Consider the following 230,686-nt stretch of genomic DNA (forward strand, 5'->3'; position numbering starts at 1 on the left):
ACTTATGAGGAATCCTTGATTTTAATCAACTTAATTCAAGGTTTTAGCGTAATTTTGAGCGTTAATTATGATGCGCTGAAGAGTGAAAGAATCGGCGTGCAGCCCGTAATGATGCGATTATCTTATTATTTAGCAGAGTTACAATTACCGTAGACATACGCTCAACATCAATAATACGGAATTTTAACAAGCATTGAGTTATTGTATTTTAATAACAGCCGGAGTGATTTAATTTAACAAACCAAAAACAATTATCACTTTCAGAACACTTAATTCCTGCGCCATTAAATCTTTAAAAACCTCGCTATTAAATATACTGACTCGTAACATTAAAGACACACCGTGCGCACACTTGTCACATTAATAATGAATCAGGCGACATTTATTTAAGGCAAATAAGGAGTCTGGCCAGGCAGTGTGAGTAGGAGCACGCAGTCACGCGTGGAAACGAAGATTTTGCAGAGCGAATGAAGAATGCCGACAACCCATAAGGTTGTCAGCACAGGAGAACGTCAGCGTGCAGGGTAATTCGTGTTTTAGTGTGATCCTGGAATGGCGACCCGCCCGTCGAATAACAAACGTGCCGTACGTATCAGGCCGCTTTGCGTCACCTTCCCTGCCTCATCACGGGTCAGCATCACGCTAAACTCGCCGCTGGGATGCTCTACCGCCAGACGCTGCTGCCTGGCATCGGTAATCTGCGCGATGCCCTGCGTCACGGAACCGGGGATCAGGCAGGCTGTAGCCACACTCACCGCGCCCAGTACGCCAATAGAAGCATGACAGCGATGGGGAATAAATGTCCGCGTGGATAGCGCACCGCCATTAGCGGGCGGCGCAATCAGGGTCATTTTCGGCACGGTTCGTTTGGTCACATCTCCAAGGTTCATCAGCGGACCTGCTTGTAAGCGGATGGACTCCAGACGCGCTTTTAACCCGGCATTACTCTCCAGCTGTTCACGGGTTTCCTGTCCAGTGCATCCCACATCCTCAGCACGCAGGATCACCACGGGCATACCGTTATCGATGCAGGTCACCTCAATCCCGTCAAACCGATTACGCGCCTCTCCGGTCGGCAACAGCATTCCGCAGCTGGAGCCTGCAATATCCTCGAATTGCAAAATTTGCTCTGCGCCAAAACCGGGCACGCCGTCTATCTGGGTCTCGCCCTGATATTCCACCGCGCCATCGGGCGTGGCAAGTTGCGCCACTGCGATTTGCCCGGTGTTGACCATAAAGATGCGCACGCGCGTGATGTCGCCCTGTGCCCTTATCAGGCCCTTCTCAATGGCAAAAGGCGCCACGGCGGCGAGGATATTGCCGCAGTTCTGTCCATAATCGACTACTGCTTGATCCACGTTAACCTGTGCAAACAGGTAATCGATATCCGCATCAGGCCGCGTGGAGGGAGAAATTATCGCCACTTTACTGGTCAGCGGATCAGCCCCACCGATGCCATCAATTTGACGGGGATCGGGTGAACCCATGACGGCCAGCAACACGCGGTCTCGTTGCGGACCCGCTTCTGGCAGATCGCTGGCCAGGAAACAGGCGGCTTTGGAGGTGCCGCCTCGCATTAAGACACAGGGTATCAGCATCTGTTTCATAGCGAACTCTTTTGCAGGGCATCCAGAGAATCCACGTAGCGCAATCCCTTTTCCGCTAACGCGCCACGCATCTGATAAATATCCAGCCCCAGTTCCCCCGCAGCCAGTCTTACTCGTTTACTCTCCTCATTGGCGACCCGCTGCTGGGTGGTCTCGGCGATATTTTTCGCATCCGCTCGCGGCACAATCACTACGCCATCATCATCGGCAACCACGATATCGCCAGGAAGAACCAGCTGACCGGCACAGAGGATTGGCACATTCACCGACCCCAGCGTGGCTTTAACGGTTCCCTGCGCGAATACCGCGCGCGACCAGACCGGGAAACCCATCTCACGCAGGGTCTGGCTGTCACGGATACCGATATCGCCCACCAGCGCCACTACGCCACGCGCCTTTAATGAAGTGGCCAGCAGATCACCGAAGAAGCCGTCATGGCAATCCGAGGTCGGTGACACCAGCAGCACATCGCCCGGCTGACACTGTTCGACTGCAACATGAAACATCCAGTTATCACCGGGAGAAACCAGCACCGTGACCGCACTGCCGGCTATCGCGACACCCTGCTGGATTGGTCGTATCCGCACATCGAGCAGACCTTGCCGCTGTTGCGCTTCGTGGACGGTCGCCACTCCGGCACGGGAAAATTGTGCAATCAGAGCGGAATCGGCCCGCTCAATTTGCGTAACCACGATGCCTTTCTGGTTAACCCCGCTCATGAAAGATCCTCCGTCACCCGTGGGAACAGACTCTGATAGCCTTCGCCGTGGGTGATGACGCGCGTGGAAGTAATCCCAGTATTACGTTTGGCCTGTACGCCGCGCTGGAGCGCCACGCGCGTGTAGTATTCCCACAGGTGTTCCTGCCCGGCCATGCACTGAATCGCCTGATATTTCTTTTCCCAAACCGAGGTGATATCCAGCAGCACATCCGGTTTCCACAGGCATTGTTCAGGCTGATGCGGTTCAAAACAGTAAACCGGCGGTGCACCGATAATCGGTTCTCCCGGACGATATCCTTCTGCCTGTGCAATGATGCGTGCTTCCTGGGTGAGATTCGCCGCCAGGGGATGATCGTAGTTGTAAGGATCGGCAATCGAGTGCGTCAGCACAAAGTGAGGCTGCACGCGGCGAAACACATCGGCGAGGCGAAACAGCGTTTCCTTATCCGCGCGAAGGGGATAATCGCCGAGATCGAAGAACTCAATGCTGGCACCTAACACATCCGCGGCCCGTTCGGCCTCGGCCTGTCGATGCTGCTTGACGGTCTGCTCGGTCATATTGCCTTTGCGCCATAGTTTTGCCGACTCTCCGCGCTCCCCGTAAGAGAGGCAGACGACGTGCACGTCATAGCCGCTCGCACTGTGCAACGCGATGGCCCCGCCTGCGCGCCAGACAAAGTCAGCGGAATGGGCACTGACCACCAAGGCACTCTTTTTCACTGCGTTTTCCATTATGTTCCCCTGCTATTGCGTTTTTTTCATCCTGACACGCACCACCGTGACCGAATAATGCCTTTCATTGTGCGAGCTATGATTTTTATTTATGTTGTGATCATTATCAGAGGTTCAGGGGCAGAGGGCATGCAGGAACAGGAAGACACTAACCACATTAAAATCATGCAGCTAAGGTCACTTTGTATGATTGCAGAACGGGGAACCGTCTCGGAGGCTGCGGAAGATTTATTTCGCACACAATCGGCGGTGACGCGATCGATACGTGATCTGGAACACACTCTCGCCACGCCTTTGTTTGAACGTCATGCCAGCGGGATGCTGCTCACCGAGGATGGCAAATGTGTACTGCCCCGCGCACAGCGTGCCCTCCAGGAACTCAAACAGATACCTGCACTTCTCGCTCGATTTAAACTGCGCGAGTCCATGCGGGATGACGCCGAACCGATTTGGTTGTTCAACGTCAGGCGCCTGCAGATATTTTTAAGGCTGTTTCATTTGCAGCATACGCAAAGCGTGGCCAGTTCACTGAGCATCAGCCAGCCCGCCGTCAGTGCCGCGCTAAAGGTGCTGGAGAAAGGGGCCAATATCGTGCTGTTCCAGCGCTCGCCGCGAGGTATGCAGCCGACAGCCGCCGCGCGTGAAATGGCGCCACACATCAGCCGCGCCCTGAATGAAATTCGCCATATCCCGGAAGATCTTGCCGCCCAGCAAGGTGTTCTGCAGGGCACCGTGCATATTGGTGCCCTGCCTTTGTGCCGCAGTGTGTTATTGCCCCGCGCGATCACCCGCCTGGTGACGGCACATCCGGCGATCAACGTCGTGACCAACGAAAGTGCCTTTAGCACGCTGATTACCGAACTCCGTGCAGGTGACGTTGATCTAATTGTCGGAGCCTTGCGTCATGACAGCAACGTCACCGATATCGATAACCGGCCGTTGTTCAGCGAAGAGCTGGTTCTGCTCGCCAGGCCACAACATCCGTTAACCGGTCGAACGTTAACCGCTGCCGATCTCACCGACACACAGTGGATTTTGCCGCGTGAAAACAGCCCGGCCCGCCATCTCTTAGAACACGCCTTTGCGACGCTGGATATTCCGGTACCCAAACCGGTGGTTGAGAGCGGTGACCTCGCCATCGTGCGCGGCTTATTAATGGACTCCGATATGGTGGCGGCGGTGTCATGGCACCAGCTGGAGTACGAATTGAAGTCAGGTGTGCTCCAACCTCTCTCCTTCACCCTACCCGATACGCGTCGTGATATCGGCATCACGTTGCGCGCGGGTGCGCTGCATTCCCCGGCTACATTGGCGCTGATTGAGTGCATCAGCGCCGAAGCTCATCCATCAGCGACCTAAACGAAATTCATACAAAGATTGCACGCCGTTTACGTATAGGGCTTTTCTACCGGGCACCACAAACCCATATTGACACCGCGGATTATGACAACTCGCTCACAATATAAACGTAACTCATACCGCTAAAAGCCTTTTTTGACAGACAGCTTGCCACACGGTGCTTACCGTGGAGCTGGATGAGTTAATCATGACTTGTCATTCAATAGACTTTGCGTGCCCGAAGAGAGAGCGAACGTATGAATACAAATAAGCTGGTCGACATCAAAGCCTGGATTGATTCGCGACCCATTTCCGCCTTTCAGTGGCGCGTGTTATTCCTCTGCCTGATCATCATTATGTTCGACGGTTACGATGCTGCCGTGATGGGATTTATTGCGCCTGCGCTGATTGAGCAGTGGCATATCTCACGCGCCGCGATGGGGCCGATCCTTGGCGCGGCGATGTTTGGCGTGGCGATTGGCGCATTGATCGCGGGTCCCTTATCCGATCGATTTGGCCGAAAAAAAATCATCCTTCTGGCAGTACTGATCTTCTCCGCTTTCAGTCTGATTTGCGCTTTCGCCACCACGCCGCTGCAAATGGCGATGATGCGATTCATTGCCGGGCTCGGGCTGGGCGCAGTCATGCCCAACTGCGTCACGCTGCTGGCAGAATATATGCCTGAACGTCGTAAGGGCGTGATGATTACCCTGATGTTCAGCGGCTTTAATATCGGATCCGGTCTGGGGGGCTTTATCGCGGCCGCGTTGCTGGCGCACTATCACTGGAATGCGGTATTGATTTTCGGCGGTGCACTGCCGCTGCTTATGTTGCCCTTATTAGGTTATCTGCTACCCGAATCCGCGTTAAATTTGGTGGTGCGCCGGGCACCTCGCGCGCAGATTGCTGCGCTGCTTAATCGCATGGGCGGCCAGTTTCAGCAGGAAACGGCTTTCGTGCTCAACTCTCCCCGGATCAATCGCAACAGCACCATCTCCCAGCTCTTCCACCACGGTTTTGCTCGCGGCACGATCATTTTGTGGGTGACATACTTCATGGGGCTGTTCGTGATTTATCTGCTTAACGGCTGGCTGCCGACCATTATGCGCTCGGGCGGTATTTCCCTCGAACAAGCGGCGATTCTGGCGGGGTTATTCCAGCTTGGCGGTCCGCTGGGCGGTATTCTGGTCGGTGCATTGATGGATAAATGCAACGCCAGAGTAGTGATTGGTGTGGTCTATCTGCTGGGTTGTCTCTGCTTGTTAGCACAAGGCATCTTCGCGTTTTCCGGGGTGGCGCTGGGCGTATTCATTTTCATTATCGGCATGTGTATTAATGGCGCACAGAATGGTCTACAGGTTTATTCCCCTGCTTATTACCCTACCGAAATGCGCGCCACCGGCGTGAGCTGGATGCACGGCATAGGCCGTACCGGTGCGATTCTCAGTTCTTCGATTGGCGGCTTGCTGATGGGTGCGTTCCCGGCGCAGTCGGCGATTTTCTTTATTCTCGCGCTACCCGCGCTACTGGCTGCGATCAGCATTGTGCTTCATCGCAATGTTTCTCTGTCTCTGAAAATAAAGGGCGCAGCACTGGATGACCTTCCGGCGCTGTCACAAACCCTCAATAAATAGGAATGGCATCATGACATCTCAACTTTCTGAACCCTGCTTCGATATTGCGCATCTGGCTCACGTGGAGCTTTACACCGACAAGTTTGAAGAGAGCCTCAACTTCTTTGTCAATGTTTATGGCTTAACGATCACTGCGCAAGACGACGATCACGTCTGGCTGCGCGCCTGGGATGATTATGAGTTTCACAGCCTGAAGCTTACGCGTCATCACACGACCGGCGTGGGGCACATTGCCTATCGCGCCGCTTCACAGGCTGCGCTGGAACGGCGTGTTGCGGCGATTGAAGCCAGCCCCTATGAAGTGCTTGGTTGGGTCAACGACGATCAGGGTCACGGACAGGCATTTCGCTTTACCGATCCTTTTGGCCACATTTTTGAGATCTATTACGACACGGTCCGTTATCAGGCACCTGACGATCAACGCCCGTCGCTGAAGAACCTGTCCCAGCGTTACCATGCGCGTGGCGCCTGTCCGCGCCGGCTGGATCACCTTAATCTGTTGGCTGCCGATGTCAGTGAATTCAAGCGCTTTATGGAAACCTGCTTAGGCTCCCGCGTCACAGAGATGATTCAGCTGGATAATGGGCGGATTGGTGGCTGTTGGTTCACCATCAACAATAAAACCTATGATTTGGCCTGTACTGAAGAACACGGTGGCGGCAACGGACGTTTACACCATGTGACCTACGCGACCGACACGCGGGAAGACATACTGCGCGCAGCTGATATCTTCCTGGAAAACGGCGTACATATTGAAACCGGCCCACATAAGCATGCCATTCAGGGCACGTTTTTCCTCTATGTCTGGGAACCGGCGGGAAATCGCGTCGAGCTGGCCAATTCCGGAGCCCGATTGATACTCGCGCCAGACTGGCAAACAGTGGTCTGGACGGAGAGCGAGCGTAAGAAAGGCCAGGCGTGGGGCCTGAAAACCATTGAGACGTTCCATACTCATGGCACACCGCCGATGCCCAAACCGCAAAATCATTAACCCTTCAACAGAACATCGGATAGCGATGCTGTCCGATGCGTCATTACTTTTCTCCATAGTCATCAGTGGAAAAAATCACAGCACAGCGCTTATCGCTCCTCTAGGGTAAATCTCCCCTACAAGGAGAACATAATCGATGAGCCTCATGACTTCCGGCAACCGCCGAGACTTTATTTCCGCTGGCATCAAACTCACGGCGGCAGGTACGCTGCTCGGTGCCGGATTAAGTAGCCGTAACGCTGCGGCCACTGCCTGTCCCCCTGAAAACCTGATGCAGATCGACGTTAGCCACTATCTGCTGCGCAATGTGCGGCTGGAAGAAGCCTTTGTACGTCATCACGACGTGATCACCGCGACACGCACCGGGTTGTACGATATCGAAATCAACGGCTCAAATATCGCGGGTATCCACGCGGCAGGTTTCAGCAGCACCCTTCCCGCCTGGGATGCGGCGAGTCATATTTTGCTGCCTGCAACGCGCGATATGCACATCCATCTCGATAAAACCTTCTATGGTGATGGCTGGCGCGCCCCGCTGCCGCGTAAAAGCGTGATTGATATGATTCATCAGGAAGAGCAGATTCTTCCTGAGATCGTGCCGACCTCCGAAATGCGTGCCGAGAAGCTGATTGGCCTGCTGCAATCGAAAGGCAGCACCGAAGCGCGCAGCCACTGCAATATCGACCCGATCAGCAAACTAGATGGGCTGGCGCACTTGCAACAGGCGATTGCTAACCACCGTCAGGACTTTACCGCGAAGATTGTCGCCTTCCCGCAGCATGGACTGTTGCGGTCCAGGGTCGAAGGCATGATGCGTGAAGCGATGAAAATGGGCGCCAATTTTGTCGGCGGCCTGGATCCGACCAACGTTGATGGTGCGATGGAGAAATCGCTGGATACGATGTTCAGCATTGCACTGGATTTTGCTGCGCCAGTGGATATCCACCTGCACGAAACCGAGCCGCACGGTGTGGCCGCGATACGCTACATGCTGAAAACGGTGCGCGAGAATCCGCAGCTAAAAGGCAAAGTCACCATCAGCCATGCGTTTGCGCTGGGCACGTTATCGGGGAGTGAACTGGATGCGATGATCGAGGAACTCAAAGCGCAGCAGTTCAGCATCGCCACCACCGTGCCGATTGGGCGCGTGATCATGCCATTGCCGCAACTGCGTGCGGCGGGCGTACCGGTATGGTCCGGCACCGATACCATTGCCGACCACTGGCAACCTTTTGGCAGCGGCAGCATGCTGGAAAAAGCCAACGTCTATGCGCAGTTGTATCGTGGCCCGGATGAGTTCTCATTGAGTCGTGCATTGGGTATCGCCACCAATGAAGTCCTGCCGCTGAATAGCCAGGGTGAACAACAGTGGCCGAAGGCGCAGGATAGCGCAACGATGATGTTAGTGGCGGCGAGTTGTTCTGCTGAAGCGGTGGCGCATGTTGCACCCGTGATAGCAACCTTCCATAACGGCAAACAGGTATTTGGCCAGTTAAAGAAAATTTAATCGGGGAATAAAACGAAGGTATAAAAGTTATTATTTCGTCGCGCATTGAGTGCGCGACGAAATAGATCAGCAGGATGAATCAACGACTCACTTCATGACCAATCAAACCACCGATGGCTGCACCACCCAGCGTACCAAAGGTACTGCCGCCGGTTAATACTGCGCCACCCACAGCACCAACACCCGCACCAATTGCCGTATTACGACCACGATGCGACATGCCACAAGCGGTAACTGATAAACAGACTAAAGCGACAATGGCGATACTGCAGCTGCGTTTTAAAAGCATCGAAATCCTCATTACCATTAAAAAATGGAATGCAATTGTTTTTAATTTGATTGTTGTTAAGACACCAAATCGTTGGCGACTTGCACTGCTCGTCGGCGCTAATTTAAGAGGATTTGTGAAACGACGAAAGGTAAAAATTCCTATTTTCAGGCGGTACTGGCGAAGCGGTGAGAAAGCGCGCGAAACGCCCCTACCCGGCCTCTCACGGAGGTTTAAACCTGCTGTGCTTTACTGTTAATCCATCCCTTGACTGCCAGCCTACCAACTAGTAGATTAATATTTATTCGGCTGACCTTAGCAACAATTTCAGGGGGCATTGTGAGTGTGATTCATTTTCCTGACCAATATCCTGACTGCCGTCCTTCAGATTGTGAATCAACGCAAGCGGATAAACAGAATGTTCGCGAATTTGCGTTGAACATTGCTGCGCAATTACGCAACGATCCTGAATTAAATAAACAGGCACCTTATCTGGTGGATAAAGTGATTCTGTTGTTGATGAAAGAGTCGCGAAGATAAATGGCCGCAAAGCCATTAAACGGAAATAACCAGACTGTTAAGCACCGGTTTAATCATGGGTAAGAACAGTTCGGGGTTATTAAACGCGCGCGCGGCAATCATCGCACCGTGCACCGTCGCCATCAGCGATTTGGCCTCCATTTCCGCCCCTTCACGCAGAATAAACACCCCGCGCTTTTCCCCCTTCTGCAACACACCGGCCAGCCACGCGGACAGATCGGCGAAATGTCCGGTCACTTCAGCCGCCACCTCTTCCGGTAAGGTCGGCAACTCCACTGCCAGCATCACGCAAATACAGAACGGTGAGCTGTTTTCCTTAATGCAGGTTGCCCAAAAGTTCACATAACCGTTCAGCTCAGCCAGCGGATCATCACTGAAATGCTCACTGGTCGCGGCCATGCCGGCTCGCGCCTCCTCACGATAATCATTGACCACGGCCAGCACCAGATCGGCTTTGCCCGGAAAATGATGATGAATGCTGGCTTTACGAATTTGTACGCGTTCTGCCAAATCGGCATAGCTGAAACTTTTATAACCACCAGCTGTGAGCAGCGCTCGGGTGTGGTTAATGATTTCAGTGGCTTTAGGCGAACGTTCAACGGTCATGCAGGGCTCCGGCAGCAAAGATGAAATGGCTGCAAATCAGCAAATTGGCACTGAACCTACTGACCTGCAGCGGTGATGTCAAGGCGCTTCAGAACGCTTACGGCGGCCGGTCATACTCCTGAATACGCCATCACGCAGAATCAGCGCATGGAACAACGCGGCGGCAAGATGCAGCATCACCGTGACGAACAACGCTAAAGCAACCCAGGTATGCAGCGGACGCAACCAGGCATACAGGTCATTACTGATCGGCGTAATCGGTGGCAGCAGCAGACTGCCACCCAGATTCACCGGATAGCCTGCCGCCGACAGCATCGCCCAGCCAATCAGTGGCTGGGCCAGCATCATGGCGTACAGCGCCCAATGTGAAAGATGCGCCAGCGCTTTTTGCCCGTTTGATAGCGTGGACGGCAGCGCGGGTTTGGCGGTGGTAAAACGTAGCCACAATCGCACCACCACCAACAGCAATATCATTAAGCCCAACGGCTTATGGATCGCCACTAGCAAGCTGTGCAGTGACGAGACGGTGGCGACCATGGCCACGCCGATAAAAAGCATGGTCATAATAGCGGCAGCCATCAGCCAGTGAATGGCGCGCAACGCCGGATGGAAAGTCTCTGTGTGTTTCATCAGTGTGCTCCTGCCTGTTCACGGGTACGGGCGTTGTAGGATTTGGCATAAGCCGATGAACGTGCATTGAGAATCGGATCATCCGAGGCGGTGATGCCCTCGGGCAGAATCAGCGGATCGTAATTGATGTCGTTACAGGCGCCCTGCTGCTGTGGCGTGGTTTGGTTAATGGTCAGGATTCCCGCATTGATGGTCTGCCGGTCCGCTGGCCAGGCAATCGAAGCATCGCTGCTTTTGTCCTGCGCGTCTGCGACAGTGATGATCAGGTCCCACTGCAGCGGCCCTTTGGCAAGACGCTGTTGCAGATCGCTTTGCAGGAAGTTGCTGTCATTTTTATCGGCGGCATTGATCGGCTGATAATCGGTGTGCGGCACCATACTCCAGCGCACCACATGGCTCTTGCCGGCCGAATCAATAAAGTTGAAGGCGTTAAGGCTATTGTAGCGATCGCTGGCCCAGCTAGAGGAAGGAACATACTGCTGCGCCCAGCCGAAGAACGGTTTGATTTCGGGATGTTTTTCTACAAAGGCCTGAATCTTCGCGGGATCGGGCTTGCCTGTTTTGGCATCCGGCAGCGTGGCGATTTGCAGATCGTAAAACCCTTCCACGCTATTCACCGGAAACATCGGCATGGCATTCATCCCGGTGCGCCACTGCTGACCATCTTTTTGGTAAAACGCTAACGCCATGCTGCGCACCGGCACGGCATAATCCGGGGCGTTCGGATTGCCACCGGCAATAGCAAAGCGCCCGATCACGGGGGTTTCGCCCGGTGCAAACAGCCCGGCACGCGACAGCACGCTGGCATTGCCGTTAGCGGCAAAGCTGCCGTTTATGCAGACGCCTTTGGCATGATTGCGTCGGTAGCCGGGATGCTCCCCGCCTGATTTTTGTAGCACGGTAATGAGCTTATCGGAGGTCAACTTATCCGGTGTTAACCAGCCGCCAGCCCAGAGAAATAACGCGATGACGATCAATGGTACCACTGCAATAGCGGCCAGACGGGTGAGTGTCTGGCCGGTCGTAAGAGAAGGCTTGTTCATAGGTTCGCTCAACATGGCATAAATTAAGACAAGGCAGTTACCCGAGCTGAATGATTAGCGCGTGGCAATCAATTGCACCGTCTTCGTTCACGGTGGCAGAGCTATCAATCTACTAGTAGGTAGATTGCATTGTCAAACGCATTTGAACAGGCCGATGCACCACTGTCGCAGCCGACAGTGAGTGCCTCAGGTTATCTGAGGGAATAAATTCGCAGGGGTTATCAGACTTCTTCGCGTGTGGTCGTGTGGATCTTCATCGGCGCAACCACGACGTTCACACCCAGATCCTGCATCCGTCGTAGCACGGGCACCGGCGTACCCTGGTTGACAATCACCACATCGAACTCGCTGAGATGGGCAAAACGATGCAGCGCCCGGCGTTCAAATTTGGTGTTATCCATCATCAAAATACGTTTCTGTGCAGCATCAAACATCGCTCGTTTGGTTTCGACGGTTTCCGCTGACTGATGAAAGACCGTGTCATCAATGATCGCTGACATACTGACGAAGAACACATCGGCGCGCAGACTGGCAATTTCTTCTCGCGTCATGCGGCCCATAAACGCATTGCACCAGTGATAAAACTGACCGCCTAATCCCATCAGCGTGATATCGCGCCCGCTGCGCAACTCATTCATCAGCGTCAGTGAGTTGGTGATCACCGTTAACGGGGCGCGCGCGTGTAACAAGCGCGCCATCTGCAATACCGTGGTGGAATCATCGAGGAAGATCGCCTGTCCTGGCTCCAGGTAAGTGGCCGCCACCTCAGCGATGGCTTGCTTCTCTTCCAGTTGACGCGTCGCGCGGTAGATATCGCTGGACTCGACCAGGCTGGTTGGCGTGGCGGAGACCACCCCACGCGATTTATGCAGCAATCCGCGTTCGACCATCTCATCAATATCACGGTGCGCGGTCATCAGGCTGATGCCAAAACGGTCGGTGATATCTTCAATGCGAATAGCGCCTTCCGCCATCACGGCTTCCGCGATCAACTGGCGTCGCGCCAGCTGCCGAGCCTGACGGCTGTCGCTGGGTAAGGGTTCGGCCATGAAGACGTTGAGAGAAGAGTCCTGCGGGTTGTGCGCCATATTTCGTCCAGAAAGTGATGCAGAAATGCGGGTTCCAGGTGATTACAACGCGGAAACGCGCCTTTTGCAAATGGTGTGGTGTTTGGACTCACGAGAAGGGTTACAGCGACGCACCGTAGTGCGTCCGCTGAGCAGTGTGCGGCCCGAAAGCCGCACGTCATGCATTACTGCTTCAACACAAACGGTGATACGAAATTACCCGCGTTCTCTTTGGTGATCAAAATGCAGTCAAACAGCTGTTTTTCCGATGCTGCGCCGGTTTTACCGGTTTTCAGGAAGCTGTCAGCCTGCTCTACCGCTTTCTGCGCGAATTGCGCCACGGGCTGCATCACGGTATACGCCAGCGTACCGGCTTTTACGGCATCAACGGCATCCGGAGAGCCATCAAAACCACCGACTTTGATTTGGTTCAGCTTGCCGGCTTCTTTCAGTGCGGCAATCGCCCCCAGCGCCATTTCATCGTTGCCGCTGATCACGCCTTTGATGTTCGGGTTAGCCTGCAGCAATGACTGCATCTTGTTGAAGCCCTGGGTACGGTCCCAGTTGGCGACTTCCTGACCCACTTTCTTCAGCGTCGGGTACTGTGACAACACGGTATCAAAACCATTGGCACGCGTTGCCGCGTTGTTATCGGATGGCGGGCCCACTAATTCAACATAGTTGGCGGTATCGCCTACCTGTTTCACCCACTCCATCGCGCCCACCGCCGCGCCCTGCGCATTGTTAGAAACCAACTGCGCTTTGGCCAATCCGCTCTGATTCAGCTCAGCGTTAATGATAAACACCGGGATATTCGCCGCGATGGCTTTTTTCACTGAACCGACAGAACCATCGGCGTTAGCCGGATCAAGAATAATCGCCTTGGATTTGTTGGTGATCGCCGTATCAATCAGCTGGCTTTCGGTGTTGGTATCACCTTTGTGCGCGCTGACTTTTGCGCTGTAGCCAAGTTTTTCAGCGGCTTTTTGCGCGACCTGACCTTCTGTCAGCCAGTAAGGGTTGGATGGATCGTTGACGATGATGGTCATCAACCCGTTATCCGCCCAGGTCGGTGCAGCGAAGGTGGTGATCGCCATCGCTGCGGCAGCAATAAACAAACGTTTTGTGAACATAGGTGCTCCGTTATTATTTAGGGTACAGGTTTTACGGATAACCGCGCGCTGCCAGACAGCGCGCGTGAGTTAGCGACTGCGTTTGCCGTATTGCAGGGTGTTGAGCAATACCGCCAGCACAATCACGGCGCCAGTGAACACCGTCTGCCAGTAGGCAGAGACGCCGATAATCACTAAGCCATCAGAGAGAAAACCGATTACAAAAGCGCCCAGCAGCGTGCCGCGCACGTTACCGCGACCACCGGTTAAGGCCGCACCGCCAATCACCACCGCGGCAATCGCGGTCAGTTCATAAGTGGTGCCCGCCGTTGGACCGGCTGAAGTGAGCTGTGAAGAGAGCACCAGCCCCGCCATCGCGGCACAGATACCCGACAACACATAAACGCTGATTTTGATGCGTTTCACCGGCACGCCGGAGAGATCGGCGGCGCGCTCGTTACCACCCGAGGCATACAGCCAGCGGCCAAACGCCGAACGACTCAGCAGGAAACCACAGGCCAGTGCTACCACACCCAGCACCAGCACACCGACCGGGATATTGAAGATGCGATTGAAGCCGAGCCAGTCAAAGCCGGTGTTGCCTAGCGCATCACTTCCAGAGAGTTTGTTGTAGGTCAGACCATTGGTGATCAGCAATGCGATACCGCGTGCCACATACATGGTGCCGAGCGTGGCAACAAACGCCGGAACGCGGAACCAGGCAATCAGCACGCCATTCACCAATCCCACCAGCGCGCCAATCACCAGCGTCAATATCGCCACCGCCCACACGGGCAGATACAGCACGACACCTAGCGCGTCGAGGTTAATCCCCTGCATCATAAAGCCGGCCATCACGCCAGCCAGACCCAGCGTTGAACCCACGGACAAATCAATGCCGCCATTGAGGATCACCAGCAACATGCCAATGGCGGGTAAGCCAAAAATCGCCACATGCGAAGCCATGGTCAGGAAATTGGCGCCGGTAAAGTAGTTAGGCGAGAGCATGGAAAAGGTGATAATAATCACCAGCAACGCAATAAACGCACGCCCTTCCAGCAGCAATCGCGCCAGATTGAGACTTTTATCGGTCTTCTTTTTACTCGCGACGGGTGGCGAATCCAGCGTGTGTGTTCTGTCTGTCATACCGTTTGCTCCGTTTTTCATGTCATGCCACCAGAGACTCGCCTGAAGCGGCCATAATGCGTTCTTTACTCACGCTGGAATCGAAAATGGCGTTAATGCGCCCTTTGCTCATCACCACAATGCGATGCGCAATACTCAGGCATTCGCCCACTTCCGAGGTGGTATACACCACCGCCAGCCCCTTTTTGGCGTTTTCCGCCAGCAGACGAAACACTTCCGCTTTGGCACCGATATCAATGCCGCGGCTGGGTTCATCCAGCAGAATCACTTTGGGACGGGTGGCCAGCATTTTGCCGATCACCACTTTTTGTTGATTGCCACCGGAGAGCGATCCGATGGCCGCCTCGCCGCCAGCGGTTTTCACCGTGACGTTGCGAATACTGTCCGTCACCAGCTGCTTTTCACGTCGCGGTGACAGCACCAAACCGCGCACAAATTCGCTGATACTGGCGAGCGACAGGTTTTCGCCCACTGACATGGTTTGCACCAGACCGTCGCGTTGCCGATCTTCAGGCACCAACGCAAGGCCGATTTGAATGCGCTGTTGAATGGTCAAGCCGCTGACATCGGTATCCTGCAGCAGAACGCGGCCCTGGCTTTGATGAATACGCCCGGCGATACACTCCAGCAGTTCGGTGCGCCCCGCGCCCATCAGGCCATAGATGCAGACAATTTCACCGGCTTTCACTGACAGCGAGAGGTTATCCACCAGCCGAATCCCGGTTTTGCTTTTCACCGTCAGGTCTTGCACGGTCAACGCCTGGTCACCAAACTCATAACCTTGCGGCGGCGAACCCAGGTCAAAGTGATCGCCCACCATATTGCGCACGATCCATTCGAGATCGATCTCATCGCGTTTCGCGTACGCGGTCATCACGCCATCACGCAGCACCACGGCGCGATCGGTGATCTCCAGTGCCTCTTCGAGATGATGTGAGATGTATACAATGGCTACACCCTGACTGGTGAGATCGCGGATCACCTGAAACAGCACCGCGACTTCCGCAGCACTGAGCGCCGATGTCGGTTCATCCATGATCAGAATCTGTGAATTCACCGACAACGCACGGGCGATTTCGACAATCTGTTGTTGGCCCAGACGCAGGTTTTCCACCGGCGTCAGCGGATCAATTTCCTCCTCCAGCGCCGCCATCAGATGGGCGGTTATGCGGGCTTCTTCCGCGTAGTCCACCCCACCCGGCTTCATGATTTCGCGCCCCATAAAGATGTTGTCGCGCACGTTCATGTTGGGAGCGAGATTCAGCTCCTGATGGATAATCGAGATGCCGCAATCGCGTGCTTCAGTGGCGGAGCGAAACACTTTCTCTTCGCCGTTGTAGAGAATTTCCCCGGATGTTGGCGTAATGACGCCCGACAAAATTTTCATTAGCGTGGATTTACCTGCGCCGTTTTCACCAAACAACGTGGTGACTTCACCGCGACGGATCTCAAAATTCACGCCTTTAAGTGCATGGGTCGATCCATAGATTTTGCTGATGTTGCGCGCTTCAAGGATCACTTCGCCTTTTAGTAGCGCCGGGTTAACGTTGAATGGTTTCATTTCACCTCCAGACTGACTGGCGTCACCATCCAGTTATTCGGCGCGAGCAAACGGAACACCCCGACCACCTGCACGGTTTTCCCGGGCAGCGCATCACGATCCAACTTATCCAGTACTTTGGCTTTCATGGCGCGATTGATCGCCGAACCGGCGTTTTGATACTCAATCTGGTTGGTAAAATCGCCGAACTGGATTTTTCCGCTGGCATCACGTAAATCGGTGCCGGTAATGGCCGGGCCCGTTTGCAGGCGAATCACATTTCCTTCCGGTAAACCGGCCACTTTCAGTGGAAAAATGCCCATTTGACCAGGCTGCACCACGCCTTCCAGCTTGACGGGGATCACCGGGAGCGGCGAACCCACACCGTATTTCTGTACCGCTTCCTGTTGATTGGCTTTCAGCGCATCGGCGAGGGTTTTGGCATCCACCGCACGCGCTTCCACATCCTGCTGAATACCGGGGAAGGTTTTCTCCCCGTAGCTATCCGGCGAGAAACCTTGCTCTTGCACATCTTGCTCGGAACCGATTTTCACCACTTTTGTGTCAATGGCCATGGCGGCAATCACCGCAACCACCACAACACCGATGATGCTGTAGCGGCGGATGCGCTTGCGGGAGAGCTGCTGTGCCAGCATTGAGACATCGGACATAACGTGACCTCTCACTGTTATCTGCTGCGATAATCGCCGCATTAAATGTTATAAATGTGATAACTCTTGTGATGAGGATTGTGCTGATGTGACTAAATTGTCAACAGGGGGTTCACGAATTTTTCAGGAGCGCGATCTGGATCGCTAAATTCACACCTTAACGCCTTCATCGCTAATAAAAGCCCGCCATACAAGCCTTCTTCATGTGACATCTCATTTCATATTGTCGTGTACTACCGCCATTTTCGTGATCAAACTCGCTAACTAAAGTGAAATTTATTCGTTTTATCGAAAAATAATACATGAGATATGTTATCTCCATGAGAAGTGGTGTAAGACATTATTTAGCAAATTCATCACAGGGAGTTAACACGACGTGATGGGTCAACTTTTCTTCCCTTCGGAGGTGTACGTGGGTAACAGCGATATCATTCTGGGTCTGGATTCCGGCACCTCCGTGGTGAAAGCGGTGGCGTTTGATCTGGAAGGCACACAGCTGGCGTGCGCCTCCGTGCGTAACCGCTATTACCGCAGCGAAGGTGGTGCCGCGCAGCAATCCATGTCGCAGACCTGGCAAGATGCCGTGGACGCGATACGGAAACTGGGCGAGCGTGTGGAAAATCTCTCTTCCCGCGTGGTGGCCGTGGCCGTCACCGCACAAGGGGATGGCACCTGGCTGGTGGGCGCCAATAATCAGCCGGTAGAGGATGCCTGGATTTGGCTGGATGCGCGTGCAGCACACACCGTGGATGCTTTAAACCAACACGCGCTTGCGGCCGAGCGATTCAAGGCGACCGGTACCGGGCTGAACACCTGCCAGCAGGGTTCACAGATGGCGCATATGGACCAGCACTTTCCACACTTGCTGGCGAACAGCGAAGTGGCGCTGCACTGCAAAGACTGGCTTTACCTCAATCTGACGGGCGTACGTGCCACCGATCCTTCTGAGGCCAGCTTCACTTTTGGTAACTTCCGCACCCAGCGTTATGACGATACCGTCATCGCAGCGCTGGGACTGGAACATCGACGTCATCTGCTGCCGGATATCATTGATGGCACGCAAATCACCCATCCATTGACCGCTGAGGCCGCAGCCCTCACCGGCCTGCGCGCGGGCACACCGATATCGCTGGGTTATGTGGATATGGCGATGACCGCGCTGGGCGCAGGCGTGCACACCGGCGAAGCCCATACCGCCTGCTCAATTGTCGGCTCTACCGGCGTGCATCTGCGCAGCGTGACCATTGATGAAGTGTGGCTGAATCCGGCGCAAACCGGTTATGTCATCCCGCTGCCGTGGCCGGGCTATGTGACGCAGGTGCAAACCAATATGGCCTCAACGCTTAATCTCGACTGGCTGCTGAACGTGGCGAGTGAATTGCTGAGCGGATTCGGCTGTGAAATCGATCATGCGCGGCTGGTGGCACATATCGACCAGTGGCTCAACAAAGCCGAACCCGGCACCCTGCTGTTCCATCCCTACATCTCAATTGCCGGTGAACGCGGGCCGTTCGTCAACGCCGACGCGCGCGCCAGCTTCACCGGACTTAACTATCAGCACAATTTTGCCGACATGGTGCGCGGCGTGATTGAAGGCATCGGCATGGCCGCGCGTGATTGTTATCAGGCGATGGGCAGTACTTTGCCAGGTGAAATTCGTCTTACCGGCGGCGCGGTGCGTTCCCAGCCGCTACGCCAGATCCTCTCGTCCTGCATTGGCGCACCGGTGCGTATCAGCCAGCGTGATGAAGCCGGTGCAGCGGGCGCCGCGATGATGGCAGCGGTGGCGATTGGCGCCTATCCCTCCATGGCGCAGTGCGTGGAAACCTGGGTGCGCCCGCTGCTGGATGCGCCTGAACCGCCTTCCGCTGAACTGTCGCAGCGCTATAACCAACTGTTTCCCCATTATCAGCAGATCCGCAGCGATCTCCCTGCCGCATGGCATGCACTGAATAAGTTTTAAGGAGTACACCATGAGTGAAAATACGCTGGATCTGTTTGTCATTGGCGGTGGCATTAATGGCGCGGGCATCGCACGTGATGCGGCCGGGCGCGGCTTGTCCGTGATGATGTGTGAAAAAGATGACCTGGCACAGGGTACCTCCTCGCGCTCGGGCAAACTGGTGCACGGCGGGCTGCGCTATCTCGAATATTATGAATTCCGACTGGTACGCGAGGCGCTGATCGAGCGAGAAGTGTTGCTGAATGCCGCACCGCATATCATTTGGCCGATGCGCTTTGTGTTGCCGCATAGCCCGACCGATCGTCCGGCGTGGCTGGTGCGTTTAGGGCTGTTCCTCTATGACAATTTAGGCGGGCGCAAAAAGCTGCCCGGCACGCGATCGCTTGATCTGATGCGCGATCCCGAAGGCGCCCCAATCCTCGATAGCTACAGCAAAGGCTTCGAGTACTCCGATTGCTGGGTCGATGATGCACGCCTGGTCGCACTGAATGCCGTGGATGCTGCGGAACTCGGCGCCACGATTCTGCCGCGTACCCGCTGTGTGTCGGCCAAACGTATCAGCGGCAAGTGGGAAGTCACGATTCAGGATGAGGCCAGCGGTGCACAGCGCACGGTGTTTGCCAAAGTGCTGGTGAATGCGGCCGGCCCGTGGGTATTGGATATCGTAAATCAGGTCACCCAGACCAAAAGCAACCGCAGCGTGCGGCTGGTTAAAGGTTCACACATCATCGTGCCGAAATTCTGGGAAGGCCAGCAGGCGTATCTGGTGCAAAACACCGATAAACGCGTCATTTTCATCAACCCTTATGAAGGCGATAAAGCCCTGATCGGCACCACCGATATTCCATGGCAGGGCAAAGCGGAAGCGGTGACCGCCGATGACAGCGAGCAGCAGTACCTTATCGATGTGGTGAATCGCTACTTCAAAGTAAAACTGCGCGCCAGCGATGTGATTACCCGATTCTCGGGTGTGCGTCCGCTGTTTGACGATGGCAAAGGCAACCCTTCTGCCGTCACGCGTGACTACGTGTTCGATCTCGACGATCAGCAAAACGCCCCGCTGCTGCATGTGTTTGGCGGCAAAATCACCACTTTCCGCAAGCTGGCAGAACACGCTATCCAGAAGCTTGCGCCCTTCTTCCCTGATATGGGTAAAGACTGGACACGCGAGGCCACTTTGCCGGGCGGTGATATGGCAAATGGCGATTTCGAGAGCTTCCTTGAGCAAGTGAAAACCCGTTGGCCATGGTTACCTGCGCCGCTGCGCAAACACTATGCGCGCCTGTATGGCACGCGCATTGAGAAAGTGCTGGGTCACGCCCGTGAGATAAACGATCTGGGCCGCCATTTCGGCGCGCAGTTGTATGAAGCCGAAGTGCGCTACCTGGTAGAAAATGAGTGGGCGCAGCAGGTGGAGGATGTGCTGTGGCGTCGCACTAAGCACAAGTTGCATCTGACCGAAGTTCAGCAGCAGGCCTTTAGTCAATGGTTTGACGCGACCTATGCTGCGGCCGTGCCGCTGCGTAAGGAGGCGTAATCATGCCCTTAACGCTTTCGCTCAATACCAACCCACTGGTGAATCGTTTTGCCGATCCGCAGGATCTGATTCACACCGTGGCACAACAGATCCGTATCCGCGATCTGCAGTTAACCCATGAATTTATCAATCCTGGCTGGCCAGCCGCCACCATCAACCGCATGTCGCGCCAGATGCAGAAGGCGTTGCGGGAAACCGGGGTGCGCGTGACATCGGGTATGACTGGTCCCTATGGCCGCCTCAATCATTTTGGTCATCCGGACGTTGACGTGCGGCGCTACTACGTGGACTGGTTTAAAACCTTCGCCGATATCACCGCAGAACTGGGGGGCGAGGCGGTTGGATCGCAGTTCGCCATTTTCACCCAGCAGGATTTCAACGATGCGGCGCGACGGGAAGCGCTGATCGATATCGCGATTGATTGCTGGGCCGAGGTGGCGGAACATGCGCAATCCGCCGGATTGAAATACCTGTTTTGGGAACCAATGAGCATCGGACGCGAGTTTGGTGAGACCATTCCGGCTTGCCTCGCACTGCAGCAGCGTTTGAGCAGGGAGTCCTTTGCCCTGCCAATGTGGATGATGGCGGATATCGATCACGGCGATGTGACTTCAATCGACCCACGTGATTACGACCCTTACGCGTGGGCTGAAGCGGTGCCGCGCTACTCGCCGATTATTCATATAAAACAAAGCATGATGGACAAAGGCGGCCACAGACCCTTCACATTGCAGTACAATGCGGGCGGCCGTATTCAGCCCCAGCCGCTGCTGGACGCGCTGGCGCGCGGTGGCGCGCAGGATAACGAAATTTGCCTCGAACTGAGTTTTAAAGAGCGTGAACCCACTGACCGCCAGGTGGTGGCGGATATCGCGGAAAGCGTCGCGTTTTGGGCATCGCACATTGATACGGGCGTGCAGGATTTGCATCTGGCTTCCTAAGCCTATTGATCAGGAAATGAAACATGAAACCGGCTCCTACTCCCGCTGAACGCGATGACTCCTTAGCCCTGCGTGCCGCCTGGCTGCACTATGTGGGCGGCCTGACCCAGGCTGAAGTCGCCAAACGTCTGGGATTACCGTCTGTCAAAACCCATCGCATGATTGCCAAAATGGTCGCGGAGGGTGCGGTGAAGGTGTCGATTGATGGCGATATCATGGCGTGCGTGGCGCTGGAAGATCAGCTGCGCGAAAAGCACGGACTGCGTTTTTGCCACGTTGCGCCTGACCTTGGTGAAGAGGGATTGCCAGTGCGAACGCTGGGTATGGCGGGCGCGGATTATCTGCGCAATCTCCTCACGTCGCAGCCTGCGATCACCCTGGGGCTGGGGCACGGCCGCACCCTTTCCGCCGCTATTCACCAACTCTCGCGCATTGACGCCCCGCATATGCGATTCGTTTCGCTGCTGGGCTGTTTGACGCGCAACTATGCGCTCAATCCCCACGATGTTATGCATCGCATTGCCGAAAAGACCGGTGCGCAGGCGTATATGATGCCGGTGCCGTTCTTCGCCAATACTCAGGAAGACCGCGACGTGCTGCTTAAACAGCGTGGCGTCAGCGAAGTGTTTGCCATGGCCGCACAGAGTGAGGTGAAACTGGTGGGGATCGGTACTGTGGAACCGGCCGCGCAATTAGTTGAAGCTGGTATGATTGATGAAGCCGAGATCAACGATATCTCGGCTTCTGGCGCTGTCGGTGAGCTGCTCGGTCATTTCTTTGACGCCAGCGGGCAGATGATTCACAACAGCCTGACAGCGCGTACGCTCTCGGTGGATTTAGAGCTTGCCCACCGCGCCGAGATTGTGGCGCTGGTGGGGGGATTAAGCAAAGTCGACGCGATCCGCGCGGTATTGGCCAGCGGGTTGGTGACGGGATTAATTACCGATGAATTAACGGCACAGGCGTTAATCGCAGGTTAGAGTGGCCTCCATTCGTCCGCGAATAATCCAAATACCCAATCGTCGCGCCACTCACCCGCGAGATGATAGCTTTTCCGCAAGGTGCCCTCCTGCTGGAATCCCACTTTTAATAGTGTCCTGCGTGAGGCTTCATTTCCTGCGGTCACAGTGGCAATCAGCTTGCGAAAGCCCAGTTCATTCAGCGCATAACGCGCAATATCGTGAAGTGATTCCGTACCCAATCCCTTGCCCTGAGCTTCTGCTGCCAGCAAAAAACCGACTTCCGCCACGCCGTCACCGCGATCGATAAATCCGGTGACGCCTAACGGCGCTGATTGCCCCTGTTCCATCATCACCAGACACAGCCAATGGGTGCTGCCTTTCTGCCAATGGGGCAATCTTATCTCGAACCTGTCACGTCGAATCTCTTCTTCAGGCTGCGGATCGGCCACATAGCGCATCACACGCTCATCCTGTTGCAGCGAGAGAAAGAATCGCCAGTCATCGGCCACTAACTGGCGATAGTGCAGTCTTTTAGAGGTGATGTTAGGGAACATTGAATCCTGAATTCGCGATGTTGATGTTTTAATTATTTACCCATACGCAGTTTAATCTGAGAGAACAAGCCCCGGAACACCACAATGGCGATAATTATCGCCCCCCAGGTCGCAGTGATCATAAAGGGATCGAGACGCAGCAGGTTTAATCCGCTGGATATCATCTGCAGGATAATCACCGCCAGGACCACACCCGAAACGCGACCGAATCCGCCAAACGGACTCACTTTACCGAGAAACGCGGCCAGTACCGCCACCAGCAAATAAGAATCCGCATAACTGGCTTTGACCGAGTTGAGTTGTCCCATCATCACCAGCGAGGTCAGCGCTGCGAACGTTGAAGAGAACACATATTGCATCACAGTGATTTTAACCAGATTGACGTTGGCGTACTGCGCCGCCGTCGCGTTTGAACCCATCATATACAGGCTAAAACCAAATCGGGTTTTGTTAAGCACCACTGACGCAATAATGGCTGCCACGACAAACAGGATCAGAGCATTAGGAATACCGAAACTGACGCCATTACCGATGCTCAGCAATGAATCCGGGAAACCTGAGAGGGTATAGCCGCGCGTCAGCACCACATTCAATCCGGCAATTAACGTCATGGTGCCGAGTGTCACCAGAATGTCGGGGATCTTGAGGATCGATATCAGCAAGCCGTTGATCACTCCCACCAGCAGGCAGGCAATCAAACCGAGCAGCACGGCGAGCAATACCAGTTCCCCACTCGCCAGTTTCATGCCCTGTGAGGAGAGGGCTTGCAGCACCAGCGCGATGATAATGCCATTAAGGTTGGCAGTGGAGATGATGGAGAGATTGATTCCGCCGGACAGCATTGAAATCATCATGCCAATCGCCAGCAAACCCACAATCGGCAATTGATAGGCCATCGATATCAGGTTTTGCGTGCGAATAAACTTCTCGCCATTGAGTGCGAACATCAGGATAAATACGGCAATCAGCACCACATACAGCGACAGATTCTCCGCAATGACGGCACTGAGACGCAGACGCCCGGGCGCGTAAGTTTTCATGGCTTTGCTCCTCATTGTTCCACCACCACACGCACCTGCGCCCTTTTCTGCCGCAGAATTTGCAGCGCATTGAGTGACACGCTAAACAGAATCACCAAACCGGTGAAGACGTTGTAGTAGTAAGGCGAGACTTTCAGCAGCGTCAGGCTATTGCTGAGGATGGCGAACAGCAATACACCTAACAGGGTTCCAGCTACGCTGCCGCGCCCACCGGTGACCGATGCACCTCCCAGCACCACGGCGGCAATCACCTGCAACTCAGAACCCACAATGGAATTGGGGATCACCGTCTGCACAATCGACACCTGGATAATGCTGGCAAATCCCGAAATGGCCCCGACAAAGGTATAAATGAACAACGTCGTGCGACGCAGGTTGAAACCTACGCGTTCCGCAGAGAGCGCATTGCCGCCCACCGCGTATATGCTGCGCCCCAGCACGGTGTGTTTGAGGAACAGATGCAGGAATATCGCCAGGGCAAACCACAAACAGGTCACCAGGCTCAAGCCATACCAGGCGCCGTTTGCTGCCTGTAACGGGAAGATTTTGATCTCAGCCAGACTGAGTAGTGAAGGCGGCAAGTCGTAAATCAAATCACCTTGCGTCACGACATAAAGGGTGCCGTAAAAGAGACTGTTGGTGGCAATCGTGACGATAATAGCCGTGATTTTGAAGTAATAGATGATGATGCCGTTCAGCAATCCCATTAAGGCGCCGAGAATCAGTGCGCAGAGTATCGCCAGCCAGATATTGTCGAGCCCGAGTTGCAGGAACCAGAACACCACCACATATTGCGCTACCTGGGCAATGGCGGTAAACGAAACGTCAAACCCACCGGAAATCAGCACCAGTAACACACCCAATGCAAAGATGCCCAGCACGGTCCAGGACTTTAGCAGGTCGGTCAGATTATCAAAGCTAATGAAGTTGGGATTGATACTGGTGATCACAATCGACAGCACGACGATCAGCACCAGCAGCAGGGTCTCACGCGCTTTGAACAGTTTCATCATATCCACGACACTCTCCTTCTGTGGGCGTTATTGCCGCTCCATCTCATGTTGCAGCGCTTCGTTATCGATTTCGTCACTGCGCCAGCTTTTGCCCAGACGACCGCGTTGCATCATGATGATGCGGTCACAATTGGCCAGCAGCTCTGGTAGCTCATCCGAAATAAAAATGATGCCCATGCCTTCCTGCGCTTTCGCTTTCACGGTTTGGTAGATGTAGTTTTTGGCACCCACATCAATGCCCACGGTTGGGCTGTCCAGAATGAAGACCTGAGGTCGCATCGCCAGCCATTTTGCCAGCACCACTTTTTGCTGATTGCCACCGGAAAGCATGCGAATCGGTTGGTCCTGACTGCCGTATTTCACCTGCATACCTTTGAGCAACTCCTCAACCGTATCGCGCATTTTTTGACTATTTAGGAGTCGCATTGGGGTCAGGTAGTGATCCAGGGTACAGATGGCCGCATTTGCCGCGATGCTCTGCTCCATGATGAGCCCTTGTGCCAGGCGATCTTCGGGAACATAGGCGATACCGTGTTTTACCGCAGCATGGATGCTGTTGATGGTGACGGGTTGACCATGCAAATAAATTTCGCCGCTTTGTGCCGGCTCCACGCCAAACAGCGCCATGGCCAGTTCAGTGCGTCCGGCCCCCAGTAAACCGGCAATGCCTAACACTTCACCTTTGCGTAATTCAAAACTGACGTCCTGAAAGCTGTTGCGTTTGCTGAGATGGCGCACACTGAGTAGCACCTCATCAGTCGCACTCGATGCCCGCGTTTCAAAAGTCAGGGCATAGCCCAGCATCAGATTTTCAATATCCCCGCTGGTGAGTTTTTCCGTGGGCTGGCAGTCAATCACTTTGCCATCGCGCATCACCGTGACGCGATCGCAGATCTCCAGTAATTCATTCAGCTTGTGGCTGATAAAAATGAAGGCGATGCCTTGTTGTTTTAACTGGCGCAAAATGGCAAAGAGGTTATTGATCTCACTGCGTGTCAGCGCGGTTGTAGGTTCATCGAGAATGATCAGTTTTGATTGATTAACCAGCGCACGTGCAATCGCCACCAACTGTTGTTTGGCAATCGGCAGTTCGTCAACCGTCGCGTCCAAATCGAGATGAATCCCCAATTGAGCGATGATATTGACGACGTTATCTTTGTAAGCGCTGCTGCGCACCAGTGCTTTACGGTCATTCAGCATCTGGCTGATATAGATGTTTTCTAACACGCTGAGATTAGGGAACAGCGACAGATCCTGGTAGATGATGCCAATGCCCTGCTTAACCGCATCCATTGCGGTGAAACGCTGGATGGACTGATTTTTGATGCTCAGGCTGCCGCGATCGCGTGATTCAACGCCGGCAATGATTTTCATTAAGGTGGATTTGCCGCAGCCGTTTTCACCCACCAGACCGTGCACTTCTCCTTCATTGATATCAAAACTGACATCGTTGAGTGCGGTCACGCCGCCAAATTTTTTCGTGACGTTCGCCACAGATAAAAACTGCATACGACCTCCGCACACTCTGCGGTGAAAGAGACGGGCATCATCGATGACGCCACACCAATAAACCGTTCAGGCTTAGGGGGCGACACAGATGCCGCCCTCATTATTAAAAATCGTACTTGCTGTAATTGTCTTTGGTGACCGTCAGTGGCTTATCAAAGATGATGTTTTGACCATTGATAGTCGGCACGCCAAGCGTAGGGATTTCCAGACCTTGTTTGATCTGATCCCGCTTGCCATCCAGCACCATTTTGGCAATGTAGGCCATGGCGTAGGAGGCCTCACCCGGGCTCCAGAGAATCGATTCGGTCAAGGACCCGTCCTTGAGAAAGGTGGCACTCTCTTTCGGGGACGTCGTTCCAATCACGGTCAGTTTCCCCACCAGGCCTTTTTCACGCAGCGCCTGTGCGGCACCCGGCCCACCCTGACTGCCGAATGCCAGCACACCTTTCAAATCGGGATAAGTTGACAGTAACTCCAATGTTTTCTGACGTGAGGCGTTACGATCTTCGCTCACCGGGAAGCGATCGGAGACCAGTTTCATATCGGGATACTTTTCTTTCATCTCTTTGATCGCGGCATCCGCCCAGGTGTTGTGCGCAGGTACGGTCAATGAACCCACATAAATAGCGAACTCCCCTTTGCCACCCGCATGTTTGGCAAACTCATCCATCATGTAGCGACCAAATTTTTCGTTTTCGATCATCTCAACGTCATAGTCAGCGCCGGGTTGGTTCACTGATTCGTGGGTAATGACGACAATCTTTTGGCTTCGCGCACGGTTGAAGACGGGCTCCACCGAGCTGGCATTATTTGGCACCACCAACAATGCATTAGCGCCCTGGGTGATGCTGTCTTCAATAATGCGCACCTGCTGCGCTTCATCAGCGGAGGCAGGCGCCTGCTGATAGGCATCGATTTTGAAGTCTTTGGCCGCTTTTTTCAGGCCGGTCTCATAATCGTTGAACCACGCAGAACGCAGCTTGGGAATACCGACCATGGTGTATTCATCTGCCGCCTGAGCGGGCAGCGATGTGCAAATTGAGGTTACGCCCAGCAGCAGTGCCAGCGTGAGTGCATTACGCGTTTTCATCATCATGTGTGTCCTTTATCAGGCGGGATAGCGCCGTTCAGGTTCAGGAATGGAGCCAGCGTTACCGATTTCGATCACGGCACCCTGAAAACGCTCCTCAGTATCGAGGTAGTAGAAAACGTCATCACCAATATTGCCGCTCTGCACCACGTCATATCCGCGTGCTTTGTAGGTTTCAAGCGCCTTTTCACAATCCGCAAAGTAGAGTTTGAGGTGATGCAAGCCGTATCCGTGCTTTTCGATGTACTCGTCATAGATGCTGTAGCCAGAGACCGGCTGCATCAATTCCATCTGTATGCCATTGATCCAGCACACGGCAATTTTGTAGATATGCTCTGCCGGCTGGCCACGGTAAATCGACTGATTTACGTTATGGGGACCATAGGTATAGACATCCCACGGGCCCATGTTGAAGGCTTCCCAGTAGTGCTGCATTGCCGCATCAAGATCTTCCACCAGATGAGCAATCTGAATGATGTCACCGTCTTTCATCGCATGCGCTCCGCTCAGGCAAACTTATGAGGCAACCCTTCAAGGTTGGTGTGGCTGGCTTTCATCGCATCCATCTGGATACCGCACTGCTCGATCAGCATCATGGTGACGATATCGGTGAAGAGGAATAGCGACTGTTCCAGCAAGGTAGACATGGGCTGAATGGAAGGGATTTCCTGTTCGCCGCCGAATATCTGGCCAGGGACACGCACCGCCAAATCCGCATATTGACCATGTTCATTTTCAGGGTGTGCGGTGAGCAACACGATGCGGGCACCGGCTTCTTTCGCCAGTTTGATAATGTTCAGTTCAACATTGGTGACGGCACAATGCACGATGAGCAAATCACCTTTGCCAAGATAGGGCGACGTGGTGTCATACACGACATAACTGTCAAATCCCATGTGCTTAAGGCGCATGGCGAAGCCACGCACTGACAGTTGCATGCGCCCCATAGCATAAAGCTGGATGGTTTTTGCCTGGCGAATTTCTGTGATGAGCTGGTCAATCTGGTGCGGATCAACGGCCAGCAGTGTGTCGCGGTTTTCATTAATGACCTTCTCTACCAATGCTGCGTATTGAGACATGTGTCATTCCTCAGTTGGCCCTAAAAGGCACAGATGTAGGGTTTTATGTTTACAAATTTGTAAAATTAAATGCCTGACAACTGATGACAACCTTACGCAACATTTTTACTTTTTCTTTTGGAATTGATCACAAATCAAACACAAATAGATTACATATCGAGCAGTAAAGGCGATTTAGCGGAGTCGATCACAAGTTTACGTGCAGTTTGTGCGCTATTTTTCATTTCGAGGTCGTTCGGTTTTTAAAAAATCGAATTCACTATCACTTTTTATAATTTACAAATTTGCACGTTTTTCAGTTGGTTGATTTTACTTATTAACTCCCTTAATGTGTTCCATCGCTGAAACTGTTGATCAACGGGCAAACCGCACTATGGCGAAATCAGGCAAGTTGGATCGCGTGTATCTTGAATTAACTCAACGTATTCATCGTGGCGATTATGCCAGCGGTGAACGTTTGCCGACTGAAGTGATGCTGTGTGCTGAACTGGATGTTTCACGCCCCACGCTGTCTCGCGCATTGTCACGCTTACGTGAACAGGGACTGATTAGCAGTACTCAGGGTTCAGGCCATTACATTACCTATGCTGAACCCAGCCAGATGACACACCTGCCGCCTGCGATGGCTTTGGGTATTCTTTCCCCGCGCATGGAAGCCAACGAAAGTGGATTTCTGTTTGAGCAGATCTTTAAATCCATTGCCGCCCTGTCTCAGCCCTTTAACTTTGATCTGGTGTGGAACGGTGTCATGACGCTGGGCACGGGAGCTTCGCGGCAGGCCATCATCAGCAAGATTGAGGGTGTGATTGAGCGCTACCAGCGTAGCGGTGTGAAAGGCGTGTTCTTTATTCCCATTGAATTTCATCCCTTCGCTACTGAAATCAATCAACTGATTCTGAGTAAATTGGAACGCGACGGCATGAGTGTGGTGCTGTTGGACAGTGATGTGGTGCGGTGGCCCGCGCGCAGCCGGTGGGATTTAATTGGCATCGATAACGTCGCAGCGGGAGCCGTGATGACACGGCATTTACTGGCCGAGCGCCCGCGTCGCATCGATTTCCTCTGTGAACGTTTCTCAGCAAATACGGTTTACATGCGAATGCTTGGCTATCAACTGGCGTTGCAGGAAGCCGGCATTTCTCCCCTGCCGGAATGGCAGCATGAAGGCGAACTGAATCACGCTGATTTTATCCACCAGTTGCTGGCCAGTGGCGCGCGTGATGTGGTGTGTGCCAATGACTTTACCGCGATGAAGTTGCTATCCCTCTGCAGTCAGCAGGGAGTCAAAATCAACGTAGTGGGTTTTGATGACAATGAATATTCCGCGTTGCTGGGTATCCCGTTAACCACCTGGAAACAACCCTTCAATGCTATTGGACATAACGCGGTGGTGGCGATGATGCACCGTCTGGATAATCCTGAGGCCAGCCCGCTCCACCTTATCGCGCAGGGAGAACTGATCGTACGCGCTTCCTGTCACACCGGTTAGCCTCCTTCTCGCTAAATCAGCGTCATCTCCATTGGCTGCTGGCGCAATATTTCCTGATACACCGGCGACAGTTGGTTATCCGTAATCACCTGCTTAAAGGGCACGGTCGGTGCCAGAGCGAAGGGATGTATCTGACCAAATTTCGATGAATCGGTGAGTGCCACCGTGTGCGTCTGCTTTTCCATGATGGCGTTAACCACGTCGCAGCGCAGCATATCACGACCGGTAAAGCCGGTGACGGCATCCCAGCCATCAATACCGATAAAGGCTTTATGGAAGTTGAGGTGCTGGATGCACAATCGCGTCAGCGGCCCGACTACCGACTCACTGCTCTTCTGGAATAGCCCGCCAAGAATGATCACATCACCGCCCTGTTCTCGCAGTAATCCCGCGATGTAATGGCTGACGGTGATAATCGTGATATCACCGCGTTCGCTCAATTCGCGTGCCAGCAACGCGTTGGTGCTGCCGCCTTCAATAAACACCGTTTCACCTGCGTTAACCAGCGAGGCGGCGTACTCCGCCAGACGTTTTTTGACAGCAAAACGCGTTTGCATGCGTGCGCCGACATCATCGCTTTCTGGCGCCACGGCTGACCCGTGCACGCGGCGCAGAAAGCCCCCCTTTTCCAGAATATTCAGATCCTGACGCACCGTCACCTCGGAAACGCCGGTGGTTTGCGCCAGTTCACTGACGCTGACGCTGCCGCGTTCGCTGACCAGTTGGATAATGTGCTGATGACGTGCGTTCATAGTGCCTGCTTCAGTTAGAATTTTATCCAGCTTACCAGAAACTTAATCTAAGCCGAGACTGCGACGACCGTTGCTGTTTAACGCGTCCAAAGTAAAACGGTCGCGCCAGCTGGCTTCATAGTCCTCTTTCGGGAAATCACCCGGTGAGGCACCGGTTGCCAGCGCCTCAGCAACCTGAGTGGCGTAAGCGGCATTCTTCTCGCACAGGGGGGCAGCCGGAATATACATCACATTGCCCCAACCTTGCTGATCCTCAACCGGTGCAACCGAATGGATGACATCACAGTGCCACCAGACAGAATCACCCGCTTCCATTGCAGGAATGGAACACAGTCCCTTGATGAGTTCCGGATGCCACTGCTCTGAGATGGGCAGTACTTTGCCCGGCGCAACGCCGCAGAGTTCATCCTCTGGCACATCTTTCAGCAGCGGACGCAGCAACAGATACGCCATCGCTTCCGGAACCGGCACCACATGCAACAAGCCCTGACCCAATTGCATGTCTGACAGCGCAGTCCACCCCTGGAAAGTGCGGAAGACTGAACATTTGGTGGTGGTGCCAGCCTGATATTCATTCACTTCTGTGCGATGTGCCGCATCCCAGGGATCATATTGATCAAATTGGTTATTAAAAATTTTGCTGAACACCTGTTGGTAAGCTGGCAGTAACCAGCGTTCCAGCGCCCCGGAATCCGTGTGCGCGCCCAGCCCTTTTGATGTCGTGCCCGGTAAACGACGGCGAATACGATCCGGATAGATAATGCTGACATCAGGGTCAAACCAGCGCGTTCCGTTGGATTCGAAGGTCCACAGGCGATTCAGGAAGGATTGGGTTTGTGCCATGGCGTCGCTCTGACGCGCCGACATCTGTGCTTCGCTCCAGTAGATCGGATAGATTTCAGGGCGTGAGGCATCGAGGCTGCCAAAGAAGTTGTCACCCGGCCCTTTATAGACTTCATCGAAATCATTTTTATCAAGGTATTCCAGCATCGACGCATCCCAGCCCAACGCCTGCTCGCGCGTAAAGGTCTGTTTCACCACCACACAGCCGCGACGACGAATGCGATCCTTCACTTCATCGGAAATGCGCCCTGCGGCGATGTCATCCCAACGTACCTGTGGCCATGCCGTGCCGTTTCGCGCTTCTTCCTCACGAGCTACAGCAATTTCGCTGAGGATTTTACTTCTGACCTGCTCAAACAGGCCCTCAACATCGCCGATTTGCGCTCTGAGCACCTGTTTCATCAAGCGGATATGCTGCTTTGCATCTTCAGGTTGTTGTAAAGAGGTAAAGGATGTATTCATTTTGTCGCTCCGATTGTTTCGAATGAAACTTAAGTTAGCTTCATTCATAACAATCTGTCGGCATTTCACCTAACTTCAGCGCAAGATTTTAAGAAACCCATCACAAAAAAATTAAGAATAACGTCTAACCGAAGGTGCACCGGAGTGGCTCTCCGGTGCCGGGAAATGAGGAAAAATGTCGGGAAATCAAGAGGAAAAAGACGGTGGTAGGTGGGAAGGAAATGGCCTGGCAGGTACTATTCCAGCCAGGCGTGATACCGCTGATGGAGTTCAGCCAGATTTTTTACATTGAGTTTGCGCATTGCAGACTGTTTTTGGCTGCTAATGGTTTTAATACTTTTGTCTTTGGCAACAGCAATATCCGTTACGGTACGGCCGCGATAGATGGAGCGGATGGTTGTTTTTTCCGTGGTACTGAGTGAAAGCATCGCTTCTTCATACATTCTTGATGAGAATACCTGTCGTAGAGATGAACCCTTTTGCGGTGCAGTGGGTTTGACTTCAAATCCCCAGACTCGATGTTCAAGTACTGCCGTCACCGCATCTTCAACCTCGCGCTGATTGCTTTTCCTGTTTAATATGGCTTGCACACCTGATTTTTTATATTTTTGTAATAGCCTGATATCCGATGCGCGGGTTAAAATTATCACTGATGCTGTGGGCAAGTAAGATTTTATCAGCATAGAAATAACATCTGCATTGCCAACCTCAGTATCGATAATAATCAGATCCAAATCTCTATCAATGATGTTGATCTGTTCATCATGGGTTTGGATGGGATGGTGAGTCACCGTCACAGCATTTAATGTTGTCAACATGGCGCGAATACCATAATAGGTGATCGCGCTGGGTGTCATAATAGCGATATTTTTATTTTTGATTTTGCTTGTCGTTATTTTAATGACGCTATGCATTGTTGATGTTCCTCAATTGTGATCACGCCAATATGCAATTATTACAGATTCATCTGAACGATATTAGCCGATGCTATGCGATTAATCCGATGCGGATATTATTGGCTAGATTGAAGGCTTTCAACATACTGGCGTAAATGTCACTTAAAAGTCACCAGCATGGAGATAACTCACATATTAATCATATAGATAACCCTGTGACAAAGCTGTTACCTACCTGATTGTCATCATCAGCATGCCCTTTTGTCAGACCGTGTTATAATCAGCCGCATGAAAAGTGTGCGTTGAAGATGCGCCGTGGGGATCAGGCAGAAGTGACCATTATTTTTTTTACCGATACCGGTCTGATCAGGCTGGAAGATAAAGAGATTATTCTTAGCAGGCAAAGTAAAATATGCCTGACGTACCTGTGTGAGCATGAAGGTAATATCGTTTCCAAAGAAGCATTACATGACGCTTGCTGGAGAAACCATGGTGCTGTGGTCTCCGATAATACCGTACGACAAACCCTTTTTCGCATCCGGAAATCACTCGCCTCACTCGAAGTAGAAGGCGAAATTCTTGAAACACTGGGATACATGGGATATCGCTTAAAACCCGGTTGCATCACTCTGGTTTCAGACTCACAAAATTATTCGTTACCGGAACGCCAGGATGGTTTGAATCAAAAGCAAGAAACATCAGCGATCTCTGTTTCTGATACATCGAAATCAGCGCTTAAGAATAAACCAACAAAGATAAAATTCAGGGTACTTACGCTGCTGCTTTGCTGCCTGTTTTTTATCGTGGGCGCTCTGATTCGTGGCCAACAACTTATCCACCCATTGCGGTATGGCGAACCACTTCTGCTTGATGGACACAGCTTTCTGTTTTCGCAATACGTGGAAAATGACAAACATGACGCGGCAAGACGCGTGAGTTACTGGCTTAACAAAATGCAGGTTTCCATTACGCCGCACAGCAAAATCTACATTAATGCCGATCGTGGCAACGCGATTAATTTCTTTGTGTGCAAAGGCGAAATTGCACTGGCGACAACCTCTTGCCAGACATTTGCGGTTATCGGGAGAAACCATCCATGAGAATGGCTGTTTCCGCGGCATGTTGCCTGTTGGCATTGTTGCTGGGTTGGTTTTCGCTGCCCTATTTTTTACGGCCATTTTCTGGCGATTGCCGGGCCGAGACCTATATCATCTATGATGAACCTGACCGGACCGTAGTAAGTCATGGCTACTGGGATATTTTGAGCGGCAGTCGTGAAGGTCATTTAAATGCTTATCTGGCATTTATGTCGCCGCAGGGGCTTGAAAGCAGGATTAATGTTGATCGCACCGTGAATCTTGATTATGACTACCATCCTGATTCCGTAACGGTTTCCACTCGCAAATCTTTTCGTATTGCGGGTCCTGATACGCAGGATCCCGCTATCGGGAAATATATTGATCCGCTGGCGGACGAGAATTTCACCGCCCGCATCTACCTGTTTAAAGTGGGAAACCAGCTCATTTCAGGCTTCCATTATCGGCCGCTTAACCGGTGTATGAAACCTGGATTTTGAAGCGAGTCAGACCGGTCGATCATTTGTTCTGGTAAAGATCCCAACGGTTGCCGTACAAATCCTCGAAAACCACAACCGTGCCATACTCTTCTTCGCGGGGTTCTTCACAGAAAGTGACGCCATTGGCTTTCATTTGCTGGTAATCACGCCAGAAGTCGTCCGTCTGTAAAAACAGGAACACCCGGCCGCCGCATTGATTACCGATAAACCCTTGCTGGCGCTCATTCGATGCCTGCGCCAGCAGCAAGTTACAATCGCTCTGCGGATTGGGATTGACCACCACCCAGCGCTTGCCCGGCTGTGGGGTATCTTCGATTAAATGAAATCCCAGTTTTTGCGTATAGTATTCAATCGCGCGGTCATAATCATCGACCACAATAGCGACGTAACCCATGCAACGCTTTTGTGTTCTCATTTTGGTTTCCTTTATATTCTGACGCGAAATCTCATCTCGATATCAACAAATAAAAAGCAGACCGAAGTCTGCTTATTCCTTATCACGCATTGCCACCCGCGACTTTGCGTAATGCCACCACTTCCGCGTGTTCTAACAGCGGTTCAAGATCCGCGAACAATTTAACGATATGCGGGGCATTCAGGTGCTTATCCAATAATTCCTGGCTCGCCCACTCTTCGGTCCAGACAAAGCGGCGCGGATTTTTGCTATCAATGTTTAGCTGATAGGTAATACACCCTTCTTCGCGTAGCGTCTCTTCAATCACACCACGAAATAATTGCTCAGCTTTATCTTCGCAACCTGGTTTTGCCGTTAGCAATGCCACAACAGGAACAGTCATTTTTATCTCCCTCTTAAATACAATAAGCCAAGCCAAACTAACGCAGCTTATTCCTGTTGTCAGTCTGAAAACGTGCGTTGCCTGATATGCCTGGTTCGCGCCATAATCGCGAAAATAACGCAAGGAGTGTTGCATGCCAGAACTGTCGAGTTGGTTAGCCTTTGCATTGGTGGCGTTGGGATTGGTGCTTACGCCCGGCCCCAATATGATCTACCTGGTTTCGCGTTCGCTGTGTCAGGGCAAGCGGGCGGGTTATATTTCCCTCAGCGGCGTGGCGTTAGGTTTTGTGTTTTATATGCTGTGTGCGGCGCTGGGTATCACCGCATGGTTGCTTGCCGTTCCATGGGCCTATGATGCGCTGCGTTTCAGTGGCGCACTCTATTTGCTGTATCTTGCGTGGCAGGCACTCAAGCCTGGCGGCCGCTCGCCATTTGCCGTGCGCGATCTCCCTGCCGACAACCCGCGTAAATTGTTCACCATGGGTTTCCTCACCAACCTCGCGAACCCAAAAATCGCCATGATGTTTCTGTCGCTATTACCGCAGTTTATTAGCCCGTATCACGGTAGTGTGCTGATGCAGTCGCTGATATTGGGCGTCACCCAAATTGTGATTAGCCTGACGGTCAATGCGATTTTCATTACTACCGCTGGCCAGGTGTCGACATTTTTACTGACGCGCCCCAGCTGGCAGCGTTTGCAGCGCTGGCTGATGGGCACGGTGCTGGCGGGCATGGCCGTCAAACTCGCATTGGATGCACGAAAGTAAGTTGCGGTTTAATTGGGCGCGTCGGGGCGCGCCCAACAATCCGTTAGTGAGCCAACGTCTGAATGATTTTGTCCGCCGCGATGACGCGATCGTCATTCGGGAACCATTTATTCGCCAGCATAATCACCGCAATCTTCTGTGACGGAATAAACACCGCGTAGGTTGAGAAACCATTGGTCGAACCGGTTTTGTTATACCACGCCTGTTGTGGCGCAGCCTGCGGTGGCGTGATCAACGTGGCCGACATCCCTTTCATGATGCGCTGACCGCTGTTGCCTTCCACCAACTGCTTTGATGAGACAGGCAACGGATAGTATTCCCACATCATCGCCTGCGTAAACGCCTCGGTTTTGTAGTAGCCCTGATGCGTGGTGGCGATCGCCTGCTGCCACTCCGTCGCGACCTTCTGTTCATCCAGTTGAATAGCCAGCCAGCGAATCAGATCAGCGGATGTCGATTTCAACCCATACGACTCAGCATCCAACGGGCCTGGCGTCACACGTACCGGCTTGTCTTGTTTATTGTAACCTTGCGCATATTGGCCCATCTCTGACTGAGGCACCTGAATATAAGTGTGCTTCATGCCCATCGCGGGTAACAGTTGCTGCTCCATCGCGCTGATAAACGGCTGATGCAAGCTTTTGGCGGCAATCATGCCGAGCATACCAATCCCCAGATTGGAGTAGACACGCTGAGTGCCCGGCTGAGCCGGCGGTTGCCAGTTTTTGTACCAGTTCATCAACTGCTGCTGATTGGTGACATCGTCCGGCACAAACAGCGGCGTGCCCGTGGTGTGAGTAGCAAGGTTTAGCAGTGACACCTGATCAAACGCACTGCCCTTCAGTTCGGGCAACCATGTACTGGCTTTGTCACTAAACTGCAGTTTTTTCTGCTGAGCCGCATAGCTCGCTAAGGTAGCGGTAAACGTTTTGCTGAGTGACCCGATTTCAAACAAGGTCTGCGCAGTGATCGGCTGTTGAGTCTCTTTGGATGCCACACCGTAGTTGTAAAACTCGGTTTTGCCATCGTGCAGAATAGCCACCGCCATGCCAGGGATTTGATATTGCTGCATCAACGGTTTGATGATGGCGTCAGGTGAAGAGGTTTGTGCGAGGACGCTGGTGCTTGCCAGCAGCGCTAGCGCAGTAAGAGATAAGCGCATGAAAATTCCTTTTATTTCAGTTAAGCCACAATTTCAGCGCGTGATTATAAAATTCCGTCACGGTTTCACCTAACCAAATGTTCTGCTATCCGCAGGAAAGTGAAGGCGATCACAAGCGAGAAACATTTCATTAACCATTAATTGATCTTTTCCCCGCCAGCTTTTATAGCTTATGAAAATTATTTCACGCATCAGAAATAATTTTCAAAACGTACCCCGGCTCGTTTTTCCGCGTTAAGTCGTCACGGCTGAGCCTCCAAATTCAGCGTCAGCTCCGGGGAAAAACATGAAAAAAATCGCCATCCTTCTCTCCAGCCTTGCGTTAGCGGGCACACTCTCCAGCACCGCACGTGCCGCCGATGAATCACCACAGTTCCGTTGCAAACCTGGCGAAACTTACTACATGAACGTCATGGTGACCGGTGTTGAATACTGGTTTCCGGTGTACGAGATGTTTAAACAAGCTGCGCATCAGCTGGGCTGCAAAACCGTTTATGGTGGCACGCCCGCTTATGACGTCAACCAGCAGTTAGCCAGTTTCGAACAGATTCTGGCGCAGAAACCCGCCGGGATTTTCCTCCATCCGATGAATCCCGACCCCTTTATCGAGCCAATTAATCGTGCGGCAGAGATGGGCATTCCGGTAGTAACTTTTGCCGCTGATTCCCCCAACAGCAAGCGTGTCGCTTACATCACTTCAGACAACTTCCGTGAAGGTAAAGCCGCCGCCGATGAACTCGGTAAAGCCATGGGCAAAGGCGCGGAGTATGCGGTGCTGGAAAATCCAGGGCAGGATAATCATGACCGTCGGGTTACGGCTTTTATCAATGAGATGAAAACCGCGTTTCCTGACAGCAAGCTGGTTGCGCGCGCCGCCACTAATCAGGATCCATCAAAAGCCTACAACGCCGTGCTGTCGATGCTACAAGCGAATCCAAACCTGAAAGGCATCTTCATGCCTGAAGCCAGTTCCGCGATCGGTGCCGCACAGGCAGTGGTAGAAAACGGTGGCAAAGTGAAAGTGATGACGGTGGACGTCAACGCCAAAGTACTGGATATGATCAAAAGCGGCGAGGTGTTTGGTGCCATCAACCCCAATCAGGGAATACAGGGCTACATGGGCTTTATGACGCTGTTCCTCGCCGCCCACCCAGAATTGATTGACCCCATGAATGATGCCAAACGCAACGGTGTGAATCCCTTCTCGTTCCCAATCCTCGACAATGGTTATGCCGTGGTGACTAAAGAAAATGCCGATGATTTCCGCTGGGACCGTTACCTGAAACGTCGTGGAACCAAAGGCATCAACGAGTAAGGGGAAAGATGATGACGGCACTGCTTGAGTTACGCAGCATCAGCAAACGCTTCGGCGCAGTACAGGCGTTACAGGACGTTGATCTTACGCTAAGGTCCGGTGAAATTCATGCGCTGGCCGGTGAAAACGGCGCGGGTAAGTCTACTCTGATGAATATCATTGATGGCATTCTGCGCCCCGACAGCGGTGAAATAGTGTTGGAGGGGCAATCCGTAACCATTCGCTCGCCGCGTGAGGCGCAGCGGTTAGGCATCGGGCTGGTGCATCAGGAGATCGCGTTGTGCCCGGATATTACTATCTATGAAAATATCTGGATGGCGCATCAGCAGCGCGGCTTTCTATTACCGCATAAAACCTTGAGGGAAAAAGCGCAGCAGGTTATGAATCGCCTTGCGCCGATTCCAGTGAGTAAAAAGGTTAGCGAACTGTCGTTGTCACAACAGCAACTCGTAGAGATTGCCAAAGCACTGACGCTGGATTGTCGTTTGCTGATTCTGGATGAGCCCACTGCAGCGCTCACGGAACCAGAAGCGCAGACGCTGTTCACCATCGTGCGTCAACTGCGCGATCAGGGCATCACGGTGGTGTATATCAGTCATCGTATGGCCGAGATTTTTGCGCTTTGTCAGCACATCACCATTCTGCGCGATGGCCGGACGGTGCACAGTGCGCCATTGAACAGCATGACACCGGATGAAGTCATTACGCGCCTTGTCGGTCGCGAATTGTCGCAACTCTATCCCGATAAACGCCCCTCTCATCGTGCCGCACCGCTGCTGGAGGTACGATCTCTTAGCGATAGTCAGCGTTTTTACGATATCAACTTCGAGCTGTATCCCGGCGAAATTCTCGGCATTGGTGGCTTGATGGGCGCGGGCCGTAGCGAAATCGCTCAGGGCGTGTGCGCATTGCAGCCGGTAACTCACGGCACTGTTCGTATCAAAGGCCAGCCAGCAACACTGAAAAATTACGCCGCCAGTATCCAACATCACATGGTTTATTTATCCGAAGATCGTAAGGACGCCGGGCTGTTTTTAGCAATGCCAATTGACTGGAACATCTCGGCGCTGGATGTTCGCGCGATTAGCCATCGCGGTTTGACGCTAAGCCCAAGACGCGAGCGTGCGCAAGCGGAAGCGCTGGCGTATCAGGTCAAACTGAAACGCGGCAAATTGAGCGACCCGGTGTCATCGCTTTCTGGCGGCAATCAGCAGAAAGTGGCGCTAGCGCGCGTGCTGTCGGTGCACCCCGAAATCATCTTTCTTGATGAACCGACGCGCGGCGTCGATGTCAGCGCCAAGGCAGAGATCTACCAGATACTCGCCCAATTAGCACATAACGGTGTCGGACTGGTGGTGATTTCATCAGAGTTACCTGAGCTGATTGGTTTATGTGACCGCATTATCGTGATTCATGAAGGTCACATCACCGGTGAAGTGACCGGCGATGCAATGACCGAGGAGAATCTGATGAGACTGGCTGCTGGCATTCCCCCTGAAGTGGAGGCGCTATGACCATGAATACGACCTTGCCCGGAGCAGGCAAATCCCGGCTGTCATTGTTTGGCGGCCTGCACAAGCAGCGGGAAATCGGCTTGATTGCGATCATCGCGTTAATCTTTATCGTGATGAGTTTTACCTCACCCTACTTCCTGACGTGGGCCAATATGAAAGCGATGCTGTTGTCGTTTTCGATTGAAGGCATTGTGGTGATCGGTATGACGATCTTGTTGATCGTCGGCGGTCTCGATCTCTCGGTCGGCGCGGTGGTGTGCCTTTCTATGGTGGTCGCGGGACAACTGTTTCTCAGTGGGGTGGATCCCTGGCTGGCCAGCCTGGGAGGAATAGCTGCCGCCGCACTGGTAGGCTTGCTGATGGGTTTAACAGTGACCAAAATCGGCCTGAGTCATTTTATTGCCTCGCTGGCAGCGATGGTGATTGTGCGCGGGCTTTGCATGATCATCACCCAGGGCACGCCGCTGTCGCTGTTCACACTTCCCGTCAGTTTCAAATTTATCGGCCAGGGTGCCATGTGGGGCATTCCGTTTGTCATCCTGCTGTTCTTTGTATTGGTCGCCCTGTTCGATTTCCTGCTGCGCAAAGCCACGCTGTTCCGCAAAGTATTTTATACCGGCAGTAATGAGCGTGCAGCGGCCTATTCCGGCATCAACATCAACCGCATAAAACTGTGGGTCACGGTACTCACCTCAACGCTAGCAGGTGTAGCCGGCATTATTTATATGGCGCGGTTAGGCTCAGCTACCCCGACCTTTGGCGTAGGGATGGAACTGAACGTGATAGCGGCGGCGGTGATAGGCGGCGCAAGCCTAAAAGGCGGCACTGGCTCGATTCTGGGCGCGGTTTTAGGTGTCGCACTGCTCTCCATCGTGACCAGCTCACTGATCCTGATTAATGTTTCCGTCTACTGGCAGGACTTGATCAAAGGTTTAATTCTGCTGGCGGCGGTGTCGATTGACCACCTGCTGAATAAATATCGGGCAGCATAAGGACGCATCATCGATGGAATTCGCCAGCGAACATCCAGCATTTCACAGTGCACGCCAGATCTATCAGGTATTGGTGATGTATTACCTCGACGGCAAAAAGCAGTCGGAGATTGCGGTGGAAACCGGGTTGTCGGTCGCCAGCGTGAATCGCCTGATTCGTCAGGGCAAAGAGAGCGGCATGGTGGAAATCACCATTAAATCGCCCTGGCTGTCGGCCCACCAACTCGAAAGTGATCTGCAGCAATGGGGTCAACTGCAACAGGTGGTGGTGGCACCCAATGTCGCGCGCAGTGATGAGCAGAATTTACAGATGGTGGGCGCGGCGGCGGCGGATTATTTGCTATCACGTCTGAAAGATGGCGACGTTATTGCGATCACCGGTGGCAAAGGCGTGAGCGCTCTGGTGGAGGCACTGCATCCTGCGCGCAAATACGATGTTCAGGTCGTGCCTGCATTGGGTTGCGTGCAAGGAAAGCACTATACCGACGTGAATCATGTTGCCTCTGAAATGGCGGCTCGGCTTGGCGGCCATGCCTGGCAGATTCATGCCCCGCTCTTCACTGACTCTGCTGCTGAACGTGACATGTTGATGAGAATCAGTGCCGTAGACCGGGTGCTGGAGAAAGCGCGTAACGCTACGCTGGCAGTGGTCGGTCTTGGTTCTATTCACAGCGACAGTTCCAGCTACTACGATTTGAATCTGGCAGCTCGTCATGCATCCGCCAGCATCGAAACCAGTGGCGCACGCAGCGAACTGCTAGCCTGGTTACTCGATGCACAAGGCCAGCCCGCGCCGTTTGACGCCAATCAGCGGCTGGTTGGGCTGACCTTATCGGAGCTACAACGTATTCCCTTTTCTATGGCGGTGGTGGCCGGACGCGACAAAGTGGATCCCATTCACTGTGCGCTGCAAGGCCAGTGGCTAAAAGGCATGGTCACCGACGAATCCACCGCAGCAGGCGTACTCGAAATGGCCAAGAGCCGGGGAGCAATCCATGGAGAATAATGCAACACGCGAGCAGCGACTCAGCGCTTTACGCCAACGCACCACGACACCAGTGCTGATTGTCGGTGGCGGCATCAACGGCATCAGCACCTTTCGCGAACTGGCATTGCAGGGTATTCCGGCGGTTCTGGTGGAAAAAGGTGACTGGTGCCAGGCGGCCAGCGGTGCGCTTTCTCGTATGATCCACGGCGGACTGCGCTATCTGGAAACCGGCGAGTTTACGCTGGTCAAAGAGTCGGTGATAGAGCGTGACCGCCTACTGAAAAACGCGGCGCACTATGTTTTTCCGCTGCGTACCACCGTCCCGATCGACAACCTTGGTGGCGGTCTGCTCAATGCCACGCGGCGTTTTTTGCGTCTGAGCGACAAACCCACACGCCGCGGCGCTCTGCTGATCAAAACTGGCCTCAGTCTCTACGATGTCTACACCAGGCAGTACGGATCGATGCCCAAACATCAGGTGCGCGGCGAGGCAGCCACGCGCGACCGCTGGCCAGGATTTGCCCCCTGGGTGAAATACAGCGCCAGCTACTACGATGCGTGGATCAGTGCACCGGAACGACTGGGTTATGAATTGATTGAAGATGCCGAGCGTGCTTGTCCGGAGGCACTGGCGCTGAATTATTTGCAACTGGTGAGCGCCGATGGCGAATCCGTTACGTTACAGGATGCACTCAGCGGTGAGCACTTTACTCTGCAGCCGCATGTATTGGTGAATGCCGGCGGCGCGTGGATAGATCAGCTCAATCAGCGTCTGGCGCCCACGGAACATTTCACCAAACTGATTGGCGGGACCAAGGGTTCGCATTTGATCATTGATCATCCCGAACTGTTACAGATGCTCGATGGGGAAATGGTCTATTTCGAAAATCAGGAAGGCCGCGTCTGCATTATGTTTCCGTGGTTTGGCAAGGTGCTGCTCGGTTCCACGGATATCCGCGTGGACGATCCCGATAGCGTGGTGTGTGAAGAGCAGGAAAAAGCTTACATTCTTGAGTCGTTGCGCTTTGTTTTTCCTCACGTCGTGGTGCCGGAATCGTCGATTCTCTACACCTTTTGCGGTGTGCGCCCGCTTCCGGCCAGCAACGCCAAAGTTAACGGGCAAATCTCCCGCAATCACTCGCTGGTGCTGCTGCCGCCTGATGCTGCACATGCTTACAGCTTGCTATGCCTGGTCGGCGGCAAATGGACCACCTTCCGTCAGTTTGGTGAAGAAGCCGCGGATCGGGTATTGCGTCTGATAGGAGAAAAGCGCCGAATATCGAGCGGCGATCTGCCCATCGGCGGCGGACGCGACTTCCCTGCACCTTCCGGGCAAACCGCGTGGCTTGCCCAACTCGCACAGCAGTATTCACTGCCCTTATTCCGCGTATCGCAGTTAGTCCGCCGTTATGGCAGCCGCGCCCTGCCAATCCTGCAATTGATTCAGCAACAGGGGGAGCAGCCGCTGCAGCATCATGCGGGGTATAGCGCGCTGGAACTTCGTTACCTTATTGAGCATGAGCAGGTTCAACAACTTGAAGACCTGCTGGTGCGCCGCACGTCGCTGGCGATTTGCGGCGAATTGACGCCCTTACTGGTGGCCGAAATTGCTCAACTAATGGCGGATCTGCGCGGCTGGAATGTCACTCAACTGCAAAACCATCTTCAAAGCAGTTGCGCCAGTCTGGCGCGACAGCACGGCCTGACCGATCTCAACCCTACTCTTTTCCAGGAGGAAACACGCCATGTTAGTCAGCAATAAAGTCCGCATGAATCGTCTGTTTCAACACGGTAAATGCCTTGATGTGGCTATCGACCACGGTATTGCGAATGAGCCCGACTTTCTGATTGGGTTAGAGGACATCGAAGGTGTAATGGAGAACCTGATCGCCGCGCAGCCGGATGCCATTCAGGTGAATTACGGCCAGGCCGATCTGTTGCAGCAGGTCGCGGGACGGAAACCGGCGCTGGTGATGCGCACGGATGTCGGCAACGCCTATAACGCGGCGCGCCATCGCGAAATGTGGGCGGTGTTGCACAACCCGGATGAGCCAATCCTCGCCGCGTTACAAATGGACGCGGCTGCGGTGGTGGTGAATCTCTATCTGATCCCTGATGAGCCCGGCATTTTCCGTATGTGCGTGGAGAACATCGGCCGCCTGCGTCAGGCGTGCGATCGCTACGCCATGCCGCTGATGATTGAACCTCTGGTGATGGCCCCGGCAGGACAAGGCGCGGCGTACGGTTCGATCGGTGATGTTGAGAAAATCGTGCCGCTGGTGCGTCTGGCACGTGAACTCGGCGCCGATATCATCAAAGCCGACCCCACGGAGAACGTGGAAGATTTTCACCGCGTGGTGGAAGCGGCGCGTTGTCCAACGCTGGTGCGCGGCGGGGGCAAAGGGGAACTGGCACCGGTGTTGGCCAAAAGCGCGGCGTTAATGGCGCAAGGTGCCAGCGGCATGGTGTACGGCCGGAACGTGTATCAACACGATAATCCGTCTCGCGTGGTGAAAGCGCTGATGGCGATCATCCACCAGGGCGCCAGCGGCGCGGAAGCCCTGGACATTTATCAGCAGGGTTGAGTTTTACCTGCACCGGCGCTTAAGCGGTGCGCCGTCTTCGTCTGTGAATCGGAGTCGGATATGAGTCAACTTCTCGGCATAGATGCCGGAAACACCATGATCAAAGCGGTACTGTTTGATCTGAGTGGTCGCGTGCTGTCGGTGGCTGAATGCGCCGGAGAAACCCACCAGCCGCAGGAAGGTTATGCGGAGCGTCCGGTAGAAGATATCTGGCACGGTGTTAGCGAGGCCGTGAGTCGTTGCTTGCAACAAGCGGGCAGCGCGGCAAGCGAGGTGATCGCCGTTGGCGCGGCGGGTCACGGTAACGGCTTGTATGCACTCGATAAATTGCAGCAGCCACTGTTCGGCATTCAATCTATCGATCATCGTGCCATGGATACCGTGCAACAGCTGGAGGCCAGCGGCGCTGATAAAGCGATCTATCAAATTTCGCTGCAAAAACCCTGGCCTGCTGCCACACCAGTTCTGATCCGCTGGATCAAACAGCATCAGCCGGCGCGCTGGGCGCAGATTGGCCATTTACTCTGTGCCAAAGATGTTATCGCCCATTTCCTCAGTGGGGTGGTCAGCGCAGACGTTTCCGATGCCGCCGGTGCCGGATTAATCGACTATCGTCAGCGCAATTACAGCCGTGAGTTGATGGCGCTGTATGGTATTGAAGAGGCGCTACCTTTGCTGCCGTCGCTGCGAGAATCCTGTGCGGTGGTCGGACACGTCACCACGCGCGCCGCGCAACTCACCGGGTTACCGTCAGGCATTCCGGTGGTGGCCGGCATTTTTGATGTGGTGGCCAGCGCCATTGGCTCCGGCGTGGTCAAAACCGGCGAGGCTTCCATCGTCGCAGGAACCTGGAGTATCAATCAGGTGGTGGTAGATAAACCGGATTACCAGCGCCCGGTGTTTATGAACTCGATTATCGAAAATGACCGCTTTATGGCGATTGAAGCCAGTGCCACCTCGGCCGCCAATCTCGACTGGTTCCTGCGAGAGTTCGACGATGGCCGCGCCGGAAATGGCGCGGCGCGCAGTAGCGATACCGTGGCGCATGTCGAGCCCAACGTGCAGTTACCGCTTTATCACCCCTATCTCTATTCCGGTCGTAAATCTGAACCGGCAAAAGCGGGATTTTATGGGCTGGGTGGCTGGCACACGCGCGCGGACATGCTGTTTGCGTTATTTGAAGGCGTGACCTTTGCCCACCGTGCTCATATCGATCGCCTGCGGGCAGCGGGCATTCCCGTTAATCACGCGATTCTTTCTGGTGGCGCGGCGCGCAGCTGTATCTGGCCGCAAATGTTTGCCGATGTGTTAGGGATGCCGATTCGCGTGGCGGAGTGCAAAGAGACGGGTGCATTAGGTGCAGCGCTTTGCGCGGGTGTTGGTGTGGGTGTGTGGTCCGATCTGGCTGCAGCGGCACAGCAAGCGGTACAAATTAATCCTGGCGAGTTGCAACCGCGCCCGGAACGCTTTGCGTTTCATGATGCACGTTATCGGGTGTTCAAAAGACTGGAGTTGGCGATGAGCGAAATGTGGCGTGAAGTCGGTTGAATTCACTGGTTATTTTTTTGCCAGGCGGTAATGTTGTGTTCTCGTCGAATTCAATAAGGATAGCGTCGTGCAGATCAATCAACTACCGTTTGGCATTACCGACTGGAGCGCCCTCGAAACTGAAAAACATCCGGGTGACAGCGGTTTTGCGCTGTGGCGTACTCAGCGTTTTGGCGATATTCGCGTGCGCATGGTGGAGTATTCACCGGGCTATCTCGCCGATCACTGGTGCAGCAAAGGTCATATATTGCTGTGTCTGGAAGGCGAAATGATCACCGAACTGGAAGATGGCCGCACTTTTACCCTGACCCCGGGCGTAAGCTATCAGGTTGCCGATAATGCCGAAGCACATCGTTCCTCCACGACGTACGGTGCAAAGCTATTTATCGTCGATTAGCACTGCGGGCACCGACGTATTGACGACGTCAGTGCCCGCGTCAGGATCACTTCGCCATGCTGTACGCGGCGGTGAGATCGACGCGCTGCCAGAAGGATTGCTCAGCATTGCCCGACAACGGATAACCGTTTGGTAAGGCGGTTTTCACCATCAGGCGACGAATCTGCGCGTCAGACAGGTGCGGCAGCGCCGTTTTCAGCAGGATCTCTGCGCCCTGCGGTATCTGCACCGGCGTATTTTTCTCATTGGCTTTTGGCAGATTGTAACTCAGCGTGAAACGATAGAATTGCTTCATATCCGGCGCGCGGTAAGGATCGTCCTTGCCGGTTGTGCGTGCGCATTCAGCCAGTGAAGTACCACACTCCTTCTCCAGCGCGGCACGCAGTTGATCGCGCGCCTCTTTGAACAGCACCTGATAGCGTGCATCGTTGAGGTAAGTCGCCACGTTGCGCTCTGCCACCATACGTGAACCCATCACGTCCAGCGGATAGTGCACGCCTAACACCAGACGCGAATATCCATAACGCGCACCACGGGTGACCAGTGCCTCAAAGCGTTCCGGCACCATTTCGGCCATCAGCAGCGCATCGGTATAACCGGTATTGGTGTGCCCGCTGGGGAACGATCCGCCGTCCGCGGTATAGCGCACATTGTCTTTCACCACCACATCATCGGGTACCAGATGGATGGTATTGCCTTCATGCAGGAATGGGCGCGGATAGTTAAAGTGTTTTTTGGCAGCGCTGGTGCTGACTTCACTGGCCTTAATCAGCGCAGCGGCTTTGCTCAGTTCGCCTTTGTCATAAGCCGCGATGAAGGCTTTACCCAGACGCGGTCCCATGGCGTCAGACAGGAAATACAGCGAGCCGATCGCTTCCGCATCCTGCAACGCCTGATGACGCACGTTCTGCGTGGCATTCAGGTTGATATCAGTCACGGTGGCGCGGTTAGCCGTCAATACGCTGTCTGGCAATGTGCTGAAACCTGATAACAGCGCGATGCCAGCCTGCTGATTTTGCTTCACGTTGAAATCATAGCCACTGCTTTTCAGCCAGGCTTTGTCTGCCTGCGTGCTGGTCTGTTTGGCTTTTTCCAGTTGCTCACGTTTCAGTGACGCACTGTCGCCTTGCAGCCAGGTGCGCTGAGCCTGCAACGACTGTTGCTCCAGCTGCGTAAAGCCTGGGGTTGAACCGGTAGACGTTTGTGCAGCCAGTGCGGCCGCCTGCGGCAGTGTTGTCGCATGGGCCTGTTGAGCGAGCAGTAAAACCGTTGCAATCAGTGTATAGCGGGTTTTCATTATTTTCCCCTGTTATCAGAATATTACCTTGCCGGGGAAACACGCTAGCACCCTGTTATGACAGATTTATTTCATTTATCGGCACTCGTTCGAACAGTTTTGTACGCAAATTTGTGCGAGCGATCCACAGCCGCCGCCGTTGTCATTTTTGCATTGCGATTGCTGGATGTAGCAATTTTGCTGACAGGACGAGAGGTCGCATTTGGCCGCCACCGGCGTCAGTTGCACCACGGGCGCTTTTCTTTCCGGTTGCCACTGGGTTTGCGCCATAGCACCCGCACTGAACAGCATCATCAACACCATTATCCACTTCATGGGAAATTCCTCGCGAAAAGGTTCTAAACAGTATGGCCTCTCCACCGCCAAATGCCATGCTGGAACATTTGATTCATAATCGGGTTTCACCGCCCCATCGCCGTGCAAATGGTTGCTCGAAAACGGTGCGGTGCGTGAATCGCACAGCTGCACAAAGCCATTAACAATCAATGACTTAATTAAATTTCCTTGAGATAAAACGAATGGTACGAAAGTTGCAAGGGTAATCGGGTAGACAAAGGAGACAGTGATGAAAGCGATTGTGATTGGAGCGGGCATTGGCGGCATGAGCGCGGCGATTGCGCTGGAGAAAGCAGGATTCGATACGGCCGTTTTTGAAGCGGTCAAAGAGATGAAGCCAGTCGGTGCGGCGATCTCGATCTGGCCCAACGGCGTAAAGTGCCTGAACGCGCTTGGCATGAAACAGCAACTGCAGGCACTGGGCGGCAATATGGCGTTTATGGCCTATAACGATGCGCACAGTGGCAGCACCCTGACCCGCTTCAGCCTGTCACCTCTGGTGCAGCAGGTGGGCGAATACCCTTATCCGGTCGCTCGCGCCGAGTTACAGGCGATGCTGATCGATACCTATGGTCGCTCACGCATTCAGTTCGGTAAACGCGTGACCCACGTCGAGCAAAGCACCACCGGCGTCACCGCCTGGTTTGATGATGGTAGTCAGGCTGAAGGCGATTTCCTTGTCGCCGCCGACGGTACGCATTCCGTGATCCGCCACTATGTGCTAGGTGAAAATGTAGAACGACGCTATGCCGGTTACGTTAACTGGAACGGCTTAGTGACCATAGATGAAAGCATCGCCCCAGCCGATCAGTGGACAACCTTTGTCGGTGAAGGCAAGCGCGTCTCCCTGATGCCAGTGAGCGGCAACCGCTTTTACTTCTTCTTCGATGTGCCTTTGCCCAAAGGCTTAGCCGAAGATCGTTCCACCCTGCGCCAGGATCTGAAGAATTACTTCAGCGGCTGGGCCGATCCGGTGCAGCGCCTGATCGACAGTATCAACCCCGATACCACCAATCGGGTTGAAATTCACGACATCGAACCCTTTAGCCGTTTCGTCAAAGGTCGTGTGGCCTTGCTCGGCGATGCCGCCCACAGCACCACGCCAGATATCGGCCAGGGCGGTTGCGCCGCGATGGAAGATGCGGTGGTGCTGGCGCAGACGCTGGCCTCGCATTCGCTGGGTATCGAAGATGGATTGCAGCGCTACGAGGCGCGCCGCGTGGAACGCACTAAAGATTTGGTGTTGAAAGCACGTAAACGCTGCGACGTGACGCATGCCAAAGATGCCGAAATCACCGCTGCGTGGTACGCCGATTTGAAAAACGAAACCGGCGAGCGAGTGCTGGCCGGCATGTGCGACACCATTGAAGGTGGCCCGTTGGGTTAACGCCAGGGCACACCGCCGGGAGTGACTCCATACAGGGGTTCACTACACGCCGTGCGCCCTGCTTATCACGCCTCTTCTAAACCGCGATTCTTCAGCATCGGACCAATCTCCGGTGCTTTGCCGCGCCATGCCAGCCACAGATGCTGAAGATCGCTGCTGTTACCGCGTGAAAGAATATGATCGCGGAACTGTTGGCCATTCTCACGACTCAACCCACCACGTTCTACAAAGGCCTGGTAACCATCATCGGCCAACATCTGCGTCCAGATATAGGCGTAATAACCAGCCGCGTAACCGCCGCCCCAGATATGACGGAAGTAGGTGGAGCGATAACGTGGCGGCACCGTGGTTAACGCGATGTTTTCCGCCGCCAGCGCCTGTAATTCAAAGTGACTGACATCCTGCGGGTTGTCTTGCGTGGTCAGCGAATGCCATTGCAGATCCAGCAGCGCCGCCGCCAGCAGTTCGGTCATGTCGTAGCCCTTGTTGAACTTAGATGCGCGCACCATCTTTTCACGCAGTTCAACGGGCATCGCCTCACCGCTCTGATAATGACGGGCATAGTTGGCAAACACCTTTTCATCGCTGGCCCAGTGCTCGTTAATCTGCGAAGGGAACTCGACGAAATCGCGTGGCGTAGCGGTGCCGGACAGGCTTGGATAACGCTGGGTGGCAAACAAACCGTGTAACGCATGACCGAATTCGTGGAACAGCGTGATCACCTCATCCCAGCTGAGCAACGCAGGTTGTCCGGCCTGCGGTTTGGTGTAGTTGCAGACGTTGTAGATTACCGGCTTGGTGCCCAGCAGCGTGGTCTGGTCAACAAAGTTGCTCATCCAGGCGCCGCCGCTTTTGTTATCACGCTTATAGAAGTCGGTATAGAACAGCGCCAGCGGCGTATCGTCAGCATCGAAGATTTCATAAACGTTAACGTCTGGATGATACACTGGCAGATCGTGACGCTGCTGGAAGCGGATGCCAAACAGCTGGCTGGCGGACCAGAATACGCCCTTTTCCAGCACATTATTCAGCTCGAAGTAAGGGCGGATTTGGCTTTCATCCAGGGCGTATTTGGCTTTTCTCACTTGTTCAGCTTAGAAATTCCAGTCCCAGGCACGCAGCGGGAAAGTGTGGTGCTGTTGTTCAATGATCTGCTGGATGTCTGACGCTTCTCGCTCAGCGCGTGCCCGCGCCGCCGGGACGATATTTCGCATAAACGCAAAGGCAGCATCCGGCGTTTTCGCCATCTGGTCCTGCATACTCCACTCGGCGTAAGTCTTGAAACCGAGCAGCTGTGCCTGCTCAGCGCGCAGCTGTGCCATGCGTAACACAATCGCGCGTGTGTCGTTGTCATCGCCCTGTTCACTGCGTGTGAGCGCCTGGTTGAACAGCGCCTCACGCGTGGCGCGCACTTCCAGTGACTGCAACGCGGGCTGTTGCGTGGTGTTCTGTAACGGCAGCAGCCATTCGCCGTGCAATCCACGCGCCTCCGCTGCGGCTTTGGCATGTGCTAACTCTTCTTCACTCAATCCCGCCAGCGCCGCTGCGCTGCTCACCGTATACGCGCCCGCTTTGGTCGCCGCCAGCAGCTTATTGCCAAAACGGGTACTCAACGTGGCGAGTTCCTGATTGCAGGCACGCAGCCGCTCTTTATCTGCGTCGCTCAGGCTGGCCCCAGCCAGCTGGAAATGCTGCCAGGTCACTTCCACCAAACGCATCGATTCCGCATCCGGACAGGCAGAGCCGCGATGCTGGTAAACGTTATCGAGACGGGCAAACAGCTGGCTGTTGAGATGGATCTCATCATTTAGCGCCGTGAGTTTAGGCGTGATCAGCTCATCAACTTCCTGCAACACATCACTGGTGTTGGCTGAGGTCATGGCACCAAATACCAGATTGACGCGGTTTAACAACTGTCCACTGCGCTCCAGAGCTTCATAGGTGTTGGCAAAAGTAGCCGGTTCAGGATTAGTGGCGATGGCGGCAATTTCCTGACGCTTCTCTTCAATACCCGCTTCAAGCGCCGGAAGAAAATCGGCTTCCTGAATCAGGTCAAAAGGCGGAGTTTGATAGGGCAATGCACTGACGGTGAAAAACGGATTGGCTCGTGAAGTCATTATCGCTCCTGATAATCAGCAACGCCGCAACCGGTGCGGCGGGATGCTTCTATCCTGGCAGTTTCAACGCCGCTCAACAACCGCTCTGCTGGCGCTGATACACACTGATGATTTCACCCGCTACCGCCACGGCGATTTCCGCTGGCAGTTTGCCTTTCACATCCGGCAGGCCGAGCGGACAGCGTAGCCGCGCCACTGCATCCGCAGCGATCCCTTTGCCTTCCAGCCGATAGCGAAAGCGCTGCGCTTTGGTAGCCGAACCAATAACGCCGGCATAGCGAAAATCACCGCGCCGCAAAATGGCTTCGCTTAGCGCCAAATCGAGCGGATGGTCGTGGGTCATCACAATGAAGTAGCTGTCGGGCGCGGCCTCTTTGACGCAATCGATCGGGTCCTCTACCTGACGCACCGTGACGCCCGGCGGCACATGGCGAAACTGGGCGGCGCGGCTATCAATCCAGGTAATGTGACAGGGTAACGTTGCCAACAGGTTTACCAGCGCCTGCCCGACGTGGCCTGCGCCGTACAACTGGATTTCAGGTTGCTGCTGCATCAGTGGTTCAAACAGCAGCGTGGCATGCCCGCCGCAGCACTGGCCGAGGCGCGCAGCCAGCGCAAACTCTTCGCTGCGCGGCTGCTGGCAACGCAGCTCCAGCATGTCGCGCGCCAGCGCAATACACTGATATTCCAGATGACCGCCGCCGATGGTGAGATAAGTATCGCTGGCGCTGACCACCATTTTACTGCCGCGATCGCGCGGGACCGATCCGCGCTGGCTCAGCACGGTGACTAAAACGCAGCTCTCACGTTTCTCACGTAAACTGTGCAATACAGCTATCCAGTCATGATAAATCATCATCCGCTCCTGAGAGGCGCTGCAGGCCCCAGAAAACGCGCTCCGGCGTGGCGGGTGCATCCAGTTGCGGATGGCGGCGGTAGTTAGCCACGCTGGCAACCGCATCCTGTAATGCACACCACACCGCAATGCCCAGCATAAACGGCGGCTCACCCACGGCTTTCGAATGGAATACCGTGTCCTGCGGATTTTTACGGTTCTCTACCAGCGTGACGCGCAAATCATGTGGGACATCGCTGATGGCAGGGATTTTGTAACTCGCCGGGCCGTCTGTCAGCAGCTTGCCCTGTTCGTTCCATACCAGCTCTTCGCAGGTTAACCAGCCCATGCCCTGCACGAAACCGCCCTCCACTTGCCCAATATCCAGCGCCGGATTGAGCGAGGCGCCAACGTCATGCAGGATATCCGCGCGCAGCAAACGGTATTCACCGGTTAAGGTATCCACCACCACTTCGCAGCACGCTGCGCCATAAGCGTAGTAATAGAAGGGTTTGCCGCGTCCGGCGCTGCGGTCGTAATGGATGCCGGGCACTTTGTAAAATCCGGTGGCGGATAACGGCACCTGATTTAACCACGCCTGCTGCGCCACCTGCGCAAAGGTCAAGTGCAGCTCGCCAACGCGCACAATGCCATTGCTAAAGGAGATGGCATCGACCGTGCATTGGTGCTGCTGACACAGCATTTCCGTCATGCGATCGCGCAATATCTGCGCGGCATTCTGCGCCGCTTTGCCGTTGAGGTCGGCCCCGCTGGAGGCCGCCGTGGGTGAGGTGTTCGGCACTTTGCCTGTATCAGTTGCCGTGACCTGAATCTGGCTGATATCGATTTGCAGCACTTCCGCGACAATCTGCGCCACTTTAGTGTTCAACCCCTGGCCCATTTCAGTGCCACCGTGATTGAGCTGCACCGTGCCATCGGTGTAAATCAAAATTAAGGCACCGGCCTGATTGAGAAAGCTGGAGGTAAAGGAGATGCCAAATTTCACCGGTGTTAAAGCCAGACCACGTTTCATAAAACGGTTGCTGGCGTTGAACGCGCTAATGTCCGCACGGCGCGTGGCGTAATCGCTACTGGCTTCCAGCTGCTCCGTTATCTCCATCAGCAGATTATCTTCCACCTGCTGATGGTAATGGGTGATGTTGCGATCCTGCTTGCCGTAATAGTTGCGCTTACGCAGTTCGAGCGGGTCCAAACCGCGCTCGCGGGCGATATGGTCCATGATCTGCTCAATCGCCACCATGCCCTGAGGCCCGCCAAAACCGCGATAGGCGGTGTTAGACGCGGTGTGCGTGCGGCAGCGATAACCGGTGATCAGCGCATCGCCGAGGTAATAGGCGTTATCGGCGTGGAACATCGCACGATCGACAATTGATCCGCTCAGATCGAGGGAATACCCGCAGTTTCCCGCCAAATCGATTTTGACACCACAGAAACGACCTTCATCATCAAAGCCCACATCGTAACGCACAAAGAAGGGATGGCGCTTACCGGTGATACGCATATCATCGCGTCGCGCCAGACGCATTTTTACCGGATGCCGCGTCTGGCGCGCGGCAATCGCACACAAGCAGGCCACACCCGCAGCCTGCGTCTCTTTACCGCCAAAACCGCCGCCCATCCGGCGCATATCAATGGTGACTTTGTTCATGGTGATGTCCATCACTTCGGCCACCAGCTTCTGCACTTCCGTCGGGTTCTGCGTCGATGAGAAAACCTGCAGGCTGTCGTCTTCACCTGGAATCACCAACGCGGTCTGGGTTTCCAGATAGAAGTGCTCCTGACCGCCTATATGAAATTCACCCTGAATACGATGCGGCGCACGCGCCAGTGCCGCTTCAGCATTACCCCGTTGATGGACGTGCGGCTGCTGCACAAAGTGACGCTGTTCCAGGGCTTCACGCACATCCAGGATCGCCGGCAGTGGCTGATATTCGATGATGGCGGCGGCAGCACCGGCGCGCGCGGCTTCGGGTGAATCCGCTGCCACCGCAATCACAATCTGCCCCAGATATTCCACGGTATCCATTGCCAGTAACGGATCGCCCGGTTCTAACGGACCCACATCATTCAGGCCCGGCACATCGCGCCAGGTCAGAACGGACACCACGCCGGGCACGGCATAGCAAGGCTGTACATCGACATGTGTAATACGTGCATGAGCATGTTCACTGAGACGCGGGCAAAGATGCAACAGGCCAGGCAGATCCGGCCGGTCATCAATGTAGATCGCCTCGCCCGTGACGTGTTTATCGGCGCTTTCATGCTTTTGACTGCGGCCCACACCGGTTTTCATGTCACTGGCAAACTGGCTTTTTAACAGCGTTTCGCTGAGTTCGGGTCGGTTATGAGACATAGCGCGCCACCTCGGTAAGGGTTAATTCGCCACAGGTTTGCGCGTAGTAACGACGCAGCAGATTGCGTGCGACCTGTAAGCGGTAGTCGGCGCTGGCGCGGAAATCGCTTAACGGCTGGAAATCCTGGCTGAGCGCCGCGCAGGCTTGCTCAATGGAAGCTTGATTCAGTGGCTGACCATTAAGCGCGGCCTCGGCTGCGGTTGCCCGTTTGGGCGTTGCGGCCATGCCGCCAAAGGCCAGTCGTGGCTGCACCACCACGCCTTCTTTAAGCTGAATGTTGATGGCGATAAACACCGCCGAAATATCATCATCCAGACGTTTTGTCACTTTCCATGCCACGAAATCAGGTGACACCGTCACTTTCGGTATCACTATTGAGTGAATGAATTCCCCTGGCTGCAACACGGTTTGCCTGTAACCAGTGAAGAACTGATCCAGCGGCACTTCACGTAGGCTTTCTCCCTGCTGCAACACCAATCGCGCATTGAGTGCCAGCAACATGGGCGCACAATCACCGATCGGTGAAGCATTGCCGATATTGCCGCCGAGCGTACCCTGATTGCGGATCTGTAATGATGCAAAGCGCTCTAATGTGGCACTGAAGGCAGGAATTCTCGCCGCCAGGAAATGGTAGCAATAATGAAGCGGTGCAGCAGCGCCCAGATGAATATCCTGCTCATCCTCAGAACAGGCGCTTAACGCCTCAACCTGCTCCAACGCGATTAACAGCGGTAAGCGTTGGTACTGCTGAGTCATTTTCAATGTGAGATCGGTGCCGCCGGCCAACAATTGCGCTTCAGGATACTGCTGATACAGTGCCGCGAGCTGTGCCAGTGTTTTCGGGACGAAACAGCGGCTGCCGTTGGCTTCCAGTATTTGTACTTCCCGGTTATTCAACGCCTGTAAGCGCTGAACCAGTGCCGACTCATCCGCCGTAAAATTATCTTCTGCGGGTTGCTCACAAGCTTGCTGTGCGGCGGCCATAATTGGCCGGTAGCCCGTGCAGCGACACAGATTGCCTGCCAGCGCTTGCTCAGCCTGCTGCGGATTCCAGCCCTTTGTATTTTTCTGCAAAGTGAACAGCGACATGACAAAGCCCGGCGTACAGTAGCCGCATTGCGAGCCGTGGCAATCCACCATCGCCTGCTGCACGCTATGCAGTTCACGGCCCTGTTTCAAATCCTCTACGGTGATCAGCTGTTTGCCTTGCAGGCTGCTAACCAGCGTCAGGCAACTGTTGATGGCCTGATACTGCATTCGCCCCGCCACCACTTTTCCCAGCGTCACCGTACAGGCGCCGCAGTCACCTGATGCGCAGCCCTCTTTGGTTCCCCGCCGCTGTTGATGGCTGCGCAGGTAGTTAAGCACGGTAAGATTCGGATCTAAGGCCGTTTCGGTGACCAGCCGATTATTCAGCAGAAACTGGATCATACCGTTGCCTCTTCTCGATCGCGCTGCCACACCGGTTTGCCGCTGACCCAGGTTTGCGCAATGTTGCGGTCGTCTCCCAGCGTCATCATCACAAATAAGCGTTCCCAGATATCTTTGCTATTACCGCTACGCAGCTTTTGCAGCGGCGAAACCGCCGGGTCGATCACCACAAAATCCGCTTCTTTACCGGGATTGAAGTTGCCAATTTTATCGTCGATGTCCAGTGCATGCGCGCCGCCCAGCGTTGCGTGGTAAAAGGCTTCGCAGGCGCTGAGTTTGTACTGCTGCAACTGCCCAACTTTGTACGCTTCACCCAGCGTTTGCAGCATATTAAAGGTGGTGCCTGCGCCGACATCGGTGCCGATGCCCATGCGCACGCCCTGCTGCCAGCAGCGTTTAATATTGAACAGGCCACTGCCAAGAAACAGGTTCGACGTCGGACAAAATGCGATAGAAGAATCGGTGTCGTGCAGGCATTGCCACTCGTTCTCTTCCAGATGCAGACAGTGTGCAAAGACGCTGCGCTTTCCGGTGAGCTGATGATGGTGGTAAACATCGAGATAGCCGTCCCGCTCCGGGAACAGCGATTTGACCCACGCGATCTCCTGCTGATTTTCGCTCAGATGGGTGTGCAGCCAGGTATCCGGGAACTCGCTGCGCAGTTGACGGACTTTCTCCAGCAGTTCTGGCGAGGAGGTGGGCGCGAAACGTGGCGTCAAGGCATAGCTCAGACGACCACGCTGATGCCAGCGTTCAATCAGTTCACGTGAATCCTGATAGCTCTCTTCCGGCGTTTCTGTCAGATACGCGGGGGCGTTGCGGTCCATCATCACCTTTCCGGCAATCAGACGCATATCCATCTGTTGCGCGGCATGAAACAGCGCATCGACCGATTGTTTGTGCACCGTGCCAAATACCAGTGCCGTGGTGGTGCCATTGGATAACAGTTGCTGCAGGAAGAAAGCCGACATCTGTGCCGCGTGATCCGGGCAGTGATACTGACTCTCAACCGGAAAAGTATATTGGTTTAGCCACTCCAGCAACTGTTCGCCAAATGCGCCAATCATCTCCGTTTGCGGATAGTGAATATGTGTATCCACAAAGCCCGGCACGATCAGCTTGCCGCGCAGGTCAATCACCGTGGCGGTATCAACACGCCCTTCTGCAATCTCCCAGCTTTCAAGTGACACCACCTTACCCTCGCGCAACGTCAGCAAGCCGTCTTCGAGGTAGCGCGCATGCGCAGCGATATCATCGGGCTGAGAAGCCAGTGCGGTGAAATCAAAAAAGCTGGCGCGCAATAGCGTTTCAGAGGCGTAAGGCATAACGGTTCCTTGATAAGTAAAAGTGCAATGAGTTGCCTTCAAGGTTTATTGCAAACGCTATGCCAATGAGAATTTATAAAAATATTGCTATCTATCAACAATTTACCCACTCCACATTCAATTTCATGTCCCTTTGGAACCGCAATCGAATGCGCAATCGGTTGCTAAAATAAGCAACCGATTGCATGGGGATAAAAAGCGTGTCAGGTATGAAATGTCTAAGGAAATAAGCATAATGACAACACGAATTGCGCGCCATTTAAGTGCATCACCGCACGCTTGTAGTGCACAGATTTTACTTCAGTAAAATTCCGGTGTGGCAGAGGAAGGATTTGGGTGTGCTAAGAAGCACTGATAGTGAAAACAAATCAGAGGGAATACGATGAGACAGATGAAATAAGAGAATTAATACAGAAATGTTAAACATCGTCATGGCATGCGGATGTATTAGCATAAGAAAAACCGCATAAAAATCGTCTCGTTAAAACTCAAAAAAGAAGATTATTGTCTGCTTTTCCTTGAACCCCGTTGATATTAATTGGGATTTATCTCTATTAAAACTAATATCAGCCTTCCAGGGAATATCATCACTTAAGAGCGACGTTTATGTTTAATCGCATGATATCAGGAGTGGCCAGTGCCATTCTGTTAACTGTATCACCCCTAACGCACGCAGCCAGTTCATTACCCACGCCGACAGAAGCTGACTGGATCGCAAAAGAATTTAGCTTTAATAGCGGTGAAAAATTAAAAGATGTGCGCATTCACTACATTACTTTAGGTGATAAGAATAAACCAGCGGTATTATTACTGCACGGAACCAATCAACCTCTGAGTGCCTTACTGGCACCGGGATTTGCCGGGGAGTTATTTGGCCCGGGACAGGCGCTGGATGCCAGCAAGTATTTTATTATCATCCCGGAAGGCATTGGTTCAGGAAAATCATCCAAACCTTCTGATGGCTTGAGAATGGCCTTCCCGCATTACGATTACGACGATATGGTGACAGCACAATATCGGCTGATTAAAGAAGGTTTGGGCATTTCGCATTTACGCCTGGTGATGGGCTATTCCATGGGCGGGATGCAGACGTGGCTGTGGGGTGAAAAATATCCCGGCATGATGGATGCACTGGTCCCGATGGCGTCGCAGCCGAATGAGTTATCCGGACGCAATTGGATGCTTCGCCGCATGCTGATTGAATCGATCAAAGGCGATCCTGCCTGGGCTGAAGGCAACTATCAACAGCAACCCCCTACGCTTAAAACCGCCAATATCATGTTCAGTATTGCCACCACCGGCGGTACGCTCGCTTATCAACATAAAGCTCCGACGCGCGCGCTGGCAGACAAACTGGTGGATGCACGTCTTGCTGCGCCTGTCACCGCGGATGCCAACGATTTCATTTATATCTGGGGTTCGTCGGCAAATTATAATGCCATGCCTGGGTTGAACCGTATTACCGCACCCATGCTGATCATTAATTCAGCAGATGATGAACGTAATCCGGTTGAAACCGGCATTTTGCAGAGTGAATTGCCCAAGATAAAGAAAGCGGAGTTACTGCTCATTCCGGCCAGTGCTGAAACCAGCGGTCATGGCACTATGATGCAAGCAAAGTTTTATAATAAAAAACTGCAGACCTTCTTAGCCGAGACCGCTAAGCCTTAGTATTTGGGTTAAATCCGCCTGTTGACGGGAAGTCACACTCATGACTTCCCCTTTTAATAAAAAAATCATTGTTACTACGCCTTCATCTTTTTCAATTAAACGTTCTCAGGGAATAGTTATGTTTCATAGAATAAAGATCCGCACCGCCCTCAGCATCATGGTTTTTTCATTAACAGCATTATTGCTGTTCGTCGGTATTTTAGGGTTATTTGCCGTACAGTCCGGTAACAAATCCTTTGCCACCGTTGATACCGAAGTTTTGCCGGGCCTGGTGGCGCTCAATGAAAGCTCAGAACTTTTATTACGTGGACGACTGGATTTACGTTTATATGAATCACTGGTGGGCAGTGGCGATGCCGAAAAAGCCAAAGTCGCGCTTGAGCGCGCCAGAGGTAAAATAGATAACGCCAGTGCGAAATGGCAGGAATATCTGAAATATCCACAATCCTCAGCAGAGAAGCCAATTGCGGCTGAAATGGCCACCACACGCGATGCGCTGATGAAGGAATTTATCGATCCAGCCTTTGCCGCGCTCGAAGCAGGCAAACTGGATGAATACCGCCAGCGTGCAGGGAAATCAACGGCGTTATACGGTGCCTTTGATAAAGCTTCTAAAGCGCTGGTGGCCTTTAAAATTAAAAGTATTGATGTTGCCTACAGTGACTCCAGCGACCGGGTTCAGCATATGGCGTTTACGCTGTACTTTTGTATCGCCTGTGCGCTGGTGTTGGCCGCGCTGGCCTGGTCGGTGATGACCAATCTTATCGTTAAGCCGCTCAATCATGTGATAAACGTGTTTGATCGCATCGCCGAAGGTGACTTACGTGCGCGCATCGACATCTCCGGTAAAAATGAAATTGCGCAATTGTTTGCCGCGGTACAGCGTATGCGCGATGGCCTGGCAAACATGGTGCTGATGGTCCGCAGTGGCACCGATGCTATCGGCTCCGGCGTAGAAGAGATCGCCACCGGTAATATCGATCTTTCCAGCCGCACTGAGCAACAGGCGGCCTCGCTGGATGAGACGGCATCCAGTATGGAGCAGATTATGGCCACGGTGAAAAACAATGAGGACAATACGCGCAAGGCTAACGCATTGTCGCAGAAGGCCTCAGATTCTGCTTCGCGTGGTGCAACAGTGGTGTCTGAAGTAGTCACCACCATGAGTTCCATTGAGAAAAGCTCGGCAAAAATCGGCGACATCGTTGGTGTGATTGACGGCATTGCCTTCCAGACTAACCTGCTGGCCTTGAACGCAGCAGTTGAAGCCGCGCGTGCAGGAGAAGCGGGACGCGGTTTTGCTGTGGTCGCTTCGGAAGTTCGAGTGCTGGCCCAGCGCAGCGCCACCGCCGCGAAGGAAATTGGCCTGATGATCAATGACTCGCTCAGCAATATTGAGCAGGGTTCAGGACTGGTTAAAGATGCTGGCGTCACCATGAATGAAGTGATGCTCGATGTGAAAAAAGTGGTCGATATCATGGATGAAGTGATGCTGGCCTCTGGCGAGCAGACACGCGGCATCTCACAGATCAATATCGCAATCCAGCAGATGGATGGTGTGACACAGCAGAACGCCTCGCTGGTGGCTGAAGTGGCTACCGCTGCCAGCTCACTGCAACAGCAGGTGGTGAATTTGCAGCAGTCGGTGACGCAGTTCCAGGTTGATGAGGACGCGATGCCATTGGCCACTGACCGTTATACCGACTCGCATCAGCTGTCCCTCGTCGCGTTAAGTTAAGCGGTATCAGCGAGTGCATTCGAGCGCTCGCTTCGTTAAGGAAAGTGTGCCCGTCTCTCATTATCAGGATGACGGGCGCGCTAACTCCCTTCCCCTTTTTAGTGACTGAATACTCTTCCACCGCGCAATCGTTTCCCTACAGTTTTAGATGGGGTTACCGATAACTGAATACGTATTCCGTATTTTCAGTGACGCAGGACGCATTCTGGAAAAAACAAACCTCTAATGTGATCCAGTTGGGTGGAAGGTCAAACATGTTTAAAACAATACGCTCGCGTTTAATCGCTATCAGCGTGGTCATCACGGCAGTATCCCTTATCGCACTTGCCACTTTTACCTACACCACCGTGCGTGGAAAGACACTTGAAAGCATTGATGAGCGCATTGGCCAGCTCTCCCGCGTTCATGCGGCTGAACTGGCTGGCTGGGCAGCAGAAAAACAACGTATCACCGGTTCGATCAAAACGGCTTTTGGTCGTCATGACGATGCGGTCCCTTTTCTGCGTGCGGCGATCGAAGCTGGCGAGTTCGATGATGCCTACATCGTCTATCCTGAGCCTCATTCCCATGTGTTCGTCCATCCTATGCCAGCCACCTATGATGGCAGCCAGCGTCCGTGGTATCTGGAAACGGTAAAAGCTGGCCATCCGGTGTTGCTGGACCCTTATGTTGATGCCTCAACCGGCAAACTGACCATTACTTTCGCTCAGCCGATTCTGGATAACGGAAAAACATTGGGTGTGATCGGCAGCGATCTACACCTGGATACCGTCTCCAATACGGTGAATGCGATTCATCCACTGGAGAAGAGTTTTGCATTCCTGGTGGACAGCAGCGGTAAATTGATTGCCGCGCCGAAGTCAGACCTTATTCTCAAGCCGGTCACTGAGTTGTCACCTTCACTCGACCTCAAAGTTATCCAAAATCTGGCCAGTCAGGGTGGGCATGCTGAACTGACCATCGGCGGTGAACAGCAGTTCGTTTACGCCTCTCCGGTAAAAGGGACGCCGTGGTCACTGCTGATCGCCGTTGATCGTGATGAAGTGACGGCATCGCTGACGACATTACAGCGGGAAAGCATCCTCATCACCCTGGTGAGTCTGATTATTACCGCGCTGATTGCCGGGCTGGTGTTCAACCAGCAGTTGCGTCGCCTTGCCATTTTACGCGACGCCCTGGAAGACGTTGCTTCAGGGGAAGGTGATCTGACGCGTCGCCTGGAGGTGCGTGGCGGAGATGAGCTGGCGCAGATATCAGCGGCATTCAACCGCTTTGTTGAAAAACTCTCGGGCGTGCTGCTCCGCGTGCGTGAAGGTGCCAACAACATCGCGCTTGCTTCCAGTGAAATCAGTGGGGGCAACAATGATCTGGCCTCTCGTACCGATGAACAGGCAGCAAGCCTGGAGGAAACGGCCGCCACGTTAGAAGAGCTGACTTCAACGCTGAGCAATACCGCCAGTAATACTGAGCAGGCGCGCCAGTTTGTCAGTGGCGTGGCCTCCGCGGTCAGAGACAACGGTGCCGTAATGAACGATGTTTCGACACGCATACAGGAAATCTCGAACGATTCGCAGAAAATGTCCGAAATTATTAAGGTGATTGACGGCATCGCTTTCCAGACCAATATTTTGGCACTGAATGCCGCTGTTGAGGCTGCGCGAGCGGGAGAATCAGGAAGAGGCTTCGCGGTGGTCGCCAGCGAAGTGCGGAGTCTGGCGCAGCGCAGCGCGGGTGCCGCGCGCGAGATCAAAACGCTGATTGATGACACGGTTGCACGCGTGACGTCAGGCAGGGAGCTGGTTGTGAAAGCCGATCAGGGAATGACCAGTATTGTGTCTGATATCCACAATATGACGCAGCTGATTGAAGAAATTGCCCATGCCAGCCGCGAACAAAGCGATGGAATTGGTCAAATCAATATCGCGATGGGGCAAATTGACACCACCACGCAGCAGAATGCGGCGTTGGTTGAAGAGTCAGCCAGTGCAGCCCAGTCCATGTCCGAGCAGGCCGCCGTAATGGCAGAACTGGTCAGCACGTTCAAATTGATGGAGAGCGCTGATGCCATGACACCGAAATCTGAAAGCCACGTGAAAAAGCCGGTTCTCTCTCCGCTAAAATCGCGTACAGCGCTGGCTACAGCGGGAAGCTCCCCGGAGGATAACTGGAGTTCTTTCTGATTCACTGAGCCAAACAGGCGCCTGGTATCGTGGTGATAAACCGCGATGCCAGGTTCGCTTTCGTTCGCAACGCTGAGCAAACAGCAGGCCGAATCCGGTTATGAATTGAATACCTCTCACCGCCAGCCAGTTAGCACACGTCAGGCTCGGTGAGTCATAAAAGCAGCAGCATGTCTTGAATCAACCAAAGCATGCAACCTGTTAGCATGAATTGACCCACGTGCAGCGCTGTGTCCGTGCCTCCGCCCTCCTCAAAGCCAGATTGTTGTGCAGGTTAAATGCCCTCCACAGCGGCTAATCCCACATTTATCGCAACGCACAAAGACCATGAGCCTGCATAGATGGTTTATGATGTATACGGTTTATGGATTGGAGAGCTGATTACAGCCGGGCAAATTTGCTCAACCAGGCACTCACAAAATGATCTCGCTTCCCCCGCCCATAATTCGTAGAGTTTCATTGTTGGTTTTTAAATTTAAAATCAATTGGTTAACATTGACGTACAATTGTTTAAGGAACAGTGAGATGATTATTTTTGTCACTGGCGCCACCGCCGGTTTTGGTGAAAGCATCACCCGTCGCTTCATCGCTAATGGTCATAAAGTGATTGCCAGCGGACGCCGCGCAGAGCGTCTGAAAGAGTTGAAAGAGGAGTTGGGTGCCAACCTTTATACCGTTCAGTTGGATGTGCGTAACCGCGCCGCTATCGATGAAGCTATCGCTGCGCTGCCCGCAGAGTGGCGTGAAATCGACGTGCTGGTGAATAATGCCGGTCTGGCATTAGGGATCGAGCCCGCGCATAAAGCCAATATTGAAGACTGGGAAAACATGATCGACACCAATAATAAAGGTTTGGTGTATATGACGCGTGCCGTGCTGCCCGCCATGGTGGAGCGCAATGTCGGTCACATCGTTAACATCGGCTCCATCGCGGGCAGCTGGCCTTATCAGGGCGGCAACGTTTATGGTGCGACCAAAGCATTCGTCCGCCAGTTCAGCCTCAATCTGCGTACCGATTTGCACGGTACCGCGCTGCGCGTCACCGATATCGAGCCGGGATTAGTGGGTGGCACCGAGTTTTCCAATGTGCGCTTCAAAGGCGATGATGGGCGTGCAGATGCCGTTTACGAAGGCACCACCGCGCTGACAGCGGAAGATGTCACTGAAGCGGTGTATTGGGTCACGACACTGCCTAAACACGTCAATATCAATACGCTGGAAATCATGCCGGTCTCCCAGACGCTTGCGGGTCTGAAAGTGCATAAAGGCTGAATATTGTCACGGGCGCACAGGTTGCGCCCATCGCTTACGCCCGGCCCCAACCGGCAACAATAATCAACATGCCGCTAAACGCTACAAGCGCGCCAATCCAATCCCATGTACTGAGCTTGACGCCATCCACCACGCGCAGCCAAATCAGCGCCGTCACCACATAGACACCCCCGTAAGCCGCGTAAACGCGACCGCTCGCTGCCGGATGCAGCGTCAGCAACCAGACAAACAGCGCCAGACTCGCCGCTGCAGGTAACAATAGCCACGCGGTCATTCCCTTCTTCATCCACAACCACGGCAGGAAACAGCCGACAATTTCGGCAATCGCAGTCAAAAAAAACAGTAAAGTGGTTTTCACCAGCATAGAAAATCTCTCTCTCGCCTAAACAAAAGGCTCACCGCTGGTGAGCAAAGTTGCAGCGATGATATACTAGCACTCATGGTTGTGACAGCCGGGTTTCTGGCTGTGCTGGTGTTAACTAAAGGAAATTACAATGAAAAACCTGTTTTCTCTCCTGCTGACTGTAACGTTAACCTGCGGCGCGCTGCTGGCTGCACCGCTGGCATCGGCCCAAACTGACCGCCTGATCATTGAGAACGGCAACAGTGCTTCCAGCAACGAAGCCGCGCGTCAAAGCAAAGAACAGTGGAACGACACGAAGAATCTGCGCAATAAGGTCAACACGCGCGTCGAGAAAGAGTTCGATAAAACCGATAAAGCTTTCGACACCCGTGATAGCTGCGAGAAGAGCTATAACGTCAATGCGTATTGGGAACCGAACACTCTGCGCTGCCTTGATCGTCGTACCGGCCGTACGGTCGCACCTTAATTCTATGTTGCTGCTATAGTTTTCTAGGGAATTCAGAACCAAGGAGAGTGTGATGAAAAAACGTAATGCAGTGATGTTGATGGCAATGCTGGCGTTGCCGATGCTGGCGCAGGCTTCCTGTGAAACCGTTAAAGCGGATATCAGTAAGAAGATCGTCAGTAACGGTGTGGCCGAATCGGACTTTACGCTGGATATCGTGCCTAACGATCAGGCCGATCAAGCGGGCGGCCAGGTAGTGGGTCACTGCGAAAATGACAGCCAGAAAATCGTGTATAAGAAAAACGGCCGAGACAGTGAAAGCAATGTCCCGGCCAGCGCAGGCAGTTCACAGGATGCTCCCGCGCAGTAATACTGAAAGGGCGGCTGATGGCCGCCCTTTTCTATTCTGCCTCTGGGCGCTGACGCGGCATCAACCACGCAATCCACAACGTTAGCATCGCAATCACTAACGCCACCACAAACACCCAATGCAGCGAAGCAGCGATCTGTCCGGTCCACTGATGCAACGTCGCTTCGGACAGTGACTGACGGCTTTCATGTGACATGATTTGCTGCATCGGATCACTGGCCTGTGGCAGACGCTGCGCAAGATTGAAGTTCAGCACCGCCCCCATCAGCGCAGTACCAATCGCTGAACCCAGCATGCGGCTAAACATAATTGACGCGGTGCAAATGCCACGAATGTCGTAGTTCGCATGGTTTTGCACCGACACCAGGAAGGTGGTGCTAGTCATGCCCATACCCGTGCCAATGACAAAAGCAGTCAGTCCGGCTTGCATGATTGAACTGTCGGCGCGCAATAGCAGTAGCAGCGCGCTACCCGCAATCAATAACAAGGCTCCCAGCTGCGCGGTAAAGCGATAGGACGTGACTAACATCAATCGACCACTCAGCGTGCTGGCTAACGGCCAGCCAATCGACATCATCGCCAACGCACTCCCCGCCTGCAGCGGTGTACCGCCAGTAATACCCTGAATCCAGGTTGGCAGAAACGCGCTGATGCCCATCATGGTGGCACCGATGATCAGATTACCGGCATTGCCTGCCAGAATTAGACGGCTGCGCCAGATGGCGAGAGGAAACAGCGGTGCTTCAGCACGCTGTTCATGCTGTTTTAATTGCCAGCCCGCCAGCAGTGCCAATAACAGGAATGCCAGTAACCAGTAACCAAGGGCATCCGCCTGCAACAGCGCCACTAACAGTGCCGTAACGCAAATCATCAGCCAGCAGCTGCCGGTAAGATTCAGTGTTGCCCCTTTGTGATGCTCACGCGCCGGTAAGAAACGCGCTAACAGCAGCATGGAAAACAGGCCGATCGGCACGTTAACCCAGAAAATCACCGACCAGCTAAAATGCTGTACCAGCCAGGCACCACTCAGCGGCCCAATAATAGCCGCGACACCCCAGACGCTGGAGAGCCAGCCTTGCACGTGGGCACGTTCGCGCGGGGAGTAGATGTCGGCCACAATGGTGCTGGTGAGCGGCATAATTGCGCCTGCACCCAGGCCCTGAAACGCGCGAAACAGAATTAACCACGTCATGGTATGCGCAAAACCGCACAATACCGAACCGATCAGGAACAGCGAGACGCCAATGAAAAAGAGTCGTTTACGCCCCCACATATCAGCAAGCCGACCATAGAGTGGCACGCTCACCGCCTGAGTCAGCAAATAGATAGAGAAGACCCAGCCAAACTGCGAGAAACCGCCGAGTTCAGCAATAATGGTCGGCATCGCGGTCGCCACAATGGTGACTTCAATCGCGGCCATAAACATGGCGAGCATGCAGGCGATAAGGATCCAGTGGCGATGTTCCGTGTTCAATTCTGCAGTTTCAGTCATACGTCTCCCTTTTTTCTCTCAAGGCTAGCTGATTTTCCATCAGACGAGTTTCCTCTGCGTGCGCCTATTATGTGACAATGTCACATAATTCGATGAATTTTTTTTATTGTCAGATGATGCCTTATTTCATGCGGGTTAAGAAGGTTTTACCCGCCCTTCTATCTGTCTGATTTTGCCGTGAAAACTGGCGCAATACGCTAAGCATTGCTATAGCTTTTAACAGCACTTTCCAGTTATTCACTGGAAAAGCACTATCTAACAGTCATTTTATCTGCAATTTATTAGCGTGAAGGATTTTCGTATGTGGTTAGTTCTCCACTACGTCCTCAACCGTGAAATGACATAACAAGATCGAACAATTTGTCGAATCAGGGAGACTCTCGCATGCAAAATGCATCGCTCGTTAGTAGAGCCGGGCTGGCACTACTGGCCATCGTCGCGGTGATTGCCCTGCTGGTTTGGGGAATCGGGTTGAATACGTTGCGCGACCGGCAAGAGGACTTAATTTATCTGGGTCAGCAGCATCTGTTTTTAGTGTTTTGGTCAATGTTTTTCGCCCTGCTGATTGGCATTCCGAGCGGGGTTTTGCTCAGCCGCCCGTTTGCTCGTCGCTGGGCTGAATATGTGATGCAGATCTTTAACGTCGGGAATACCTTGCCGCCGCTGGCTGTTCTCGCACTGGCCATGGTCATTGTCGGGATTGGCGATCGGCCTGCGTTAATCGCCCTGTTCCTCGCCTCATTGTTACCTATCGTGCGTAACACCTATTCCGGTTTAAGCGCCGTGCCGCCGTCACTGATTGAAGCCGCCAACGGCATCGGCATGACCAAATTCCAGCGGTTACGTCAGGTAGAAATTCCCAATGCCTTGCCAGTGATTCTGGCGGGTGTGCGCATTGCGACCGCCATCAATGTCGGTACGGCACCGCTGGCCTTCCTGATTGGTGCCAGCAGTTTTGGCGAATTGATTTTCCCCGGCATTTACCTCAATGACTTCCCTACGTTGATCCTCGGCGCCGTGGCCACCGCCCTGTTTGCGTTGATCCTCGATTTGCTGCTGGCAGCATTGGGTCGTTTCCTCAGCCCGCACTCTGCGGCTTAACACAAGGAGCTAAGTGATGGGTAAAACGCATAACTTAACGCGCTGGGTGAAACACACCGCGCTGGCACTGGCCGCCACACTGGCCATCAGCCAAACCGCCGCTGCGGCCACGCCGATTGTGATGGCAACCAAGAGCTTTACCGAACAGCATATTTTGTCTGCCATGACCGTGCTCTGGCTGCAAAAGAAAGGTTTTCAGGTGGTCCCTAAAACCAATATCGCCACCACGATTGGTCGTAATGCGATGATCAACAAGCAAATCGATATGACCTGGGAGTACACCGGTACCTCGCTGATCATCTTCAACCACATCAACAAACCGATGTCATCTGAAGAGGCTTATAAAACCGTTAAACAGCTCGACGCCAAACTGGGTCTGGTGTGGCTCGATCCCGCGCCAATGAACAACACTTATGCATTTGCCATGCAGCGTGCACGCGCCGATAAAGAAGGCATCAGCACCATGTCACAGCTGGTTGCCAAACTGGAACAGGTGCGCAAAACCGACCCCGACCACAACTGGAAACTCGGGCTCGACTTAGAGTTCTCCGGCCGTTCCGATGGCCTGAAGCCGTTGCAGAAAGCCTACGACATGCCGCTGGATCGCCCGCAGATTCGCCAGATGGACCCGGGATTGGTGTACAACGCGGTACGTGATGGTTTTGTCGATGCGGGCTTGATTTATACCACCGATGGCCGAGTAAAAGGCTTTGAACTCAAGGTGCTGGAAGATGATAAGCATTTCTTCCCGAGTTACAACGTCACGCCAGTCGCACGTCAGGATGTGTTGAAAAGCCATCCGGGACTGGATGCGGCCCTCAATCAACTCTCACCGCTGATCACCAACGAAGCGATCACTGAGATGAACAAACGTGTTGATATCGATCATCAGTCACCGCAGCAGGTGGCGCGTGATTTCCTGCAATCGAAAAACATGCTGTAAGGAGGCGTCATGGAGACTTTGCATTACATCATGAGTAACTGGCACACCCTGATGGCCTTAACCTGGCAGCATACCTGGCTGGTGCTGGTGGCAGTGGGATTCGCCATCATTGTTGGCGTGCCATTGGGCATTTTGATTGTGCGCTTTAAATGGCTGGCGACGCCGGTGCTCGGTATCGCCACCATCGTACTGACGATTCCAACCATCGCGCTGTTTGGTCTGATGATTCCGCTGTTTTCCATGATCGGTCAGGGTATTGGTGCATTGCCTGCCATCTGCGCGGTGTTCCTTTACTCCCTGCTGCCGATTGTGCGTAACACCCATACCGCACTGGAAAATCTGTCGCCAGGGCTGCGTGAAGCCGGTCGCGGCATAGGGATGACTTTCTGGCAGCGCCTGCGCTGGGTCGAAATTCCGATGGCGCTGCCGGTAATCTTCGGCGGTATCCGCACTGCGGTGGTCATGAACGTTGGCGTGATGGCGATTGCCGCGGTCATCGGCGCAGGTGGATTGGGCTTACAGCTGCTGGATGGCATCAGCGGCAGTGATGTGCGCATGCTGATTGCCGGTGCACTAATGATTTGTTTATTAGCGATTGTGCTTGATTGGCTACTGCACCGTTTGCAGTCGGCGCTGACTCCTAAGGGGATTCGATAATGATAAAACTGGAAAACCTGACGAAAACCTTTACGCAAAAGAACGGCACCGCCTTTAACGCCGTAGATAACGTCAGCCTGGAAGTCCCTGCCGGAGAGATGTGCGTGCTGCTCGGCCCTTCCGGCTGTGGCAAAACCACCACGCTGAAAATGATCAACCGTCTGATCCCAGCCAGCAGCGGAAAAATTTTGATCAACGGTGAAGACACCAGCGGACAAGATACTGTGACGCTGCGCCGCAATATCGGCTACGTAATTCAGCAGATTGGTCTGTTCCCCAACATGACCATCGAAGAAAACATTACCGTGGTGCCGCGCATGCTGGGCTGGGATAAAAAGCGCTGCCGCGAACGTGCTACCGAGTTAATGAGCATGGTGGCGCTCGATCCCAGCAAATTCCTGCATCGTTATCCACGAGAAATGTCCGGCGGTCAGCAGCAGCGTATCGGCGTGATCCGCGCGCTGGCGGCTGATCCACCGGTACTGCTGATGGATGAACCGTTTGGTGCTGTCGACCCAATCAACCGTGAAGTGATTCAGAATGAGTTTCTCGAAATGCAGCGCCAGTTGAAGAAAACCGTAATGCTGGTAAGCCATGATATTGATGAAGCACTCAAACTGGGTGACCGCATCGCGGTGTTTGGACAGGGCAAAATCGTACAGTGCGCCAGCCCCGACGAGCTGTTGGCAAAACCGGCCAATGATTTTGTCGGTTCTTTTGTTGGACAGGACCGCACGCTGAAACGCCTGCTGCTGGTGCAGGCGGGCGACGTCACCGATCAACAGCCAACTATCACCGTGCAGCGCAGCACACCGTTGCAGGAGGCGTTCGCCACCATGGATGACAACGACATGCGATCGGTCACCGTGGTAGATAATGATGGCAAGCCGCTGGGATTTGTGAAGCGTCGCGAAGCACGTAATGCCGCCGGACGCTGCGAGGAGATGTTGCATACCTTCAAAGTGACCGGTAAGGCCGAAGAAAATCTGCGCGTGGTGCTATCCAAGCTGTATGAGCACAACACCGTCTGGATGCCGATAGTCGATGAGGAAGGACGCTACAGCGGTGAGATCTCGCAGGACTACATTGCGGACTATCTCAGTTCAGGACGCACGCGCCGCAGACTGAATCCTTAACCAGACGCACGGCAGCCTAAATCCAGACAAACCGCACAACCGCTGAAACGTTGGAAGAGGCGGCAGAGGAGTAAAGCGTCCTGCGCCAGGGATGGCGCGGGCCGAGCCCCAGGGATGGTTTATGGCGTCTTTACGATCTGCCGCCTCTTCCGACGTACGCACAAACTCGCAGCCAGCGGTTTAGCTCCCCAACTCTCCCAACGCAACCACAGACTCAAATCAGTGATTTTCCTCTACCGCACCGATAACCCGCTCATCACCCCGCTCCGATGGCAGCACGATATTCAACAGCATCGCCAGAATGCCGCCCGTGGTCACCGCATGACCAAACAAATTACTCACTAACGGTGGCAACTGCTTCAACACCTCGGGTACCGCTTCAACGCCCAAACCAATGCCAAATGACACCGCGACGATCAACATCTCACGGCGTCCCAACGGGGATTGCGTCATCACCCGAATGCCTGCCGCCACCACACTGCCAAACATCACCAGAGTGGCGCCGCCGAGTACCGGTGCGGGAATTTGCTGCAGCACATTGCCGATCACCGGAAACACCCCTAACAGCAACAGCATCACACCAATCACCATGCCAACATAACGGCTGGCCACGCCGGTCATCTGAATCACACCGTTATTCTGCGCAAAGGTAGTATTAGGGAATGCCGAAAACATCGCGGCGAACAGACAGCTAATCCCATCAGCCAAAATGCCACCCTGCAAACGACGTTGAAAACCGTCGCCCTCAATGGGTTGCTGCGAAATCAGGCAATTCGCCGTCAAATCCCCTACCGCCTCAATCACGCAAATCACCGACACCAGCGCAATCGGCACGAAAATGCTCCAGCTAAAATCGAAACCAAAGCGGAAAAATGAAGGCAAAACCAGCCAGTGACTGGACATCATCGGTTTGATGGGCAGATGGCCGGTCAGTGCCGCCGCCAGACAGCCAACCACGATACCTGCCACTACCGCGAGAAGGCGCATCCAGCGATTCTGGGAACGGTTAAGCACAATGATCACCAGCAGCGTCAGCCCGCCCAGCGCCAGATTTCCCGGCGCACCAAAGTCAGCAGCATTATGGCCGCCTGCCCAATCGGTGATGCTCACTTTAATCAGACTGATGCCGATCAAGGTAATCACCGTGCCGGTCACCACGGGCGTCAGCACTTTCCGCAACGGCGCTACGCAACGGCTGATCAACATGGGGATAAACGCGGCCACAAAGTTACAGCCCATGATCATCGCCATGATTGCTTCCGGTGAACCGCCCTGCGCTTTCACCATCAAACCGCCAGATAAGATGACGCCGAGAAAAGCAAAGCTGGTGCCTTGCAGGCAAATCATGCCCGCCCCAATCCCCATAAAGCGACGCGCCTGCAGAAATGTCCCTAAACCGGAAACCAGCAAAGACATGCTGATCAGATACGGAATGTAAGTCTGCAATCCGAGGATTGAGCCAATAATCAGTGGCGGCGTAATGATCCCTACCACGCTGGCAAGGACGTGCTGCAACGCAGCGAAAAAGGCGGGAACAGGACCAATACGGGCATCAAGCCCATACAATAAACCTTTAGGGGAGTGCGACATGTGTGTGCTCCGGCAGAATATTCATCAGCATGGCTGATGCATGATTCACGCCATTGGCACTCACATTGAGTAAAAAATTTATAACCGCATGATTATAAGCTGATTTAAGCAGAGCGATCTCGGATGCTGAACCCGAAACCTTAGATTCAGCCACCGATCATTTGCATCACTTCGTTTCATCACGCCGCAGGCTGTGCACTATCAACGTGCATTAATGCCTCATCCAGCAGGGAAATGTCCAGATAACCACTCAGTTCACGCTGCTCGGCACGCGGCAGATAAGGCAACTCACCCAGCAGCGGTGCGCCTAGCTTTTCACGCAGAACATCAATGATTTCAGCGTAATGAGCCAATCCTGGGTTAATCCGGTTGGCGACCCAGCCCACCAAAGACAGCCCATCACGAGCAACGGCATCAGCGGTCAGTAAAGCATGACTAATGCAACCTTCCTTAATGCCTACCACCATGACGACCGGCAGTTGTTCCTGTTGAACCCAACTGGACAACGGCTGCAGATCATTCATCAGACTGCGCCAGCCGCCAGTTCCCTCCACCACCACCCGCGCGGCGCGGCTTTGTAACTGCTCAAGGCTGCGGCTCAGCAACGGATAATCCATTCGCACGGATGCGCTGGTGCTGATTTCATCTTCTTCCAGGGTGATGGGATTCACCGCCTGGTAAGGCAGTTCAAGACCCGATGCCTGCTGCAGCAGCAAAGCATCTTTATTACGCAATCCGTCTGGCGTGTGCTGTGCACTTTTAGCAACAGGTTTGTAGCCTGCTGCACAGAGACCCGCTTTGGCGAAACACTGCAGCAGCGCGCGTGACACGACGGTTTTACCCACCGCGGTGTCGGTACCGGTGACAAAGATTGTTTTCACCTTATTCCTCCTTCGTTGAAGCGATGTGTAACCTGCGAAGAAGGCAGTTTAAGGAAATGTCTCGGATGGCAGATTGCGTTAGCGCAAACTTAAGGCGAGCAGTGATTAGCCTTGCAACAGTTTTACCAGCAAATGGCCGCTATAAAGTGAGTCTTTGATCAGCGCGGCGGCACCAAAAGTGCCCGGATCGCTAAAGCTGGTAGGGGCGAGTTGGATCTCATGACTGTATGCGGGTAACGCCTGCTGACGAATGGTGCTGCTAACGGCAGGAAAGAGCACATCAGCGGCTTGATTAAGCGGAGAACCAATCAGGATTTGTTGGGGATTGAAGATATTCACCATCATTGCCAACATGCGACCAATGTGGTGGCCGACACCGGCAATCACATCACGCGCCAGCCGATCGCCCTGCTGCGCGGCTGCGCATAAACTGGCGATGGTTAGCGGTTCCCGATGCAGCAAACTGTCGGGTTGCGAAGATAAACGCTGGGCCGCCAGCTGCAATAAACTGCCTGTGCTGGCCACGGTTTCCAGACAGCCATGATTACCGCAATAACACTGCTGGCCGTAAGGATCGATCTGCGTATGCCCAATTTCTACCAGCGCACGACCTCGTTTGTGCAAAAGCTGGCCCCCGCTGATCACACCCGCACCAACCGTTTCATCAATCACTATTTGAATCACATCCTGCGCACCGCGCGAAGCACCGAACAGCGCTTCGGCCAGCGTCCAGGCGGAGATGTCATGTTGCACAAATACCGGTAAACCCGTGAGCGAGGAAAGTGTTTCACCTAACGGCATTTCCTGCACGTCATAGCCCGGCATGCGATGCACCACACCCGATGCCGCGTTAATTAAACCGGGTAAGGTGATGGCAATCGCGGTAAGACGCTCAAGTTTGTTCTGATGGCGGACGAAGAAGTCATTAACCATTTGCTGCAGCGTTTGCAGCAGCGGCTGGTCAGCGCTGGCAGGCAGTGGCAGTCGATCTTCCTGCAAAGCACGGCTGCTCAGATCGCGCAGCGTTAACGTGATATGTCCCGGTTGAATACGGATGGCAAGATAGTGCCAGGCGAGGGTATCAAGAATCAAACCAATGGCCGGACGGCCACGGCTGCCTGGATCCTGGAACTCGGTTTCCTGAACCAGATGCGCATCGAGCATTTCACGCACAATTTTGGTGATGCTGGCGGGTGCCAGCTGGGCACGTTTAGAAAGCTCAATACGCGAAATCGGGCCGTAAAGGTCAATCAGTCGGTAAACCACACCTGCGTTGGTCTGTTTTATTTGGTCAATGTGGCCAGGCTGACTGTCCAGATTCACGCCCTGCTCCCGGATATTTTCGCGCTTCTAAATAAACAGCAGCTATGGTGATGCAGATTGGCAGGCAGCGTCAAATATTTGATTAGAAATGTGATTTATCGCACATAAAGATCGGGCCATTGATCATCAGACGATTTAAATTTCGGCATTCTGCATCATCAATTGCATCATATTGTGCATTTGCGCAGTGGGTTGCCGCGTGGCTGACCAGACCAGCCAGACTTCAGAAATGGCATCGTGCTCCTGCAGGGGAATCCACACCACATCAGCCAGTCGCGCACGCCGAAATGAGGCCGGCAATATGGAAACACCCAATCCGGTGGCGACCAGACCGAGAATCGTCATCGCCTCGCCCACCTCCTGAGTAATAAAGGGTTTGATTTGATAACGGTGCAGCAGCGCCAGTGTTTCCCCGTACAGCGCGGTCCCCCCCTGTGGATCAAAAAACACGAAGGGCTCGTTGGCCAGTGCCTGAATAGAGATCGTTTCGGCATCCGCTAGCGGATGTGCCCAGTGCACCAGCGCGCACAACGGCTCGCGCAACAGCACCCGATGCTGTAAATCGCTTGGCAACGGTGTGTTGCGCATCACGCCCAAATCCAGCCGACCTTCGTGCAGCGGTGCTAACTGCTGACGCGTGTTATTTTCCTGCATCGAAATGTGCACTTCCGGCCAACGCTGACGAAATTGATAAAGCGCGTCCGAAACCAGGCCGGTGAAGGGTGCGGAAGAGGTGAAACCAATACGCAGCTCGCCTTCCTGTCCACTGTGCACACGCGCTGCCCTACTGGCGGCTTGTTCAACCTGCAGCAAAATGACGCGCGCATCCTGTAAAAACAACTGACCGGCAGGTGTGATCTGCACGCTGCGATTAGTGCGGGTAAACAGCTGTGCGCCAATCTCCTGCTCCAGCTGCTGAATCTGTTGGCTGAGCGGCGGTTGGGAGATATTCAGCCGCTGCGCCGCGCGGCCAAAGTGCAGCTCTTCCGCAACGGCGATGAAATATCGCAGATGGCGCAACTCAATATTCATACTTTAAACGTCTCATTTGAGATTATTAATATATTGTACAACCTATTCCCATTTTCCTACAGTAATCAGACCGTTTCTCATCTAAGGATATTCCGTGAGTCGCTCTTCCCAGGCAGTGACAATTCGTGAAGACGAGTTGTCCGCTAAGCCTGATTCAACCGTAGCCTCCTCCGAATGGATTGAACGTGGATCGCCGCAGTTTATGCGCGTCACGCTGGCATTATTCTCCGCTGGATTGGCCACCTTCGCGCTGCTGTATTGTGTGCAGCCGATTCTGCCCGTGTTGTCACAGCAGTTTGGCGTCTCTCCCGCTGAGAGCAGTATTTCATTGTCACTCTCAACGGGTTTGATGGCGCTGGGCTTGCTGGTGACCGGCCCGCTATCCGATGCCATCGGGCGTAAGTCGGTGATGGTCACTGCCTTAATGCTCGCCGCCATTTGCACGTTGATTTCGGCCACCATGACCAGTTGGCAAGGCATTTTGATGATGCGTGCACTGATTGGGTTGTCTCTCAGCGGTGTGGCAGCGGTCGGGATGACTTATTTAAGTGAAGAGATTCATCCCCGCGTTATTGCCTTCTCGATGGGGCTGTACATCAGCGGAAATTCTATTGGCGGCATGAGCGGACGCTTGCTCACCGGGGTGCTGACCGACTTCTTCTCATGGCGTGTAGCCATTGGGGTGATCGGTTGCTTCTCGCTAGCAGGCGCACTGATGTTCTGGAAGATTCTGCCGGCATCACGTCATTTCCGTCCCGCTTCGTTGCGACCGCGCAGTTTATTTATCAATTTCCGCCTGCACTGGCGCGACAAGGGTTTGCCGTTCCTGTTTGCAGAAGGTTTCCTGCTGATGGGCGCGTTTGTGACGCTGTTTAATTACATTGGCTACCGTTTGTTAAGCGCACCCTGGTCGCTAAGCCAGGCGGTGGTGGGGCTGCTGTCGGTGGTTTATCTGACCGGCTCGTGGAGTTCTCCTAAAGCAGGCGCGATGACCAGCCGCTTTGGCCGTGGTCCGGTAATGATTGGCGCCACCGCCATTATGCTGGCTGGGTTGTTGCTCACCGCCTTTGATTCACTCTGGCTGATACTGCCCGGCATGATGCTGTTTACAGCGGGCTTTTTTGCCGCACACTCCGTTGCCAGCGGTTGGATTGGTCCACGCGCACGCCGCGCCAAAGGCCAGGCATCGTCACTTTATTTATTCAGCTACTACGTGGGTTCCAGCGTGGCGGGCACGTTAGGCGGTGTGTTCTGGCACAGCTATGGCTGGACGGGCGTGACGCTGTTCATCAGTGTGTTGCTGTTGCTGGCCTTGTTCGTCGGCTGGCGTTTACAGTGCCGAAAACTGTAATACCTTTCATCTGAACGACGGGGCCGCTGCGCCCCGCTTCTCGCTTAAGCCGTCAGAATCGCGCTTTCAAATAGTCCCACTTAAAACAAAACGACAATTCGTCGCTATAATCCATTTTATTCCAACAATAGTTAGATTTTCTTTTTTCACAGCAATGAGGACGTTAGATGCAACTTTATTATTACGTCGATAAGCATGCAGGCTATAACGACAACCATGTGGTACATGCAACAGGCTGCCCGTTCCTCCCTTCCGATGGTGCACGGCGCTTTCTCGGGACTTTCTACACCGCCACGGCCGCCATTCAACAAGCCCGTAAATTCTATTCCAATGCGATGGGATGCGAGCATTGTTGCCCGGTGGCGGTAAAAAAAAGCCTGACCACTCAGCATAGCGTGGCGCTAAAACACATGGTGCAACTCTGATAATGCTGGTCTGACAATCGCGTAGCGCTTAAGGCGTGTTGTTAAGTACGGCTGTCACATCGTTCTCATACAGAAACAGCCGACTTCCTCATCACGGAATCGTAAAGCGCTACGCTTTGATTGTTCTTGCCTGCGTTCACCCCTTAGCCAAAAAGCAAGAATTGATAATAACCTCAGGCTATTAACCAGGTCTTCAGCGATAAAAAATATTCAGGAATAAAAACGGTCTATATGGTTTTCATCCGCTCATTAATGCTCCACAATAGCCCCAATTTGTGATGCAGGTCACTTAACCGGGCTCGTTTCGCCCCCTCACTCGCTGTCAGATCGATTTGAACCCCATGCAACCAACTACCGTCTCACGTAAAACAGCCTGGCTACGCGTTGTGCTGCTGGCGATTGCCGCCTTTGTCTTTAATACCACTGAATTTGTACCTGTTGGCCTGTTATCGGATATAGCGGCGAGCTACGCCATGAAGACCGCTGATGTCGGTATTATGCTGACCATTTATGCATGGGTCGTTGCGCTGTTATCTCTGCCGTTAATGCTACTGACGCGGAATATAGAACGCCGTCTGCTGCTGTCGGTGTTGTTCATTCTGTTTATCGCCAGCCATGTGCTTTCGTCCGTGGCATGGGATTTCACCTCGCTGGTGATTTCGCGCATCGGCATCGCACTGGCGCACGCGGTATTCTGGTCGATTACTGCTTCACTCGCGATTCGTGTTGCTCCGGCTGGCAAAAAAACCCAGGCGTTGAGTATGCTGGCAACCGGTACGGCATTGGCGATGGTGTTGGGCGTGCCCATTGGCCGAATCGTTGGGCAATACCTCGGCTGGCGCACCACTTTCGGCATGATCGGCTTGTCAGCGTTGGTGCTGCTAATTTTGCTGGTGCGGATACTGCCACGTCTGCCGAGCGAGCACACAGGCTCACTGAGTAGCGTACCGATGCTGTTCCGCCGTCCGGCGTTAGTAGCAATGTATATTCTGGTGACGCTGGTGGTCACCGCGCACTACACCGCTTACAGCTACATCGAACCCTTTATGCAGGTGGTCGCGAATGCGGATGAGAACTTCACGACCTTACTGCTGTTGCTGTTCGGTTCAGCCGGGATTATCGGCAGCGTGCTGTTCAGTACGCTGGGCAACAAATTCCCCTCAGCGATGTTACTCGCCGCGATTGGCATCATCACGTTGAGTATGGGGCTGTTGCTGTTTGCCGCCGTGCGCCCTGCAGCCATTTCGCTGCTGTGCATTTTCTGGGGCATGGCAATGATGATGATCGGCCTGGCGATGCAGGTTCGTGTGCTGTCACTGGCACCGGATGCCACCGATGTGGCGATGTCCTTGTTCTCAGGTATTTATAACATCGGGATTGGTGCGGGTGCCCTGTTGGGTAACCAGGTCAGCCTGCATATGAAAATGTCGGATGTGGGTAACGTGGGGGGGTTAATTGGACTGGTTGCGTTGTTCTGGTGTATCACCATCTTCCGTCGGTATCCGCAACTCCGCTCTAACGGATAATTCGCTTCACGACCAGGGGCACACATCGGTGCGCCCCTGCGCCATTCTTTGCGCTTTGGTGATTAGTTATAAATTACCGCTGTGCCATTTAGCTTGTTGTTGCCAGAGGTCGAAGTGATGCGGAACGACTTTGCTCCGGCAGCACTCGCCTTCTCCGATAGCTGATTCTCCAGTGAAGTCAGGTTAGTGCTACCTGATGCACTGACCACACCAATTTGCTGCTGGTTCAATGGTGCCTGATTCACTAATTCAGCAGCCATGCTACCAAATGCGATGGATGACAGTGCGACTGCGGCTAATACCATTTTGATGCTTTTCATGATCGTCTCTCTTATGCAGATGAAAGGGGTCGGCTGAATTAAGTTAACAACCGTTAATTAAATGCTAGCGCCGAAGCGGGCATCTCGTCAATCATTTTATTAACGGTCATTATTTTATTAAGAAGTGGCGTGATTATGGGCTTTAGCGCCCTTTTTCACTTATCGATATGAGTGTTGTGCTGCAGGTAAAGCACAAACGGGCAAAGTGAATGAGAGGGAATATCGGCTGCGCTTGCATATTTAGTTAGCGATCGGTAATTTAATTACATGTTCTTCATGCAGTGAGGTGTCCCTATGATGCAAATGACCGACACGCTTAATCGCAAAACGCGTGGTCGCCCCAAAGTGTTTGATCGCAACGATGCGCTGGATAAAGCATTAATGTTGTTTTGGGCACACGGTTATGAAGGCACCTCGCTGTCAGATTTGGTGAACGCGACGGGGGCGAAAGCGCCGACGCTTTACGCGGAGTTTGAGAATAAGGAAGGCTTGTTCCGCGCAGCAATGCAGCGCTACATCGATACCTTCAGCGCGCAGCGTAATCAGGTGCTTAAGGATGGAACACTCGATGTCAAAGCCGCGATTGAGGCCTATTTTCGTGCTACTGCAGCCTGTTTTACCGAGTGCGATAAGCCCGCTGGCTGTTTCTTTATCTGCACCTCCAGTGCGCTCTCTTCAGGCTCAGACGAGATTGCACAGATGCTGGCTAAGCAGCACCATGCACAGGAACGGGCTTTGCAGCAATTTCTGGATGTCCGGCAACAGCGTGGCGAATTGCCGCAGTGTGCCAACAGCGGTACGTTGGCCAGCTATCTGGCCTGCGTGTTGCAGGGCATGTCAGTGCGCGCCCGTGAAGGCGCAAGCCGTGACGATCTCGATGGAATAGTCGATACGCAGATGGCCATCTGGCCCGCTCTGGCAGGCTACTGCGCGTTGAACGCGTCATAGCCTGCTGACGATGTTTTATCATTTTGCAGTCAGGTGCGACCTCCAGGCCGCCCCTGACTTGCACCAAAGTGTCATGTTTGAAATCCTTAAGGCATAAAAAACATCGGTTTTAACACCTGGCTGATCGGGCTATTGTTCGCATTCGATGGCATCAAATCTTTCATCGATGCCCACCAACGCTGGCACACTTCCGTGTTTGCCACCGCCTCCCACCGCGCTTCCGACTCTATCTCTACACTGGCGAACAACAAATTACGCTCCGCATCCAGCCAAATCGCATAGTTGTGCGCACCGTGAGCTTTCAACGTCTGTTCCAGCTCAGGCCAGATCGGTGAATGGCGACGCAAATATTCGTCATGGCAGTGCGCATGCACCTGCATCACAAAGGCTTTACGCAACATCACTGCGCTCCGCATCCAACGCCGCTTGCCACGGTTTGACGGCGAAGCGTTCTCCCAGTGCCACCAGCTGTTCGGTGGTGATGCTCTGGCGAATCCCGCCCATCGACAGGGCTTTCACCACCACTTCTGAAGACTTCTCGGCCGTGTCGATCAGTCCAAAAGTTTCATCCAGATTCGGACCGGCACCGAATATGCCGTGGAACGGCCACATCACCAGGCTGTGTGATGCCATGGCATCGGCAGTGGCTTGACCAATCTGATCGGTTCCCGGCACCATCCACGGCAGGATACCGACGCCATCCGGGAACACCACCAGACATTCGGTGCTGCCTTCCCATAGCAAGCGCGTGAAACGGGCGGAATCCAGATTCACTACGTAACTCAACGCCATAAAATTGGTGGCATGGCAGTGCATGATCACGCGGTCAGCCCCATTGGAAACCTGCTTGCGCACGCTATGCGACTGGAAATGCGCCGCCAGTTCCGAGGTCGGCAAACCGCCGTTGCTCAGACCCCAGTGGATTTTGTACGACAGCCCTTTGTCGTCCACCTGTAACAACGCCAGACAGTCGGCGGGATCAAGTTGAACGTTACGGAAGAACTTGCCAGAACCGGTGACAAGGAACCAATCGTTTGCCAGCGCCGGCGCCGGTTGGGTTAACTCAATACAGCGCGGTTCGGCATAAAAATCGGCTGACCAGGCCTGAGCTTCCTCCGGCAATAAACGCAGGCTGACGTTGCCGCCGTTACGCTCATCCCAGCCTTTTAACCACATATCGCTGGTGGCTTTCACCATGTCCTGAACAAAGGACGAAGAGAGAATATTTTGCATGGTAGATCCCTTATCGTAGACGCAATGTTTGTTGTTCATAGTGACGCACTTCGCTCAGCCAGCTGGCATCGGCGGGCACATCATGTCGCAGACACCAGGCTTCCCAGACCGCCTGCCATGGCAGAGATTTCTGCTCTTCCAGCAGTGCCAGACGCGCGGTGTAGTCCCCTTCCTGCTCACATTTACGCAGCTGATCGCTGGGTTCCAGCAGTGCGCGCAGCAGCGCTTTTTTTGCGTTGCGGGTGCCAATCACCCAGGCGGCGATGCGGTTAATCGAGGCGTCAAAGAAGTCCAGGCCGATATGCACTTTGTCGAACAGTTTGTGGCGGGCAATCTCCGTGGCGATGGCCTGGGTTTCATCATCGAGCAGCACTACGTGATCGCTATCCCAGCGTACCGGGCGGCTGACGTGCAGCAGCAAACGCGGCACGTACAGCATGGCAGTGGATATCTTGTCGGAAATCACTTCGGTTGGATGGAAATGTCCGGCGTCTAACGTCAGCGCCGTTTGACGGCTGGCGGCGTAGCCGAGGCAAAACTCGTTGGAGCCCACGGTGTAACTCTCCGCGCCGATACCGAACAGTTTGCTCTCTACCGCATCAATATGATGACGGGGGTCGAGCTTCTCACTGATCACCTCATCCAGCGCGCTGGCCAGACGCTCGCGCGGTGCCAGACGATCGATGGTGAGATCTTTCATGCCATCCGGCACCCAGATGTTCATCACCGATGGTGTCCCGAGCTGTTCACCAAAGTGCGCTGAAATACGGCGGCTGGCTTTGCAGTGGTCGATCCAGAACTGGCGAATCCCTTTATCAGCATGGGAAAGCGTAAAGCCGTCGGCGCTCAGCGGGTGTGAGAAGCAGCTGGGGTTAAAATCCAGTCCTAATTTGTTGGATTTCGCCCACTCTACCCAGCCGCTAAAGTGCTTCGGCTCAATGGCATCGCGTTCAACTGGCGAATCGCTTTCCAGATAAATGGCGTGGAGGTTGAGGCGTTTGGTGCCGGGGATCAGCGACATGGCTTTTTCTATGTCCGCACGCAGCTCATCCGCATTGCGAGCGCGTCCCGGATAATTGCCGGTGGCCTGAATACCGCCCGTCAGTTCGCCATTCGGGTTTTCAAAGCCACGAACATCATCCCCCTGCCAGCAGTGCATCGACACCGGGATGCCATCCAGTTGGGTCATTACCTGGTTCACATCAATACCCAACGCCGCGTAGCGTTGTTTCGCCAGTTCAAAGGCTTGTTCAATCAGCTTTGTCATATGCAAGTTCCTTAGCAGGTTGGCTCAGTGCCGCAAAGCGTGCCTGGTGGGCAGCGAAGATGCTGGCGTTCTGAGGTGCAAACGTTTCTAACGGGAAATTTTTATCGATGCAGCGACGTAATTCGGCCACATCACGCAGTTCACCCAACGCCATCAGCTGGCAGCCGACATTACCCAGCGTTGAGGCTTCAATGGGGCCGGCCAGTACGGGCATTTCGCAGGCATCGGCACATAGCTGGTTCAGTAATGGGTTCTGACTGCCGCCGCCGACCACATGTAACTGGCGAATCGCGGTTCCGCGCAGGTTGCCCAGTTCGCCTATCACCTGGCGATACAGCAGCGCCAGGCTGTCGAAAATGGTGCGTGCCAGCGCTGCAGGGCTTTGTGGAATCGGCATATGCTGCTCAGCGCAGGCATCCTGAATCTCCTGCACCATGCTGGCGGGATTAATAAAACGCGGATGATTAGGATTGATCAGGGCACGACAGGCGGATTCATTTTTTGCTTCGTCAATCAATGCGCAGAGATCTGAGATGTGCAATTCGCTGCATACGCGCTGTAATAGCCACAGTCCCATGATGTTCTTCAACACCCGATAGCCTTCCGCGCCACCTTCGTTGGTGATGTTGGCGTCGAGCGCCGTGCGGTTGACGCAGGGTTGCAGACTTTCTATGCCCATTAACGACCAGGTGCCAGAACTGAGATAAGCGGCATCTTCCTGCATCAGCGGCGTGGCCAGCACTGCGCTGGCGGTATCGTGCGTGGCAACGGCCACGACCGGAATTTTTTTACCGCTGGCATTGATCCAGTTGCCGACGGTGTTGCCCGGTGCAGTCGGTTTGCCGAACCAGTCGGCTTCGATCCCTGCCCACGACAGCAACTCGCTATCCCACTCGCCAGTTTCAATGTTCAGCATCTGCGTGGTGGTGGCGTTGGTGTATTCCCAGTTCATGTTGCCGGTCAGACGATAATGCAGATAATCCGGGATCATCAGTGCATGCTTGACCTGTGCCTGCCAGTCCGGCTGTTGCTGGTGCAGCGCACGCATCTGATACAGGGTATTGAAGGGCAGAAACTGGATACCTGTGCGCTGGTAAATGGCGGCTTTGCCCAGCTCATTGATCGCTTGCGCCATCAATCCATCGGTGCGCGAGTCACGATAACTGACCGTTTCGCCCACCCGATCGCCGTTGGCATCCAGCAGCACCAGATCCACGCCCCAGGTATCAATGCCGATGCTGTCCGGCACAATGCCCTCATCATCTAACTGCGCCAGCCCTGCGCGAATCGCCTGCTCCAGACTGTCGAGATCCCAGCAGTCATAACCGCTGCGACGAACACGCTGGTTGGCAAAACGGCACACTTCACGCAGGGTGATGCGCTGGTTAGCAGAGGTCCATTGTGCGAGCATCACGCGCCCGCTGGATGCGCCTAAATCAATGGCAACAATGTTACGCATACTCATGGCGTTTCTTCCTGTGATGAGATGGCTTTAGCGTATGAATACTGGCGCTTTGCCACCTTCCCCTTACTGCCAGCGCGTGATAGTCGATGGCAGGCTGGCAAAGATGATCGTGAGGAAGCTCACAGAACCGGGGAACAACAGAGTTGTGAGCTTTACCGCAATTCCATCAATCACTTGGCCGATCTTGAATAATTCGCCATTTTCCTGCGCTGTGCGGTTTAAATTTCAAGGTAAGGTGCAGAGCGCCTGCGTAGACTCGGTTACAAAATTGTTAATCGAGAGGCGCATCATGACCGTTCTGCACAGTGCTGATTTCTTTCCGGAAGGAAACTACGCGATTGCTATTGAGCCGCGCGTACCGCAGCAGGCCTTTCCCGAACATCATCATGATTTCCATGAAATCGTGCTGGTTGAGCAAGGTTCCGGTATTCACGTGTTTAACGGCCAGCCGCAGACCCTGTGCGCCGGTTGCGTGTGCTTTGTGCGCGATCACGATCGCCATTTGTATGAGCAGACCGAGAATTTGTGCCTGACTAATGTGCTTTATCGCAGCCCGGCAGCGTTTCGTTTTCTCTCTGGTTTACAGTCATTGCTGCCCGGCGATGAAAACGGTAACTATCTGTCGCACTGGCGTATCAATCACAAGGTGATGGCGCAGGCGCTGCAGATTGTGACGCAGATGAAACAGCAGGAGATCTGGTCGCTGGAGCGTCAGGCGCATCAGGAACAGCTGTTCTTGCAACTGCTGGTGCTGTTGCGCGAAGCCGGTCACAACGATCAGGCGCAGGATCAGGAAGCACGTCTGCATCGGTTGCTTGACTGGCTCAATGAGCACTACAGTGAAGATATTGAATGGGATGCACTGGCCGATCGCTTCTCGCTTTCGCTGCGCACCCTGCATCGTCAGATGAAGCAGCAAACCGGCAATACGCCGCAGCGCTACCTGAATCGTCTGCGCTTATTGCAGGCCCGGCATTTACTGCGCCATAGCGATATGCGCATAACGGACATCGCCTATCAGTGTGGATTTGGTGACAGCAACCACTTCTCCACGCTGTTTCGGCGGGAATTTGGCTGCGCGCCCCGAGCGGAGCGCCAGCAGATGATGTAACTGGAGTGGTTCCCATGTCGCTGATTTTGACGCGCGAAGACTATTTCCCGGCCACCAATCTGCCGATTGCGGTGGCCGAACGCATGCCTCAACCCTCCTTCCCCCCGCATCGTCATGAATTCAGTGAAATTGTGATCGTCTGGCGCGGCAACGGCTTGCACGTGCTCAACGATCGCCCGTGGTTGATTACCTGCGGCGACGTGTTCTATATCCGCGACAATGATTGCCACAGTTATGACAGCGTCAACGATTTGGCGCTGGATAACATTCTTTACTGCCGCGATCGCTTTCGTCTGAGTCTGGACTGGAGCCAGCTGCTGCCCCCGCAGGACGATGATGCACCAAGCTGCTGGCGCTTAACCACGCGCGGCATGGCGCTGGCGCGTGGCGTGATCAGCCAGCTCGAGCGGGAGAGCCGTAAAAGCGATTCGTTGTCGATCCAGCTCTCTGAAGCGCTGTTCCTGCAGCTGGCGTTGATCTTGCGCCGCCATGGTTATGCCGCCGACCGTCCATGGGCGCTGCCGGAGGGTGAACAGCTTGATTTACTGATGTCTGCCTTACAGGGTGCACTGCACCGCCCATTCGACCTGGCCCATTTTTGCCAGCAAAATGAATTAAATGAGCGTGCACTGAAGCAGCTGTTTCGTCAGCAAACCGGCATGACGGTGGGACACTATTTGCGGCAGCTACAGCTGTGCCAGGCAAAATATTTGTTGCGCACCCAGGATTGTTTAATCAGTGAAGTGGCCGCGCGCTGCGGCTTTGATGATAGCAATTACTTCTCGGTGGTGTTTACGCGGGATACCGGTTTGACACCCAGTGCCTGGCGCCAGCGTTTTCTTCCTCAGCACGCCTCACTGAGCGATAAAATAAAAGCCTGACGCACCTTGCCGTGCGTCAGGCTTGTTCTAAAGCGGCTAATTCATTAGCCGTTGGCCATGCCCAATCCCACGATGTTGGCTGCGATGATGATCACCACACAACCCAACGACAGCACGCGCACCGGGCGCTGCCCCACCGCTTTCCACTCTTTCAACACCAAGCCGACTAAACCGCCGCACAGTACATACAGGCTCATGTGCAGCATCCAGCTGACAAAGTCGTATTGCGCAGGGATTTTCGCGTGGCCCCAGGCGTAGAAGAAGAACTGCAGATACCACATGGTGCCGCCGAGCACGGCGAAGGCCACGTTGGCGATCAGCATCGGTTTCGCCACTGAGAAGTCACGGCGCACCGACAGTTCGGGTTTGATCGCCAGACGGATAAAGCAATAGGCCAGATTGACCAGCGCACCACCGCCCATGATCACCACATAGCTGGGTAAGGCCACGTACAGCGGATTGATACCCAGATTGGCTGCCGCTTCATGCATCGGTTTCGCCGCATCCATCGCGAAAGACATCCCGGCGGAGAAGATGCCGCACAACACCGCCAACACCAGTCCTTTCTTGAGATTAAACTCTTCCGCATTGATGCCGAGTGCACGCTCTTTCAACAAACCGGCACGTGAAACGATCGCCACACCCACCAACGCCACCAGTACGCCTAACAACGTCATTCGTCCGCCCGGCGAGCTGAACAGCTCTACAAAGCGTCCCTGCAACAGCGGCGTCATCAAGGTGCCCACCACGAGGGTGATACCGATGGCAATACCAATGCCCATCGACATGCCGAGATAACGCATGGTCAGGCCATAGTTGATATTTCCGACGCCCCACATGGCACCAAACAGAAACACCGGCAGCAGCTGCGAGAAGCTAAAACTACCGTAATACGCCCAGAAGTTGGGCAGCAGCACGGCACTGACCGCCCATGGCAGAATCAGCCATGACATCACGCCGCCCACTGACCACATTGTTTCCCATGACCACTTTTTTACCTGCTTAAACGGAGCATAAAAACATGCGGCACTGGCGGCACCCACCAGATGCCATAAAATACCGGCAAGAATGGCACTGTTCATTGTTATTCCTTCGTAAGGTTGAGGCCCACAGGAAACCGATAGTTTCCCGATTAGCAGCAGTCTACGGTGCGCAGCTTTTCTTCAGCCTTTGGATGGCTGCCGGAAAGCGCGCGCTGCTGGCAAAATTCGGCGGGTCTTCAACATGAGGATCACAAAATCGCATTTGCAGGCAACATTCTGACTGATTTCTATAAGTGACTTATTATTGAGGATATTTTTTATTTTTGTTGTGTTGATCGACACAGTTTTTGACTGACTGCCAGCCTGCTGTTTAACATGGCAGTCACGCAAAGCCGCCCGATGAGCTTTCCCCCACGTGGCGAATTCCGTATAACGTTGGAAAAATCATCGCAACGAAGGAATGAGATGAATAGCAAAAGGTTGACGCTGCTGTTGTCGCAGCCGGTGAGCCGCGTGATGCTGGATGATATCCGCGCCATTGTGCCGCCTCAGGCGTTGAACGTTTTCATTAATGGATTAGATGAAGAGCGTTACGCCACACTTGACTGCATCCAGAGCGAAGAGAACTGCGCCCTGCTGGCTTCGGCCATCGTAGTGTGGCGTCAACTCGGGCATGTTCACCGCATTCGGTATCAGAAAGGCGAACACCTGCGCGAGGTGGATGACGCCAGCCAATTCCAGCTGTTCAGTATGATGAAAACCCATCGCGCCATTGTTCAACTCGCTTAACGATCAGGATAATTATGAAAATCGGACTGCTCTTCCCTATTGCCATCATCATTGCTGGCGTCAGTTTCCTCGCCTGGTTTATCGCCAGCGGCGCGGCGGTGCCGGGCTCCTGATATTTTTGCTGAAAAGGATGATTAGCTAACACGCTGAATACGCGGCATTTCATCAGGAATGCTGCGTCTATCGTACCGTTCTTCCCTTCTCTGCCATCTCATCATCCGCTCTGGCACTGACAAAAAGGTGCTACACCTTGATCTGTTTCACTCTTCTTTCACACCCTGATAACGAAACCGATCGCGGAGACCCTACAGATGACAACACACCATCAACATTACATTAATGGCGCGTTTGTAAACGATCAGAACGACAAGTGGATTGAAGTGATTAACCCCGCAACGGAAGCGCTGCTGTCTCGCGTGCCTGAGGGCACTCAGCAAGATGCGGCGCAGGCGATTGCGGCGGCAGAAGCAGCACAGCCCGGCTGGGAAGCCTTACCCGCAGTAGAACGCGGCAACTGGTTGCGTAAAATTGCCGCCGGTATTCGCCAGCGTGAACCCGAATTGACGGCCACGATTGTGGCGGAAGGCGGTAAAACGCAGGGGCTGGCGCAAACTGAAGTGCTTTTCACCGCCGATTATCTGGATTACATGGCCGAATGGGCGCGTCGTTATGAAGGTGAAATCGTCAATAGCGATCGTCCAAATGAAAATATCTTTGTATTTAAGAAAGCCATCGGTGTCACCACCGGTATCCTGCCGTGGAATTTCCCCTTCTTCCTGATTGCGCGTAAAGCCGCTCCGGCGCTGATTACCGGCAACACTATTGCCATCAAACCCAGTGAGCTCACCCCTAACAACGCGGCGATTTTCGCGCAGATTGTGCATGAGATTGGCCTGCCGAAGGGCGTGATCAACTTTGTGTTTGGTTATGGTCCTGAAGTCGGTCAGGAGCTGGCGGCGAACCCGAAAGTCGGTTTGGTGAGCCTGACCGGCAGCGTCGGCGCGGGCATTGCCACCATGCAAGCCGCAGCGAAAAATGTCACCAAGGTGTCGCTGGAACTCGGCGGCAAAGCCCCCGCGATTGTCATGGATGATGCGGACCTGGATCTCGCTGTGAAGGCGATTGTCAGCTCACGCGTGATCAACACCGGACAGGTGTGCAACTGTGCGGAACGCGTGTATGTCCAGGAAGGCATTTATGATCGCTTTATCACCGCTCTGACTGCCGCAATGAAGCAGGTGAAGTTTGGCAATCCGGCCGAACAAACCGATATCGACATGGGCCCGCTGATCACCGCCGCCGCGCTGGAACGCGTGGAGCAGAAAGTCGCCAAAGCAGTGTCTGAAGGCGGAAAAGTAGTGCTGGGCGGCAAACGCGCCGGTGATAAAGGGTTCTACTTCGAACCGACGATTATTACCGGTGTGCGTCAGGAGATGGAGATCATGCGTGAAGAGATCTTTGGTCCGGTATTACCAGTGATGACCTTTAAAACCCTTGATGAAGCCGTCGCGCTGGCTAACGATTGTGAATATGGCCTGACCTCTTCGATCTACACGCAAAATCTGAACACGGCGATGATTGCGCTGCGTCAGCTGAAATTCGGTGAGACCTACATCAATCGCGAGAACTTCGAGGCGATGCAAGGATTCCATGCGGGCTGGCGCAAATCGGGTATCGGTGGTGCGGATGGACGTCACGGACTGGAAGAGTATCTGCAGACCCATGTGGCGTATTTGCAGTTCTCCTGAGTGAAATACCCGGCTGAATAGGTTACCAGCCAGGTATCGTCATGAGGTGAAGTCGCGCCATCACTGGCGCATTTCATGAGGCTGCGCAATGGAATGCGCAGCTCCGGTATGCCTAAGCTCTTCGCCTTTAGATAGGGGGCAAAGCTAATCCGCTAAACCGCCTTTAAGCGATGCGCTTCTGGCTGCGTAGCAAGGCTAATCCACTCAGTACCGACATCGCCATCAGGTAATAACCGGGTGCCAGGCTGGTGCCGGTGGCAGTGATCAGCAGCGTACAAATCAGCGGTGCAAAACCACCAAACACCGTTACCGCGACGTTATAGCTGATCGCCATCCCACTGGCGCGAGTACCAATTGGGAACAAGTCGGCCATCACCGACGGTACCGTCGAGAAATAGATCGATTTCAGCAGCGCCATCCAGCACACCAGGATTATCAAGGTGGTCGGCGTGGTGTGATTCACCACCAGCTTAAACGCCGGATAAATGGTGACGATAAGCATGATCAGAGAACCCCACATCAACGGCACGCGACCAACACGCTCTGCCAGTAAGCCCATCAGCGGCGTCACCACCGTCAGGATCACCCCTGCCAGCAAGGTCGCAGTGAACGCGGCGGAACCTGGCAGATGCAGGTTTTTGGTGGCGTAAGTTGGCACGTAGTTGAGCATGTAGTTTACTGCGGTGGAGATCACCATCAGGCCAATCGCCAGCAGCATCAGCTCCTTCTGACGCCCGAACAGACGTTTCAGCGGTGCGGCCTCCGGCGCTTGCGCTTCAAAACTGGCAGGCTCATGCACATGGCGGCGGATGTAGATCCCCAACGGACCAATCAGCAGACCGAAGGCAAACGGGATACGCCATCCCCAATCCTGAATCTGGCTCTCCGTGAGGATCTGCGTCAACCCCAATCCAAACGCCGAGGCCAGCAGCGTACTCGCGCCTTGCGTGGCAAACTGCCAGCTGGCGATAAACGCCCTGCGCTCCGGGAAATGCTCGACCAGAAACGCCGTTGAGCTACCGAATTCGCCACCCGCAGAGAAACCCTGCACCAGACGCGCCAGCAGAATCAGCAACGGCGCAATCAAACCAATAGTGCCATAGCTCGGCATAAAGGTGATCACCGCGCCGCCCAGCATCATCAGGTTAATGGATAGCAGCAGCGCCTTTTTACGCCCGTGGCGGTCGGCATAGTTACCCAGCACAATCGCGCCTAACGGACGAATCAGGAAGGAGACGCCGAAGCTACCAAAGGTCAGCAGCAAAGAGACCGAGGGATCGCTGGTGGGGAAGAACGCATGGGCAATGTAGCTGGCAAAGAAGCCGTACACCGCAATATCAAACCACTCCAGTGCATTACCGATACAGGTGGCAAACAGCGTTTTGTGCAGATTTGGTTTGGTGCTGCTCAATGGGGCAGCCGTGTTAATCGTACTCATGCAGCACCTCCTGCGTGCAGACGGTGTTTAGCCACCAGTTCGCTGCCCTGCTCGCCCAAATCCCACAGCAGTCGGGTCATAATTTGCAGACCTTCACGCGCAATCGACTTCAGCATATGTTCGTTGACGCCATGCTGACCGCAGGCCGGGTAGGAGTGCGGCACCCACAAGGTTGGCAGGCCGAGAATGTCTGAGAACACTTCGTTGGGCAGTGAACCGCCCAGATTCGGCAGCAGCGCCGGTTTTTTGCCGCTGGTCTCTGCCATACTCGCCAGCACCCAATCCACCAGCGGATCGGTAGGATCGAGTCGCGTCGCCGGTGAGCCGCGCATAAACTCCACTTTTACGTAGCCAAAACCGTGCTGCGCCAGGTGCTCGCTAACATGCTGTGCCAGGTTTTCCCAATCGGTACCGACCACAAAGCGCAACTGGCACACCGCCGTGGCTTCACCGGGAATGGCATTCATCGGACGCGCAGGATTGCCGGTCAGGAACGCGAGGACTTCCAGTGTATTCCAGCCGTAGAGTCTTTCTGTCGGAGAAAGCGTCGGCTCGCCCCAGGTGGGATCAATCTCTGGATCGCCTGGCATCCCGCCCACTTCGATGTCGCTGAGGATGTCGCGCACTTGCTGAGTGAGAGAGTCAGGTTTCAGCGCCTCAACCTGCAGCACGCCCTTTGCGTTCACCAGGCAAGCAATGGCGTTGGCCAGCTGCGTGCCTGGATTAGTCAATAAACCGCCCCAGTTACCGGAGTGGTAGGCATTGTCACGCGCATTAACGGTGAGACGGAAGTTCACCGCACCCCGGGAACCAAGGAACAAGGTTGGACGCACGGCATTGAGACGCGGACCGTCAGATGCGATAAACAGATCGGCTTTCAGCAGTTCTGCATGATGCTTACACAGCTGAGCCAGACCCGGTGAGCTGATCTCCTCACCCATCTCAAACAGCATTTTGCAGTTGAATCCGAGTCGTCCACCACGTGCTTTAAATACCTGCTCCAGAGCAGCAAGGTTAACGCAGTGCTGGCCTTTGTTATCCGCGCTGCCGCGTGCGTACCAGCGATCGCCTTCTTCCACCAACTGCCACGGCGATAGGCCTTCGCGCCAGTTTTCGTCATCGCCGAACACCACATCGCCGTGGCCGTAGCTCAGTAAGGTCGGCAGTGACGGATCTTCGATGCGCACCGCCACCAGGAACGGGCGATGAGCGGCTTCAGGGTTCTCGATAAAGTGCAGCGTAAACCCCAGTGCGATCAGCTGAGGGCCAATTTCATCCTGCAAGTAACGCTGTAATTCGTTGTCGCGATCCTGGCGCTGGCTTTCGGTGCGCTGTGCCACGCGTCGGGCCAGTGTTTCCTGAAATTCCCCGCTGTCGAACCAGGCGGTGGCTTGTTGTACCGCTTCTTGAGCTGTCATGTTTGCATGTCTTTTATTGGTATTTTGGTTTTGTCATCTTTGCGGAAACCTTGCTTTGCCACAATTATCAATTTATCGAGTATGATTTGCTTTTTTGGCAAAGCTCCGCTGCCCGATTTCGAGGCATGCACCAGCATGAGGCATTCGCATGATAAGCAACGAGATCCGCTATTTTCTGGCTGTCGCCAATACCGGTTCGCTCAGCGCGGCCAGTGAACAGCTGTTTGTGGCGGTGTCGGCCATCAGCAGGCAGATCCAGCGACTGGAAAATCAGGTCGGCGTACCGCTGTTCGATCGCCATGCGCGCGGTATGGTGCTGAATGAAGCCGGTGAAATTTACGCCCATCACGTGCGCAAAAATATGCTGGAGATGGAATACGCGCTGGCAGAAATCAAAGGATTAAAGGCCGTACGACGCACGCTGATTCGCGTGGCCTGTACCGATGGGCTGGCCTTTACGCTGCTGCCGCGCATGATTGCCGCCTTCCGTGAGGATAACCCCGGCGTGCTGTTTGATATCAAAGTGGCGAGTACGCAAGGTGTCGCGGAGCTACTGCGCAGTGGTGAATGCGATCTGGCACTGCAATTCAGCTTGCACGCTGAACGCGGCGTGGAGGTGATCGGTTCATGGCCTGCCCCGGTGCTGCTGGTCATGCATCAGAGCCATCCGCTGGCGAGCGCACCACACGTGACCCTGAACGATGTCAGCCACTATCCGCTGGCGTTGCCGCAACAAAACACCACGGTGCGCCAGCTGTTTGAGCTGGCGAGTCACATGAGCGGCAATCTGATTGAACCGGTGATCACCTGCGATACCTTCTCAACGCTGTTCCACTTCCTGCTGCGTACACCGCTGGCCCTGACCATTTGCAGCGCCTTTACCGTGCTGCAAGAGGCGGAAACGCACGGCTTGATATTACGTTCTGTCGGGATTGATCAGTTGAGTCAGCGCAACTTGCAGCTACAGGCGCAGTCAGGGCGACCTCGCAGTGCCGCTCTGAATGTGTTTATGACGTTTTTACTGCAGCAAATGAACGCGCTGGAAGAGCCGTTACGTCAACGCTGGAAGCCTTAATCGTCAGGATGTTGGCAATCTAGCGGGCCGCCTTTGGATTGCCCGCTGCCATCATCAATCCTTAATATCGACCGGATAGAAAATGTGTTTGCCAAACGGATCGACGGTATATCCGCTCACCGTTTTGCGTACCGGCTCGAAAATTGTCGAATGGGCGATCATCACGGCAGGCACCTGGTCATGCATCATCTGCTGCGCTTCGCGATACAGGGTGACGCGCTTGTCATGGTTTTGCTCAGCACGTGCTTCGGTGATGATCTTCTCAAACGGCTGATAGCACCATTTGGAGGAGTTGGAACCGCCGTTTGCCGAGGTGCAGCTGTAGAGCGGGCCGAAGAAGTTATCCGGATCGCCAGTCGCCGTGGTCCAGCCCATCAGCGCCGCCTGATGCTCGCCGCCCTTCACGCGTTTAAGGTATTCACCCCACTCATAACTGACGATGTTGGCTTTAATGCCCACCTGCGCCCAATCGGCCTGAATCATCTCTGCCATTCGTCGCGCATTCGGGTTGTAAGGACGCTGTACCGGCATTGCCCACAGTGAGATTTCGGTGCCGGATTTTATGCCCGCTTCCTGCAGCAACGCTTTGGCTTTCTGCGGATCGTAATCGTAGTCTTTCAGATCCTTGTCGGCGCTCCAGACATCAGGCGGCAGAATATTTTTCGCCACCGTGCCAGTGCCTTTGAAAATCGCGTCAATTATCGCCTGCTTGTTAATGGCCATCGCCAGCGCCTGGCGGACTTTAACGTTATCCAGTGGCGCTTTAGTGGTGTTGAACGACAGGAAACCGGTGTTGAGTCCCGATTTCTGTTCCAGCGTCAGGTCAGGATTGGTGCGCATTTTTTCCAGATCGGCCGGATTAGGGAACGGCATAATCTGGCACTCGTTTTTTCCAGCTTGGCATAGCGCACTGAGGCATCTGGGGTGATGGAAAAGACAATGCGATCCAGTTTCGCTTTGCCCTGCCAGTAATCCGGGAAGGCTTTGTAGAGAATGCGGGAGTCTTTTTGATATTGCACCAGCTCAAATGGCCCGGTGCCGATCGGCTCCATGTCCACTTTCTCTGGCGTACCGGCCTTCAGCATCTGATCGGCATACTCCGCAGAGTGAATGGAGGCGAAGTACCAGGCCAAATCCGCGAGGAACGGCGCTTCCGCATGCGCCAGCGTGATGCGCACCGTATTGTCATCCACTTTCTCTATATTCTTGATCAGCTTCGCCAGTTCCAGGCTATCGAAATTGCTGTAGTTGCCACCGGAGACGTTGTGGTAGGGGTTTTTGGGATCCATCTGACGCATAAACGAGAAGATCACATCATCGGCATTCAGGTCGCGCGAGGGTTTAAACAGTTTGTTGCTTTGGAATTTAACCCCTTTGCGTAAGTGAAACGTGTATACCGTGCCGTCCGGGCTGATATCCCAGCTTTCAGCCAGGCTTGGCACCAGTTCTGTGGTGCCGGGCTTGAAGTCTACCAAGCGATTGAAAATCGGCACTGCGCTGGCATCCACACTGGTTCCCGAGGTGTACAGCTGTGGGTTGAAATTCTCAGGCGAACCTTCAGAACAGTAAACCAGCGTTTTTGCCGATACCCCGCCTGCTACCGCTAAACACAACGCGCTGAGTGTGAACTTTGCCATCATCTTTTTCATTGTGATCCTCGTTTTTGTTGACTTCCATGAGCCCGCATCGGTATGTATTGATAAATAACACGATTTATCCGAGGTGTGTAATGCACATCGCGCAAAGCTAATAAGGAAATGTGATGACAGAACAACTCGCGCGCCAACTGACCCAACGTTTTTACCGTTATCTGGCGGTTTCCAGCCAGAGCGATGCTAAATCCACCACGCTGCCCAGCACCCCTTCACAACATGCGATGGCGGAGCTGCTGGCGCAGGAACTGCGTGAGCTTGGGCTACAGGATATCGTCATCGATCAGCATGCCACGGTGACCGCAGTAAAACCGGGCAATCGGCCTGATGCACCGCGCATTGGCTTTATTACCCATATCGACACGGTTGACGTGGGTTTATCACCGGATATCCACCCGCAAACCCTGACGTTTAACGGCGATGATTTGTGTCTGAACGCGCAGCAGGATATTTGGCTGCGCGTGGCGGAACATCCGGAGATCGCTCCCTATCACGGCCAGGAGATTATTTTTAGCGATGGCACCAGCGTGCTCGGCGCCGATAATAAAGCGGCGGTGACGGTGGTCATGACGCTGATGGAAAACCTCAAAGGCGATCATGGCGACATCGTGGTGGCATTTGTGCCGGATGAAGAGATTGGATTGCGCGGCGCCAAAGCGCTGGATTTGGAGACACGCTTTAACGTTGATTTTGCCTGGACTATCGACTGCTGTGAGCTGGGCGAAGTGGTGTATGAGAACTTCAATGCGGCGGCGGCGGAACTGGTGTTTACCGGCGTGCCGGCGCATCCGATGTCCGGTAAAGGCGTGCTGGTGAATCCGCTCCTGATGGCGCACGACTTTATTTCACGTTTCGATCGCCTGGCCACGCCAGAACATACCGAAGGACGCGAAGGCTATATCTGGTTTAACGATATCAATGCCAACGCCAGCCGTGCGGTGTTGAAAGCCTCGATTCGCGACTTTGATTTACAGGGATTCGATCAGAAAAAACAGCAGTTGGTGGAAGTCGCGGATGAGATCGCCGCGCTTTATCCTACCGGGCATGTTTCACTCACCATTAACGATACCTACAGCAACATCAGCAATGCGATTGGGGAAGACCGTCGTGCGATTGACTTGATATTTGCGGCGCTCGAACAAGTGAGTGTGGAGCCGAAAGTGATCCCGATGCGCGGCGGCACAGACGGTGCGGCTTTATCGGCCAAAGGATTGCTGACACCGAACATCTTTACCGGTGCACACAATTTCCATTCACGCTTTGAGTTTTTGCCGGTGCCCTCGTTTGTGAAATCCTATCAGGTGGCCGAAGCGCTGTGTTATCTGGCGGCGAAATAAGCAAGAACTTTACCGGCAGATCTTAATGCTGTCAGAGGCTCAGGGAGGGTCCGGCAACCGTTGGGAGGCAATGCCATCCACTTCGATGTAAACGAAAAAGGCTGCCATAGATGAACAATGGCAGCCTTAATTTAATCCGGTTTTAACGGCGCAGCGCGCCAGAGTGGCGCTTGATGTTATTTCGCTGCGGTCACGTCAATGCCAGGGAAGAATTTCGCCGCCAGCTTGGTGATGGTGCCGTCAGCCTGCACTTTCGTGATAGCCGCATCCAGTTCACCTTTCAGCTTGGCATCACCCTTGCGCAGGCCGAAACCGATTCCGGAACCGAGGATGGTGTCATCTTCAACCGGCTTGCCAACAAAGGCGAAACCTTTGCCCTGTGGCTTATCGAGGAAACCAGACTGACCCGCAGCTGACATCACCAGCGTGCCGTCAAGGCGGCCCGCCACCATGTCGTTATAAACCTGGTTCTGGTCCTGATAAGAGGTCACGGTCACGCCCTGCGGCTCCCAGTGCTTCTTAGCGTAAGTTTCCTGGATTGAACCCTGCAGCACGCCGATGTTTTTGCCTTTCAGCGACTCGGCCGTTGGCAGGACTTTCTCGCCCTCTTTCACGATCAGCATGGTCGGAATACGGTAGATGGGCTTGGTGAAATCGATGCTTTTGGCACGCGCTTCAGTGATGTTCATCGCCGAGTTGATCGCATCAAACTTTTTCGCCTGCAGTGCCGGGATCAGCGCATCAAAGCTGCTTTCCACCCACTTACAGTCGAATTTGCCAACTTCGCAAATCGCTTTACCCAGTTCGATATCAAAACCTTCCAGCTCGCCCTGTGCGTTGCGGCTTTCGAACGGTGGATATTGTGATTCCAGACCGTAGCGTAAGGTTTCCTGTGCCAGTGCGTGTGCAGAAGTCAGCATACCCAGCGCCACAAACAGTGCGTTTAACTTTTTCATTATTCTTCCCCTAATTACCCTTTAACCCGGCACAGCGCTTCCGCGCCAGCCTGCAGTGTTGCGTCGTCTTTCGCGAATGACAGGCGAATTAATTTATTGTCAGTGCCGTCCATATAAAACGCCGACAACGGAATGGTGGCCACACCGTGATCGACGATGAGACGTTTTACCATTTCACTGTCGCTTTCGTCACTGAAATGTCCGTAACTGGCCAACATAAAGAAGGAACCTGCGCTTGGCAGCAGCTTAAACGGCGAATCTTGCATCAATGACAGCAGGCGATCGCGCTTTTCCTGATAGAACGGTGACAGCTGCAGATAGTTTTGCGGATTCTGCAGATAGTGCGCAAAACCCACCTGCATTGGCGTATCGGCGGCGTACATCATGAACTGATGCACCTTCACAATTTCTTCCATCAACGCGGCCGGTGCCAGCGCATAACCGACGCGCCAGCCGGTGACGTGGAAGGTTTTGCCGAATGAAGACACGATCACGCTGCGCTGTGCCAGTTCCGGATGGGTTGCCATGCCGCAGTGGGCACGGCCATCAAACAGGATGTGTTCGTACACTTCGTCGGACAGTACCACGATATCCGTGTTGCGGGTTAAGGCCGCCAGCTGCTCCAAATCGGCTGGCGTCAGCACCTGCGCACTTGGGTTGTGCGGCGTGTTGATGATGATCATGCGGGTGCGCGGCGTGATGGTGGCACGCAGTTCATCCCAGTTGATCGCAAAATCCGGCACCTGCAACTTCAGGCCAATCGGGGTTGCGCCCTGTAAACGCACCACCGGCGCATAGCTGTCGAACGCCGGTTCAAAGAAGATCACCTCGTCACCAGGATGCACCAGCGCCGAAATCGCCATGTAAATACCCTGGCTGGCGCTGCCGGTAATCAGCACTTCGCTGCCCGCATCATAGCGCTGGCCATAAAGCGTCTCGACTTTTTCAGCCAGCGCTTCACGTAGCGCCGGTAAACCGGTCAGAGAGGCATATTGGTTATGACCTTCGCGCATGGCTTTACTGACCAGCTCCACCAGATGCGGATCGCACGGGAAGTTCGGCGCACCTTGCGACAGGTTGATGGCTTTATGTTGTGCTGACAGCTGGCCGATGACGCTGAAAATCGTCGTGCCGACATCGGGCTGTTTGGAAGAGATGTTAACACTGCTATTCAAGGCCATCGTTGCTCCACAAGGTTGCATAACCACGTAAGGAAAGTAGATTTCTATTCAACGGTGAGACGCTTGAGTCGACAAGCGAATTGTTGTCATAATAGCCATGATTAAAAATCATAGCTTGAGGTCGTTATGTCCCGCTCCGCCCTGCCGTTGAATGCCATCCATGCTTTTCTGGTCACCGCACGCCATCTCAACCTGACACGTGCCGCCAGCGAATTATGCATTACGCAGGGTGCGGTGAGCCGTAAAATCGCCACGCTGGAAACTTGGCTGGGATTTCCCTTGTTTGCACGTCATGCGCGTGGTCTGCATCTTACCGAGCAAGGCGCGGCGCTGTTGCCCGAACTGCAACAAGGTTATGCCATGCTGGTGAATGCCACCGAGAAAGCCAGCCGCAGCAATGCCTCAATTCGCCTGAAAGCGCCCACCTGTGCCATGCGCTGGCTGGTGCCGCGTTTAGTGGCGCTGGAACAACAGCGCCCGGAAATCCATGTGGCACTGACCACCACGCTGGACCACGCTTCACAGCTGGAAAATTATGATGCGGCGATTGTGTTTGGCACGCCGCCTGCCGGTTCCATTCGTTTATTTGATGAGCGACTGACACCGGTCCTGGGCAGCAACATCACGCCACCCGTGGGCATCGGCGATTTGGCGAGGTTTACTTTTCTGCATCCCACCAATGATTCCCGCGACTGGCAAATGTGGCTGGCGGATCAAGCGGCCACTGTGCCGATGGCACGCAATCAGCACTTTGCGACTATGGATCTGGCCATCAGCGCAGCGATTCAGGGCTTTGGTGCAACGGTGGCAGATGTGACACTGGTGCAAAATGATTTGGCGAATGGTCGCTTGATTGCCCCGTTTGCCAACAGCGTGGCCACCGGGGCAGCGTACAGCCTTTTACAGTGCGCAGAACAGGATGCGCCACCGTTCCTGCCGGATCTGGTGGCGTGGTTGTGTCAGCCTCAGAATGAAACCCACTCATCGGCGCTGGCCGACTTCGATTGAGCGACAGGCGTACTGGTTAACAGCGGACGGCGCAGAACGGTGCTGGCTGGCGCGGCCTGAGCTTTACCTAACGGCGCACTGTCCGACAGACGGAATTTCGCGACAGAAGCCTGCAACTCTTCCGTTTGACGCTCCAGCGCACTGGCCGCCGCAGAAACCTGCTCCACCAGCGAGGCGTTCTGCTGAGTCACGCTGTCCATTTCCGTGACGGCGGTGCCAACTTGCGAAATGCCCTTGCTCTGCTCTTCGGAGGCGGCCGCGATGTGCTTCATGATCTCATTCACATCCTGCACCGACTTCAGAATATCGTTCATGGTGCTGCCTGCGCTGCTGACCAACGCAGAGCCCTTATCCACGCGCTGGACGGAATCTTCAATCAGCGTGGCGATCTCTTTCGCCGCCCCGGCACTGCGCTGTGCCAGATTACGCACTTCACTGGCCACGACCGCAAAACCACGGCCTTGTTCGCCCGCACGCGCGGCTTCAACGGCGGCGTTAAGCGCCAGGATGTTGGTCTGGAAAGCAATGCTGTTGATCACGTTGGTAATCTCAGCGATTTTCTTTGAACTGCCGGAAATGCCCTGCATGGTGGTGACCACTTCCCCTACCAGACGGCCGCCCTGCTGCGCGGTGCCGGTAGCCGTTTCTGCCAGTGAACTGGCCTGACGGGCGTTGTCGGCGTTGAATTTCACCGTTGCCGTGAGCTGCTCCATACTGGCCGCAGTTTGCTCCAGCGCGGCCGCTTGCTCTTCGGTACGGGAGGAGAGATCGTTGTTACCGGATGAGATTTCTGCCGCGCCACGATAGATATTCTCGGTTCCGCTGCGAATGGCGCTCACGGCTTCACGCAGGCTGTCCTGCATCGCACGCAGCAGCGGCACCAGTTTGCCAACACAGTTGCGGCCGAAATCTTCCACGGGCTGACTAAGATCGCCTTGGGCAATCACTGCAAAATGGTTACGTACGCGCTCCAGTGGTTTCACCAGCATCGCTACCAGATAACGGTCGGTGAACAGCAAAATCACCAGACCGAACACCACAGCAACCAAAATAATCACCTTAGTAATGTTGGTGAGTTTATCGACGGTGACACGGGTTTCATCCAGCTTAATGCCTGCGGCTTTATTAAACGCCTCCGCGCTGGTGCCAAAGGCGCGGCTGAGGGCGGGCGTCACGTTATTAGCCTGTGTGCGGTAAGCTTCAACGGTGCTCTGCTGTGCCAGCGACACCTGCGGCGCAATCCCCTCATCCAGCAATTTCTGCCAGCTGGCGATAACGCTGTTAACCGTTTCACTGTCCATCGGGCCGGGTGCCATCGCTTTGAATTGCACCAGCTGCGCTTTCATACTCTCCAGCGCCTGTTGCACCGGTGCGAAGGCATCCGCGCTTACTGCCGCGCCCGATGCACGCCCTTCCATCACGCGGGATAGACGCGTCACCACACGAAAATATTGATCGTTGCCTTTACTCAGTACCGTCATCTGATTAACCAGCTCACGGTCTATCTCATTCCCTTCGCCGAGGGCATTGAGCGAGTGCACGCTAAATAATCCGACACCGCACCACAGCAGGCAGAACAGCCCGAGAATAGTCAGCATGACGGCGCGAATAGTGAAGTTTTTTAAGATTCCCATACATAATCCCTTGGTGTGAAACGCGTAGGAGGCCCGATAAAATCGGGCATATTGCGTTTATCGGCAGTGGATTGGGAAAATGTAACGGTTTAATAAGCTAATTAATTGCTGTCTGCTTAAGCCGGATAGGAAATGTTATTACTGAAAATCAATGGATTAGACGAAAATTTGCCTTATAAATTCATTTGCGCAATTTCACTATTAGCCTGCTCATCAAAGCTTAACGTGACTGCGCATCAGCAGACGGAACAAACGCAGCCGCCCACGCATAAAACGTGCCTTCAACACCGCTTGCGGTTTACCCTGATCACCGAGGGCTAATGTCAGGTCTTCACGGGGACGCCACACCGGCCAGTCGATTTTGCCCTGTAGCCGATAGCTAAACTCACTGGCATCCCGGGCGAAGGTCACCCAATAGGTACTGACCATGTCGGCGAAGCGCTTGTCTGCGGCAGTGTAATCCCGTTCAGGCAGCGGTTTCAGTGAGGTCAGCGTGTTGAATACATAGGGGATTTCGTTGCCGTGCCAGGTGCCATGTGGATAGAGGTCGCGGGCATTCTCTGACACATAGTCGAACCAGTATCGCCAGGCAGGCATGCCAATACTGTGTTGAGACTGCGCCACCAGCAACGGGATCACGGTAAACGCCATGTCTCGCGCCACTGCCCGGCCCAGTAAGGTATCGTCGTGAATATCGTATAGCCATTTCATCAGGCCATAACTCAGGCGATTTTTGCGACGAATTTGTTGTAACACCGTTGCAGGATCAACACCAAAATAATCCAATACGCTGGCTTCATCACTGTTACTTCCCACCATCAACGGCACCCGATGCTGTTTACCGGCCATAAAGGTTTCGAGCATCGGTTTGGGGAGCACCGCATCACCGCTGATTGCCACCGGACCTAATCCCAGTGGACGTTGCAGCGGCCAGAATTGATCGGCAGGTAACTGACGAAGTTGTTCGGCAGAGGCGTGATCCGGCAGGCCAAAATGCGCTGCAACCTGTTTACCGATCTGTTGCGCCCTCCTGCGCGGCACATCCGGCAAGCTGTATGCACTCTGGACAATACCTTTGTGGAACAGCCCTTCAGCCAGCGGAGAACAGCACAAAGACAACACGCTGCGCGCCCCCGATGATTCGCCAAACAGTGTGATATTTTGGCGATCGCCGCCAAAGGCAGGAATATTGCGTTGAACCCATTGCAGCGCAGCGATTTGATCCAGCAAGGCAAAGTTATTTACCACCGCTTCTTGCGGGTATTCAGCATCCAGCGCCGGATGGGCGAAAAAGCCAAAATGGCCAAGACGATAATTGAGCGTGACCACTACGACGCCCTGCGCGGCTAAGGCTTTGCCGCGATAGGGATCAAGACTACCCGCGCCGATGGTAAAGCCTCCGCCGTGCAGCCACACCATCACCGGCAAGGGACGGGAGGGCTCAACGTCTGGGGTCCAGATATTCAGGTACAGACAATCCTCATTGAACCGGCCCGGATCGCCGCCACCCACTGCCACGCAATAATCCCGGTTTTGCCAGCTGGCATCACCCCATTGCGTGGCTTCACGTACTTCTTGCCAGTGTGCAACCGGCTGTGGCGGACGCCAGCGCAGTGCGCCCACAGGTGGCGCGGCGTAAGGTATTCCCTTGAAGACAAAAAGATCATCGTCAATCAGGCCTCTGAGTTCACCCTCTGCGGTCATGATCCTCAGACGTCGTTCGTTTTTCATCTCGGGTTCCCAGATCAAGCTTGGTTCCATTATTTGCAGGCCTTGAGCGAATGTCCATGTTCTGAAAGCATTTGCAGATTAAGCCGAATATGCTTTCGATCCATTGAACATCTCCATCAAATTATTTGGCTAACCCTGGCATGGCGAATTGCATTAAGGTTACAAGTTAACCTGGCGAGACGGAGAAGCGCGATGTTTGGTGGTATCAACCAGATGTTCAATCGGATGAGCGATCACCCGGACTTCGGTAAACTGCTGTTACGTCTGACGTTTGGCGGCCTGCTGTTATTTCATGGCGAATTCAAGGTGATGCATGGCGTCGACTGGATCGCTCATATGTTGGCCGTTAAAGGCATGCCAGGTTTCATCGCTTACGGTGCTTACATCGGGGAAATAGTGGCACCTGTCATGGTGATCATCGGTTTAATGACGCGCCCTGCGGCTTTCATTATTGCGGTGAACATGGTTGTTGCGACCTTGCTGGTAAAAATGGGCGCAGTCTGGCATCGCACAGATGTTGGCGCCTGGTCTCTGGAAACAGAGGCGCTTTATCTGCTGGGCGCACTCGCCATCATGTTCTTGGGTGCCGGGAAGTACACGCTGGTGCGTGATTCGCGCTTGCAATAAAAATCAAAAGAAATGAAGCCGGTCTGCTGAAGTGCTGATGCCACTTCACAGACCGGTTTTCTTATGCCCTTAACGTATCCCGCAAAGAGCCAGACTGCGCTGCTGCATCTGTTGATACAACGCCATCTCATCCTGCACCGCTGCACCTAACGCGGCTTCAAAATCCGCCCGGCTGGCATTGCCCGCGCTACGTGCGTGCGTTTCGTCGCCTAAATTAGACTGAAATATCCCCGCTGCGCTCACTGGCAGAAAATCTTCATACACTATCGGTTCTGCCAGCACGCGCCCTTCAGCAAGCAGTTGAACCAGAGTTTCTCCCGTTTGCGGAGGATGCTGGGTGCCCTTAGCAGTCAAACGATAGCGGAACCACGCCAGTTCCTGTTCGCGCAAGGTATCTTCATCATCTGGGAAATCGCGAAACACCGCGCTCAGATGCTGTTGATGATGCTGGTTATCACTGCCGGTGCCCGCTTCCGCCAACAGACGGTCGTAGAGTGTGCGGCCTTTGGGGGTTAGCGCCGCGCCGCGCTGTTCGATCTCACCAAAGCGCGCAGTATGTGTGCCGGGGGTGCCGTCATTAAAATGGACTGCCTCTTCCAGCGCTTTAAAGCTGGTTTGACGTAACAGAATCGGCACCTGACGTTGGGGGGGGCCCTCGATGAGGGTTTTAGGATCGATGCCGCGCGTGGGCATTAAGGTTTGCACGCGGTCAATATCCAGCGTGCGCGGCGTCAAATGGTTGATGTGGCACCCCTGGAAGCACACTACATCGGCGATTAATCGATGTTGCTGACTCAGTGCGCGGTAGGTCACGCTGTCCACAGTGGTGTGGGCATGCCAGCGGAAGGTCTCCAGCGCCTCTTTGACAAAAAGCGCCGCGTCCGCAGCGTTTAAACCGCCCTGCTGTTGGTGTTGCGCGATCAATGCGCGGCAACCCGGCGTGAAAATATCGCGCGCAGCTAAAATCGCGGCGGCTTTTTCTCTCAACGCGGCGTCATCAATCAGTTCAAGCCGTAACAGAGAGGTAAATACGCGGAACGGATTACGGCGCAATGCGCTGTCGGTGACCGGACGGAACGCGGTGGAGTGAACCGGCACGCCCGCCTGGGAGAGATCGTAATATCCCACCGGTTCCATCCCCATCACCGCAAACATCTGGCGCAGTGTGCTGAGTTCTTCTGCCGTTCCCACGCGAATCGCACCGTGACGTTCCACACTGAGTCGGTCCAGTTCATCGGCGGCGGCGAGACGGTTTTTTAAAGCGGGTTGTGCTTCCAGCGTACGTTCATTCACGGCCGTGACCAGTTGCGTCAGGGTGCCATATTGCGGCACTTCCTGCTGATACATACTGGACATCGCTTGTGAGAACAGCGTGCGAATCGCATCGCTGGTGAGAAAGTTTTCCATGGTCATCACCTCGGCGTTAAGGGTTGTTGCTAATGTAGATCAACCCTTTATCGCCGTGGAGGAATTTCGTGGAACTGTGATCGCCCTGTCACTCAGCCCGGTCTGACGGGTCACCAAAGCGACATTTCAGGGCCAGCATGATCGTGGTGAGCACCGCTGGAATCGCCAGCAACAGGAAGATTTGGCTGAACGACCACCCGAGCGAAAGAAGCTCTGCGCCGACAAAAGCACTCATAATTGCACCGACACGACCCACACCGTGCATCCAGCTGGAACCGGTCGCACGCGCGTGCGTAGGGTAATAGCTGGCGGACAGCGCATTCATGCCGGTATTGGCGCCGTTAAAGCAGAAGCCGCTAAAGAAGGCGATGGCACTCATTAATCCCACTTCCGCCGGGGAGAAGCCGAGCGCGACAATCGCAATGCCGCCACAGAAGTAGATCACCGCCAGCGCGATATTGGCATTAATGCGATCCATCAGCCAGCCCGCAAACAGCGAACCTACCGTGCCGCCCGCCTGGTACATCGCCGTGACGATAGCCGCTTCCGTCACCGACATTCCCAGCGTGTTGATCAGCGAGGGCATCCAGCTGCCAATCAGATAGACGAGGAACAGCCCCATAAAGTAGCCGCCCCATAACATCAGGCTGCCGAAGAGATATCGCCGGGAAACCACCGTCGCCACTGCGCCACGCCGCACGACAACCTGTTCAGTGGACTGGTAATGGCTGTTCGGCTCAACCACGCCAGGCAGCATGCGATCCAATATGGCATGTATACGTGCAGCAGGTGCGCGACGGCTAATCAGGAAGCGCACGGATTCCGGTAAGCCGCGCAGCAGGAAAGGCAAAACAATCAGCGGCAAGACGCCACCCATCAACATCACGGAGTGCCAGTCATAGCGAGGCAACAGCCAGGAAGCTGCAAATCCGCCCGATGCGGCACCAAAGGTGAAACCGCAGAACACCACGGTGATAATGAATGAACGTCGACGCTCTGGTGCATACTCTGCTACCAGCGTTCCAACGTTTGGCATGGCTGCACCGAGGCCAAGCCCGGTGAGAAAACGGAATAACATCATTTGATCGATGTTTTGCGCCATGGCGGTGGCCAGCGTCCACAAGCCAAAAAAACCCACGCTGAGCAGTATCATCACACGCCGCCCGTAGCGATCGGCCAATGGCCCTGCCACCATGGCACCTAAGGCCAGGCCAATCAGCGCAGCGCTGATCACCATGCCAAGCTGATGATTAGTGACGCCCCAACTGGCTTTCAATGTAGGAGCGATAAAGCCCATCAGCGCGATGTCCATGCCATCCAGCGCAACAACGATGAAGCACAGCGCAATCAGGCGTTTTTGCCAACGGCTAAGCGCACTCTGATTAATCAGCTGGCGAACATCTACGGCTTCAACGGTGGTCACGGATCAACTCCTGCACATTCATCGTTTAATCATCAGTTTTGGTAAAAAAAACGGCGCTAATGATAGCTCATCGTTAACAATAACGGGCAGGATTTTTAGGTGTAAGTGAGAATTATTCAAATTATGCGAGATTAAGCGATTGATATTGCAATAGGTGATAATTTTGCATTGGCGCTGACTTTCACTAATTCGATTTAAAACATCAGGTTAGCAATATCAGGGTTTTTGTTAATATAATTTTGCAGTGAAGTTAACATAATTCCAGTTTTCCCATTGCCGCCATCAGGTAAAAGTCATTATGTTTGAGGCTATGGACAAAAATTCCCTTTTCAATCAGCGCATTCGCTTGCGCCATTTACACACCTTTGTTGCGGTCGCGCAGCAAGGCACGCTGGGGCGCGCGGCAGAGACACTCAATCTCAGCCAGCCTGCGCTCTCAAAAACCCTGAATGAGCTGGAAGATCTGGCTGGCGCGCGTCTGTTTGAACGTGGTCGTCTCGGTGCCCAGTTAACGACGCTCGGCGAGCAATTTCTTGTCCATGCGGTAAAAGTGCTGGATGCGCTTAACCATGCAGGCCAAAGCTTTAACGCCCCACAACCCGGCCGACCGGTCGTGATTCGCCTCGGCGCGCTCACCACAGCGGCAATGGGTATGCTGCCACAGATTCTCGATCGCTTTCACGAGCAACAACCGAACACCACGGTACAAGTGGCGACATTACATAATAATGTTCTGCTGGCCGGGTTGCGCGCGGGTGAGTTTGATATTGGCATTGGGCGCATGGCCGACAGTGAAATGATGGCGGGTCTGAGTTATGAATTGCTATTCCTTGAGTCGCTTAAACTGGTGGTACGTCCGGAACACCCGCTCCTCAGTGACAACGTCACGTTATCGCGCGCGATGCAGTGGCCGGTGGTGATATCGCCGGAGGGCACCGCCCCGCGTCGTATCGCTCAACATATGCTGGACGAGCAAGGTTGTGCGCTTCCCGCTAATTGTGTTGAAACCTCATCCACTTCGCTGGCGCGTCAGTTGGCCCTGCGTTATGACTATGTGTGGTTTGTCCCCTCAGGCGCCATCAAGGAAGACCTTAGCCACAATGCCGTTATTGCACTGCCGATTAACTCCCCTGGGCCGGGAGAGCCGGTGGGGATTATCACCCGCAGCGGCAGTCATCTCAGCCTGAGTGCCGAAGTGTTGCTGGCGACCATTCGCAAATTTCACACCTGATTAGCGACTGCGTTTGGCGTGGCGCTCACGATTATCCAGCCGCGCCTGATCCGTTTTTCTTAAACTGACATACAATGCCCCGGCACCTCCGTGCTGGGGCTGCGCCACGCAAAAGCTTTGCACCTCGTCAAACTGCGTCAGCCAGCGTGCCAGATAACTGCGTACGATATTGGCATGGGCTTCATCATCACGGCCTTTACCGTGGATAATCAGCAGATTGCGTAGCCCCTGCTTGCGTGCCTGCAGCATGAAACTGAACAATGACTTTCGACAGGTTTCTATCGGCTGACGCAGCAGGTTCAGGCTGGCGTCCAGGGAATATTTCCCCAGCCGCAACTTATCCAACACACCTTGTTGAATCCCTTCTGTTTTGTATTCCAGCGGAGTCGTCAGCGGGATGATGTCGAGAAAGCCCCGCGTGAGGAAATTTTCCTGTTCGTCATTGGCTTGCGTCGGGCGCGGCGCTTTGGTCGAAGGGGAACGCAACCATTGGGTATTGGCACAATCTTTCAGTGGCGTCACATCGCCCATGGCATCCCGGAAAAGGTCTTCATCGTCTAGGTTCATGGTGTTTTCTCACGCCTGGTGGTTTGCTGAGCGCAAGTTGCCGCTCAAAAACAAAATAGTAGCAAAGGATTTTTGGCATCACATCTGTCACTTTTTGCGCTGAGACAAGTTGTGACCAGATGTAAATATGGCAACAAAACGTTCCAGGTCAAAAAATAATGTCAGGCAAACCTTGCGCAAACTCAGGTATACCCTACGTTAGTGGGGGTTTAAGGGGAATTACTGCTCGGATGAGTTCCCTTAACGCGTAAAAATGTTAAAATTGACGGCAGTCAATAATCATCGAGCGTACCTATATGATCCCGGAAAAACGCAGCATTCGACGTATTCAGTCTGGCGGTTGTGCCATTCACTGTCAGGATTGCAGTATCAGCCAGTTGTGTATCCCTTTCACACTGAACGAGCATGAGCTGGATCAGCTGGACAATATCATTGAGCGCAAAAAGCCGATTCAGAAAGGTCAGACGTTGTTCAAAGCCGGTGATGAACTGAAATCGCTTTACGCTATCCGCTCCGGCACCATCAAAAGTTATACCATTACTGAACAGGGTGACGAGCAGATTACCGGCTTCCATCTGGCAGGGGACTTAGTGGGCTTTGATGCGATTGTCGGCGCGCACCACCCGAGTTTTGCTCAGGCGCTGGAAACAGCGATGGTGTGTGAAATTCCTTTCGAAACTCTCGACGATCTCTCCGGTAAAATGCCGGCACTGCGCCAGCAGATGATGCGTCTGATGAGCGGTGAGATTAAAGGCGATCAGGATATGATCCTGCTGCTCTCCAAGAAAAACGCGGAAGAGCGTCTGGCGGCCTTTGTCTGGAATTTGTCACGCCGCTTTGGTCAACGTGGCTTCTCACAACGCGAATTCCGCCTGACCATGACGCGTGGTGACATTGGTAACTACCTGGGACTAACCGTAGAAACCATTAGCCGTCTGCTGGGCCGCTTCCAGAAAAGTGGCATGCTGGCCGTTAAAGGCAAATATATCACTATCGAGAACCATGCGTTGCTGGCAGAACTGGCGGGTCAGACTGAACAAGCTGCGTGATTCTATGCCGGGTCGATAAATGTTAGTTTATTGATCCGGCAACAACTTTTCCCCTTCTGCCCTGCGCCAACTTAGGCTATCTTTAATCCAACTTGCTTTGGTTTGAGGAGATTGCCTTATGTCCCGGTACCAAAATATTCTGGTGGCGATTGACGCCCAACAGGACGATCAACCCGCGCTGCGTCGTGCGGTGTATCTGAATCAACGTATCGGCGGAAAAATCAAAGCTTTCCTGCCTATCTACGACTTCTCCTATGAAATGACCACCTTGTTGTCGCCTGATGAGCGATCCAACATGCGTAAAGGTGTGATCAGTCAGCGTACTGAATGGATTCGTCAACAGGCCCACGCCTATCTTGAGGCCGGTGTTGATATTGAAATTAAAGTGGTGTGGCATAACCGCCCTTATGAAGCGATCATTCAGGAAGTGATGGCGCACCAGCACGACCTGGTGTTGAAAATGGCCCATCAGCACGATCGCCTGGAAGCAGTGATTTTTACCCCGACAGACTGGCATCTGCTACGCAAATGCCCCTGCCCGGTGTGGATGGTGAAAGATCAGCCGTGGCCGGAAGGTGGCAGAGCCGTTGTGGCGGTCAATCTGGCCAGTGAAGAGCCCCATCACGATGAATTAAACCAAAAGCTGATTCGTGAAACAGTGCTGCTGGCCGATATGGTCAATCACACAGAAGTGCACCTTGTCGGTGCTTATCCCATCACGCCAATCAATATCGCCATTGAACTCCCCGACTTTGACCCCAGCGTGTATAACGATGCGATTCGCGGACAACATCTGGTGGCGATGAAAGCGCTACGCCAGAAATTCTCCATCGGCGAAGAGTTTACGCATGTGGCAAAAGGCTTGCCGGAGGAAGTGATACCGGATATCGCCTCTCATCTGGAGGCGGGAATTGTGGTACTCGGCACCATCGGCCGCACTGGCCTTTCGGCCGCGTTCCTGGGGAATACCGCTGAGCAGGTTATTGATCATCTCCGTTGTGATTTGCTGGCAATCAAACCGGACGATTTCAAATCGCCGATTGATTATGACGATGAAGAAGACGAAGACGATTAAAACAACAAAGGCGACCAGATGGTCGCCTTTTTAATCGCACTACAGATTACAGCGCGCGCAGGATACCTTCTACACTCGCCTTTGCATCACCAAACAACATTTGCGTGTTGTCTTTGAAGAACAGCGGGTTCTGCACCCCGGCGTAACCGGTATTCATTGAACGTTTAAACACGATAACGTTCTGCGCTTTCCACACTTCCAGTACGGGCATACCAGCGATTGGGCTGCGCGGATCTTCCTGTGCCGCCGGGTTAACGGTGTCATTGGCACCGATCACCAGCACGGTATCGGTATCGCTGAAATCATCGTTAATCTCGTCCATTTCCAGCACCACGTCATATGGCACTTTGGCTTCCGCCAGTAACACGTTCATGTGGCCAGGCAAACGGCCAGCAACCGGGTGGATGCCGAAGCGCACTTTGATGCCACGCGCACGCAGTTTTTCGGTAATTTCCGCCACCGGGTACTGTGCCTGCGCCACTGCCATGCCGTAGCCGGGGGTGATGATCACTGACGTTGAGCCTTTCAGCAATTCCGCCGTGTCTTCTGCCGTGATTTCGCGATGTTCCCCCTCTTCTTCGCTCTCGCCACCGACACTCACATCGGTACCAAAACCACCGGCAATCACGCTAATGAACGAGCGGTTCATCGCCTTACACATAATGTAGGACAGGATGGCACCCGAAGAACCCACCAGCGCACCGGTGACGATCAGCAGGTCGTTGCTGAGCATAAAGCCCGCAGCCGCTGCCGCCCAACCGGAGTAGGAGTTGAGCATCGACACCACAACCGGCATATCCGCACCGCCAATCGACGCCACCAGATGCCAGCCGAACACCAGTGCAATCACCGTCATCAACAACAGCGCGACGACTTGTGAACCGGTGCTATTCGTCTGTACAAACCACAGCATCAGCAAGAAGGAAACCACCAGCGCTGCCAGGTTCATTTTATGACGATGCGGCAACATCAGCGCTTTTGAGGAAATCTTGCCACGCAATTTACCAAACGCCACGATAGAACCGGTGAAGGTCACCGCGCCGATAAAGATGCCGAGGAACACTTCCGTCAGATGGATATTTTCCATCACCGGCGCCAGTCCTGGTGCATGATCGATGTAGCTGTTGAAACCCACCAGCACCGCAGCCAAACCGACAAAGCTGTGCAGAATCGCTACCAGCTCTGGCATTTCAGTCATTTCGACTTTCTTCGCCAGACGCACACCGATTGCACCCCCGATCACCATCGCCAGCAGGATCCACGCCACGTTGCCGCTGTTGGGGCCGAAGATGGTCGCCAGCAGCGCAATCGCCATGCCGCTGACACCAAAGATGTTACCCTGCTTTGACGTCTCGTGTTTTGAGAGGCCAGCCAGGCTGAAAATAAACAGAATTGCGGCAACAATGTATGCTGCAGTCACTAATCCGCCAGACATGTTGTTACCCCTTAATTCTTACGAAACATTTTCAGCATGCGCTGGGTGACGGTGAATCCACCGAAGATATTGATGCTGGCAATCAGTACTGCGACGAAGGCAAGGAAAGTCACCCACCCGCCGTGTCCCATCTGCAGCACCGCACCCACCACAATAATGCCGGAAATGGCGTTAGTGACGGACATCAATGGCGTATGCAAAGCGTGACTGACGTTCCACACCACGTAGTAACCGACGACACAGGAGAGCGCGAAGACAGTAAAGTGGGAGAGGAATTCAGGCGGTGCCACGTTAGCGAGGCAGGCAAACAGCACCACAGCCAATGCCAGCAGCAGATATTTGCGCCACGGTGAAACCGGTTTGGCTTCCACTTTTGCTTTTGGCTCAATGGCCGCCTGCGCTGCTTTCGGTGCTGCAGATACCTGAATCGGTGGCGCTGGCCAGGTGACTTCGCCGTCACGAATCACGGTGACGCCACGTACCACAACGTCTTCGAAGTCGACGGTGATTTCGCCGTTCTTCTCTTTGCACAGCAGTTTCAGCAGGTTGACCAGATTGGTACCGTAAAGCTGAGAGGACTGTGTTGGCAGACGGCTAGGCAGATCGGTATAACCAATGATCTTCACACCGTTGCTGGTTAAAGTCACCTGATCAGCTACCGTGAGATCACAGTTACCGCCGGTTGCTGCCGCCAGATCGACAATCACGCTACCTGGCTTCATGCTGGCAACCATTTCAGCGGTAATCAGCTTCGGTGCCGGTTTGCCCGGGATTAAAGCGGTAGTGACGATGATATCGACTTCTTTCGCCTGCGCGGCAAACAGCTCCATCTCTGCCTTAATAAAGGCTTCTGACATCACTTTGGCATAGCCATCGCCACTGCCGGCTTCTTCTTCGAAATCCAGCTCAAGGAACTCGGCGCCCATACTCTGCACCTGTTCTTTCACTTCTGGACGGGTATCAAACGCACGAACGATAGCCCCAAGGCTGCCCGCTGCACCGATTGCCGCCAGACCCGCCACGCCCGCACCGATGATCATCACTTTGGCGGGTGGTACTTTACCAGCTGCGGTGATTTGGCCGGTAAAGAAGCGACCAAATTCGTGTGCCGCTTCTACAATCGCACGGTAACCCGCGATGTTCGCCATGGAACTCAGCGCATCCAGTGCCTGGGCACGAGAAATACGTGGCACAGAATCCATCGCCATGACGGTAACCTGACGTGCCGCCAGTTTTTCCAGCAGTGCCGGATTTTGTGCGGGCCAGATAAAGCTAACTAAAGTGCTGCCCGCGCGTGTCAGTTCGATCTCCTGATCGTCTGGCGCATTCACTTTTAACACGATGTCAGACTGCCAGACACTTTCGGTGGTGCTGACAGTGGCACCAGCGGCGATAAAGCTCTCATCGTCAAAACTTGCGCGAATACCTGCGCCCTGCTCGACCGTGACGCTGAATCCCAGCTTGATCAGTTGCTCAACGGTCTTTGGCGTTGCAGCAACGCGCGACTCATTGGCTAACCGCTCTTTGGGTATCCCAATTAACATACTGTTTCCTTTCAACAATTAAAGGATGAGGTTCTGTAAGTGGCACAAGCCCATAAGGCTGAAACAGCGTTTCAGCTTTTTATGAGCAAAATGCGCAATGTAACAAAGTCTTTATAACCTACTGAAAATGTGAAAAGTGATCCACAGCGATAACGCACACTTATGACATTCACACTAATATTCAGATGCAAAGATTGAATGCCACCTTTTGCCACTAGTTTTGCGACATAATAAAAAATATTCTGCTGCGCAAAATCGTGTCATGTCGAATTTAGTGTTTTTAAAAACCTTTATTTAACAATACTTTAACCATTATGATGCTATGTGTTACCAGAATAAGTGGTAAAGCGGTCAAAAAAAAGCCATAGCATAGGTAAATGACATGTCGATGAATAATTTGCGGAGATTGTCAATCTTATGCGCATAAATTGGCTGAGACAGGTTGATTATTACATGCAATAATCAGCGGCTAATCTGTTATACATCAAGAGTCCAGCACGTTTTCGTACTCATTTTGCGTAAGGCGAAGGATCATTTTTATGAAGCTGAAGAACACCATTCTGGCGACCACCTTGTTATCACTGTTGGCAGCAAATGCATTTGCCGCCAAAGAGTTGACGCCAGAACAAGCGGCCGCGTTGAAGCCATTCAAACGTATTAATATCAACGGTCGCTTTAATGCTATTGGCGATGCCACCGATGCCATCTCCAAAGCAGCCGATGAAAAAGGCGCTGACTCCTTCTATGTGCAGGGCATTAACGATACCAACGGCAACGGCGGCAACTGGCGCGTAACGGCGGATCTTTACAAAGCGAATGCGCCAAAAGCGGATGAGACCACCAAATACCGTATGTTTAACGGCGTGAAAGAATTGCCGAAAGCGGAAGCGTATCGTTTAGAGCCATTCGATACCGTTTCCGTCAATGGCTTTTTCTCCAGCCAGCCTGATGTGAATGAAGCGATAGCTAAACAGGCAAAAGACAAAGGCGCAGCCTCCTTCTTTATTGTGCGTCAGGTTGATGCCAACAACGGCGGCAACCAGTACGTGACGGCTTATGTCTATAAAGCCGATGCACCAGAGCGCAAAGTGCAGAGCGTCTCCGATTCCATCCCAGCCGATTCTGAAGCCGGTAAAGCCGCTTTAGCCGCGGGCGGTGCAGAAGCGAAGAAAGTGGCTATCCCTGGCGTTGCCTCTTCTGATACGCCAAGTCGTAGCGTAGGCCGTTTCTTTGAAACGCAAAGCTCCACCGGTGAACGTTATACGGTGAAACTGGCGGATGGCCGTAGCGTGCAGGAAGTGAATGCGATTACTGCGGCTCAGATGCAGCCGTTTGATACCATCACCTTCTCTGACCACTTCGGTACGCCAACAGAGATCTCTGATGCTGTGGGCAAACGTGCCGTGGAAAAAGGTGCGAAGTACTATCACATCACGCGTCAGTGGTCTAACCAAAGCGGTGGCAACCTGACCGTGACCGCGGATCTGTTCAAGTAATTCGCTTGCGGGGCGGCTTTCGTCGCCCTGCTCATCTGTTTGCATAGTCTGTGCGCAGATCTGCATAATCCCGCATTGCCTTCCCTTTTCGCTCTCCGTAAAATCCTTCGCCTGTTTTCAGGGTATTCCGTTTCAAAATCGGCCAATTGCCACGTTACACTCCAGCGGAATCGTCACTACCCAGCATACTCTGCTGTCCAGGAATGGTGTTTTGGATAAAAAATTAGGTCTGAGCGCGCTCACCGCGCTGGTACTCAGCTCCATGCTCGGTGCGGGTGTATTTAGCCTGCCGCAAAATATGGCTGCCGTCGCCGGTCCCGCGGCTCTGTTGATTGGCTGGATGATCACCGGTGTCGGCATCCTGTTTCTTGCGCTAGCCATGCTGCTGCTGACGCGCTTAAAACCCGAACTGGACGGCGGGATTTTTACCTATGCACGCGCCGGATTTGGTGAGTTAGTCGGATTTTGTTCCGCATGGGGTTACTGGCTCTGTGCGGTCATCGCCAACGTCTCTTATCTGGTGATTGTCTTTTCGGCGCTGAGTTTCTTCACCGATTCGCCTGACCACGTGGTATTCGGCGATGGCAATACCTGGCAAGCGATGCTCGGTGCGTCGGTACTTTTATGGCTGGTGCACTGGCTGGTGTTACGAGGTGTGCAAACGGCTGCCAGCATCAACCTGCTCGCTACCCTGGGGAAACTGGTACCGCTGCTGCTGTTTGTGGTGTTGGCTTTACTCGCATTCAACTACGATCGCTTCCACTTTGACTTCAGCGGCGCCGCGCTGGGCCAGCCACTCTGGCAGCAAGTCAAGCAGACCATGTTGATTACTTTGTGGGTCTTCATTGGTGTGGAAGGCGCCGTGGTAGTCTCCGCGCGGGCACGTCATAAGAAAGATGTGGGACGCGCCACCATGCTGGCGGTTATCGCGGCACTGCTGGTTTACCTACTGGTGACCCTGCTTGCACTGGGCGTGGTGCCGCGTGCAGAGTTGGCGCAAATGCGAAATCCCTCCATGGCCGGCTTGATGCAGCATCTGTTAGGGCATTGGGGCAATACGGTGATTGCGGTGGGTCTGATTATTTCCGTGTGTGGCGCGTATTTAAGCTGGACAATTATGGCGGCAGAAGTCCCTTTTCTGGCGGCACAGCAAGGGGCTTTTCCCCGCAGCATTGCGCGGCAGAATCGTCACAATTCGCCAGCCGCTTCGTTGTGGCTCACCAACGGCAGCGTGCAGGTTTGTCTGATCCTGATTGCGGTCACTGGCGCGGATTACAATACGCTGCTGACCATCGCGTCAGAGATGATTCTGGTGCCGTATCTGCTGGTGGGGCTGTATTTAATTAAAGTGGTTCGCGGACAAAAAAATCCGCTGGCATTGGCGGTAGGATTGGGTGCCAGTGCCTACGGATTCTGGCTGCTTTATGCTTCTGGCCCGCTGCACCTGCTGTTGTCTGTGGTGCTTTATGCGCCGGGATTACTGCTGTTCCTTTACGCGCGACGCGGCGGCCGTGGTAACAGAGTGTTGTCACAACTTGAGCGCATCGCGATTGGATTACTGATTGCGGCAGCACTGCCAGCAATGTGGCAGCTTACGCAGTAATTAGTGAGGTTGAACCGGGATTGAGACGCACAGCAGGTCATCCTGCTGTGTCAGATTGAGCGCTTTACGGTATTCCTGATGAATCGCGTCCAGCTGATCTTCTGACAACGGATAAGGCAGTTGGATGTCAAAACGGCTGATGTGCTGTTGTTCCGCGAGAGTAATCAGTCGCGCGATATTGATCTCGTCGCTGACCTGCGTTGAAATGATTTGTAATGCTAATTCTTTCAGATGATCGTCGCTTGCCGCTAAGCCGTGTGCAGATTTACGCGTCACCATGCCAAAAATCGGCATGACACCGTAAATGGCGTCAACGAAACTCCAGCGTTTTTTGCAGGAAGCAGAGAGAAAATCGCTGTAATTGAAGCAGATGCGGTCACTGTATCCGGCTGAAGCCAGCTCTTTATCAGACACCCTCGCACTCCTCCTGGTTTTCGTTACGGTTCCGAACCTTGCGCTACAACGCGCCGCTAATAATGGCACATTTCACCGTAATTATACCAGTCAGGCAGGGATATTTCGTGCGATAGCGTAGAGCTCAGGACCAGGAAAAGTTATGCTGCTGTCATTCTCATCACTTACCGTGAAATATGAACAAAATTGTCTATGTGGAAGATGAGCCAGAAGTCGGTGAATTGATCGCCGCTTATCTTGGCCGCCACGATATTGAAGTGACTGTTGAAACGCGCGGTGACCGTGCTGAAGCGACTATTTTAGAAGCCGATCCCGATCTGGTGCTACTGGATATCATGTTGCCGGGCAAAGATGGCATGACGGTATGTCGCGACTTGCGCGCGCACTGGTCAGGGCCGATTGTGCTGCTGACCTCGCTCGACAGTGACATGAACCACATTCTGGCGCTTGAGATGGGCGCCAACGATTACATTCTGAAAACCACGCCGCCCGCTGTTTTGCTGGCACGCTTGCGTCTGCATCTGCGCCAGGCGCAGGGTTCTCAGCCTGAAGTGGCGCCCGCTATTCAGAGTTCACAGCGGGTGTTACGTTTTGGTTCACTGACCATCGATTCACTCAATCGTCAGGTGACGCTGTTCGATGAAAACATCACCCTCTCCACCGCCGACTTTGATCTGCTGTGGGAACTCGCCACGAATGCGGGCCAGATCCTTAATCGGGATGCGCTGCTGAAAACTCTGCGAGGGGTGAGCTACGACGGCATGGATCGCAGTATTGATGTGGCGATTTCTCGTCTGCGCAAAAAGCTGTATGACAGCGCCACCGAACCGTTCCGCATCAAAACCATCCGCAATAAAGGTTACCTGTTCGCGCCTCAGGCCTGGGATACCCGCTCCGCATGAGAAAGCTCTTTATCCAGTTCTATCTGCTGCTGTTCGTCTGCTTTCTGGTGATGACTTTGCTGGTGGGCTTGGTGTACAAGTTCACCGCTGAGCGTGCGGGCCGCCAGTCAATGAATGATTTGATGGCGAGTTCGCTGTTTTTAATGCGCAGTGAATTGCGTGAGATCCCCCCGCGTGACTGGAATAAAACCATCCGCAATCTCGATCTCGATTTGTCTTTTGAGTTGCATATCGAACCGATGAGTAAATATCAGCTGGATGAGCCTGATATGCGCCGCCTGCGCGCCGGTGAGATCGTCGCACTCGACGATCAATACACTTTCCTGCAGCACATACCGCGCAGCCATTATGTGCTGTCGGTCGGCCCGATCCCTTATCTGTTTTATCTGCATCAGATGCGCATTCTGGATATCGCGCTGCTGGCGTTTATCGGCATGTCGTTGGCGCTGCCGGTGTTTATCTGGCTACGTCCGCACTGGCAGGAGATGCAGCGGCTGGAAAAAGCCGCGCAACGTTTTGGTCGCGGTGAGTTGGATGTGCGTACCCATTTTGAAAGTACATCGAGTCTGCACAGCCTCGGCGTGGCGTTTAACCAGATGGCGGACAATATCAATACGCTGGTTGCCAGCAAAAAGCAGCTGATTGATGGCATCGCCCATGAGTTAAGGACACCGCTGGTTCGACTGCGCTATCGCCTGGAAATGAGCGATAACCTCAGTGACGCCGAGTCGGCTGCGTTGAACCGTGACGTCGGCCAGTTGGAGAGCCTGATTGAAGAGCTGTTAACCTATGCCCGCCTCGACCGCCCACGCGTCGATCTCAACCTTCAATCGTTTGATTTGGCGCAGTGGCTGCGAGTGCATATCGAAGACGTACAAACCATGAATCCACAGGCGCACATTGCCCTGGATATTCCGCAACTTGAGAATGTGGGCTCTGCCGATACCCGTCTGATGGAGCGCGTTCTGGATAATCTGGTGAACAATGCGCTGCGTTATGCCCAACAGCGTCTGCGCGTCAGTCTGTGGTTTGACGGCGCCATCGGTAATTTACAGGTTGAAGATGATGGTCCAGGTATTCCACCTGAAGAGCGCGCACGCGTGTTTGAACCCTTCGTTCGTCTCGATCCTAGTCGCGATCGCGCGACCGGCGGCTGTGGGCTCGGGCTGGCGATTGTCCACTCTATTGCACAGGCACTGCAGGGACAGGTCACTATTGAGAGCAGTCCGCTCGGTGGTGCCAGCGTTCGCTTCTGCTGGCCGGTTGATCTACCCTTGCGAGATATTTCGCCCCGTTTACCGTCATAAGGAGCTTTAATTGTGACTTCTGCTTATCAGGAACTTAGCAAAACTTTCCAGCGCCTGGCACGCTTTGGCCATCTTGGGGCTATTGCCGGTGTCGATATGCAAACCACTATGCCACCCGGCGGCAGCCAGGCGCGCGGTGAAGCCATGGCGGAACTCAGTGTGTTTATGCATGAACTGTTGACCGATAAACGCCTTGGCGGCTTATTCGATGCCGCCCAGCAGGAATCGTTGAACGATGTAGAGCAAGCTAACCTGGGCGAGATGCAGCGTGCGTGGCAGCAGGCAACGATTCTGCCCGCTTCGTTGGTTGAAGCCAAATCGCTGGCCGGTTCGCGTTGTGAGCATGCCTGGCGCCAACAGCGCCCCGCCAACGACTGGCAAGGCTTCTCGGCTAACCTGAAAGAAGTGGTGAAACTCAGCCGTGAGGAAGCCCAGTTACGCGCCGAAGCGCTGGGTGTCTCTCGTTATGACGCGTTACTGGATGTGTTCGAACCGGGCATGACCAGTGCACAACTCGACAATACCTTTGGCGAATTAAAAAGCTGGCTGCCCGCGCTGCTACAGAAAGCCGTCGAGAAGCAGCAGAAAACCGCCATCTCGGCGCCGGTGGGTCCCTTTGCTGTTGAAGCGCAGAAGCAGCTCGGTTTGAGTGTGATGAAAACGCTGGGCTTTGATTTCAATCATGGTCGCCTGGATGTCAGTGCTCACCCTTTCTGTGGTGGCGCGCCAGAAGATGTGCGCATTACCACGCGTTACAATGAGAGCGACTTCCTCAGTGCCATGATGGGCGTGATCCACGAAACCGGTCATGCACGTTACGAGCAGAACCTACCAAAGCAATGGCGTGGACAACCGGTGGCCCACGCTCGCTCGACTGCCATGCATGAATCACAAAGCCTGTTTATGGAGATGCAGTTGGGCCGCAGCAAGGCGTTCCTGCAGCATATTCATCCGCAGGTCGTCGCCCTGATGGGTAACCAGCCCGCATTAGCGCTGGATAACTTTGTTCGCCAGACACAACGCGTGAAGCCGGGCTTTATCCGCGTGGATGCCGATGAACTGAGCTATCCAGCTCATGTGATTCTGCGTTACGAAATCGAACGTGCGTTGATTGAAGGCGAGATTGAAGTTGATGACATCCCTGCGCTGTGGGATGAGAAAATGCAGCAGTCTCTGGGGATGGATACGCGTGGCAACTACCGTGATGGCTGCATGCAAGACATTCACTGGACTGATGGCGCCTTTGGTTACTTCCCAACATATACGCTGGGTGCCATGTACGCCGCCCAGCTGTTCCAGGCGGTAAAGCGCGCTATCCCGCAAGTGGATGAGCTGATCCGTAACGGGGAGTTGCAGCCGGTGTTTGATTGGTTACAGCAGAACATCTGGCAGCACGGCAGCCGCTTCCCGACGCAGCAACTGTTGGTGAATGCCACGGGTGAAACACTGAATCCGCACTATTTCCGTCAGCACCTTGAACAACGCTATCTCACTGAGTAAACTGCGCGGCGGCCCGATCGGCCGCCCCTTTTCGCTTCCTTTACCCGCCTTTGTACATTCCGTTACACGCCGATACCAATGCCTCACGGAAAGACCGAATTGTTTTTCATATAGTTCTTTCACCGGCCCCGCAGTGGGCTACACATGAAAAAATAGTTCGAGGATTTTGCGATGAAAAAATTAGTTGCACTGGTGATCGCCGCTGCTATGGGTATGTCTTCTGTTGCTTTCGCTGCTGAGACCACTACAGCTGCTCCGGCTGCTGCCGCTACCACTACCGCAGCACCTGTTAAGCACAAAGCAGTTCATCATAAGAAAGTTGCCCAGAAAGCTCAGGCAGCTAAGAAACACAAAAAAGTAGCGAAAAAAGCGCCAGCTGCTCAGAAAGCTCAGGCTGCTAAAAAGCACCACAAAAAAGCAACCAAGCCAGCTGCACAGAAAGCCCAGGCTGCTAAAAAGCACCACAAAAAAGCAACCAAGCCAGCTGCACAGAAAGCCCAGGCTGCTAAAAAGCACCACAAAAAAGCAACCAAGCCAGCTGCACAGAAAGCTCAGGCTGCTAAAAAGCACCACAAAAAAGTAACCAAACCAGCTGCACAGAAAGCTCAGGCTGCTAAAAAGCACCACAAAGTGAAAAAAGCGGCTAAATAAGTCGGCCTATTAGCGCCAACACCGCATTAACGATTGAAAACACCCGGTTATGCCGGGTGTTTATTTACTGGAGTAGCGAAAAATGGTGCGTCGCTATCGCTTCGAAATTATCCTGATTGTGATGATCCTGTGCGGCATTGTTGCAGCCAGCTTTTTTATCTAGTCGTTGTAGCGTGCTGATTACTCCAATATTTCTCCCTTTTTTCCCGCTCTCCGACTATAGTTATCGCTCAAGCGTGATGACAATAACCTCTTCTTATTCTCGCCATTGAGAGAACTATGCGCCTGGCTATCCTGTTACTTGTTGGAATTTTCAGTTTTAACCTCGCAGCACATGCCGATGATGAAGATGGGCCAAGCCCGGAAGACATCAAGACGCTATTTTTTGGCAAAGACCACCGCAAAGCCATTACGGATGTGAGTGCCGCTCCCTGGGATGCCATTGGCCAACTGGAGACCGAAAGTGGCAACCTCTGCACGGCCACCCTGATATCCGCCCATCTGGCATTAACCGCTGGACACTGCCTGCTCGCCCCTCCGGGTAAATTTGATAAACCGGTGGCGCTGCGTTTTATGTCAGGTGCTAAAGGCTGGCGTTACGAAATACATGATATTGATGCGCGTGTAGAACCTTCACTGGCGCGCAGGCTACAGGCCGATGGTGAGGGCTGGATCGTGCCACCAGGCGCGGCACCTTACGATTACGGGCTGGTTATTTTGCATAATCCGCCGTCGGGTATCGTACCCATACCCTTATTTGACGGCTCACGTAGCGATTTAACCGATGCGTTGAAAACCACCGAACGCAAAGTGACACAAGCCGGTTACCCTGCTGATCACCTCGACACGCTCTATTCTCACAGCGACTGCCTGATTACCGGCTGGGCGCAACGCGCGGTCTTGTCGCATCAATGTGATACGTTGCCAGGCGACAGCGGATCGCCGCTGCTACTGAAAAGTGGTGATGGCTGGAAACTGATTGCCGTGCAAAGCTCTGCACCCGCACCGGCGGACCGTTATCGCGCGGATAACCGTGCCATCGCGGTGACGTCGTTTAAAGACAGTCTGGAAGAACTGGCGAAATAAGATTTTCGCCACAGAATCGCGCACCTTCTTCGCGCCAGGGTGTTTCATGCGCAGTCAGCGATATTTCACTCACAGAGGCGCAGAAAGAGCGCCTCTGTGCTTTGGGTGACTCAGCTAATTTGTTCCATCGCCTGCAGAATACGCTTATCAGAGATAGGATAAGGTGTGCCCAGCTGCTGAGCAAAATAGCTAATCCGTAACTCCTCAAGCATCCAGCGGATCGCCTGAACTTCAGCATCATCCTGACGCTGCGGGGGCAGTTTATTGCGCCATGTTTGCCACGCCTGCTCTGTGGCCTGCACTTTCAGCATGCGCGCACGATCGCTGTAAGGGTCAGTCGGCAGTTTTTCAAGGCGGCGCTCGATGCCCTGTAAATAGCGCAACGTATCGCCCAGATGCTGATAGCCATTACCGGTGACAAAGCCGCGGTATACCAGGCCACTCATTTGCGCTTTAATATCAGACAGTGCCAGCGCCAGCGTCATGTCGACACGACCCTTCAGGAACTTGTTAATATTGAACACGCTGGTCAGAATCTGCTCGACCTGTTTGGCGATAGTCACCAAAGTTTCGTTCAATTCAGCACGCACTTTGTCGCGTAGCTGCTCGAAATTCTCCTGTTGCCATGCCGGACCGCCCGCTTCCGCCATCAGTTTGTCGACACCACAAGCGATGCAGTCATCAATCAAATCCAGCACTTTGCCGTAAGGATTGAAGTACAAGCCGAGTTTAGCTTTGTTGGGCAGTTTCTCGTGCAGATACTTGATTGGCGACGGGATGTTCAGCAGCAGCAAGCGACGCTGGCCTCGCCACATCATCTTATGCTGCTCAAGCTCGTTGTCGAACAGGCGAATGGCGACACTGTCTTTCTCGTCGACCAGTGCGGGCCAGGCTTTAACCTGATAGCTGCCGCGTTTCTGCTCGTAACTTTGCGGCAAATCACCAAAGCTCCAGATGTGCAGTCCGCTCTGCTCCAGCCCATCGTCTGCGACTTTCGACAGCGTTTCCTGCACTTTACCTTTCAATACCTGCTTTAATTGATGCAGATCTTTGCCTTCCTGCAGCTTGCGATTGTGTTCATCCACAATGCGGAAGGTCATTTTCAGGTGATCGGGCACCTGATCCCACTGCCAGGCTTCACGATCAATGGTCACCCCGGTCATGCGGCGGAACTCGCGCTCCAGCGCATCCAGCAGCGGTAACTCCATCGCTTTAACGCGACCAAGGAAAGCTTCTGCGTAGTTCGGTGCAGGCACCAGATTACGGCGTGTCGGTTTTGGTAACGATTTAATCAGTGCAATCACCAACTCACGGCGAACACCGGGGATCTGCCACTCAAAACCACTCTCTTCAACCTGATTCAGCAACGGCAACGGAATGTGAACGGTAACACCATCGGCATCCGCGCCGGGCTCAAACTGATAGCTCAGTTTCAGCTTCAGATTGCCCTGATGCCAGAAATTCGGGTAATCGAGCTGGCTGACTTTATCCGCGCCATCTTTGATCAGCATCTGCTTATCAAAACTCAGCAGGTCAGGATTGTCCTTGCTCGCCTGTTTCCACCAGGTGTCAAAGTGGCGAGCAGAGACCACATCAGCGCCAATGCGGCGGTCGTAGAAAGCAAACAGCGTTTCATCATCGACCAGAATGTCACGCCGACGTGATTTGTGTTCCAGATCTTCCACTTCACTGCGCAATTTGAGGTTGTTGCGCAGAAACGCATGACGCGTCTGCCAGTCGCCTTCCACCAGCGCGTGGCGGATAAACAGCTCACGACTAAGTGGCGCATCAATGCGGCTGTAGTTGACCTTACGCGCCTGCACAATTGCCAGGCCATACAGCGTGACTTTTTCTGTCGCCATTACCGCGCCCTGGGCTTTCTCCCAGTGCGGTTCGCTGTAGCTGCGTTTAATCAAATGCTGGGCCAGCGGTTCGATCCATTCGGGATCGATACGTGCGGCCACGCGGCCCCACAACCGGCTGGTCTCCACCAGTTCCGCGACCATGGTCCACTTCGGCGGCTTCTTAAACAGGCCGGAGCCAGGGAAAATGGAGAAGCGGGCATTACGCGCGCCGGTGAATTCCTGCTTCTCATTGTCTTTCTGACCAATATGCGACAGTAATCCGGTCAGTAAAGCGCAGTGCACTTCACGATAGGGCGCGGGTTCGCTGTTAACCGGCATACCCTGTTCGCGTACCACCTGACGCAACTGCGTGTAAATATCCTGCCATTCACGCACGCGCAAATAGTTGAGAAAGTCGGTTTTACACTGACGACGGAAGTGATTGCCCGACAGCGCTTTTTGCTGCTCCTGCAGATAATTCCACAGATTCACGAAAGAGAGGAAATCCGACTCTTTATCGGCAAAGCGACGGTGTTTCTCATCGGATGCCTGCTGTTTTTCACTCGGGCGCTCGCGCGGATCCTGAATCGATAAGGCCGCGGTGATGATCATCGCTTCACGCACGCAGCCAAATTTTTGCGCTTCCAGCACCATGCGTGCCAGACGCGGATCGACTGGCAATTGCGCCAGCTGGCGGCCAGACGTCGTCAGCTTGTAGGTTTCATCCTCACTTAGCGTGATAGCGCCCAACTCTTCCAGCAAGCGCACGCCATCCTGAATATTGCGCTTGTCGGGTGCTTCGACAAACGGAAATGCGCCGATATCGCCCAGGCCGAGCGCCGTCATTTGCAAGATAACCGACGCCAGGTTGGTACGCAGAATTTCCGGATCGGTAAACGCCGGACGACTGAGGAAGTCGTCTTCAGAGTAGAGACGGATACAGATCCCTTCCGACACACGTCCGCAACGCCCTTTGCGTTGATTGGCGGATGCCTGAGAAATCGGCTCGATCGGCAGGCGCTGCACCTTAGTACGATAGCTGTAGCGGCTAATGCGCGCCGTACCGGGATCGATAACGTATTTAATGCCCGGTACGGTGAGTGAAGTCTCGGCCACGTTGGTGGCCAGCACGATGCGGCGTCCACTGTGTGACTGGAACACCCGGTTCTGTTCGGCATTCGACAGCCGCGCATACAGCGGTAAGATTTCGGTGTGCGGGATATCGCGCTTCATCAGCGCATCGGCGGTATCGCGAATTTCACGCTCGCCACTCATAAAGATCAGGATATCGCCACGGCTCTCGTGACCTAACTCATCGACCGCGTCAAAAATCGCCTGCAGCTGATCGCGGTCGGTATCGTCAGCGTCTTCCACCATTGGGCGGTAGCGCACTTCGACTGGATAGGTTCGGCCTGAGACTTCTATCACCGGCGCATTATGGAAGTGGCGAGAGAAACGCTGCGGATCGATGGTCGCCGAGGTGATGATCACTTTCAAATCGGGACGGCGCGGCAGCAGCTCACGCAGATATCCCAGCAGAAAATCGATGTTCAGACTGCGTTCGTGCGCTTCATCGATGATGATGGTGTCATATTGCAACAACTGACGATCCTGCTGGATTTCCGCCAGCAGAATACCGTCGGTCATCAGCTTCACTTGCGTCGTGTCGCTGACCTGGTCGTTAAAGCGCACCTTATAACCGATAGTGCCGCCGAGCGAGGTTTCCAGCTCATCGGCAATACGGTTGGCAACGGTACGTGCCGCCAGACGGCGCGGCTGCGTATGACCAATCAACCCTTTGACACCACGCCCGAGCGCCAGACAAATCTTCGGTAGCTGGGTGGTTTTCCCTGAACCGGTTTCCCCGGCCACAATCACCACCTGATGATCGCGAATCGCCTCGGCTATTTCTTGCTGCTTTTGACTGACCGGCAGATTTTCCGGGAAGGTGATGCGTGGCGTGGCCGCCGTGCGCTGGGCAATGCGCAGTTCAGCGGCAACAAATTCGGCTTCTAGTTCTGTGGCAATGCCCTGCTGCGCGGCTGGATTTTTCACCTTCGCTGCTCCATGCAAACGGCGCTGCAAGCGCTGGCGGTCGCGCAGCATCAGATTATCGAGCCGCGTCCAGAGTGGGGCCAAAGGGGAAGTGACGGATGATGACATAGTGGTGTGTTACCTGTGGTCGCGGCGAGCCTGGCAAAGTGCGCTCGATGCCGGCTGAAATTTCCCGGCGGATTCAATCAATTATTGCCCGGCATAATAGCACACTCTGGACAATCTCACCTGACCGGACGTGCGACCTTATTCAATAATTTCGAACATAGGTCTCGAAATATTGCGCTTTTACCTCGCGGAGGATCTCCGTAGAGTGTAACGCATTGAGCGGTAAGCCAACCGCGTAACGCACAGGAAAATACCATGAGCAAAGTTTTAGTTCTGAAATCAAGCATTCTGGCCGGTTACTCTCAGTCAAACCAACTGGCTGACTTCTACGCTGAAGAAGCGCGCGCCAAAGGTAATGAAGTGACTGTTCGCGATCTGGCTGCTCAGCCAATTCCCGTTCTGGATGGCGAGTTGGTTGGCGCACTGCGTCCTTCTGATGCTCCGCTGTCTCCACGTCAGCAGGAAGCCCTGGCGCTGTCTGACGAGCTGATTGCAGAACTGCAAGCGCATGACACTGTGGTTATCGCTGCGCCAATGTACAACTTCAACATCCCTACTCAGCTGAAAAACTACTTCGACCTGATTGCGCGTGCTGGCGTGACTTTCCGTTACACCGAAGCAGGCCCGGAAGGTCTGGTCACCGGTAAACGTGCCGTGATCCTGTCAAGCCGTGGCGGTATTCACAAAGATACCCCAACCGATCTGCTGACCCCATACGTGAAATTGTTCCTGGGCTTCATCGGCATCACCGATGTGAACTTCGTGTTCGCTGAAGGTATTGCTTATGGTCCAGAAGTGGCGACCAAAGCGGCTAACGACGCGAAAGACGCCATCAAGCAAATTGTTGCTGCGTAATCTTAAGAACGTGATGAATACCCGAGAATAATGGGTATGATGCCATCTTTGCCGGGCCTGAGTGCCCGGCTTTTTTATGGCTGTGACTTTGATAATGATGGGTTTACTTACGTAACCACTGCCCGTTGATACCGCGCACATACTCTCCACTGCCTGCGCGACTCACCAGCTTTTCGCCCGCGATACGTGCCACTTCACTGGTGCTCAGATTGTTCTGCTGCGCGACGCGCTGATATTGTTGCATACGGCCATCATTAATCCGTTTCACCAACGCCAGGGTTTCATCATCCTGTTGTCGCGCCGCCACATAGCCACTGAGTGTTTCCCCCACGCGCCCCTGCTGCCGCGCTTCGTCCAGCGTCATCGCCCACGCTGAAGGCACCAGCAGCAGCACCAGCAACAATGCCATCGCTTTCGATTTCATCATGCCGCTCCTCAAAACAGGCCGCTTTGGTTTTTCAGCAACGCTTCCACATCTTTATCGACCTTGATGTGGATTTCATGTTCGATCTTCACGTTCATATTGATGGTGATCGGCTCTTTCGGTGCCGCCACTTCAATGCGCGGCACGCAACCGATCAGCGGCAGCCCAGCTGCCAACACCAGCAATGCCCTGAGGCTCATGGTTGGGGATCCTTCTTTGATGGCAGGGTGGCATTTTGTTCCACCCAGGATTGCAAATTATCGCCAAAGCGCAGGCTGCGCCACAGCTGGAACAGATTTTCCTGATGCCGATAGTTGAGGTTAATCGACTGTCGGCGATTACTAAACTGACTGGTGCCTTTCACTTCGGACTGCATCGTGAGATTGCCGAAGTTATCGAGGTCCAAAGTGGCCCACGAACGGGAAATCTCCATGTAGCGCAGCCAGTCCATGGCGGCACCCGCGGCAAAGTTATTACTGACGATGGCATCCGCCATATCTTTATCCATGCGGAAGGTCAGCGGGCCGCTGTTGGCAATCCAGCCCTTCTCAATCAGCCATTGCGGATTATTCACCCATAGCGGCAGCTCGCCGTTTACTTTGCCCGACATGGCAAACTGCTTCGGTTTGATTGCCGTGATCAGCCTGCTAAGGTCAATCTCGCGCAGTGCAACGCGTGCGGGCTCATGCTGCGGCATCCTCAGCTTTGGCATGCTGACATGGCCGCCTAAGAGATCTAGATTCACGTTACTGAGCGTCAACGGCTGGCGCTCTTGCCATGGATAGTGGCCCTGCAGATCGGCAGTGATGTTCTGCAACGCAAACTGGTTTTTGACTTCAGCGATGCGCAGTGAAACCGGACCGCGACGCCCTAACTGCCATTGGTGATCCTTGAGACGGAACGGTAGCGTGAAGTCGATGCCATTGATTTCACTGTCCGGCATCCACACGCTGCCCTTTTTTACTGCCCAGAAACCACCGGCTTCGAAGCCCTGTTTCGACGCCGCAGAAAACGCCATTTGCGCTCTCAGTTCACCTGACTGAATGCGCATCTTCAAATCGCTACTGAGCAACGGCTGGAACACCGTCAGTGACTGAGCTGGCCACCAGGCTTCACCGCGCAAACGTTCACCATCCCAGCGCCCGTGTACCCTTACCGGGCCGATATCTTCAGCAGTTAACTGACCGCGCCAGATAAAACGACTCGGATCGCTGCCTTTGGCCTCAAAACTCAGTTCTGAAGGCGGCAGCCAGCCGCCATAGCTAAACTGCGTCTGACCAGATTTCAGGGTAAAACCCCCGTTGAAAGCCGGATGCGCGACGTCTCGCTGCCAGCGCACCGGTGCGGTTAAGGTCAGGCGCGGTTTGTCGACTTGCACCATGCCATAGGCTAATTGATCAAAGCCGGTATTGAGTGTGTCCAGACTGATTAACGTATCCTGCCAGCTACCCGTGCCCTTCACATCCCATTTGGCATTGAGCGGCTGCATCATTCCATCGCCCCAGTATCGCCAGTTCCAGCGTCCGCTGTCTGGCCAAAAATCGCTGGCGCGTCCATCAAGATGCAGCGTGAAGCGACCGAAGTTGGGATCGTGAGCTTTTAGAATTGCTTGTAATCTGCCATTGATACCGCGCGAGGCAAGTGTCACGCCCGCTAACGGCCAGCGTGCTTCATCCACTTCCAGCGTCGAAAGCAAGCGTCCACGCAGGCGCAGCAGCGCACCTTGCATAAGTGTGATTTGTGGATCGGTCAACATGCCGTGCAATATGCCCGGCATGCTGCCGAACAACTGCAGGTCGGCAAACTTACTTTCGCCGGTCAGCTGGAACGGTAACGCGCTGTCGGTAAGGCTCAATGTGCCCGGCCCGACACTCAGCACCAGGTTACCTTTACCGCCGCGGCCTTGGGTAAGCAGATTGAACCGCCCGCTGACCTGGGTGTTTTCCAGCCCCTGCTGCCAGTTGTCGAGGGTGAGCGCCAAACCACCCGACAGCGGTTGGTCAGCTTGCGGCCAGCGCCAATGTCCCTGAGTGATACGTATCTGCTGCGCATCGACCTGCCACGGTAACTGCAACAACGGCTGATCGTCACCCTGCTGATTAATCACCAGCGTGCCTTGCTGCTGCTGCCAGTTAAGCGTCATCGCCAGCGGCTGCGGCCACTGCGTCAGATTGACATCACCGCTGAGTTCACCCGCCACCGGCAAACCGTTAGCAAAGGTGGGCAGCGTAAGATCACCGTGCAAATCGAGCGGTTTTGGTAGCAAAGGATGACTGAGTTGGAGTTGTGCGATCTGCAGTTGCTGCCCCTGCAAACGTGCATCCAGTTGCAGGTTATCGCCCTGATAATGTAACTGCTGGACGCTTTTATCGAGGCTGAGATCAAAACGACCGGCATATTGCTGCCAGGGTAAAATACTCAGTTGCTCAAGATGGATATCGGCTCCCGGTAGCATTTGTTGCCATTCGGCCAGACTGCGCGGTGCACCGCTGGAATCGCTCTGTGGCAGGGCTTGCAGGCATTCACTGTTAAGCTGAACGGCCTGTGCACTGAGCTGCCAGCGTTTATGTTGCCAACTCAGCGCGACATCTTTGACATTCGCCAGCTCGCAGTCACCAGCCAGATAGCTTACCGCCGGAAAATGCACGCCGCCGTTATGCCAGCGCGGTGAACCATTAAGCTCAACGCGGGTATTTTCCGGCAGCCAGATGCCCGCCAGACGCGGCAACCATTGCGTCAGCGTCAGCAGTAATCCCAACAGCAGCAATATCAGCGCCAGTAGCGCAGCAAGTGTTCGACGGAGGCCCCGCGACATGGCAGTTAACTATCCTGTTCTTTACGCAATCCTGACGGAGATGATGTCATGTTATGCCCGGCAAATGAAGGTGTTAGCTATATAGCCTGGCTGAAGATCAGCAAAATGATGCAGAAAACGTTATTCTGTGATGATACCGACGTTGCATTTTTCAGGAGCGAAATAATGAAAGTTGCGGTTTACAGCACCAAACACTATGACCAGAAATACTTTGAACACGTCAATGCCAGCTTTGGATTTGAGCTGCAGTTTTTTGACTTCCTGCTGAGCGAAACCACGGCCAAAAATGCGGCGGGCTGCGATGCGGTGTGCATTTTCGTTAATGATGATGGCAGTAAAGGGGTGCTGGAGGAGCTGGCGGCACTGGGCGTGAAAACCATCGCGCTGCGCTGTGCCGGATTTAATAACGTCGACCTTGAAGCGGCTGCCGCCCTCGGTTTGCAGGTGGTACGCGTACCGGCCTATTCGCCGGAAGCGGTGGCTGAACACGCGGTGGGGTTGATGATGACGCTGAATCGCCGTATTCACCGCGCCTATCAACGCACACGTGATGCTAACTTCTCGCTGGATGGCCTGACCGGTTTCAATATGCACGGCAAAACGGCGGGTGTGATTGGCACCGGTAAAATCGGTGTGGCGACCATGCGCATCCTGAAAGGCTTTGGCATGCGTTTACTGGCGTTCGATCCTTATCCAAGTGCTGCTGCACTCGAACTGGGTGCAGAGTATGTCGATCTGAAAACGCTGTTTGCCGCATCCGATGTGATTACGCTGCATTGCCCAATGACGCCGGAAAATCATCATCTGCTCAATGCACAAGCCTTTAATCAGATGAAAGATGGGGTGATGATCATCAACACCAGCCGTGGTGGCCTGATCGACTCACAGGCAGCCATTGATGCGCTGAAGCAGCAAAAGATAGGTTCACTCGGTATGGATGTGTATGAAAATGAGCGCGATCTGTTCTTTGAAGATAAATCGAACGATGTGATTCAGGACGATGTGTTCCGTCGCCTGTCAGCCTGCCATAACGTGTTGTTCACCGGCCATCAGGCATTCCTGACTGCCGAAGCCCTGACGGCGATTTCCGAAACCACGCTCAGCAATTTACAGCAGCTTGAACGTGGCGAAGACTGCCCGAATCAGGTGAAAGCGTAAAGATGTGGCGCCTGCCTCAGCGGGCGCACTGTCCACCCATCAGCGCCTGCTCGTCACAACGACGGCCGTTGGCTAACTGACACATGCCAATACGCGATCCATCCAGCTGGCGTGAAAACGCCAGTGTTCCCCCGGCATTACTGCAATTCACTTCGGCCATAGATGCCATAACAACATGCGGTTGAACGTGTGCTGCGGTAGCCTGTTGCGGTGGTTCGTCATCACTGTTGCTGCTGCAGGCAGAAAGTAACAGTGCTGCACCGGCCAGCAGTAAGGTAGCGGCTTTCATCGGTCGGGCTCCGGGGAGTTGGGCGTAAAAGAGCCCCCAGCATATGTCAGGTGCGTTAAGGGATCGATAGGCGACACAGCTTTTTACAAATTTTTTTATCGCCTTTTGCAAGCAGAATTATCCCGATTGGACCTGAACAGCCTTTTTTCACCGAAACAATCCTATTTATCAATGCATAAGGAGGAATCATGCTAACAGACATGTTGATCCGTATTGCGCTCGCCGGCATTTTGGGTGGTTTGATTGGCCTCGAGCGTCAGATGCGCGCCAAAGAGGCCGGATTACGCACCCACATTTTGGTGGGTATTGGCAGTGCCATGTTTATGCTGGTGTCTAAGTATGGCTTCGTGGACATGCTTGATAGTGATCACGTGGCGCTGGATCCCAGCCGAATTGCCGCACAGGTGGTGAGTGGGATGGGCTTCCTCGGCGCCGGTACCATCATCATCCAAAAACAAGTGGTCAAGGGTTTAACCACCGCCGCAGGTTTGTGGGTCACCGCCGCGATTGGCCTGGTGATTGGTAGCGGCATGTATGAAATCGGTATTTATGGCACGGTGCTAGCGCTGGTGGTGTTAGAAACTTTCCGTCGCATCAGTCATTGGCTGATTGGCCGCCATCACACGCTAATGGTGCACCTTAAACCCAAAAGCGTGCCGCTGGTGTTGCTGGTGCTGCAACGCGAGAATATCCGTTACGGTCACATTGCTGTGGTAAATCGGGATGAGGAGAATGGCCTGTGTGAACTCAGTGTTGAGGTGACATTGTCACGCAGTGACGCTATTCACACCATCTACGATAAAGTGATGGAAATCAAAGGCGTTCAATCATTAGAAATGATGTAAAAATCAACAACCTTAGATGGCAGTGCGTTCACCTGTCGCCACCACACAGATGAAAAAGTCCGACCAAATTGCTTTGCTAAACTGAATCATTACCCCCGTAAAGTTTCGGGTTTCTCAGCGTAGCAAAGGACGATTTATGATTACCGTCGACGGCAACGGTGCGGTGGCTTCGGTCGCTTTCCGCACCAGTGAAGTGATCGCCATTTATCCCATCACGCCCAGCTCCACCATGGCGGAACTGGCCGACAGTTGGTCTGGCGAAGGTCGCCGCAATATCTGGGGTGATATCCCTCGCGTGGTGGAGATGCAGTCAGAAGGCGGCGCGATTGCTACCGTGCACGGTGCGTTACAAACCGGCGCCCTTTCCACCACGTTCACGTCATCGCAGGGCCTGCTGCTGATGATCCCGACGCTGTATAAACTCGCCGGGCAGCTGACGCCGTTTGTCCTGCACGTTGCTGCGCGAACTGTTGCCACGCATGCGCTGTCGATATTTGGCGATCACTCTGATGTGATGGCGGTGCGCCAGACCGGTTGCGCACAACTGTGTGCTTCCAGCGTGCAGGAAGCACAGGATTTCGCGTTGATTTCTCAGATGGCTTCACTGAATAGCCGCGTGCCCTTTATCCACTTCTTCGACGGTTTCCGTACCTCACATGAGATCAACAAGATCGTCCCCATCAGTGATGAAACCCTGCAGGCACTGATGCCAGCAAAAGCGATCGCAGAACATCGTGCACGCGCACTGACGCCGGATCGTCCAACCATTCGCGGCACCTCCGCCAATCCTGATACCTATTTCCAGTCACGCGAAGCCACTAACCGCTGGTACGACGCCTGCACCGGCCATGTTGAAGCCGCCATGGACGCGTTTGCCGCTAACACCGGCCGCCAGTATCAGCCGTTTGAGTTTTATGGTCATCCGCAGGCTGAGCGCGTGATAGTGATGATGGGCTCGGGCTGCGGCACCGCCGAAGAAGCGATTGATGTGCTGTTGCAACGCGGCGAAAAGGTCGGATTGGTGAAAGTGCGCCTCTATCGTCCGTTCTCAGCGGCGCATCTGATCAAAACGCTGCCTGCTGCGGTTCAGCACGTGGCGGTGCTGGATCGCACTAAAGAGCCCGGCGCATTGGGTGAACCGCTGTTCCTGGATGTGATGACCGCACTGGCTGAAGCCTTTAGCCGGGGTGAACGCCCGACGCTGCCGAAAGTGATCGGCGGACGCTACGGTCTGTCATCGAAAGAGTTTGCCCCTGATGCCGTGCTCGCTGTGTTCCGTGCGCTGCAGCGTGAACAACCGCCTGCGCGTTTCACCGTGGGTATTTATGATGATGTCACGCACTTATCGCTGCCGATGGAGGCCAACATCGTGCCGAACCGGGCGCGACTGGAAGCGCTGTTTTACGGCCTTGGCAGTGACGGCAGCGTGAGCGCCAGCAAAAACAACCTGAAGATCATCGGCAATGCCACGCCGTGGCACGTGCAAGGCTATTTCGTTTATGACTCGAAAAAAGCGGGCGGCCTGACCGTTTCGCATCTGCGCGTCAGTGAACATCCCATCCAGTCGGCGTATCTGGTGCAACAGGCTGATTTTATTGGCTGTCATCAACTGCAATTTATTGATAAATATTCGATGCTTGACCAGTTGAAACCGGGCGGCATTTTTCTGCTGAATACCCCTTACGCCGCTGATGAAGTCTGGTCACGCCTACCGCAGGAAGTGCAGAGCCAGCTTAATGACAAGCAGGCTCGGTTTTATGTCATCAATGCGGCGCGTATTGCGCGTGAATGCCAACTCGGTGCGCGCATCAATACCGTGATGCAAATGGCGTTCTTCCAGTTAACGCAGATTTTGCCCGGCGACAGTGCATTAACCGAACTGCAAAACGCCATTTCGCGCAGTTACAGCAGTAAAGGCGAGGAGCTGGTGCAACGTAACTGGCAGGCGCTGGCGATGGCTCAACAGGCGCTGGAAGCGGTGCCGCTGCAGGCGGTTGATCAGCAAAGCCCGCACCGCCCGCCGGTGGTATCCGATAGCGCACCGGATTTTGTCAAAACCGTCACCGCCGCCATGCTGGCAGGATTAGGCGACAAATTGCCGGTGTCCGCACTGCCGCCAGACGGCACCTGGCCCGTTGGCACCACACAGTGGGAAAAACGCAACATCGCCGAAGCGATCCCCATCTGGCAACCCGACCTGTGTACGCAGTGTAATCACTGCGTAGCAGCCTGCCCGCACGCGGCGATTCGCGCTAAAGTTGTTGCGCCTGCAGCCATGGACTCCGCACCCGATTCACTTGCTTCTCTCGACGTCAAATCACGCGATATGCGCGGCCAGAAATACGTGTTGCAGGTAGCGCCTGAGGATTGTACTGGCTGTAATCTGTGTGTCGAAGTGTGCCCGGCCAGCGATCGCCAGCATCCGGAGATAAAAGCCATCAACATGCAATCCCGTCTTGAGCATGTTGAAACTGAAAAGGTGAATTACGATGCGTTTCTTGCGCTGCCGGAAATCACGGCGGGACAGCTGGAACGCATTGATATTCGCACCTCACAACTGATCACCCCGCTGTTTGAGTATTCGGGCGCCTGTTCCGGCTGTGGGGAGACGCCGTATATCAAGTTGCTGACGCAGCTGTATGGCGATCGACTGTTAATTGCCAACGCCACCGGTTGCTCATCCATATATGGCGGTAATCTCCCCTCCACCCCTTACACCACTAACGCTGAAGGACGCGGACCGGCATGGGCCAATTCCATGTTTGAAGATAATGCTGAATTCGGGCTTGGTTTCCGCCTGAGCGTTGATCAGCAGAAACAGCGTGCGCTACGTCTGTTAGATCAGTGTGCGCCACAGTTGCCTGGCGCTTTAGTGGCAGCACTGAAAGAGGAAAATGTCCTGCCCTCTGTTCGTCGCGAGCAAATCGTTGAACTGCGTCAGCAGCTGGCGGCTTCATCATCAGCGCACGCAGGCGAATTGCGGGTTATCGCCGATGCGCTGGTGGAGAAATCTGTCTGGCTGATTGGAGGCGATGGATGGGCCTATGACATCGGCTATGGCGGTCTTGATCATGTGATGAGCCTGAGCGAAAACGTCAACGTGCTGGTTCTCGACACCCAGTGCTATTCCAATACCGGCGGACAAGCCTCCAAAGCCACGCCGCTCGGCGCAGTTACCAAGTTTGGCGAGCAAGGGAAGCGCAAAGCACGTAAGGATTTAGGCGTTGCCACCATGCTGTATGGGCATGTGTATGTGGCCCAAATTTCGCTGGGCGCGCAGTTGAATCAGACGGTGAAAGCGATTCAGGAAGCTGAAGCCTGGCCCGGCCCATCGCTGATCATCGCCTACAGTCCGTGTGAAGAGCACGGTTACGACCTCGCCTACAGCCATGAGCAGATGCGATTGTTGACCACCAGCGGATTCTGGCCGCTGTATCGTTTTGACCCTCGTCGGGCCGAGCAAGGCAAAGCGGCACTGGCGCTGGACTCTCGCCCGCCCACCTCGGTGCTGGAAGAGGCGTTGATGAACGAGCAGCGTTTCCGCCAGTTGCAAACCCGTGAACCGGAAGCCGCTGCTCATCTATGGCAGGAAGCAACCGAAGCCGCCAATCAACGCTATCAGCGACTGGCGGAAATGGCCGGTAAAACAGAGAAAAGTGACTAAATGAACTAAGCCCGGCGCGCTGGCCGGGCTTAATGATTTAACAGGGTTGAAGCTGAATAATTGCCATCTCAACCGCGCGATTGGGCGAGCCGGTTAACTCCCGATAGCGCAGTTGCAGATTACGCAATTCTGTCGCTACCACCTCTTTTTCTGTTGCTGATCCACGCTGTGCCAGCTCGAGATAACATTGCCCGACTAGCCGGCACGCTTCTTCAAAAACCATGTCGTACGTTTGCATCTGCCTCTCCTCACCTTTAGAAACTAAAAAAACACTTCATCCATCCTGTCAGGCAGCGATGCGCACAATCTTTACCCAGATCAATAAATGGGCAGATTGTTCTGGCAAAGTGTGCGGTTTTATCGCAGGAATCCTTGAAAAGAGATCACATCAGACTGGCATTCGCCTGCGCAATCCGTACCATACGCACTCATGTCATAAGGGTTTATTGCCGCTGAAGCTTTATTCAGCCGCCAACGACCCTTGCGTTCATTCTCAAGCGTGAAAATAATGTCAGAAAATCAAGAAGTAACCAAAAAGAACAATATAATCTGAAGACATAAGACAGTTACTACAAGTTCTTGGCAGTAATGGATAGCCTTGATATTTCATTCGGTTAGAATATTGCATAAGTACGCAGTTTTACACTGACCGCCAATGACAATGCCCCATTTAGTGCTCTGAAAAAGATATTTGCCCCTGATTTCGCCCCTCGTTTATCTCCCTGAATAGATCGTTAGCTCCCACAATCGCTGCATTATTAATCTTTATGGAACATCAAAACTATGTGCGCATCAGTTATTTTTCCTAAGTTGTGCCAGGCTTAGAGTCGATGCCTCATTAATGGAGATTAAAATGAATAAAGTTGCCTGGATCGCAGTAATGTTACCTCTCAGTTTTGGCGCTTGTGCTGAAACCGGCGGATTTGAAGCGGGTAAAACACCACCTCCTCAGAGCAAAGAAGATGCAGGTTATAAAGGATCCGAAGACACCGCGGAAACACCGATCACACTGATAAAAGATTTCCGCCAGGGCGGTTATGTCACTCTTGAAGGTTACATTGTTAAAAAAGTGAAGGGCAACATTTATGAGTTTCGTGATAGCACGGGCACAGTAAACATTGACGCTCCAGAGGCTACATTTAAAGGCAAAACCTTCAATTCTGAAGATAAAATCCGCGTCAGTGGCAAGGTGTTTGGCAAAGGTAAAAATGCGCATTTAAAAGTTTCACGTATAGACGAACCCTGATAAGTAAACGATGGCCCCGCTCATTAAGGGCAGGGGCCTGACCCCTTAATAGCTAGCGCTAGCTCAAACGGCTAGAGTGTGCATCCATAAAATCCCGTGGTTGAAAGCCTGACACCTTCAGCACATACCGAATAAGTTCAATACTACTTTCAATAAACGTCCATCTCTCCCGCTTTAGATTACATGATGGCAAACCTGGTTTTTAATGATTGCGAATCTGACTATAGCAAGCTGAATAAAGGATTTTGATTGTTTAACTTTGCTCCTGGTGTAGAGGTAAACTTCACTCGGTTAAGCTAATTATTTTATGGTGTTAGGCCACTAACACTGCTTAGTTTTATCTATGGCAAAGCAGGCATTACCTTAAAAAATTTACATAGTCATGACTTAATCTTACCGCTTCGCATGCAATCCCATTATCACAGTCTAAACTCTGTTTTATCGCTACCACTTTCCTGTGATATCGATAAAACTCCGTTTGATCATGATTCGCACTCTTTGTGCAGGCCCGGCTCGCCACCAGCTCCGGGCTTTTCTTTTAAATGGAGATTCTCATACACTTCTGTTTTTGAATCTTTCAATATTTCTAAAACGAGCACTAATGGAGCATTTTGAAAGAGGGTATAAAATCAGAGGTGCTGTACATAAATTAAGCGCACCTTTCCATTTGATGAGAATTTAGCCTTTGAATGCATTTCTGTCCGGTTCAATGCGATTCTTCCGGCTTCAATTGTACTTTTTGAATGACTGTTAGCCAATGCAAGTATTATGTGTTTTTTATTTTCAGGCAATTACAGTGGTGCACAATAACCATATTGACTACACGTTCACTTGCCCCTGACGGGTGTTTTTTTGTACTCAACTGGCAATGGTTGCATCACTACATGCGATACAATGTAAGATGCGTCATATCAGAAAGTACAATCATTATCCCAAAGATTGCCCACGATTAAACTCACCTGTAGTGCGGTCTTTCTTCCTGTATGGTCTACAGTTGTTGGTAAATAAAATTCCTCCTGAATGAGAAAACAGGTCCGTATGAGAAACCTGACGATTCCTGCACTAACGACTGTGCTTTTGCTTGCAATAATTTTTCTGCTACAGGCACAATGGATTTCCATGATGTGGTAAAACGTCTTATCATGGCAGAACAATAAAAAAGATAAATGATTATTAGACACTCTCTGCACAGGCTGAACTCAAGGGCATCCTGTGCTTTTTTTTGCGTCAAAGTCTGTGTACTTCATTAAAGAGTCTATTTCATGCTGTTAACGTTAACATCGGATTACTTAAGTAAAAGGCGAAAGATTCTCCACCCGAATTATCCTATCTATCGTTTTGTGTGTCTTTCTTTTGACCTTCTTACACTGCCCCCCTGACTGAATCACCTTCTTCCTGCCATCATCAAACCTCAAAACATCAACTGTTCTCATTCTTTTTGCCGCTTCGCTAGCGTTTAATCAGTTACAGTCTATTTTCAAAAGGTCGCCTTTTACTTCCCTGTTTAGACGACACAACTCTTATTGGAAATGTTTGGCATACATTGATGCCGCCCGGGTGACTGGATTCTCCCGGGCTTTTTATTTACTGCATCAGATTGGCGATCTATCTTGTACCTTTATGGCCGTGACCTCATGAGTAACTACGCCAAGGATAGCCATATCTTCCAGTAAGTCTTCTTCCAGAATCACTCCTTCATCCGTTATTACCCGGTTTGGATGTGTGTATAGATTTCCCCACTCATACATCCCTAACATATCCAGCAAAACAGTATCACCATCTTCCGGCCGCAGTCGTTCATCAATGATACAGGTCCGCCCCAGAAACTCGACCACATAACATGTTGTGCTTGTGGGTAGCAGCAGTTGAAGAGGATTTAGTAAAAATGTCACCTCGCAACGGGGAGGTCCGAAAAGCGGGTGGTGTAAGCCGGCGACAGCATTTCCCGCTTCATAGCCCATGTTTTCTGCATACCCTGTCCTGCAAACCATAATTTCCCCTTCCCGCTTTGGTTAAGGCCGTCAACGACACGCATCAGCGTTTCACTGTTAGCCTGTGGCTTAAATTCGTCAAAGAGATTGAGCTGAGAAACGCCCTGGCTGTAGAAATCTCCCAGCATCACGCCGGCTTTCATAAAGCGGCATCCATCGAGCCAGATGCGATCCAGTGACTCCATGGCCACGCGGATAATGTCCCGCGTGTCGTTGGAGGGTGTTATCAGCGAGCCCATTGCCTGATTACCGTAAAACGTCTCCCCTACCGCGTGCGGACTGGTTCGGACGAAAACGGCTATCTGCCGGCAGTATTGTCGTTCACTTCTGAGCTTTTCGGCCGCGCGCTCGGCAAAAGCACACACCGCCTGACGCATATCCTGGTATTCCGTTATGCGGGAACCGAATGAACGCGAACAGACAATCTGCTGTTTCGTGGGCGCAAATTCCTCCAGCTCGAGGCAGGGTTCGCCACGCAGCTCCCTCACCGTCCTTTCCAGCACCACATTGAAATGCTTACGGATGATGTACGTGCTATGCTCTGAAAGGTCCTTCGCGGTGATGATGCCCATCGCATTCAGCTTTTTGCTAATACGCCTGCCCACTCCCCACACATCCTCGACCTTCACCAGTTCCATCAGCCTGCGCTGGCGCTCAATGTTCGATAAATCCAGCACGCCCCTGGTTTTCGTCCATTTTTTGGCGGCGTGATTGGCCAGCTTGGCGAGCGTCTTAGTGGGTGCTATCCCCACTCCAACGGTCAGATGCGTATCGCGCTTTACGCGCGCGCGAATTTCCCGCCCGTAGTCTTCCAGCACACGGCAATTACGTATCCCGGTCAGGTCCATAAAAGCTTCGTCAATAGAGTAGATTTCAACTGAGGGTGCCATATCTTCCAGAGTGGTCATCACTCTGTTACTCATGTCTGCGTATAAGGCGTAATTGGAACTGAATACCTGAACTTTATGACGCCTGAACTCGTCTTTGAGCTTGAAGTACGGTGCCCCATAGGCAGCTGCAGTGCTTTCGCTTCTGCCGAACGCGCGATAACACAACCATCGTTGTTAGAGAGGACAACTACCGGCTTGCCACGCAGGTCCGGTCTGAACACCGTTTCACAGCTGGCGTAAAACGAGTTCACATCCACCAGGGCAAACATTAACGGCCCATCGTCTTAATGGAGTGCCGGACAACGCCGAAGATTTCAAACTGGTCGGCATCGGGAATCGGAATGATGGCATGTGCTGCATTCATTGGCTTTAGGTGGAGGACGGGCCGGGTCATCAGTTGCTTCACGGTGAACTCTCCAGAAATTGCAGCCACGATGATGTCGCCATGCTCCGCGTTGACGGAGCTGTCCACCACCAGCATGTCGCCATCGTTAATACCACCCTCGATCATCGAATCACCACTGACCCGGATGAAATAGGTCGAACTGGGATGGCTGACCAACAGATTATTAAGATCCAGCCGCTGTTCGACATAGTCCTGAGCAGGCGAAGGAAAGCCACACGGGACTCTGGCAATAAAAAGCGGCAACTCCAGATTGGCGCGGATTTCCGATGGTCTGAAAAACTCCATGATAATAATCCCAATAAATACTGTATGTATAAACAGTAATCGTAAACAGCATAATCGATCAAGTCGGGCATGAAGACTTTTTCCAAAGGTGTTGTGGGTAAAGGGGATTTAATTTCAGGTGTATGGAGTTTTTCTGTCTGCTGGGGCGGAAGGCATGAGCGCTGAAGTGATAGTTTTTTGAGCATATTTCAGGCCGTCATTAACAAGAGATAATTAGCAATAAGCTTTCACCGCTTCGGTTAACTCTCTGAAATTAAGTTTTTTAATTGTTAATCTGTATGCTTTATTGGAAATTACTGGAATTTTATCGCTTTCGTTAACACATCCTACCACTCGCAAATTACTGGTCTATGGTATGTGAGTCAGTCGTTGACTGGCAGCACAGCACACAGGATGCGTTTCATACGAGAGAGACATTCCTTAGCCACTGCTTTTTGGCCCGCCTTGTGCGGGCTTTTTTTTAGCTTACCCCCCTACACCGCGCGGTTGATAACGGGCAGCCCACAGGAGTGGCGTTTCGGCATGGCGGCTTACCGTCTATTTCCACTCCATGTAAAACTCCTGACTTCGTTCTATGGCTACGCTTTTAGCCTCTGAAATGCGCATTACGCTTAGTGAGCAAAATGCCTGTGCGGGAACGCTGGGAAAAAAATGGACGTGCTCAGTAGGTGAATCATCAGTATGCAGCCTTGGTGATTTCAGTGATAACCGACGTGCTACCGGCCTGGCTTCGTGTTTTGGCTGTATACCGTTTGTTTGGCTGAGGTGACTTATAGATTTTCACCAGGACCCGTTGTCATACTGAATATTGTGGTCATCACCGTGCTCACGATATGCTTATCAAAGTATCTGAACTGGTTTTGAAATACCTGCCCCTGCGCTCTGCATGCAGCAAAACTTCAGGAGTATGCATTAGGCTGGCTTTATCAGCTCTGGGGTTCGTGGTGGATGCGGGCAGGTTTTCATCGATTCAAATTCTCGTGTTAAGACACACAGGAGATTGAACTTGCGATACCTGATTATACCGGCTGTCGCCACCGTGCTGGTTATGATGGTTGTCTTTCTGTTGCAAACCCGGTAGGGACCCACGCCCTGGTGACTCGACGCATCACAGCGGGCAAATAAAAACAAATATTGACTAGTCAGCACTCTGCATGAACCGGACTCAAGGCTGGTTCATGCTTTTTTTATGTAAACAAAAACACCACCGATATGTTGGCGGATTTCAGCCTGTGACCGATTTATCTGTTGGGATTGAACACCTGGAAAGTCCTCTCCGCCCCCTCCCGAACGGAAATATCCCTGAAGGTCGTTGTGTGCATTTCGATCCATTTGTTGGCGCCGTGTAGCGAGTAGCGCCAGTTCAGACGATCGAGTTCTTTCACAAAATCGAGTGTGCTGATGGTGTAACGGCCAGCAGCATCGCGTTTAACCGCCTGCCTGAAAGCAATCATGATCTCGTAGTCGCGGGGCATGTCAAAACCTCCTGTTAATGCTGTATTTACACACAGTATTAACGAGTAGGTGATGCTGTTCAAGCCGTACCGCTTGAGACTTTTTAAGCTGATTGAATGCTATAGGAATTAATACGTGAAGGGCATTTGATAAAGGAGATACGGTATGTAAAGAATCTCAATAGCCCATTTCGGCGATGGGTACCCCATGACCGGGAAGGAATATTTAATGCCGGGAATTTGTATGAAAAATCAGCAAATTCAAGCTATTTAAAGCGTTAAACTGCTTATTCATAACAAATGAACTAAGCTGAATGTCTGCGCAGTGAATGGCATCTGAGAACTCAGGCCGAAGAGTGCTCAGTAATACAACATAATGACAATAAGGACTTTAACTAATGGATGACGTGGATCTGGCTCAGGAACGTGAAGAAGCGCATTTAGCGGCCTCTTTGTCTGCCCGTAAGCCGCGCCTGGTAAGCCGAAATGGTAACTGTATCTGGTGCACTGATGAGGCAATAGTGGCTAACACCGCTTTCTGTTCTGCAGAGTGTGGCGAGGACTATCACAAGCATCAGCGTGAGATGAAGCAGAGAATTACTGGTGATTTGATATCTTGAAAAGTATTCACCAGAAACACAAAACCCTTTTTATATTGCTTATGTAAGATTAGCTGCTATGCGATTGGAAAATATTACCGCTAAGGCGATGTAGCACTGCCATTAGGAATGATGTCATATTGAACAATAAATTTCTGGCAACCAAAATTATGCCCGTACTTAACGGCCTTTATTACCTGTTAAAATAATTGAAATCAACATTTAATTCTACTCCTGAACTTTGACAGATTTTGTAGAAATTCTATGCTTAATTAGCAACATATCGTTGCCTTACCATGGGAAGCAAATTATGAAAAATTTATTAGGCGGGATGTTCATCATAGCGAGTTTGATTACACTGGCGGGATGCCAGCATGAAAGCCCTGCGGTGGGTAACGATGGCCGCCCACATGCACCGAGTAATGAGTCGGTGCCAGGTGGGCCATTGGGTAAGGGCCCGGTCGGACAACCACAGAGTTAAAACAAACCCTTTGACTAGAATGCTTAACCGCATGAATGTTTTAGTTATGCAGGAAAAACTGGCTTCCCTGCAGTGGTGACTCGACGCATCATTGCTGGCCAGAGATAATTAGGAAAGATTATCTGACACACTTCTCACAGACTGCAGTTAATAGCCATCTGTGTTTTTTATTTTCGGATTAGCAATATTTCAGTTACATACTAAACTGTTCCCGTTCCCAGCGGGACGCCATCAATTTAAGGCAAAACTTCTGCCGCCCGGATATCCATCCGGGTTTTATTTCTTCGCGCATGGCTAATCAACACCTTGAGACTCTTCAGCACTACTTGCTTTTGAAATTCATGGCGACAAAACATCTCTTATTTTCAGTGAGTGGCTTTCTGAGACAACCAACTTAAAAAAAGGAAATGATTTTATTTTAATCGTACTTTCAGAACGTATCAAAGCACTTCAATACATACTGAGGAGGTTTCAAACACCAAGGCCGGGTAGGTTCCTAACTTGGAAATTCAGTATCTGCACGAACACCTTCGAGTTGCTGATAAGTGATGGTGGCAATATCGAAGGGCATTTGAATTTTATCAAAAATACGTTTTTTACACTTTTATAAAAATATACTCCATAGCATCAGGACGAATGAATTTTGAAATAATCGAAAAAAACCTTTCAATTCTTAATTAAGATAGACGCAACAAATTTTAATGAATCTGCTTTTTATCTTCGATTAACCGGATTTTTAAATGAATTTAAATATCCTTTTGGCTTGACCGCTGCTCGCGCAGTCTTTTTCGATAATAAATGACTGTATTTAGTCGGCTCTTTATTCTGAAATTGGCATGGTTTATCACTTTTGCCCATCGGGGGTCAACGGTGTTCCGATTATAAGTTTTAAGAGCATCCAGCAAGGTACTCCACTGGCGGGCCTGGTAAGATTTGTCATCCCTCAGGTTAATTCGCATATGCTGCATGGTAGAATCAACCTGCCTTTTGGCTTCCAAAAGACTCAAACCCGACTGATGTGCCGCGGCTATTTTTCTAATCTCAACGACGTAAAACTGCAGATCAAATCCGTTTTCTCTCACTAACCCCACCACTCACTGCTAATTATTTTCAATATTAAATAGCAGAAAAAATCAAAAAATAAAGCGAAGCCGTGAATTTAAAAAGTCTAGCTTTTGGAGTAACTATTAGATGCGCAATTTTTAAACTTGACGATTTACTTGATAGTAATCAACTAGTTCAGCGTTAACGACCAGGCACTTTAACTTCACGAGATTCATTTAAATATAAATAATTTGAATCATTCACACTCAATTCATCTAAGAATTTTTATTAAATCATGCTGCTATGTACGGAAGAGTTCAATAGCAATGAAAAAGAAATGTACAATTGATGTCATATTGTATAACTTTGGGCCGCGGCTATCGCCGCATGTAACGAATGGTGCATTGCATCACCTCTGTAAGTGTTTATGGATTTTCATTTATAGAGGTTTTTTTTAGAGTTAATCAAAGCCGCTTACTTTCTCAAATTACTGGTTCATTTTTCCCCGTACGGGTCATGCTTATGGTCTTTACTATCGTCGCGCGTGCGTCGAATTTCACCGTGTTCACTGGGATTATTCTTTGCGGGATGGTCATCTTCTTCATAAGCATGCCACATAACAGGAGTGGCTTCAGGCAATCCCTTGCGTGTATAATTTTCTTTACTGTACTGACCGTTATTTGTATGGACGTTCATAATTAACCTCAATGTCGAGATTAATTAATGGCAGACCAACCTTGCACTCAATATGGCTATTTTAATTACATTCCTAATTAACATCTGGATATACGTAACTTTGCCCCCCCTCTGGGTTAACAGAGTTAATCAATCTAGACAAGCGCAGCTTTAGATGTCAAATTCACCACATGAAAATTTCCCTTCCCCAATTTCATTAGAACTATTTGGCAAGAAGTCATTCATAACGCATAAATCGATTGCTACTTCTTTTTCCTCACTTAGATTTCGACCACGCTTCAACATCTTTTCGTTATGTCGCATATCACCAAATGATTTAGAAATCGTCACAATAAGATAAATTTTATTTATCGACACTCAGCAACACATTAAAGGAGTTTAAGTAAAGATAAAAGACTCGTTTACGGCATTTTGCTTATACAATTCTAAAGAGCCCTGCTGTTTTTCTCACGACCAATCAATTTTTATTTCTTACGAGTTGTCAATGAAAAAAAGTAAAATATAAAAAACCTTCCGCGCTGCAAAAATCATTTTTCACTCCATAATTAAAATGTCTAAACATGGAGAAAAAAATGAAGAATCCAACTCTGCTACAGGCATTCCACTGGTATTACCCTGAAGGTGGCAAACTCTGGCCCGAACTCACTGAGCGAGCGTCAGACTTGAAGGAATCTGGAATAAACATGGTCTGGTTACCCCCTGCCTATAAAGGCGCCGGGGGTGCAGCTTCCGTAGGATACGACACTTATGATCTGTTCGATTTAGGAGAATTTGACCAGAAAGGTAATATTTCAACAAAATATGGTAATAAGGAAGATTTACTCAGGGCTATCAGCTCATTGAAAGATAATGATATTGCTGTTTTATTAGATGTTGTTGTCAATCATAAAATGGGGGCTGATGAAAAGGAGGCAGTTCAGGTCAATAGAGTGGATGAAAACGACCGTACAAAAATTGACGAAGAAGTTGTTAACTGCGAAGCCTGGACACGCTATACCTTTCCGGCCAGAGCGGGAAAATACTCTCAGTTTATGTGGGATTTTAAGTGTTTTAATGGTGTAGACCACATAGAAAACCCATCAGAGGATGGGGTATTTAAGATAATTAATGATTACACGGGTGAAGGCTGGAATCAGCAGGTTGATGAAGAAATGGGTAATTTTGATTACCTTATGGGCTCAAACATCGACTTCAGAAATCACGCAGTAACTGAAGAAATAAAATACTGGGCGCGCTGGGTCATGGAGCAAACCGGATGTAACGGCTTCAGACTTGATGCGGTAAAACACATTCCCGCCTGGTTCTATAAAGAATGGATTGAACATGTACAAGCTGTATCAGATTCGCCACTATTTATTGTGGCCGAATACTGGTCTTTTGAGTTAGACAAATTACAACAATATATAAACCAGGTTGAAGGGAAGACAATGCTCTTCGACGCACCTCTCCATATGAAATTTCATGAGGCATCTAAACAAGGCAGTGATTATGATATGAGCCGAATCTTTGAAGGCACATTAGTTGAAGCCGATCCTTTTCATGCGGTCACGCTGGTTGCTAATCATGATACTCAGCCCCTGCAGTCTTTAGAAGCCCCGGTTGAAGCCTGGTTTAAACCGCTGGCATATGCGCTCATCTTATTGAGAGAAAATGGCGTTCCTTCAGTATTTTACCCCGACCTCTTTGGAGCAGACTATGAAGACACAGGTAATGATGGTGAAACCCATCGTGTAGACATGCCAGTCATAGATAAACTCGATAAGCTAGTGCTGGCACGTCAGCAATTCGCGCATGGCGTCCAGACATCCTGGTTTGATCATCCTAACTGCATTGCATTCAGCCGGAGTGGCACGGCGGAACAACCAGGATGCGTTGTGATAATGTCAAATGGTGATGATGGTGAGAAAACGCTTAATCTTGGTGAACCCTTAGCTAATCGTATCTGGCGAGACTTCCTTTTTAATTCCGATGAAGTTATCAAGACTAATGAATCAGGTGAAGGCGTGTTTAAATGTAAAGCGGGTAGCGTAAGTGTCTGGGTTCTCGAAGAATTTATTTCCTGATAACCTGCCCCCCACATTACTGTGCCGGCAGAATGCATACTGCCGGCAACAATTATTTGGTGGAAAGCTGATATTCTGGGTGTTTTCCTGCCAGCAGTAGTAAAAATTCGTATTCTCCCTGACTGAGTTGAGCAGGTTTCGAAAGCGACTCTTTCATCTGCCACACTCTCAGACTCAGATTAAATCTTTCGGCTGCATTAGCCTGAGTCATACCCGCTTCAATGCGCAAGCTGCGAATATCATTCTGGGCGGACATTACCGGTACAAAGTTGTTTTTCTTCATAACTTATCTCTGGCGTTAGTCTATGGTATGTGTAGTGGTCAAAGAGATTTATAAATAACTTCACTTTCAACTGTTTAAGGCTAATATTTTTAAGCTATCGAATTAAAAATATCGCTTCGCTTATACTCCCATCCCGCCTCGCTTAATAGCTGCCTCTATATCAGAAACATCCCATAAATAGTTTTAGACATTTAATAGGGAATATTCTGCTTTTTAGTTTTATCAAATCATTCAGAATCTGACCCCCCAATAAGCCCCAATTAAATCTGAAAAACATCATATGAGGTTAGTCATGAAAGACCCAATTCAACGTCGCATTCCCCATGATTTGACGCAGGTAATAATAAATGAGCACTGGCAAATTACCTACTGGACTCTTACACTCCAAACCACTCAAGAAAGACTAACCAGAGCTGTCAGGGAGGTTGGCTCAAATACAGAACTGATACGAACATGGCTCAGGGATCATCCCCCTATCATAACCCCCAAACCCATGATTTAATTATCTGTAATTAAGCGAGAGTTTATTATCATTTGAATCAGTTATGCCAGGCCGTCGATTAATATATCTCACACCTGTGTGGTTGCCGGTAATGCGAAATGAATGATGGTCTTAGCCATGTCTTCGGTTCTGGTATTGAGCCTTACGGCTGAACTTGCAACATGCCTTACCAATGTGGAATTTTGCTGTGTGACCCGTTCGATATCGGTAACTGCTTGCGTCACCTGAATGATCCCTTTGCTCTGTTCATTTGAAGCATAAGAGATTTTCCTGATGAGTTCATCTACTGAAGAAACGCATTGGGTCACCGTTCGCATGGTGTGCCCGGCACGGTCTGCGACCTCTTTGCCCTCATTCACACGAGCGAGAGTTGTATTGATTAATCCTTCAATTTCTTTGGCTGCACTTGCGCTGCGTTGTGCAAGTGTACGTACTTCTGTAGCAACAACAGCGAACCCTCTGCCCTGCTCGCCTGCACGGGCTGCTTCAACGGCAGCGTTTAACGCCAGTATATTTGTCTGAAATGCGATACTGTTCACTGTGGCAGTAAACTGCCGTATTTTTTCGGCTTCCTCGGTAATACCATTCATCATGAGGCCAACTGAGTTCACCAGCTTTTCGCCTTCTCCGGTGATATATGCCGTTTTCTCAGCAAGACTGCTTGCTTCATCAGCACTTAATGCATTTTGCTGAACGTTCGCGCTCAGCTGGGTAATACTATGTGCGGTCTGCTCTAAGGAAGTTGCCTGTTGAGTAGTCCTTACAGAAAGGTCAGTATTGCCCGCTTCGATGTCTGCAGCCTCACGCTTCAGCAGGTCCGTATTATTCCTGATGGAAAGTACAGTTAATAAAAGACTGTCTTGCATGGCTTTCACCAGTGGTACCAGCTGCCCTACACAATTTCTACCCAAATCTTGCAGTGGATTAGTCAGTTCACCGGAAGCAATTCCTCTGAAATGTTCCCTTAAGGTTGTTAGAGGCTCAACGAGGTGCACGACCAGAAAGCGGTCGCAGAAAACCAGTAACATAAAGATAAATAATGAAGCAACGGTGAATGCTAACTCCAGTTTTTGACGATCATCGTTGAATGCATTCTCTTTGTCAGCCAGTCTCTCCTCGAGGAATTCTAAACGCTCTTTTGATGCTGAATTAAAATTTATATCAGAACCTGTTAAGGCTGTTCGAAATTCATCCCAGTCCGGTGTAGCAGGAACTTCTTCTGCTAAGGTTCTCTTTATGGAATCGTCACCTGATTTCATCGTATTACCTGCTCGGGTCAGAAAGATGAGTTGAGCAACCAACTTTCCCTCACGCTGCGTTTGTTTATGTAGATCTCTTAAGATTTCTGAACCATATAAGCCTGCAAGAGCAACAATAATAAAAGCGGCAACGAGAATGCACTGCACTACCCGGCGAATAGTAAAATTTGTAAGAAAGTTCATTTAATTACCTGGTGTTGTGATTAATTTAGACAAAAATAGTAACCATATAAATTATTTTAGTAGTGCGCTATTAGATTGCGCACAAGTGCGTTATCAGTTAGAGTCTGGCAGGCATTTAAAAAAAAGGAAATATTCCAGCAAGAAATATTTTTCTCAAACAGATTGACCCTTTTAATTAAACTAAAAAAAACAGGACGAACTCAAGGGGCTGTCTTATGATGGCGAAAGAGACAACAAAAAGCGTAATCTTCAGTCAGTTTTTAGCTTCTTCTTCCGGTCGGTTATTTTTCTTTCACTTTTACGTTCCGGTTATTAGACCCGGCACGGGGGATTTATGGAAAAAAATTTAAATGCTACTAATGAACGTCGTAAGCGAGCGCTTGACGCCCTTCTCGCACCTGATGAAGGAAGGGACAGTGTTCTGAGAAAATTTGTTCATTTAGCCAATCAGGCGCTGGGTATCCCAGGAAGTTTCATTTCAGTTTTAGATGAGGAGTTCCAATACATTCGGGCCTCACATAATTTCTCACTGAAACACTCAAAAAGAGATGAGTCTTTATGCCAACATGTTGTTAATGACGACAATGCTCTCATCGTTCCAGATACATGGCTGGATGCTCGTTTCTTAACCCACCGCTTTGTTACTGGTGAACCCTACATACGTTTTTATGCGGGCGTTCCGCTCAAAGATCGTGAAGGCCACGTATTAGGTACTTTTTGCGTAACTGACCGGGAACCACATCCCTTCAGCGATATGCAACTCGCGACACTACAACAGCTTGCTGAGTTGGTTATGTCATTTCTCGAAGCCTGGCATGCCACCGGTTTTAATGACCCTGTCACTCTCTTGCCCAACCGCTCCCGACTAATCAGCGATATGCAGTCGCTCGCTGCAGAAGGAGATAAGGTCAAGCGTCGTCTTATTATTATTGATTGCCTGAAAATGGCTCATGCTTATGACTTGGCTAAAACAGTTGGAATGGTGCCGGTTGAAGAACTTCTCAGGGATATAGCTATAAAATTGCCTCGCCGATTACGTCCTCAAAACGGTGAGATGTTCTATGCGCTTTCCACTGGACGTTTTGCCATTCTGGTTCGCGACGAAAGCCGCCTGGACGCCTCGTGGATTGCAGGGCGTATGGAAGGCATCTGTGCTGAGTTAGGTAATGGGATATCAATAACTCTTACTTCCCATGCGGGCCAAACGGATTTTACGGCGATTTCATCCAAAGCCTGTGATGTCGTTCGCCGTGCCTCGGCTGCGCTTGAAGAAGCGATCGATAAAAATTTACCCTCAGTGATGTATAAAGAGTCTGAAGAAATAAAACATTCAAATGATTTTACTCTTATGAATGAGCTTTCTGATGCAATACGTTTTGATAAAGGCTTATACCTTGTATATCAGCCTAAAACCTGTCTCAAATCGGGTCAGCCCGTCGGCCTGGAGGCGCTGATACGTTGGACACATCCTGTCAGAGGGGAACTGTCACCCGCGGCATTTGTACCCATGGCTGAACAAACGGATCTACTTCATGAGATGACGGAATGGGTGATTGACAAGACGATAGCCTGCCTAAAGCGATTCAATCGACAGAATATTCAATTGCCCATCACAATCAACGTCAGCCTGAACGATTTCGCGAAAAACAATTTTGCAGATTTATTAGAATCAAAAATGCTGGAAGCACGTTTATCTAATAATCTCTTGGGAATTGAATGCCTGGAAACTGAGCGGATTATAGAAAATGCACAGGCACTATCCGGTTTGCATAGACTTTATGAAAAAGGGTTTACCATATCTCTGGATGATTTTGGGACAGGCTATAGTAACATCAGTTATCTGAGACGAATGCCGCTGGATATAATAAAACTTGATCGCTCACTTATATCAGGTGTTTTAGAAGATACCTCCTCGCTTATCATCGCGCGCAGTATTATCAGAATGTTAAAAGAGCTGAATTATACGGTGCTTGCGGAGGGTGTAGAGGACGCTGAAGTAGCAATTCTTCTGCGTGATTTTGGTTGCGACCAGGCTCAGGGGTATTTCTTCTCTAAGCCGCTATCTGATCCCAAACTGGACATATGGCTTCAAAGACGCTTAAAGAACTGAAAGCACAAATTTAGTTAACTAGATACCTACTATGACTTGGTTGCGCATTACTCCATTAACACTGTTCCTGTTGCTCACTTTGATAAATTATAAGATTCATCCTGGACGTTTTAATCACAAAAAGTACTACAATTTTTTTGCTTAATACAGATAATTAAGCACCCTCTAGAGGGATGAGTAGCTTTAAGAATCGGTTATAAAAACAACTTTTAAATCCAGCTTTTAACCCGCTATTGCGGGTTTTTTCTCAGCAGTAAAACGATCAAAGCAATTCTTACATCACTCGTAGAAATACGTTTTTTAATTTAAGCTATTGTTTAACGACTGGATGCGCGTAAAAAATCGTGTTAATATGTAACAGCTTAAAATTCGAGTTGGCCTATGGCTGCTATTCTCACCCCCCTTTGTTGCTTTCAAAAGCGTTCCCAAGGAAAATTTCTTTGCATGTAACCAAAGCAATGGTTAAATTGTGAAGGATTTATTGCAAAGGATGGCTGATATGAAACTTGCTCAGAAACACTATAGATTATTATCAATAATTAAAGAGAGAGGATCAGTACCCTCCTCCATCAAACCCGTTGTCAGGAAAGAGTTATCAGAGATGGGGCTTGTTGAGTTTCTCTTAGGCGATGAATGGATGCGTGAAAAAGAGCGATATAAACTTACTCCGCGCGGGATAGAAATATTGGATGAATATGACTTTAATCTGGCCGAAAATGCGTTTAAAAGCACCTGTCAGGGAAAACGAAACTTCAGTTAAAAGCTATAGATCATTGTATTTTATAAAGTATTCGGAGATAGCCATACACATCTTTATTAGTTAATTACCAGTAAAATGGCACCGATTATTGTAAACACGCCCCCAGAAATTAGACCAACCAAAGAACTATCGAGAATAAACCAAGCTAATTTTGCTCAAACAGATTAAGAATTTCGGCATAATATATTGCTTCCATTGGACATATAACATTTTCAAGCCTTAACAATAGTCGCGAAATCATGGCACGTCTGTTGACACAACGGCGTTCACGCAGCAATTCATGCACCAGTTCACCAATCATAATCTCTGTTGGGGGTAATACTACCCTTTGAATATTTTCACCGCCTTCATCAAGATAATGAATATTCATCTTTTTTCCAAAAAATTAACTAATAATTCATATACTATAGATCATATGACCAGAGTGGCCTTAATGAAATCAGGTCATATTTAACTAAATTTTAAATAATTGACATACCTCACAGAATTCCGATTATTTTTCAATCCATTCCAATCACACAACACTTACCTCTCATTTAATCACTGAGTAAGTAAGACCTTGTATGATTACTTGACTAAATTTAATAATCGGCCACAAAAAATCCTTGTTTGGACTTGATATTTTGATGATAGTTTCACTCAAAATCTACATTTATTAGGTAAATTTAACAAATTCCAGTTAAACCTACTCCTTCAGATCTCCTCTATACATTGTTGTAATGTTTTTTTAGCAACATTGATACCTGATTCAGCTTTGAATTGAATCCAATGTCGGGAAGGCTTAATTTTTAATAGTCTGGGAAGTATTTTTACATTGTAACTAGGAATGTAAAAACACCGCCAGAGGTGACGGTGTTTTTTTGATTAATGTGGAATTTCTGATACTTCTTTGACTTCCTGCTTATTGATCTGTTGCTTAACACCGTTGGCATCAGTGTAACCTAGCAATCCTGCATCAGTCTCTGTAGGCTTACCATCGCTGACAATAGTTTTGCCATCATTAGTATGGATAGCATAGCTTGTCCGGGTACAGCCCGTTAACGCTGACAGCGCGATAATCGCGGCTAATGATGAAAAAATAATTTTTTTCATGAACTAATCCTTATCAATTATTTAATTCACTCATATTGGTGATTTTGTCGCGGTTGATTTGTTCAGTTCTTCCTGACTGTGCATCTTTGTAAGATACTAAACCCGTATCACTGTCAATTTGAGGTTTACCGTCTGTAACGATTGTACGACCGTCTGTGGTTTTGATAGCCTGATTTGAAGAACATCCCGCGACTGAAACTGCAAATGCTGAAGCAATTAACAGGAAACCTATGCCTTTTTTATTCATTACTGATCCCTCATTTGGAAAAAAATTTTACTAACTGTTCAATAATAGATGGTTTCTAGCAATCTGCTTCAGAATTGTACTCATACCCCACGAAATGCAAAAAAGATATGCCAGTGAGGATTCCTGTTTTGATCTTTTTTATGAGTCAATCTCCATGCGATGCGGTAAAGACCTTAAAATTATGATGTTACCTTGTTGCTGGCGATTGGTCGTTCCAGAGAGTATTAAGCAGGTCTATTAAGTCGGACGTAACTATTTGTTGTGAAGCAGACTAACTGCGTTCCTTCAGAGTGCAATTCGTAATACTCCCTTTTCGCTATTTTTTGATTATGAGCATATGCATATCCTGATTATTATGCTACTAGATGAATATTCGCTTATTGTTTGGAACCTGAGGATAAGTATGCTGAAGTAAAGAGTGTAAAATACTAACTAACACTACGGATTTAAATGCTGTTAGTTCAGATTGGTTAAATCGAGGCTCATTCAATTCAGGCTACGCTCACCGGCTTCATCCACAGACCTTTCTTTTCTGAAAGAGCCCTGATGATTGGTTCAGAAAGGTCGACTTCTCTGGACATTTTTTCAGACTGCCAATAGCGTTCGAGTGTGAGTCTGCCTGTCAGGTCACATGTACAATCCATGGTTGCTATGATTTTGTGCCGGGCGACGTTACCCTGCATCGTAGGTACAGAACATACGACTGCAGAAAAATAGAGCTTCTCATCAAACAGGATCCACATACGGCCCGGTTCATGCTCAATGGTGCCGAGCATTTCAAAACGACGGTAAACTGTACTGGTGCTGTAAGACATTGGAATGACGTTCATGTGTATCAATCACTCAGGTGCGAATAGTAATAATTATGAACACGTTGCCGAGTATTCACTCGACACGATACCTTTAACTATAGGTTTAGAATATTTTTTTAATTCTATCCACCCCTATAATTCTTTATGGCGATTTTTTAATCACTCACTTGTACTAAATACTTGCCCTACCCACTCAAATAAGTGTGTAAAACCTCATTCGTTGTAAGCATAGAATCCTTTTTGAAGGGGTTTAAAAAACTATCGTGCACATCCCAACGCTAGCCATAACCCACTAATCTCGGCGACTATGCACTTCTGATAAGCACTGAATAGTGAATTTTACCTGAAAGAGTTAAGCCCAACACCTGCTTCATTCCACAGCCAATATTTATAATAGGAATGCCCGCATTAATTATGGCTGGCAAATTAGGGTGATTCTTATGCAGGCTGTATGCGGATTACACAAAATATCTTTGAACAGAGTGCTCTTGCGGACTTTTAGAGAAAGATTCTAATCAGGACAAATATTTTTTTGAATAAACCAGTATTTTGGCCTACCCTCAATCGGGCTTGGAATAGTTCCGGCTTTGGGTGAAATGGAAACTGAATTTTTTCCCGGGAATTGTCCCGGGATTTTTTTGCACTTAAGAAGTGGCTATTGCTTCCCCACTCCATGGCTTTCTGGTAAAGGAAACCAATGCGATACGCGATATTGCCTGAATGTAGCGTCCCCCGGCATAAGAATTTGGGTGAAATTTTCAAATGATGCCTCATATTTCCCGCTTCCTACCCCTTCATCCGTACATATTGCAACTACCTGGCCGTCTGCGGGCTTTTCAACTTCATAATCAATCCAGTTCATACATTCTCCATTTTAGCTGGCTTAAAATATGGACTGCCTTTCCCCTTACCGCAAAGACAAATTCAATTTTAAGATAAACGGAAAACCGGCATCTGCTTTTTGTGGTTTCGGCCGATGATGGCCGCCTAAATCGTACAGAGTGAACCTCGTGTGCTTAAAAAAACAAAGTCGCCGTAGGTGCTATGATCATAATTCGGAGAATCCGCTTTATATAGGCGATATGTTAAAGGCATGTGGCAGGCTGAAGCGATTCTGACTGCGGCTTTTTTGGGTCACCGGGAGACACCGGGGAACTTACCTATATTGAAGAATGAAAAAGCGCTACGGGGGTGGCCATGCTCTGGATGGAAGAGGGTCTGTATCTAAGGGTGGAAGAGTTGCCGGGCGGCCCGCGGCCGCTGCCGATGCTGAGCGGGTTCAGCCTAACTACCGCCTATCGGGCGCTAGGGTGTTTTAATCCGTCGGAAACGTCGGACGCCTATTTCATTCTTTCCAACGATCGCGATGAGGTCTGGTTTATTTGTAACCGGCACCTTAGAACCGTTGTTATACGCCGGGACTGCACGGCATTCCGGTTGCCGCTCTCCTTTTTCGGCGAGCATACTTTAACCGGCACCCTGTCGGCAGTCCTCCCCAGACTCAGCGATTAAAAAGCATCCTGAGCAGAACCATCAAGTGTGCCGCCTCGGTTTCATCGCTGGTCGCGTCAAGCCGCGCTATCATTTTCAGGCACACAGCAGTCCGCGTCAGCCGGCGCTCCTGTCGCAGGATCTCAACGGTAATGCGGCCCAGCAGCGCAATCTGGCAGGGATGGGTAACCTGGCTGAAGTAACCGGTGAGCCCGGCATCTTTAACAGGTGGTAGTCCGTCCTGTCGCATGAAATACCCGTGTGGAGTGAATAAGTTCGGGCGCAAAATAACCGATGTAATGGCGCGTGTACAGCAGTAATCCGGCAGTGCTAAATTCTTTAAACAAAACTTGGCATTACTTCATTAAATTCATAAAGTTAAATTTACGCTCCGGTTATCAGGGAAGCTCATAGATAAAAATAATAGCGGCGGACGACAGCATGCCCATTACCCTGCACGATAACATCTTCAGTCAGGTACTGAATCCGGAAGACACTAACCGGGCCGATACCCGGGTATTTCTTGCCGGCGATGCAAAGCCTTTACGCTGCCCTATTAATTTTGTTCGGCTATACCCTATGGCAGTACGCAGCAGAACGGCAGTTCAGGCTGTACACACAGGAGCCCTAGCCGGAAACCGTCTATGTGGTGACTGGATGACAATGAAGACTACACCTCGCCCTAGCAAGCCAGCATATAGGTAAAGATATGGCGCAAAAGCCAGCCGCTGCATTAGTATACGCTGCATGGCCTGGCACGACGAGTTTTCTGCAATTTGCTGCCTCGCTGGTCGATCATTATTACCGACAGCGCGCAGACCAACGCGGCAGAAGTGATGTGGATGAGAATGGTAGCCTGGGCCCTGCGCGACCCGGAGCACCACGTGTACGTGTGGGACGGCACAGGTGAATCGGGCTGCCTGTACCCGGTACGCAGCTGGCTGGCATTTTGAGACCGCTGGCCCGCCTTTCTGCTGGGGCGTCCAGCCTGAAAGTCATCTGTGGAGACGGGGTGTTGTTAGCACAAAGCCCCTAACGCTGCGCGGAACTGACACAGTTTCGGAACGGCACGGCCGCAAAACAGCTCTCCATAGGAGGGTTGTCACGCACCGTTCCGCGCACAAAGCCTGACGCATTACCATGAAATGGCAAGCCGCACGCGCTGTCAGGCGCTCATTTCAGATACAGCCGTCCTGCAACTCGTGTCCGCCGTCGTATTCCTGAAAAAAGCGTGCCGAACTCAGGCAGTCCTGTGCCGGCGTGCCACAATTTAACTACCTGAAATGCAGGACATCTTTTAACTGAGGAAGACATCATGACAACAACAAGACGCGGTGGTGCTGGAAACTTTGCGGCCGATCCCGCACGTGCCTCCGAAGCAGGCAGTAAAGGCGGCGCCGCCAGCGGCGGCAACTTTAAAAACTGTCCCGACCGCGCACGCGAGGCCGGTCGTAAGGGCGGACTTATCAGCCGCCGGGGTTCCAAATCTAAAATTTAATTGAGCTGTACATAGGCGCGACGAGGCTAATATTACATCCCGGCGCGCTTATTTAGGTAATCTTCATTTCCTAAATACTTTTTGATTCTGATGCAGAATAATCTCCGCGTTTTTCTCAGTAATTTTTTTCTCGCCCGCCTCGAACTTTTAAAGGGTTAACCTTACAGCCTGACAGATGGTTAGCCGTAACGCTTTCAATCCTCGGATGAAATTAAATCTCATATTACCCCGATTCCTTTAGATGAAATCGATTTCAGGTAACACTTAAATTTTATTCAGTATTTTCCGACGGTTAACCCTGATAGCCTGTCAGGCATCTGAATTCATGATGTTTTTATCTTCTGACGGAAGCTTTTATTTCAGGCTGGCCGGACAATGCGCTGAAAATAATGATACGGAAGAGGACTTCATTGCATTAAACCACTACACTGAAATACCGCTATAAGACTGAGAGTGAGCTGAACATGTTTGAAGATTTTCATAACGGAAACCAGCTGATTATTGGCGAGGCTGCGGTTCACCTGGCGATGAATAATACGGATATCACCGTTAATTCACTTATCCGGGTACTGGCTGATATGGCCGCAGCTGAAGAAGATCCTTTGCGCTGCGTGCAGATAAGAGGGGCGAAGCGCTGGCTTCGCGGGTTTAAATCATTACCGGGCAACCGGGACGAGCTGAGATGGGTCACCGGAGCGGGCCGCACCTCACCGCACTAAATAGTTTCCGCCTGTCCGCGACATACCGGGCAGGCATCTTTAATGACATCTCATCTGAACATCCTTCCTGTTGTACAACCTTTCCATTGAGTCACTCACTCATTATTTGCGTACAGCTACTCATCTAACTTACTGAATAATAATTGGAAGCATTTTTTGCACAAAAAGAAAAGTTGTACAACAACACAATTGCTGTACAAGTTTGATTTAGTTGTATAACTTTACTGTCAGACAGAGCCGACTACATTTCAACCATTGAGAGGTTCACCATGCGTCAGAACGTTACGAAATTCCCGGACTCCGCCAGCGACATTGCGCATTACTTCAGCAAGGCATCGGCGCCGACCCAGCAGGAAACGCTGGGGCAGATTGTCGTTGAAATTCTGCGCGCAGGCAAGAACCTTAACCGCAAGGCCATCTGTACCAAACTGCTGCGCCGCCTTGAAGTGGCGGCGAATCAGGAAGAAGAGCGTCATTATCAAACACTAATCGGCATGCTGTTTGAACGCTGAGTTTTTTCGCTGTAAGCAGGTGATGCACGCAGCGTGCATTCAGGACCGCCCGGAATAGTTGTCCTGCTACCCTGCCTGGAGGGCATTAACCTGAAAATGCGGGTATGAAAAATAAAGATTTAATACGCCTCGCCGATGTCGTCCTGGGTGAGGCCGTGGTAACGCTGCTGAGCATCGAAGACGGAATTAGCGCAGACAGCGTGGCTCGACAGCTCCGGGCTATGGATAGCAGTGAGACGACTCCGGACAGGCGAGAAGCTATAGCCTTGGCGCTGGGCGAGGTGCAGACGGAATTTATACAGTCCAGGGAAGGCCGTGATGCAGCAGTGCTGGCATTGGGTGCCCTTAATGGATCGGGTAGTAGTACAAAGAAATAATAGTAGCCGATTAACCCAGGACGAATCTCCGTATTTTCGGAGAGTGGCAGGACGCCCGCAGGATGCGGCTACCCAAGGGGTGGCCGTTATTTATTTCAGGCTATAAGCCTGGTCACTTTAGCCCGCAGGGCCTGACGGATAACACTATGCAGCTTAATGAACAACACACCTCTACAGAAGCAAGCATCATTCAGCACTTCCGTAGCGGCGGCGACGAGCTGGCCGCAGAAACTGCCGTGCTGGACGCAGTTATCCGCGACATCGTCATACATGGTAAAAAGGTGACCAGCAAAGCGATTATACTTTATCTGATCGCCGAGCTGGAGAGCACGACAGATGTGGGTGAGCTTGACATACTGCGCAGCGCGCTGGAAATCGTGGTGGGCAAAACGCCTGACGATGAAGGTTTTTGAAACTAATTCTGCTGCGTGACGTGCGCGGCGGCCATCGCAGCCGGGGAGTCAAATCCCCCCTGCGAAGCCCACACGGAGCAGCTGATAGCGGCGGCAAGACTTACAACAATCCAGACTTTCAGAGGCTTCTCCCGGCTTAAAAGTTTAACACTTCATAGTGTGGCACATCACCGTCAGTGAGCCAGGATGTATGTCAGAATAGGAGGAATCTGAAAGTCAGTGCATTTGCTCTGCCAGAAGCCTGATGGCGCGTTCGCAGCTTAGGCGCATTCCGGCAGTGCCGACCACTTCACTCATGCTGTGCAGGGCGCTGGTAATCTCGTGGAGAGTGAGGTGCTGGTCCGGCTTAAGAAGGCGAGCCACTACCGTTCCGATAACGGCGTAGATATCTTCGGCGGTGGTGTCATCATTCATATGACCTCCGTCCGTAAGGTGGATGAGCGTACAGTATAACAGAAAGGGGCAGTATCAGATACCGCAGCCCCCCATGGAGTCAGTGAAGCTTCTGCTCTGTCAATCCGGCAACCCTTTTCCCCCCGGTCTTTTCACCATTGCGAATATGCATTTCCCGCCGTACTTCTTCAATAGCGCGCAGACCTGCGCGAATCCGATCTTCGTCCGTTTCAATTTCAATGGCCGATCGTAAGCGATCCGTCAGGGCCGCCCAGCTAATGGCCACGTCCTCATCCAGCAGCGCCGTGACGGCTTCGCCAAGCATAATGTCGGCCATTTTATCTTCAAAATCATTTTTCATGGGGTTATCCGGCAGCAGGTTTTGGGCGCAGAGCTTAGCACAGTGCAGCTGGCCCGAACATGAACGGGAAGGATACCTATAGAAAACATTTACGCGGCAGTGTTAACACGCGTCACGTCAGGGGAGTCCAGCAGAGCTAAGCTGTGCTGAAGGTACCTTACTCCAGCGCCGGTAATTTCTTTCTGCGGCCGCGCTGCTTTGCTACGGGCGATGAGGCTGCCGCCACCTGTGAAGGCTTTTCAAGGCGATACAGGCAGACGTCGCCCCGCTCCGCCAGGCTTGCCGGCCAGATCATAGCCGCGTTCCCGTCCTCAACGTAAAGCTCGCCCAGCGGTTGCACCACGGCCCAGGGGGCACCTAGCATACGCCGCAGTTGTAGGATCTCCAGCGCCATGGCCACAGCTTCCGCTTCATAGCTGCCCTGATTTTCTGCGATTTGATTCAAACGATCTTCACTGAGCATTACTGACTCCCCTCTCAGTTATTCCCTTTTGCACTGATAGCCCGCCAGCGGATTGCCGGATACGCACTTCAGGTTCATGCTATAGACGTCTGCGGTGCTGATAAGTCTTTTAACCCGCTGCCTTTACGAAATTTTTACGAATAATAATGTGCCGTTAGCTTGCAGAGTCCGCAACCAGTTCTACGCTGGGCAGACCAGTGAAAAAAGTCTTCCAACTCTAAAATAACAAAGGCGAAAAAGATGATTCTAAGTGAGTTTATGCTGAGGTTAAACCGCTGGCCTCGCATGCATTTCACAGCAATTGAAAGCGAGCAACGTGATACCGGTATTGAGATTTATGCCATCGACTGCACAAACCAGACCAAAAGCCGGCTGCTTATTTATCGCACGCCCGACAAACAACACGCTTCCGCAATGATGACGCATTTCATTAGCTGGCTTGAAAAAGCGAATCGTGGCAGAACTTTGCGGTATGAGAAGGCACAAATACCGGGTGTCATGGCCGAGCAGCCAGCAACCAACCTTACCGCAACCTCCTAATCCTGTTGGGCCCGCTTTGGGCCCTTTTCTTTCCTGTATCTCAAACAGCCTCTCGTGTCTCCGGCCAGGCAACGGCCGCGCCTTTTGCAGTGAACAGGGCACCCTGGAAATCAGTGACACCAGCCGCCTCCAGCCACATCCATTCCTCAGGCTGTTCGATACCCGCTGCAATGACGTTTATCTCCAGCGCTGAACAACAGCGAAGCACCGCGTGTACCACCGCCTGACGGGGACCGCTGCGGTGAATATTGCGCACGATCGCTGCGCCGATGCGCACGCGGTCCGGCTGGACGTGCGCCAGCAGAGACAGTCCTGCCGAACCGTCACCAAAGTTGTCGATAGAGATACTGATACCGGCTTGCTTCAGTTGGCGTACCGCCTGAGTGAATGATTCCAGCTGAGAGATAACCTCTGTTTCACTGACGCCGAGTATTATTTGCTGCGGCACCAGCTCAGCACGGTCAATTGCGTTAATGAGCCGGCTAACGGCATCCGCAAGATTAACCAGCGTCATGGGCAATATGCTGACGTATAACATGATGTCGTCGGGACACGATCTGCCTGCCTTGTTCAGCGCTTCTGTGACGACGCTTAGGTTATACGCATACAGCGCCTCGCCGGTCAGTCCATCCGGGGCTTCATCGGGTATGGCCTCGATGGCTGTGACCTTACGACCCAGAGGATCAACCACCGGGCGGAAGGTGACGCCCACCGCCGGGAACGGGGGACCGTTCTCATCCGGTACAAAGTCCCAGTAGTCAGCGGGCAAAACCTCGAAGTAGTTTTCTTTCTCACGGGCTTCCACGAAGGTGCGTAAGAACTGCAGGCCCCGATCGTCGTATGTCAGACGATATTTAGACGTGCCGCGGTCAAGCACCGCCTGCAGCACACTGCCACTGTCATGGCGGCGCAGGTCAAACAGCTCCATTCCATGGTTGCCGAAGCGGCGCGACGGTGAGTAGTCGCGCATCAGCTCAACCACATTGTGGTGACGCCGGTCGGCGCAGATACGACCATAAATGTCCAGTACGCCCTCCTCCGGGCCCTCAAGAATCTGGAAGAAGTGCGTGCCGTTAAAGAGCAAGATCCCCGTAACCTGATGACGGGCGTTGAGCAGGCTGGCTTTCTCCACCATACCCGGCAGGATGCTTATGGGTACCTCATCGGCAAGATGGCTTCGGTAAATAATTGTTGTAAGCATTTCTGGCTCCCTATTACCGCAGATTGTCACGGGCACCATAGCAGTTGGCTGACCATTCTCAAACCGGACCGGTAGTCACTCTCACCGCACCGCGACTTAAACGACGTAAACATCATTAAACCTTTTTGTCCTCAACACAGGTATTAATTCATGCGGGTGCCGCGCTTCACAAAGCCAGTACGCATAGTAGCGAAGCATTTGTACGCAAAGTAAAACCTTTCGATTTGAGCGCCTCCTGCATGCGTTTACCTAAATCCTTATCAACAGTACTCAACCTGCGCGCCGCGAAAGACTCAAGGTTACGAGCAGCACACGCCCACATTAACGCATGCAAAATCTGACGGATTGAACAGCCTGATTTAATTGTCAGAAAATAAATTCATCCGGCCACGGTTAATTCTTCGTGGATTACTTAAGTGGATTTTTTTGCATAAAGGGCCCAATAAACTCAGAAATTGATACAAATTATTACGAATTCAGCTTTTTTCAGAATAACCTACGGGCACTTTCACCATCTGCGACTACAGTGTGACGTGAGGCTGTCATCAACGTGAAACGGAGGTAGTTAATTTGTCTAATCATCACGACGGGAAAGGGCACGTCATTATTGGCGAAGCGGCATTAAGTCTTGCGCTGGGTGAAAAAGAGATAAGCGTGCATTCGCTTATTTCTGAGCTTGGACGCATGGCACAAGCCGGCGGCAGCGATAAAAGGCTCACGGAAATTTCGGAAGCCAGAAGCTGGCTGAAAAGCTTCAATGAGCCTGAACAGGCTGTCCGGTATCTGCCGTACCTGCAGACTTTTGCAGACCTGAACGACGAGAAGAACTGACGCCAAAGGACGTAGTCCGGCTCTGGCCGGAAGACGACGATGAAGATGACCTCACCGGTCTCGCCAAGGCGTGCACCGGCCGGAGAACCTGTCAGGGACGACACCCTCCGGTAGTACCGGCTTAAATCGCTTTAAAAAATGAATTTCACTACCTGACATCCCAGCATACAGTATCTCTTTTAACCAGAAGGAAACACGTATGTCCCAGTTTTATTACCTTCTCAATGCAGGACAGCATTACCAGTTACACGCCAGAGGATGCGTATGCCTGGAAGATCATCCGGAGCGTCAATTTCTGGGGTCTGCCCTCACCTATAGGCACGCCTATCAGATTGCATCGCAACGTATGAATGTTTGGGCCTCCATCTGTCGTCTGTGCATCGATGACAGCATGTCCGATACGCGGGACTCTACGCTCACACTTCATGCGCGATGAACTTTTTTAATCCTAAGTCACATTACGGATAATGATTCACACTCAGTAAAGTAACGCAGCTAAACTTAATGTCATCTATTTAAAGGTGACGGGAAGAACTATGTCAGAACATTTTATTCATGATGTAGCTATACCGCTGCCAGGTCATGAAGACGAAGCACCTGGCGGCAATCACGATATTCCACCTGACCGGAAATCCCTTTACTGATTGAACTGCTATCAGACTGTTTTTTTCCGCGCATGTTTATCAGCACCGCTTATCGCGATACACTGTATATATCCCCAATAAGCGGAGCGCATCTGAAAAACGGAAATGAAATAGAGGACCTTATGCACCAGGCTGTGGCTGTCGCGCTGAAGCAATTGCTGCGTCCCAGCGGGACCGTACATGTGCATGAACTCATCGCTGCCCTCTGGCGCCTGAAGGAGTCCGCCCCGGACAAAATAATGCGCGACTCCTGTGAGCGGGCTATCAGGTTACTGGCAAAAAAACTCAACTGAAATTATGCGGCGCCAGCCGCTTTCAGACACCGGGATCGTCCGGCGTATATCCCACGATCAACTGGAGCAGAACGCGCAGGATTTCCTGCCTTTCGGCGTTATTTTCAACCATGAGCTGATTCATGATATGCCGCATAATGGTTTTGTTATTCACCGGTGCCCCTATATAAATAAGGTTGTGGATAATGTCGTCCAGCGTTTCTTTCTGTAATGCATAACGGTCACCTTTAACCATAAGGCATGCCTGTATGTGTGCAACCGTATTGGTTTCTCTCATGCTGTGATGATCCCTGAATGCTCGCGCGATTCGCGTTGGTTTAAATTGCGCATTGGCTGGATTAAAGGTTGAAGATTATAGTCCTGCAGTCATAAATACTGCCGCTATAGTGAAGTATATGACAGTAAATGTATTGCGGAGCGAGCAAGCGAAAATTCAGAAAAAGCAGCTATTTGGGTAATTAAAACCCTGGCACTGACACATACGAAAGCGACAGGCATTACCTTACCTGCCGCCACAGTATGTGGTTATCTTAAGTCATCGTCATCTGCCATCAAGCGTAAGGTACTTTCCTGTGATGCAGTGCCTGAATGGCCTACATCTGGTAAAAGCCACCTATCTTCACCAGTAGATTTAGCGCTAATACTACGGTGTCCTCGCAACCACTTGATGGCTTCCCTGATTGACAGCTCTCTTGAGTGACTACTGTCTGCCTTAAGCATCGCGGCCAATTCAGAGATAAGCGCATCGACGGTTATATCCTGTTCACTCACGGCTAGATTGACTGCTGCTTCACCAATAATTGCGTGACCGGTCATGTCTTCGCTGTACAACACGTTTGTACCTCGCTTATGAATTAGAGAACATTGTTTACTACGATAGTAGTATAGCATTAACCTCCCCGGCCATATTATTTAGCCGATAGGTTATGCCTATTCAAATATGCAACTCAATGTTGGAACTTTTCTCAACCTCTCTAAACAATAGAAATATTTGAATTACCTTGCGGCATGTAACAATCTCATCATTTATTTATAATAATGGTAGATAAGAGGTGCCTTAGAGTTTTCTATTGTTTAACTCTCACTTATGACGTTAAGGGATCGAAATTTCTCAACGCTTATGTAAACGACTTAATTAAATGTCTGGCATCATTAATGATTAGGTGACTAATCTAATAAAGTATTAAGTAGCATAAGTAAAAGCAAGTTAATAACGAGATGTAATAGCAATGTGAGTCAGTAAACTGCTGATCTGAGCATAACTCAGAAGAGACATCTGATGATGAAAGTAAGAGGGGCTAGCTACATAGCTGACACAGTGCGTAAGTCAGCTATGGTTAAGTGTTTGCCAGTTTTAAGACACGTGCTGCGTGAATGGGCGCAGGTTTAGCTAAGCACCCTTACCTGAGATGATGACTACGGCGCAGGTATCCATGTCTCTGCTTCGCTATCATCGGGATAATAGTAACCATTCGGTATTGATTGAAGTTCAATCAGGCTGCCCCACGGAGCCTGAAAGTATACGCTAGCATTATTTTCGGTATCTTCATGACGAGAGTTACCATGTATTTCTGAAAGAAACCTTCCTCCCGCTGCCCTGACCCTTTCCACCGCATAATTTATATCGTCCACATAAAGAGAGATGTGATTCCAGCCAATATCCTGCAGCCTTACAGGTTGCTCCTGTTCTTCACTTTTTATCTCAAAAAGCTCGAGATTTGGACCATTACCAATCCGTAGCAAGCGCTGCTTGATAATCATTGACCCGGAGCTTAAGCCTAATTGTTTCTCTGTATCTGCTCCCTGTCGTGGATGATCATGCTCTGCTAGGCCGTTATAGACAAATTTAGCGTCCAGCGCCTTCTGTAAAAATTCAGTTGCCTGTTGCAGGTCGGGAACGGTAAGCCCTACATGGTTTATGCCCCTGGTTGGCGCGCGCGTCGGTATATTTTCCATACATATCCTCCAGTTAGAATTATGATAACTTCTACAAAGAGTAGTACTTTTCTGCCCAATGAGCGGCGCGATAACTCATTGACACCCTTTCAATGCAAAAAAAACGTCCTGTCAGATCATTAAGGGTTAATTACAATGCTCCTTGAAAAGCTCATGTTGCTTGAATGCAGCCTTCACGGTGACAAACGCAACGACAGGGATTGGCTCGAGCATCTTCTTCATCCTGAATTCCGGGAGATTACACGTTCAGGCATGATGGTCGATCGCTCAGACACGATCATGTCGCTATTGAGCGAGAAAACTGCAAGTCCAATCATAAGCAGCAATTTCCGGCTAACCGAAATAAATGAAAGTTGCGCAATACTTCTTTACCGTACGTCTGATGCTGACGGGAGCCGACCTGCATTACGTTCCTCTTACTGGCTACTTTCGAAAGAAGGCCAGTGGTCTCTGATTTTCCACCAGGGTACGCCTGTACCGACGCGTGCTTAGCTAATTAGCCGCACTATTGTTTTCAGGTGTGATGCCCGGCAAATTCGAATATGAAATGAGTTCGACGGGTCGGTGCAACACAACCCTCACCAAAATGGACGGCAAAATTCTGAGTACTGTGGTCTTTTAAATCAGGCCTGGTATTCAGGTTTCTCTCCAGGAAGAGGTTCTGAAAGCTCCTGACCTTCAACTCCTGCGTAAAAAATTACCAGTTCAGCCCCCTGTTCAGACGTATACCCGCGGTGTGCGCTATTTACCGTTTCATTGATCGCCTCACCCGCATTAACGCGATATGTGGCGCCTGTATTCATGTCTTCAATTGTCAACTGTCCCGACAGGACGTATGCCGTGTTAGGCATGGCATGTGTGTGCCAGGGCAGCTCGCTATCAGGAGGTAAAGACATGCGCATTACCGAAATGAGTGGCTTGCCTTTGGAATACGCTTCATAAGGCTGCTTATTCCATGCTGTCCCACTCTGAAGAATAAGTTTATGTTCGATCTTATCCGAACCTTTATTTGGGGTCAGCTCTGCGTTTGCCATTGTCTATCCTTCTAATTGTGTATTTTCATGCTTTCAGACAAAAGTTTAGCAGAAGCAGAAAGATTGCTTTTTAAGCTCAACGCCAAAACAGCTTCAGAGCCGGACGTTGAAAATTCAAATTAATAATCAGATTGGAGCTGGAATTCGTCGCCGTAATCCGTACCATACGCGACATACTTTTGCCTGCTGGCTTTTTGTCGGCTGGCGCCAACCCGTCATTCATAGCGAATCAGATGGGGCATGAAAACGCGCAGATGGTATATGAAATCTACGCGACATGGATTGAAGAGATGAATGGCGAGCAGGTTGACATGCTCAACAGCAAACTGGCTATCTGATAACAGTTGCCCCCTGTATGCCCCTTTTGGTTTCTGAGACAGTAAATAATGCATGATAATCAAGAAGTAACAAGAAAAGAGCAGTACAACCTGAACAAGCTTCAGAAGCGTCTGCGTCGTAACGTGGGCGAAGCCATTGCTGATTTCAACATGATTGAAGAAGGCGATCGCATCATGGTCTGCCTGTCTGGCGGTAAAGACAGCTACACCATGCTGGAAATTTTGCGCAGTTTGCAGAAGAGCGCGCCGGTGAACTTCTCACTGGTGGCGGTCAACCTCGACCAAAAACAGCCAGGATTCCCGGCGCATATTCTGCCCGCGTATCTGGAAGAACAGGGTGTCGAGTATAAAATCGTTGACGAAGATACTTACTCGATCGTTAAAGAGAAGATTCCGGAAGGCAAGACCACCTGTTCGCTCTGTTCACGTCTGCGTCGCGGGATCCTTTACCGCACCGCCACTGAACTGGGATGTACTAAGATTGCGCTGGGCCATCATCGCGACGATATCCTGCAGACCCTGTTCCTGAACATGTTCTACGGCGGCAAAATGAAAGGTATGCCACCAAAGCTGATGAGTGACGATGGCAAACATATCGTCATTCGTCCGCTGGCCTATTGCCGCGAAAAAGACATCATCCGCTTCGCTGAAGCGCGCCAGTATCCGATTATTCCGTGCAATCTGTGCGGTTCACAGCCGAACCTGCAGCGTCAGGTCGTCGCGGATATGCTGCGTGACTGGGATAAACGCTATCCTGGCCGTATCGAAACCATGTTCAGTGCGATGCAGAACATTGTGCCTTCGCACATGGCGGACATTAATTTGTTCGACTTTAAAGGCATTCAGCACGGCGATGAAGTGGTCGACGGCGGCGATATTGGCTTTGATCGCGAAACCTTGCCGGTAAAACCTGCGGGCTGGCAGCCGGACGAAGAAGATGCGCCGGAAATGAGTGTGCGACTGGATGTGTTAGAAATTAAGTAATTCGCAGACGATTCTAATTAAGGCGCAGCGCTTCGGCTCTGCGCCTTTTTTATTACCGATGGGGAGGTGGATCGATGATCGGTGGAAACTCCGGATCGTAGGGAGGATCGGGTTCCGGAATTGGCTGCGGATGAGGAATCGGTTCTGGAATCGGTGGCGGATCGGTTGGAATGGGATCGCTGGCAATGAGTTCTTGCATGCCCTGCTCCTTATCGCTGAATGTCCTTTAAGCATAGGAAAGGAAACACAGCCAAGCCAAGCGGGCAAAAAAAAGCCGGCGGATTAGCCGGCGTTGTACGAATCAAATGTGCTATGCAGTAATTCTAAAAAAGGAAGTAAGACAATATGGAGCGCAACGCCCATCGCTTGACGTTGCATTCACCTGCGAGAGAGAGTTTGCCCCTGTTAGGCGATCCACTTATTGATATCGATCAGGTTTTTCCCGCTTTTTTGCTTACAGCACCTTATTTAACAGCGGGTTAACGCTTATAACCTGAGCCTTACATTACAACCAGTTGCGTCGTTTGAGCCATATCGCCACGCCCACCACCATCACCAGCAGTAGTACGCAGAACGCGGTAAAGCCCAGCGGCCAACTACCACCCGGAATACCGCCAAGGTTGACGCCAAACAATCCTGTCAGGAATGTCGCAGGCAGGAAAATCATCGCCATCAGCGACATGGTATAGGTGCGGCGGTTCATCGACTCTGCCAGCAAAGACGCGACTTCATCGGCGAGAATGCCGGTTCGCGCTACGCCTGCATTGAGGTCATCCAGTCCGCGTCCCAGACGATCGGCTACATCTTGCATACGACGACGGTCGTCATCATTCATCCACGGCAGTTTTTCACTCGCCAGGCGGGCATATACATCACGTTGCGGCGCCATATAACGACGCATCACGATCAATTGCTTACGCAGCAGCGCTAACTCGCCGCGCGCCGGGACTTGCTGATCCATCAAGGCATCTTCCAGCTCGATGATTTTGTCGTGCATCTCCTCGATAAATTCGCTGGCGTGATCGGTGAGCGCATCGCAGACATCCACCAGCCAGCTACCGCCATCCACCGGACCGTTGCCGTTTTGCAAATCGGCCAGCACTTCGTCAATGGCATACACTTTGCGGCGACGCGTGGAGACAATCACTTTGTCGTTGATAAACACGCGCATGGCGACGAGTTGATCCGGTCGTGAATCGGCGTTGTGATTGACGCTGCGCAGCACAATCATAAAACCGTCGCCTAAGCGCGTGACGCGAGGACGCATACTGTCGCCCGCTAACGCATCGCGCACGGAATCTGGGATCAATGGGGTATTTTGCAGCCACTCGGCACTTTGGCGTTGCGTATAGTTCAGATGCAACCAACAAGGGCGCTCGCAGTTGATGACATCTTTATCTTCAATCGGGATAACCCCGCCTTTGCCGTCGAGCTGGCAGGAGATAATGGCATCCGAAACTTTTAACGCTTTTCCTTCAATGACGTTCACTGACTCGCCTCACTATCAAAATCAATACGATACAGTCTAGCGTGGCGCAGAGGAGTTGCAATCATCAGGCTGTGAGCAAAGATGACAAGGAAGCAGTTAACACCAGTGAAACGTGAGCAGCAGCGGTGCGATGGCATGCGCCTCCCTAACCCATTGCACCGGTTAACAAGCACGCATGCAATCACATCACTCTGCTGATTAAAAGGTTACATCAATGCTTTTCGATCCACAGCTCACGGCTGTAAGCGACATCTTCCGGGTTAGTGATCGGATATCCTTTCACAAACGGCTTGATCAGACGCCCGTTGGTATATTGGTAGATCGGGGCGATCGGCGCCTGATCGGCAATGATCTGCTCCGCTTTGTTGTAGTCGGTGTTGCGCGCGGCCACGCTGGTTTCCATGCTGGCTTTAGTCAGCACCGCATCATAATCCGCGCTGTGGAAACGGGCGATATTGCCGGTGTGTGTTGAGGTCAGCAGACTCAGGAAAGTGGAAGGCTCATTGTAATCCCCGACCCATGACGCGCGAATCACGTCAAAATTACCGCTGTTGCGGCTGTCGATGTAGGTTTTCCACTCCTGGTTTTGCAGCGTAACGTCCACTCCAAGGTTCTTTTTCCACATCGATGCCACGGCGATGGCGATCTTCTGATGGCTTTCCGAGGTGTTATACAGCAGCGTCAAATGCAGCGGCTTGCCGGGACCGTAGCCCGCCGACGTCAGCAGCGCTTTTGCCTGGGCATTCAACTCCTGCTGGCTGTGCTGTTGCAGATAACTTTGCTGCGGTGTAAATCCTGCCGTGACGTCAGGTGTGAAGTGCCAGGCCGGTTTCTCCCCGGTACCCAACACTTTCTCGGCGATAATGCGGCGATCGATACTCCATGACAGCGCTTTACGCACGCGCACATCGGCGGTCGGGCCCTTTTCGGTGTTAAAGGCGTAATAGTAGGTGCCCAACTGATCCGGCGTATACACCTGTCCCGGCAGCTCTTTTTTCAGCAGCGCATACATATTTTTCGGGAAAGATTCGGTGATATCGATATCGCCCGCGCGGTAACGTTTGGTGGCACTGGACTCTTCATTGATGGGGATAAAGGTCACTTTGGTGAGTACGGAATGGCTGTTGTCCCAGTAGTGTTGATTGCGCACCAACACAATTTTTTCGTTCACCACGCGATCCTGCAATTGATAGGCGCCGTTGCCCACCAGTTTACCGGGCGACGTCCAGCTATCAGGATTTTGCTCAATCACCTTCTGCGATACCGGATACATCGCGGCATTGGCTACCATGCTCGGGAACCACGGCACAGGGCGTGACAAGGTCACCTTGAGATGATTGGCATCGGTGGCTGTGACACCCAACTTATCGGCACTCATTTGCCCTTTGGTGATGGCATCCGCGTTTTCGATACCACTCAGCGCGGCAAACCACGCAAAGGGAGAACTGTTTTTCGGCTCCACCAGGCGCTGCCAGCTATAAACGAAGTCCTGCGCTGTCACCGGTTCGCCATTTGACCAGCGCGCATCTTTGCGCAGCGTGAAAATCCAGGTTTTGTTGTCATTGCTGTGCCAGCTTTCAGCCACGCCCGGCACGATTTTGCCGTGTGCGTCCTGATTGGTCAGCCCTTCGAACAAATCGCGCATAACCTGAATTTCTGGCAGACCCACGGCTTTCATGGGATCCAGCGAAGCGGGTTCGTCTTTAATATGGCGAACAATTTCCTGTGTTGGCGCTAACTGTGCGCCCGTTGGCACATTAGCAGCAAACACCGGTGAGAAAACACCAGCAATCATTACGGCGGCCAGCGTCTTGCGGAAAGTTAATTTCATCACCACTCCTTTACCCAAAAAAATGGCGACTGCGAAGAGGTCTGCGTCGCCAGCGTCTTTGGTGACTCTATCGCAAATTGCTGATTGATATATAGCTATTTCCCTGTCTGCTGTTTACCGTTATGTTGAGGCTGAATTGTCGGTCACATTTTTAAATCCTGAAGCGCCTTGCTATCCAGGCGCTCATTGCTCGATTTCAGAGAGGAATGTCATGTCGTCACATCATCCCCGCCCGCTGCGCGGCAAACTCGACGCGGTCTGGCAACAATATGGACAATCGGTGCTCGGCGCACCGCTGCTGTGGTTCCCGGCCCCTGCGGCCGATGCCGACAGTGGGTTGATCATTGCCGGCACGCACGGTGATGAAAATGCCGCCGTCGCGACCTTATCCGGTGCGATGCGCACGCTGCCGGAGCCACTGCGCCGCCATCATGTGGTGCTGGCGGTGAATCCGGATGGATGCCAATTGGGCCTGCGTGCCAATGCCAACGGTGTCGATCTCAATCGCAATTTCCCGGCCGCCAACTGGCAAAATGGCGACACGGTGTATCGCTGGAACAGTGCAGCTGATGAGCGTGATGTGGTGCTGTCAACGGGCAGCGACCCCGCTTCCGAGCCGGAAACGCGCGCACTCTGTCAGTTGATCCATCAAATCAAGCCGCGCTGGGTGGTGTCCTGGCATGAGCCTCTGGCCTGCATTGACGATCCCCACCACAGTCAGCTTGCGCAGTGGCTGGCAGAACAAACGCAATTACCGGTGGTGAGCAGCGTCGGCTATGCCACGCCGGGATCATTTGGCAGCTGGTGCGACGATCTCGGCTTGTTGTGCATAACCGCCGAGATGCCGCCCATTTCAGTGGATGAAGCGACTGAAGTGTACCTTGATGCGATGATTAACCTGCTGCGCTGGCAGCCGCAGGCTTAAGCACGCCGTGTGAAAAATGCAGCGACGGCTCAACATCGGCAGCCAGCCAGGTTGGGCCGTCAAGATCGGCGAATTTTGCAATCGGTGTCAGCGGTAACGCCGCGCGGATTGCCCTTGAAGTACACAGCATACAGCCGAGCATCACTGCAAACCCTTGCTGACGCGCCTCTTTTGCCAGCGCCAGGGCTTCCGTCAATCCGCCGGTTTTATCCAGCTTGATGTTCACCATCTCATAGCGCCCTTTCAACTGCGCCAGATTCTCCCGGGTGTGACAACTCTCATCCGCACAGATAGGAAGTGGGTGGACAAAGTTCGCCAATGCGGCATCTTCGGCTGCCGGAAGCGGTTGTTCGAGCATCGCAATGTTTAAATCTGCCAGTAGCTGACAGCGTGCCGCCAGTCCCTCTGCCTGCCAGGACTCATTGGCATCCACAATTAACGTCGCTTCCGGTACGGCACTGCGAATCGCCACCAGACGTTCACTGATCAAATGATGATCGAGTTTTATCTTCAGTAAACGCGCACCATGTTGCCACAACGCTAATGCACTGCTGGCCATCGCTTCTGGTGTATCAATACTCACCGTATGCGCCGTAATGATTTCCTCTGCCAACTCAACACCGCACAGCGCCTGCAAACTTTTATTCTGTTGCTGGCGTTCCAGATCCCATAAGGCACAATCGAGCGCATTCCGCGCGGCACCGGCCGCTAATGCCTGTTGCAACTCCGCTCGCGTCATACCATTTTGTATCGCAGGCAACTGCGCGGCAATTTGTTGCAGCACCGAGTCTTCACTTTCGCCATAGCGTGCGTAAGGAGTCGCTTCACCTACTCCTTTCAGGCCGTCCTGTTCAATCTCGACCACCACAACATGCGCTTCCGTCCTGCTGCCGCGTGAAATAACAAACGGCGAATGCAACGGCCAGGCCTCTGGATAACTCTTCACTGTTCTCATTAATTCTCCTTAAATCCGTGGCTTAATTGCGATGTGCTTCTGCTATCGCGACGAAATGCGCTCGTAAACCCTTCAAAATTATGTCATAAACAAACGCTATATCTGCTCTGGCAGGCTTAATGCCAGACTTTTTCATCGCTAAAAGGAAATCGTATGTCTCAGAATGTTCACTTTCAGGGCAATCCGGTCCCGGTTGCAGGTCACTTCCCGCAGGCTGGCGAACAGGCAAAAGCTTTCTCTCTGGTCGCAAAGGACCTGAGTGACGTCTCCCTTTCTCAGTATGCAGGTAAACGCAAAGTTCTGAACATTTTCCCAAGTATTGATACCGGCGTGTGCGCGGCATCAGTGCGCAAGTTCAACGAGCGTTCTGGCGAATCCAGCAACACTGTAGTGCTGTGCATCTCTGCCGATCTGCCGTTTGCCCAGTCTCGTTTCTGCGGTGCAGAAAACGTGAGCAACGTGGTGACCCTGTCTGCGCTGCGCGGTGCTGAGTTCAAAGAAGATTACGGTGTGGCGATTGCTGATGGCCCACTGAAAGGCCTGACTGCCCGTGCAGTAGTGGTACTGGATGAAAACGACAAAGTGATTTACAGCGAATTGGTGAACGAAATCACCGAAGAGCCCAACTATGATGCGGCACTGGCTGCACTGAAGTAAGTATTAAGATGATGTGATAAGGGCGCACTTCATAAAGTGCGCCCTTTTTTATGGCAGTGAGATAAGCGCTGTAAAATTACTCGCTCTCGCCGCGCTTCTGCCCCAACCCGTATTCTCGCAGTTTATTGGCAATCGCGGTATGCGACACTCCCAGGCGTTTTGCCAGTTTGCGCGTGCTTGGGTAAGACAAGTAGAGCCGCGTCAGCACCGAACGTTCGAAACGGCTGGTGATCTCATCCAGCGAACCTTCCATCGCTTCTTCGCCCAGCGTCACATCTAACGCCTGCTCAGGCAGAATGATGTCCTGAGGACGTAACTCGTAGCCTTCCAGCTGCGTCAGTGCGCGATACAGCGCATTTTTCAACTGCCGCACATTACCCGGCCAGTTATAGCGTGTCAGGAACGGTGCCAACTGCGGTGACAAACGCGGACGCGGCAGTCCCTGCTCATCGGCAAATCGCGCCACAAACATCTCTGTTAGCGGCAGGATGTCCAGCGGGCGCTCACGTAAAGGCGGCAAATTGAGCGTCAGTACATTAAGGCGGTAAAACAGGTCTTCACGGAACTCACCCCGTTGCACCAGCTCGATCAGGTTCTTCTGCGTGGCACAAATGACGCGCACATCCACATGCACTTCATGTTCTTCACCCACGCGACGGAAAGTGCCATCGTTGAGGAAGCGCAGCAGTTTTGTCTGCATGCGCGGTGACATCTCACCAATCTCATCCAGCAGCACCGAGCCGCCATTGGCCTGTTCAAAGAAACCTTTCTTGCCTTCCAGCGCGTTCGGATAAGCGCCCGCCGCGTGACCAAACAGCTCACTCTCGGCCACATCATCCGGCAGAGACGCACAGTTAAGCGCCAGAAAAGGTTTTTTACCGCGTGCGCTGCGCAGATGGCAGGCGCGTGCCAGCATATCTTTGCCGGTGCCGGTATCGCCGACAATCAGCAGTGGCGCGTCGTGCATCGCCAGTTTACGAGCCTGATCGATCACCTGACGCATTTTTGGCGTCACCGCCACGATGTGGTCAAATTCCGACTCATCCGTCACGGTGAGATTTTGCAGCTGTCGTCCCATACGGGCGGTGGATTTCAGCGTGATCATTGCGCCGACGGGCTGATCGCTCTGCCCCTCTTCTTCCGCCAGATAAATCGGTCGGGCTTCCATCAGGAAATCACGGCCCTGAATAACAACGTGATGTGCCTGGGCTTCCACACGCTCATTCTCGATCCAGCGCTGGAAATTGAAACCGGTGATCAGAGTCGCGGCGTTCTGATTACGCAGCTTCTGTTCATCGAGATTAAACAGGTTTTGCGCTGCCGGGTTGGCGAGTTCCACCTTGCATTTAAGGTCGATAGAGAACACCGGCTCCGGCATAGCAATGAGTAATGCACTCAACGCGCGATGTTCACGCTCAGAGGGCATGTAGCTAACGGTGCGCACATCTGTTACGCCAGGTGTACGACGGATTTCCGCCATCAGCGTACTGAAGGGTTCGAATTCAAGGGCAGAAAAGTTGAGATAGATGCGACCGAGCGGCGCAATTTCAATACCGCGCAAGTCGATGTTGCGCGCAACCAGCAGGTCGAGTAGCTCGCGCGCCAGACCGATGCGGTCCTGGCAGAAAACTTCCAAACGCATTGCGATGAGCCTTAGTCAGGTTTTGATTTTAGTGATAATACGCTAACTTGCAGCGCCTCAGAAGGGGGCTGTCATGAAAAGTTGACAGTTTGAGGCAGGTGACGCGAAGAAGTGTAGCGGAACGACGCACAATAATCCCGCCAAATATCACATTTAACAAAGATAGTTTCACCTTTCACCCAGTTAGCAGCGTGAAAGGTGAACAAAGAGATGTTATTTAGCAGCCTGCCCTGGTTTATCCCCACTCTTAGACAGGGATTCTTTCAGCTGAACCAGTAATTCCCGACGGAAATCTCCGAGACGCGGTTTATCATCTTCCAGCCAGGGCAGCGGACGGCATAATTCCATAGCTTTGATGCCTAATCTCGCGGTTAGCAAACCAGCACCGATACCCTGAGCAGCGCGTGCCGAGAGACGGGCCGCGATGTCCTGCGACATCCAATCCATCCCCACTTCACGCACCAGCTCGGAAGCACCGGCAAAGGCCATATTCAGCAACACTAAACGAAAAAGGCGGATACGGCTGAAATACCCCAACTCGATACCATAAATAGCCGCAATGCGATTGACCAGCCGCAGGTTGCGCCAGGCAATAAACGCCATGTCCACCAGCGCCAGTGGACTCACCGCAATCATCAGTGTCGATTCCGCAGCGTGGCGGCTGATCTCGCGATGCGCCTGACGATCCAGCACCGGTTGCACCAGTTGCGCGTAAAGCATCACAATTTCACGATCGTTATGGGTTTCATGCAGCGCCGCGTGCCAGCGCTGCAAAGCCGGATGCGCCTGATCGAGCTGCGCCTGCTGGGCCAGCTTTTCGCAAAAAGCACGGCCTTTACCGATACCGTGGCTGTGCAGTAATTCCCGCCCGATATCCCGCTCTTCGGCTCGCTGGCGCAGTCGATAAAGACGACGCCATTCGCCAATTAATGCCCCGGCTCCGGCAATCACAATCAGGCTTCCAGCCACGCCGGTGCCGAGTGAAAACCAATCACGCGTGATCCATGCATCGTGCATCCACTGAGCGCCCTGTGCGACCACGCTGATGCCAAAAATCCCCAGGCCGGCCCCTACCAGCTTGCGCCAGAGACTGCGTTTGGGGCGTAGCGCGGCCTCAACCACTTTTTCACCTTCGCCCTCTGCCAGCGGCTCTGACTCTTGAGTGGTAAGAAACGCGCTCTCGCTTTCCTCACTAAAAGTTTGCGCCGCACGTAGTGGTTGCTGCGCCTCCGCTTCAAGCGGTCGTGCAAAATCAATGCGCGGTTTTAATGGGGTTTCGTCGCTCATCGCAATTTATCTCCAAGTAAAAATTCCAGCGCGGCATCCATGCGAATGTGCGGCAGCGGCCGATCAACATCCAACTGCTGCGGCCGGAACTGTTCAAACTGAAATCCCTGCTGCTGCCAGAACTGATGCCCGGGCAAACGTGGAGGCACTTCGCCGGGATAAAAGGTCAGCGCTTCGCCATCATTAAGACGATGGCCGCGCAGTGCTGGCATTTTCTCACCACGATGATCCACCAGCCCACTTTCGGTGGCCTGCACCGACGCCAGTCCAAGGCAATCCATGCTGATCCCTTCAAATGCCGCGTTTTGCCAGGCATCCTGAACCAACTGTTGTAACAGCGACACCATATTGGCGTGCTGATCGGCCGTGATATGGTCGGCTTTGGTGGCGGCAAACAAGAGTTTGTCGATGACCGGGGAAAACAGACGGCGGAACAACGTGCGCTGCCCGTAATGGAAGCTTTGCATCAACTGCGTCAGTGCCAGCCGCATATCATTGAACGCCTGCGGCCCGCTGTTTAACGGTTGCAGACAATCCACCAGCACGATCTGGCGGTCAAATCGCAGAAAATAATTTTTGTAGAAACCCTTCACCACATGCTGGCAGTAATAGTTAAAGCGTTGTTGCAGCACGGCAAAGTTACTGCCGGCGGGAGCCTGCAACAGCTTGCTGGCGTGAATCTCATCCACCTGTGGCCACGGGAAGAACTGCAGCGCCGGGGCACCTGCCATATCGCCCGGCAGCACGAAGCGGCCAGGCTGGATAAAGTGCAATCCCTCGGTTTTGCACTGATGCAGATAATCCGTCCAGGCCGCGGCAATCTCCGCCAGACGATTTTCGTCCGCTGCAGCAAAAGGATCGAGATCCTGAGATAGGCTATGCCAGCGCGCCGCCCATTGCTGGCGATCGCCCTGCAGCAAGCCCATCATCTGTCGTGACCAGCTGAGGTAATCCTGCGCCAGCATCGGCAGATCGAGCAGCCATTCACCAGGGTAATCGACGATTTCCAGATAGAGCGTGGCGGTATCTTTGAAGTGGCGCAGCAGTGATTGCTCTGGCCGATAGCGCAGCGCCAGACGCATTTCACTGACGCCGCGTGTCGGCGTTGGCCAGATGGGAGGCGTGCCATAGAGTTGCGCCAGCCCTTCGTCATAGGTAAAACGTGGCGTGCCCAGCTCACGCTGCGGCACACGTTTGACACCCAGCAGGCGCTCTTCACGCACCACGGAAAACAGCGGCAAACGGGCGCCGCTGTGTACATTGAGAAGTTGGTTCACCAGCGAGGTGATAAACGCGGTTTTGCCGCTGCGGCTCAGCCCCGTTACGGCAAGACGTAAGTGGCGGTCAACACCGCGATTCATCAACGCCGCCAGTTCATTTTGCAGTCTTTTCATCCATCTCCCTGACGAAACGTGCTGACAGGCGTTTGAATGCCTTACTCAGCAACGGTTCCAGGGCGGCCGCCAGAAGCAGGCGCAACGGGCGACGCGCCACCGATTTCACTGCCCAGCCAGCTAACCCGCCGGGCCCATAGGTTACTGCACTGATGATGATGAATTTCCCCGCCGACTTCAACGCAGGTGTTGCGCGGCGGCGCAGAGCAGTCATACGCGAATTGTACATCTCCACTCCTTAAGAATATGCGGTGAAGCGGACCCGCAGTGGGCCCGGCGGAAAAAATCAGATTTGACGGAAGCGGCTGCGCACGCTGAAGGTCTCGGAGGTGACGTAGCGTTCGATATCTCGCACGTTACGCTCATCACTTTTCAACGATGTTTCTAGCTCATCCAGTAAATCACGTGCAGTTGGCGTATGCTGGTCGGGTGCATCTGCGGGCTTTTCATCCAGCACAAAGCCCAGGATGAAGTACGCCACCACGGTAAACATGAACAACCCGAAAAACAGCGACAGCACCACAATCACACGTAACAGGCGCACCGGAATATCCAGGTACTCCGCCAGACCGGCACAGACGCCGCGCACTTTGCCTTGCTGCGGGATGCGCCACAATTTGCGGCCATTCATCATGGTTGCCTCCAGTTTGGATGCTCCGCATCCAGAATGGCTTCGAGTGCTTCCACACGTTCACGCATGCGGCGCGCGTCTTGCGTCAGCTGTTGCAGACGCTGCATATCGCCTGATGACAGTTCCGCGCCACCGTTGCGTTTGTTGCTGTAGTGCAGCCATAACCAGATCGGCGCTACAAAGAGCACGAAGATCGTCAGGGGTATGGCGAGAAAAAGTGCGCTCATTGACTCTCCTTAATCATTAACACTCTGGTCGAGGGGCTCAGCGTCGAGCCCCACGTCCCTTACTCGCTGCGGTTCATTTTGGCTTTCAGCGCGGCCAGTTGCTGGCTGATTTCGTCGTCAGCTTTCAGCTCGGCAAACTCCTGGTCGAGACCTTTTGGCTTACCAAAACGCTGACTCTCCGCTTCCGCTTCCATGTGGTCGATACGACGCTCGAAGGATTCGAAACGCGCCATGGCTTCATCCAGCTTGCCGCTGTCCAGCTGACGGCGCACATCGCGGGAAGACGATGCCGCCTGATGGCGCAGCGTCAGGGCCTGCTGGCGGGCACGGGTTTCGCTGAGTTTTTTCTCCAGCTCACCGATCTCGCTTTTCATGCGATCCAGTGTTTCTTCAACCTGAATGGCTTCTTGTTTGAGTGCTGCAATCAGATCGGTTAGTTTCTGTTTTTCAATCAGCGCAGCACGCGCTAAGTCTTCTTTTTCTTTGCTGATGGCCAGCTCAGCTTTTTCCTGCCATTCAGCCTGCTGAATTTCGGCCTGCTCGATACGGCGCAGCAGCTGTTTCTTTTCTGCCAGCGCGCGCGCTGAGGTGGAGCGAACTTCCACAAGCGTGTCTTCCATTTCCTGAATCATCAGGCGTACCAGTTTCTGCGGATCTTCGGCGCGTTCCAGCAGGGAATTGATGTTAGCGTTCACGATGTCGGCGAAACGAGAAAAAATACCCATAATGATGTTCCTCTATTTGTCATGTGGTTGTGCGGTGCACGGTTTCTTAATGCAAATGCCGTGCCAACTTTTAATTCATTGATTTTGCACAATTTGCATATTTTACATTCGCGCGGGCATCCATTAATGTAGTGAAATTGATTAACCAGTGGCGAAATTCATCATGGCAAATGGTAACGATAACCTGTTGGGCGAATCGAATAACTTTCTGGAGGTGCTGGAGCAGGTTTCCCGTCTCGCGCCGCTGGAAAAACCGGTGCTGGTCATTGGCGAACGCGGAACCGGTAAAGAGTTGATTGCCAGCCGCCTGCACTATCTCTCCGATCGCTGGCAAGGGCCTTTTGTGTCGCTGAACTGCGCGGCACTGAATGAAAACCTGCTCGATTCCGAACTGTTCGGCCACGAAGCCGGGGCGTTTACCGGCGCGCAAAAACGTCATCTTGGCCGCTTTGAGCGTGCTGACGCCGGCACCTTGTTCCTCGATGAGCTGGCGACCGCGCCGATACTGGTGCAGGAAAAGCTGCTACGTGTCATCGAATACGGCCAGTTAGAGCGTGTTGGCGGCAATCAGTCCTTGCAGGTCAATGTGCGTCTGGTGTGTGCCACCAATGAAGATCTACCCGCACTGGCTGCGGCAGGAAAATTCCGCGCCGACCTGCTCGATCGCCTCGCTTTTGATGTGGTGCAACTGCCGCCGTTGCGCGAACGCCGCAGCGATATCCTGGTGATGGCCGAACACTTTGCTATCCAGATGTGCCGCGAACTCGGCCTGCCATTATTCCCCGGTTTCAGCGAACGTGCTCAGCTCACGCTGCTCACCCACAGCTGGCCGGGCAACGTGCGCGAATTGAAGAATGTGGTGGAACGCTCGGTGTATCGCCATCACAGCGCAGAAGAAGAGCTGGATAACATCATCATCAACCCGTTCGCCCCGCGCAACGCCGCGCCTGAAACCCACTCTGAACCCAACACCAGCGGCTTACCCGCCCTGCCACTTGATCTGCGCCAGTGGCAAAATCAGCATGAGCGCGACCTGGTCGAAGCCAGCTTGCAACAGGCAAAATACAAGCAACGCCGCGCCGCCGAGCTACTGCGGGTCACCTACCATCAGTTACGCGCCATGATGAAAAAGCACGGCATTCAGGCGCGGGACGAAGATTGAACACCAAAGCGCGTGCTGCAAACGCTGCGGCGCCGAATTACTGCGGATGACGTACGAACAATTACGATAAATTATGAACAAGCACGGTATCCGGCACGTGATATGGATTAGCCTTAGCCACATAAGATGAAAATGTGCACCCTGGTGATTATTAGGGCGTACATCGTGGCTTTGCTGCTAGCGGAGAAGTCCCCACATCATCGTTTAACTGGTCGAAAAGTTTTCCAACGACAGCTCAGGTGTGGGTCGGTTTTCCCTATAGCTTTTGTGCTGATGCAAGGCGGCAAGTGCACTAATCCCCGGGAGCATACATCAGTATGTGACTGGGGTTAGTGCGCGCAGCCAACGCAGCAGCAGTGCAAAAGATGACGGGAAAAACGACACACAAAAAAAAGCCCGCACTAGGCGGGCAACTTAATACTGGAAGCAATGTGAGCAATGTCGTGCTCTTCTTCGGTAGAGCCACCGTCGAAGCGCAGAAGAATAATAATCATTCTTATTATCATCTGTAAAGCCCTAATTGAGAATTTTTCTCATTTCCACACTAACATTGTGATTACCCCTTCGCCAGATTGGCGAAAAACAGCGCAGAACCATCATGAATTTGGGGAGTGCGTGACGTTTGCGATACACTCACGCTATTGCCTCAGAATCGTTGAGTTCTATGCCAAAATTATTCTCCTCGCTGCTGCTCGGTCTCAGCGTATTGAGTGCGTCTGCGCTGGCCGCACCAACCAATAACATCCGTAATAGCGGTTTTGTTTATTGCGTCAATGGCACGGTCAATACCTTTAATCCACAAATGGTCAGCAGCGGCCTGGTTGTGGATACGCTGGCGGCACAGCTCTATGACCGCCTGCTGGATGTGGACCCTTACACTTATCGCCTGATTCCTGACCTGGCACAGAGCTGGGAAGTGCGTGACAACGGTGCCACTTATCGTTTTCATCTGCGCAAAGATGTCTCTTTCCAGCACACCAACTGGTTTAAACCCACGCGAAAAATGAATGCCGATGACGTGGTGTTCAGCTTTGCGCGCATGTTCAATCGCCAGCATCCGTGGCATAACGTCAACGGTGGCAGCTATCCCTATTTCGATAGTTTGCAGTTCTCTGACTCGGTACAAAGCGTTAAAAAACTGGACAACGACACGGTAGAAATCCGTCTCAACAGTCCGGACGCCTCTTTCCTCTGGCACATCGCTACGCATTACGCGCCAATCCTGTCACAGGAATACGCCGACAAGCTGACGGCGAAAGGCCAGCAGGAGCGTCTGGATCGCGAACCGGTGGGTACCGGACCGTTCCAGTTGAGCGAGTACCGCACCGGGCAATATCTGCGCCTTGCGCGCAATCCGCAGTACTGGAAAGGTGTGCCGCGTCTGCAACAGGTGGTGATCGATCTTGGCGTGGGCGGAACGGGACGTCTTTCGAAATTGCTCACCGGCGAATGCGATGTACTGGCCTATCCGGCAGCCAGTCAGCTATCCATCCTGCGTGATGACCCGCGTTTACGTATGACGCTGCGCCCCGGCATGAACATCGCCTATTTAGCTTTCAACACGCGTAAACCGCCACTGGACCGCCCGGAAGTGCGTCACGCGCTGGCGCTGGCGATCAATAACGAACGCCTGATGGAATCGATCTATTACGGCACTGCTGAAACCGCCGCCTCCATTTTACCGCGTGCTTCCTGGGCGTATGATAATGATGCGCGGGTCACCGAATACAATCCGGCGAAAGCTCGTGAAGCGCTGAAAGCGCTTGGGCTGGAAGATCTGCACTTGCGACTGGTGGTGCCCACCACCTCACAATCCTGGAACCCCAGCCCACTGAAAACCGCTGAGCTGCTGCAAGCCGATTTGGCTCAGGTTGGCGTGCGCGTCACCATCGCGCCGGTGGAAGGCCGTTTCCAGGAAGCGCAGTTGATGGCGATGAATCATGATCTGACGCTGACCGGCTGGGCAACAGACAGTAACGACCCGGACAGCTTCTTTCGGCCGCTGTTGAGCTGTGCAGCCATCCGTTCGCAGACCAACTTTGCGCACTGGTGTTCACCGGCCTTTGATGAATCATTGCAACGGGCGCTGTTGTCGCAACAACTTTCGGCGCGCATCGACAGCTACGATCAGGCACAGCAAATTCTGGCGCAGGAATTACCGGTATTGCCGCTGGCGTCATCGTTGCGTTTACAGGCATATCGCCATGATATTAAAGGTCTGGTGCTAAGTCCGTTTGGTAATGCCTCGTTTGCCGGGGTTTACCGCGATGAGAGCAGCGAGGAGTAAGCATGATCATCTATATACTGCGTCGCCTGCTGTTGCTGCTGATCACCCTGTTTTTACTGTCGCTGGTGAGTTTCAGTCTCAGCTACTTTACACCGAATGCACCGCTCGAAGGTGCCTCGCTGTTTGATGCCTGGTGGTTCTGGTTTAAAGGCCTGCTGCAATTTGACTTCGGTGTTTCCAGCACCAACGGCCAGCTGATCGACCTGCAACTGCGCGAGGTGTTCCCCGCCACGCTGGAGCTTTGCATTCTGGCCTTCATGCTGGCGCTGCTGGTGGGTATTCCGCTGGGAATTTGCGCGGGTGTGATGCGCAAAAAATGGCAGGATAAAGCCATCAGCGCACTGGCGCTGCTCGGTTTCTCGATGCCGGTGTTCTGGCTGGCACTGCTGTTCACCCTGTTCTTCTCCCTGACACTGGGCTGGTTGCCGGTTTCCGGGCGCTTTGATCTGCTCTACCCGGTGCAAAACGTGACCGGCTTCGCGCTGATTGATGCCTGGCTGAGTCCTTCACCGTGGCGCCATGAGATGTTGATGAGTGCCCTGACTCATATGATTTTGCCGGTGGTGGTCCTGGCGGTCGCGCCAACCACCGAGGTGATTCGTTTACTGCGCAGCAGCACCAGTGATGTGATGGATAAAAACTACGTGAAGGCAGCGGCGACGCGTGGATTATCCCGCTTCACCGTGATTCGCCGCCATGTGCTGCACAACGCGCTGCCGCCAGTGATCCCGCGTCTGGGTTTGCAGTTTTCCACCATGCTGACGCTGGCGATGATTACGGAAGTGGTGTTCAACTGGCCGGGCATTGGCCGCTGGTTGATCAACGCCATTCGTCAGCAGGATTATGCTGCCATCTCTGCCGGTGTGATGGTGGTCGGCGGTTTGGTGATTCTGGTCAGCGTGCTGTCAGATATTCTGGGTGCGGCGCTTAATCCGTTGAAACACAAGGAATGGTATGCCCTTAGATAATATCTATGCAGAGACGAAATTGCCCAGCCCGTTTCGTCTGTTCTGGCAGCGTTTTTATCGTGATACCAGTGGCATGATTGGGTTGTACGGTTTCGGCGCCCTGCTGTTCCTATGCCTGTTTGGTGGCTTATTGTCGCCCTATGGGATTGATCAGCAGTTCCTCGGCTATCAGCTGTTGCCCCCTTCCTGGTCGCGCTACGGGGATGTCTCCTTCTTCCTCGGCACCGACGATTTGGGCCGCGATGTGCTCAGTCGCCTGCTGAGCGGCGTGGCTCCGACCGTGGGCTCGGCCCTGCTGGTCACGGTTTTGGCCGCAATCTGCGCGCTGATTCTTGGCGTTCTGGCGGGCATTACTCATGGTTTACGCTCTGCCGTCATGAATCACGTGCTGGATACCTTGCTCTCCATCCCTTCGCTGCTGCTGGCAATCATTGTGGTGGCCTTTTTAGGCCCACGCCTTGAACACGCCATGCTGGCGGTATTGCTGGCAATCATTCCGCGCCTGGTGCGGGAGATCTATACTGCGGTACATAACGAGATGGAAAAAGAGTACGTGGTGGCGCTGCGTCTCGATGGCGCGCGCAATCTGAATATTCTGTGGAACGCGGTGCTACCCAATGTCCTGCCGCTGCTGGTCGGGGAATTTACACGTTCACTCTCCATGGCCATTCTCGACATTGCCGCACTCGGTTTCCTCGATTTAGGGGCACAACTGCCCTCACCCGAATGGGGAGCGATGCTGGGCGATGCGCTGGAGCTGATTTATGTCGCGCCCTGGACCGTGATGCTGCCCGGCGTCGCGCTGATGGTCAGTGTGTTGATCGTTAACCTGCTGGGCGATGGCATCCGTCGTGCTGTAGAAGCGGGAGCTGAATAATGCCGTTACTGGATATTCGTAATCTCACTATCGAGTTCATGACCTCAGAAGGTCCGGTGAAGGCCGTTGATCGCATTAATCTGACGCTCAGTGAAGGTGAAGTGCGTGGGCTGGTAGGTGAATCCGGCTCCGGCAAAAGCCTGATTGCCAAAGCGATTTGCGGCGTAACCAAAGACAACTGGCGCGTCACCGCCGATCGTATGGTGTTCGATGATATCGATTTGCTGCGTTTGTCGCCGCGCGAACGACGCCGCATTGTCGGCCATAACGTGTCGATGATTTTCCAGGAACCGCAATCCTGCCTGGATCCTTCTGAAAGCATCGGCCGCCAGTTGATGCAGGCGATCCCACGCTGGACCTTTAAAGGGCGCTGGTATCAGCGTTTGTGGTTCTGGCGCAAAGCGCGTTCCATCGAGCTGTTGCACCGCGTGGGCATTAAAGACCACAAAGACATCATGCGCAGTTTCCCGTATGAATTGACGGAAGGTGAGTGTCAGAAGGTGATGATCGCCATCGCGCTGGCCAATCAGCCGCGTCTGCTGATCGCCGATGAGCCGACCAATGCTATGGAACCGACCACGCAGGCACAAATATTCCGCTTGTTGAGCCGCCTAAACCAAAATAACAACACCACGATTTTGCTGATCAGTCATGACCTGCGCACCATGAGCCAGTGGGCGGATCGCATTAACGTGATGTACTGCGGTCAGACCGTCGAAACCGCGCAGAGTGAAGATTTAATGGATACGCCGCATCATCCTTATACCCAGGCGCTGATCCGCGCGATGCCCGACTTTGGCAGTGCGCTGCCGCATAAAAGTCGCCTGAACACACTGTCCGGTGCGATTCCCTCACTGGAGCATTTACCGATTGGCTGTCGTCTGGGACCGCGCTGTCCCTATGCGCAGCGTAAATGCATTGAGACGCCGCGCCTCACCGGCACTAAATCCCATCTGTTTGCCTGTCACTTCCCGTTAAATGTGGAGGGACAATAAGCATGGAAACACTGCTGGAAGTGCGCAACCTGAGTAAAACCTATCGCTATCGCACCGGTCTGTTTCGCCGACAGCATGTTGAGGCGGTGAAAGGGGTAAGCTTCACCTTGCGTGAGAAGCAGACCTTAGCGGTCATTGGCGAGAACGGCTCGGGGAAATCCACGCTGGCGAAAATGTTGAGCGGCATGGTGGCCCCGACGGCAGGTGAGATGCTGATTGACGATCATCCGCTGGAGTATGGCGATTACGGTTATCGCAGCCAGCGTATTCGCATGATATTTCAGGATCCTTCGACCTCGCTTAATCCGCGCCAGCGCGTCAGTCAGATCCTCGATTTCCCGCTGCGCCTGAATACCGAACTGGATGATGAAGCGCGAGAGAAGCGCATTATTGCCACACTACGCCAGGTGGGTTTGCTGCGCGATCACGCCGGTTACTATCCGCATATGCTGGCCCCCGGCCAGAAACAGCGTCTTGCGCTGGCTCGCGCACTCATCCTGCAGCCGAAGGTGATTGTCGCCGATGAGGCCCTCGCCTCACTGGACATGACCATGCGTTCGCAGTTGGTGAATCTGATGCTGGAACTGCAGGAGAAGCACGGCATCGCCTATATTTATGTGACGCAACATATCGGCATGATGAAGCACATCAGCGATCAGGTGCTGGTGATGCATCAGGGTGAAGTGGTGGAACGCGGCGGCACGGCTGATGTGCTGGCCTCGCCACTGCATGACCTCACTAAGCGGCTGATCACCAGCCATTTTGGCGAAGCCTTAACCGCTGAAGCCTGGCGCAAAGTGCGTTGATTGTTCATCACATCGCTAAAACGCGGTGCGATTTACCGCATTTGAGAGAGACGTGCTAGAATCCGCACGTCGATTAACGTCGGTCGCCTACTATTTAATCATTGCGACCGCCAACAACAATGACCATAAGGATTACAGCTATGGGTTTTCTTTCCGGTAAGCGCATTCTGATTACTGGCGTTGCCAGTAAACTCTCCATTGCCTACGGTATTGCACAGGCGATGCACAAACAGGGCGCAGAACTGGCTTTCACCTACCAGAACGACAAGTTGAAAAGTCGTGTGGAAGAGTTCGCTAAAGATTTGGGTTCTGACATTGTTCTGCCGTGCGATGTGGCAGAAGACGAGAGCATCACTGCGCTGTTCACCGAACTGGCAAAAACCTGGCCAAAATTTGACGGTTTCGTTCACTCAATCGGTTTCGCACCTGGCGATCAGCTGGATGGTGACTACGTGAACGCCGTGACCCGTGAAGGCTTCAAAATCGCTCACGACATCTCTGCCTACAGCTTCGTAGCGATGGCAAAAGAGTGCCGTGCGATGCTGAACCCGAACTCAGCCCTGCTGACCCTGTCTTACCTGGGTGCAGAGCGCGCGATCCCGAACTACAACGTGATGGGTCTGGCTAAAGCGTCTCTGGAAGCCAACGTGCGCTACATGGCGAACGCGATGGGTCCTGAAGGTACGCGCGTTAACGCCGTATCAGCGGGTCCAATCCGTACTCTGGCAGCATCAGGCATCAAAGATTTCCGTAAGATGCTGGCTCACTGTGAAGCCGTTACGCCAATTCGCCGTACCGTGACCATCGAAGACGTGGGTAACTCTGCGGCCTTCCTGTGCTCTGATCTGGCGGGTGGTATCACCGGTGAAGTGGTACACGTTGATGGCGGCTTCAGCATTGCCGCGATGAACGAGCTGGAACTGAAATAAGTTCTGAAGGCGAGCCGGGTGCTCGCCTTTTTTCTCCGCGAAGGTTTCGCTCTTTCAGCGCCCTGTTCAGGTCTGACTTCCCCTCTAAACTCCCCCCCTTTAACGTGCTACTGCTTGAATTATCTGACGTATAGATTCATTCGATCTTAATTATTCCCCTTCATTCTTTTGCCACAGCCGGTGCTTCAGCGACGATAAGCTAGCCTTTTGGTGGCGATGAGCTTTTCAAATTTGCCCGTCGTGTACCCAAACCGTTTTTTGCGCAAGGAATGACCATGGAACAACGCCGTTCTCCCGGCCATGACCACTGGTTTTATGAAAGCCAGACTCGCCCGCACACCCAGGCCACCGCGCCATTAGTGCCCGAAGCCGCTTATATCGAAGATCGTTTTTTATTGGGTCTGCAGCAGGAAGCCACTGCACTGCAGCCGCTGTTCACTCGCTTCCAGCCGGCGTTGCTGGCAGCGCGCGATCTCAGCCAGATTTTGCTGCCGGATAGTCTCAGCAACTCATTAACCCATACCTTAACGCTCTACGATCGTCTCAGTACCGCGTTGACGGTGGCGCAGGTTGCGGGGGTACAGCGTCTGTGTAATCACTACTCTGCACGACTAAATCCGCTGCCGGGGCCGGATTCCTCTCGCGAGAGTAATAACCGCCTGACACAAATCACCCAGTACGCGCGTCAGTTGGCGATGCAACCGGCACTGATTAACGCCGGGAGCATTAGCGCACTGGATGCTGTCGGGCTCACTGAGCCGGATATCGTCACCCTCAATCAACTGGTGGGATTTGTCAGCTATCAGGCGCGAGTGGTCGCGACACTGCAGGCTCTGATTGGCTTGCCGGTACGCTGGATACCCGGCGTAACACCGCCAGCGGATGCTGATGTCGCGTTCTTTGCCCGTGACGTTGCATGGCAGCACGCGCTTAAGCCGGTTGAATTGCGCTATGCCAGCGCCGACCAACTGGCGGCGATGACCTTTTGTCAGGGTATAGAAGGATTGGACGAGGCGGTTTGGTTGCTGGTGCATGACGCGCAGGCGCTGTATGGCTGGGCAACCCTGCAACAGCGCATCAGCGAAAATCATGACGAGGAAACCGCATTGGCGCTGGCAACCAGTGCGCGTATCCTGGGCTGTCAGCGCCAGTTCGCACGTCATGCCGGCAGTCAGCGCGAAGCTTTGCTGGCGGATGTTGATAAAGCGGGTGAAACGCAGCCGTTAATTGGCGTTTGCGCCCAGTTGGTTCGCATACCAGAGCGCTTTAGCGCAGCCCACCTGCAGCCTTTGCTGAATGCAGGATGGGGAACCGAGCGCATTTTCACGCTGTTACAGGCAGTGGCGTTTGCCAGTTGGCAGGATCGGTTGTGGATGGCGCTGGGCGAAACGCGTTAATCCGGCAGATGCCGTCGCGCTTCGTCAAAGAAATGTTGAGCCAGCGGCGATGCCCTGCCCGGCTCAGCAATCACTAACGCAGCCTGGCGTCCCATGGGCGCCATCTCGATCGGCCTTCTAGCCAGATTTTGCAGCATCTCCGGCAGTAAATGCCCACGCGGCGACACCATCACGCCCAATCCCACCTGCGCGCTCTGCAACAACTGCATAATCGACGCACTTTCCACAATCACTCGCGGTAACAGGCCGGTTTCGCGCAGCTGGCTATCCACGTAACGACGGAAATAGCGCGTAGGTTCCGCAAGACACAGCGGTTGTTGCGCCAGCTGTGAAAGTGAAAGCGTGTCGTGCTGCAGTAAATCCGGAAAATGTTGAGGATTAAAAATCGCCTCCACGCCGGGATCTTTTAACAGTGCGGTCTGGAAGTGTAGTTCTCGCAGGGCGGTGAGTTCGAAGAAGCCAATCCCGCCGTCCACCGTATGGCTGTTGAGGGCTTCCAGCAGTTGGTCCGCACTCATGGCGGAGACGCGATAATCCAGCTGCGGATAACGTGTTTCAACCGCTTTTAATAACGCCGGCAAGGCGACACTACACTGTGGCATCACACCGAGTCGCAGCGTGCCGTTGACGCCATGCTTCAGCGACTCGACTTCCAGCTTCAGTCCCGAGTAAACCGACACGATCTCACGCGCCCAGGTCAGCACCCGTTCCCCTTCCGGCGTAAAGCCATCGAAGTTGTTGCTGCGATTAATCAGCGATAAACCCAGTTCGCGCTCAAGGTTTTTTAACCGCATCGATAAGGTCGGCTGACTGACAAAGCTGGCCTCTGCCGCGCGGCCAAAATGGCGTTCACGCTCAAGATTGCATAGATAAATCAATTGCTTGATGTCGATATTAATATCCACCCTGAAGTCACGATCACGCTATGTTAGCAAACCCGCGCAGCTTTATCCGTTTCACCATGCAAAAAGCACAAAGGCCGCCGTTTGGCAGCCTTCGGTTGAAAGTTAATGCCCCACCCGGCGCTTATCTCCGGCACTCTTAATGGCTTAGCTCTTGAAGGGGCGAAGTCATCATCTCCCATCTCAGCTAGGGGGGCTTAACATTGATTGCTAATTTTATTATTAGCGTGGTAACTAAATGTGTTATGCCACGCCCAGTGCACTTTTCACTTCGTTAGCAATTTTCTCCACCTGCGGACCGTAAATGACCTGCACATCGTGATCGCTGACCCGGTTAACACCGTTGGCGCCAGTGGTCAGCAACGTTTGATCGACCACTTCATTCATCTCTTTGACGCGCACCCGCAGGCGGGTGAAACAGCAATCGACGTCCTCTATATTGGCCTCGCCGCCCAACCCGCTGATGATCACCTGAGTGCGTTCATCCGCTGTCACCTGCGCGGTTTGCGGCTCCTCATCCGATTCACGCCCCGGCGTTTCCACTTGCATGCGCGTTATGACAAAACGGAAGCCGTAATAGTAGATCGGCGCATAAATCACCCCCAGCGCTACCGTCCACCACCATTGGGTTTTACTGCCGCCGAGAATACCGAACACCACCAGATCGATGGCGCCGCCCTGCACGTTGCCAATCATCAAATGCAACATCGACATCAGCATAAATGACAGGCCGGTTAATAGCGCATGCAGGATGTAGAGCACCGGTGACACAAAGATAAAACAGAACTCCAGCGGTTCGGTGATGCCAGTCGTAAATGAGGTCAGTGCTCCCGCCAGCACCAGCGCTTTCACGCGCTGTTTATGCTCCGGGCGCGCGGTGTGGTAGATCGCCAGTGCAGCAGCAGGCAAGCCGAACATCATCACCGGGATTTTACCCTGAGCAAGAAACTGCGTGGCGCTGCGCACCGTCTCATCAGGAATCGCGCCGGGATGGGTCAAGGAGGTGTTGAAGATGTTCAATGCGCCCACAATGGTTTGTCCATCCACCGTCGCCATACCGCCGATGGGCGTAAAGCGCACCGTCTCATTGAGGATATGATGCAAACCCGTCGGGATCAGCAGGCGTTCCCCGGTGCCCAATAAAAACGCACCATACTGCCCGCTTTTGCCAATCATCTGCCCCACCCACGCAATCCCCTGACCCATGGTGGGCCAGATTAGCGCCAGTAGCACGCCAATCAAGGGCAACACGACGACGGTCACGATGGGCACCAGGCGCCGCCCACCGAAGAAGCTGATCGCAGTAGGCAGCTGCTGAGTGTAGAAACGGTTGTGCAGTACCACGGTAATCAGCCCAGCAATCACGCCGCCGAGCACACTCATGTTGTAGGTAAAGATCCCCAACATCTGGATGTACTCCGCCGAGGTCATCATGGCGGTAGTTTGATCCATACCCGCTTGCTGCAAGGCGGCAGGGGTAGTGGTGAGTGCGGTCAGTCCTTTCGCGGCCAGCGTGGCGTTAATACCCACGTTCATGGCGATGTAACCAATGACAGCGGCAAAAGCGGCAGTGGGCTTTTCTGCTTTAGCCAAACCAATCGCACTGGCAACGGCGAAGAACACGGGCAGATTGGCAAATAAAGCCGCCGCCACTTTGCGGATAAAGCCAATAATCAGCTGTGGCACCTGTAGATTGGCAAAGGCATCACCGGTGACGGCGGGGTTCTGCATCGCGGCAGCCAGACCGAGAAAGATACCGGCAGCGGCAATAACGGAGATCGGCATCATTAATGCTTTACCGAAGGCATGAATTTGGCTGGCAAGATTCTTCATGGTGCGCGCCCTTTCATCAATTGAAAGAGCAATTATTAGCCAGTTATTGGATTCTCACGTCGCAGCCCGGTCCTGCCAGCGGGTAAAGTTTGAACTGCATCACGCTTCTGCCGACTTGAACGCGATAAACGCCGCCTATCGCACCATTAAACCAATCAATTAGACAACTTTTGCTGTCAGTCGCACACTTTCCCACAACAGAAGTCATATTCTGATAACAATTCATAAACATTAAGCCTGCAACGACTATGAAATTTAAACGTAAAATTCAGCCTTATCGTGCCGCTGCTGGCGGCTGGGGCTCTTTGGAAGCAACCACCCGTTTCGTCCTTGATAGTAAAGCTGCGCTGAAAAACATGCGCAATTTGATGCGCATGAACAAAGCGCGTGGCTTTGACTGCCCAGGTTGTGCATGGGGTGATGACAACAAGAGCACCTTCAGCTTCTGTGAGAACGGCGCGAAAGCCGTGACCTGGGAAGCGACCCGCCGTGTGGTGGAGCCCGAGTTTTTCGCTCAACACAGCGTAAGCACACTGTATCAACAGAGCGACTATTTCCTTGAGTATCAGGGACGCCTGACGCATCCGATGCGCTATAACAGTGCCACCGATCACTATGAACCGATCAGCTGGGATGATGCGTTAGCGATGATCGCCCGTCACCTCAAGGCGATGGACCATCCCGACCAGATGGAGCTTTACACTTCCGGTCGCGCCAGTAACGAAGCCTCATGGCTCTATCAGCTGTTCGGCCGCGTGATGGGCACCAATAACTTCCCTGACTGTTCCAACATGTGCCACGAAGCCAGCGGCACCGGCTTGAAGCGCAGCATCGGCGTTGGGAAAGGCACCATTCGTCTCGATGATTTTGACCACGCCAATGCAATTTTCGTTATCGGTCAAAATCCGGGCACTAACCATCCACGTATGCTGCACAGCCTGCGCCACGCAGCCGATCACGGTGCGAAAATTGTGACGTTCAACACACTGCGCGAGCGTGGGTTAGAACGTTTTGCCGACCCGCAGAAACCACTGGAAGTCGTCACCTCCATGGCGGGAACCATTAGTTCTGCCTATTATCAGCCCAATCTCGGCGGCGATATGGCAGCGATTCGCGGCATGGTGAAAACTCTGCTGGAAGTGCAACGCGAGCGTTTAGCTGCGGGTGAACCGGGCATCTTCGATCAAGAATTTATCGACGCCAACACCCATGGCATTGAGAGCTATCTGGCTGCCGTGGATAACACGCGCTGGGACGATATCGTGCGTCAATCCGGCCTGAGCGAAGCGCAGATTCGGGAAGCGGCCGCGATCTACCAGAGCGCTGAGCGTGTCATTATTACCTGGGCGATGGGCGTGACTCAGCATAAACACTCCGTTGATACAGTGCGTGAGATAACCAACCTGCAACTGCTGTTTGGACAGCTGGGTAAAAAAGGCGCTGGCCTGTGTCCGGTGCGCGGACACAGTAACGTGCAGGGGAACCGCACCATGGGGATCGATGAGAAACCCAATAAGCCGTTCCTTGATGCATTGGGCGCGCATTTCGGCTTCGAACCGCCGCGTGAACACGGTCATAACACCGTTGAAGCGCTGGGCGCGATGCTGCGTGATGAAGTGAAAGTGCTGATCGCCCTGGGCGGCAACCTTGCGGCTGCCGCACCCGATTCCCCGGTGACGGAGGAAGCGCTACAGCATTGCGGTCTGACCGTGCATATCAGCACCAAACTCAATCGCAGCCATCTGGTGCCGGGCCACGAAGGTTTGATTCTGCCGACGCTCGGCCGTACTGAGCGCGATCGTCAGGCCAGCGGTAACCAGTTCATCACTGTTGAAGACTCTTTCAGCATGGTGCACGCCTCAGAAGGTGTGGGCATTCCTCTGGCAGACACCCAGCGCTCCGAAACCGCGATTGTGGCCGGTATTGCACACGCCACGCTGGGCAGTGACAAGATTGACTGGCTGGGCATGGCTGATGATTACAACGTGATCCGCGATCACATTGGCGCCACCATTCTTGGCTTTGCTGACTTCAATAACAAGTGTGATATTCCGGGTGGATTCTACCTGGGTAGCGCCGCAGCGGAGTTGCGTTTTAATACACCAAGCAAACGGGCGGAGTTCAGCGCGGCAGCCTTGCCAACCTCGCTGTTCCCACAGCTGGGCAGCGAAGTGGAGGTGCAGTTCACGTTGCAAACCCTGCGATCGCATGACCAGTACAACACCACCATTTACGGCCTCGATGACCGCTACCGCGGCGTGTATGGTCAGCGTGAAGTGGTGTTTATCCACCCGGATGACATGGCATCACTCGGCTTCAGCGAAGGCCAGTTGGTGGATATCGAAACGCTATGGAATGATGGCCTGACGCGCCGTGTGAGTGGCTTTAAGCTGGTGCCGTATAACATTCCGCGCGGTAACCTCGCGGCCTATTATCCGGAAACCAACCCGCTGGTGCCGCTCTCCAGCTATGGTGACGGCAGCGGGACGCCGACCTCGAAATCGGTGCCGGTAAAACTGGCGTTAACCGCCGCTGTACCGACCCAACGTATCGCCTGAGTCGTCAGCGTTATCAGAAGGTAAAAAGCCGCGTAATGCGGCTTTTTAGCCTGTTTTGGCCTTGCCGCGCGCCCCTGATTCGCGTAAAACTGTCCACCGCTCTTAGGCCACGAAACTAAATACATTATGTTCCAGGATAACCCGCTGCTCGCGCAGCTGAAAGAGAAGCTTCACGCGCAAACTCCGCGCGCCGAAGGTGTTGTGAAAGGCACGGAAAAAGGCTTTGGCTTCCTCGAAGTCGATGCCCAAAAAAGCTACTTCATTCCCCCTCCGCAGATGAAAAAAGTGATGCACGGTGACCGTATTTCTGCGGTGATCCACACTGATAAAGATCGCGAGAGCGCCGAGCCGGAAACCCTGATTGAGCCGTTCCTGACCCGCTTTGTGGGCCGCGTGCAGAAGAAGGACGATCGTTTGTCGATTGTGCCTGACCATCCGCTGCTGAAAGAGGCGATCCAGTGCCGCGCTGCCCGCGACGTCACCCATGATTTTCAGAATGGCGACTGGGCCGTGGCTGAAATGCGCCGCCATCCGCTGAAAGGCGATCGCGGATTCTATGCTGAACTGACCGAATTCATTGTCACTGCGGACGATCATCTTGCGCCGTGGTGGGTCACCCTGTCGCGCCATAATCTGGAGCGCGAAGCCCCGAAAGTTGGCTTCGGCGAAATGCTGGATGAGCACTTGCAGCGCGAAGACCTTACCGAGCTCAACTTCGTCACCATCGATAGCGCCAGCACCGAAGATATGGATGATGCGCTGTATGTTGAAGAGCAGGCTGACGGCAATCTGCAGCTGACCATCGCGATTGCCGATCCGACCGCTTACGTAGCGGAAGGCAGCGAGCTGGATAAGCTGGCTTCAAAGCGCGCCTTCACCAACTATTTACCTGGCTTCAACATCCCTATGCTGCCGCGCGAACTGTCTGATGACATCTGTTCGCTGCGCCCAAATGTGCGTCGTCCAGCGCTGGCCTGTCGCGTGACGCTCACGGCAGACGGCAGCGTAACGGGTGAAGTGCATTTCTTTGCGGCCTGGATCGAATCCAAAGCCAAACTGGTCTATGACGAAGTGTCAGACTGGCTGGAAAACGCCGGTAGCTGGCAGCCAGAGAATGAGGCGATCGCCGGGCAGATTCGCTTGTTGCATCGTGTGTGTCTGGCGCGCAGCGAGTGGCGTCAAACTCACGCGCTGGTGTTCAAAGATCGCCCTGATTACCGCTTTGTGCTGGGTGAAAAAGGCGAAGTGCTGGATATCATTTCTGAGCCACGTCGCATCGCCAACCGCATCGTTGAAGAATCGATGATTCTGGCTAACGTCTGCGCGGCTAAAGTGCTGCAGGAGAAGCTGGGCTTCGGTATCTATAACCTGCACACCGGCTTCGATCTGGCCAATGCGGAGCAAGCTGCTGGCGTGCTGGCCGGTCACGGTATCACCGTGGATCCACAGGCGATCACCACGCTGGAAGGTTTCCGCCAGCTGCGTCGTGAGCTGGATGCCCAGCCAACCCAGTACCTCGATAGCCGTATTCGTCGCTTCCAGAGCTTCGCTGAAGTCGGCACCGAACCGGGTCCGCACTTTGGCCTGGGTCTCGAAGCCTATGCAACCTGGACATCACCGATTCGTAAATTCGGCGATATGATCAACCATCGCCTGCTGAAAGCCATTGTGCGTGGCGACAGCATTGCGCGTCCAAAAGACGAGTTCACCACCATTATGAGTGAGCGTCGTCGCCTGAACCGCATGGCCGAGCGTGATGTGGGTGACTGGCTGTATGCGCGCTTCCTCGCGCCGTCTGCCGGTACTGACCGCAAGTTCAGCGCCGAGATCATCGACGTATCTCGTGGCGGTATGCGTGTGCGTCTGCTGGAGAACGGTGCGGTTGCCTTTATCCCTGCCCCATTCATCCATGCGGTGCGTGATGAACTGGTGTGCTCACAAGAGAGCGGCACCGTGCAGATCAAGGGTGAAGTGGCCTACCGTGTGACCGACATTATCGACGTGACCATCGCCGAAGTGCGTATGGAAACCCGTAGCGTGGTGGCGCGCCCGGCTGCCTGAGCATGAATATCTGCGGGATAACAGCCGTTATCCCGCATTTTTCCCTCTAAGTTTTATCTGATGTTAAATTTGCCTTCCGCTTCACACTTCTGATTCGATTCCCTGTCGTTAACAATTCATTACATTACTTTTAACTTGTTGTATCCGATCGCCTATTTTCCCGGTCTCTACAAGGAGTTAACTCATGAACAACGTCAAAACCGGATTGATCTGGTTAGCGGTGGCGTTAATTGGTGCGGGTGCGTTTGCCATGCTGGCGCTCAGCCGTGGCGAACACGTCAACGCCGTCTGGCTGGTTATTGCGTCCGTTGCCTGCTACAGCATTGCGTATCGCTTCTACAGCCTGTTTATCGCTGAACGTATTTTCGAACTGGATGATCGTCGCCGCACGCCTGCCGAGCGGCTGAATGATGGTCTCGATTATGTGCCCACTAACAAATGGGTGCTGTTTGGCCACCACTTTGCGGCGATTGCTGGTGCTGGTCCTTTAGTTGGGCCGATCCTCGCGGCGCAGATGGGCTTCCTGCCCGGCACCATCTGGATTTTGGTTGGCGTGATGTTGGCTGGTGCGGTGCAGGATTTCTTGATCCTGTTCATCTCTACCCGTCGTGATGGTCGCTCGTTGGGTGAAATGGCACGTCAGGAGCTGGGTTCGTTTGCGGGCGTGGTCACCATGCTCGGTGCGCTCGGCGTGATGATCATCATTCTGTCAGCGCTGGCGCTGGTGGTGGTGAAAGCATTAGCCAACAGTCCGTGGGGGCTGTTCACGATTGCTGCTACCATTCCAATCGCGCTGTTTATGGGCGTATATATGCGCTATCTGCGCCCCGGCAAGATCGCTGAAGTGTCGATTATCGGCTTTGTGCTGATGATGGCGGCGATCATTTACGGTGGCGATGTGGCTGCCGACCCCTATTGGGGACCGCTGTTCACACTGAAAGGCACCGAACTGACCTGGGTGCTGGTGATCTATGGCTTTGTCGCCTCTTCGCTGCCGGTGTGGCTGCTGTTGGCTCCGCGTGATTACCTGTCAACTTTCCTGAAAATCGGCGTCATCATTGGTCTGGCAATTGGCATTGTGTTTGCGATGCCGGAACTAAAGATGCCGGCAGTGACCAAATTTATCGACGGTAGCGGTCCGGTGTTCTCGGGTGCGCTGTTCCCGTTCCTGTTTATCACTATCGCCTGTGGCGCCATCTCCGGTTTCCATGCGCTGGTCTCCAGTGGCACCACGCCAAAACTGGTGGAGCGTGAAAGTCATATCCGATTCATCGGCTATGGCGCGATGCTGATGGAATCCTTTGTGGCGATCATGGCGCTGATCTGTGCCTCGGTGCTCGATCCGGGCGTCTATTTTGCCATGAACGCCCCTGCCGCGCTGATTGGCACGACGGTAGAAAGTGCCTCACAGGTGATTAACGGCTGGGGCTTTGTCGTCACGCCAGAAATGTTGAGTGGCATTGCGCGCGATGTGGGTGAAAGTACCGTGCTTTCCCGAGCCGGAGGCGCACCGACCTTTGCCGTGGGGATGGCGCACATCATCACCGAGGTATTTAACAGCCGGGAGATGATGGCGTTCTGGTATCACTTCGCCATCCTGTTTGAAGCGCTGTTTATCCTGACGGCGGTCGATGCCGGTACCCGCGCCTGTCGCTTTATGGTGCAGGATTTGGTGGGTACAGTTGTGCCTTCCATGGCCAACAACCGTTCCTGGCTGGGCAATATGGCGGGCACCACGGTGGCCGTAGCCGGATGGGGCTTCTTTGTCTACCAGGGTGTCGTCGATCCGCTGGGCGGCATCAATACCCTTTGGCCGCTGTTTGGCATTGGCAACCAGATGCTGGCCTCAATGGCGTTGATTCTCGGCACCGTGGTGCTGTTCAAAATGAAGAAACAGCGTTACGCGTGGGTGACGATTTTACCGACCGCCTGGCTGTTTGTGACCTCCATGACCGCCGGTTGGCAGAAGATTTTCCACGAGAAGCCCTCCATTGGCTTCCTTGCGCAAGCCAACAAGTTCCGTAAAGGAATTGATGAGGGGGTGATTATCGCTCCGGCGAAAACCGTGGAGGACATGCAAACTATCGTATTTAGCAACCAAATTAACGCGGCCCTGTGTGGCTTCTTTATGCTGGTGGCCGTCACCATGTTGATTGCAGCGTTCTTTGTTATTCGCCGTGCCCTGGGCAGTCAGGTACCTACCACCCATGAGTCCGAAGTCTCCCTGCGTAAGGAGGTGCGGAATGTCTGAGTCCATTCATCGCTGGAAAAAACCGATTGGTGTCTGGCACATTCAGCATTGCTTACCGATCGCACCCCAGGCCACCGGGCAAACTCTTAATCGCTGGCAACAAATATGGCAGGGATTGAAGCAAAGTTTTCGCTTAATGGTTGGCGTTCACGACTATCAAACTTATCTGAAGCATATGCGTGAGCACCATCCTGGGCAAACGCCAATGGATGAGCGAGCCTTTCATCGCTACTGCCTTGAGGCCCGTTTTCCCAGCCAGGCAGGCAAGCTCGGCAAGTGTCCTTGCTGACATTTTTAAGCCCCGATTTTCGGGGCTTTTTCGTGCCATTCTTTAGTGAAAACAAAAATATATTTGGTTTGCATCTTGTGCTAACGCAGGAGGTTGAATACTGTTGCTAAAATAATGAGATACCGCCTGCTCAGCATTTCCCCGGAGGAAGTTTCCATGACCGATGAACAAGGGCAAACGTTGCTATACACCCTGTTTGGCACAACCAGCCCTCATTGGCGTTTAACTTCAGATAGCGATGCTTTGCATTTTGCCGAAGATGAGAATGCCAATACCAATTTGGCGGTTCCATTAACCCCCGCGCAGGCCAGTTTGCTGCGTGCGATGACGGTGATCACCTCCAGTATCAATCTGACCCTCTCCCTGCGCGGTGCGCCGGTGCCTATGCACTTTGTCGGCCGCAAGGTCAACCAATCAACATGGGCGGGTACCTCTTCCGCCTGGGGTGATACCTCCTCCGTGGCGCGTGATTTAACACTCGGATTGTCTTTTGCTGAACAAGTGGTTTCCGAAGCAAACTCGGTGATTGTGATCCTCGACCAACGCGGGAATATTCAGCGATTCAATCGCTTAAGTGAAGAGTACACGGGTCTGAAAGAGCAGGAAGTGATCGGCCGCAACGTGTTTCAACTGTTCATGACCAAGCAGGAAGCGCAGGCTTCGCGACGCAACATTTCGGGTTTCTTCCGCGATGGCAATTCTTATGAAGTGGAACGCTGGATCAAAACCAAAAAAGGCCAGCGACTGTTTCTGTTTCGTAATAAGTTTGTGCACAGTGGTAGTGGGAAAAATGAAATTTTCCTCATCTGTTCTGGAACCGACATCACAGAAGAGCGACGTGCTCAGGAACGCTTACGCGTCCTCGCCAATACCGATACGGTGACCGGTTTACCGAACCGCAATGCCATCCATCAACAGATTAGTCTGGCACTGGAATTAGCCAATGGCAGTCAAACTGGCGTGGTTTATCTCGATCTGGACAATTTTAAGAAGGTGAACGACGCCTACGGCCATATGTTTGGCGACCAACTGCTGCAAGCGGTCTCCCTCGCCATTCTCAGCTGTCTGGGCAAAGATCAGACGCTGGCCCGTCTTGGTGGTGATGAGTTCGTGGTACTGGCAGAACATACCAGCCAGGCTGCGCTGGAAGCCATGGCATCACGTATTCTTGAGCGCCTGCGTCAACCCTTCCGCGTCGGTTTGATCGAAGTCTACAGCGGCTGCTCGATTGGTATCGCCCTGGCCCCGCTGCACGGCGAGGATCGGGAAAGTCTGATCCGCAACGCCGATACCGCGATGTATCACGCTAAAGAGAATGGGCGCGGTAAATTCTGCGTGTTCGCTAACGAGATGAATCAGCGTGTTTTCGAATATCTCTGGCTTGATACTAACCTGCGTAAAGCACTGGAACTGGAGCATCTGGTGGTGTACTACCAGCCCAAATTAGATCGTGACGGCGAAGTGCGCAGCGCAGAAGCATTGGTGCGCTGGAATTCCGTCGAGCGCGGTCTGGTGCCGCCTGGCGACTTTATCTCGTATGCTGAAGAATCGGGCCTCATCGTGCCGCTCGGCCGCTGGGTGATGCTGAACGTTCTGCAACAAATTATTCAGTGGCGCAGCGAGGGAATTTACCTGCGCGTTGCCGTTAATGTTTCGGCTAAACAATTGATTGACCAAAGTATTTACACCGATTTAAAGCAGGCGCTGAGCGAAGCCGGACTCACGGATTGTCCCATTGATATCGAGCTCACCGAAAGCTGCCTGATTGAGAACGAAGCCGGTGCACTCACGCTGATGAAGCAGTTCCAGGAACTGGGCGCTCAGGTTCATCTTGATGACTTTGGTACAGGTTATTCCTCGCTTTCCCAGTTAGCTCGCGTGCCCATTGATGCAATCAAACTGGATCAAAGTTTCGTACGTAACATCAACAAACAACCGGTGGCGCAATCTTTGGTCCGTGCCATTGTCGCCGTGGCCAAAACCCTCGATCTGCAAGTCATTGCGGAAGGGATTGAAACCAAAGCTGAGGAGAAGTTTGTGATGACCAACGGTGTCGATGGGCGTCAGGGTTATCTTTATGCAAAACCAATGCCCGCAGAACAGCTCGGGCATTGGCTGGCTAAGCATCCTGCCCGCGTTTAAAGCTGATCTCGATTATCCGGCTTTGCGCAGGGATGCGCTATGACGGTTCTGTAGTTGCACCAGTCGTTCCATGTAAGCAATGTCTTTAGGCTCCAGTGTAAAGGCGTAATCCACCCAATCTTCCGTAATATCCATCAGCTCGGCTCGCGAGAGTTGCAGTACGCGCTGGCGCGCTTTCAACATGGCACGCACACCATTCAGCTTCGGACGTAGCGTATCGATAAAGGTACGCGTGGTACGATAAGCATCGCCTGGCTGGAAGACTTTATCTACCAGACCGCGCGTCTCATACCACTCTGCGCTATGCGATTCCCCTTCACAGATCAGCTCTTCGGCCAGCTTCATGCCGGAACGCCGTGCCACCAGTGAATAGCCGCCCATGCCAGGGAACAGATTGAACGCGATCTCCGGGAACCCCATCCGTGCAGAGTTCTGCGCCAGAATGAAGTGATGGGCCAGCGCGGCTTCAAAGCCACCACCCAATGCACTCCCTTCAATCATCGCCAGCGTCACCGCTCCGGTATCAAAACCCCGCGCTGCCGAATGGATGCAATCCACGCAGGCACGCGCATAGGCCCGCAGCGCTTCACGACGGTTGTTACGAATGCACTCTACAAAGAAACGCAAATCGCCACCGGCGTTGAACATCTGCGGCACCAGCGAACCCGTCACCCAAAAATCAATCGGCAAACCCGAACGCTGAGCGGCATAGCTCAGATTCATGATCTCCTCGATTAATTCGTGGTTGAAACTGGGGCGCGGTTGGGCACGCAGCATCATCCACATGGTGTGTCGACCCTCTTCATAGTAGGCCGCCAGCTGGGTGGTTTGTCCGACTTCGGTAAACAATCTGCAAGTTGGTTGGTTAATTACTGTCATAGTCTCATCCTCTAGTTATGTGATGCGTTAAACGCAACATCAGCGTAATCCAGAGTGAGGCCAGACCAAATGAGAGATTGATTTATAAAGTAAAATCCAGAGATATCCCCGACCATGGGGTCGGGGAAAGATAAGCAGGCTTACTTGATGGCAGCGCGCTGTCCTACCGCCACATGAGAACGCTTAACGCGTTTTGAATATACGGCGGTGATAATCGGTACTAATACAGAAGTCACAATAACGGATGTCGCCACCAGTGCGGTGGCTGCGGGAGCGACCGGTTTAAACTGTGGCAGCATCTCGGCAATCAGCACCGGCGTCGCCACTGCCGCGCCTGCGGTGCTGGATGCTGCGATCCCAGCCGTGCCATCACCACCACCCATTAATCGGTCGGCAATAATGAGTGGGATACCGGTGATGATGATGACGGCAACACCGAGCAATACGCCCAATAAACCGGTTTGTGCGATTACGGCCAAATCGATGGTGTTACCCAAAGCGAAGGCAAAGAACGGGATTAAGGTATGTACGGCTTTGCCAAAGAATTCGCGTAATTCCGGGTCAAGATTGCCAAGCGCGAAACCGACAATAAAGGGCAACACCGCGCCAACAAACACGTGTGGCTCAAACGAAGCAATGCCAGCGGTCCCCAGGATCACCATGGTCATCAGCGGACCCGATTCCAGCGACATCAGCACAAACGCGCCTGCTTCTTCTTTTGAACCGTATTGCTGCATGATGGAGGCATAAAGGCCGCCATTGGTCATGTCCATCGCAGCAACCAATGCTAGCGTGGATAAACCGGCAAACATACCGACTTCTACGCCATTTTCCGGCATCATGCGGGATGCCACGGCAGCCACGACCCAGGCAACGGCGATTTTAGTTAATACCAGGGTGCCGGATTTACGCAGCACGGTTCCGGTTGCGCTGAGTTTGATCGATGCCCCCATACAGAAGAACCATACCGCCAGAATCGGCACAGTGCCCGTCATCAGGCCGTTAGTAAAAGAGCCAAAATATTTTCCTGCGCCGGGTGAAAACGTGTGGCAAAGCGCGCCCAAAAACAGCGGGATTAACATCATACCGCCTGGAATCTTATCGATTGCACGTTTGATATGCATAGTTGTGTCACCTTTACTGAGCCAGAAGGAGGTGCGTTATCGTTCGCCGGATGGCATGGCAGGCAAGATAACCACTGGCAGTCAGGAAAAAAGTGATCGAATCGATATTAATGAAACAGCGTTTTATTTTTATAGATTTGGCATTTCTTTTTTATGATATGCTTCGCCATACCAGCGCTAAATAGCAAAAAATTAAGGCGCCCTCAGGCGCCTCAATGAAGTTTCAATGTTCAATTCTGCCCGTACCATGCATTCTTGCCATGCTTACGCAGATAATGCAGATCGAGTAAATTCTGCGAAATTGGAGGCAATTCGCTGCGCAGTTGTTCCGTGTGAAGTGCCATGTAAGCCACTTCTTCCAGCACCACCGCACTGTGCACAGCTGCATCCGCGTCTTTACCCCAGGCAAAGGGGCCGTGCGAGTTGACCAGCGCAGCAGGAATGTCGGCGGGTTTAATGCGGCGTTGCGCAAAGCTTTCGATAATCACCTGCCCGGTGTTCCATTCATACTCTTGCTGTATCTCTTCACGCTTCATCGCACGCGTACAGGGAATGGTGCCGTAGAAATCATCCGCATGTGTTGTACCCAGAGCCAAAATGTCGCGTCCGGCCTGCGCCCAGATTGTGGCGTGGCGTGAATGGGTATGTACGATGCCACCAATCTCCGGCCAGGCAAGATACAGCGCGCGATGGGTGGCCGTATCGGATGACGGACGTAGCGCCCCTTCCACCACTTTGCCGCTGGCTAACTCCACCACCACCATATCGTCGCGCTGCATATTCTCGTATTTCACGCCCGAAGGTTTGATCACCAGCAGACCATGGTCGAGGTCAATGGCGCTGACGTTGCCCCAGGTGAAAGTGACCAGGTTATAGCGCGGTAAGTCAAGGTTGGCTTCCAGCACCTGCTGCTTGAGCAATTCCAGCATGATTATTTCTCCTGCGAACTGTGATAGCTGAATTGTGCTGAACAAGCAGAGAAAACGTTATGGATCGAATCGCTGTAAAAGCAGCGGAAAGTCGCTGAGACCGGAGAAGTGTGGCGTGAATTAAGAATTTTCTATCCTGGAGGAATTTAGCTTTGCTTCAGCTGGCTAAAGTCAGGAGCGGTACGGTTTCCACCGGTTAATTCGCCCATTAAAGCGCTGTACGCGGGCATCAAAGTGAACAATGAATGACACGCAGGGATGACGTACTTCGTTGCGCAACATCTATACTTACAAGGTTGCCTCTGTACATACAATCAAGGAGAAAGAGATGACGACAACAATGAAACGTATGACCGTTGCGGTATTAGCTGCCACCCTGGTTGTTGCCTTGAGTGGTTGTTCGAACTGGTCAAAACGCGACCGTAATACCGCCATCGGGGCGGGTGCGGGTGCAATCGGTGGTTCTGTCCTGACTAACGGAAGTGCACTGGGTACAGTGGGTGGTGCAGCCGTTGGCGGTATTATCGGCCATCAGGTTTCTAAATAACGATAAAGATTCAGGCTACGCAGCTCATCTACAGCATCACGGGCCGCACAGTGTGCGGCCCGTTTTTATTAACCGCCGGCTAATTTAACCTTCATACCTTTGGCTTCAAGTAGTGCTTTCAAGAGATCACGTTTATCGCCTTGAATCTCGATGACGCCTTCTTTGAGTGACCCACCGCAGCCACACTTCTTCTTCAGTTCAGCCGCCAGTTTAGTGAGCGCATCATCATCCAGATCAATACCGGTAATCAGGCAGACGCCCTTGCCTTTGCGGCCGCTGGTCTGGCGCTGGATGCGCACTATGCCGTCCCCTTGCGGGCGCGGCGCTTTTTCTTCTTCCTGTGCGATTCGGCCAGTTTCAGTGGAGTAAACCAGTCGGTTGTCCTGAGCCATTAGGCCTCCTGTAAACTTTGCAGGATAGTGTGCAGCGTTGCAGCCGGATCATTGGATTGGGTGATCGGACGCCCAATCACCATGTAATCCACGCCAGCCAATTTTGCTTGTTGCGGTGTCATGATTCGGCGCTGATCGCCGGCATCACTTCCAGCCGGACGAATACCCGGTGTCACCAGTGCGAAATCCTGACCGATTACCTGCTTAAAGTGAGCAGCTTCCTGCGCTGAACACACCACACCGTCCAGACCACAGTCGCGCGTCAGGCGAGCCAGACGTTCCGCCTGCTGAGCGGGTGAAAGCGTAATGCCGAGGCCTTTGAGATCGTCTTCATCCATGCTGGTTAATACGGTTACCGCAATCAACAATGGTGCATCTTTGCCAAAAGGCAGCAGCGCTTCACGTGCCGCGTTCATCATCCGCGCCCCGCCACTGGCGTGGACATTGACCATCCACACTCCGAGGTCAGCTGCAGCAGCTACCGCGTGCGCAGTGGTATTTGGGATGTCATGAAACTTCAGGTCGAGGAAAACGTCAAACCCACGCGACTGTAACGTTTTCACCAGCGACGGGCCAAACAGCGTGAACATCTCTTTACCGACTTTCAGGCGGCACTGGCTCGGGTCAATGCGGTCCACAAACTGCAGTGCGCTGTCGAGATTATGATAGTCGAGTGCCACCAGAATCGGTGAAGTGGTTACAGGCATAACGTTTCCTCAGAGGCAGGCACCCGCAGGCGCAATGGACAAACGGCAAGCATTCTACCCGTGCATGCCCTTCCCGACAATCTTACAGCGCGCTTTAAACCGATGATTGACCGAAGGCTGCACAGTGCCACGGCTCGATTTGAGAATTCAAGGTTATAGCATGTTGTAACTATCGTGCGGTTATAATAAAAAAACGGCCGTTACTGGCCGTCAAGTCCGCGGATTGGTTTCACAGAAGACCATGCGCGACAGGATGGGCAATGCCAATAAAGCGCATGCGCGGTAAATCCACACTTTTGGCAGCGGTAGCGTGGTTTGGTGCGAATCTGTTCGCCCACCATATCGCGCAGCACCATCAGGCTCTCTTTGGCACGACCGTCTTCTGCTTCATGCAGGTGGAAATCCATCAAGCGATGGAACACGCGCATGGTCGGATGGCGCTGTAACTGGCGATTAATGTATAACTGCGCCGCTTCAGGCCCCTGCTGCTGTTCGAGGATATCAGAGAGGTAAAGTTCAGCGGCCGCGCCGGTATTCTCCTCAACGCAGCGTTGTAAAAATTGCGCCCAATCTTCAGGCTGATTCAGTCGCTGATAGCAGGTTTCGAGCATCGATAAGGTTTCGCTCACCAGCTCTTTATCTTGATCCAGTACGCGCTGCAGGCGGGCCGTTGCTTTAGCGTATTCGCCCTGCTCCATAAAGATGCGGCCCATCATAATGGAAACGCGCGCGCTTTGGTGATCGGCCGATTCACCCTTTTTCAGTAAGCTCATGGCGCGATCAAGATCGTCACTGCTCAACGCCTGAAGCGCAAGCTCGCAGTAGAAATGGGCAATTTCGCCCTTGTGCTTCTCTTTGCCGAGCTTGACCAATCTTTCCGCCACTTCGATGGCTTTCTGCCAGTCACTGGTTGCCTGATGAATCTGTATCAGCTGTTGCAGCGCACCGATACGGAAGTCGGTTTCATCAATAAGCTGGCTAAACATGTCCTCGGCGCGATCGTAAAACCCGGCGGCCATGTAATCGCGTCCCAGTTGCTGGATAGCCAACAGGCGCTGTTCATAGCTCAGGGAAGCGCTTTCCATCAGGGATTGGTGGATGCGAATGGCGCGATCAACTTCGCCGCGTGAACGGAACAGATTGCCGAGCGTCAGGTGAGCTTCAACTGTGCCGCTGTCCTCCTTCAGCATATCCAGAAAGAGATCGACAGCTTTGTCCTGTTGATTGGAAAGCAGGAAGTTTACGCCGGCAACGTACTCACGTGACAGACGATTGGCTTCCTGTTGCTTATCCTGATGTGCACTGCGACGGCCCATATACCAGCCATACGCCGCAGCAACAGGGAGAAGCAAAAACAGCAATTCAAGCATCGAAACTTAATCCCGACGACCAGCAGTAGAAGAATTTGTCACAGCCGTTGATTGTTCGTTCTGCGCCTGCATGCGTTTCAGCTTGCGCTGCGCGTGAGCGAGAGAAACACGTATCCGCAACCAGAAAAGACCGCAAATTGCCCATCCAAGCAGGAATCCGGCACCAAACAGGCTCGCCAGCAATGTGGAGATGCGGAATTCACCCTGCGCCAGCAGATAGTTAAAAGTGACGATTTGGTCGTTATGCGCTCCAAGCGTGACGGAGATGATAAAAATGACCAAAACCACGAGAAAAATCAGCAAATATTTCACAATGCGTCCTGTCGTGAGGTTATCCAGTAGAAGTATGCCAAAAAAGTGCCGTCGATGCTGCTTATCAGCACATCACTTAGCGCATTTTCCGTAAGCGCAATCAATCATATGGGGGCGCGCGCAGAAATTACAATCCATCATCACGCTGCTCAATCTCCTGCTGCTCTTCGCGCGGCACCGTAAGCGGGCCACAAAAACGCTGCGCCAGCCATGTGGCAACCGTAACCAGCAGCCAGGAAATCAGGGTGGCCACCACCAAATCGCGCGGCCAATGCATACCCAGCAGTAAACGACTGCCCATGACCAGGGTAGCCCAGGAAAACAGCACGACCACGGTCACGATGTGGCGCCTTGGCCAGAGTAAGCCAATCACCAGCAGCGCCCAACTGGCAGCAAACATGGTATGTCCGGAAGGAAAGGCAAAGCCGGTTTCAAACGCCCAGTGTTTTTTTAGCCATTGCGGCAACTGAGTGTCGTTAGCCACTAAAGTCGACACCAACTGACTGCGCCCCTGACGGTTTTGCTGATAAAACGCCCCTTCATCAATACCGTAACTCTTCTCCAGCCAAACCACATAGGGACGGGGTTCCTGCACCTGCTCTTTAATGAAAGATTTGGTGTACTGGCCAGTAAGAATAGCGCCGTTCATGAAGATAATCAGTAATATGGCGGGTTTAAGCCGGAAGCGTAAGCACCATAAAACCCAGGCGCTGAGGATAACGCTGGTCAATATACCCCAGGGGCTGGTGACGGTTTCTGTCATCCAGAACAGCACCCGTAAAAACGCGCTACTCTCACCTGGCTGCCATTGCCAGCCAGAGAACCAGACAACAACGGGCATAATTATTAACAAAAGCATTCCCAGGGTGGTGCGCTGCGCAATTTTTAACATCCGTTTCCTTTTAGATCCGCGGGTATTCGCGAGGCTGGCATAACTTTAGCTGAAAAAAGAATAACATACACGTTGCGGCTTAGATAATTGTGCTTTATCACTACAATAACTCTGACTGATTAACGGCCCGGGTGAAGGTTGTGGCACAATATTGTCAGTTTTGTCGGGTCAGTCGGGCCCGTGCGTTATCATGATGATAGCGCATCCTCTGAAGGTTCTGGAGAGTCACATGCAGCTTAAACGGGTAGCAGAAGCCAAACTGCCCACGCCATGGGGAGATTTCCTGATGGTTGGTTTTGAAGAACTGGCAACTGGCCAGGATCATGTCGCGCTGGTTTACGGTGATGTTAGCGACCACAATCCAGTGCTGGCGCGCGTTCACTCTGAGTGTCTAACCGGTGATGCGCTGTTCAGCCTGCGCTGCGACTGTGGTTTTCAGCTGGAAGCGGCGCTCACCGCTATCGCTGAAGAAGGACGCGGCGTGCTGTTATATCACCGCCAGGAAGGCCGTAATATCGGTCTGTTGAATAAGATCCGCGCCTACGCTTTGCAAGACAAAGGTTACGACACCGTGGAAGCGAATCATCAGTTGGGCTTTGCCGCCGATGAGCGCGATTTCACCCTGTGTGCAGATATGTTCAAACTGTTGGGCGTCAATGAAGTCCGCCTGCTGACGAACAATCCACGCAAAGTCGAGATCCTGAGCGAAGCGGGAATTAATATTGTCGAGCGCGTGCCGTTAGTGGTTGGGCGCAACCCCAAAAATGCTCACTACCTTGATACCAAGGCAGAAAAAATGGGTCATCTGCTGCCAAAAGCGTAACGCAGAAAGCAAAAAGCCGGAAAATCTCCCGGCTTTTTCTTTAGTTCAGCATATTACGTATCACATAATGCAATATGCCGTCGTTCTGGTAATAGGTCAGCTCATTGCCGGTATCGATACGACACCGGGTTTCCAGCGTCTCTTTTTTACCATCGACGCGCGTCAGGGTGACATTCACAGTACAACCCGGTTTCAACTGGGAAAGGTTTTCGACATCAATAAACTCCTCCCCGGTTAATCCCAGTGTTTTGCGCGTGACGCCAGCAGGGAATTCCAGCGGCAGGATCCCCATGCCGATCAGGTTAGAGCGATGGATACGCTCGAACGACTCAGAAATAACCACGCGCACACCTTGTAAACGTGGGCCTTTCGCAGCCCAGTCGCGGCTGGAACCTGAGCCATACTCCTTCCCGGCGACCACTGCCAGTGGCACACCTTCGGACTGATACTTCATGGCAGCATCGTAGATCGCCAGCTGCTCATTGCTGGGGAAGTGTTTGGTGTATCCCCCTTCCACGCCCGGCACCATTTCATTACGAATACGAATGTTGGCAAAGGTCCCGCGCATCATCACTTCGTGGTTACCACGACGCGAACCGTAGGAGTTGAAATCGGTGCGCTCAACACCATGCGACAGCAAATAGCGTCCAGCAGGACTTTCCGCTTTGATGCTGCCCGCTGGCGAAATATGGTCGGTGGTGACAGAGTCACCCAGCATTGCCAGAATGCGCGCGCCTTTAATATCCTGGACAGGCTCCGGTGTTTTGCCCATATCGTCAAAGAACGGCGACAGGCGGATGTATGTCGATCCCTCATCCCAGTCATAAGTCGCGGCTTCACTGACTTTGATTTGCTGCCACTCAGGCGTACCGTCGAAGACCTCGGCGTATTCCTTATGGAACATATCACTGGTCACTTTCTGCACTGCGGCGGCGATCTCTTCTGGTGATGGCCAGATATCCTGCAGAAAGACATCCTTGCCCTGCCGGTCCTGCCCGATGGGATCGTTCTGCAGGTTGAGTTTCATGTTACCGGCAAGTGCATAAGCCACCACCAGCGGTGGCGACGCCAGCCAGTTAGTTTTCACCAGCGGATGGATGCGCCCTTCGAAGTTTCGGTTACCCGACAGCACAGCACCGACGGTCAGATCGCCCTCTTTAATCGCGCTTTCAATTTCATCTGGCAATGGGCCCGAGTTACCGATGCAGGTGGTACAACCATATCCCACCAAATTGAAACCTAATTCATCCAGATAAGGTGTCAGTTGAGCCACCGCGAGATAATCCGACACCACTTTTGATCCCGGTGCCAGCGAGGCTTTCACCCAGGGTTTGCGCATCAAACCACGCTCAACCGCATTTTTCGCCAGCAGGCCCGCGGCCATCAAGACGCTAGGGTTGGACGTATTAGTACAGGAGGTAATAGCAGAAATGACCACCGCGCCATCTTCCAGCTGATAGCTATCGCCGGTCTCGCTGTCGCGATACGTGACGGTCTTGTGCGCTTTCTGCGCATGATTAACTTCAAGTTCGTTGCTGGCATCAAAGGCGGCGGGAACATCACCTAAAGAGACGCGATCCTGCGGTCGTTTTGGACCGGCAAGACTGGATTCAACATCTGCCATATCCAGCGCCAGTGAGCTGGTAAACCGTGGTTCGTCGCCCGGATTTCGCCACATCCCTTGCTGCTTAGCATAAGCTTCGACTAAATCGACTTGTTCGGCATCACGCCCGGTCAGGGTCATGTAGCTCAGGGTGATTTCATCAATGGGGAAGAAACCGCAGGTGGCACCATATTCCGGTGCCATATTGGCGATGGTTGCGCGATCGGCCAGCGGCAAATCGGCCAGGCCATCACCGTAAAATTCCACGAATTTACCCACCACACCATGCTTACGCAGCATTTGCGTCACGGTTAACACCAAATCGGTCGCGGTAATACCAGGGCGTAGTTTCCCGGTGAGTTTGAAACCGACAACGTCGGGGATCAACATTGACACGGGCTGCCCTAACATGGCGGCTTCGGCTTCGATACCGCCAACACCCCAGCCCAATACGCCGAGCGCGTTAATCATCGTGGTATGGGAATCGGTACCGACTAAGGTATCAGGATAAGCCACTTCTTTTCCGTCTTGCGTTTCGTGCCAGACCGATTTCCCCAGATACTCAAGGTTAACCTGGTGGCAGATACCGGTGCCAGGCGGCACCACGCGGAAGCGATTAAAGGCTTTTTGCCCCCAACGCAGGAAAACGTAGCGTTCATGGTTGCGTTCCATTTCGAGACGCACGTTTTCTTCGAAAGCATCTTCATCACCAAAATGGTCAACGGTCACCGAGTGGTCAATAACCAAATCGACCGGCGATAAGGGATTAACTTTGGCCACATCGCCGCCGAGGCGTTTTACCGCTTCACGCATCGCCGCTAAATCCACCACCGCTGGCACGCCGGTGAAGTCCTGCATCAACACGCGCGCTGGGCGATAGGCAATTTCCCGATCAGCATGCGCATCTTTCTGCCAGCCAACCAGAGCCTGTATATCTTCAGCTGTCACGGAATCCTCATCCTGCCAGCGCAGGAGGTTTTCCAGCAACACCTTCATTGATTTGGGTAAGCGATCGATATTACCCAATTGCTGGGCAGCTTTTGGCAGGCTGTAGTAATGATATTTTTTTGCCCGAACGTCCAGCGTATCCTGACTGTGCTCCCGTAACGTTAACGACATAGCTCCTCCTTATATGGGCCTCTCTTTTAAACCTCAATAACCACAAGGTTTAGCTTAAAGATAGACCACAATTTCGTTAACGATTTGATAACAACACGAAATGACACATAAAGGCACAAAGAAAAATGCCCCGACGTTTGTCAGGGCATTAATAGAAATCAGTACAATTTGAGTTATTGGATTAGATCATTGCCCACACGGCCGCGGCCCAAAATGCAAAGGAAAAGGCATAAACGCCGAACCATGAAAAAGTCGTTGTATTCATCGAGTCACTCCCTCCCGGATTCCGGGCAAAAAAAGTCCACCGTCTTCAGCGTTGTACTGATGACACCGTTTTTTTAATGCTGAGTGTTAAAGGACGGGCTTTTAAAATGCCCACCGGATAATCCGGTAAAGAGAGGTATGGATGTCTATATATAGAACAAAACGCAGACTGCGTTATTTCGACTTCGGATCCATGAACGATTCGATAAAGTTACGCTGGTTCTCACTCAGTTCCCACGACGCAGGAATCGCCACAGGCTGTTCAACGCTCTTTACTTCTTTCGCTTTGCACGCTGACGTGTTCGGCTGACGCGCAGAAACCGGAGACTTACGGCTGAGTGTATTTGCCCACATGGCTTAACCCCACATACGCCAAATCATCAATGCCACCACTACCCAGAACAGTGCTGAAGCAGCGAAGACGGTCAACCAAGCCTTGCGACGCACATTACCAGAGCGCTCAACCTTGGCGGTTTTAGTACGAAAATCTTGTTGTACAGTCAGTCTAGTGTTCATAGTTTTTGATAATCACTCTCAATAAAACGATTGTTGATAACGATTAAGATTTAGGACGAATCCTAAACTTGTTAAGTCCGAAAATCCAGTTATTTTTATTGAGCACAACGATTAACGCTATTTATCAAAACCCAAAATATTGATGAGATAAATTTAATTACTGATCAAACTATTCAACAAATAGATACATTGTAAATTTGGGTTAAAACTAATTTAGTACCACTCTAAATTTGAGTTTAATTTAGAGAGTCAGACCAAAAGGCCTTTCTCATCAGCTGATAACTGGAGTATGGGAATATTCCTGGCGGCCCGCAAAGCGACAGCGTAAATTTTGTGTACTGTTTCTCATTTAAGAACTAACAATGAAAAAACATGTGATCGATGTTTCATTTACAAAAAAATAATGAAATTTTTTGAGATTCTTGTGGCGCTAACCAGGAAGGAATTCACAAGATGCCCACTGGACACCTTGTGAAAATAATGAGTTAGGTGATTATTTGAAAGGTAATTTGATATCGCGGAACATCGCTTCGATATCTTCATTTGAACGCAATGCGACCGCTGCATCCACGACATCACGGGTCAAATGCGGCGCGAAACGTTGAATAAAATCATACATATAGCTTCGAAGGAACGTACTGCGCCTAAAGCCAATTTTGGTTGTGCTATTGGTAAAAATTTCTGATGCTTCGATTCGCACCAGATCCGGATCGGATACCGGGTCCACCGCCATACTGGCAATGACTCCCACGCCTAAGCCCAGACGCACATACGTTTTGATCACATCAGCGTCGGTGGCGGTAAAGACGATACGAGGTGTTAATCCTGCACGATTGAACGCAGTATCCAGCTCTGAGCGGCCAGTAAAGCCAAAGGTATAGGTCACGAGCGGGAAATCGGCCAGCTCTTCAATCGTCACATTCGATTTGCCTGCCAGCGGGTGGTCTGGCGTAACGACAATCGCGCGGTTCCAGTGATAGCAAGGCAACATAATCAGGTCGTCGTACAGATGCAGCGCTTCGGTCGCAATCGCAAAGTCAGCATTTCCCTTCGACACGGCTTCAGCAATTTGCGTCGGCGAGCCCTGATGCATATGCAGGGATACGCGCGGGTAACGCTCGATAAACCCTTTAATCACACCGGGCAAGGCATAACGCGCCTGAGTATGTGTGGTCGCCACATACAGCGAGCCTTTATCAGGCCAGGTGTGCTCACCCGCGACAGACTTAATCGCATCCACTTTGGATAATACTTCGCGAGCAATTCGGATGATCTCTTCACCTGCTGGCGTGACCTGAGTGAGATGTTTTCCACTACGCGCAAAAATCTGCACGCCGAGTTCATCTTCCAGCATACGCACTTGCTTGCTGATACCCGGTTGTGAGGTATAGAGGCCTTCAGCGGTGGAGGAGACGTTGAGGTTGTGATTAACCACCTCGACGATGTAACGCAACTGCTGCAATTTCATAGTTATATCTTCCCGGTAGCGACAGAGGGGCCATCCCTGCAGGCGTGTTTCCGCCTTAATTAAGGTATAGGGAGGGAAAGCATGTCAGCGAAACGAAAAAAGCTATAACCACTATATCAGTTAACGAAAGAATGTAGAACGATTAGCTATAAGGATGAGGAAAAGGCCAGCAGAAGCTGGCCTTGAGGGAATTACTTCTTCGCTTCCTGCCACTTACCGTCGATATAGAACATCGACCAGCCAGTCGCTTTGCCCTCCTTCTCGGAGGAAACATACTGCTGCTTAGTTTTACGGCTAAAACGCACTAACGTTTTATTGCCTTCCGGATCCACCGCTGGCGCTTCCGCCAGGTATTTCAGCTTCTCTGGCAGACGGTCAGCAAAACGTTGCAGCTCTTCCACCAGCGGCGCACGCGTTTCACGCGATTTCGGGAAGGTGTTGGCCGCCAGGAATACCCCTGCCGCACCGTCACGCAATACAAAGTATGCATCTGATTTTTCACACGCCAGCTCAGGCAACGGTACCGGGTCTTCCTTCGGTGGTGCAACTTCACCATTGCGCAGAATCTTGCGAGTATTTTTACACTCGTCGTTGGTGCAGGCCATGTATTTGCCGAAGCGCCCCATTTTCAGGTGCATTTCGGAACCACACTTTTCACACTCTACGATCGGGCCGTCATAACCTTTGATACGGAATTCACCCTGTTCGATTTCGTAGCCGTCACATTCCGGGTTGTTACCGCAGACGTGCAGCTTACGCTGATTGTCGATCAGGTAGCTGTCCATCGCGGTGCCACACTTCTGGCAACGACGACGGGCACGCAACGCATTGGTTTCAGCATCATCGCCTTCCAGTACGTTAAGAACCTCATTTTCCGGAATCAGATTGATGGTCTGTTTGCAGCGTTCTTTGGGTGGCAGCGCATAACCGGAGCAGCCGAGGAATACGCCGGTACTGGCGGTACGGATACCCATTTGGCGGCTACAGGTCGGGCAGTCGATCGAGGTCAGCACCATCTGGTTCGGCTGCATGCCGCCCTCTTCTGGCTCTTTCTCGGCCTGACCTAACTGCTGGCTGAAATCGCTGAAGAAGGAATCCAGCACCGCTTTCCACTGCGCTTCATTATTGGCGACCTGGTCAAGGCTGTCTTCCATGCGCGCGGTGAAGTCATAGTTCATCAGTTCACGGAAATTCTGTTCCAGGCGATCGGTGACAATTTCACCCATCTTCTCAGCATAGAAGCGGCGGTTTTCTACCCGCACGTAACCGCGATCCTGAATGGTGGAAATAATTGAGGCATAGGTCGATGGACGGCCAATACCCCGTTTTTCCAACTCACGGACTAAGGAAGCTTCGCTGAAGCGGGCTGGCGGCTTGGTGAAGTGCTGGCTTGGCATCAGCTCCTTCAGGTCAAGCATGTCGCCGACATTGACCGGTGGCAGCGTCAAATCTTCATCGTTTTTACGCAGGGCTGGCATCACTTTTGTCCAGCCATCGAAACGCAAAGTGCGGCCTTTCGCTTTCAGTTTAAAGTCTGCTGCACCCACCGTCAGGGTGGTGGAGTCATACTGCGCCGGCACCATCTGGCAGGCCACAAACTGACGCCAGATCAGCTGGTACAGTTTCTGCGCATCAGCTTCCATATCTTTCAGCTGTTCTGCCTGGATGTTGACATCCGAAGGTCGAATCGCTTCGTGAGCTTCCTGCGAATTCTCTTTACTGGCGTACGTGATTGGCGACTCTGGCAGATACTTCTTACCAAAACTCTTCTCCACAAAGCCGCGTGCCATCGCCACCGCATCCTGACTCAGGTTGGTGGAGTCAGTACGCATATAGGTGATGTGACCCGCTTCGTAGAGACGCTGCGCCATCATCATGGTTTTCTTCACGCCAAAACCAAGACGAGTACTCGCCGCTTGCTGCAGCGTCGAGGTAATAAAAGGCGCAGAGGGTTTGCTGCTGGTCGGTTTGTCTTCACGATCCAGCACTTCGTAACGCGCTTTTTCCAGCACGGATACCGCAGCATGAGTTTGCTCGCGATTAACCGGACGGAACGCTTTATCACCCTGATGCGTGACCTGCATTGCCAGCGCGTCGCCTTTCGGCGTAGAGAAATCCGCATCGATTTCCCAATACTCTTCCGGCACGAACGCTTTGATTTCGTGCTCGCGCTCAACCACCAGTCGCACAGCCACAGACTGAACACGACCCGCCGACAAGCCACGGGCAATTTTCTTCCACAGCAGCGGGGAAACCATGTAACCCACCACGCGGTCCATAAAGCGACGCGCCTGCTGCGCATTAACACGTTCAATATTCAGTTCGCCCGGTTTTTCAAACGCCTGACGAATCGCATTTTTGGTGATTTCGTTGAACACCACGCGGCTAAACCGCTTGTCATCGCCACCGATCACTTCCCGCAGGTGCCAGGCAATGGCCTCCCCTTCGCGGTCAAGGTCCGTTGCGAGGTAGATGTGGTCAGCATCGGCGGCAAGGCTTTTCAATTCGGCTACGACTTTTTCTTTACCCGGCAGAATCTGATAGTCCGCTTCCCAGCCATGCCAGGGATCGACCCCCATGCGGCTGACCAATGCGGCCTTCTCATCCTTCTTAACCTTTTTTCCTGTTTTCGCCTTTTCCCCGTCGGTAGTTTTACGGGCAGTTGAACCGCTGGTCGGCAAATCACGGATATGACCGACGCTGGATTTCACCACGTAGTCATTACCGAGGTATTTATTGATTGTTTTGGCCTTTGCCGGGGACTCAACGATTACGAGTGCTTTACCCATATGTACCTTTACCTAATTGAAACGTCCTGATAAACGGGAGAGGATTCGGTGCCCCAAAACCCAACGGGTTCAATATTGCTGCCAGCTTTTCACATTTCAAGGCAGCGGGGATAATCTCAGGTCAGATTGCATCGACTTATGCAACTTTATGATTAGAAGCGGGTTTTCCATCTGACAGCACCACACATCCGGGTGTGATCTCCCTGAAAGCTGAATCGCCCACACTCTACCTGATAAAATCCGTTACGCAACTTAATTAGCATTCTGATTAATTTTGCGCCAGTTTTGCTGACGGACGTTGATTTGATGAACAGCACAACTCGCTAGTAATATAGAAGGAGAACGATTGCTGTCAAAAAAGAGGTGAACAATGTCAGTAGAAACGGAATCCATTTCACGCCAGGCGTTACTGGAAATAGCCAATCAAATGATCAAGCAGCACGACGATTATTTAGCCGGGATGGAAGCCAATGACGTGATTCAGCAGGGCGAGATATTGGTGTTTCGTGGGCCTTATTTCTTAGATGAAGAAGGCCTGCCGAGCGCGAAAACCACCGCTGTGTTTAACGTGTTTAAATCCCTTGCCGTTGAGCTCTCCTCACGCTATCACCTGGCATAAAAAAGCCCGGCATTTGCCGGGCTTGCTCACAACAGTGGCTTATCACCACGCTGCCATATTTTCAGAATTAACCGCTCGGCCGCCAGACTGGCGCTGTTGGTGAAGCGATACATCATTTTCTTCTTCCGCGCATAGTGCACGCCCAGCACATTGAACCGATCCATCTGCTTGATAATCAGGGCATCGCTGGTGCCGATCTCATCAATCAGCCCCAAATCCAGCGCCTGGCGTCCATACCAGTGCTCACCGGTGGCCACTTTTTCCAAATCCAGTGTCGGACGCATCTGCTGAACAAACTCTTTGAACAGCAGATGGGTTTCGTTGAGATCTTCCTGGAATTTTTCACGTCCCTCATCAGTGTTCTCACCAAACAAGGTCAGCGTGCGCTTATATTGACCCGCGGTGTGCAGTTCAACGTCAATATCATTGCGTTTCAGCAGGCGGTTGAAGTTGGGGATCTGCGCGACCACACCAATTGAGCCAATAATGGAGAAAGGGGCCGCAACAATACGATCCGCAACACAAGCCATCATATAGCCACCGCTCGCCGCCACTTTATCGACGACTGCGGTCAACTGCAGGCCCGCATCACGCAGACGCTGCAGCTGAGAAGCGGCCAGGCCATAACCGTGCACCACGCCACCCGGGCTTTCCAGACGCAGCAAGACTTCATCACCCGGCACAGCCACCGCCAGCACCGCGGAGATCTCCTCACGCAAAGAACTGACTTCGCCCGCATCCATACTGCCTTTAAACTCCAGCACATAGAGTGTCGGTTTAGCGGCTTCGCTCACACCAGCTTTGGCATTGCGCTTCTCGGTTTTGGCTTTTTGCTTCTCTTCTTTTTTATGCTGCTTCAGCCACACTTTTTGCGCCTGTGGCTTCATCTTCGCCAACTGCAGGTCTTCCTTCATTTCACGATAATCATCGTCGAGATGAGTCAAGCGCAGTTGACCACCGCTGTGGCGTTTACGCATCGCGGCATTGAGCACAATCAGAACAATAGCTGCGAACGCCACCACCACGGTGACGGCCTTGGCCAGAAATAATCCATAACTGGAGAGTAAATCCATTCTGCCGCCTTATTAAACAGTGAATTACAAACAATGGCTGAGTTTACCCGCTTTAACGACTTTCGTCGCCTGAAATGCCCGCAGGCGGCACAGAATGCGAGGCGCGGTGATTGCACCTGGCGCCAAATTGAGGCATAAAGCCCAAAACCCTCTGACTTGCCAAAGGACATCGCTGTGCATTATCAACCGAAAAGCGATCTGCTGGAAAATCGCATTATCCTCGTCACCGGCGCTTCTGACGGCATTGGTCGCGAAGCGGCGCTGACCTATGCGCGCTATGGCGCACGCGTCATTTTGATGGGCCGCAACGCCGAAACGCTGCAGCAGACTGAACACGCCATCAATCAACTGAATAAGCAGCCCGCATCCCATTTGCTGCTGGACTTGTCGCATGCCACGCCAGAAAGCTGCGCTGAGGTGGCCGATCAGATCGCCTCCCTGGTGCCACGGCTCGATGGTGTGCTGCACAATGCCGGAATTTTGGGTGAGATCGTCCCACTGGCTGAACTCGATCCAGCCGTCTGGCGCCAGGTGATGCAGATCAATCTTGACGCCACCTTCTATTTAACTCAGGCCTTGCTGCCGCTGCTGCTGAAATCAGACGCCGGTTCACTGGTGTTTACCACGTCGAGCGTGGGCCGTACCGGCCGTGCAGGCTGGGGGGCCTATGCGGTGTCGAAATTCGCCACCGAAGGCATGATGCAGGTACTGGCGGATGAGTATAAAAATCGTCATCTGCGGGTAAATTGCATCAATCCTGGTGGCACTCGCACTAAAATGCGCGCCAGTGCTTTCCCGGAAGAAAATGCCAGTTTACTGAAAACGCCTGCTGATTTGATGCCGCTTTACCTTTATTTGATGGGTGATGACAGCCGTCGCAAAACCGGGATCAGTTTTGATGCCCAGCCGGGACGTAAACCGGGGCCAGCCAGCGCATGAGTGATCGTCATCAGCAACGACAGCAGCGTTTAAAAGAACAGGTTGATGCGCGGATTGCTGCCGCGACAGAAGCGCGCGGCATTTTGATGGTGTTCACCGGCAACGGCAAAGGCAAAACCACCGCCGCCTTTGGTACGGCTTTACGCGCTTGCGGGCACGGTAAAAACGTTGCCGCCGTGCAGTTTATTAAAGGTGAATGGCCAAATGGTGAGCGCAATTTGCTGGAACAGCATGGCGTGGAATTTCAGGTGATGGCCACCGGCTTTACCTGGGATACCCAGAATCGGGAGACCGATACTGCCGCCTGCCAACAGGTTTGGCAGCAGGCAAAGCGTATGCTTGCCGATGAGCATGTGGATTTAGTGATCCTCGATGAAATCACCTACATGGTTAGTATGGATTATCTGGATCTGGATGAACTGGTGCGCGTGCTGGGACAACGTCCGGTTCAACAAAGTGTGATTATCACCGGTCGAGGTTGCCATCGAACCTTGCTCGAGATGGCGGATACCGTGACCGAGATGCGCCCGGTTAAGCATGCATTTGATGCAGGCATTCAGGCTCAGCAGGGAATAGATTGGTAAAACAGTGACGCCGCTGCATGCGGCGTCACGGGCATATCAGGAACCGCGCTTGTTGGTTCCACTGGTCCGCGTGCTGCTGTTGCGGCTGCTACTGCTGCCGCCGCGACGTGGGCTGCCGCTTACATTACTATGACGTTTTACCGCGCGACGAATCTGATTGGCTTTAGTACGACGACGGTCTTTTTCAACCGCGACTTTCGTCACCGTCTCTTCCGGCATATCCACCAGCGTACGCAGGTAGTTAACCGCCGGTAATTCCATCTCCATCCAGCCACCGCGAGGTAACCCTTTTGGCAACTGAATATCGCCATAACGGACGCGCATCAGGCGGCTAACCTGCACACCTACGGCTTCCCACAAACGGCGGACTTCACGGTTACGTCCTTCGGTCAGGGTGACGTTATACCACTGGTTGATGCCTTCACCGCCAGCAAACTTAATGGTTTTGAACGATGCCGGTCCATCTTCTAACTGCACACCTTTACTGAGCTGACGAATTTTATCGTCATCCACTTCGCCGAATACACGCACCGCATATTCACGCTCAACTTCACGGCTTGGGTGCATCAGACGGTTCGCCAGTTCACCATCGGTGGTGAACAACATCAGACCACAGGTGTTAACGTCCAGACGGCCCACAGCGATCCAGCGTGAACCGCGCAGACGCGGCAGACGGTCGAATACCGTTGGACGCCCTTCAGGATCGTTACGGGTACAGAGTTCGCCTTCTGGTTTGTAATACGCCAGCACGCGGCAGACTTCAGTGGCGGATTCAGCAATCGAAACCAGATGGCCATCAATACGAATTTTCAGGGATTTATCATTTTCAATGCGATCGCCCAGCGTCGCCAGTTTGCCATCGACGCTGACGCGTCCGGCTGAAATCATCGTTTCGATTTCGCGGCGTGAACCGTGACCAGCACGCGCTAATACTTTTTGTAGTTTCTCACTCATGGAGATGCCTCGTTGTCGCCTTCCCAGGCGTCGTGGTAAGAAGAGGTACGATACGGGGATTACCAGTTCCCATATCAGAATCTGTTACCGCTGAGCATAGCGCATGCCATCTCAGGCGGCCCGCGATTTTACACTAACGCAAGTTTCGTTAACACCTTTTCCTTTGCTGCCGATAATAAAGGCCAAAGGCTGCGTCACCCGTTTAGTGCCATATGCCTAAACATTTACGCTGCTGATAGATACACCAACCACACTTCTCTTCTTTATGCGCCAAGTGACTGAATTTTTATCATTTACTCTTGGCTCTATATGCCTGGTTATTACCCCCACTTTAGACCCGTGATACATTAGCGCTTTTCAAGACTGGTCTGCTAGCATTGCGCACCACGCTTAAGGATAATCCCAAACATAAAATCTAAACCCAAACTGCAAAACAGGATAAAAAACTAATTAACCGGGATAAATAAGGCTCATTAGTCCAGTAATTTTAAATTACCAGTTAATTGGCACTGCAGGTTGGATTAAGTCTGTATTTTCGCATTATTTGATTCAGATTAAATTTGATGAATTGTTCTGATAAAAAAATTGTGTAAAATTTAAGCCTGAAACAGAGTGTGCCGTATTTATAAAAGCGTAACCTTTACTATTTACACTCGTTTCTATAACAAGCCACTAACAAAATCACTGTGGCATTGTTGATAATATAAACCGGCGCACGCAGGAATTGACGCGTTTATTCATTCACGGAATGAATTTAATTTGCATGTCGAAAGTCTTCACCAGGGATTTTCCTGACATGCTTAAAAGAAGATGACTATCATGAAAACCTCTCTGCTTTGGCCTGCCCTCGCGGCGCTGGCACTGAGCGGCTGTTCCGTGGGCCATACTGAGTATAGTCGAGCGGCGCTTGAACACGTGGATATGAGCGTGACAGGCATCCCGACGGTATTGGGTCTGGGTATCCTCGGTACAACCATCCCTTTAACACCAGAGTACAGCCTGACAGCTGCGCACGTCGCCACCACTGCCGTACAGCGTGTGAAGGCTTATCATCCTTATTGCGACGTCGCCATTATCTATCATAAGAATAGCCCGGAAACGCTGGCAAAATTCCGCACCAGCAAAGTCGGTGAACCCATTAAGATGTACGGCTACAGCTTTATTTCAGCCATGCCCGTGGAATCAAGTGGCGTTAATTTAGCGCGCACCGCTATTACCAATAAATGGAATAAAAAACCGTGCATGGCAATGGCATCAAATGCTGGCGTTGTACAGGGAATGTCGGGGGGCGCGGTATATAATGCTGACCAGACAATTGGCGGAGTGATTGTGGGCTACAGCCATGAAATTTCCAATGTGCGCAGCAAACAAGTCATTCTGAAAGATGTTTCGCTGTATATTCCGTACGGTGATTTTAAACATTGGCTGGAAAAGAATATTGGCCAGACGACGTTAACGCCGCCTGACCACGCGTGATTAGAGGAACGGGCGCGTGTCGCCGCCCCCTTCACGAACCACAACCGGTACATCGCTGGTGAGATCGATCACCGTCGTCGGCTGCTGCCCTAACGTGCCGCCATCAATGATCAGATCCACCAGCTTACCGATGCTGTGCTGAATCTCTTCCGGATCCGATTCCGTGAAGTCATTACCGGGCAACATCAGCGAAGTAGACATCATCGGCTCATTCAATCTCTCCAGTAACGCCAGCGCCACCGGATTGGAAGGTACGCGCAAACCAATGGTTTTACGCTTGTCATTCATCAAACGACGCGGCACCTCTTTGGTCGCTTTGAGAATAAAGGTATAACTGCCCGGCGTATTATTTTTTAGAATACGAAATGCAGTATTGTCCACCTGCGAATACGTCGAAAGCTCAGACAGATCGCGACACATCAACGTAAAATTGTGGTTGCCATCTAACTGCCGGATACGGCAGATACGCTCCATGGCGTTCTTCTCTTCCAGTCGGCAGCCTAGCGCGTAACCCGAATCGGTGGGATAGACAATCACGCCACCTTTATTGAGATAATCGACTGCCTGATTGACCAGACGCGGTTGCGGATTATCTGGATGAATGTGAAAAAATTGACTCATAAAAACCTCATGTCACCTGTCTGCAAGAGTTACGGCGGGCGCTAGCTCAGGAAAACGCTCCCAAATGGGTTCAACGCCGCCTGGCAACCATAATTTGCGCCCCAGTTCTATCCATGGACAGGGTTGGTGAAAATCTGATCCCTGCGATCCCGCCAGCTTATTGTCGCGCGCATAGGTCGCGAGCTGCGTGCGCTCGTTGGGTGCCTGCTGACACTGTGCCACTTCCATTGCATCACCACCGACCTCGGCGAAATGGGCAATCAGTCGCTTAAGCCACTTTGCAGACAATCCATAGCGACCTGGATGTGCGAGTACCGCCACGCCGCCAGAATGATGAATGGCATCAATAGCTTGTTTAATTGTACACCATTGCGGCGGCACATAGCCGGTTTTCCCACGGGCAAGATAGTTCTTGAACACTTGCGCCATGTTATCGGCTTTGCCGATCTCGACCAGATAACGGGCGAAATGACCGCGGGTGATGACACCGCCCTGCGCCAGGCGTTGCGCCCCAGCCAACGCATCAGGAATGCGGGCACGTTCGAGACGCTCTGCAATCAGCTGAGCCCGTTCAACGCGGCATTGATGCTGTTGCTCAAGAAACGAGGTCAGTGCCGGATGCTGGCAATCCACATTTAAACCTACGATATGAATTTCGTGGTTTTCCCACAATGTAGAGGCCTCTAATCCGGCCAGAATACGAATCGGTAGATTCTGTTGCTGCACAGCGGATTGCGCTTCTGCCACGCCAGCAACGGTGTCGTGATCGGTAATCGCCAGTACCCCAACCTTCATCTCGACGGCACGTTGCACCAACTCGGTAGGGGTCAGCAAACCGTCAGACGCCTGGGTATGGCTGTGTAAATCGTAAAGGGGAAAACGGGCAATATCCGACAAGGTAACTCCAGCAGCAACTTAACTCGGCTGGCATGATAACGATTTTGACCCTGACTGAAAAAGGGTATTGACTTTTTTCACCTGAACCAGTTAACTAGTACACAAGTTCACACGTAACGGGTATCTCATCATGGCTAATTTTGGTACGCATGCAAAAGGTTGGTGGCGCGATAATCCCTTTAACGGGCGACGTCGTCGTGCACAACATGCGTAACCATTGTGCAGATACCTAAGCCCGCCACCGAGCGGGCTTTTTTTTGAGCGAAATTCAGAGATGACAATAATGGCTAATGCGAAACCTACATTGAAGTTGATTACCGGTACCGCGCCCTACCGCGAAGATCCGGCCGCAGTGTTCCATCAAATTTGCGGCGCACGTCCAGCAACGCTGCTGCTTGAATCTGCCGACATCGACAGCAAAAAGAATCTGAAAAGCTTACTGATTGTGGATAGCGCCCTGCGCATCAGCGCACTGGGCAACGTGGTGACATTACAGGCGCTGTCAGAAAACGGTCGCACCATTCTGCCACTGCTGGATGAAGCACTGCCGCAGGATGTCAGCATTGAAGCGCGTCCGGATGGCCGCGTGCTGCATTTCCCGCTGCCTCAGGGGTTGCACGATGAAGATTCACGTCTGAAAGCATTGTCTGTTTTCGATGCGCTGCGCCTGATTCCGCAACTGGTGAACAGCCCAGAGGAAGAGCGTGAAGCGATGTTCCTCGGCGGATTGTTTGCTTATGACCTGGTGGCCGGATTTGAAGATTTACCCGAGCTGCGTAATGAGCAAAGCTGCCCGGATTACTGCTTCTACCTGGCAGAAACCCTGCTGGTGATTGATCACCAGACCCGTAGCGCTCGCCTGCAGGCCAGTCTGTTCAGCCCCTCCACCAGCGAATTCCAGCGCTTGCAGAGCCGTGTTGAGCAGCTGCGTGGTCAAATGACGCAGCCTGCCCCGGCTTTGCCGGTTCAGCGCGTTGAGCAAATGGCGTTGAGCACCAACCAGAGCGATGAAGAGTATTGCAATGTGGTGCGTGAAATGCAGGAAGCGATTCGCATCGGCGAAATCTTCCAGGTGGTACCATCACGCCGCTTCTCGCTGCCGTGCCCTTCTCCGCTGGCCGCTTATGACACGCTGAAGCACAGCAATCCCAGCCCATATATGTTCTTTATGCAGGATCAGGACTTTGCGCTGTTTGGCGCTTCACCAGAAAGCTCACTCAAGTATGACGCCACTTCACGTCAGATTGAGATCTACCCGATTGCCGGTACGCGTCCACGTGGCCGACATGCCGATGGTTCACTGGACCGCGATCTCGACAGCCGTATCGAACTGGAAATGCGCACCGACCACAAAGAGCTGGCGGAACACCTGATGCTGGTGGATCTGGCGCGTAACGATCTGGCTCGCATCTGCGTGCCTGGTAGCCGCTATGTGGCAGACCTGACCAAAGTCGACCGTTACTCTTTCGTGATGCATCTGGTCTCTCGCGTGGTTGGCACGCTGCGTAACGATCTTGATGTCCTGCACGCCTATCGCGCCTGCATGAACATGGGCACCTTAAGCGGCGCACCAAAAGTGCGTGCTATGCAGTTAATCGCTGAAAAAGAAGGTACGCGTCGCGGCAGCTATGGCGGTGCGGTAGGTTATTTCACCGCACACGGCGATTTGGATACCTGCATCGTGATTCGCTCCGCTTGGGTGGAAGATGGTGTTGCCACCGTCCAAGCCGGTGCCGGTGTGGTACTGGATTCCCAGCCTCAGGCTGAAGCGGATGAAAGCCGCAATAAAGCGCGCGCGGTATTACGTGCCATCGCCACAGCCCATCATTGCAAGGAGATTTTCTGATGGCCGATATCCTGTTGCTCGATAACATCGACTCCTTTACCTACAACCTCGTTGATCAGCTGCGCACCTTTGGTCACAACGTGGTGATTTACCGCAATAACGTGCCGGCTGAAGTGCTGATTGAACGACTGCAGCAGATGGAAAATCCGGTGCTGATGCTCTCGCCAGGGCCAGGCGCACCGAAAGATGCCGGCTGCATGCCTGCGTTACTGCAAGCACTGCGTGGTCGTTTGCCGATTATCGGTATCTGCCTCGGCCATCAGGCGATTGTTGAGGCTTATGGTGGTCATGTAGGCCAGGCCGGTGAAATTCTGCACGGCAAAGCCTCTTCGATTAATCACGACGGTGAAGCGATGTTTAGCGGCCTGAGCAATCCGCTGCCGGTGGCCCGTTATCACTCGCTGGTGGGCAGCAACACGCCAGCCGAATTGACCGTTAACGCCAGCTACAACGGCATGGTGATGGCTGTTCGTCACGATGCTGACCGAGTGTGTGGCTTCCAGTTCCACCCCGAATCCATTCTCACCACCCAGGGTGCACGTTTGTTAGAGCAAACGCTGGCCTGGGCGCTGGCGAAATAATAGGGAGATTATGATGCAAACTATTCTGGAAAAACTTTACCAGGCACAAACCCTGAGCCAGGCGGAAAGCCATCAGTTATTTAGCGCCATTATTAAAGGTCAGCTCGAGCCGACCCAACTAGCCGCCGCGCTGATTGCGATGAAAGTCCGTGGCGAGCGCCCGGAAGAGATCGCGGGTGCCGCTACGGCACTGCTGGAAGATGCGAAACCGTTCCCGCGTCCGGATTACACTTTCGCCGATATCGTTGGCACCGGCGGTGACGGCAGTAACAGCATTAACATCTCCACCGCCAGCGCCTTTGTCGCCGCAACCTGTGGGCTGAAAGTGGCCAAGCACGGCAATCGTAGCGTGTCGAGCAAATCCGGCTCGTCCGATCTGCTGGCGGCTTTTGGTATCGATCTGGATATGCCCGCTGAAAAAGCGCGTAAGGCACTGGACGATCTTAACGTCTGCTTCCTGTTTGCGCCGCAATATCACAGCGGATTCCGTCACGCGATGCCGGTGCGTCAACAACTAAAAACCCGCACCTTGTTTAACGTGCTGGGCCCTTTAATCAATCCGGCGCGACCCCCACTGGCGGTTATCGGCGTGTACAGTCCGGAACTGGTGCTGCCAATTGCCCAAACCCTGAAGGTGCTCGGCTATCAGCGTGCGGCAGTGGTGCATGGCGGCGGGATGGATGAAGTGGCGCTGCACAGTGCGACCCAGGTCGCTGAGCTGCGTGACGGTGAAATCACCAGTTATCAGCTGACGCCTGAAGACTTCGGTTTTGGCTTCCATAATGAAGAGGCATTAGCGGGCGGCACGCCGGAAGAAAACCGTGACATTCTGGCGCGTTTGCTCCAGGGTAAAGGCCAGCCGGCCCATGAGCAGGCCGTTGCGGTGAACGTCGCAATGTTGCTGAAAGTATTCGGAAATGAAGATTTGCGCGACAACGCTCAGCGCGCCATCACCGCAATTCGCAGTGGTCAGGCTTACGAGCGCGTTGTTGCTCTGGCAGCGAGAGGATGAGATGAGTATCAAGGGCACCGTTTTAGAGAAAATTGTTCAGGATAAAGCCGTCTGGGTTGAAGCACGCAAGGCACAGCAGCCGCTGGCGACCTTCCAGAACAGCTTGCAGCCTGCAGGACGCCACTTTTACGATGCGCTACGTGGCACGCGCACCGTGTTCATCCTGGAATGCAAAAAAGCCTCCCCGTCGAAGGGTTTGATTCGCGAAGATTTTGATCCTGCGACCATCGCCGGCGTTTATCGTCATCACGCCTCGGCCGTTTCCGTCTTAACTGACGAGAAGTATTTCCAGGGTGATTTTGAGTTTCTGCCGATCGTCAGTGCCGCGATTACTCAACCGGTGCTGTGCAAAGACTTCATTATCGATCCCTACCAAATCTACCTGGCGCGCCACTATCAGGCCGATGCTATCCTGCTGATGCTGTCGGTTCTGGATGATGAGCAATATCGTCAGCTCGCCGCCGTGGCGCATAGCCTGAAAATGGGCGTACTGACTGAAGTCAGTAATGAAGAAGAACTGGAGCGTGCGATTGCGCTGGAAGCTAAAGTGGTCGGTATCAATAACCGCGACTTGCGCGACCTATCGATTGATCTGAATCGCACCCGTCAACTGGCACCACGTTTAAGCCACGGTGTGACGGTCATCAGCGAATCGGGCATTCATAACTATGCTCAGGTGCGTGAATTGAGCCACTTCGCCAATGGTTTCCTGATTGGCTCCGCACTGATGGAAGAAGCCGATCTCAATGCCGGCGTGCGTCGCGTCTTACTTGGCGACAACAAAGTCTGCGGCCTGACCCGCCCTGAAGATGCGCGCATTGCGCACGAAGCAGGCGCGATTTATGGCGGTGTGATTTTCGCCGAAGGTTCACCGCGTAAAGTCAGCGCCGAACAAGCTCAAAATGTGATAGCGGCTGCACCACTGAAGTATGTCGGCGTATTCCGCAATAACTCTGTAAGTGACATTGTCACACATTCCAGTTCACTTAACCTTTCCGCTGTGCAACTGCATGGTGATGAAGATCAGGCGTTCGTCGCAGAACTGCGCAGCGCCCTGCCAGAAGAGGTGAAGATTTGGAAGGCGCTGAGCATCAGCGGCAGCCTTCCAGTCCGCGATTGGCCGCATGTGGATCGTTACGTGTTTGATAATGGCCAAGGCGGCAGCGGACAGCGATTCGACTGGTCACTGCTGCAGGGTGAAGATCTCAGCAACGTGCTGCTGGCCGGCGGATTAAGCGCCGACAACTGCGTGGAGGCTGCACAACTGGGCTGCGCCGGGCTGGACTTTAATTCCGGCGTTGAATCTGCGCCCGGTATTAAAGATGCCAGTAAAGTCGCGGCGGTATTCCGCACGCTGCGCGCCTATTAATTTCGCTCGCCCGCCGATGCGCGGGCCGCATAAGGAAGATGAGAGATGACGACGTTATTGAATCCCTACTTTGGCGAGTTTGGCGGTCAATATGTACCGCAGATTCTGATGCCCGCTCTGCGCCAGTTGGAAAGCGCCTTTGTCGAAGCGCAGCGCGATCCTGAATTTCAGGCTGAATTCACCGATCTGCTGAAAAACTATGCCGGTCGTCCTACCGCGTTGACGCTTTGCAGCAATC

General features: G+C 52.8%; 210 protein-coding genes, 5 pseudogenes and 1 other annotated feature (1 of these 216 cut by a window edge). Of the genes and pseudogenes, 102 read left to right on the plus strand and 113 right to left on the minus strand.

Annotation, left to right across the window (positions count from 1 at the left end; all coding sequences use genetic code 11):
- Positions 1–536 precede the first annotated feature (536 nt).
- The 3 genes from FD744_RS03435 to FD744_RS03445 are packed head-to-tail and all read right to left on the minus strand — an operon-like array spanning position 537 to position 3,060.
- On the minus strand, positions 537–1,607 hold the full coding sequence (locus FD744_RS03435; RefSeq protein ID WP_160867322.1) for a 4-oxalomesaconate tautomerase: 1,071 nt from the start codon (positions 1,605–1,607) through the stop codon (positions 537–539).
- Complete coding sequence (locus FD744_RS03440; RefSeq protein WP_160832924.1) at positions 1,604–2,326, minus strand: 4-carboxy-4-hydroxy-2-oxoadipate aldolase/oxaloacetate decarboxylase; 723 nt, start codon at positions 2,324–2,326, stop codon at positions 1,604–1,606. The genes FD744_RS03435 and FD744_RS03440 overlap by 4 nt, the downstream gene beginning before the upstream one ends.
- Positions 2,323–3,060: a PIG-L deacetylase family protein gene (locus FD744_RS03445; RefSeq protein WP_034823513.1), complete on the minus strand. Its 738-nt coding sequence runs from the start codon at positions 3,058–3,060 to the stop codon at positions 2,323–2,325. Before FD744_RS03445 ends, FD744_RS03440 begins: the two co-directional genes overlap by 4 nt.
- 129 nt (positions 3,061–3,189) lie before the next feature.
- On the opposite strand from FD744_RS03445, the gene FD744_RS03450 reads away from it, so the two are divergent.
- The 4 genes from FD744_RS03450 to FD744_RS03465 all read left to right on the plus strand — a co-directional run bounded on the left by FD744_RS03450 (position 3,190) and on the right by FD744_RS03465 (position 8,530).
- Positions 3,190–4,419, plus strand: coding sequence for a LysR family transcriptional regulator (locus FD744_RS03450; protein ID WP_160867323.1), 1,230 nt, complete (start codon positions 3,190–3,192; stop codon positions 4,417–4,419).
- Positions 4,420–4,655: 236 nt separating this feature from the next.
- Entirely contained in the window at positions 4,656–6,032 is a 1,377-nt protein-coding gene (locus FD744_RS03455) for an aromatic acid/H+ symport family MFS transporter (protein WP_160867324.1), read from the plus strand.
- Positions 6,033–6,042: 10 nt separating this feature from the next.
- Entirely contained in the window at positions 6,043–7,023 is a 981-nt protein-coding gene (locus FD744_RS03460) for a VOC family protein (protein WP_160867325.1), read from the plus strand.
- 136 nt (positions 7,024–7,159) lie between these two features.
- Positions 7,160–8,530, plus strand: a complete 1,371-nt coding sequence (locus FD744_RS03465; RefSeq protein ID WP_160867326.1) for an amidohydrolase — start codon at positions 7,160–7,162, stop codon at positions 8,528–8,530.
- Positions 8,531–8,609: 79 nt separating this feature from the next.
- On the opposite strand, the gene FD744_RS03470 is transcribed toward FD744_RS03465, so the two are convergent.
- Complete coding sequence (locus FD744_RS03470) at positions 8,610–8,819, minus strand: glycine zipper 2TM domain-containing protein (RefSeq protein ID WP_034823502.1); 210 nt, start codon at positions 8,817–8,819, stop codon at positions 8,610–8,612.
- A gap of 318 nt (positions 8,820–9,137) precedes the next feature.
- On the opposite strand from FD744_RS03470, the gene FD744_RS03475 reads away from it, so the two are divergent.
- Positions 9,138–9,338 (plus strand): hypothetical protein, encoded by a 201-nt coding sequence (locus FD744_RS03475; RefSeq protein WP_160867327.1) that lies wholly within the window; start codon positions 9,138–9,140, stop codon positions 9,336–9,338.
- Between the two features lie 15 nt (positions 9,339–9,353).
- Here the strand turns inward: FD744_RS03475 and FD744_RS03480 are convergent, their stop codons facing one another.
- The 8 genes from FD744_RS03480 to FD744_RS03515 form a co-directional block, all read right to left on the minus strand.
- Positions 9,354–9,944 carry a TetR/AcrR family transcriptional regulator gene (locus tag FD744_RS03480; RefSeq protein ID WP_058960536.1) on the minus strand — a complete coding sequence of 197 codons (591 nt, stop codon included), beginning with the start codon at positions 9,942–9,944 and terminating at the stop codon, positions 9,354–9,356.
- A gap of 78 nt (positions 9,945–10,022) precedes the next feature.
- The gene (locus FD744_RS03485; protein ID WP_160867328.1) at positions 10,023–10,574 is read right to left on the minus strand and encodes a cytochrome b; all 552 of its coding nucleotides are present in this window, start codon (positions 10,572–10,574) and stop codon (positions 10,023–10,025) included.
- Complete coding sequence (locus FD744_RS03490) at positions 10,574–11,617, minus strand: catalase family peroxidase (RefSeq protein ID WP_160867329.1); 1,044 nt, start codon at positions 11,615–11,617, stop codon at positions 10,574–10,576. The genes FD744_RS03485 and FD744_RS03490 overlap by 1 nt, the downstream gene beginning before the upstream one ends.
- A 221-nt stretch (positions 11,618–11,838) precedes the next feature.
- Complete coding sequence (locus tag FD744_RS03495) at positions 11,839–12,705, minus strand: DeoR/GlpR family DNA-binding transcription regulator (RefSeq protein ID WP_160867330.1); 867 nt, start codon at positions 12,703–12,705, stop codon at positions 11,839–11,841.
- Between the two features lie 164 nt (positions 12,706–12,869).
- On the minus strand, positions 12,870–13,817 hold the full coding sequence (locus FD744_RS03500; RefSeq protein WP_034823484.1) for a D-ribose ABC transporter substrate-binding protein: 948 nt from the start codon (positions 13,815–13,817) through the stop codon (positions 12,870–12,872).
- Between the two features lie 69 nt (positions 13,818–13,886).
- Positions 13,887–14,942, minus strand: a complete 1,056-nt coding sequence (locus FD744_RS03505; protein ID WP_202403386.1) for an ABC transporter permease — start codon at positions 14,940–14,942, stop codon at positions 13,887–13,889.
- Between the two features lie 22 nt (positions 14,943–14,964).
- Complete coding sequence (locus FD744_RS03510; RefSeq protein ID WP_058960532.1) at positions 14,965–16,503, minus strand: sugar ABC transporter ATP-binding protein; 1,539 nt, start codon at positions 16,501–16,503, stop codon at positions 14,965–14,967.
- Positions 16,500–17,153 (minus strand): DUF2291 domain-containing protein, encoded by a 654-nt coding sequence (locus FD744_RS03515; RefSeq protein ID WP_160832933.1) that lies wholly within the window; start codon positions 17,151–17,153, stop codon positions 16,500–16,502. Before FD744_RS03515 ends, FD744_RS03510 begins: the two co-directional genes overlap by 4 nt.
- 379 nt (positions 17,154–17,532) lie before the next feature.
- Between FD744_RS03515 and FD744_RS03520 the strand changes: the two genes are divergently transcribed.
- The 4 genes from FD744_RS03520 to FD744_RS03535 are packed head-to-tail and all read left to right on the plus strand — an operon-like array spanning position 17,533 to position 22,574.
- Entirely contained in the window at positions 17,533–19,116 is a 1,584-nt protein-coding gene (locus tag FD744_RS03520; RefSeq protein WP_202403399.1) for an FGGY-family carbohydrate kinase, read from the plus strand.
- A 10-nt stretch (positions 19,117–19,126) separates the two neighbouring features.
- A complete protein-coding gene (locus FD744_RS03525; RefSeq protein WP_160867332.1) occupies positions 19,127–20,653 on the plus strand; it encodes a glycerol-3-phosphate dehydrogenase in 1,527 nt (508 codons plus the stop codon).
- A gap of 2 nt (positions 20,654–20,655) precedes the next feature.
- Positions 20,656–21,594, plus strand: a complete 939-nt coding sequence (locus FD744_RS03530; RefSeq protein WP_160867333.1) for a sugar phosphate isomerase/epimerase — start codon at positions 20,656–20,658, stop codon at positions 21,592–21,594.
- A gap of 23 nt (positions 21,595–21,617) precedes the next feature.
- Positions 21,618–22,574 (plus strand): sugar-binding transcriptional regulator, encoded by a 957-nt coding sequence (locus FD744_RS03535; RefSeq protein WP_097117121.1) that lies wholly within the window; start codon positions 21,618–21,620, stop codon positions 22,572–22,574.
- On the opposite strand, the gene FD744_RS03540 is transcribed toward FD744_RS03535, so the two are convergent.
- The 7 genes from FD744_RS03540 to FD744_RS03570 form a co-directional block, all read right to left on the minus strand.
- Positions 22,571–23,110: a GNAT family N-acetyltransferase gene (locus tag FD744_RS03540; RefSeq protein WP_160867334.1), complete on the minus strand. Its 540-nt coding sequence runs from the start codon at positions 23,108–23,110 to the stop codon at positions 22,571–22,573. The two genes, FD744_RS03535 and FD744_RS03540, sit on opposite strands and share 4 nt — an antisense overlap.
- Before the next feature lie 32 nt (positions 23,111–23,142).
- Positions 23,143–24,150, minus strand: coding sequence for an ABC transporter permease (locus tag FD744_RS03545; RefSeq protein WP_160867335.1), 1,008 nt, complete (start codon positions 24,148–24,150; stop codon positions 23,143–23,145).
- A gap of 11 nt (positions 24,151–24,161) precedes the next feature.
- Complete coding sequence (locus tag FD744_RS03550) at positions 24,162–25,163, minus strand: ABC transporter permease (protein ID WP_202403400.1); 1,002 nt, start codon at positions 25,161–25,163, stop codon at positions 24,162–24,164.
- A 27-nt stretch (positions 25,164–25,190) separates the two neighbouring features.
- Entirely contained in the window at positions 25,191–26,672 is a 1,482-nt protein-coding gene (locus tag FD744_RS03555; protein ID WP_160867337.1) for a sugar ABC transporter ATP-binding protein, read from the minus strand.
- A 103-nt stretch (positions 26,673–26,775) separates the two neighbouring features.
- Entirely contained in the window at positions 26,776–27,768 is a 993-nt protein-coding gene (locus FD744_RS03560) for an autoinducer 2 ABC transporter substrate-binding protein (RefSeq protein ID WP_237449327.1), read from the minus strand.
- 12 nt (positions 27,769–27,780) lie between these two features.
- Positions 27,781–28,254 (minus strand): VOC family protein, encoded by a 474-nt coding sequence (locus tag FD744_RS03565; protein WP_160867338.1) that lies wholly within the window; start codon positions 28,252–28,254, stop codon positions 27,781–27,783.
- Positions 28,255–28,268: 14 nt separating this feature from the next.
- The gene (locus FD744_RS03570) at positions 28,269–28,841 is read right to left on the minus strand and encodes an SIS domain-containing protein (protein WP_160867339.1); all 573 of its coding nucleotides are present in this window, start codon (positions 28,839–28,841) and stop codon (positions 28,269–28,271) included.
- Between the two features lie 373 nt (positions 28,842–29,214).
- On the opposite strand from FD744_RS03570, the gene FD744_RS03575 reads away from it, so the two are divergent.
- The gene (locus FD744_RS03575) at positions 29,215–30,330 is read left to right on the plus strand and encodes a GntR family transcriptional regulator (protein WP_160867340.1); all 1,116 of its coding nucleotides are present in this window, start codon (positions 29,215–29,217) and stop codon (positions 30,328–30,330) included.
- 11 nt (positions 30,331–30,341) lie between these two features.
- Here FD744_RS03575 and FD744_RS03580 read toward each other — a convergent pair whose 3' ends face one another.
- The 3 genes from FD744_RS03580 to FD744_RS03590 form a co-directional block, all read right to left on the minus strand.
- Positions 30,342–31,082, minus strand: a complete 741-nt coding sequence (locus FD744_RS03580) for a DNA-binding transcriptional regulator YciT (RefSeq protein WP_160867341.1) — start codon at positions 31,080–31,082, stop codon at positions 30,342–30,344.
- 42 nt (positions 31,083–31,124) lie between these two features.
- Positions 31,125–32,387, minus strand: a complete 1,263-nt coding sequence (locus FD744_RS03585) for a DUF1479 domain-containing protein (RefSeq protein ID WP_160867342.1) — start codon at positions 32,385–32,387, stop codon at positions 31,125–31,127.
- A gap of 236 nt (positions 32,388–32,623) precedes the next feature.
- Positions 32,624–33,301, minus strand: a complete 678-nt coding sequence (locus FD744_RS03590; protein WP_160867343.1) for a LuxR C-terminal-related transcriptional regulator — start codon at positions 33,299–33,301, stop codon at positions 32,624–32,626.
- Between the two features lie 290 nt (positions 33,302–33,591).
- On the opposite strand from FD744_RS03590, the gene FD744_RS03595 reads away from it, so the two are divergent.
- Together FD744_RS03595 and FD744_RS03600 are read left to right on the plus strand one after the other, a co-directional pair.
- Positions 33,592–34,383: a helix-turn-helix domain-containing protein gene (locus FD744_RS03595; RefSeq protein WP_237449333.1), complete on the plus strand. Its 792-nt coding sequence runs from the start codon at positions 33,592–33,594 to the stop codon at positions 34,381–34,383.
- A complete protein-coding gene (locus tag FD744_RS03600) occupies positions 34,380–34,859 on the plus strand; it encodes a hypothetical protein (protein ID WP_160867345.1) in 480 nt (159 codons plus the stop codon). The genes FD744_RS03595 and FD744_RS03600 overlap by 4 nt, the downstream gene beginning before the upstream one ends.
- Before the next feature lie 19 nt (positions 34,860–34,878).
- Here the strand turns inward: FD744_RS03600 and FD744_RS03605 are convergent, their stop codons facing one another.
- Complete coding sequence (locus FD744_RS03605) at positions 34,879–35,274, minus strand: VOC family protein (protein WP_038646949.1); 396 nt, start codon at positions 35,272–35,274, stop codon at positions 34,879–34,881.
- 82 nt (positions 35,275–35,356) lie between these two features.
- Entirely contained in the window at positions 35,357–35,656 is a 300-nt protein-coding gene (locus tag FD744_RS03610; protein ID WP_038646947.1) for a putative quinol monooxygenase, read from the minus strand.
- Between the two features lie 133 nt (positions 35,657–35,789).
- Between FD744_RS03610 and FD744_RS03615 the strand changes: the two genes are divergently transcribed.
- On the plus strand, positions 35,790–36,422 hold the full coding sequence (locus FD744_RS03615; protein ID WP_160867346.1) for a LysE family translocator: 633 nt from the start codon (positions 35,790–35,792) through the stop codon (positions 36,420–36,422).
- Between the two features lie 43 nt (positions 36,423–36,465).
- Here FD744_RS03615 and ampC read toward each other — a convergent pair whose 3' ends face one another.
- Entirely contained in the window at positions 36,466–37,584 is a 1,119-nt protein-coding gene (gene ampC, locus FD744_RS03620; protein ID WP_160867347.1) for a class C beta-lactamase, read from the minus strand.
- Between the two features lie 286 nt (positions 37,585–37,870).
- On the opposite strand from ampC, the gene FD744_RS03625 reads away from it, so the two are divergent.
- The 8 genes from FD744_RS03625 to FD744_RS03660 all read left to right on the plus strand — a co-directional run bounded on the left by FD744_RS03625 (position 37,871) and on the right by FD744_RS03660 (position 46,923).
- Entirely contained in the window at positions 37,871–38,899 is a 1,029-nt protein-coding gene (locus FD744_RS03625; RefSeq protein WP_034823457.1) for a substrate-binding domain-containing protein, read from the plus strand.
- Positions 38,900–38,910: 11 nt separating this feature from the next.
- On the plus strand, positions 38,911–40,413 hold the full coding sequence (locus FD744_RS03630) for a sugar ABC transporter ATP-binding protein (RefSeq protein ID WP_160867460.1): 1,503 nt from the start codon (positions 38,911–38,913) through the stop codon (positions 40,411–40,413).
- Positions 40,410–41,405, plus strand: a complete 996-nt coding sequence (locus tag FD744_RS03635; RefSeq protein WP_097117112.1) for an ABC transporter permease — start codon at positions 40,410–40,412, stop codon at positions 41,403–41,405. The genes FD744_RS03630 and FD744_RS03635 overlap by 4 nt, the downstream gene beginning before the upstream one ends.
- Positions 41,406–41,418: 13 nt before the next feature.
- A complete protein-coding gene (locus tag FD744_RS03640) occupies positions 41,419–42,411 on the plus strand; it encodes a sugar-binding transcriptional regulator (RefSeq protein ID WP_160867348.1) in 993 nt (330 codons plus the stop codon).
- Entirely contained in the window at positions 42,401–44,155 is a 1,755-nt protein-coding gene (locus tag FD744_RS03645) for a glycerol-3-phosphate dehydrogenase/oxidase (protein ID WP_160867349.1), read from the plus strand. Before FD744_RS03640 ends, FD744_RS03645 begins: the two co-directional genes overlap by 11 nt.
- On the plus strand, positions 44,139–44,978 hold the full coding sequence (locus FD744_RS03650) for a class I fructose-bisphosphate aldolase (protein ID WP_160867350.1): 840 nt from the start codon (positions 44,139–44,141) through the stop codon (positions 44,976–44,978). Before FD744_RS03645 ends, FD744_RS03650 begins: the two co-directional genes overlap by 17 nt.
- 60 nt (positions 44,979–45,038) lie before the next feature.
- Positions 45,039–46,526, plus strand: coding sequence for an FGGY-family carbohydrate kinase (locus FD744_RS03655; RefSeq protein WP_160867351.1), 1,488 nt, complete (start codon positions 45,039–45,041; stop codon positions 46,524–46,526).
- 67 nt (positions 46,527–46,593) lie between these two features.
- Positions 46,594–46,923 carry a DHCW motif cupin fold protein gene (locus FD744_RS03660; protein WP_160867352.1) on the plus strand — a complete coding sequence of 110 codons (330 nt, stop codon included), beginning with the start codon at positions 46,594–46,596 and terminating at the stop codon, positions 46,921–46,923.
- 46 nt (positions 46,924–46,969) lie between these two features.
- On the opposite strand, the gene FD744_RS03665 is transcribed toward FD744_RS03660, so the two are convergent.
- Both FD744_RS03665 and FD744_RS03670 read right to left on the minus strand, forming a co-directional pair.
- A complete protein-coding gene (locus FD744_RS03665; RefSeq protein ID WP_160867353.1) occupies positions 46,970–48,220 on the minus strand; it encodes a phosphatase PAP2 family protein in 1,251 nt (416 codons plus the stop codon).
- A 75-nt stretch (positions 48,221–48,295) separates the two neighbouring features.
- Positions 48,296–48,535, minus strand: coding sequence for a hypothetical protein (locus tag FD744_RS03670; protein ID WP_160867354.1), 240 nt, complete (start codon positions 48,533–48,535; stop codon positions 48,296–48,298).
- Positions 48,536–48,785: 250 nt separating this feature from the next.
- Here FD744_RS03670 and hpxO point away from each other — a divergent pair, with 250 nt between their 5' ends.
- Entirely contained in the window at positions 48,786–49,943 is a 1,158-nt protein-coding gene (gene hpxO / locus FD744_RS03675) for an FAD-dependent urate hydroxylase HpxO (protein ID WP_160867355.1), read from the plus strand.
- 65 nt (positions 49,944–50,008) lie between these two features.
- Here hpxO and dcp read toward each other — a convergent pair.
- The 5 genes and pseudogenes from dcp to guaD all read right to left on the minus strand — a co-directional run bounded on the left by dcp (position 50,009) and on the right by guaD (position 58,026).
- A pseudogene (gene dcp / locus FD744_RS03680) lies at positions 50,009–52,060 on the minus strand (peptidyl-dipeptidase Dcp).
- A 73-nt stretch (positions 52,061–52,133) separates the two neighbouring features.
- Entirely contained in the window at positions 52,134–52,916 is a 783-nt protein-coding gene (xdhC, locus tag FD744_RS03685) for a xanthine dehydrogenase accessory protein XdhC (protein WP_160867461.1), read from the minus strand.
- The gene (gene xdhB / locus FD744_RS03690; protein ID WP_160867356.1) at positions 52,903–55,269 is read right to left on the minus strand and encodes a xanthine dehydrogenase molybdopterin binding subunit; all 2,367 of its coding nucleotides are present in this window, start codon (positions 55,267–55,269) and stop codon (positions 52,903–52,905) included. Before xdhB ends, xdhC begins: the two co-directional genes overlap by 14 nt.
- A complete protein-coding gene (xdhA, locus tag FD744_RS03695) occupies positions 55,259–56,701 on the minus strand; it encodes a xanthine dehydrogenase small subunit (protein ID WP_160867357.1) in 1,443 nt (480 codons plus the stop codon). Before xdhA ends, xdhB begins: the two co-directional genes overlap by 11 nt.
- Positions 56,698–58,026, minus strand: coding sequence for a guanine deaminase (guaD, locus tag FD744_RS03700; RefSeq protein ID WP_160867358.1), 1,329 nt, complete (start codon positions 58,024–58,026; stop codon positions 56,698–56,700). Before guaD ends, xdhA begins: the two co-directional genes overlap by 4 nt.
- Before the next feature lie 606 nt (positions 58,027–58,632).
- Here guaD and FD744_RS03705 point away from each other — a divergent pair.
- From FD744_RS03705 to ydfG, 4 genes are all read left to right on the plus strand, one after another.
- The gene (locus tag FD744_RS03705) at positions 58,633–59,697 is read left to right on the plus strand and encodes an alpha/beta fold hydrolase (protein WP_160867359.1); all 1,065 of its coding nucleotides are present in this window, start codon (positions 58,633–58,635) and stop codon (positions 59,695–59,697) included.
- Between the two features lie 118 nt (positions 59,698–59,815).
- The gene (locus FD744_RS03710) at positions 59,816–61,435 is read left to right on the plus strand and encodes a methyl-accepting chemotaxis protein (RefSeq protein WP_160867360.1); all 1,620 of its coding nucleotides are present in this window, start codon (positions 59,816–59,818) and stop codon (positions 61,433–61,435) included.
- 254 nt (positions 61,436–61,689) lie between these two features.
- Positions 61,690–63,615, plus strand: a complete 1,926-nt coding sequence (locus tag FD744_RS03715; protein ID WP_160867361.1) for a methyl-accepting chemotaxis protein — start codon at positions 61,690–61,692, stop codon at positions 63,613–63,615.
- 525 nt (positions 63,616–64,140) lie between these two features.
- The gene (gene ydfG / locus FD744_RS03720) at positions 64,141–64,887 is read left to right on the plus strand and encodes a bifunctional NADP-dependent 3-hydroxy acid dehydrogenase/3-hydroxypropionate dehydrogenase YdfG (RefSeq protein WP_097117098.1); all 747 of its coding nucleotides are present in this window, start codon (positions 64,141–64,143) and stop codon (positions 64,885–64,887) included.
- 34 nt (positions 64,888–64,921) lie between these two features.
- On the opposite strand, the gene FD744_RS03725 is transcribed toward ydfG, so the two are convergent.
- Entirely contained in the window at positions 64,922–65,251 is a 330-nt protein-coding gene (locus FD744_RS03725; protein ID WP_202403387.1) for a YnfA family protein, read from the minus strand.
- 130 nt (positions 65,252–65,381) lie between these two features.
- Here FD744_RS03725 and FD744_RS03730 point away from each other — a divergent pair, with 130 nt between their 5' ends.
- Together FD744_RS03730 and FD744_RS03735 are read left to right on the plus strand one after the other, a co-directional pair.
- Entirely contained in the window at positions 65,382–65,717 is a 336-nt protein-coding gene (locus tag FD744_RS03730; RefSeq protein WP_160867362.1) for a DUF1283 family protein, read from the plus strand.
- Between the two features lie 52 nt (positions 65,718–65,769).
- Positions 65,770–66,066 carry a DUF1161 domain-containing protein gene (locus FD744_RS03735; protein ID WP_034823436.1) on the plus strand — a complete coding sequence of 99 codons (297 nt, stop codon included), beginning with the start codon at positions 65,770–65,772 and terminating at the stop codon, positions 66,064–66,066.
- 31 nt (positions 66,067–66,097) lie between these two features.
- Here FD744_RS03735 and FD744_RS03740 read toward each other — a convergent pair whose 3' ends face one another.
- Positions 66,098–67,558, minus strand: coding sequence for an MDR family MFS transporter (locus FD744_RS03740; RefSeq protein WP_160867363.1), 1,461 nt, complete (start codon positions 67,556–67,558; stop codon positions 66,098–66,100).
- 384 nt (positions 67,559–67,942) lie between these two features.
- Between FD744_RS03740 and osmY the strand changes: the two genes are divergently transcribed.
- Genes osmY through osmV form a run of 4 tightly spaced genes read left to right on the plus strand, consistent with a single transcriptional unit; the run spans position 67,943 to position 71,395 of the window.
- Complete coding sequence (gene osmY, locus FD744_RS03745) at positions 67,943–68,659, plus strand: osmoprotectant ABC transporter permease OsmY (protein WP_034823434.1); 717 nt, start codon at positions 67,943–67,945, stop codon at positions 68,657–68,659.
- 16 nt (positions 68,660–68,675) lie between these two features.
- A complete protein-coding gene (locus FD744_RS03750) occupies positions 68,676–69,602 on the plus strand; it encodes a glycine betaine ABC transporter substrate-binding protein (RefSeq protein WP_160867364.1) in 927 nt (308 codons plus the stop codon).
- Between the two features lie 9 nt (positions 69,603–69,611).
- A complete protein-coding gene (gene osmW, locus FD744_RS03755) occupies positions 69,612–70,259 on the plus strand; it encodes an osmoprotectant ABC transporter permease OsmW (protein WP_034823432.1) in 648 nt (215 codons plus the stop codon).
- The gene (gene osmV / locus FD744_RS03760; protein ID WP_034823431.1) at positions 70,259–71,395 is read left to right on the plus strand and encodes an osmoprotectant ABC transporter ATP-binding protein OsmV; all 1,137 of its coding nucleotides are present in this window, start codon (positions 70,259–70,261) and stop codon (positions 71,393–71,395) included. Before osmW ends, osmV begins: the two co-directional genes overlap by 1 nt.
- A 219-nt stretch (positions 71,396–71,614) precedes the next feature.
- On the opposite strand, the gene FD744_RS03765 is transcribed toward osmV, so the two are convergent.
- The 4 genes from FD744_RS03765 to FD744_RS03780 form a co-directional block, all read right to left on the minus strand.
- Positions 71,615–72,985, minus strand: coding sequence for a nucleobase:cation symporter-2 family protein (locus FD744_RS03765; protein WP_160867365.1), 1,371 nt, complete (start codon positions 72,983–72,985; stop codon positions 71,615–71,617).
- 179 nt (positions 72,986–73,164) lie between these two features.
- Positions 73,165–73,866 (minus strand): dethiobiotin synthase, encoded by a 702-nt coding sequence (gene bioD / locus FD744_RS03770; RefSeq protein WP_160867366.1) that lies wholly within the window; start codon positions 73,864–73,866, stop codon positions 73,165–73,167.
- Positions 73,867–73,971: 105 nt separating this feature from the next.
- Positions 73,972–75,189, minus strand: coding sequence for an ROK family protein (locus FD744_RS03775; protein ID WP_160867367.1), 1,218 nt, complete (start codon positions 75,187–75,189; stop codon positions 73,972–73,974).
- Between the two features lie 135 nt (positions 75,190–75,324).
- The gene (locus tag FD744_RS03780; RefSeq protein ID WP_097117090.1) at positions 75,325–76,221 is read right to left on the minus strand and encodes a LysR family transcriptional regulator; all 897 of its coding nucleotides are present in this window, start codon (positions 76,219–76,221) and stop codon (positions 75,325–75,327) included.
- 94 nt (positions 76,222–76,315) lie between these two features.
- Between FD744_RS03780 and FD744_RS03785 the strand changes: the two genes are divergently transcribed.
- The 3 genes from FD744_RS03785 to FD744_RS03795 all read left to right on the plus strand — a co-directional run bounded on the left by FD744_RS03785 (position 76,316) and on the right by FD744_RS03795 (position 79,523).
- The gene (locus tag FD744_RS03785; RefSeq protein WP_160867368.1) at positions 76,316–77,572 is read left to right on the plus strand and encodes an MFS transporter; all 1,257 of its coding nucleotides are present in this window, start codon (positions 76,316–76,318) and stop codon (positions 77,570–77,572) included.
- Between the two features lie 167 nt (positions 77,573–77,739).
- A complete protein-coding gene (locus FD744_RS03790; protein WP_034831174.1) occupies positions 77,740–77,997 on the plus strand; it encodes a hypothetical protein in 258 nt (85 codons plus the stop codon).
- A gap of 341 nt (positions 77,998–78,338) precedes the next feature.
- Positions 78,339–79,523 (plus strand): sugar transporter, encoded by a 1,185-nt coding sequence (locus FD744_RS03795; RefSeq protein ID WP_034831177.1) that lies wholly within the window; start codon positions 78,339–78,341, stop codon positions 79,521–79,523.
- 62 nt (positions 79,524–79,585) lie between these two features.
- Here the strand turns inward: FD744_RS03795 and FD744_RS03800 are convergent, their stop codons facing one another.
- On the minus strand, positions 79,586–79,843 hold the full coding sequence (locus tag FD744_RS03800; RefSeq protein ID WP_034831180.1) for a YdgH/BhsA/McbA-like domain containing protein: 258 nt from the start codon (positions 79,841–79,843) through the stop codon (positions 79,586–79,588).
- A gap of 294 nt (positions 79,844–80,137) precedes the next feature.
- Between FD744_RS03800 and FD744_RS03805 the strand changes: the two genes are divergently transcribed.
- Entirely contained in the window at positions 80,138–80,791 is a 654-nt protein-coding gene (locus tag FD744_RS03805) for a TetR/AcrR family transcriptional regulator (protein WP_160867369.1), read from the plus strand.
- 86 nt (positions 80,792–80,877) lie between these two features.
- Here FD744_RS03805 and rhaM read toward each other — a convergent pair whose 3' ends face one another.
- From rhaM to rhaB, 4 genes are read right to left on the minus strand one after another with little or no spacing between them, the layout of a single operon-like run.
- Positions 80,878–81,192 carry an L-rhamnose mutarotase gene (gene rhaM / locus FD744_RS03810; RefSeq protein ID WP_160867370.1) on the minus strand — a complete coding sequence of 105 codons (315 nt, stop codon included), beginning with the start codon at positions 81,190–81,192 and terminating at the stop codon, positions 80,878–80,880.
- Entirely contained in the window at positions 81,182–82,024 is an 843-nt protein-coding gene (gene rhaD / locus FD744_RS03815) for a rhamnulose-1-phosphate aldolase (RefSeq protein ID WP_160867371.1), read from the minus strand. Before rhaD ends, rhaM begins: the two co-directional genes overlap by 11 nt.
- A gap of 10 nt (positions 82,025–82,034) precedes the next feature.
- Positions 82,035–83,291: an L-rhamnose isomerase gene (locus FD744_RS03820; protein ID WP_160867372.1), complete on the minus strand. Its 1,257-nt coding sequence runs from the start codon at positions 83,289–83,291 to the stop codon at positions 82,035–82,037.
- Entirely contained in the window at positions 83,275–84,756 is a 1,482-nt protein-coding gene (gene rhaB, locus FD744_RS03825) for a rhamnulokinase (RefSeq protein WP_160867373.1), read from the minus strand. Before rhaB ends, FD744_RS03820 begins: the two co-directional genes overlap by 17 nt.
- Before the next feature lie 289 nt (positions 84,757–85,045).
- Between rhaB and rhaS the strand changes: the two genes are divergently transcribed.
- Entirely contained in the window at positions 85,046–85,867 is an 822-nt protein-coding gene (gene rhaS / locus FD744_RS03830) for an HTH-type transcriptional activator RhaS (RefSeq protein WP_160867374.1), read from the plus strand.
- Positions 85,868–85,881: 14 nt separating this feature from the next.
- Positions 85,882–86,748: an HTH-type transcriptional activator RhaR gene (gene rhaR / locus FD744_RS03835; RefSeq protein WP_058962076.1), complete on the plus strand. Its 867-nt coding sequence runs from the start codon at positions 85,882–85,884 to the stop codon at positions 86,746–86,748.
- Between the two features lie 44 nt (positions 86,749–86,792).
- Here the strand turns inward: rhaR and rhaT are convergent, their stop codons facing one another.
- Positions 86,793–87,830 carry an L-rhamnose/proton symporter RhaT gene (rhaT, locus tag FD744_RS03840; RefSeq protein ID WP_034831194.1) on the minus strand — a complete coding sequence of 346 codons (1,038 nt, stop codon included), beginning with the start codon at positions 87,828–87,830 and terminating at the stop codon, positions 86,793–86,795.
- 366 nt (positions 87,831–88,196) lie between these two features.
- Between rhaT and FD744_RS03845 the strand changes: the two genes are divergently transcribed.
- The 3 genes from FD744_RS03845 (at position 88,197) to aldA (ending at position 90,268) form a co-directional block, all read left to right on the plus strand.
- Positions 88,197–88,520: a hypothetical protein gene (locus FD744_RS03845; RefSeq protein WP_034831195.1), complete on the plus strand. Its 324-nt coding sequence runs from the start codon at positions 88,197–88,199 to the stop codon at positions 88,518–88,520.
- A gap of 14 nt (positions 88,521–88,534) precedes the next feature.
- Positions 88,535–88,633: a YoaK family small membrane protein gene (locus FD744_RS03850; RefSeq protein WP_141399000.1), complete on the plus strand. Its 99-nt coding sequence runs from the start codon at positions 88,535–88,537 to the stop codon at positions 88,631–88,633.
- 198 nt (positions 88,634–88,831) lie between these two features.
- A complete protein-coding gene (gene aldA, locus FD744_RS03855) occupies positions 88,832–90,268 on the plus strand; it encodes an aldehyde dehydrogenase (protein WP_160867375.1) in 1,437 nt (478 codons plus the stop codon).
- A 163-nt stretch (positions 90,269–90,431) separates the two neighbouring features.
- On the opposite strand, the gene FD744_RS03860 is transcribed toward aldA, so the two are convergent.
- Positions 90,432–91,706: an MFS transporter gene (locus FD744_RS03860; RefSeq protein WP_160867376.1), complete on the minus strand. Its 1,275-nt coding sequence runs from the start codon at positions 91,704–91,706 to the stop codon at positions 90,432–90,434.
- Positions 91,703–93,124 carry a M20 family metallopeptidase gene (locus FD744_RS03865; RefSeq protein ID WP_160867377.1) on the minus strand — a complete coding sequence of 474 codons (1,422 nt, stop codon included), beginning with the start codon at positions 93,122–93,124 and terminating at the stop codon, positions 91,703–91,705. The genes FD744_RS03860 and FD744_RS03865 overlap by 4 nt, the downstream gene beginning before the upstream one ends.
- 148 nt (positions 93,125–93,272) lie before the next feature.
- On the opposite strand from FD744_RS03865, the gene FD744_RS03870 reads away from it, so the two are divergent.
- The gene (locus tag FD744_RS03870; protein WP_160867378.1) at positions 93,273–94,199 is read left to right on the plus strand and encodes a LysR family transcriptional regulator; all 927 of its coding nucleotides are present in this window, start codon (positions 93,273–93,275) and stop codon (positions 94,197–94,199) included.
- A gap of 54 nt (positions 94,200–94,253) precedes the next feature.
- On the opposite strand, the pseudogene FD744_RS03875 reads toward FD744_RS03870, so the two are convergent.
- Positions 94,254–95,848: pseudogene (locus FD744_RS03875) on the minus strand (ABC transporter substrate-binding protein).
- 113 nt (positions 95,849–95,961) lie between these two features.
- On the opposite strand from FD744_RS03875, the gene pepT reads away from it, so the two are divergent.
- Entirely contained in the window at positions 95,962–97,188 is a 1,227-nt protein-coding gene (gene pepT, locus FD744_RS03880) for a peptidase T (RefSeq protein ID WP_160867379.1), read from the plus strand.
- A gap of 176 nt (positions 97,189–97,364) precedes the next feature.
- Here pepT and FD744_RS03885 read toward each other — a convergent pair whose 3' ends face one another.
- Positions 97,365–98,144, minus strand: coding sequence for a transporter substrate-binding domain-containing protein (locus tag FD744_RS03885; RefSeq protein WP_058962084.1), 780 nt, complete (start codon positions 98,142–98,144; stop codon positions 97,365–97,367).
- 14 nt (positions 98,145–98,158) lie between these two features.
- A complete protein-coding gene (locus FD744_RS03890; protein ID WP_160867380.1) occupies positions 98,159–99,325 on the minus strand; it encodes a methionine aminotransferase in 1,167 nt (388 codons plus the stop codon).
- Positions 99,326–99,451: 126 nt separating this feature from the next.
- On the opposite strand from FD744_RS03890, the gene FD744_RS03895 reads away from it, so the two are divergent.
- Positions 99,452–100,333: a LysR substrate-binding domain-containing protein gene (locus tag FD744_RS03895; RefSeq protein WP_160867381.1), complete on the plus strand. Its 882-nt coding sequence runs from the start codon at positions 99,452–99,454 to the stop codon at positions 100,331–100,333.
- Here the strand turns inward: FD744_RS03895 and FD744_RS03900 are convergent.
- Positions 100,291–101,967 (minus strand): methyl-accepting chemotaxis protein, encoded by a 1,677-nt coding sequence (locus FD744_RS03900; protein WP_034830905.1) that lies wholly within the window; start codon positions 101,965–101,967, stop codon positions 100,291–100,293. The genes FD744_RS03895 and FD744_RS03900 overlap by 43 nt on opposite strands.
- A gap of 213 nt (positions 101,968–102,180) precedes the next feature.
- Complete coding sequence (locus FD744_RS03905; RefSeq protein WP_160867382.1) at positions 102,181–103,698, minus strand: carboxylesterase/lipase family protein; 1,518 nt, start codon at positions 103,696–103,698, stop codon at positions 102,181–102,183.
- Positions 103,699–103,890: 192 nt separating this feature from the next.
- On the opposite strand from FD744_RS03905, the gene FD744_RS03910 reads away from it, so the two are divergent.
- Entirely contained in the window at positions 103,891–104,325 is a 435-nt protein-coding gene (locus FD744_RS03910; RefSeq protein ID WP_034830906.1) for a DoxX family protein, read from the plus strand.
- Positions 104,326–104,394: 69 nt separating this feature from the next.
- Here FD744_RS03910 and FD744_RS03915 read toward each other — a convergent pair whose 3' ends face one another.
- Positions 104,395–105,732 carry a VOC family protein gene (locus FD744_RS03915; protein WP_160867383.1) on the minus strand — a complete coding sequence of 446 codons (1,338 nt, stop codon included), beginning with the start codon at positions 105,730–105,732 and terminating at the stop codon, positions 104,395–104,397.
- Positions 105,733–105,820: 88 nt separating this feature from the next.
- A complete protein-coding gene (locus FD744_RS03920; protein ID WP_160867384.1) occupies positions 105,821–107,155 on the minus strand; it encodes an aromatic acid/H+ symport family MFS transporter in 1,335 nt (444 codons plus the stop codon).
- A 310-nt stretch (positions 107,156–107,465) separates the two neighbouring features.
- Between FD744_RS03920 and FD744_RS03925 the strand changes: the two genes are divergently transcribed.
- Positions 107,466–108,386 carry a LysR substrate-binding domain-containing protein gene (locus tag FD744_RS03925; RefSeq protein WP_160867385.1) on the plus strand — a complete coding sequence of 307 codons (921 nt, stop codon included), beginning with the start codon at positions 107,466–107,468 and terminating at the stop codon, positions 108,384–108,386.
- Here the strand turns inward: FD744_RS03925 and smrA are convergent, their stop codons facing one another.
- Positions 108,387–108,953, minus strand: a complete 567-nt coding sequence (smrA, locus tag FD744_RS03930; protein ID WP_034830911.1) for a DNA endonuclease SmrA — start codon at positions 108,951–108,953, stop codon at positions 108,387–108,389. It lies immediately after the preceding gene.
- A gap of 296 nt (positions 108,954–109,249) precedes the next feature.
- On the opposite strand from smrA, the gene FD744_RS03935 reads away from it, so the two are divergent.
- Positions 109,250–110,002, plus strand: a complete 753-nt coding sequence (locus FD744_RS03935; RefSeq protein WP_034830913.1) for an FNR family transcription factor — start codon at positions 109,250–109,252, stop codon at positions 110,000–110,002.
- A 118-nt stretch (positions 110,003–110,120) separates the two neighbouring features.
- On the plus strand, positions 110,121–111,077 hold the full coding sequence (gene uspE, locus FD744_RS03940; RefSeq protein ID WP_034830915.1) for a universal stress protein UspE: 957 nt from the start codon (positions 110,121–110,123) through the stop codon (positions 111,075–111,077).
- 46 nt (positions 111,078–111,123) lie between these two features.
- On the opposite strand, the gene pntB is transcribed toward uspE, so the two are convergent.
- Complete coding sequence (gene pntB / locus FD744_RS03945; protein ID WP_034830917.1) at positions 111,124–112,512, minus strand: Re/Si-specific NAD(P)(+) transhydrogenase subunit beta; 1,389 nt, start codon at positions 112,510–112,512, stop codon at positions 111,124–111,126.
- 11 nt (positions 112,513–112,523) lie between these two features.
- Positions 112,524–114,056, minus strand: a complete 1,533-nt coding sequence (pntA, locus tag FD744_RS03950) for a Re/Si-specific NAD(P)(+) transhydrogenase subunit alpha (RefSeq protein ID WP_034830919.1) — start codon at positions 114,054–114,056, stop codon at positions 112,524–112,526.
- Between the two features lie 539 nt (positions 114,057–114,595).
- Between pntA and ydgH the strand changes: the two genes are divergently transcribed.
- Together ydgH and FD744_RS03960 are read left to right on the plus strand one after the other, a co-directional pair.
- Positions 114,596–115,552: a DUF1471 family protein YdgH gene (gene ydgH, locus FD744_RS03955; protein WP_160867386.1), complete on the plus strand. Its 957-nt coding sequence runs from the start codon at positions 114,596–114,598 to the stop codon at positions 115,550–115,552.
- Between the two features lie 211 nt (positions 115,553–115,763).
- Positions 115,764–117,155 (plus strand): basic amino acid/polyamine antiporter, encoded by a 1,392-nt coding sequence (locus FD744_RS03960; RefSeq protein WP_160867387.1) that lies wholly within the window; start codon positions 115,764–115,766, stop codon positions 117,153–117,155.
- Here FD744_RS03960 and FD744_RS03965 read toward each other — a convergent pair whose 3' ends face one another.
- Positions 117,156–117,569 carry a hypothetical protein gene (locus tag FD744_RS03965; protein WP_038646835.1) on the minus strand — a complete coding sequence of 138 codons (414 nt, stop codon included), beginning with the start codon at positions 117,567–117,569 and terminating at the stop codon, positions 117,156–117,158.
- A gap of 176 nt (positions 117,570–117,745) precedes the next feature.
- Here FD744_RS03965 and rstA point away from each other — a divergent pair, with 176 nt between their 5' ends.
- From rstA to FD744_RS03990, 5 genes are all read left to right on the plus strand, one after another.
- Complete coding sequence (rstA, locus tag FD744_RS03970) at positions 117,746–118,471, plus strand: two-component system response regulator RstA (RefSeq protein WP_160867388.1); 726 nt, start codon at positions 117,746–117,748, stop codon at positions 118,469–118,471.
- The gene (gene rstB, locus FD744_RS03975; protein WP_058962094.1) at positions 118,468–119,778 is read left to right on the plus strand and encodes a two-component system sensor histidine kinase RstB; all 1,311 of its coding nucleotides are present in this window, start codon (positions 118,468–118,470) and stop codon (positions 119,776–119,778) included. The genes rstA and rstB overlap by 4 nt, the downstream gene beginning before the upstream one ends.
- 12 nt (positions 119,779–119,790) lie before the next feature.
- Positions 119,791–121,278 carry a carboxypeptidase M32 gene (locus FD744_RS03980; RefSeq protein ID WP_160867389.1) on the plus strand — a complete coding sequence of 496 codons (1,488 nt, stop codon included), beginning with the start codon at positions 119,791–119,793 and terminating at the stop codon, positions 121,276–121,278.
- Between the two features lie 171 nt (positions 121,279–121,449).
- A complete protein-coding gene (gene asr / locus FD744_RS03985) occupies positions 121,450–121,929 on the plus strand; it encodes an acid resistance repetitive basic protein Asr (RefSeq protein WP_160867390.1) in 480 nt (159 codons plus the stop codon).
- Positions 121,930–122,208: 279 nt separating this feature from the next.
- A complete protein-coding gene (locus tag FD744_RS03990; protein ID WP_034821307.1) occupies positions 122,209–123,015 on the plus strand; it encodes a serine protease in 807 nt (268 codons plus the stop codon).
- 110 nt (positions 123,016–123,125) lie between these two features.
- On the opposite strand, the gene hrpA is transcribed toward FD744_RS03990, so the two are convergent.
- Positions 123,126–127,022 carry an ATP-dependent RNA helicase HrpA gene (gene hrpA / locus FD744_RS03995; protein WP_160867391.1) on the minus strand — a complete coding sequence of 1,299 codons (3,897 nt, stop codon included), beginning with the start codon at positions 127,020–127,022 and terminating at the stop codon, positions 123,126–123,128.
- Between the two features lie 255 nt (positions 127,023–127,277).
- Between hrpA and azoR the strand changes: the two genes are divergently transcribed.
- On the plus strand, positions 127,278–127,877 hold the full coding sequence (gene azoR, locus FD744_RS04000; protein WP_034821315.1) for an FMN-dependent NADH-azoreductase: 600 nt from the start codon (positions 127,278–127,280) through the stop codon (positions 127,875–127,877).
- 103 nt (positions 127,878–127,980) lie between these two features.
- On the opposite strand, the gene FD744_RS04005 is transcribed toward azoR, so the two are convergent.
- From FD744_RS04005 to FD744_RS04015, 3 genes are read right to left on the minus strand one after another with little or no spacing between them, the layout of a single operon-like run.
- Positions 127,981–128,301, minus strand: a complete 321-nt coding sequence (locus FD744_RS04005) for a YdbL family protein (protein WP_160867463.1) — start codon at positions 128,299–128,301, stop codon at positions 127,981–127,983.
- An 11-nt stretch (positions 128,302–128,312) separates the two neighbouring features.
- Complete coding sequence (locus tag FD744_RS04010; protein ID WP_013509194.1) at positions 128,313–128,501, minus strand: YnbE family lipoprotein; 189 nt, start codon at positions 128,499–128,501, stop codon at positions 128,313–128,315.
- Positions 128,498–131,116: a YdbH family protein gene (locus tag FD744_RS04015; RefSeq protein ID WP_160867392.1), complete on the minus strand. Its 2,619-nt coding sequence runs from the start codon at positions 131,114–131,116 to the stop codon at positions 128,498–128,500. Before FD744_RS04015 ends, FD744_RS04010 begins: the two co-directional genes overlap by 4 nt.
- 165 nt (positions 131,117–131,281) lie before the next feature.
- Between FD744_RS04015 and FD744_RS04020 the strand changes: the two genes are divergently transcribed.
- On the plus strand, positions 131,282–132,274 hold the full coding sequence (locus tag FD744_RS04020; protein ID WP_034821521.1) for a 2-hydroxyacid dehydrogenase: 993 nt from the start codon (positions 131,282–131,284) through the stop codon (positions 132,272–132,274).
- Positions 132,275–132,290: 16 nt separating this feature from the next.
- Here the strand turns inward: FD744_RS04020 and FD744_RS04025 are convergent, their stop codons facing one another.
- Positions 132,291–132,563, minus strand: coding sequence for a DUF333 domain-containing protein (locus tag FD744_RS04025; RefSeq protein WP_034821326.1), 273 nt, complete (start codon positions 132,561–132,563; stop codon positions 132,291–132,293).
- A 188-nt stretch (positions 132,564–132,751) separates the two neighbouring features.
- Here FD744_RS04025 and FD744_RS04030 point away from each other — a divergent pair, with 188 nt between their 5' ends.
- Both FD744_RS04030 and nifJ read left to right on the plus strand, forming a co-directional pair.
- On the plus strand, positions 132,752–133,408 hold the full coding sequence (locus FD744_RS04030) for an MgtC/SapB family protein (RefSeq protein WP_160867393.1): 657 nt from the start codon (positions 132,752–132,754) through the stop codon (positions 133,406–133,408).
- Positions 133,409–133,544: 136 nt separating this feature from the next.
- Positions 133,545–137,072, plus strand: coding sequence for a pyruvate:ferredoxin (flavodoxin) oxidoreductase (nifJ, locus tag FD744_RS04035; protein WP_160867394.1), 3,528 nt, complete (start codon positions 133,545–133,547; stop codon positions 137,070–137,072).
- 37 nt (positions 137,073–137,109) lie between these two features.
- Here nifJ and FD744_RS04040 read toward each other — a convergent pair whose 3' ends face one another.
- The gene (locus FD744_RS04040; RefSeq protein WP_034821329.1) at positions 137,110–137,310 is read right to left on the minus strand and encodes a DUF2767 family protein; all 201 of its coding nucleotides are present in this window, start codon (positions 137,308–137,310) and stop codon (positions 137,110–137,112) included.
- A gap of 615 nt (positions 137,311–137,925) precedes the next feature.
- Between FD744_RS04040 and FD744_RS04045 the strand changes: the two genes are divergently transcribed.
- On the plus strand, positions 137,926–138,318 hold the full coding sequence (locus FD744_RS04045) for a YgiW/YdeI family stress tolerance OB fold protein (RefSeq protein WP_160867395.1): 393 nt from the start codon (positions 137,926–137,928) through the stop codon (positions 138,316–138,318).
- A 1,888-nt stretch (positions 138,319–140,206) separates the two neighbouring features.
- Here the strand turns inward: FD744_RS04045 and umuC are convergent.
- From umuC to FD744_RS04060, 3 genes and pseudogenes are all read right to left on the minus strand, one after another.
- A pseudogene (gene umuC, locus FD744_RS04050) lies at positions 140,207–141,468 on the minus strand (translesion error-prone DNA polymerase V subunit UmuC).
- On the minus strand, positions 141,468–141,890 hold the full coding sequence (gene umuD, locus FD744_RS04055; RefSeq protein ID WP_160867396.1) for a translesion error-prone DNA polymerase V autoproteolytic subunit: 423 nt from the start codon (positions 141,888–141,890) through the stop codon (positions 141,468–141,470). The pseudogene umuC and the gene umuD overlap by 1 nt, the downstream one beginning before the upstream one ends.
- Positions 141,891–143,131: 1,241 nt before the next feature.
- Positions 143,132–143,365 carry a DNA polymerase V gene (locus tag FD744_RS04060; RefSeq protein WP_160867397.1) on the minus strand — a complete coding sequence of 78 codons (234 nt, stop codon included), beginning with the start codon at positions 143,363–143,365 and terminating at the stop codon, positions 143,132–143,134.
- A gap of 377 nt (positions 143,366–143,742) precedes the next feature.
- Here FD744_RS04060 and FD744_RS04065 point away from each other — a divergent pair, with 377 nt between their 5' ends.
- Both FD744_RS04065 and FD744_RS25300 read left to right on the plus strand, forming a co-directional pair.
- On the plus strand, positions 143,743–143,964 hold the full coding sequence (locus tag FD744_RS04065) for a DUF2116 family Zn-ribbon domain-containing protein (protein WP_097117055.1): 222 nt from the start codon (positions 143,743–143,745) through the stop codon (positions 143,962–143,964).
- A 289-nt stretch (positions 143,965–144,253) separates the two neighbouring features.
- Complete coding sequence (locus tag FD744_RS25300; protein WP_166935051.1) at positions 144,254–144,424, plus strand: hypothetical protein; 171 nt, start codon at positions 144,254–144,256, stop codon at positions 144,422–144,424.
- A gap of 1,539 nt (positions 144,425–145,963) precedes the next feature.
- Here the strand turns inward: FD744_RS25300 and FD744_RS25530 are convergent.
- The gene (locus FD744_RS25530) at positions 145,964–146,164 is read right to left on the minus strand and encodes a hypothetical protein (RefSeq protein WP_237449328.1); all 201 of its coding nucleotides are present in this window, start codon (positions 146,162–146,164) and stop codon (positions 145,964–145,966) included.
- Positions 146,165–146,736: 572 nt separating this feature from the next.
- On the opposite strand from FD744_RS25530, the gene amyA reads away from it, so the two are divergent.
- Positions 146,737–148,227: an alpha-amylase gene (gene amyA, locus FD744_RS04070; protein WP_160867398.1), complete on the plus strand. Its 1,491-nt coding sequence runs from the start codon at positions 146,737–146,739 to the stop codon at positions 148,225–148,227.
- Between the two features lie 52 nt (positions 148,228–148,279).
- On the opposite strand, the gene FD744_RS04075 is transcribed toward amyA, so the two are convergent.
- Positions 148,280–148,510, minus strand: a complete 231-nt coding sequence (locus tag FD744_RS04075) for a hypothetical protein (protein WP_097117052.1) — start codon at positions 148,508–148,510, stop codon at positions 148,280–148,282.
- 292 nt (positions 148,511–148,802) lie between these two features.
- Here FD744_RS04075 and FD744_RS04080 point away from each other — a divergent pair, with 292 nt between their 5' ends.
- Positions 148,803–149,012, plus strand: a complete 210-nt coding sequence (locus tag FD744_RS04080) for a DUF3606 domain-containing protein (RefSeq protein WP_160867399.1) — start codon at positions 148,803–148,805, stop codon at positions 149,010–149,012.
- A 68-nt stretch (positions 149,013–149,080) separates the two neighbouring features.
- On the opposite strand, the gene FD744_RS04085 is transcribed toward FD744_RS04080, so the two are convergent.
- Positions 149,081–150,454: a methyl-accepting chemotaxis protein gene (locus tag FD744_RS04085; protein ID WP_160867400.1), complete on the minus strand. Its 1,374-nt coding sequence runs from the start codon at positions 150,452–150,454 to the stop codon at positions 149,081–149,083.
- 334 nt (positions 150,455–150,788) lie between these two features.
- Between FD744_RS04085 and FD744_RS04090 the strand changes: the two genes are divergently transcribed.
- A complete protein-coding gene (locus tag FD744_RS04090; RefSeq protein WP_160867401.1) occupies positions 150,789–152,564 on the plus strand; it encodes a GGDEF domain-containing phosphodiesterase in 1,776 nt (591 codons plus the stop codon).
- Between the two features lie 499 nt (positions 152,565–153,063).
- Positions 153,064–153,324 (plus strand): hypothetical protein, encoded by a 261-nt coding sequence (locus tag FD744_RS04095; RefSeq protein ID WP_160867402.1) that lies wholly within the window; start codon positions 153,064–153,066, stop codon positions 153,322–153,324.
- A gap of 145 nt (positions 153,325–153,469) precedes the next feature.
- Here the strand turns inward: FD744_RS04095 and FD744_RS04100 are convergent, their stop codons facing one another.
- The 5 genes from FD744_RS04100 to FD744_RS04120 all read right to left on the minus strand — a co-directional run bounded on the left by FD744_RS04100 (position 153,470) and on the right by FD744_RS04120 (position 156,337).
- Positions 153,470–153,694, minus strand: a complete 225-nt coding sequence (locus tag FD744_RS04100; protein WP_160867403.1) for a hypothetical protein — start codon at positions 153,692–153,694, stop codon at positions 153,470–153,472.
- Positions 153,695–154,188: 494 nt separating this feature from the next.
- Complete coding sequence (locus FD744_RS04105; RefSeq protein WP_160833575.1) at positions 154,189–154,416, minus strand: YgdI/YgdR family lipoprotein; 228 nt, start codon at positions 154,414–154,416, stop codon at positions 154,189–154,191.
- Positions 154,417–154,429: 13 nt separating this feature from the next.
- The gene (locus tag FD744_RS04110; protein ID WP_097117047.1) at positions 154,430–154,663 is read right to left on the minus strand and encodes a YgdI/YgdR family lipoprotein; all 234 of its coding nucleotides are present in this window, start codon (positions 154,661–154,663) and stop codon (positions 154,430–154,432) included.
- Between the two features lie 491 nt (positions 154,664–155,154).
- Positions 155,155–155,493, minus strand: a complete 339-nt coding sequence (locus tag FD744_RS04115; protein ID WP_160867404.1) for a hypothetical protein — start codon at positions 155,491–155,493, stop codon at positions 155,155–155,157.
- A 637-nt stretch (positions 155,494–156,130) separates the two neighbouring features.
- Positions 156,131–156,337, minus strand: coding sequence for a hypothetical protein (locus tag FD744_RS04120; protein WP_160867405.1), 207 nt, complete (start codon positions 156,335–156,337; stop codon positions 156,131–156,133).
- Positions 156,338–156,672: 335 nt separating this feature from the next.
- On the opposite strand from FD744_RS04120, the gene FD744_RS04125 reads away from it, so the two are divergent.
- Positions 156,673–156,987, plus strand: coding sequence for a hypothetical protein (locus tag FD744_RS04125; RefSeq protein WP_160867406.1), 315 nt, complete (start codon positions 156,673–156,675; stop codon positions 156,985–156,987).
- On the opposite strand, the gene FD744_RS04130 is transcribed toward FD744_RS04125, so the two are convergent.
- A complete protein-coding gene (locus tag FD744_RS04130; RefSeq protein WP_160867407.1) occupies positions 156,977–157,216 on the minus strand; it encodes a hypothetical protein in 240 nt (79 codons plus the stop codon). The genes FD744_RS04125 and FD744_RS04130 overlap by 11 nt on opposite strands.
- Before the next feature lie 1,065 nt (positions 157,217–158,281).
- On the opposite strand from FD744_RS04130, the gene FD744_RS04135 reads away from it, so the two are divergent.
- The 5 genes from FD744_RS04135 to FD744_RS04155 all read left to right on the plus strand — a co-directional run bounded on the left by FD744_RS04135 (position 158,282) and on the right by FD744_RS04155 (position 160,485).
- Positions 158,282–158,464, plus strand: a complete 183-nt coding sequence (locus tag FD744_RS04135; RefSeq protein WP_160867408.1) for a general stress protein — start codon at positions 158,282–158,284, stop codon at positions 158,462–158,464.
- Positions 158,465–158,928: 464 nt separating this feature from the next.
- Positions 158,929–159,183 (plus strand): hypothetical protein, encoded by a 255-nt coding sequence (locus FD744_RS04140; RefSeq protein ID WP_160867409.1) that lies wholly within the window; start codon positions 158,929–158,931, stop codon positions 159,181–159,183.
- Positions 159,184–159,452: 269 nt separating this feature from the next.
- Positions 159,453–159,695 carry a regulatory protein YcgZ gene (ycgZ, locus tag FD744_RS04145; protein ID WP_039328007.1) on the plus strand — a complete coding sequence of 81 codons (243 nt, stop codon included), beginning with the start codon at positions 159,453–159,455 and terminating at the stop codon, positions 159,693–159,695.
- Positions 159,696–159,799: 104 nt separating this feature from the next.
- Positions 159,800–160,072 carry a hypothetical protein gene (locus tag FD744_RS04150; protein ID WP_097117040.1) on the plus strand — a complete coding sequence of 91 codons (273 nt, stop codon included), beginning with the start codon at positions 159,800–159,802 and terminating at the stop codon, positions 160,070–160,072.
- A 146-nt stretch (positions 160,073–160,218) separates the two neighbouring features.
- Positions 160,219–160,485 carry a biofilm development regulator YmgB/AriR family protein gene (locus FD744_RS04155; RefSeq protein WP_160867410.1) on the plus strand — a complete coding sequence of 89 codons (267 nt, stop codon included), beginning with the start codon at positions 160,219–160,221 and terminating at the stop codon, positions 160,483–160,485.
- A 216-nt stretch (positions 160,486–160,701) separates the two neighbouring features.
- Here the strand turns inward: FD744_RS04155 and FD744_RS04160 are convergent, their stop codons facing one another.
- From FD744_RS04160 to FD744_RS04170, 3 genes are all read right to left on the minus strand, one after another.
- Positions 160,702–160,899: a hypothetical protein gene (locus tag FD744_RS04160; protein ID WP_160833581.1), complete on the minus strand. Its 198-nt coding sequence runs from the start codon at positions 160,897–160,899 to the stop codon at positions 160,702–160,704.
- A 79-nt stretch (positions 160,900–160,978) separates the two neighbouring features.
- On the minus strand, positions 160,979–161,239 hold the full coding sequence (locus tag FD744_RS04165) for a hypothetical protein (RefSeq protein WP_160867411.1): 261 nt from the start codon (positions 161,237–161,239) through the stop codon (positions 160,979–160,981).
- A gap of 157 nt (positions 161,240–161,396) precedes the next feature.
- Positions 161,397–161,702 (minus strand): hypothetical protein, encoded by a 306-nt coding sequence (locus FD744_RS04170; protein ID WP_160867412.1) that lies wholly within the window; start codon positions 161,700–161,702, stop codon positions 161,397–161,399.
- A gap of 240 nt (positions 161,703–161,942) precedes the next feature.
- On the opposite strand from FD744_RS04170, the gene FD744_RS04175 reads away from it, so the two are divergent.
- Entirely contained in the window at positions 161,943–162,242 is a 300-nt protein-coding gene (locus FD744_RS04175) for a hypothetical protein (RefSeq protein WP_160867413.1), read from the plus strand.
- Between the two features lie 40 nt (positions 162,243–162,282).
- On the opposite strand, the gene FD744_RS04180 is transcribed toward FD744_RS04175, so the two are convergent.
- Positions 162,283–163,443, minus strand: coding sequence for a diguanylate phosphodiesterase (locus FD744_RS04180; protein ID WP_160867414.1), 1,161 nt, complete (start codon positions 163,441–163,443; stop codon positions 162,283–162,285).
- 570 nt (positions 163,444–164,013) lie between these two features.
- On the opposite strand from FD744_RS04180, the gene FD744_RS04185 reads away from it, so the two are divergent.
- A complete protein-coding gene (locus tag FD744_RS04185; protein WP_160867415.1) occupies positions 164,014–164,274 on the plus strand; it encodes a hypothetical protein in 261 nt (86 codons plus the stop codon).
- 959 nt (positions 164,275–165,233) lie between these two features.
- On the opposite strand, the gene FD744_RS04190 is transcribed toward FD744_RS04185, so the two are convergent.
- The 3 genes from FD744_RS04190 to FD744_RS04200 form a co-directional block, all read right to left on the minus strand.
- A complete protein-coding gene (locus FD744_RS04190) occupies positions 165,234–165,488 on the minus strand; it encodes a biofilm development regulator YmgB/AriR family protein (RefSeq protein ID WP_097117031.1) in 255 nt (84 codons plus the stop codon).
- Between the two features lie 248 nt (positions 165,489–165,736).
- Positions 165,737–166,045, minus strand: a complete 309-nt coding sequence (locus tag FD744_RS04195; protein WP_160867416.1) for a hypothetical protein — start codon at positions 166,043–166,045, stop codon at positions 165,737–165,739.
- 582 nt (positions 166,046–166,627) lie between these two features.
- Entirely contained in the window at positions 166,628–167,167 is a 540-nt protein-coding gene (locus tag FD744_RS04200) for a VOC family protein (protein ID WP_160867417.1), read from the minus strand.
- 153 nt (positions 167,168–167,320) lie between these two features.
- Here FD744_RS04200 and FD744_RS04205 point away from each other — a divergent pair, with 153 nt between their 5' ends.
- Positions 167,321–167,659, plus strand: a complete 339-nt coding sequence (locus tag FD744_RS04205) for a DUF4440 domain-containing protein (protein ID WP_306439520.1) — start codon at positions 167,321–167,323, stop codon at positions 167,657–167,659.
- A 131-nt stretch (positions 167,660–167,790) separates the two neighbouring features.
- Here the strand turns inward: FD744_RS04205 and FD744_RS04210 are convergent, their stop codons facing one another.
- Entirely contained in the window at positions 167,791–168,201 is a 411-nt protein-coding gene (locus FD744_RS04210) for a cupin domain-containing protein (RefSeq protein WP_160833587.1), read from the minus strand.
- 136 nt (positions 168,202–168,337) lie between these two features.
- Here FD744_RS04210 and FD744_RS04215 point away from each other — a divergent pair.
- Together FD744_RS04215 and ttcA are read left to right on the plus strand one after the other, a co-directional pair.
- Positions 168,338–168,539 (plus strand): annotated as a pseudogene (locus FD744_RS04215) (tyrosine-type recombinase/integrase); the annotation flags it as partial.
- A gap of 48 nt (positions 168,540–168,587) precedes the next feature.
- Entirely contained in the window at positions 168,588–169,523 is a 936-nt protein-coding gene (gene ttcA, locus FD744_RS04220; protein WP_160867418.1) for a tRNA 2-thiocytidine(32) synthetase TtcA, read from the plus strand.
- 52 nt (positions 169,524–169,575) lie between these two features.
- On the opposite strand, the gene FD744_RS25305 is transcribed toward ttcA, so the two are convergent.
- From FD744_RS25305 to FD744_RS04230, 3 genes are all read right to left on the minus strand, one after another.
- Positions 169,576–169,722, minus strand: coding sequence for a hypothetical protein (locus FD744_RS25305; RefSeq protein WP_167347098.1), 147 nt, complete (start codon positions 169,720–169,722; stop codon positions 169,576–169,578).
- A gap of 306 nt (positions 169,723–170,028) precedes the next feature.
- Positions 170,029–171,012, minus strand: a complete 984-nt coding sequence (zntB, locus tag FD744_RS04225) for a zinc transporter ZntB (RefSeq protein ID WP_034821343.1) — start codon at positions 171,010–171,012, stop codon at positions 170,029–170,031.
- Positions 171,013–171,223: 211 nt separating this feature from the next.
- Positions 171,224–172,843, minus strand: a complete 1,620-nt coding sequence (locus FD744_RS04230; RefSeq protein ID WP_160867419.1) for an ABC transporter substrate-binding protein — start codon at positions 172,841–172,843, stop codon at positions 171,224–171,226.
- Between the two features lie 211 nt (positions 172,844–173,054).
- Between FD744_RS04230 and mpaA the strand changes: the two genes are divergently transcribed.
- Positions 173,055–173,768 (plus strand): murein tripeptide amidase MpaA, encoded by a 714-nt coding sequence (gene mpaA, locus FD744_RS04235; protein WP_160867420.1) that lies wholly within the window; start codon positions 173,055–173,057, stop codon positions 173,766–173,768.
- Here the strand turns inward: mpaA and ycjG are convergent.
- Positions 173,737–174,723 carry an L-Ala-D/L-Glu epimerase gene (ycjG, locus tag FD744_RS04240; RefSeq protein WP_097117023.1) on the minus strand — a complete coding sequence of 329 codons (987 nt, stop codon included), beginning with the start codon at positions 174,721–174,723 and terminating at the stop codon, positions 173,737–173,739. The genes mpaA and ycjG overlap by 32 nt on opposite strands.
- A gap of 153 nt (positions 174,724–174,876) precedes the next feature.
- Here ycjG and tpx point away from each other — a divergent pair, with 153 nt between their 5' ends.
- Complete coding sequence (gene tpx / locus FD744_RS04245; protein WP_034821364.1) at positions 174,877–175,380, plus strand: thiol peroxidase; 504 nt, start codon at positions 174,877–174,879, stop codon at positions 175,378–175,380.
- Positions 175,381–175,456: 76 nt separating this feature from the next.
- On the opposite strand, the gene tyrR is transcribed toward tpx, so the two are convergent.
- The 7 genes from tyrR to pspA form a co-directional block, all read right to left on the minus strand.
- Positions 175,457–177,022, minus strand: a complete 1,566-nt coding sequence (gene tyrR, locus FD744_RS04250; RefSeq protein ID WP_034821366.1) for a transcriptional regulator TyrR — start codon at positions 177,020–177,022, stop codon at positions 175,457–175,459.
- Between the two features lie 213 nt (positions 177,023–177,235).
- Positions 177,236–178,309, minus strand: a complete 1,074-nt coding sequence (locus tag FD744_RS04255) for a YcjF family protein (RefSeq protein ID WP_160867421.1) — start codon at positions 178,307–178,309, stop codon at positions 177,236–177,238.
- On the minus strand, positions 178,306–179,703 hold the full coding sequence (locus FD744_RS04260) for a YcjX family protein (protein WP_160867422.1): 1,398 nt from the start codon (positions 179,701–179,703) through the stop codon (positions 178,306–178,308). Before FD744_RS04260 ends, FD744_RS04255 begins: the two co-directional genes overlap by 4 nt.
- Positions 179,684–179,932 carry a phage shock protein PspD gene (pspD, locus tag FD744_RS04265; protein ID WP_034821379.1) on the minus strand — a complete coding sequence of 83 codons (249 nt, stop codon included), beginning with the start codon at positions 179,930–179,932 and terminating at the stop codon, positions 179,684–179,686. Before pspD ends, FD744_RS04260 begins: the two co-directional genes overlap by 20 nt.
- Before the next feature lie 57 nt (positions 179,933–179,989).
- Positions 179,990–180,337: an envelope stress response membrane protein PspC gene (gene pspC / locus FD744_RS04270; RefSeq protein WP_034821381.1), complete on the minus strand. Its 348-nt coding sequence runs from the start codon at positions 180,335–180,337 to the stop codon at positions 179,990–179,992.
- On the minus strand, positions 180,334–180,561 hold the full coding sequence (gene pspB / locus FD744_RS04275; protein ID WP_034821383.1) for an envelope stress response membrane protein PspB: 228 nt from the start codon (positions 180,559–180,561) through the stop codon (positions 180,334–180,336). The genes pspC and pspB overlap by 4 nt, the downstream gene beginning before the upstream one ends.
- A gap of 59 nt (positions 180,562–180,620) precedes the next feature.
- Positions 180,621–181,286, minus strand: coding sequence for a phage shock protein PspA (pspA, locus tag FD744_RS04280; protein WP_160867423.1), 666 nt, complete (start codon positions 181,284–181,286; stop codon positions 180,621–180,623).
- Between the two features lie 163 nt (positions 181,287–181,449).
- Between pspA and pspF the strand changes: the two genes are divergently transcribed.
- The 8 genes from pspF (at position 181,450) to FD744_RS04320 (ending at position 190,707) form a co-directional block, all read left to right on the plus strand.
- Positions 181,450–182,448: a phage shock protein operon transcriptional activator gene (gene pspF, locus FD744_RS04285; protein WP_160867424.1), complete on the plus strand. Its 999-nt coding sequence runs from the start codon at positions 181,450–181,452 to the stop codon at positions 182,446–182,448.
- 664 nt (positions 182,449–183,112) lie between these two features.
- Positions 183,113–184,735, plus strand: coding sequence for an ABC transporter substrate-binding protein SapA (gene sapA / locus FD744_RS04290; protein ID WP_160867425.1), 1,623 nt, complete (start codon positions 183,113–183,115; stop codon positions 184,733–184,735).
- 2 nt (positions 184,736–184,737) lie between these two features.
- The gene (sapB, locus tag FD744_RS04295) at positions 184,738–185,703 is read left to right on the plus strand and encodes a putrescine export ABC transporter permease SapB (protein ID WP_034821411.1); all 966 of its coding nucleotides are present in this window, start codon (positions 184,738–184,740) and stop codon (positions 185,701–185,703) included.
- Positions 185,690–186,580: a putrescine export ABC transporter permease SapC gene (sapC, locus tag FD744_RS04300; protein ID WP_160867426.1), complete on the plus strand. Its 891-nt coding sequence runs from the start codon at positions 185,690–185,692 to the stop codon at positions 186,578–186,580. Before sapB ends, sapC begins: the two co-directional genes overlap by 14 nt.
- Positions 186,580–187,575, plus strand: coding sequence for a putrescine export ABC transporter ATP-binding protein SapD (gene sapD, locus FD744_RS04305; protein WP_160867427.1), 996 nt, complete (start codon positions 186,580–186,582; stop codon positions 187,573–187,575). Before sapC ends, sapD begins: the two co-directional genes overlap by 1 nt.
- A 2-nt stretch (positions 187,576–187,577) precedes the next feature.
- Positions 187,578–188,381 (plus strand): putrescine export ABC transporter ATP-binding protein SapF, encoded by an 804-nt coding sequence (gene sapF, locus FD744_RS04310; protein WP_160867428.1) that lies wholly within the window; start codon positions 187,578–187,580, stop codon positions 188,379–188,381.
- Positions 188,382–188,521: 140 nt separating this feature from the next.
- A complete protein-coding gene (gene fabI / locus FD744_RS04315) occupies positions 188,522–189,310 on the plus strand; it encodes an enoyl-ACP reductase FabI (RefSeq protein ID WP_007892455.1) in 789 nt (262 codons plus the stop codon).
- A 275-nt stretch (positions 189,311–189,585) separates the two neighbouring features.
- A complete protein-coding gene (locus tag FD744_RS04320) occupies positions 189,586–190,707 on the plus strand; it encodes an oxidoreductase (RefSeq protein WP_160867429.1) in 1,122 nt (373 codons plus the stop codon).
- On the opposite strand, the gene FD744_RS04325 is transcribed toward FD744_RS04320, so the two are convergent.
- Both FD744_RS04325 and FD744_RS04330 read right to left on the minus strand, forming a co-directional pair.
- Entirely contained in the window at positions 190,704–191,600 is an 897-nt protein-coding gene (locus FD744_RS04325; RefSeq protein ID WP_160867464.1) for a LysR family transcriptional regulator, read from the minus strand. The two genes, FD744_RS04320 and FD744_RS04325, sit on opposite strands and share 4 nt — an antisense overlap.
- A gap of 252 nt (positions 191,601–191,852) precedes the next feature.
- Positions 191,853–193,442: a PTS transporter subunit EIIC gene (locus FD744_RS04330; protein WP_160867430.1), complete on the minus strand. Its 1,590-nt coding sequence runs from the start codon at positions 193,440–193,442 to the stop codon at positions 191,853–191,855.
- 248 nt (positions 193,443–193,690) lie between these two features.
- Here FD744_RS04330 and FD744_RS04335 point away from each other — a divergent pair, with 248 nt between their 5' ends.
- From FD744_RS04335 to pdeR, 5 genes are all read left to right on the plus strand, one after another.
- Positions 193,691–196,000, plus strand: a complete 2,310-nt coding sequence (locus tag FD744_RS04335; protein WP_160867431.1) for an FdhF/YdeP family oxidoreductase — start codon at positions 193,691–193,693, stop codon at positions 195,998–196,000.
- A 126-nt stretch (positions 196,001–196,126) separates the two neighbouring features.
- Positions 196,127–198,061: an exoribonuclease II gene (locus FD744_RS04340; protein WP_160867432.1), complete on the plus strand. Its 1,935-nt coding sequence runs from the start codon at positions 196,127–196,129 to the stop codon at positions 198,059–198,061.
- Between the two features lie 184 nt (positions 198,062–198,245).
- Positions 198,246–200,312 (plus strand): carbon starvation CstA family protein, encoded by a 2,067-nt coding sequence (locus FD744_RS04345; protein WP_160867433.1) that lies wholly within the window; start codon positions 198,246–198,248, stop codon positions 200,310–200,312.
- Positions 200,305–200,601 carry a YbdD/YjiX family protein gene (locus tag FD744_RS04350; RefSeq protein ID WP_058959794.1) on the plus strand — a complete coding sequence of 99 codons (297 nt, stop codon included), beginning with the start codon at positions 200,305–200,307 and terminating at the stop codon, positions 200,599–200,601. Before FD744_RS04345 ends, FD744_RS04350 begins: the two co-directional genes overlap by 8 nt.
- Positions 200,602–200,757: 156 nt before the next feature.
- Complete coding sequence (pdeR, locus tag FD744_RS04355) at positions 200,758–202,743, plus strand: cyclic di-GMP phosphodiesterase (RefSeq protein WP_034821445.1); 1,986 nt, start codon at positions 200,758–200,760, stop codon at positions 202,741–202,743.
- A 12-nt stretch (positions 202,744–202,755) separates the two neighbouring features.
- Here pdeR and FD744_RS04360 read toward each other — a convergent pair whose 3' ends face one another.
- From FD744_RS04360 to FD744_RS04370, 3 genes are all read right to left on the minus strand, one after another.
- On the minus strand, positions 202,756–203,622 hold the full coding sequence (locus tag FD744_RS04360) for a crotonase/enoyl-CoA hydratase family protein (RefSeq protein ID WP_034821448.1): 867 nt from the start codon (positions 203,620–203,622) through the stop codon (positions 202,756–202,758).
- 140 nt (positions 203,623–203,762) lie between these two features.
- Positions 203,763–204,746 (minus strand): 2-keto-3-deoxygluconate transporter, encoded by a 984-nt coding sequence (gene kdgT / locus FD744_RS04365; protein WP_160867434.1) that lies wholly within the window; start codon positions 204,744–204,746, stop codon positions 203,763–203,765.
- Positions 204,747–204,976: 230 nt separating this feature from the next.
- On the minus strand, positions 204,977–205,675 hold the full coding sequence (locus FD744_RS04370) for an L-ribulose-5-phosphate 4-epimerase (RefSeq protein ID WP_160867435.1): 699 nt from the start codon (positions 205,673–205,675) through the stop codon (positions 204,977–204,979).
- A 328-nt stretch (positions 205,676–206,003) separates the two neighbouring features.
- On the opposite strand from FD744_RS04370, the gene osmB reads away from it, so the two are divergent.
- The gene (osmB, locus tag FD744_RS04375) at positions 206,004–206,222 is read left to right on the plus strand and encodes an osmotically-inducible lipoprotein OsmB (protein WP_034821457.1); all 219 of its coding nucleotides are present in this window, start codon (positions 206,004–206,006) and stop codon (positions 206,220–206,222) included.
- Positions 206,223–206,290: 68 nt separating this feature from the next.
- Here the strand turns inward: osmB and yciH are convergent, their stop codons facing one another.
- From yciH to pgpB, 5 genes are all read right to left on the minus strand, one after another.
- Complete coding sequence (gene yciH, locus FD744_RS04380; RefSeq protein WP_045814405.1) at positions 206,291–206,614, minus strand: stress response translation initiation inhibitor YciH; 324 nt, start codon at positions 206,612–206,614, stop codon at positions 206,291–206,293.
- Positions 206,614–207,321 carry an orotidine-5'-phosphate decarboxylase gene (gene pyrF / locus FD744_RS04385; RefSeq protein WP_160867436.1) on the minus strand — a complete coding sequence of 236 codons (708 nt, stop codon included), beginning with the start codon at positions 207,319–207,321 and terminating at the stop codon, positions 206,614–206,616. The genes yciH and pyrF overlap by 1 nt, the downstream gene beginning before the upstream one ends.
- 200 nt (positions 207,322–207,521) lie before the next feature.
- A complete protein-coding gene (gene lapB, locus FD744_RS04390) occupies positions 207,522–208,691 on the minus strand; it encodes a lipopolysaccharide assembly protein LapB (RefSeq protein ID WP_058959800.1) in 1,170 nt (389 codons plus the stop codon).
- A 6-nt stretch (positions 208,692–208,697) separates the two neighbouring features.
- Positions 208,698–209,003: a LapA family protein gene (locus tag FD744_RS04395; protein WP_038646699.1), complete on the minus strand. Its 306-nt coding sequence runs from the start codon at positions 209,001–209,003 to the stop codon at positions 208,698–208,700.
- Positions 209,004–209,130: 127 nt separating this feature from the next.
- Complete coding sequence (gene pgpB / locus FD744_RS04400; protein WP_160867437.1) at positions 209,131–209,895, minus strand: phosphatidylglycerophosphatase B; 765 nt, start codon at positions 209,893–209,895, stop codon at positions 209,131–209,133.
- Between the two features lie 229 nt (positions 209,896–210,124).
- On the opposite strand from pgpB, the gene ribA reads away from it, so the two are divergent.
- Positions 210,125–210,718 (plus strand): GTP cyclohydrolase II, encoded by a 594-nt coding sequence (ribA, locus tag FD744_RS04405; protein ID WP_034821474.1) that lies wholly within the window; start codon positions 210,125–210,127, stop codon positions 210,716–210,718.
- 40 nt (positions 210,719–210,758) lie between these two features.
- Here ribA and acnA read toward each other — a convergent pair whose 3' ends face one another.
- From acnA to topA, 5 genes are all read right to left on the minus strand, one after another.
- Positions 210,759–213,440, minus strand: a complete 2,682-nt coding sequence (gene acnA, locus FD744_RS04410; protein WP_160867438.1) for an aconitate hydratase AcnA — start codon at positions 213,438–213,440, stop codon at positions 210,759–210,761.
- Positions 213,441–213,878: 438 nt separating this feature from the next.
- Positions 213,879–214,058: a hypothetical protein gene (locus FD744_RS04415; protein WP_034821480.1), complete on the minus strand. Its 180-nt coding sequence runs from the start codon at positions 214,056–214,058 to the stop codon at positions 213,879–213,881.
- A 3-nt stretch (positions 214,059–214,061) separates the two neighbouring features.
- Positions 214,062–214,220, minus strand: coding sequence for a YmiA family putative membrane protein (locus FD744_RS04420; protein WP_071845610.1), 159 nt, complete (start codon positions 214,218–214,220; stop codon positions 214,062–214,064).
- 493 nt (positions 214,221–214,713) lie between these two features.
- Positions 214,714–215,688, minus strand: coding sequence for an HTH-type transcriptional regulator CysB (gene cysB, locus FD744_RS04425; RefSeq protein ID WP_034821485.1), 975 nt, complete (start codon positions 215,686–215,688; stop codon positions 214,714–214,716).
- Between the two features lie 191 nt (positions 215,689–215,879).
- Complete coding sequence (topA, locus tag FD744_RS04430) at positions 215,880–218,477, minus strand: type I DNA topoisomerase (protein ID WP_160867439.1); 2,598 nt, start codon at positions 218,475–218,477, stop codon at positions 215,880–215,882.
- Between the two features lie 370 nt (positions 218,478–218,847).
- On the opposite strand from topA, the gene FD744_RS04435 reads away from it, so the two are divergent.
- Positions 218,848–219,096: a YciN family protein gene (locus FD744_RS04435; RefSeq protein WP_097117002.1), complete on the plus strand. Its 249-nt coding sequence runs from the start codon at positions 218,848–218,850 to the stop codon at positions 219,094–219,096.
- 26 nt (positions 219,097–219,122) lie between these two features.
- On the opposite strand, the gene sohB is transcribed toward FD744_RS04435, so the two are convergent.
- Complete coding sequence (gene sohB / locus FD744_RS04440) at positions 219,123–220,169, minus strand: protease SohB (protein ID WP_160867440.1); 1,047 nt, start codon at positions 220,167–220,169, stop codon at positions 219,123–219,125.
- Positions 220,170–220,343: 174 nt separating this feature from the next.
- Here sohB and FD744_RS04445 point away from each other — a divergent pair, with 174 nt between their 5' ends.
- Positions 220,344–221,108, plus strand: a complete 765-nt coding sequence (locus tag FD744_RS04445) for a YciK family oxidoreductase (RefSeq protein ID WP_160833607.1) — start codon at positions 220,344–220,346, stop codon at positions 221,106–221,108.
- Positions 221,105–221,692 (plus strand): cob(I)yrinic acid a,c-diamide adenosyltransferase, encoded by a 588-nt coding sequence (cobO, locus tag FD744_RS04450; protein WP_045832150.1) that lies wholly within the window; start codon positions 221,105–221,107, stop codon positions 221,690–221,692. Before FD744_RS04445 ends, cobO begins: the two co-directional genes overlap by 4 nt.
- Before the next feature lie 36 nt (positions 221,693–221,728).
- Here cobO and rluB read toward each other — a convergent pair whose 3' ends face one another.
- Positions 221,729–222,646, minus strand: coding sequence for a 23S rRNA pseudouridine(2605) synthase RluB (rluB, locus tag FD744_RS04455; protein WP_034821500.1), 918 nt, complete (start codon positions 222,644–222,646; stop codon positions 221,729–221,731).
- An 819-nt stretch (positions 222,647–223,465) separates the two neighbouring features.
- Between rluB and FD744_RS04460 the strand changes: the two genes are divergently transcribed.
- Entirely contained in the window at positions 223,466–224,122 is a 657-nt protein-coding gene (locus FD744_RS04460; protein ID WP_034821503.1) for a serine protease, read from the plus strand.
- Here FD744_RS04460 and FD744_RS04465 read toward each other — a convergent pair whose 3' ends face one another.
- Both FD744_RS04465 and FD744_RS04470 read right to left on the minus strand, forming a co-directional pair.
- Positions 224,123–224,743: an L-threonylcarbamoyladenylate synthase gene (locus tag FD744_RS04465; RefSeq protein WP_160867441.1), complete on the minus strand. Its 621-nt coding sequence runs from the start codon at positions 224,741–224,743 to the stop codon at positions 224,123–224,125. It lies immediately after the preceding gene.
- A 12-nt stretch (positions 224,744–224,755) separates the two neighbouring features.
- Complete coding sequence (locus FD744_RS04470) at positions 224,756–225,640, minus strand: PHP domain-containing protein (RefSeq protein WP_160867442.1); 885 nt, start codon at positions 225,638–225,640, stop codon at positions 224,756–224,758.
- A gap of 154 nt (positions 225,641–225,794) precedes the next feature.
- Positions 225,795–225,899: a sequence feature (Trp leader region), on the plus strand.
- 24 nt (positions 225,900–225,923) lie between these two features.
- Between FD744_RS04470 and FD744_RS04475 the strand changes: the two genes are divergently transcribed.
- The 4 genes and pseudogenes from FD744_RS04475 to trpB form a co-directional block, all read left to right on the plus strand.
- Positions 225,924–227,486 (plus strand): anthranilate synthase component 1, encoded by a 1,563-nt coding sequence (locus FD744_RS04475; protein WP_160867443.1) that lies wholly within the window; start codon positions 225,924–225,926, stop codon positions 227,484–227,486.
- A pseudogene (trpD, locus tag FD744_RS25535) lies at positions 227,486–229,079 on the plus strand (bifunctional anthranilate synthase glutamate amidotransferase component TrpG/anthranilate phosphoribosyltransferase TrpD). The gene FD744_RS04475 and the pseudogene trpD overlap by 1 nt, the downstream one beginning before the upstream one ends.
- Position 229,080: 1 nt before the next feature.
- A complete protein-coding gene (gene trpCF / locus FD744_RS04490) occupies positions 229,081–230,448 on the plus strand; it encodes a bifunctional indole-3-glycerol-phosphate synthase TrpC/phosphoribosylanthranilate isomerase TrpF (protein ID WP_160867444.1) in 1,368 nt (455 codons plus the stop codon).
- A 45-nt stretch (positions 230,449–230,493) separates the two neighbouring features.
- Positions 230,494–230,686 carry the 5' end (the start) of a tryptophan synthase subunit beta gene (gene trpB / locus FD744_RS04495; protein ID WP_045814391.1) on the plus strand. The gene runs 1,001 nt beyond the window's last position, so the window shows 193 of its 1,194 coding nt (coding positions 1–193); its start codon is at positions 230,494–230,496; its stop codon lies off the right edge, out of view.

It is taken from the genome of Pantoea sp. Taur (genome assembly GCF_009830025.1).
Classification (GTDB): Bacteria; Pseudomonadota; Gammaproteobacteria; order Enterobacterales; family Enterobacteriaceae; genus Pantoea; species Pantoea communis.

Bases quoted from the DNA above. Each gene is read 5' to 3' on its own strand.
- FD744_RS04415 (WP_034821480.1), bottom strand. From the start codon at position 214,058: ATGTGGGCAAATACACTCAGCCGTAAGTCTCCGGTTTCTGCGCGTCAG.
- FD744_RS03710 (WP_160867360.1), top strand. From the start codon at position 59,816: ATGTTTCATAGAATAAAGATCCGCACCGCCCTCAGCATCATGGTTTTT.
- FD744_RS03505 (WP_202403386.1), bottom strand. From the start codon at position 14,942: ATGACAGACAGAACACACACGCTGGATTCGCCACCCGTCGCGAGTAAA.
- FD744_RS03665 (WP_160867353.1), bottom strand. From the start codon at position 48,220: ATGAAAACCCGCTATACACTGATTGCAACGGTTTTACTGCTCGCTCAA.
- FD744_RS04340 (WP_160867432.1), top strand. From the start codon at position 196,127: ATGTTCCAGGATAACCCGCTGCTCGCGCAGCTGAAAGAGAAGCTTCAC.
- FD744_RS03735 (WP_034823436.1), top strand. From the start codon at position 65,770: ATGAAAAAACGTAATGCAGTGATGTTGATGGCAATGCTGGCGTTGCCG.
- FD744_RS04010 (WP_013509194.1), bottom strand. From the start codon at position 128,501: ATGAGCCTCAGGGCATTGCTGGTGTTGGCAGCTGGGCTGCCGCTGATC.
- rhaD (WP_160867371.1), bottom strand. From the start codon at position 82,024: ATGCAAAATATTCTCTCTTCGTCCTTTGTTCAGGACATGGTGAAAGCC.
- kdgT (WP_160867434.1), bottom strand. From the start codon at position 204,746: ATGCATATCAAACGTGCAATCGATAAGATTCCAGGCGGTATGATGTTA.
- FD744_RS03540 (WP_160867334.1), bottom strand. From the start codon at position 23,110: ATGTTCCCTAACATCACCTCTAAAAGACTGCACTATCGCCAGTTAGTG.
- azoR (WP_034821315.1), top strand. From the start codon at position 127,278: ATGAGCAAAGTTTTAGTTCTGAAATCAAGCATTCTGGCCGGTTACTCT.
- pspF (WP_160867424.1), top strand. From the start codon at position 181,450: ATGGCAAATGGTAACGATAACCTGTTGGGCGAATCGAATAACTTTCTG.
- FD744_RS03705 (WP_160867359.1), top strand. From the start codon at position 58,633: ATGTTTAATCGCATGATATCAGGAGTGGCCAGTGCCATTCTGTTAACT.
- FD744_RS03725 (WP_202403387.1), bottom strand. From the start codon at position 65,251: ATGCTGGTGAAAACCACTTTACTGTTTTTTTTGACTGCGATTGCCGAA.
- asr (WP_160867390.1), top strand. From the start codon at position 121,450: ATGAAAAAATTAGTTGCACTGGTGATCGCCGCTGCTATGGGTATGTCT.
- FD744_RS03790 (WP_034831174.1), top strand. From the start codon at position 77,740: ATGCAACTTTATTATTACGTCGATAAGCATGCAGGCTATAACGACAAC.
- FD744_RS03750 (WP_160867364.1), top strand. From the start codon at position 68,676: ATGGGTAAAACGCATAACTTAACGCGCTGGGTGAAACACACCGCGCTG.
- xdhB (WP_160867356.1), bottom strand. From the start codon at position 55,269: ATGTCTCATAACCGACCCGAACTCAGCGAAACGCTGTTAAAAAGCCAG.
- tyrR (WP_034821366.1), bottom strand. From the start codon at position 177,022: ATGCGTTTGGAAGTTTTCTGCCAGGACCGCATCGGTCTGGCGCGCGAG.
- FD744_RS03845 (WP_034831195.1), top strand. From the start codon at position 88,197: ATGAATAGCAAAAGGTTGACGCTGCTGTTGTCGCAGCCGGTGAGCCGC.
- pntB (WP_034830917.1), bottom strand. From the start codon at position 112,512: ATGTCTGGCGGATTAGTGACTGCAGCATACATTGTTGCCGCAATTCTG.
- sapA (WP_160867425.1), top strand. From the start codon at position 183,113: ATGCCAAAATTATTCTCCTCGCTGCTGCTCGGTCTCAGCGTATTGAGT.
- FD744_RS03480 (WP_058960536.1), bottom strand. From the start codon at position 9,944: ATGACCGTTGAACGTTCGCCTAAAGCCACTGAAATCATTAACCACACC.
- FD744_RS03575 (WP_160867340.1), top strand. From the start codon at position 29,215: ATGGCGAAATCAGGCAAGTTGGATCGCGTGTATCTTGAATTAACTCAA.
- FD744_RS03590 (WP_160867343.1), bottom strand. From the start codon at position 33,301: ATGCATAGCGTCATTAAAATAACGACAAGCAAAATCAAAAATAAAAAT.
- trpCF (WP_160867444.1), top strand. From the start codon at position 229,081: ATGAGTATCAAGGGCACCGTTTTAGAGAAAATTGTTCAGGATAAAGCC.
- topA (WP_160867439.1), bottom strand. From the start codon at position 218,477: ATGGGTAAAGCACTCGTAATCGTTGAGTCCCCGGCAAAGGCCAAAACA.
- FD744_RS04080 (WP_160867399.1), top strand. From the start codon at position 148,803: ATGAAAGACCCAATTCAACGTCGCATTCCCCATGATTTGACGCAGGTA.
- FD744_RS04320 (WP_160867429.1), top strand. From the start codon at position 189,586: ATGGAACAACGCCGTTCTCCCGGCCATGACCACTGGTTTTATGAAAGC.
- FD744_RS04255 (WP_160867421.1), bottom strand. From the start codon at position 178,309: ATGAGCGACGAAACCCCATTAAAACCGCGCATTGATTTTGCACGACCG.
- FD744_RS03630 (WP_160867460.1), top strand. From the start codon at position 38,911: ATGACGGCACTGCTTGAGTTACGCAGCATCAGCAAACGCTTCGGCGCA.
- FD744_RS03910 (WP_034830906.1), top strand. From the start codon at position 103,891: ATGTTTGGTGGTATCAACCAGATGTTCAATCGGATGAGCGATCACCCG.
- ribA (WP_034821474.1), top strand. From the start codon at position 210,125: ATGCAGCTTAAACGGGTAGCAGAAGCCAAACTGCCCACGCCATGGGGA.
- nifJ (WP_160867394.1), top strand. From the start codon at position 133,545: ATGATTACCGTCGACGGCAACGGTGCGGTGGCTTCGGTCGCTTTCCGC.
- FD744_RS04140 (WP_160867409.1), top strand. From the start codon at position 158,929: ATGTTTGAAGATTTTCATAACGGAAACCAGCTGATTATTGGCGAGGCT.
- FD744_RS04175 (WP_160867413.1), top strand. From the start codon at position 161,943: ATGATTCTAAGTGAGTTTATGCTGAGGTTAAACCGCTGGCCTCGCATG.
- FD744_RS04115 (WP_160867404.1), bottom strand. From the start codon at position 155,493: ATGAACGTCATTCCAATGTCTTACAGCACCAGTACAGTTTACCGTCGT.
- pgpB (WP_160867437.1), bottom strand. From the start codon at position 209,895: ATGTTAAAAATTGCGCAGCGCACCACCCTGGGAATGCTTTTGTTAATA.
- FD744_RS04435 (WP_097117002.1), top strand. From the start codon at position 218,848: ATGTCAGTAGAAACGGAATCCATTTCACGCCAGGCGTTACTGGAAATA.
- FD744_RS03635 (WP_097117112.1), top strand. From the start codon at position 40,410: ATGACCATGAATACGACCTTGCCCGGAGCAGGCAAATCCCGGCTGTCA.
- FD744_RS03500 (WP_034823484.1), bottom strand. From the start codon at position 13,817: ATGTTCACAAAACGTTTGTTTATTGCTGCCGCAGCGATGGCGATCACC.
- FD744_RS04030 (WP_160867393.1), top strand. From the start codon at position 132,752: ATGCTAACAGACATGTTGATCCGTATTGCGCTCGCCGGCATTTTGGGT.
- FD744_RS03595 (WP_237449333.1), top strand. From the start codon at position 33,592: ATGCGCCGTGGGGATCAGGCAGAAGTGACCATTATTTTTTTTACCGAT.
- FD744_RS03895 (WP_160867381.1), top strand. From the start codon at position 99,452: ATGTCCCGCTCCGCCCTGCCGTTGAATGCCATCCATGCTTTTCTGGTC.
- FD744_RS03455 (WP_160867324.1), top strand. From the start codon at position 4,656: ATGAATACAAATAAGCTGGTCGACATCAAAGCCTGGATTGATTCGCGA.
- rhaB (WP_160867373.1), bottom strand. From the start codon at position 84,756: ATGAGTATGCGTAACATTGTTGCCATTGATTTAGGCGCATCCAGCGGG.
- FD744_RS03450 (WP_160867323.1), top strand. From the start codon at position 3,190: ATGCAGGAACAGGAAGACACTAACCACATTAAAATCATGCAGCTAAGG.
- FD744_RS03510 (WP_058960532.1), bottom strand. From the start codon at position 16,503: ATGAAACCATTCAACGTTAACCCGGCGCTACTAAAAGGCGAAGTGATC.
- FD744_RS25300 (WP_166935051.1), top strand. From the start codon at position 144,254: ATGAAAAATTTATTAGGCGGGATGTTCATCATAGCGAGTTTGATTACA.
- ydgH (WP_160867386.1), top strand. From the start codon at position 114,596: ATGAAGCTGAAGAACACCATTCTGGCGACCACCTTGTTATCACTGTTG.
- FD744_RS03495 (WP_160867330.1), bottom strand. From the start codon at position 12,705: ATGGCGCACAACCCGCAGGACTCTTCTCTCAACGTCTTCATGGCCGAA.
- FD744_RS03890 (WP_160867380.1), bottom strand. From the start codon at position 99,325: ATGGCCTTGAATAGCAGTGTTAACATCTCTTCCAAACAGCCCGATGTC.
- FD744_RS04105 (WP_160833575.1), bottom strand. From the start codon at position 154,416: ATGAAAAAAATTATTTTTTCATCATTAGCCGCGATTATCGCGCTGTCA.
- FD744_RS03820 (WP_160867372.1), bottom strand. From the start codon at position 83,291: ATGACAAAGCTGATTGAACAAGCCTTTGAACTGGCGAAACAACGCTAC.
- FD744_RS03570 (WP_160867339.1), bottom strand. From the start codon at position 28,841: ATGTCTCAATACGCAGCATTGGTAGAGAAGGTCATTAATGAAAACCGC.
- rhaR (WP_058962076.1), top strand. From the start codon at position 85,882: ATGTCGCTGATTTTGACGCGCGAAGACTATTTCCCGGCCACCAATCTG.
- FD744_RS03490 (WP_160867329.1), bottom strand. From the start codon at position 11,617: ATGAACAAGCCTTCTCTTACGACCGGCCAGACACTCACCCGTCTGGCC.
- FD744_RS03670 (WP_160867354.1), bottom strand. From the start codon at position 48,535: ATGAAGTGGATAATGGTGTTGATGATGCTGTTCAGTGCGGGTGCTATG.
- FD744_RS03565 (WP_160867338.1), bottom strand. From the start codon at position 28,254: ATGAAAGACGGTGACATCATTCAGATTGCTCATCTGGTGGAAGATCTT.
- FD744_RS03850 (WP_141399000.1), top strand. From the start codon at position 88,535: ATGAAAATCGGACTGCTCTTCCCTATTGCCATCATCATTGCTGGCGTC.
- FD744_RS04025 (WP_034821326.1), bottom strand. From the start codon at position 132,563: ATGAAAGCCGCTACCTTACTGCTGGCCGGTGCAGCACTGTTACTTTCT.
- lapB (WP_058959800.1), bottom strand. From the start codon at position 208,691: ATGCTTGAATTGCTGTTTTTGCTTCTCCCTGTTGCTGCGGCGTATGGC.
- FD744_RS03560 (WP_237449327.1), bottom strand. From the start codon at position 27,768: ATGATGATGAAAACGCGTAATGCACTCACGCTGGCACTGCTGCTGGGC.
- FD744_RS03535 (WP_097117121.1), top strand. From the start codon at position 21,618: ATGAAACCGGCTCCTACTCCCGCTGAACGCGATGACTCCTTAGCCCTG.
- pspB (WP_034821383.1), bottom strand. From the start codon at position 180,561: ATGAGCGCACTTTTTCTCGCCATACCCCTGACGATCTTCGTGCTCTTT.
- hrpA (WP_160867391.1), bottom strand. From the start codon at position 127,022: ATGTCATCATCCGTCACTTCCCCTTTGGCCCCACTCTGGACGCGGCTC.
- FD744_RS03655 (WP_160867351.1), top strand. From the start codon at position 45,039: ATGAGTCAACTTCTCGGCATAGATGCCGGAAACACCATGATCAAAGCG.
- FD744_RS03580 (WP_160867341.1), bottom strand. From the start codon at position 31,082: ATGAACGCACGTCATCAGCACATTATCCAACTGGTCAGCGAACGCGGC.
- FD744_RS04160 (WP_160833581.1), bottom strand. From the start codon at position 160,899: ATGAATGATGACACCACCGCCGAAGATATCTACGCCGTTATCGGAACG.
- FD744_RS03470 (WP_034823502.1), bottom strand. From the start codon at position 8,819: ATGCTTTTAAAACGCAGCTGCAGTATCGCCATTGTCGCTTTAGTCTGT.
- FD744_RS03885 (WP_058962084.1), bottom strand. From the start codon at position 98,144: ATGAAAAAGTTAAACGCACTGTTTGTGGCGCTGGGTATGCTGACTTCT.
- xdhC (WP_160867461.1), bottom strand. From the start codon at position 52,916: ATGATTTATCATGACTGGATAGCTGTATTGCACAGTTTACGTGAGAAA.
- osmB (WP_034821457.1), top strand. From the start codon at position 206,004: ATGACGACAACAATGAAACGTATGACCGTTGCGGTATTAGCTGCCACC.
- sapB (WP_034821411.1), top strand. From the start codon at position 184,738: ATGATCATCTATATACTGCGTCGCCTGCTGTTGCTGCTGATCACCCTG.
- mpaA (WP_160867420.1), top strand. From the start codon at position 173,055: ATGTCGTCACATCATCCCCGCCCGCTGCGCGGCAAACTCGACGCGGTC.
- FD744_RS04165 (WP_160867411.1), bottom strand. From the start codon at position 161,239: ATGAAAAATGATTTTGAAGATAAAATGGCCGACATTATGCTTGGCGAA.
- FD744_RS04205 (WP_306439520.1), top strand. From the start codon at position 167,321: ATGTTGCTTGAATGCAGCCTTCACGGTGACAAACGCAACGACAGGGAT.
- pepT (WP_160867379.1), top strand. From the start codon at position 95,962: ATGACAGAACAACTCGCGCGCCAACTGACCCAACGTTTTTACCGTTAT.
- acnA (WP_160867438.1), bottom strand. From the start codon at position 213,440: ATGTCGTTAACGTTACGGGAGCACAGTCAGGATACGCTGGACGTTCGG.
- osmV (WP_034823431.1), top strand. From the start codon at position 70,259: ATGATAAAACTGGAAAACCTGACGAAAACCTTTACGCAAAAGAACGGC.
- osmW (WP_034823432.1), top strand. From the start codon at position 69,612: ATGGAGACTTTGCATTACATCATGAGTAACTGGCACACCCTGATGGCC.
- FD744_RS04100 (WP_160867403.1), bottom strand. From the start codon at position 153,694: ATGAATATTCATTATCTTGATGAAGGCGGTGAAAATATTCAAAGGGTA.
- FD744_RS03545 (WP_160867335.1), bottom strand. From the start codon at position 24,150: ATGAAAACTTACGCGCCCGGGCGTCTGCGTCTCAGTGCCGTCATTGCG.
- FD744_RS03860 (WP_160867376.1), bottom strand. From the start codon at position 91,706: ATGAGTACGATTAACACGGCTGCCCCATTGAGCAGCACCAAACCAAAT.
- ampC (WP_160867347.1), bottom strand. From the start codon at position 37,584: ATGCGCTTATCTCTTACTGCGCTAGCGCTGCTGGCAAGCACCAGCGTC.
- FD744_RS04460 (WP_034821503.1), top strand. From the start codon at position 223,466: ATGAAAACCTCTCTGCTTTGGCCTGCCCTCGCGGCGCTGGCACTGAGC.
- FD744_RS03640 (WP_160867348.1), top strand. From the start codon at position 41,419: ATGGAATTCGCCAGCGAACATCCAGCATTTCACAGTGCACGCCAGATC.
- ycjG (WP_097117023.1), bottom strand. From the start codon at position 174,723: ATGAGAACAGTGAAGAGTTATCCAGAGGCCTGGCCGTTGCATTCGCCG.
- FD744_RS03440 (WP_160832924.1), bottom strand. From the start codon at position 2,326: ATGAGCGGGGTTAACCAGAAAGGCATCGTGGTTACGCAAATTGAGCGG.
- FD744_RS04135 (WP_160867408.1), top strand. From the start codon at position 158,282: ATGACAACAACAAGACGCGGTGGTGCTGGAAACTTTGCGGCCGATCCC.
- FD744_RS03610 (WP_038646947.1), bottom strand. From the start codon at position 35,656: ATGACTGTTCCTGTTGTGGCATTGCTAACGGCAAAACCAGGTTGCGAA.
- FD744_RS04350 (WP_058959794.1), top strand. From the start codon at position 200,305: ATGTCTGAGTCCATTCATCGCTGGAAAAAACCGATTGGTGTCTGGCAC.
- FD744_RS03800 (WP_034831180.1), bottom strand. From the start codon at position 79,843: ATGAAAAGCATCAAAATGGTATTAGCCGCAGTCGCACTGTCATCCATC.
- FD744_RS03525 (WP_160867332.1), top strand. From the start codon at position 19,127: ATGAGTGAAAATACGCTGGATCTGTTTGTCATTGGCGGTGGCATTAAT.
- xdhA (WP_160867357.1), bottom strand. From the start codon at position 56,701: ATGATCCAGTTTCTGCTGAATAATCGGCTGGTCACCGAAACGGCCTTA.
- pspC (WP_034821381.1), bottom strand. From the start codon at position 180,337: ATGATGAATGGCCGCAAATTGTGGCGCATCCCGCAGCAAGGCAAAGTG.
- rluB (WP_034821500.1), bottom strand. From the start codon at position 222,646: ATGAGTGAGAAACTACAAAAAGTATTAGCGCGTGCTGGTCACGGTTCA.
- FD744_RS03650 (WP_160867350.1), top strand. From the start codon at position 44,139: ATGTTAGTCAGCAATAAAGTCCGCATGAATCGTCTGTTTCAACACGGT.
- FD744_RS03585 (WP_160867342.1), bottom strand. From the start codon at position 32,387: ATGAATACATCCTTTACCTCTTTACAACAACCTGAAGATGCAAAGCAG.
- FD744_RS03925 (WP_160867385.1), top strand. From the start codon at position 107,466: ATGGACAAAAATTCCCTTTTCAATCAGCGCATTCGCTTGCGCCATTTA.
- FD744_RS04065 (WP_097117055.1), top strand. From the start codon at position 143,743: ATGGATGACGTGGATCTGGCTCAGGAACGTGAAGAAGCGCATTTAGCG.
- FD744_RS04155 (WP_160867410.1), top strand. From the start codon at position 160,219: ATGCAGCTTAATGAACAACACACCTCTACAGAAGCAAGCATCATTCAG.
- FD744_RS03915 (WP_160867383.1), bottom strand. From the start codon at position 105,732: ATGGAAAACTTTCTCACCAGCGATGCGATTCGCACGCTGTTCTCACAA.
- FD744_RS04110 (WP_097117047.1), bottom strand. From the start codon at position 154,663: ATGAATAAAAAAGGCATAGGTTTCCTGTTAATTGCTTCAGCATTTGCA.
- sohB (WP_160867440.1), bottom strand. From the start codon at position 220,169: ATGGATTTACTCTCCAGTTATGGATTATTTCTGGCCAAGGCCGTCACC.
- cysB (WP_034821485.1), bottom strand. From the start codon at position 215,688: ATGAAATTGCAGCAGTTGCGTTACATCGTCGAGGTGGTTAATCACAAC.
- FD744_RS03515 (WP_160832933.1), bottom strand. From the start codon at position 17,153: ATGTCCGATGTCTCAATGCTGGCACAGCAGCTCTCCCGCAAGCGCATC.
- FD744_RS03780 (WP_097117090.1), bottom strand. From the start codon at position 76,221: ATGAATATTGAGTTGCGCCATCTGCGATATTTCATCGCCGTTGCGGAA.
- FD744_RS03645 (WP_160867349.1), top strand. From the start codon at position 42,401: ATGGAGAATAATGCAACACGCGAGCAGCGACTCAGCGCTTTACGCCAA.
- yciH (WP_045814405.1), bottom strand. From the start codon at position 206,614: ATGGCTCAGGACAACCGACTGGTTTACTCCACTGAAACTGGCCGAATC.
- FD744_RS04045 (WP_160867395.1), top strand. From the start codon at position 137,926: ATGAATAAAGTTGCCTGGATCGCAGTAATGTTACCTCTCAGTTTTGGC.
- FD744_RS04370 (WP_160867435.1), bottom strand. From the start codon at position 205,675: ATGCTGGAATTGCTCAAGCAGCAGGTGCTGGAAGCCAACCTTGACTTA.
- FD744_RS04015 (WP_160867392.1), bottom strand. From the start codon at position 131,116: ATGTCGCGGGGCCTCCGTCGAACACTTGCTGCGCTACTGGCGCTGATA.
- FD744_RS03740 (WP_160867363.1), bottom strand. From the start codon at position 67,558: ATGACTGAAACTGCAGAATTGAACACGGAACATCGCCACTGGATCCTT.
- rstA (WP_160867388.1), top strand. From the start codon at position 117,746: ATGAACAAAATTGTCTATGTGGAAGATGAGCCAGAAGTCGGTGAATTG.
- FD744_RS04095 (WP_160867402.1), top strand. From the start codon at position 153,064: ATGAAACTTGCTCAGAAACACTATAGATTATTATCAATAATTAAAGAG.
- FD744_RS04075 (WP_097117052.1), bottom strand. From the start codon at position 148,510: ATGAAGAAAAACAACTTTGTACCGGTAATGTCCGCCCAGAATGATATT.
- rhaM (WP_160867370.1), bottom strand. From the start codon at position 81,192: ATGTTGCGTAAAGCCTTTGTGATGCAGGTGCATGCGCACTGCCATGAC.
- FD744_RS03485 (WP_160867328.1), bottom strand. From the start codon at position 10,574: ATGAAACACACAGAGACTTTCCATCCGGCGTTGCGCGCCATTCACTGG.
- FD744_RS04210 (WP_160833587.1), bottom strand. From the start codon at position 168,201: ATGGCAAACGCAGAGCTGACCCCAAATAAAGGTTCGGATAAGATCGAA.
- FD744_RS04345 (WP_160867433.1), top strand. From the start codon at position 198,246: ATGAACAACGTCAAAACCGGATTGATCTGGTTAGCGGTGGCGTTAATT.
- FD744_RS03435 (WP_160867322.1), bottom strand. From the start codon at position 1,607: ATGAAACAGATGCTGATACCCTGTGTCTTAATGCGAGGCGGCACCTCC.
- FD744_RS04260 (WP_160867422.1), bottom strand. From the start codon at position 179,703: ATGAAAAGACTGCAAAATGAACTGGCGGCGTTGATGAATCGCGGTGTT.
- hpxO (WP_160867355.1), top strand. From the start codon at position 48,786: ATGAAAGCGATTGTGATTGGAGCGGGCATTGGCGGCATGAGCGCGGCG.
- ycgZ (WP_039328007.1), top strand. From the start codon at position 159,453: ATGCGTCAGAACGTTACGAAATTCCCGGACTCCGCCAGCGACATTGCG.
- fabI (WP_007892455.1), top strand. From the start codon at position 188,522: ATGGGTTTTCTTTCCGGTAAGCGCATTCTGATTACTGGCGTTGCCAGT.
- amyA (WP_160867398.1), top strand. From the start codon at position 146,737: ATGAAGAATCCAACTCTGCTACAGGCATTCCACTGGTATTACCCTGAA.
- FD744_RS03520 (WP_202403399.1), top strand. From the start codon at position 17,533: ATGGGTCAACTTTTCTTCCCTTCGGAGGTGTACGTGGGTAACAGCGAT.
- FD744_RS03865 (WP_160867377.1), bottom strand. From the start codon at position 93,124: ATGACAGCTCAAGAAGCGGTACAACAAGCCACCGCCTGGTTCGACAGC.
- FD744_RS03730 (WP_160867362.1), top strand. From the start codon at position 65,382: ATGAAAAACCTGTTTTCTCTCCTGCTGACTGTAACGTTAACCTGCGGC.
- FD744_RS03615 (WP_160867346.1), top strand. From the start codon at position 35,790: ATGCCAGAACTGTCGAGTTGGTTAGCCTTTGCATTGGTGGCGTTGGGA.
- cobO (WP_045832150.1), top strand. From the start codon at position 221,105: ATGAGTGATCGTCATCAGCAACGACAGCAGCGTTTAAAAGAACAGGTT.
- FD744_RS04360 (WP_034821448.1), bottom strand. From the start codon at position 203,622: ATGACAGTAATTAACCAACCAACTTGCAGATTGTTTACCGAAGTCGGA.
- FD744_RS03990 (WP_034821307.1), top strand. From the start codon at position 122,209: ATGCGCCTGGCTATCCTGTTACTTGTTGGAATTTTCAGTTTTAACCTC.
- FD744_RS03550 (WP_202403400.1), bottom strand. From the start codon at position 25,163: ATGATGAAACTGTTCAAAGCGCGTGAGACCCTGCTGCTGGTGCTGATC.
- FD744_RS04125 (WP_160867406.1), top strand. From the start codon at position 156,673: ATGCTCTGGATGGAAGAGGGTCTGTATCTAAGGGTGGAAGAGTTGCCG.
- smrA (WP_034830911.1), bottom strand. From the start codon at position 108,953: ATGAACCTAGACGATGAAGACCTTTTCCGGGATGCCATGGGCGATGTG.
- pspD (WP_034821379.1), bottom strand. From the start codon at position 179,932: ATGTACAATTCGCGTATGACTGCTCTGCGCCGCCGCGCAACACCTGCG.
- FD744_RS04180 (WP_160867414.1), bottom strand. From the start codon at position 163,443: ATGCTTACAACAATTATTTACCGAAGCCATCTTGCCGATGAGGTACCC.
- FD744_RS25530 (WP_237449328.1), bottom strand. From the start codon at position 146,164: ATGAACGTCCATACAAATAACGGTCAGTACAGTAAAGAAAATTATACA.
- FD744_RS04230 (WP_160867419.1), bottom strand. From the start codon at position 172,843: ATGAAATTAACTTTCCGCAAGACGCTGGCCGCCGTAATGATTGCTGGT.
- FD744_RS03530 (WP_160867333.1), top strand. From the start codon at position 20,656: ATGCCCTTAACGCTTTCGCTCAATACCAACCCACTGGTGAATCGTTTT.
- FD744_RS04330 (WP_160867430.1), bottom strand. From the start codon at position 193,442: ATGAAGAATCTTGCCAGCCAAATTCATGCCTTCGGTAAAGCATTAATG.
- FD744_RS04040 (WP_034821329.1), bottom strand. From the start codon at position 137,310: ATGCAAACGTACGACATGGTTTTTGAAGAAGCGTGCCGGCTAGTCGGG.
- FD744_RS03935 (WP_034830913.1), top strand. From the start codon at position 109,250: ATGATCCCGGAAAAACGCAGCATTCGACGTATTCAGTCTGGCGGTTGT.
- FD744_RS03870 (WP_160867378.1), top strand. From the start codon at position 93,273: ATGATAAGCAACGAGATCCGCTATTTTCTGGCTGTCGCCAATACCGGT.
- FD744_RS03600 (WP_160867345.1), top strand. From the start codon at position 34,380: ATGAGAATGGCTGTTTCCGCGGCATGTTGCCTGTTGGCATTGTTGCTG.
- FD744_RS03460 (WP_160867325.1), top strand. From the start codon at position 6,043: ATGACATCTCAACTTTCTGAACCCTGCTTCGATATTGCGCATCTGGCT.
- FD744_RS04475 (WP_160867443.1), top strand. From the start codon at position 225,924: ATGGCTAATGCGAAACCTACATTGAAGTTGATTACCGGTACCGCGCCC.
- sapF (WP_160867428.1), top strand. From the start codon at position 187,578: ATGGAAACACTGCTGGAAGTGCGCAACCTGAGTAAAACCTATCGCTAT.
- pdeR (WP_034821445.1), top strand. From the start codon at position 200,758: ATGACCGATGAACAAGGGCAAACGTTGCTATACACCCTGTTTGGCACA.
- FD744_RS03605 (WP_038646949.1), bottom strand. From the start codon at position 35,274: ATGAGAACACAAAAGCGTTGCATGGGTTACGTCGCTATTGTGGTCGAT.
- FD744_RS04170 (WP_160867412.1), bottom strand. From the start codon at position 161,702: ATGCTCAGTGAAGATCGTTTGAATCAAATCGCAGAAAATCAGGGCAGC.
- rstB (WP_058962094.1), top strand. From the start codon at position 118,468: ATGAGAAAGCTCTTTATCCAGTTCTATCTGCTGCTGTTCGTCTGCTTT.
- FD744_RS04130 (WP_160867407.1), bottom strand. From the start codon at position 157,216: ATGCGACAGGACGGACTACCACCTGTTAAAGATGCCGGGCTCACCGGT.
- guaD (WP_160867358.1), bottom strand. From the start codon at position 58,026: ATGCCTTACGCCTCTGAAACGCTATTGCGCGCCAGCTTTTTTGATTTC.
- FD744_RS04335 (WP_160867431.1), top strand. From the start codon at position 193,691: ATGAAATTTAAACGTAAAATTCAGCCTTATCGTGCCGCTGCTGGCGGC.
- uspE (WP_034830915.1), top strand. From the start codon at position 110,121: ATGTCCCGGTACCAAAATATTCTGGTGGCGATTGACGCCCAACAGGAC.
- sapC (WP_160867426.1), top strand. From the start codon at position 185,690: ATGCCCTTAGATAATATCTATGCAGAGACGAAATTGCCCAGCCCGTTT.
- FD744_RS04085 (WP_160867400.1), bottom strand. From the start codon at position 150,454: ATGAACTTTCTTACAAATTTTACTATTCGCCGGGTAGTGCAGTGCATT.
- FD744_RS04200 (WP_160867417.1), bottom strand. From the start codon at position 167,167: ATGGAAAATATACCGACGCGCGCGCCAACCAGGGGCATAAACCATGTA.
- FD744_RS03805 (WP_160867369.1), top strand. From the start codon at position 80,138: ATGATGCAAATGACCGACACGCTTAATCGCAAAACGCGTGGTCGCCCC.
- FD744_RS03555 (WP_160867337.1), bottom strand. From the start codon at position 26,672: ATGCAGTTTTTATCTGTGGCGAACGTCACGAAAAAATTTGGCGGCGTG.
- FD744_RS04120 (WP_160867405.1), bottom strand. From the start codon at position 156,337: ATGAACTGGATTGATTATGAAGTTGAAAAGCCCGCAGACGGCCAGGTA.
- FD744_RS03765 (WP_160867365.1), bottom strand. From the start codon at position 72,985: ATGTCGCACTCCCCTAAAGGTTTATTGTATGGGCTTGATGCCCGTATT.
- rhaS (WP_160867374.1), top strand. From the start codon at position 85,046: ATGACCGTTCTGCACAGTGCTGATTTCTTTCCGGAAGGAAACTACGCG.
- FD744_RS04465 (WP_160867441.1), bottom strand. From the start codon at position 224,743: ATGAGTCAATTTTTTCACATTCATCCAGATAATCCGCAACCGCGTCTG.
- FD744_RS04150 (WP_097117040.1), top strand. From the start codon at position 159,800: ATGAAAAATAAAGATTTAATACGCCTCGCCGATGTCGTCCTGGGTGAG.
- FD744_RS03465 (WP_160867326.1), top strand. From the start codon at position 7,160: ATGAGCCTCATGACTTCCGGCAACCGCCGAGACTTTATTTCCGCTGGC.
- FD744_RS04190 (WP_097117031.1), bottom strand. From the start codon at position 165,488: ATGAGAGAAACCAATACGGTTGCACACATACAGGCATGCCTTATGGTT.
- FD744_RS04420 (WP_071845610.1), bottom strand. From the start codon at position 214,220: ATGAACACTAGACTGACTGTACAACAAGATTTTCGTACTAAAACCGCC.
- FD744_RS03715 (WP_160867361.1), top strand. From the start codon at position 61,690: ATGTTTAAAACAATACGCTCGCGTTTAATCGCTATCAGCGTGGTCATC.
- umuD (WP_160867396.1), bottom strand. From the start codon at position 141,890: ATGGAGTTTTTCAGACCATCGGAAATCCGCGCCAATCTGGAGTTGCCG.
- sapD (WP_160867427.1), top strand. From the start codon at position 186,580: ATGCCGTTACTGGATATTCGTAATCTCACTATCGAGTTCATGACCTCA.
- pyrF (WP_160867436.1), bottom strand. From the start codon at position 207,321: ATGCCTGTAACCACTTCACCGATTCTGGTGGCACTCGACTATCATAAT.
- FD744_RS04005 (WP_160867463.1), bottom strand. From the start codon at position 128,301: ATGAAATCGAAAGCGATGGCATTGTTGCTGGTGCTGCTGCTGGTGCCT.
- FD744_RS04020 (WP_034821521.1), top strand. From the start codon at position 131,282: ATGAAAGTTGCGGTTTACAGCACCAAACACTATGACCAGAAATACTTT.
- FD744_RS04060 (WP_160867397.1), bottom strand. From the start codon at position 143,365: ATGCCCCGCGACTACGAGATCATGATTGCTTTCAGGCAGGCGGTTAAA.
- aldA (WP_160867375.1), top strand. From the start codon at position 88,832: ATGACAACACACCATCAACATTACATTAATGGCGCGTTTGTAAACGAT.
- rhaT (WP_034831194.1), bottom strand. From the start codon at position 87,830: ATGAACAGTGCCATTCTTGCCGGTATTTTATGGCATCTGGTGGGTGCC.
- tpx (WP_034821364.1), top strand. From the start codon at position 174,877: ATGTCTCAGAATGTTCACTTTCAGGGCAATCCGGTCCCGGTTGCAGGT.
- FD744_RS03900 (WP_034830905.1), bottom strand. From the start codon at position 101,967: ATGGGAATCTTAAAAAACTTCACTATTCGCGCCGTCATGCTGACTATT.
- FD744_RS03625 (WP_034823457.1), top strand. From the start codon at position 37,871: ATGAAAAAAATCGCCATCCTTCTCTCCAGCCTTGCGTTAGCGGGCACA.
- FD744_RS04090 (WP_160867401.1), top strand. From the start codon at position 150,789: ATGGAAAAAAATTTAAATGCTACTAATGAACGTCGTAAGCGAGCGCTT.
- FD744_RS25305 (WP_167347098.1), bottom strand. From the start codon at position 169,722: ATGCAAGAACTCATTGCCAGCGATCCCATTCCAACCGATCCGCCACCG.
- pspA (WP_160867423.1), bottom strand. From the start codon at position 181,286: ATGGGTATTTTTTCTCGTTTCGCCGACATCGTGAACGCTAACATCAAT.
- pntA (WP_034830919.1), bottom strand. From the start codon at position 114,056: ATGTTAATTGGGATACCCAAAGAGCGGTTAGCCAATGAGTCGCGCGTT.
- ydfG (WP_097117098.1), top strand. From the start codon at position 64,141: ATGATTATTTTTGTCACTGGCGCCACCGCCGGTTTTGGTGAAAGCATC.
- ttcA (WP_160867418.1), top strand. From the start codon at position 168,588: ATGCATGATAATCAAGAAGTAACAAGAAAAGAGCAGTACAACCTGAAC.
- FD744_RS03795 (WP_034831177.1), top strand. From the start codon at position 78,339: ATGCAACCAACTACCGTCTCACGTAAAACAGCCTGGCTACGCGTTGTG.
- FD744_RS03905 (WP_160867382.1), bottom strand. From the start codon at position 103,698: ATGAAAAACGAACGACGTCTGAGGATCATGACCGCAGAGGGTGAACTC.
- osmY (WP_034823434.1), top strand. From the start codon at position 67,943: ATGCAAAATGCATCGCTCGTTAGTAGAGCCGGGCTGGCACTACTGGCC.
- FD744_RS03445 (WP_034823513.1), bottom strand. From the start codon at position 3,060: ATGGAAAACGCAGTGAAAAAGAGTGCCTTGGTGGTCAGTGCCCATTCC.